General features: G+C 69.5%; 160 protein-coding genes, 4 tRNA genes, 5 pseudogenes and 1 riboswitch. Of the genes and pseudogenes, 120 read left to right on the forward strand and 49 right to left on the reverse strand.

From position 1 onward, the window contains the following. Both ABZ471_RS08965 and ABZ471_RS08970 read left to right on the forward strand, forming a co-directional pair. Positions 1-241 (forward strand): BTAD domain-containing putative transcriptional regulator (locus tag ABZ471_RS08965; RefSeq protein ID WP_359064061.1); only part of this gene is annotated, 241 nt, incomplete at its 5' end. 169 nt (positions 242-410) lie between these two features. Beyond that, positions 411-3,428, forward strand: coding sequence for a BTAD domain-containing putative transcriptional regulator (locus ABZ471_RS08970; protein ID WP_359064063.1), 3,018 nt, complete (start codon positions 411-413; stop codon positions 3,426-3,428). Positions 3,429-3,531: 103 nt separating this feature from the next. On the opposite strand, the gene ABZ471_RS08975 is transcribed toward ABZ471_RS08970, so the two are convergent. The 3 genes from ABZ471_RS08975 to ABZ471_RS08985 form a co-directional block, all read right to left on the reverse strand. Further along, positions 3,532-3,735 carry a hypothetical protein gene (locus tag ABZ471_RS08975; RefSeq protein ID WP_359064065.1) on the reverse strand — a complete coding sequence of 68 codons (204 nt, stop codon included), beginning with the start codon at positions 3,733-3,735 and terminating at the stop codon, positions 3,532-3,534. A gap of 206 nt (positions 3,736-3,941) precedes the next feature. After that, a complete protein-coding gene (locus ABZ471_RS08980) occupies positions 3,942-4,256 on the reverse strand; it encodes an AzlD domain-containing protein (protein WP_359064067.1) in 315 nt (104 codons plus the stop codon). Continuing rightward, complete coding sequence (locus tag ABZ471_RS08985) at positions 4,253-4,939, reverse strand: AzlC family ABC transporter permease (protein WP_359064069.1); 687 nt, start codon at positions 4,937-4,939, stop codon at positions 4,253-4,255. Before ABZ471_RS08985 ends, ABZ471_RS08980 begins: the two co-directional genes overlap by 4 nt. Positions 4,940-5,007: 68 nt before the next feature. Between ABZ471_RS08985 and ABZ471_RS08990 the strand changes: the two genes are divergently transcribed. Continuing rightward, positions 5,008-5,571, forward strand: a complete 564-nt coding sequence (locus ABZ471_RS08990) for an XRE family transcriptional regulator (protein ID WP_359064071.1) — start codon at positions 5,008-5,010, stop codon at positions 5,569-5,571. A gap of 92 nt (positions 5,572-5,663) precedes the next feature. Here ABZ471_RS08990 and ABZ471_RS08995 read toward each other — a convergent pair whose 3' ends face one another. Next, on the reverse strand, positions 5,664-5,867 hold the full coding sequence (locus ABZ471_RS08995) for a cold-shock protein (RefSeq protein ID WP_003992177.1): 204 nt from the start codon (positions 5,865-5,867) through the stop codon (positions 5,664-5,666). A gap of 287 nt (positions 5,868-6,154) precedes the next feature. On the opposite strand from ABZ471_RS08995, the gene ABZ471_RS09000 reads away from it, so the two are divergent. The 6 genes from ABZ471_RS09000 (at position 6,155) to ABZ471_RS09025 (ending at position 14,375) form a co-directional block, all read left to right on the forward strand. Further along, positions 6,155-7,003 (forward strand): menaquinone biosynthesis protein, encoded by an 849-nt coding sequence (locus ABZ471_RS09000; RefSeq protein WP_359064073.1) that lies wholly within the window; start codon positions 6,155-6,157, stop codon positions 7,001-7,003. A gap of 67 nt (positions 7,004-7,070) precedes the next feature. Then, on the forward strand, positions 7,071-9,005 hold the full coding sequence (locus tag ABZ471_RS09005) for a protein kinase (RefSeq protein ID WP_359064075.1): 1,935 nt from the start codon (positions 7,071-7,073) through the stop codon (positions 9,003-9,005). A gap of 217 nt (positions 9,006-9,222) precedes the next feature. Further along, on the forward strand, positions 9,223-11,613 hold the full coding sequence (locus ABZ471_RS09010; protein WP_359064077.1) for a PQQ-binding-like beta-propeller repeat protein: 2,391 nt from the start codon (positions 9,223-9,225) through the stop codon (positions 11,611-11,613). A 61-nt stretch (positions 11,614-11,674) separates the two neighbouring features. Beyond that, complete coding sequence (locus ABZ471_RS09015) at positions 11,675-12,436, forward strand: A24 family peptidase (protein ID WP_359064079.1); 762 nt, start codon at positions 11,675-11,677, stop codon at positions 12,434-12,436. Positions 12,437-12,558: 122 nt separating this feature from the next. Beyond that, on the forward strand, positions 12,559-13,758 hold the full coding sequence (mqnC, locus tag ABZ471_RS09020) for a cyclic dehypoxanthinyl futalosine synthase (RefSeq protein ID WP_359064081.1): 1,200 nt from the start codon (positions 12,559-12,561) through the stop codon (positions 13,756-13,758). Between the two features lie 17 nt (positions 13,759-13,775). Then, positions 13,776-14,375 (forward strand): hypothetical protein, encoded by a 600-nt coding sequence (locus ABZ471_RS09025; RefSeq protein ID WP_359064083.1) that lies wholly within the window; start codon positions 13,776-13,778, stop codon positions 14,373-14,375. 57 nt (positions 14,376-14,432) lie between these two features. On the opposite strand, the gene ABZ471_RS09030 is transcribed toward ABZ471_RS09025, so the two are convergent. Beyond that, on the reverse strand, positions 14,433-15,395 hold the full coding sequence (locus tag ABZ471_RS09030) for a chitinase (protein ID WP_359064085.1): 963 nt from the start codon (positions 15,393-15,395) through the stop codon (positions 14,433-14,435). A 275-nt stretch (positions 15,396-15,670) separates the two neighbouring features. Here ABZ471_RS09030 and ABZ471_RS09035 point away from each other — a divergent pair, with 275 nt between their 5' ends. The 4 genes from ABZ471_RS09035 to ABZ471_RS09050 are packed head-to-tail and all read left to right on the forward strand — an operon-like array spanning position 15,671 to position 20,082. Further along, positions 15,671-15,979: a hypothetical protein gene (locus tag ABZ471_RS09035; RefSeq protein ID WP_359064087.1), complete on the forward strand. Its 309-nt coding sequence runs from the start codon at positions 15,671-15,673 to the stop codon at positions 15,977-15,979. A gap of 20 nt (positions 15,980-15,999) precedes the next feature. Then, positions 16,000-18,246, forward strand: a complete 2,247-nt coding sequence (locus ABZ471_RS09040; protein ID WP_359064089.1) for a glycosyltransferase — start codon at positions 16,000-16,002, stop codon at positions 18,244-18,246. A 31-nt stretch (positions 18,247-18,277) separates the two neighbouring features. Continuing rightward, entirely contained in the window at positions 18,278-19,351 is a 1,074-nt protein-coding gene (locus ABZ471_RS09045) for an acyltransferase (RefSeq protein WP_359064091.1), read from the forward strand. A 35-nt stretch (positions 19,352-19,386) separates the two neighbouring features. Beyond that, positions 19,387-20,082 carry a demethylmenaquinone methyltransferase gene (locus tag ABZ471_RS09050; protein ID WP_359064093.1) on the forward strand — a complete coding sequence of 232 codons (696 nt, stop codon included), beginning with the start codon at positions 19,387-19,389 and terminating at the stop codon, positions 20,080-20,082. Positions 20,083-20,106: 24 nt separating this feature from the next. Here the strand turns inward: ABZ471_RS09050 and ABZ471_RS09055 are convergent, their stop codons facing one another. Both ABZ471_RS09055 and ABZ471_RS09060 read right to left on the reverse strand, forming a co-directional pair. After that, on the reverse strand, positions 20,107-20,442 hold the full coding sequence (locus ABZ471_RS09055; protein ID WP_359064095.1) for a PASTA domain-containing protein: 336 nt from the start codon (positions 20,440-20,442) through the stop codon (positions 20,107-20,109). Between the two features lie 92 nt (positions 20,443-20,534). After that, a complete protein-coding gene (locus tag ABZ471_RS09060; RefSeq protein ID WP_359064097.1) occupies positions 20,535-21,041 on the reverse strand; it encodes a GNAT family N-acetyltransferase in 507 nt (168 codons plus the stop codon). 98 nt (positions 21,042-21,139) lie between these two features. Here ABZ471_RS09060 and ABZ471_RS09065 point away from each other — a divergent pair, with 98 nt between their 5' ends. Next, positions 21,140-22,423 (forward strand): geranylgeranyl reductase family protein, encoded by a 1,284-nt coding sequence (locus ABZ471_RS09065; protein WP_359064099.1) that lies wholly within the window; start codon positions 21,140-21,142, stop codon positions 22,421-22,423. On the opposite strand, the gene def is transcribed toward ABZ471_RS09065, so the two are convergent. Both def and ABZ471_RS09075 read right to left on the reverse strand, forming a co-directional pair. Continuing rightward, positions 22,389-23,057: a peptide deformylase gene (def, locus tag ABZ471_RS09070; protein WP_359064101.1), complete on the reverse strand. Its 669-nt coding sequence runs from the start codon at positions 23,055-23,057 to the stop codon at positions 22,389-22,391. The genes ABZ471_RS09065 and def overlap by 35 nt on opposite strands. A gap of 129 nt (positions 23,058-23,186) precedes the next feature. Further along, positions 23,187-24,008 (reverse strand): C40 family peptidase, encoded by an 822-nt coding sequence (locus ABZ471_RS09075; protein ID WP_359064103.1) that lies wholly within the window; start codon positions 24,006-24,008, stop codon positions 23,187-23,189. A gap of 744 nt (positions 24,009-24,752) precedes the next feature. On the opposite strand from ABZ471_RS09075, the gene ABZ471_RS09080 reads away from it, so the two are divergent. The 14 genes from ABZ471_RS09080 to nuoN are packed head-to-tail and all read left to right on the forward strand — an operon-like array spanning position 24,753 to position 40,631. Then, positions 24,753-25,112 (forward strand): NADH-quinone oxidoreductase subunit A, encoded by a 360-nt coding sequence (locus ABZ471_RS09080; protein ID WP_007383963.1) that lies wholly within the window; start codon positions 24,753-24,755, stop codon positions 25,110-25,112. Positions 25,113-25,127: 15 nt separating this feature from the next. Further along, positions 25,128-25,682, forward strand: coding sequence for an NADH-quinone oxidoreductase subunit B (locus ABZ471_RS09085; RefSeq protein WP_055635348.1), 555 nt, complete (start codon positions 25,128-25,130; stop codon positions 25,680-25,682). Then, a complete protein-coding gene (locus tag ABZ471_RS09090) occupies positions 25,679-26,443 on the forward strand; it encodes an NADH-quinone oxidoreductase subunit C (RefSeq protein WP_359064105.1) in 765 nt (254 codons plus the stop codon). Before ABZ471_RS09085 ends, ABZ471_RS09090 begins: the two co-directional genes overlap by 4 nt. Next, entirely contained in the window at positions 26,440-27,780 is a 1,341-nt protein-coding gene (locus ABZ471_RS09095) for an NADH-quinone oxidoreductase subunit D (protein ID WP_359064107.1), read from the forward strand. Before ABZ471_RS09090 ends, ABZ471_RS09095 begins: the two co-directional genes overlap by 4 nt. Next, entirely contained in the window at positions 27,777-28,559 is a 783-nt protein-coding gene (gene nuoE / locus ABZ471_RS09100) for an NADH-quinone oxidoreductase subunit NuoE (protein ID WP_359064109.1), read from the forward strand. Before ABZ471_RS09095 ends, nuoE begins: the two co-directional genes overlap by 4 nt. Then, the gene (gene nuoF / locus ABZ471_RS09105) at positions 28,556-29,905 is read left to right on the forward strand and encodes an NADH-quinone oxidoreductase subunit NuoF (RefSeq protein WP_359064111.1); all 1,350 of its coding nucleotides are present in this window, start codon (positions 28,556-28,558) and stop codon (positions 29,903-29,905) included. The genes nuoE and nuoF overlap by 4 nt, the downstream gene beginning before the upstream one ends. Beyond that, complete coding sequence (locus ABZ471_RS09110; protein WP_359064113.1) at positions 29,902-32,406, forward strand: NADH-quinone oxidoreductase subunit G; 2,505 nt, start codon at positions 29,902-29,904, stop codon at positions 32,404-32,406. The genes nuoF and ABZ471_RS09110 overlap by 4 nt, the downstream gene beginning before the upstream one ends. Continuing rightward, positions 32,403-33,767, forward strand: a complete 1,365-nt coding sequence (gene nuoH / locus ABZ471_RS09115) for an NADH-quinone oxidoreductase subunit NuoH (protein WP_359064115.1) — start codon at positions 32,403-32,405, stop codon at positions 33,765-33,767. The genes ABZ471_RS09110 and nuoH overlap by 4 nt, the downstream gene beginning before the upstream one ends. Next, positions 33,760-34,362 carry an NADH-quinone oxidoreductase subunit NuoI gene (gene nuoI / locus ABZ471_RS09120; RefSeq protein ID WP_359064117.1) on the forward strand — a complete coding sequence of 201 codons (603 nt, stop codon included), beginning with the start codon at positions 33,760-33,762 and terminating at the stop codon, positions 34,360-34,362. Before nuoH ends, nuoI begins: the two co-directional genes overlap by 8 nt. Next, entirely contained in the window at positions 34,359-35,201 is an 843-nt protein-coding gene (locus tag ABZ471_RS09125; RefSeq protein WP_359064119.1) for an NADH-quinone oxidoreductase subunit J, read from the forward strand. Before nuoI ends, ABZ471_RS09125 begins: the two co-directional genes overlap by 4 nt. Next, positions 35,198-35,497: an NADH-quinone oxidoreductase subunit NuoK gene (gene nuoK, locus ABZ471_RS09130; RefSeq protein ID WP_073901863.1), complete on the forward strand. Its 300-nt coding sequence runs from the start codon at positions 35,198-35,200 to the stop codon at positions 35,495-35,497. The genes ABZ471_RS09125 and nuoK (ABZ471_RS09130) overlap by 4 nt, the downstream gene beginning before the upstream one ends. Positions 35,498-35,512: 15 nt before the next feature. Further along, positions 35,513-37,408, forward strand: a complete 1,896-nt coding sequence (gene nuoL / locus ABZ471_RS09135) for an NADH-quinone oxidoreductase subunit L (protein ID WP_359064122.1) — start codon at positions 35,513-35,515, stop codon at positions 37,406-37,408. Positions 37,409-37,413: 5 nt separating this feature from the next. Then, a complete protein-coding gene (locus tag ABZ471_RS09140; RefSeq protein WP_359064124.1) occupies positions 37,414-38,985 on the forward strand; it encodes an NADH-quinone oxidoreductase subunit M in 1,572 nt (523 codons plus the stop codon). After that, positions 38,982-40,631: an NADH-quinone oxidoreductase subunit NuoN gene (gene nuoN, locus ABZ471_RS09145; protein ID WP_359064126.1), complete on the forward strand. Its 1,650-nt coding sequence runs from the start codon at positions 38,982-38,984 to the stop codon at positions 40,629-40,631. The genes ABZ471_RS09140 and nuoN overlap by 4 nt, the downstream gene beginning before the upstream one ends. Before the next feature lie 61 nt (positions 40,632-40,692). Here nuoN and ABZ471_RS09150 read toward each other — a convergent pair whose 3' ends face one another. Beyond that, entirely contained in the window at positions 40,693-41,229 is a 537-nt protein-coding gene (locus tag ABZ471_RS09150; RefSeq protein ID WP_359064128.1) for a hypothetical protein, read from the reverse strand. Positions 41,230-41,564: 335 nt separating this feature from the next. Here ABZ471_RS09150 and recQ point away from each other — a divergent pair, with 335 nt between their 5' ends. Next, entirely contained in the window at positions 41,565-43,601 is a 2,037-nt protein-coding gene (gene recQ / locus ABZ471_RS09155; RefSeq protein ID WP_359064130.1) for a DNA helicase RecQ, read from the forward strand. A gap of 67 nt (positions 43,602-43,668) precedes the next feature. Here recQ and ABZ471_RS09160 read toward each other — a convergent pair whose 3' ends face one another. The 10 genes from ABZ471_RS09160 to fahA all read right to left on the reverse strand — a co-directional run bounded on the left by ABZ471_RS09160 (position 43,669) and on the right by fahA (position 54,729). Further along, the gene (locus tag ABZ471_RS09160; RefSeq protein ID WP_359064322.1) at positions 43,669-46,410 is read right to left on the reverse strand and encodes a fumarate reductase/succinate dehydrogenase flavoprotein subunit; all 2,742 of its coding nucleotides are present in this window, start codon (positions 46,408-46,410) and stop codon (positions 43,669-43,671) included. Between the two features lie 53 nt (positions 46,411-46,463). Then, positions 46,464-47,261 (reverse strand): ABC transporter ATP-binding protein, encoded by a 798-nt coding sequence (locus ABZ471_RS09165; RefSeq protein WP_359064132.1) that lies wholly within the window; start codon positions 47,259-47,261, stop codon positions 46,464-46,466. Continuing rightward, positions 47,245-48,171: an ABC transporter permease gene (locus ABZ471_RS09170; RefSeq protein WP_359064134.1), complete on the reverse strand. Its 927-nt coding sequence runs from the start codon at positions 48,169-48,171 to the stop codon at positions 47,245-47,247. The genes ABZ471_RS09165 and ABZ471_RS09170 overlap by 17 nt, the downstream gene beginning before the upstream one ends. After that, positions 48,168-49,511, reverse strand: a complete 1,344-nt coding sequence (locus ABZ471_RS09175) for an ABC transporter substrate-binding protein (protein WP_359064136.1) — start codon at positions 49,509-49,511, stop codon at positions 48,168-48,170. Before ABZ471_RS09175 ends, ABZ471_RS09170 begins: the two co-directional genes overlap by 4 nt. 36 nt (positions 49,512-49,547) lie before the next feature. Next, entirely contained in the window at positions 49,548-49,775 is a 228-nt protein-coding gene (locus ABZ471_RS09180; RefSeq protein WP_030347217.1) for a ferredoxin family protein, read from the reverse strand. 50 nt (positions 49,776-49,825) lie between these two features. Beyond that, a complete protein-coding gene (locus ABZ471_RS09185) occupies positions 49,826-50,617 on the reverse strand; it encodes a GntR family transcriptional regulator (RefSeq protein ID WP_359064139.1) in 792 nt (263 codons plus the stop codon). A gap of 184 nt (positions 50,618-50,801) precedes the next feature. After that, positions 50,802-51,740 (reverse strand): M56 family metallopeptidase, encoded by a 939-nt coding sequence (locus ABZ471_RS09190; RefSeq protein WP_359064141.1) that lies wholly within the window; start codon positions 51,738-51,740, stop codon positions 50,802-50,804. 382 nt (positions 51,741-52,122) lie between these two features. Next, positions 52,123-52,500: a GntR family transcriptional regulator gene (locus ABZ471_RS09195; RefSeq protein WP_359064143.1), complete on the reverse strand. Its 378-nt coding sequence runs from the start codon at positions 52,498-52,500 to the stop codon at positions 52,123-52,125. After that, positions 52,497-53,387 carry a hypothetical protein gene (locus ABZ471_RS09200; protein WP_359064146.1) on the reverse strand — a complete coding sequence of 297 codons (891 nt, stop codon included), beginning with the start codon at positions 53,385-53,387 and terminating at the stop codon, positions 52,497-52,499. The genes ABZ471_RS09195 and ABZ471_RS09200 overlap by 4 nt, the downstream gene beginning before the upstream one ends. 124 nt (positions 53,388-53,511) lie before the next feature. Then, positions 53,512-54,729, reverse strand: coding sequence for a fumarylacetoacetase (fahA, locus tag ABZ471_RS09205; protein ID WP_359064148.1), 1,218 nt, complete (start codon positions 54,727-54,729; stop codon positions 53,512-53,514). Positions 54,730-55,011: 282 nt separating this feature from the next. On the opposite strand from fahA, the gene ABZ471_RS09210 reads away from it, so the two are divergent. The 4 genes from ABZ471_RS09210 to ABZ471_RS09225 all read left to right on the forward strand — a co-directional run bounded on the left by ABZ471_RS09210 (position 55,012) and on the right by ABZ471_RS09225 (position 58,656). Beyond that, on the forward strand, positions 55,012-56,262 hold the full coding sequence (locus ABZ471_RS09210; RefSeq protein ID WP_359064150.1) for an ATP-grasp domain-containing protein: 1,251 nt from the start codon (positions 55,012-55,014) through the stop codon (positions 56,260-56,262). A gap of 44 nt (positions 56,263-56,306) precedes the next feature. Continuing rightward, entirely contained in the window at positions 56,307-57,509 is a 1,203-nt protein-coding gene (locus ABZ471_RS09215) for an FAD-dependent oxidoreductase (RefSeq protein ID WP_359064152.1), read from the forward strand. 129 nt (positions 57,510-57,638) lie between these two features. After that, a complete protein-coding gene (locus ABZ471_RS09220; RefSeq protein ID WP_359064154.1) occupies positions 57,639-57,779 on the forward strand; it encodes a hypothetical protein in 141 nt (46 codons plus the stop codon). 64 nt (positions 57,780-57,843) lie between these two features. Then, on the forward strand, positions 57,844-58,656 hold the full coding sequence (locus tag ABZ471_RS09225; protein ID WP_359064156.1) for an HAD family hydrolase: 813 nt from the start codon (positions 57,844-57,846) through the stop codon (positions 58,654-58,656). Positions 58,657-58,690: 34 nt separating this feature from the next. On the opposite strand, the gene ABZ471_RS09230 is transcribed toward ABZ471_RS09225, so the two are convergent. Beyond that, entirely contained in the window at positions 58,691-59,179 is a 489-nt protein-coding gene (locus ABZ471_RS09230; RefSeq protein ID WP_359064158.1) for a transglycosylase SLT domain-containing protein, read from the reverse strand. A 4-nt stretch (positions 59,180-59,183) separates the two neighbouring features. Continuing rightward, positions 59,184-59,399, reverse strand: a riboswitch (cyclic di-AMP (ydaO/yuaA leader). A gap of 499 nt (positions 59,400-59,898) precedes the next feature. On the opposite strand from ABZ471_RS09230, the gene ABZ471_RS09235 reads away from it, so the two are divergent. The 4 genes from ABZ471_RS09235 (at position 59,899) to ABZ471_RS09250 (ending at position 64,561) form a co-directional block, all read left to right on the forward strand. Continuing rightward, complete coding sequence (locus tag ABZ471_RS09235) at positions 59,899-60,909, forward strand: polyprenyl synthetase family protein (protein WP_359064160.1); 1,011 nt, start codon at positions 59,899-59,901, stop codon at positions 60,907-60,909. A gap of 553 nt (positions 60,910-61,462) precedes the next feature. Next, positions 61,463-62,665 (forward strand): DUF2092 domain-containing protein, encoded by a 1,203-nt coding sequence (locus ABZ471_RS09240; protein ID WP_359064162.1) that lies wholly within the window; start codon positions 61,463-61,465, stop codon positions 62,663-62,665. Positions 62,666-62,706: 41 nt separating this feature from the next. After that, on the forward strand, positions 62,707-63,681 hold the full coding sequence (locus ABZ471_RS09245; protein WP_359064164.1) for an ABC transporter ATP-binding protein: 975 nt from the start codon (positions 62,707-62,709) through the stop codon (positions 63,679-63,681). Further along, entirely contained in the window at positions 63,668-64,561 is an 894-nt protein-coding gene (locus ABZ471_RS09250; protein WP_359064166.1) for an ABC transporter permease, read from the forward strand. The genes ABZ471_RS09245 and ABZ471_RS09250 overlap by 14 nt, the downstream gene beginning before the upstream one ends. Positions 64,562-64,570: 9 nt before the next feature. On the opposite strand, the gene ABZ471_RS09255 is transcribed toward ABZ471_RS09250, so the two are convergent. After that, a complete protein-coding gene (locus tag ABZ471_RS09255; protein ID WP_359064168.1) occupies positions 64,571-65,170 on the reverse strand; it encodes an NAD(P)H-dependent oxidoreductase in 600 nt (199 codons plus the stop codon). A 195-nt stretch (positions 65,171-65,365) separates the two neighbouring features. Between ABZ471_RS09255 and ABZ471_RS09260 the strand changes: the two genes are divergently transcribed. Continuing rightward, positions 65,366-66,580, forward strand: a complete 1,215-nt coding sequence (locus tag ABZ471_RS09260) for a hypothetical protein (RefSeq protein ID WP_359064170.1) — start codon at positions 65,366-65,368, stop codon at positions 66,578-66,580. A 77-nt stretch (positions 66,581-66,657) separates the two neighbouring features. Here the strand turns inward: ABZ471_RS09260 and ABZ471_RS09265 are convergent, their stop codons facing one another. The 3 genes from ABZ471_RS09265 to ABZ471_RS09275 all read right to left on the reverse strand — a co-directional run bounded on the left by ABZ471_RS09265 (position 66,658) and on the right by ABZ471_RS09275 (position 69,150). Beyond that, positions 66,658-67,125, reverse strand: coding sequence for a VOC family protein (locus ABZ471_RS09265; RefSeq protein ID WP_359064172.1), 468 nt, complete (start codon positions 67,123-67,125; stop codon positions 66,658-66,660). A 58-nt stretch (positions 67,126-67,183) separates the two neighbouring features. Continuing rightward, positions 67,184-68,134, reverse strand: coding sequence for an EamA family transporter RarD (gene rarD, locus ABZ471_RS09270; RefSeq protein ID WP_359064174.1), 951 nt, complete (start codon positions 68,132-68,134; stop codon positions 67,184-67,186). Positions 68,135-68,295: 161 nt separating this feature from the next. Beyond that, positions 68,296-69,150, reverse strand: coding sequence for an SDR family oxidoreductase (locus ABZ471_RS09275; RefSeq protein WP_359064176.1), 855 nt, complete (start codon positions 69,148-69,150; stop codon positions 68,296-68,298). Between the two features lie 91 nt (positions 69,151-69,241). Between ABZ471_RS09275 and ABZ471_RS09280 the strand changes: the two genes are divergently transcribed. Continuing rightward, a complete protein-coding gene (locus tag ABZ471_RS09280; protein ID WP_359064178.1) occupies positions 69,242-69,652 on the forward strand; it encodes a helix-turn-helix domain-containing protein in 411 nt (136 codons plus the stop codon). A 13-nt stretch (positions 69,653-69,665) separates the two neighbouring features. Here ABZ471_RS09280 and ABZ471_RS09285 read toward each other — a convergent pair whose 3' ends face one another. From ABZ471_RS09285 to ABZ471_RS09305, 5 genes are all read right to left on the reverse strand, one after another. Beyond that, a complete protein-coding gene (locus tag ABZ471_RS09285; RefSeq protein ID WP_359064180.1) occupies positions 69,666-70,727 on the reverse strand; it encodes a 2-oxoacid:ferredoxin oxidoreductase subunit beta in 1,062 nt (353 codons plus the stop codon). Next, positions 70,720-72,648 carry a 2-oxoacid:acceptor oxidoreductase subunit alpha gene (locus tag ABZ471_RS09290; RefSeq protein WP_359064182.1) on the reverse strand — a complete coding sequence of 643 codons (1,929 nt, stop codon included), beginning with the start codon at positions 72,646-72,648 and terminating at the stop codon, positions 70,720-70,722. The genes ABZ471_RS09285 and ABZ471_RS09290 overlap by 8 nt, the downstream gene beginning before the upstream one ends. Positions 72,649-72,932: 284 nt before the next feature. Next, positions 72,933-73,592 (reverse strand): response regulator transcription factor, encoded by a 660-nt coding sequence (locus ABZ471_RS09295; protein WP_359064324.1) that lies wholly within the window; start codon positions 73,590-73,592, stop codon positions 72,933-72,935. 164 nt (positions 73,593-73,756) lie between these two features. Continuing rightward, a complete protein-coding gene (locus ABZ471_RS09300) occupies positions 73,757-75,121 on the reverse strand; it encodes a sensor domain-containing protein (protein ID WP_359064185.1) in 1,365 nt (454 codons plus the stop codon). 156 nt (positions 75,122-75,277) lie between these two features. Then, a complete protein-coding gene (locus tag ABZ471_RS09305; protein WP_359064187.1) occupies positions 75,278-76,465 on the reverse strand; it encodes a sensor domain-containing protein in 1,188 nt (395 codons plus the stop codon). A 221-nt stretch (positions 76,466-76,686) separates the two neighbouring features. On the opposite strand from ABZ471_RS09305, the gene ABZ471_RS09310 reads away from it, so the two are divergent. From ABZ471_RS09310 to ABZ471_RS09365, 12 genes are all read left to right on the forward strand, one after another. Next, on the forward strand, positions 76,687-77,103 hold the full coding sequence (locus ABZ471_RS09310) for an NADH-quinone oxidoreductase subunit A (RefSeq protein ID WP_359064189.1): 417 nt from the start codon (positions 76,687-76,689) through the stop codon (positions 77,101-77,103). Next, positions 77,094-77,717 (forward strand): NADH-quinone oxidoreductase subunit B family protein, encoded by a 624-nt coding sequence (locus ABZ471_RS09315; protein ID WP_359064191.1) that lies wholly within the window; start codon positions 77,094-77,096, stop codon positions 77,715-77,717. Before ABZ471_RS09310 ends, ABZ471_RS09315 begins: the two co-directional genes overlap by 10 nt. Then, a complete protein-coding gene (locus tag ABZ471_RS09320) occupies positions 77,714-79,018 on the forward strand; it encodes an NADH-quinone oxidoreductase subunit C (protein WP_359064194.1) in 1,305 nt (434 codons plus the stop codon). The genes ABZ471_RS09315 and ABZ471_RS09320 overlap by 4 nt, the downstream gene beginning before the upstream one ends. Further along, on the forward strand, positions 79,015-79,983 hold the full coding sequence (locus ABZ471_RS09325; protein WP_359064196.1) for a complex I subunit 1 family protein: 969 nt from the start codon (positions 79,015-79,017) through the stop codon (positions 79,981-79,983). Before ABZ471_RS09320 ends, ABZ471_RS09325 begins: the two co-directional genes overlap by 4 nt. Continuing rightward, positions 79,983-80,534, forward strand: a complete 552-nt coding sequence (locus ABZ471_RS09330) for an NADH-quinone oxidoreductase subunit I (RefSeq protein WP_359064198.1) — start codon at positions 79,983-79,985, stop codon at positions 80,532-80,534. The genes ABZ471_RS09325 and ABZ471_RS09330 overlap by 1 nt, the downstream gene beginning before the upstream one ends. Beyond that, positions 80,531-81,151, forward strand: a complete 621-nt coding sequence (locus ABZ471_RS09335) for an NADH-quinone oxidoreductase subunit J (RefSeq protein ID WP_359064200.1) — start codon at positions 80,531-80,533, stop codon at positions 81,149-81,151. The genes ABZ471_RS09330 and ABZ471_RS09335 overlap by 4 nt, the downstream gene beginning before the upstream one ends. After that, positions 81,151-81,537: an NADH-quinone oxidoreductase subunit NuoK gene (gene nuoK, locus ABZ471_RS09340; protein ID WP_359064202.1), complete on the forward strand. Its 387-nt coding sequence runs from the start codon at positions 81,151-81,153 to the stop codon at positions 81,535-81,537. Before ABZ471_RS09335 ends, nuoK (ABZ471_RS09340) begins: the two co-directional genes overlap by 1 nt. Beyond that, a complete protein-coding gene (locus ABZ471_RS09345; protein WP_359064204.1) occupies positions 81,534-83,528 on the forward strand; it encodes an NADH-quinone oxidoreductase subunit L in 1,995 nt (664 codons plus the stop codon). Before nuoK (ABZ471_RS09340) ends, ABZ471_RS09345 begins: the two co-directional genes overlap by 4 nt. A 6-nt stretch (positions 83,529-83,534) precedes the next feature. Beyond that, a complete protein-coding gene (locus tag ABZ471_RS09350; protein WP_359064206.1) occupies positions 83,535-85,109 on the forward strand; it encodes an NADH-quinone oxidoreductase subunit M in 1,575 nt (524 codons plus the stop codon). Further along, a complete protein-coding gene (locus ABZ471_RS09355; RefSeq protein ID WP_359064208.1) occupies positions 85,106-86,617 on the forward strand; it encodes an NADH-quinone oxidoreductase subunit N in 1,512 nt (503 codons plus the stop codon). Before ABZ471_RS09350 ends, ABZ471_RS09355 begins: the two co-directional genes overlap by 4 nt. A 210-nt stretch (positions 86,618-86,827) precedes the next feature. Beyond that, a complete protein-coding gene (htpX, locus tag ABZ471_RS09360) occupies positions 86,828-87,691 on the forward strand; it encodes a zinc metalloprotease HtpX (RefSeq protein WP_359064210.1) in 864 nt (287 codons plus the stop codon). Then, positions 87,688-88,080, forward strand: coding sequence for a YccF domain-containing protein (locus ABZ471_RS09365; protein WP_359064212.1), 393 nt, complete (start codon positions 87,688-87,690; stop codon positions 88,078-88,080). The genes htpX and ABZ471_RS09365 overlap by 4 nt, the downstream gene beginning before the upstream one ends. A gap of 1 nt (position 88,081) precedes the next feature. Here ABZ471_RS09365 and ABZ471_RS09370 read toward each other — a convergent pair whose 3' ends face one another. Next, complete coding sequence (locus ABZ471_RS09370; protein ID WP_359064214.1) at positions 88,082-89,368, reverse strand: amino acid permease; 1,287 nt, start codon at positions 89,366-89,368, stop codon at positions 88,082-88,084. Between the two features lie 155 nt (positions 89,369-89,523). On the opposite strand from ABZ471_RS09370, the gene ABZ471_RS09375 reads away from it, so the two are divergent. Further along, positions 89,524-89,790 carry a GlsB/YeaQ/YmgE family stress response membrane protein gene (locus ABZ471_RS09375; protein WP_359064216.1) on the forward strand — a complete coding sequence of 89 codons (267 nt, stop codon included), beginning with the start codon at positions 89,524-89,526 and terminating at the stop codon, positions 89,788-89,790. 55 nt (positions 89,791-89,845) lie between these two features. Here ABZ471_RS09375 and ABZ471_RS09380 read toward each other — a convergent pair whose 3' ends face one another. After that, positions 89,846-90,334: a YajQ family cyclic di-GMP-binding protein gene (locus tag ABZ471_RS09380; RefSeq protein WP_359064218.1), complete on the reverse strand. Its 489-nt coding sequence runs from the start codon at positions 90,332-90,334 to the stop codon at positions 89,846-89,848. Positions 90,335-90,547: 213 nt separating this feature from the next. Here ABZ471_RS09380 and ABZ471_RS09385 point away from each other — a divergent pair. Continuing rightward, positions 90,548-90,629, forward strand: a tRNA-Tyr gene (locus ABZ471_RS09385). Between the two features lie 174 nt (positions 90,630-90,803). Here ABZ471_RS09385 and ABZ471_RS09390 read toward each other — a convergent pair. Then, positions 90,804-91,469, reverse strand: a pseudogene (locus ABZ471_RS09390) (tyrosine-type recombinase/integrase); the annotation flags it as partial. A 723-nt stretch (positions 91,470-92,192) separates the two neighbouring features. Next, entirely contained in the window at positions 92,193-94,943 is a 2,751-nt protein-coding gene (locus ABZ471_RS09395; RefSeq protein WP_359064326.1) for a tetratricopeptide repeat protein, read from the reverse strand. 370 nt (positions 94,944-95,313) lie between these two features. On the opposite strand from ABZ471_RS09395, the gene ABZ471_RS09400 reads away from it, so the two are divergent. Both ABZ471_RS09400 and ABZ471_RS09405 read left to right on the forward strand, forming a co-directional pair. Next, positions 95,314-96,125, forward strand: a protein-coding gene (locus ABZ471_RS09400; RefSeq protein ID WP_359064220.1) for an IS5 family transposase whose coding sequence is annotated in 2 segments (ribosomal slippage) — positions 95,314-95,637 and positions 95,640-96,125 — 810 coding nt in all. Because the reading frame shifts where the segments join, the coding sequence is not laid out codon by codon here. Positions 96,126-96,256: 131 nt separating this feature from the next. Then, on the forward strand, positions 96,257-96,715 hold the full coding sequence (locus ABZ471_RS09405) for an SMI1/KNR4 family protein (RefSeq protein ID WP_359064222.1): 459 nt from the start codon (positions 96,257-96,259) through the stop codon (positions 96,713-96,715). A 467-nt stretch (positions 96,716-97,182) separates the two neighbouring features. On the opposite strand, the gene ABZ471_RS09410 is transcribed toward ABZ471_RS09405, so the two are convergent. Both ABZ471_RS09410 and ABZ471_RS09415 read right to left on the reverse strand, forming a co-directional pair. Then, complete coding sequence (locus ABZ471_RS09410) at positions 97,183-97,860, reverse strand: hypothetical protein (protein ID WP_359064224.1); 678 nt, start codon at positions 97,858-97,860, stop codon at positions 97,183-97,185. A 540-nt stretch (positions 97,861-98,400) separates the two neighbouring features. Next, positions 98,401-98,775 (reverse strand): hypothetical protein, encoded by a 375-nt coding sequence (locus ABZ471_RS09415; protein WP_359064226.1) that lies wholly within the window; start codon positions 98,773-98,775, stop codon positions 98,401-98,403. Positions 98,776-99,317: 542 nt separating this feature from the next. On the opposite strand from ABZ471_RS09415, the gene ABZ471_RS09420 reads away from it, so the two are divergent. The 4 genes from ABZ471_RS09420 to ABZ471_RS09435 all read left to right on the forward strand — a co-directional run bounded on the left by ABZ471_RS09420 (position 99,318) and on the right by ABZ471_RS09435 (position 101,331). Further along, the gene (locus ABZ471_RS09420; RefSeq protein WP_359064228.1) at positions 99,318-99,626 is read left to right on the forward strand and encodes a UTRA domain-containing protein; all 309 of its coding nucleotides are present in this window, start codon (positions 99,318-99,320) and stop codon (positions 99,624-99,626) included. Between the two features lie 25 nt (positions 99,627-99,651). Further along, on the forward strand, positions 99,652-100,341 hold the full coding sequence (locus tag ABZ471_RS09425) for a histone deacetylase (RefSeq protein WP_359064230.1): 690 nt from the start codon (positions 99,652-99,654) through the stop codon (positions 100,339-100,341). 312 nt (positions 100,342-100,653) lie between these two features. After that, positions 100,654-100,857, forward strand: coding sequence for a hypothetical protein (locus ABZ471_RS09430; protein ID WP_359064233.1), 204 nt, complete (start codon positions 100,654-100,656; stop codon positions 100,855-100,857). A 39-nt stretch (positions 100,858-100,896) separates the two neighbouring features. Further along, positions 100,897-101,331 carry a DUF6233 domain-containing protein gene (locus ABZ471_RS09435; RefSeq protein ID WP_359064235.1) on the forward strand — a complete coding sequence of 145 codons (435 nt, stop codon included), beginning with the start codon at positions 100,897-100,899 and terminating at the stop codon, positions 101,329-101,331. A gap of 21 nt (positions 101,332-101,352) precedes the next feature. Here ABZ471_RS09435 and ABZ471_RS09440 read toward each other — a convergent pair. Both ABZ471_RS09440 and ABZ471_RS09445 read right to left on the reverse strand, forming a co-directional pair. Beyond that, positions 101,353-101,514 (reverse strand): annotated as a pseudogene (locus ABZ471_RS09440) (Ku protein); the annotation flags it as partial. Between the two features lie 123 nt (positions 101,515-101,637). Beyond that, positions 101,638-101,790 (reverse strand): DUF4177 domain-containing protein, encoded by a 153-nt coding sequence (locus ABZ471_RS09445; RefSeq protein WP_359064237.1) that lies wholly within the window; start codon positions 101,788-101,790, stop codon positions 101,638-101,640. A 373-nt stretch (positions 101,791-102,163) separates the two neighbouring features. On the opposite strand from ABZ471_RS09445, the gene ABZ471_RS09450 reads away from it, so the two are divergent. After that, entirely contained in the window at positions 102,164-102,376 is a 213-nt protein-coding gene (locus ABZ471_RS09450; RefSeq protein WP_359064239.1) for a hypothetical protein, read from the forward strand. A 24-nt stretch (positions 102,377-102,400) separates the two neighbouring features. Here the strand turns inward: ABZ471_RS09450 and ABZ471_RS09455 are convergent, their stop codons facing one another. Next, positions 102,401-103,057: an SDR family oxidoreductase gene (locus ABZ471_RS09455; protein ID WP_359064241.1), complete on the reverse strand. Its 657-nt coding sequence runs from the start codon at positions 103,055-103,057 to the stop codon at positions 102,401-102,403. Between the two features lie 139 nt (positions 103,058-103,196). After that, positions 103,197-104,462, reverse strand: coding sequence for an amidohydrolase family protein (locus ABZ471_RS09460; RefSeq protein WP_359064243.1), 1,266 nt, complete (start codon positions 104,460-104,462; stop codon positions 103,197-103,199). 326 nt (positions 104,463-104,788) lie between these two features. On the opposite strand from ABZ471_RS09460, the gene ABZ471_RS09465 reads away from it, so the two are divergent. The 6 genes from ABZ471_RS09465 (at position 104,789) to ABZ471_RS09490 (ending at position 107,440) form a co-directional block, all read left to right on the forward strand. Continuing rightward, positions 104,789-104,861 (forward strand) — tRNA-Thr (locus ABZ471_RS09465). A gap of 44 nt (positions 104,862-104,905) precedes the next feature. Then, positions 104,906-104,978, forward strand: a tRNA-Met gene (locus ABZ471_RS09470). 88 nt (positions 104,979-105,066) lie between these two features. Then, a complete protein-coding gene (gene rpmG / locus ABZ471_RS09475; RefSeq protein ID WP_003948671.1) occupies positions 105,067-105,231 on the forward strand; it encodes a 50S ribosomal protein L33 in 165 nt (54 codons plus the stop codon). Between the two features lie 107 nt (positions 105,232-105,338). After that, positions 105,339-105,791: a MaoC family dehydratase N-terminal domain-containing protein gene (locus ABZ471_RS09480; RefSeq protein ID WP_359064245.1), complete on the forward strand. Its 453-nt coding sequence runs from the start codon at positions 105,339-105,341 to the stop codon at positions 105,789-105,791. Positions 105,792-105,798: 7 nt separating this feature from the next. Next, on the forward strand, positions 105,799-106,227 hold the full coding sequence (locus tag ABZ471_RS09485) for a MaoC family dehydratase (protein WP_359064247.1): 429 nt from the start codon (positions 105,799-105,801) through the stop codon (positions 106,225-106,227). 157 nt (positions 106,228-106,384) lie between these two features. Next, positions 106,385-107,440, forward strand: a complete 1,056-nt coding sequence (locus ABZ471_RS09490) for a UDP-N-acetylmuramate dehydrogenase (RefSeq protein ID WP_359064249.1) — start codon at positions 106,385-106,387, stop codon at positions 107,438-107,440. Positions 107,441-107,550: 110 nt separating this feature from the next. Here the strand turns inward: ABZ471_RS09490 and ABZ471_RS09495 are convergent, their stop codons facing one another. Next, positions 107,551-108,183: an SDR family oxidoreductase gene (locus ABZ471_RS09495; protein WP_359064251.1), complete on the reverse strand. Its 633-nt coding sequence runs from the start codon at positions 108,181-108,183 to the stop codon at positions 107,551-107,553. Between the two features lie 102 nt (positions 108,184-108,285). Between ABZ471_RS09495 and ABZ471_RS09500 the strand changes: the two genes are divergently transcribed. Further along, a complete protein-coding gene (locus ABZ471_RS09500) occupies positions 108,286-108,921 on the forward strand; it encodes a helix-turn-helix domain-containing protein (RefSeq protein ID WP_359064254.1) in 636 nt (211 codons plus the stop codon). Positions 108,922-108,939: 18 nt separating this feature from the next. Further along, complete coding sequence (locus ABZ471_RS09505) at positions 108,940-109,647, forward strand: hypothetical protein (protein ID WP_359064256.1); 708 nt, start codon at positions 108,940-108,942, stop codon at positions 109,645-109,647. On the opposite strand, the gene ABZ471_RS09510 is transcribed toward ABZ471_RS09505, so the two are convergent. Then, positions 109,592-110,632, reverse strand: a complete 1,041-nt coding sequence (locus tag ABZ471_RS09510; RefSeq protein WP_359064258.1) for an adenosine deaminase — start codon at positions 110,630-110,632, stop codon at positions 109,592-109,594. The genes ABZ471_RS09505 and ABZ471_RS09510 overlap by 56 nt on opposite strands. A gap of 126 nt (positions 110,633-110,758) precedes the next feature. Then, complete coding sequence (locus ABZ471_RS09515) at positions 110,759-111,985, reverse strand: pyridoxal phosphate-dependent aminotransferase (RefSeq protein WP_359064260.1); 1,227 nt, start codon at positions 111,983-111,985, stop codon at positions 110,759-110,761. A 261-nt stretch (positions 111,986-112,246) separates the two neighbouring features. On the opposite strand from ABZ471_RS09515, the gene ABZ471_RS09520 reads away from it, so the two are divergent. The 23 genes and pseudogenes from ABZ471_RS09520 to ABZ471_RS09630 all read left to right on the forward strand — a co-directional run bounded on the left by ABZ471_RS09520 (position 112,247) and on the right by ABZ471_RS09630 (position 139,709). Further along, positions 112,247-112,319: transfer RNA gene (locus ABZ471_RS09520), tRNA-Trp, on the forward strand. Between the two features lie 107 nt (positions 112,320-112,426). Further along, positions 112,427-112,714, forward strand: a complete 288-nt coding sequence (gene secE, locus ABZ471_RS09525; protein WP_066995645.1) for a preprotein translocase subunit SecE — start codon at positions 112,427-112,429, stop codon at positions 112,712-112,714. An 80-nt stretch (positions 112,715-112,794) separates the two neighbouring features. Continuing rightward, positions 112,795-113,646 (forward strand): transcription termination/antitermination protein NusG, encoded by an 852-nt coding sequence (gene nusG, locus ABZ471_RS09530; RefSeq protein ID WP_359064263.1) that lies wholly within the window; start codon positions 112,795-112,797, stop codon positions 113,644-113,646. 199 nt (positions 113,647-113,845) lie between these two features. Continuing rightward, complete coding sequence (gene rplK / locus ABZ471_RS09535) at positions 113,846-114,280, forward strand: 50S ribosomal protein L11 (protein ID WP_037858373.1); 435 nt, start codon at positions 113,846-113,848, stop codon at positions 114,278-114,280. Between the two features lie 81 nt (positions 114,281-114,361). Continuing rightward, a complete protein-coding gene (gene rplA, locus ABZ471_RS09540) occupies positions 114,362-115,087 on the forward strand; it encodes a 50S ribosomal protein L1 (RefSeq protein WP_359064265.1) in 726 nt (241 codons plus the stop codon). 160 nt (positions 115,088-115,247) lie between these two features. Beyond that, positions 115,248-116,183 (forward strand): hypothetical protein, encoded by a 936-nt coding sequence (locus ABZ471_RS09545; protein WP_359064267.1) that lies wholly within the window; start codon positions 115,248-115,250, stop codon positions 116,181-116,183. Positions 116,184-116,538: 355 nt separating this feature from the next. Beyond that, positions 116,539-117,069, forward strand: coding sequence for a 50S ribosomal protein L10 (rplJ, locus tag ABZ471_RS09550; protein WP_359064269.1), 531 nt, complete (start codon positions 116,539-116,541; stop codon positions 117,067-117,069). A gap of 116 nt (positions 117,070-117,185) precedes the next feature. Beyond that, entirely contained in the window at positions 117,186-117,572 is a 387-nt protein-coding gene (gene rplL, locus ABZ471_RS09555) for a 50S ribosomal protein L7/L12 (protein ID WP_359064271.1), read from the forward strand. Positions 117,573-118,152: 580 nt separating this feature from the next. Continuing rightward, positions 118,153-121,638: a DNA-directed RNA polymerase subunit beta gene (gene rpoB / locus ABZ471_RS09560; RefSeq protein WP_359064273.1), complete on the forward strand. Its 3,486-nt coding sequence runs from the start codon at positions 118,153-118,155 to the stop codon at positions 121,636-121,638. A gap of 97 nt (positions 121,639-121,735) precedes the next feature. Continuing rightward, on the forward strand, positions 121,736-125,635 hold the full coding sequence (locus ABZ471_RS09565; protein WP_359064275.1) for a DNA-directed RNA polymerase subunit beta': 3,900 nt from the start codon (positions 121,736-121,738) through the stop codon (positions 125,633-125,635). A 502-nt stretch (positions 125,636-126,137) separates the two neighbouring features. Then, complete coding sequence (rpsL, locus tag ABZ471_RS09570; RefSeq protein WP_003948652.1) at positions 126,138-126,509, forward strand: 30S ribosomal protein S12; 372 nt, start codon at positions 126,138-126,140, stop codon at positions 126,507-126,509. Between the two features lie 2 nt (positions 126,510-126,511). Continuing rightward, a complete protein-coding gene (gene rpsG, locus ABZ471_RS09575; RefSeq protein WP_005481264.1) occupies positions 126,512-126,982 on the forward strand; it encodes a 30S ribosomal protein S7 in 471 nt (156 codons plus the stop codon). A 39-nt stretch (positions 126,983-127,021) separates the two neighbouring features. Further along, positions 127,022-129,148: an elongation factor G gene (gene fusA / locus ABZ471_RS09580; RefSeq protein WP_359064277.1), complete on the forward strand. Its 2,127-nt coding sequence runs from the start codon at positions 127,022-127,024 to the stop codon at positions 129,146-129,148. Positions 129,149-129,304: 156 nt separating this feature from the next. Beyond that, the gene (gene tuf, locus ABZ471_RS09585) at positions 129,305-130,498 is read left to right on the forward strand and encodes an elongation factor Tu (protein ID WP_359064279.1); all 1,194 of its coding nucleotides are present in this window, start codon (positions 129,305-129,307) and stop codon (positions 130,496-130,498) included. Positions 130,499-130,877: 379 nt separating this feature from the next. Continuing rightward, a pseudogene (locus ABZ471_RS09590) lies at positions 130,878-131,579 on the forward strand (glycosyl hydrolase); the annotation flags it as partial. A gap of 26 nt (positions 131,580-131,605) precedes the next feature. Continuing rightward, a complete protein-coding gene (locus ABZ471_RS09595; RefSeq protein WP_359064281.1) occupies positions 131,606-131,965 on the forward strand; it encodes a hypothetical protein in 360 nt (119 codons plus the stop codon). Positions 131,966-132,113: 148 nt separating this feature from the next. Continuing rightward, a complete protein-coding gene (locus ABZ471_RS09600) occupies positions 132,114-134,015 on the forward strand; it encodes a hypothetical protein (protein ID WP_359064283.1) in 1,902 nt (633 codons plus the stop codon). Further along, entirely contained in the window at positions 134,012-134,551 is a 540-nt protein-coding gene (locus tag ABZ471_RS09605; protein ID WP_359064285.1) for a hypothetical protein, read from the forward strand. Before ABZ471_RS09600 ends, ABZ471_RS09605 begins: the two co-directional genes overlap by 4 nt. A 364-nt stretch (positions 134,552-134,915) precedes the next feature. Further along, complete coding sequence (locus ABZ471_RS09610; protein WP_359064328.1) at positions 134,916-135,398, forward strand: hypothetical protein; 483 nt, start codon at positions 134,916-134,918, stop codon at positions 135,396-135,398. Positions 135,399-135,733: 335 nt separating this feature from the next. Further along, positions 135,734-136,159 carry a hypothetical protein gene (locus tag ABZ471_RS09615; RefSeq protein ID WP_359064287.1) on the forward strand — a complete coding sequence of 142 codons (426 nt, stop codon included), beginning with the start codon at positions 135,734-135,736 and terminating at the stop codon, positions 136,157-136,159. Positions 136,160-136,204: 45 nt separating this feature from the next. Further along, positions 136,205-138,475: a hypothetical protein gene (locus tag ABZ471_RS09620; RefSeq protein ID WP_359064289.1), complete on the forward strand. Its 2,271-nt coding sequence runs from the start codon at positions 136,205-136,207 to the stop codon at positions 138,473-138,475. A 43-nt stretch (positions 138,476-138,518) separates the two neighbouring features. Beyond that, positions 138,519-139,514, forward strand: coding sequence for a hypothetical protein (locus tag ABZ471_RS09625; RefSeq protein ID WP_359064291.1), 996 nt, complete (start codon positions 138,519-138,521; stop codon positions 139,512-139,514). Positions 139,515-139,527: 13 nt separating this feature from the next. Beyond that, positions 139,528-139,709: pseudogene (locus ABZ471_RS09630) on the forward strand (DUF397 domain-containing protein). Between the two features lie 14 nt (positions 139,710-139,723). On the opposite strand, the gene ABZ471_RS09635 reads toward ABZ471_RS09630, so the two are convergent. From ABZ471_RS09635 to ABZ471_RS09650, 4 genes are read right to left on the reverse strand one after another with little or no spacing between them, the layout of a single operon-like run. Beyond that, positions 139,724-139,873: a hypothetical protein gene (locus ABZ471_RS09635; protein WP_359064293.1), complete on the reverse strand. Its 150-nt coding sequence runs from the start codon at positions 139,871-139,873 to the stop codon at positions 139,724-139,726. A gap of 38 nt (positions 139,874-139,911) precedes the next feature. After that, complete coding sequence (locus tag ABZ471_RS09640) at positions 139,912-142,029, reverse strand: serine/threonine-protein kinase (protein ID WP_359064295.1); 2,118 nt, start codon at positions 142,027-142,029, stop codon at positions 139,912-139,914. 42 nt (positions 142,030-142,071) lie between these two features. Then, positions 142,072-144,267, reverse strand: a complete 2,196-nt coding sequence (locus ABZ471_RS09645; RefSeq protein ID WP_359064297.1) for a protein kinase — start codon at positions 144,265-144,267, stop codon at positions 142,072-142,074. Continuing rightward, entirely contained in the window at positions 144,267-145,217 is a 951-nt protein-coding gene (locus ABZ471_RS09650) for a serine/threonine protein kinase (RefSeq protein ID WP_359064299.1), read from the reverse strand. Before ABZ471_RS09650 ends, ABZ471_RS09645 begins: the two co-directional genes overlap by 1 nt. 515 nt (positions 145,218-145,732) lie before the next feature. Here ABZ471_RS09650 and rpsJ point away from each other — a divergent pair. From rpsJ to rplO, 21 genes are all read left to right on the forward strand, one after another. Then, the gene (gene rpsJ / locus ABZ471_RS09655; RefSeq protein ID WP_003948644.1) at positions 145,733-146,041 is read left to right on the forward strand and encodes a 30S ribosomal protein S10; all 309 of its coding nucleotides are present in this window, start codon (positions 145,733-145,735) and stop codon (positions 146,039-146,041) included. Positions 146,042-146,058: 17 nt separating this feature from the next. Next, the gene (rplC, locus tag ABZ471_RS09660) at positions 146,059-146,703 is read left to right on the forward strand and encodes a 50S ribosomal protein L3 (RefSeq protein WP_020135811.1); all 645 of its coding nucleotides are present in this window, start codon (positions 146,059-146,061) and stop codon (positions 146,701-146,703) included. A 7-nt stretch (positions 146,704-146,710) separates the two neighbouring features. Next, on the forward strand, positions 146,711-147,367 hold the full coding sequence (rplD, locus tag ABZ471_RS09665; protein ID WP_359064301.1) for a 50S ribosomal protein L4: 657 nt from the start codon (positions 146,711-146,713) through the stop codon (positions 147,365-147,367). Continuing rightward, positions 147,367-147,786 (forward strand): 50S ribosomal protein L23, encoded by a 420-nt coding sequence (gene rplW, locus ABZ471_RS09670; protein ID WP_071373347.1) that lies wholly within the window; start codon positions 147,367-147,369, stop codon positions 147,784-147,786. Before rplD ends, rplW begins: the two co-directional genes overlap by 1 nt. Before the next feature lie 40 nt (positions 147,787-147,826). Further along, a complete protein-coding gene (rplB, locus tag ABZ471_RS09675) occupies positions 147,827-148,663 on the forward strand; it encodes a 50S ribosomal protein L2 (protein ID WP_353600330.1) in 837 nt (278 codons plus the stop codon). 12 nt (positions 148,664-148,675) lie between these two features. Continuing rightward, positions 148,676-148,957 (forward strand): 30S ribosomal protein S19, encoded by a 282-nt coding sequence (gene rpsS, locus ABZ471_RS09680; protein ID WP_003948639.1) that lies wholly within the window; start codon positions 148,676-148,678, stop codon positions 148,955-148,957. A 44-nt stretch (positions 148,958-149,001) separates the two neighbouring features. Continuing rightward, positions 149,002-149,349 (forward strand): 50S ribosomal protein L22, encoded by a 348-nt coding sequence (rplV, locus tag ABZ471_RS09685; protein WP_003974262.1) that lies wholly within the window; start codon positions 149,002-149,004, stop codon positions 149,347-149,349. After that, positions 149,349-150,170, forward strand: coding sequence for a 30S ribosomal protein S3 (rpsC, locus tag ABZ471_RS09690; RefSeq protein WP_003998826.1), 822 nt, complete (start codon positions 149,349-149,351; stop codon positions 150,168-150,170). Before rplV ends, rpsC begins: the two co-directional genes overlap by 1 nt. A gap of 5 nt (positions 150,171-150,175) precedes the next feature. Next, positions 150,176-150,595 (forward strand): 50S ribosomal protein L16, encoded by a 420-nt coding sequence (gene rplP / locus ABZ471_RS09695; RefSeq protein ID WP_004927269.1) that lies wholly within the window; start codon positions 150,176-150,178, stop codon positions 150,593-150,595. Continuing rightward, positions 150,595-150,819: a 50S ribosomal protein L29 gene (gene rpmC / locus ABZ471_RS09700; RefSeq protein ID WP_010036720.1), complete on the forward strand. Its 225-nt coding sequence runs from the start codon at positions 150,595-150,597 to the stop codon at positions 150,817-150,819. The genes rplP and rpmC overlap by 1 nt, the downstream gene beginning before the upstream one ends. Next, entirely contained in the window at positions 150,819-151,103 is a 285-nt protein-coding gene (gene rpsQ / locus ABZ471_RS09705; RefSeq protein ID WP_014674375.1) for a 30S ribosomal protein S17, read from the forward strand. Before rpmC ends, rpsQ begins: the two co-directional genes overlap by 1 nt. A gap of 97 nt (positions 151,104-151,200) precedes the next feature. Continuing rightward, positions 151,201-151,569, forward strand: coding sequence for a 50S ribosomal protein L14 (rplN, locus tag ABZ471_RS09710; protein WP_003998823.1), 369 nt, complete (start codon positions 151,201-151,203; stop codon positions 151,567-151,569). Positions 151,570-151,571: 2 nt separating this feature from the next. Continuing rightward, positions 151,572-151,895 carry a 50S ribosomal protein L24 gene (gene rplX, locus ABZ471_RS09715; RefSeq protein WP_018543913.1) on the forward strand — a complete coding sequence of 108 codons (324 nt, stop codon included), beginning with the start codon at positions 151,572-151,574 and terminating at the stop codon, positions 151,893-151,895. Beyond that, complete coding sequence (gene rplE, locus ABZ471_RS09720; RefSeq protein ID WP_359064305.1) at positions 151,895-152,452, forward strand: 50S ribosomal protein L5; 558 nt, start codon at positions 151,895-151,897, stop codon at positions 152,450-152,452. The genes rplX and rplE overlap by 1 nt, the downstream gene beginning before the upstream one ends. Positions 152,453-152,457: 5 nt before the next feature. Beyond that, positions 152,458-152,643: a type Z 30S ribosomal protein S14 gene (locus ABZ471_RS09725; protein WP_003948630.1), complete on the forward strand. Its 186-nt coding sequence runs from the start codon at positions 152,458-152,460 to the stop codon at positions 152,641-152,643. 212 nt (positions 152,644-152,855) lie between these two features. Continuing rightward, positions 152,856-153,254, forward strand: a complete 399-nt coding sequence (gene rpsH / locus ABZ471_RS09730) for a 30S ribosomal protein S8 (RefSeq protein WP_013001411.1) — start codon at positions 152,856-152,858, stop codon at positions 153,252-153,254. A gap of 24 nt (positions 153,255-153,278) precedes the next feature. Then, positions 153,279-153,818 (forward strand): 50S ribosomal protein L6, encoded by a 540-nt coding sequence (gene rplF, locus ABZ471_RS09735; RefSeq protein WP_359064307.1) that lies wholly within the window; start codon positions 153,279-153,281, stop codon positions 153,816-153,818. Positions 153,819-153,821: 3 nt separating this feature from the next. After that, a complete protein-coding gene (gene rplR, locus ABZ471_RS09740; protein ID WP_359064309.1) occupies positions 153,822-154,205 on the forward strand; it encodes a 50S ribosomal protein L18 in 384 nt (127 codons plus the stop codon). A 41-nt stretch (positions 154,206-154,246) separates the two neighbouring features. Continuing rightward, the gene (rpsE, locus tag ABZ471_RS09745; RefSeq protein WP_015658456.1) at positions 154,247-154,852 is read left to right on the forward strand and encodes a 30S ribosomal protein S5; all 606 of its coding nucleotides are present in this window, start codon (positions 154,247-154,249) and stop codon (positions 154,850-154,852) included. A gap of 2 nt (positions 154,853-154,854) precedes the next feature. Then, a complete protein-coding gene (rpmD, locus tag ABZ471_RS09750; RefSeq protein ID WP_052580766.1) occupies positions 154,855-155,034 on the forward strand; it encodes a 50S ribosomal protein L30 in 180 nt (59 codons plus the stop codon). 2 nt (positions 155,035-155,036) lie between these two features. After that, entirely contained in the window at positions 155,037-155,492 is a 456-nt protein-coding gene (gene rplO, locus ABZ471_RS09755) for a 50S ribosomal protein L15 (RefSeq protein ID WP_003974249.1), read from the forward strand. A 93-nt stretch (positions 155,493-155,585) separates the two neighbouring features. Here rplO and ABZ471_RS09760 read toward each other — a convergent pair whose 3' ends face one another. Together ABZ471_RS09760 and ABZ471_RS09765 are read right to left on the reverse strand one after the other, a co-directional pair. Beyond that, positions 155,586-156,524 carry a hypothetical protein gene (locus tag ABZ471_RS09760; RefSeq protein ID WP_359064312.1) on the reverse strand — a complete coding sequence of 313 codons (939 nt, stop codon included), beginning with the start codon at positions 156,522-156,524 and terminating at the stop codon, positions 155,586-155,588. A 97-nt stretch (positions 156,525-156,621) separates the two neighbouring features. Next, entirely contained in the window at positions 156,622-157,032 is a 411-nt protein-coding gene (locus tag ABZ471_RS09765) for a hypothetical protein (protein WP_359064314.1), read from the reverse strand. 982 nt (positions 157,033-158,014) lie between these two features. On the opposite strand from ABZ471_RS09765, the gene secY reads away from it, so the two are divergent. From secY to ABZ471_RS09805, 8 genes and pseudogenes are all read left to right on the forward strand, one after another. After that, positions 158,015-159,328 (forward strand): preprotein translocase subunit SecY, encoded by a 1,314-nt coding sequence (gene secY / locus ABZ471_RS09770; RefSeq protein WP_359064316.1) that lies wholly within the window; start codon positions 158,015-158,017, stop codon positions 159,326-159,328. Continuing rightward, positions 159,328-159,993, forward strand: coding sequence for an adenylate kinase (locus tag ABZ471_RS09775; RefSeq protein WP_359064318.1), 666 nt, complete (start codon positions 159,328-159,330; stop codon positions 159,991-159,993). Before secY ends, ABZ471_RS09775 begins: the two co-directional genes overlap by 1 nt. 98 nt (positions 159,994-160,091) lie before the next feature. Beyond that, positions 160,092-160,928, forward strand: coding sequence for a type I methionyl aminopeptidase (gene map, locus ABZ471_RS09780; protein WP_359064320.1), 837 nt, complete (start codon positions 160,092-160,094; stop codon positions 160,926-160,928). A 152-nt stretch (positions 160,929-161,080) separates the two neighbouring features. Beyond that, entirely contained in the window at positions 161,081-161,302 is a 222-nt protein-coding gene (gene infA / locus ABZ471_RS09785) for a translation initiation factor IF-1 (protein WP_003948620.1), read from the forward strand. Between the two features lie 59 nt (positions 161,303-161,361). Next, a complete protein-coding gene (gene rpmJ, locus ABZ471_RS09790; protein WP_003998809.1) occupies positions 161,362-161,475 on the forward strand; it encodes a 50S ribosomal protein L36 in 114 nt (37 codons plus the stop codon). Between the two features lie 188 nt (positions 161,476-161,663). After that, positions 161,664-162,044, forward strand: a complete 381-nt coding sequence (rpsM, locus tag ABZ471_RS09795) for a 30S ribosomal protein S13 (protein ID WP_020135802.1) — start codon at positions 161,664-161,666, stop codon at positions 162,042-162,044. A 70-nt stretch (positions 162,045-162,114) separates the two neighbouring features. Beyond that, complete coding sequence (rpsK, locus tag ABZ471_RS09800; RefSeq protein WP_003956432.1) at positions 162,115-162,519, forward strand: 30S ribosomal protein S11; 405 nt, start codon at positions 162,115-162,117, stop codon at positions 162,517-162,519. A gap of 151 nt (positions 162,520-162,670) precedes the next feature. Beyond that, positions 162,671-163,073, forward strand: a pseudogene (locus ABZ471_RS09805) (DNA-directed RNA polymerase subunit alpha); the annotation flags it as partial.

Here is a 163,073-nt window from a genome sequence, read left to right on the forward strand (position 1 = left end):
GACCGAGGCACACACCAACCACCCGCTGCGCGAGCACTTCTGCGAGCAGCTGATGATCGCCCTGTACGGCTCGGGACGACAGGCCGACGCCCTGGGCGTCTTCCGCCGGATGCGCCGGCACCTCGACGACGAACTCGGTATCCAGCCATCTCCTGCCCTGCGCCAGGTGGAGAGCGCCATTCTCTGTCACGACCCGGCTTTGGCCGGTGATGCGCGATCCTCTCTCCTTCAGCTTGCTTAAAGGGTTAGCTTTTGGCTGGGCCGAGATGCGCCACACGGTAACGTGAAGTCGCCTTCCAGCGTGGTCCGTTCGGGTACAACCTAGGATTGACCCGAACATCTCGGGCCGGGCCACGCGATGGGGCGGAGGGGACGGGTTCGTGGAGTCGGCGGCATCCGCTCGGCCTGTCGTGCGCTTCAACATCCTCGGCTCGTTGGAAGGCTGGCACGGCGAGCGTCGGCTCAGACTCGGCAGCCCCACCCAGGAACGTGTGCTCGTCACGCTCTTACTGGAGCCGGGGCGCATGGTGCCGGTGCCCCGGCTGGTGGCCGCCGCCTGGGACGACGAGCCGCCGCAGACCGCGGGCCACCAGATACGCAAGGCCGTGGCCGCACTGCGCACCCGTATCCCCGGCGGCGCCGGGCTGATCGTCACCGACGGTGCCGGATACCGGGCCGTCCTCGGCGAGGACCAGCTGGACCTGCACGAGTTCGGCCGACGCTCGGGCGAGGCCCGGCAGGCGGTGGCCGCCGGAGCGGCCGCCGAGGCCGTCCGGCACCTGCGGGCCTGTCTGGACCTGTGGCGGGGCCCGGTCATGGCCGGCGCCGGCGGAGCGGTGATCTCCGCGGCCTCCGCCGCGCTGGAGGAACGGCACATGGCCGTGGCCGAACAGTACTTCGAGTTACAGCTCGAACTCGGCCAGTCCGCCGAACTCGTCGGGCCCCTGCGCGAGTTGGTCACCGCGCACCCGCTGCGGGAGACCCTGCGCGGGCGGCTGATGCTCGCCCTGTACCGGGCGGGCCGGCAGGCCGACGCGCTGGAGGAGTTCGGCCGCGTGCGCGAACTGCTCGTCGAAGAGCTGGGCATCGACCCGGGCGCCGAGCTGACCCGGCTGTACGAGGCCATCCTGCGCGACAGCCCCGAGGTGGCGCCCCGCGTACCGCAGTCCGTGTCCGACCGCGCCGCCCTCCTCGTACCGGCCCCGCTCGCCCAGCCGGACGGGTCCGAGCCCGTGCCCTGCACCCTGCCGTACGACCTGCCGGACTTCACCGGCCGGGACGAGGAGCTGGCCCGGCTGCTGGAGGTGGGCCGGGCCCCGGCCCGCGGGAGTACCCGGATCGTCGGCGTGGACGGCATGGGCGGCAGCGGCAAGACCGCCCTGGCCGTGCACGCCGCCCACCTGCTCGCGGCCGACTACCCCGACGGACAGCTCTTCGTCGACCTGCGCGGGTTCAGCCCCGGCGAGAAGGCGCAGGAGCCGGGTGCGGTCCTGCACTCCCTGCTGCGTGTCGTCGGCATACCGGACGACCGGATCCCGGACGACCTGGAGCGGCGCACCACCTTGTGGCGAACCGTTTCCGCCCAGCGGAAGATCCTGCTCCTCCTCGACAACGCCGCCGACGCCGCCCAGATACGGCCGCTGCTGCCCGCCTCGGAGGGCTGCCTGGCCATCATCACCAGCCGGGTCCGCATGCTCGAACTCGACGGCGCCGAGTGGCTCTCCCTCGGCCTGCTCTCGGCCGAGGACAGCACCACCCTGCTCACCCGGACGCTCGGCGCCCACCGCACCGCCGCCGAGCCCCAGGCCGTCGACCACCTCGCCCGGCTGTGCTGCGGCCTGCCCCTCGCCCTGCGCATCACCACCGCGCGGCTGCGCAACCGGCCCCGCTGGACCGTCCAGTACCTGGTCGACCGGCTCGCCGACGAGACCCGGCGGCTGCGCGAGATGAGCGCCGGAGAACGCAGCGTCGAGGCCACGCTCAGGCTGTCGTACCAGGCCATGGAGTCGGACCTGCGCGCCGCGTTCCGGCTGCTCGGACTGCACCCCGGCAGCGCCATCGACGTCCACTCGGCCGCCGCGCTGCTCGGCACCGACGGCCACGACGCCGAGGACGTCCTGGAGCGCCTGCTCGACGCGCATCTGCTGGAGCAGCACGAGGCGGGGCTGTACGGCTTCCACGATCTGGTGCGGACGTACGCGATGAGCGTGCGGGAGGCCGAGGACGACGAGGAGGCCGCCGGCGGGCGCCTGGTGGTCTACTACGCCCTGGCCACGGACAAGGCCTGCGACATGCTCTTCCCCGGCCGCGGCAGCCACGGTGACCCACCGCCCGGCAACCCGCCCGAACTGCCCCGGCTGGACGGCGACGAGTGCGTACTGCGCTGGTTCGACCGTGAGTACGAGGCGCTGCTCGCGATCGTCGCCCAGGCGGGTGCACAGGGCCTGCACCGCCCGGTCGCCATGCTGGCCCGCAACGTCCTGTTCTATCTGAACCTGCGCGGACACTACGAGCAGTTCCGGGTCGTCAGCCGGATCGCGGTCGTCGCCTGCCAGCAGCTCGGCGACCCGGTGCTGCTCGGCATCAGCCTCGGCAACCTGGCCGTGGGCCACTGGTGGCTCGGCGACTTCCAGGACGGCATCACCACCGCTCAGGAGGCCCTGGAGCTGGCCGGCTCCGACGACCGCAGCACCGAGGCGTTCTGCCTCGACGTGCTCGGCCTGCTGCACGGGGCACTGGGCAACTTCGACGAGGCCCGCGCCCATCTGGCCCAGGGCATCGAACTGCACCGGGAGTTGGGTGCGCCCCGCGACGAGGCGCAGGCGCTGGTCAACCTCAGCACCGTACAGACCTGGGCGGGCCACTACGCCGAGGGCGCCCGGTACGCGGCCCGGGCCACCGAACTGAACCGGCGCCTCGGCGAGCGCAACAACGAGATCTCGTCGCTGACCTGGCTGGCCCTGGCCCACCTCGGCACCGGCGAGGACGAGCGGGCGCGGGCCTGCCTCGCCCAGGCCCTCGAACTGTGCGACGAGTCCCGCAGGCCCGCGAACGTGGCCGTCGTCCTCGCCCACTGGGCGCGGGTCTGCCAGCGCCTCGGCGACATGCGCTCGGCCGCCGAGCACGCCGAGCGCGCCCTGGACCTGGTCTCCGCCGAGGGCACGGCCCTGCGCCAGGCGACCGTGGCGAACGTGGTGGGCCTGGTCCACCTGCGCCGCGGCGCGCCCGGCCGGGCCATGGAACTGCACCGCCACGCCCATGAGCTGGCCTCCCGCCTCGGCTACCGCTTCGAGACCGCCCGCGCCCTGCACGGCATGGCGGAGGCGGCACAGGAGCTGGGCGACGCACGGATGGCACGCCGGCACTGGCAGGCGGCCGAGGCGCTGTACGACGCGATGGGCGTGACCGAGGCGGGACGGCGTCTGTAGGCAGCCTGCGGCCTGCACGGGAAACGGCACCGACGGGGCGTGAGCCCGGTCGATGCCGTCGATGCTGCGCTGTGTGGTCCGAGGGATGCGGGGTTCGGGGTGGTCAGGAGCCGGCCAGCTTCGGCTCGCGCTCGTCCGCCAGGATCGGGCCGGACGGGGCCTGGTGGCCCGTCCGGCCGGAGGTGAGGTGCACCAGGGCGTGCTGCACTCCGGTCGCCGGAACGGCCGCCGCGGTACCGAGCGTCAGGACGCCTGCGCCGGTGAGCGCGGTCAGAGCCGTCTTCGTACGCAGTGCGATGGCGCGCATAGGTGTAACCCCCAGGAAGAGACGGATCGTGATCCGGTCGCCGGGCCTCGCCCCGACGCCGCAACCGATGCTCCGGGGGACCGATCCCCATGCCGTCCCCGCCGGTTCCCGAAGCGGGTCGGGCCCCCGGTACTCCTGGTTTCAATGGCGGCGGGCCGGTCGTGGTCGGATGCAGGGTCGAGTACCGGGAGACGACCGGCTCAGCCCTACGCCACCCCCGCCAGCCGCAGCACCGCCGTGGTCGCCGCCGCGCCCAGGACCACCACCACGAACGGCGCCCGGCGCCAGGCCAGGACCGCGCCGGCCAGCACCCCGGCCGGGCGGGCCCAGCCCGCGAAGCCCCCGCCCTCGGTCAGGGCACCCGTCGCCAGCAGGGCGACGAGCAGGACGACCGCCCCCGCCGATGCCAGCTCCTGCACCCGGGCCGGGACCGTCACCCGGCCGTGCAGCAGGGGGCCCACCAGACGGAAGGCGTACGTGCCGACCGCCAGGGTCAGGATCACGGCGACCGTGGCGCTCATCCGGCGGCTCCGGCGGGCCGGCGGTGCAGGAGCAGCCCGGCCAGGGCGAGGAGCACCGGCACTCCGGCCGGGACCACGGGCGTCGCGGCCAGGGCCAGGGCGGCGCCGAGCAGGGCGCAGCGCCGTACCCCCGCATCGGCCCGCAGGGACGGCAGGACCAGGGCGACCAGAACGGCGGGGAAGGCCGCGTCGAGGCCGTAGCGGGCGGTGTCGCCCAGGGCGCTGCCGGCCAGCGCGCCCGCCAGGACGCCCGTGTTCCACACGGCGAACAGACCGAGCCCCGAGATCCAGAACGCCTTGCGCCGCCGCTGCGGATCGGGCTGGGCGAGGGCGAAGGCGACCGTCTCGTCGGTGACCAGATGCGCCCCCAGGTATCGGGTCGCGCGACCGGGACCGATGATCTCGGCCACCGCCAGACCGAAGGCCGCCGTGCGCGTGTTGAGCAGCAGTCCGGTGGCCGCCGCGGCCAGCGGGCCACCCCCGGCGAGCAGCACGCCGACCGCGCTGAACTGGGCCGATCCCGCGTACACCACCAGCGACATCAGCACCGGTACCCACACCGGCAGCCCGCCCGCGACGGAGACCGCACCGAAGGAGACACCGACGATGCCGCTGGCCAGCCAGACGAGGGAGCTGTCCCGGACCAGCGAGGCGGACTCGGGTGTTCGGAGAAGCGAACGCATGTTTTCTACAATGAACAGCAGACGCCCTGTTCGTCAAGACGAACGATCATACCGATGGAGCGAACGACATGTCCGAGGCCCCCGCCCGGCTCCCGATGGAGTGGATCGCCGCGTCCCTCAAGCGTGAGCGCACCCGCACCGGGCTGTCCCTGTCCGAGCTGGCCAAGCGCGCCGGGATCGCGAAGTCCACGCTGTCCCAGCTGGAGGCGGCGAGCGGGAATCCGAGCATGGAGACCATCTGGGCGCTGGCGGTGGCCCTCGGGGTGCCCTTCAGCGCGCTCGTGGAGCCGCCCGTGCCCGCCGTCCAGGTGATCCGGGCCGGAGCGGGGCCCACGGTCCACTCCGAGCAGTCCAGCTATCTGGCCACACTGCTCTCGGCGAGCCCGCCGGGCGCGCGAAGGGATATCTATTACGTCTGGCTGGAACCCGGGACCGTACGGGATTCCGAGCCGCACATTCCCGGGACCACGGAGCACATCGTGGTCACGGAGGGAGCCGTCAGGGCGGGCCCGCGCGGCGAGGTGGCCGAACTGGCGCCCGGGGACTACATGTCCTACCGCGGGGACGTGCCGCACGCCTACGAGGCACTCGCCGCCGGAACGAAGTTCGTGCTGATCATGCAGCACATGTGAACCGGAAATGAACGGGAAAAGGCAGGAGCCCCATCGCCTTGCGGCTAGGGGCTCCTTGGGTACTGCACTCAGGTTCTGCGATCAGGCAGACATCAGACCGGGGTGACGTTCTCCGCCTGCGGGCCCTTCGGACCCTGCGTCACGTCAAAGCTCACCTGCTGGTTCTCCTCGAGGGAGCGGAAGCCGGAGGCGTTGATCGCGGAGTAGTGAACGAAGACGTCGGGGCCGCCGCCCTCCTGGGCGATGAAGCCAAAGCCCTTTTCGGCGTTGAACCACTTAACGGTTCCGGTAGCCATAAGCCCTCCTTGGGCTCAAAAGGGTTGCCCTGCTCCAGAACCTGCACGTGCGAAACGGTGCTGCACAACTGCATTCGTCTGAAAACGACGAGAGCCCGCGGTCACATGCTCCGCAGGCTCTGTACTGCAAGGGAAACCAAACTGCAACTTGCGGCGAGCCTAGCACGCAGGCAGCCGAAAGCAATAGAGGTCAAGATCACGTCACCCGAATGTTTGAACCGCCAGACGGGTGGGTTGACGGTGGGGCCGGTCTCAGCACCGTACAGCACGGGGTCTAGTCTCGCGATGTGGACAATTCTCGCACCCGGCCGCGTGTCGGCCACATCCAGTTCCTGAACTGCCTGCCCCTCTACTGGGGGCTCGCGAGAACCGGCACGCTCCTCGACTTCGAGCTGACCAAGGACACCCCGGAGAAGCTCAGTGAGCAGCTGGTGCGAGGCGACCTCGACATCGGCCCCATCACCCTCGTCGAGTTCCTGCGCAACGCCGACGACCTGGTCGCCTTCCCGGACATCGCCGTCGGCTGCGACGGCCCGGTGATGTCCTGCGTGATCGTCTCGCAGGTCCCGCTCGACCGGCTGGACGGCGCCCGGGTCGCCCTCGGCTCGACCTCGCGCACCTCGGTCCGCCTCGCCCAACTGCTGCTGGCCGAGCGGTACGGCGTGCAGCCCGACTACTACACCTGCCCGCCCGACCTCAGCCTGATGATGCAGGAGGCGGACGCCGCCGTGCTCATCGGCGACGCCGCCCTGCGCGCCAACCTCCACGACGGGCCCCGCTACGGCCTCGACGTGCACGACCTGGGCTCGCTGTGGAAGGAGTGGACGGGCCTGCCGTTCGTCTTCGCGGTCTGGGCGGCCCGGCGCGACTACCTGGAGCGCGAGCCGTTCATCACCCGCAGGGTCCACGAGGCCTTCCTCGCCTCCCGCAACGTCTCCCTGGAGGAGGTCGGCAAGGTCGCCGAGCAGGCCGCCCGCTGGGAGTCCTTCGACGAGGCGACCCTGGAGCAGTACTTCACCACCCTCGACTTCAGCTTCGGCGGCCCGCAGTTGGCCGCGGTCACCGAGTTCGCCCGCCGGGTCGGCCCGACGACCGGCTTCCCGGCGGACGTGAAGGTGGATCTGCTCCAGCCGTAGTCACTACGCTTCGGGCAGTGAGGCGTGCCGGGGGAGAGGCGGACGCCCCGGGGAAGAGGGGGACGCCATGCAGCCGCTCGGAGCTGACGAACCGGCCGCCGTCGGGCCCTACCGGCTGCTCGGCCGGCTCGGCGCGGGCGGCATGGGCCGGGTCTACCTGGGCCGCAGCGCGGGCGGCCGTACGGTCGCCGTGAAGATCGTGCATCCGCACTTCGCTCTGGACGAGGAGTTCCGGGCCCGGTTCCGCCGCGAGGTGGCGGCCGCCCGCCGGGTCGGCGGCGCCTGGACAGCGCCGGTCCTGGACGCGGACCCGGAGGCCGCCGTGCCCTGGGTCGCCACCGCCTACGTGGCCGGCCCCTCCCTCGACGGGGCCGTCAAGGACGGCGGCCCGCTGCCCCCGCACACCGTACGGGCCCTGGGCGCGGGCCTCGCCGAGGCGCTCGCGGCGGTGCACGAGCTCGGCCTCGTCCACCGGGACGTGAAGCCCTCCAACGTCCTGCTGACCCTGGACGGCCCGCTGCTGATCGACTTCGGTATCGCCCGGGCCACGGACGGTACGGCGTCCCTCACCTCGACCGGCGTCTCCGTCGGCTCGCCGGGCTACATGTCCCCCGAGCAGATCCTCGGCAAGGGCGTCACCGGGGCGGCCGACGTCTTCTCCCTCGGCGCGGTCCTGGCCTACGCGGCGACCGGCGAGCCCCCGTTCCCCGGCGACTCCTCGGCCGCGCTGCTCTACAAGGTCGTCCACGAGGAGCCGGAACTCGGCGCCCTGAGCGGCGAGTTGCGGGAGGCCGCGAGCGCCTGCCTGGCGAAGGACCCGGCCGCCCGCCCGGCCCCGGCCGAACTGGCCCGCCGCCTCGCCCCCGAGGGTGCCGCCCGCCTGATCACGGGCGGCTGGCTGCCGGGCGCCCTGGTCGAACAGGTCAGCCGCAGCGCCGTACGCCTCCTGAACCTGGAGACGACGGACGCGGCACCGTCGGGCCCGGTGGAGTTCGGCAGCCCTTCGGCGGGCGGGACTTCGGGGGCGGTGCCGGGACTGCCCGGGGCTGCTGCGGCGCCGTCGGGTTCGGTGCCGGGGGAGTCGGGTGCGGCCGCGGGGCGGTTCGGCGCGGCCACGGGCGGGTCCGCGCCGGTGGCGGGGCAGTTCGGGCCGGCTCCGGTGATGACTCCGTCCGGGGCCGCGGTGGTGGCACCCGGGGTTCCGGGCGTGCCCTCCGGGACGCCGGCCGTGCCGCCCGGGATGCCGTCCGAGGCTCCCCCCGGGCCGTCGGGGACCCCGGCCGGGCAGGCCGGGGCGTCAGGTGTCGAGTCCGCCGGTGTGCCGGGACCGCGGGATGCGGTGCCCGGTCCCGGCAAGGTCAGCGTCAGTGTGGCGGCGACCTCCGGGCCGGCGGAGAGCGGGCGCGGGCGCCGGGTGAGCTGCACCGTCGCGCTGGCCGTGGCGGCGGCACTCGCCGGCGCGGCCGTAGGGCTCGGGGCGCTGCTGCGGCCGTGGGCCGGCAGTGACCACGCCACGGCGGGCAGCGCACCGGCCGCCTCCCACTCGTCCTCGCCCGGACCCTCGTCGCCGTCCGACGCCTACTCGTCGCAGCCGGGCTCCGGACAGGACCCGAAGTCCCCGAAACCCAGCGCGAGCGGCGCCACGGGGAAGGCGATCCCGGCCCGCTACCTCGGCACCTGGGAGGGCCAGGCCACCGGGCTCGGCGGCGCCCTGCCCATGGGCACCTTCCGGCTCACGGTCCACCAGGCGGGCACCGGCGAGGAGTTGGGCAGGCTCAAGCAGACCGACCAGCTCGGCGGGGTCTGCACCGACATCCTCACGCTGAAGCAGGTGGCGGAGACCCGGATCGTGGCGACCTCGGTGGGCGCCAAGGGCAACCACGCCGGCTGCGACCCCGCCCCGCACCCGGTGGAGTTGACACCCGTCGGCGACGACCTCCAGTACTCGGCGGAGAGTTCGGCCGAGGGCGACCCGGTGTCCCGGATGTCGAAGGTCGGTTAGGGCCTGTCCGGCGGACCATGCCGGAATCGCGGGGCCTGGCACGCCCGGCTCCGCCGAACGCCCCCGTCGCCCCACCTGCCCCGGCTGTCACTACTGTGTCTGCGTTGGCGAACGCCAACGGCGCGCCACCGCACCGGCCTTCGGCCGGACAACGGCTGACAGCGCACGTTAAAGCAGCGCAAAGCGTCGCAACGGGGAAGGACGGGGAACACCCGCCATGGAGACACTGCAACCGGACGACCCGCGGCAGTTGGGCAGCTACCGCATGCTGCGCAGGCTCGGAGCCGGTGGCATGGGCCGGGTCTACCTGGCCCGCTCGCCCGGCGGCCGTACCGTCGCCGTGAAGGTCGTACGCCCCGACCTCGCCGCCGACGCCGACTTCCGCCGCCGTTTCGGACACGAGGTGGAGATCGCCCAGGCGGTCTCCGGCCAGTACACCGCCGCGGTCGTGGACGCCGACCCGGACGCGCCGTTGCCGTGGCTGGCGACGTCGTACGTGCTCGGCCCGGACCTGACGGACGTGGTGGCCGAGCACGGCGCACTGCCCGAGCACACCGTGCGCGCGCTCGGCGCGGGCCTCGCGGCAGCACTCCAGGAGATCCACGCGGCGGGACTCATCCACCGTGACCTGAAGCCGTCCAACGTGCTGCTGGCCGCGGCCGGCCCCCGCGTCATCGACTTCGGCATCGCGCGGGCGGTGGACGGCAACCGCATGACCCAGACGGGAGTCGTGGTCGGCTCGCCCGGCTACATGCCCCCGGAGCAGGCCCTGGGCCAGGACGTGGGAACGGCGGGTGACGTCTTCTCCCTCGGCGCCGTCCTCGCCTTCGCGGCCACCGGCCGCAACGTCTTCGGCGACGGTGCCGCCTCGCACGCGGCGATGCTCTACCAGGTCGTCCACGGCGAACCGGACCTGACGGGCACACCGCAGTCCCTGCTCGGGCTGGTGCGTGCCTGTCTGCTGAAGGACCCGGCCGCCCGGCCCGCCCCCGCCGAGATCGTGGCCGCGCTGGCCCCGCAGGGCGTCGAGAGCGTGCTCGGCGACTGGCTGCCCTCGGCGGTCGCGTCCACCATCGCCACGCACGCCGCCGGAATCCTGGACCTGGAGGCACCCGAGCAGCCGGCCGCACCGGCCGCCGGCTCCGCCTCCTTCGGCCCGGCCCCGGCGATGCCGGCCGGCACACCGGCACCGGCGGCGGGGTACGGCCATCCGCAGGCACCGGCCGCGGGATACGGCTATCCGCCGGCAGCGCCGGCCGGCTACGGCACGCCGCCGGCGGGCACACCCGCACCCGCCTACGGGACACCACCCGCGGGCACGCCCGGAGCGGCGTACGGCACGCCGCAGCCCGGCACCGTCCAGCTCGGCGCCACGCATGCCCCCTCCCCGGGCCCCACCCGCCGCCGCGCCCTCTCCTACGCCCTCGGCGGTGCCGCCGCCGTCGCCGCGGTCGGCGGGGGCACCGCCTGGTGGTTCGGGCGGAAGGACGGCAGCGCCGGCTCCTCCGACGGCGCGGGCAGCCACGGCAGTTCCGGCGCACCGGTCGGCGAGACCTTCACCACCCCGCCCGCGGGAGTGGCACCGCAGCCGCTGTGGCACCGGAGCGCCGCCGAGGACAGCACCTCGACCTCCGTACCGCTCCTCACCTACGACGGCCTGCTGCTGGTCAGCGGCGACCCGCTGGTGGCGTACGACGTGAAGACGGGCAAGGCGCGCTGGTCCAAGAAGGACATCTGCCGCCCGGGAGCCCAACTCCTCTTCCACGGCGGCAAGGTGTTCCTGGGCGACAGCGAGTACGACGGCGTCCTGGTCGCCTACGACGTGAAGACCGGCCACGAGGCCTGGCGCAGCCGGCTCGGCAAGAAGCTGAACATCGAGCGGACGATCGCCATCGACGACAAGAACGTCTACGTCACGCTGACCGACTACGGCCAGGCCAAGAGCGCCACCGACTACCGCACGGGCATCGCGGCGGTCAGCCACACCACGGGTAAGACCGTGTGGCTCCAGCGGCGCGACTGGGGCACCAACGACTACGACGTCGAAGGCACCGTGTCCGGCAAGTACCTCGTCTACGCCGACTCCAAGTACAACCTCACCGTGCGCGACACCGCCACGGGCGAGCAACTGTGGAGCAAGAAGATCGGCGACGACTGGAGCTGGCAGCCCACGGCCGCCGACGGGGTCGTGTTCCTGCCGGGCGAGAAGCTGACGGCCGTGGAACTCGAGACGGGCAAGACGCGCTGGACGCTGTCGCCGAACGGCCGCCGCGGCTTCTACAACCCCACCGTCATCGACGGCGTGGTCTACGTCTGCGACTTCGACCGCGGCATCTGGGCCCTCGACATCAAGGACGCCAAGCGGATCTGGCTCTGCGAGGAGGGCAACCGTATGTCCAGGGAGGGGTTCCTGAAGGCCGGGACGACGCTGTACGCGGCCGCCGGCGCGCTGGGCGGCGGCATCATCGCCCTGGAGGCCAGGACCGGCAAGGTCCGCTGGTCCTGGGTCGACAACACGGACGCCACCGACCAGTGGCAGATCGCCCTGTCGGGCAACCGGCTGCTGGTGACCGGTGGCCAGGAGGTCTACGCGCTGCCGGCTGTCTGAGACCGCCCCCACCCGGGGGCCTCACTCCCTAGGATTGCGGAGTGAGCACGGGGATTGCGGAGTGAGCACGGGCGCGCTGGTTCTCGCCGCCGCGCTGTGGGGCGCGGTGGCAGGCGCACTGCTGCCCCGGGCCGCCTACCGCTTCGCGGTCCCGGCGGGTGAGCCGTGGCGGGATCGCTGCCCGGGCGGGCACCCGGTCCGCGGGTGGCTCGGCGGGGCGCGCTGCGGAGCGTGCGCGCGGGGCACTCAGGCACAGGCGGGCGCCGAGGCCGAGGCGTCGTACGCCCCCTCCGTCCTCCTCCTCACCATCGCCACCGTCCTCACCTGTGCCGCCCTCGCCGCGGCCACCGGTACCAGGCCCGAGCTTGCTGTCTGGCTGCTGCTCGCGCCGGTGTGGGTGCTGCTCGCCGCCGTGGACCTGCGCGTGCGGCGGCTGCCCGACCCGCTGACCCTGCCGCTCGCGGCCGCCGGACTCGCCCTGCTCGGCGGGGCCGCGCTGCTGCCCGAGCACGCCGGCCACTGGCTCACCGCGTTGTACGGCGCCCTCGCGCTGGGCGGCGGCTACTACGTGCTCTGGCTCGTCAACCCGGCCGGCATGGGCTTCGGTGACGTGAAGCTGGCGCTCGGCATGGGCGCCGTCCTCGGCTGGTACGGCTGGCCGACGGTCCTGCTCGGCACCTTCGCCGGCTTCCTGCTCGGGGCGCTCTACGGCGGCGCGCTCGTCGTCGCCCGGCGCGCGGGGCGCAAGACGGCGATCCCCTTCGGGCCGTTCCTCATCGCGGGAGCCTTCGCCGGGCTGCTGATCGGCGCGTACGCAGCCTGAACGCGGGCGGGCGAAACGGCTGGCGTAGGCTGGTTCGGTCCGCCCGCCCGTCTCCCACCGCCACCCTTATTCGAGCGCTTCGCGCACTGCCCTTGATTAACCCTTGACGAAAGGGACCCCTGGTGACCGAGAAGGCCGACCTCCAGTCTGTCCTCGACCGTGCCGCTGCCGGTGGGCGGATCACCCCGGAAGAGGCGCTCGTCCTCTACCGCGACGCCCCGCTGCACGCGCTGGGCACCGCCGCCGACGCCGTACGCCGCCGCAGGTACGCGGGTATCGACCACATCGCGACGTACATCATCGAGCGCAACATCAACTACACGAACGTGTGCGTCACGGCGTGCAAGTTCTGCGCCTTCTACGCGGCCCCCAAGGACACCGCCAAGGGCTGGACCCGCGACCTCGACGACATCCTGCGCCGGTGCGCGGAGACCGTGGAACTGGGCGGCACCCAGATCATGTTCCAGGGCGGCCACCACCCGGACTACGGCGTCGAGTACTACGAGAAGCACTTCAAGGCCATCAAGGACGCCTTCCCGCAGCTGGTGATCCACTCGCTGGGCGCCTCCGAGGTCGAGCACATGGCCCGTATCTCCGGAGTGTCGGTCGAGGAGGCCATCACCCGGATCCACGAGGCCGGCCTCGACTCCTTCGCCGGCGCCGGCGCCGAGCTGCTGCCCGAGCGGCCGCGCAAGGCGATCGCCCCGCTCAAGGAGAGCGGCGAGCGCTGGCTGGAGATCATGGAGACCGCGCACAAGCTGGGCGTGGAGTCGACGTCCACCATGCTCATGGGCACGGGCGAGACGAACGCCGAGCGCATCGAGCACCTGCGCATGATCCGGGACGTCCAGGACCGCACGGGCGGCTTCCGGGCCTTCATCCCGTACACCTACCAGCCCGAGAACAACCACTTGAAGGGCCGCACGCAGGCCACCCTCTTCGAGTACCTGCGGATGATCGCGATCGCCCGCCTGTTCATGGACAACATCCAGCACATCCAGGGCTCCTGGCTGACCACCGGCAAGGAGGTCGGCCAGCTGTCCCTGCACTACGGCGCGGACGACCTCGGCTCGATCATGCTGGAGGAGAACGTGGTCTCCTCGGCCGGCGCCAAGCACCGCTCCAACCGGCTGGAGATCATCGACCTCATCCGCAAGGCGGGCCGCGTCCCGGCCCAGCGCGCCACGACCTACGAGCACCTCGTCGTGCACGACGACCCGGCGAACGACCCCGTCGACGACCGTGTGGCCTCCCACATCTCCTCCACGGCGATCGAGGGCGGCACGGCGCATCCCGAGCTCAAGCTGCTCACGTCCAACTAGACCCAACCAGGGGTACCGTGCTGACACTTCACGTCGCCGAGCAGTCGCCCGAAGCGGCGGTTCTGGTCGACGGGGCGTCCGTCGCCGCCGTCGGCCGGTACCAGGAACTGGCCGTTTCCCACCTGCGGGCGAGGGTGCGGCGCTGGCCCGGCATCCTGACGCCGGGACTGCTGAACCCGTACGGCCCGGAGCTGCTGGAGGCCACGTACCATCCCGACCCGCGCGAGGCCGATGCCCTCGGTACCGAGCCCATCGGCGGGGAGCGGGCGCAGGAGATCTTCCGCAGCGACCCCGCACGCCTCGGCGCGAGCGCGCGGCGCGGGGTGCAGCGGATGCTGGCGCACGGCACCGTGGCGGTGGCCGGGGAGCTGCGGTCGCGGGCCGTGGTCGACGCGGTGCGCAGGGCCGGACTCGCGGTGGGGCAGCGGCCGGAGAGCCTCCCGGGCCCGGCGGCGCTGTCCCCGACCCCGCTGATCCTGCTGCCGAAGCTGGTGCCGGGCGGTCCCGCACGATTCGCCGTGTTCGACGTCGCGGACCGCGCCGAACTGGTCCGGCGCGGCGCCGGGACCTGCGTGGCGACCGTGATCGGCGGACGGCTGGTGTACCGCAGCCGCTGATCCCGGCTCGTGTCGCCGCCCGCTCGGGGAACGCCGGGGAACGCCGGGAGCGCCGGCTCAGCCCGCGAACGCCTTCGCGAAAGCCCCCGAACTCTGGCTCACTCCACTGCAGTCGGTCGCTGCGTCGCCGGACGCGGAGTCAAAGTCCTCGCACTGCTGGTCGCGGAACGCGGACCACATCGACACCCAGGCGATCTCCTTCTCCTCGGCGAACGTCCGCACCTGCGCGGCGTCGGAGAGCGTGAACGTCTCCCCGTCCACGTCGTTGACACCGATCATCGAAGTGAGCGCCATGCCCCGCCAGGCGCCCGCTTCGGACAACCCGAACACCTTCTTCAGCTGGGTGTGCGCGGCCTTCGCGGAAGTGAGGGCGTAGTCGCCCATGTCGCCGGTGTACGACTCGCCGTAGTTCATCGTCATCAGGTTGACGGTGGAGACCTGCACGTCGTACGTGTTCGCGGACTCCAGCAGCGCGAGGCCGTCCGCGTCCAGCCCGGAGGGCATCACCGGCAGGGTGAAGGAGACCTTCAGACCGGGCCGTTCCTTCTGGAGCCGGGCGATCGCCTTCGAACGCAGGGCGACCGAGGCGCCGTCGGTCAACTGGGCGCCCTCGATGTCGAAGTCGGCCTGTGCGGAGCCGGCCGCGTCCAGCGCCCCGGCGTAGGCGGCGGCCAGCGCGGAGGCGCTGTCGCAGGTCGCGGCCAGTTCCTTGCCGGATGCCCCGCCGAAGGAGACCCGTACGGTGGCGCCGTCCTGCTTCAGCCCGGCGATCCGGGACTTCACGGAGGAGTCGCCGATCGCCTCGGTGCCGTTCCACCTCGGTGTGCAGTCACTGCCGTCGGAGATCACGAAGGCGAGGTTGTACGTCTGCGGCGATCCGGCGGAGTCGGTGGCGGAGGCCTCGGTGGCGCTGACGTACGGCGCGTAGGAGGGCGTGCTTCCGGTCTGAGTCGAGCACCCGGTCACCGCGACTGCAAATATGCAGATAGTCCCGGTGGTCCACGTCAGGTAACTCCTCATCGCGCACGCCCATTCTCGTGATCTCTGTCTCGGGTTGGAAACAGAATTGGTTTCCAGGGGGAGAATGTCTCATATATTTGCGCAGCTCACCTTGACATTCTCAGGAGAAGGACAGCTTGGCGACCCTTTCATGGTTGGCTCACAAGGATTTCTGAGAAAGGGTCACATAAAGGCTGCCTAATATTCGGGGAATGCATTCCGAACCCGCCATCGAAAGTCGCGCCGGCGGACGTGGTCGCCGTCGCAAACGAGGCAACGGGTCCGCCGAGGGACCCGTGTTCGTCGACTCCAGCGGACGCCGGTCGAAGGTGCTGCGCCGGATCGGCCTGCTCGTCGGCGTCGTCTGTCTCGCGTACGCGGGCGTGCTCGGGGCTGCCTTCATGGGCTGGGGTACCTCCATCAACCCCTCCTCACTGCTCCCCTTCGGCAACGCCCAGGGCGACCGGACCCCCGGCGGCATCCGCCCGCAGGGCGGGACCGGCCGCCAGGCGGGCCTGCCGAGCGGCGCCCCGTCGGTGCTGTCCCCGGACGCCGCCACCCCGTCCGCACCGGTATCCGTGTCCGCGTCCGCGGGCGCCAACTGACGGGAGCACAGGCGCCAGTCATGACCACTCCCACGCCCTCCCGCGGCCGCAGGCGCGCCCCGACCCGCATCGAGCGGGCGGCAGGCCGGGCCGCGGCACTGCAGCGCCCGCGTGTCGTTCTCGCCCTGCTGCTCCTGCTCGCACTGACCTGCGTGATGCTGCTCGACGGCTATCTGCGCGCCGAGGTCGGCGGCGACCAGCGGGTGCGCACCGGCGCCGGCTCCGGCAAGGTCCCCGACGACGTCCTCGACGGCGGCCCGATCCTGACCTTCCGGGGCGGCCGGGCCACCACGGTCTCCGTCCCGTCCAGGACCATCGCGCTCACCTTCGACGACGGCCCGAACCCGACCTGGACCCCCCAAGTCCTCGCCATCCTGCGCAAGTACGACGTCCCTGGCACGTTCTTCCTGGTCGGCTCGATGGTGTCCCGCTATCCGGGCATCGTGAAGACGATGGTCCAGCAGGGCAACGAGGTCGGCATCCACACCTTCACGCACGTCGACCTGTCGTACCAGAGCAGCTCCCGCGTCAACCGCGAGATGGAGCAGACGCAGCTCGCCCTCGCCGGCGCCGCGGGCATCACCACGACCCTGTTCCGCGCGCCGTACTCCTCCGAGACGGATGCCATCGACAACTACAGCTGGCCGGTCTACAAGAAGCTCGGCCAGGACGGCTACACCAGTGTGTTCGTCGACACCGACAGCGACGACTGGAAGAAGCCGGGCGTCTCGAAGATCGTCAAGTGGGCGACGCCGAAGGGCACCGAGGGCGCCTCGGTCCTCTTCCACGACGCGGGCGGCGAGCGCTCGCAGACGATCAAGGCCCTGCCGCGGTACATCGAGAAGATGAAGGCGAAGGGCTACACCTTCACCACCATCAGTGGGGTCATGGAGAAGCAGCGGGCCGCCGCACGACAGTCGGTACCGGCCGTCGATACGACGCCGAGCCGGGTGGGCAGCCTCCAGGCCGCCCACCGCACGGCCACCGGCATGACCCTCTACGAGGGGAAGGCTCTTGTCGCGGCGGTCGCCGTCGCCGAGTGGACCGTACCCGCGCTCTCGGCCGGGCTGGTCATCGTGGGTGTGGCTGTGATGGGCCGCTTCGGGATGATGCTGATCCTGGCCCGGCGCCACCACCGGCAGCGCAACAGACGCAGATTCAGCTGGGGACCGCCGGTCACGGCGCCGGTGAGCGTGATCGTCCCTGCGTACAACGAGAAGGAGTGCATCGCCAACACGCTCGAGTCACTGGCGCGGAGCACCCATCCGATCGAGATCATCGTGGTCGACGACGGCTCCACCGACCACACGTCCGAGATCGCCCGCGCCGCGGCCACGGAACTCGGCATGACGAACGTCCGGGTGATCCGCCAGGAGAACGCGGGCAAGCCTGCGGCACTCAACAACGGCGTCCGCAACGCGACGTACGACATCGTCGTGATGATGGACGGCGACACGGTGTTCGAGCCGGAGACGGTACGGCACCTGGTGCAGCCCTTCGCCGACCCGTCCGTCGGCGCGGTCGCCGGCAACGCCAAGGTCGGCAACCGCAACACGGTCATCGGCGCCTGGCAGCACATCGAGTACGTGATGGGCTTCAACCTCGACCGGCGCATGTACGACCTGCTGCGCTGCATGCCGACGATCCCGGGCGCGATCGGCGCGTTCCGCCGCGAGGCGGTCCTGCAGGTCGGCGGCATGAGCGAGGACACCCTCGCCGAGGACACCGACATCACCATCGCCCTGCACCGCGCGGGCCGGCGAGTCGTCTACCAGGAGCACGCGCGGGCCTGGACGGAGGCGCCGGGGTCCTTGAAACAGCTCTGGTCGCAGCGCTACCGGTGGTCGTACGGCACCATGCAGGCGTTGTGGAAGCACCGCAAGTCCCTCACGGACAGGGGTCCTTCGGGCCGCTTCGGCCGGGTCGGCATGCCCCTGGTGGTGATCTTCCAGATCGTGACGCCCGTCTTCGCCCCGCTCATCGACGTCTTCACCGTCTACTCGATGGTCTTCGTGGACTTCCGGGCGGCCCTCCTGGCGTGGCTCGCGGTCCTCGGCGTCCAGCTGGCCTGCGCCGCCTACGCCTTCCGCCTCGACCGCGAGAAGTACCGCTACCTGCTGATGATGCCCCTGCAACAGCTGGCCTACCGCCAGATGATGTACCTCGTCCTCATCCACTCCTGCATCACGGCCCTCACGGGCGGCCGCCTCCGCTGGCAGAAGCTGAAGCGAACCGGCGAGGTCGGCACACCGGCAGGGGTGAGCTGAGGTGGGTTCGCACAGGCGAGGAGCGACCACTGTGGGCAGCCCTTCCGCAGAGCAGCTGCCACAGGTAAAGGCACCGGGACGCGACCGCTACTTCGACACCCTCCGTGCTGTGGCCCTGGTGCGGGTCGTCACGTACCACACCTTCGGCTGGGCCTGGTGCGGCCTTCTCTTCCCCTCCATGGGCATCATGTTCGCCCTCGCCGGCACCCTGATGGCCAAGTCCCTGGAGCGCCCCGCCCTCGACGTCCTCAGGAGCCGCCTGCGCCGCCTCCTGCCCCCCTTCTGGTTCTGGGGCTTCTTCGTGGTCCTCGCGATGCTGATCCACGACTGGATACCGGGCCGGCAGATCGTCTACTGGATCGTGCCGCTCGGCGACCCGCCGGGCAACGCGTGGGGCGCGCAGGCCTGGGAGGTCCTCTGGTACCTGCGCACCTATCTCTGGTTCGTCCTGCTCTCCCCGCTGCTGCTGCGGATCTTCCGGCTCGCCCCCGTCCCGGTACTGCTGCTGTCTCTCACCCCGATCCTGGTGCTGAACTTCCTCTGGACGGGTCCGGACAACCGCTTCGGCAGCGCCCTGTGGGACCTGTCGACGTACCTCTTCTGCTGGATGCTCGGCTTCGCCCACCGCGACGGCTTGCTCCCGCGCAGCAAACCGGCCCTCGTGATCGTCCTCGCGCTCGCCGCGCTCGGGTACGGCGGCTGGTACGCCTTCTCGCACCAGGCGGACTTCGGCACGTACGACCTGGACGAGAACCCGCTCGCGCAGGCCTTCTGGTCGGCCGGTTTCGTGCTGCTGCTGATGTGGGCCAAGGCGTACTTCCGGATCGACTTCGCCCGGCTCGGTCGCTTCCGGCTCCTGGACCGGACGGTCACCGTCTTCAACGCGCGTGCGGTCACGATCTATCTCTGGCACGAGATCGCGCTGATCCTGGCCGTCCCGCTGATCGACCGGTTCTGGAACGTGCCCGCCTTCGAGACGTACCTGCCGCTGGACAGCCAGTGGTTCATGTTCGGCATCGGCTGGGTCCTGATCGCCGGGTTCGTCCTGGCGTGCGGCTGGGTGGAGGACGTGGCCGCCAGGAAGAAGCCGCAACTGATCCCGTAAGGCCGTCCTGCAGGCCCTCCTGCAAGAATGGGCGGGTGACCCGCGCTTCCCTGAACAAGCAGCCGCACGAAGTCGCCTCGATGTTCGACGACGTGGCGGAACGGTACGACCTGACGAACGACGTGCTGTCGCTCGGCCAGGACCGGCGCTGGCGCAAGGAGGTGGCCAAGGCGGTCGACGCGCGCCCCGCGCAGAAGATCCTCGACCTCGCGGCCGGTACGGCGACCTCCTCGCTGCCCTTCGCGCAGACGGGCGCGTACGTGGTCCCGTGCGACTTCTCGATCGGGATGCTCCAGGTCGGCAAGAGAAAGCGCGGCTGGCTGCCGTTCACGGCGGGCGACGCGACGAGGCTGCCGTTCAAGGACGACACCTTCGACGCCGTCACGATCTCCTTCGGGCTGCGCAACGTGCAGGACACGGACGCGGCCCTGCGCGAGATGTACCGGGTGACCCGGCCCGGCGGCCGCGTGGTGATCTGCGAGTTCTCGCACCCGACGTGGGCGCCCTTCCGGACCGTCTACACCGAGTACCTGATGCGGGCCCTGCCGCCGGTCGCCCGGGCGGTGTCGTCGAACCCGGACGCGTACGTCTACCTCGCCGAGTCCATCCGCGCCTGGCCCGACCAGCCCGCCCTCGCCGAACGGCTGCGCAAGGCGGGCTGGTCGAAGGTGGCCTGGCGCAACCTCACCGGCGGTGTGGTCGCGCTGCACCGCGGCTTCAAGGAGAGCTGAACCCCGCCGGCGGGGGACGGCGTCTCACCGGTTGATCACCTCGAAGGCGTCCCCGGGCTCGCCCAGTTCGCGTTGCATTCCGCCCGTCGGCGGACGCGGGATGCGTGGCTCGCGCACGCCCCCGCCGCCCTCGCCCTCACCGAAGTCGAACCACACGTACACCATGGAGTCCGGCGGCACCTCGGCACCGGGCTGCGGATACTGGCGTACGACGTAGTCGACGACGGTGTGGAGGAAGTCCGGGCGGTCCGGCGCGTTGAGCAACAGCCCTCGCGCCCGGGCCGTTTCGCGCGCGTCCATGGCCATCAGACCGACCAGACGAGGAACGCGCGCTTCGGGTGTTTTGGGTGTTATACGCACAGATGTCACCCCCAGCGGTACTGGCAGGGTAACTCGGTCGCGTGCCGCCCGGAAGCATCATGTGGCTTTCTGTAACAGTTGGTTACTCGCTGTCACAGGTCCAGTCGGTAGCAGTGCCCCTCCCGGGTCGAGGACGGCGTCACGAACGTCTCCGCCAGCCGCATGCCCAGCCGCCGGGTGACCGCGATGGAGCGTTCGTTGCGCGCGTCGACCATCGCCACCACGCTCGGCACCCCCGCCGCCCGCAGCCGCGCGAGCGTCTCGTCGGCGGCCGCCGTGGCGTATCCCCGCCCCCAGTGCGCCCGGCCGAGCCGCCAGCCGATCTCGATCTCGCCCGACGGCCCCCACGCGTACGGCCACGGCTGAGCCCCGGTGAAACCGACGACGTCACCGGACCCGTCCAGCACCGACCACAGGCAGAAGCCCCGCTCGGCGTCGTGCCGACGCTGGCGCGCGGTCAGCTCCTCGTAGACGGAGACCTCGGCGGACCGGCCGCCGTGGAACTCCATGACCTCGGGGTCGTCGAAGACCCGGTGCCAGGCGAACGCGTCCTCGTCCGTGGGCACGCGCAGCCTTACTGCGGGGAGAGCTTCGTTCACGGGACAGCCCTTCAGCCGGGTGATCAATTCTGCTGAATAGACTGCCCATGTCCAGTGCCGGTCGGCACGCAGATTTCTAAGCTTGGGGAGATCCCGCCGTGACCGAGCCCCTCTCCGAAAACACCGCCGATGTGATCGTCGTGGGCGCGGGGCCAGCCGGCTCCACCACCGCCTACCACCTCGCCAAGGCCGGACTCGACGTCCTCCTCCTGGAGAAGACCGAGTTCCCGCGGGAGAAGGTCTGCGGCGACGGCCTGACCCCGCGCGCCGTCAAGCAGCTCGTGGCCATGGGTATCGACATCTCCGAAGAGGCAGGCTGGCTGCGCAACAAGGGCCTGCGCATCATCGGCGGCGGCTCCCGCCTCCAGCTGGACTGGCCGGATCTCGCCACGTACCCGAACTACGGCCTCGTCCGCAAGCGCGACGACTTCGACGAGCAGCTCGCCCGCCAGGCCCAGAAGGCGGGTGCGCGGCTCTTCGAGCTGTGCAACGTCAGCGGCCCCGTCATCGACGACCGCACCGGTCGCATCACCGGCGTGACCGCCAAACTCGGCGAGGAGAAGCGCGAGGTCACCTTCCACGCGCCGCTCGTCGTCGCCGCCGACGGCAACTCCACCCGGCTGTCCCTGGCGATGGGCCTGCACCGCCGCGAGGACCGCCCGATGGGCGTCGCGGTGCGCACCTACTTCACCTCCCCGCGCCACGAGGACGACTACCTGGAGTCCTGGCTGGAACTGTGGGACCGCCGCGGTGCCCAGGACCGCCTGCTGCCCGGCTACGGCTGGGTCTTCGGCATGGGCGACGGCACCTCCAACGTGGGCCTCGGCGTACTCAACACCTCGGCCTCCTTCAAGGAGCTGGACTGGCGCGAGGTCCTCAAGGCCTGGTGCGCGTCCATGCCTCCGGAGTGGGGCTACACCCCGGAGAACATGACCGGCCCCATCCGCGGCGCCGCCCTCCCCATGGCCTTCAACCGCCAGCCCCACTACACCAAGGGCCTGCTGCTCGTCGGCGACGCCGGCGGCCTGGTGAACCCCTTCAACGGCGAAGGCATCGCCTACGCCATGGAGTCCGGCCAGATCGCCGCCGACGTCATCGTCCAGGCCCACGCGCGGGCCACGCCCGCCCAGCGCGAGATCGCCCTGCAGCGCTACCCGCGCGTCCTCAAGGACACCTACGGCGGCTACTACAACCTCGGCCGCGCCTTCGTGAAGCTCATCGGCAACCCGAAGGTCATGCAGATCGCCGCCCAGCGCGGCCTCACCCACCCGGTGCTGATGAAGTTCACCCTGAAGCTCCTCGCGAACCTCACCGACCCGACGGGCGGCGACGCGATGGACCGCATCATCAACGGTCTGAGCAAGGTGGCGCCGAAGGCGTGAGCCCCGGCCGGGCCCGGCTCAGCTCGGCAGCCCTGGCGGTCCGGCGGGCGTACACCTCGTCCCGTCGGTCCGCCATCTGCCGCAGCGCGTCCTTTTTCTCCCGCTTGGCCAGCCGATCGAGGTAGATGTACCCGTCGGTGTGGTCGGTCTCATGGGCGAGGCAGCGCGCGAAGTACCCCGTGCCCTCGACGGCCAGGGGGGCGCCGTGCTTGTCCTGTCCGCGCACGAGGGCGCGCTCGGGACGCGGTACGGCCATCACGGCCCCCGGCGCCGACAGGCACCCTTCGCCTTCGTCGATCAGCCGCCGTCCGGCCGGACCGGACTCCAGTACCGGATTGGCGATGTGTCCGACATGACGGATTCCGTCATCATCGAGGCAGTCGTACACGAACAGGCGCAGACCGACCCCGACCTGATTCGCCGCCAGCCCGGCCCCTTCGGCGACGTACATCGTGAGGAACATGTCGTCGATCAGTGCGGCGAGGTCGGGCCCGAACTCCGTGACGTCCCGGCAGGGCTTGTGCAGGACTTCCTCGCCGACCTCGGTGATGCGGCGCACCGCACCGCGCCCGGCCTCGGGGGCGTGACGCGGGTAGTGGCCGACGGGACTGCCCTGGACGAACACGCGTGGCATCGCGCGGTCTCCTTCGCTCGTGGACGGACCGCCGGACGGCGGCCCGTGCAGAGCATGCCAGGGGACGCCGAAGGGCCGCTGCCCCCGAGCGGCTGCGGCCCTACGCGCCTGAGAGGCGTGCCGAGGCGCTCAGAGCACCCGCACGGCGCCCGTCGGCGGGTCGTACGACAGCGGCTTCTCCACGATGCCGGTGGACGAGTTCTGCGCACCGACGAACATGCCGTCGCCCGCGTAGATCGCCACGTGGTAGGCGCTGCCCGCGCTGCCCCAGTACAGGATGTCGCCCGGCTGCAGGTTGCTCAGGGAGACCTGGGTGCCGGCCGTCGACTGGTCCTGGGAGACGCGCGGCAGGCTGATGCCCACCTGCTTGAACGAGGCCTGGACGAGGCTGGAGCAGTCCCAGGCGTTGGGGCCGGAGGCGCCCAGCACGTAGCTCTTGCCGATCTGCGCCTTGGCGAAGGCGAGCACCGCCGCGGCCGAACCGGTGGCCGTGGACGTGCTCGTGGACGTGCCGGTGGAGCTGCCCGTGCCCGCCGTGGTGGACAGCGTGGTCCGCTCGGCGTTGCGCGAGGCACGCGCGGCGGCCTCCTTGCGGGCGGCCTCCTGGGCCTTCTTCTTGGCCTCCGCCGCCTTCTGCTTCGCGTCCGCGAGGTCCGACTTGGCCTGCTTCGCGGCGTTTGCGGCGGCCTGGTCGCGCTCGGCCTGCAGCTGGTAGTTCGCGGCGGCCAGCTGCGTGGCGTCCGCGGACTGGGCGACCTGAGCGGCCAGGTCGGCCGTCAGGGTGGGCAGTTCGAGGGTCTGCGTCACCGGCTCGGCAGCGTTCGCCGAACCGGACGCCCCGGCGACTGCCAGGGTGCTGAGGACGCCACCGGCAACTCCGGCCCGCACGGCGATGGTCGACGCGCTGCGGCGGGGCTTCCGGTGGCTGCGTATGTGAGCGGTGTGGGACATGGGAATAACCGGTACCAGGGGCTCCTTCATATCTTCAAGAAACGTGTGCTGCGCCACAGTTGTTCAATCGACACCTCGAAGCCCGGGTGTGTCGCTCTTTATTGACGCCGTAACGGACATTGCGGACTCCCGTGATCAAGCCCGTGATCACGGGCTTTGATCAGTACGTCCGAATTGCCCCGCGCCTACCACTGGTTCAGGTGGATGGCCAAGCCCGGTTCTCAGACCGTTCTCATGGATGTGGCGGAGGTCACGGAACGGTTACCGGAAGGGCGGCGTCCGCGTGGGCCGGAATTCGTGAACGCGTGCACGCACCCGCCCCGCGTCCACATCGCGTCCCGAACCTCCCCCTGATGTGTGAATGCCGTCCTCTACCAGGGCGCCCCGTCCAGCACCAATTTGCATGCAACGGAACCCTCTTGATATGGAGACGACCCTCGTGGCCTGCGACAACAGGCGAAATTGTCACTTCTGGTGATCACCTGAACGCTTCGGGTGTGAAGATCACTCATCATCCGACTTCATGATCCTTCGTCAGGTGGTGGAGATCACAAAGCTTGTGTAATACCCCGTGTCGCAGATCACAGAGCGGCGGGCATAAGATGCGAGGCAGTTGGGCTTGTGACCTGCTTCACATGTTCTCGATCTTCGCCCGGGACGCGCGGGGCTCGTGGGACCGGTGAGGCCGATGTGAGCCCAGTGCAACCGCCAGCAGTCAGTGCCGACTGAGAGGAGCGAGGAGCGGTGAACGCTTATGCGCCCATCCTCGTACTGGGAGCCCTCGGGGCAGGCTTTGCGATCTTCTCCGTGGTCATGGCCACGCTGATCGGTCCGAAGCGGTACAACCGCGCGAAGCTCGAGGCCTACGAGTGCGGAATCGAGCCGACCCCCACGCCGGCCGGCGGCGGGCGCTTCCCCATCAAGTACTACCTGACGGCGATGCTCTTCATCGTCTTCGACATCGAGATCGTCTTCCTCTACCCCTGGGCCGTCACCTTCGACGCCCTGGGTGTCTTCGGGCTCGTGGAGATGTTGCTCTTCGTGCTCACCGTCTTCGTCGCGTACGCGTACGTATGGCGGCGCGGCGGCCTGGAATGGGACTGAGGGGCCTTTAGAGATATGGGACTCGAAGAAAAGCTGCCGAGCGGATTCCTGCTGACCACCGTCGAGCAGGCCGCGGGCTGGGTGCGCAAGGCGTCCGTCTTCCCGGCCACCTTCGGCCTGGCCTGCTGCGCCATCGAGATGATGACCACCGGGGCCGGCCGCTACGATCTCGCGCGCTTCGGCATGGAGGTCTTCCGCGGCTCGCCGAGGCAGGCGGACCTGATGATCGTCGCCGGCCGGGTCAGCCAGAAGATGGCGCCGGTCCTCAGGCAGGTCTACGACCAGATGCCCAACCCGAAGTGGGTGATCTCCATGGGTGTCTGCGCCTCCTCGGGCGGCATGTTCAACAACTACGCGATCGTCCAGGGCGTCGACCACATCGTCCCGGTCGACATCTATCTCCCCGGCTGCCCGCCCCGGCCCGAGATGCTGATGGACGCCATCCTCAAGCTCCACCACAAGATCCAGAACTCCAAGCTCGGCGTGAACGCCGAGGAGGCGGCCCGCGAGGCGGAGGAGGCGGCGCTCAAGGCCCTGCCCACGATCGAGATGAAGGGGCTGCTGCGGTGAGCGACGCGAACGGCACCAACGGCGCGAACGGGTCCGCGAACGGAGTGAACCCCGAGAAGGACCTCGCCGCCTCCAACCTCCCCGGCCAGCGCGGCCAGGGCGGCGAGGAGATCCGCGTCCAGCGCGGCATGTTCGGCGCCGCCAACGGCGGAGACACCTCCGGCTACGGCGGCCTCGTCCGCTCGGTCCGGCTCCCGGGACCGGCGACCCGGCCCTACGGCGGCTGGTTCGACGAGGTCGCCGACGAACTGGAAGGCGCCCTGGAGGAACAGGGACTCCTCCCCGAGAACGCCATCGAGAAGACGGTTGTCGACCGCGGCGAGCTGACCTTCCACATCGAACGCGAGCACCTGGTCCGCGTCGCCCGCACCCTGCGCGACGACCCGGCCCTGCGTTTCGAGCTGTGCACCGGCGTCAGCGGCGTCCACTACCCGCACGACAAGGGCCGCGAGCTGCACGCCGTCTACCACCTGCGCTCGATCACCCACAACCGGCTGCTCCGCCTCGAGGCCAGCGCCCCCGAAGACGACCCGCGCATCCCGTCCCTGGTCTCCGTCTATCCGACCAACGACTGGCACGAGCGCGAGACCTACGACTTCTTCGGGATCGTCTTCGACGGTCACCCGGCCCTGACGCGGATCATGATGCCGGACGACTGGCAGGGCCACCCGCAGCGCAAGGACTACCCCCTCGGCGGCATCCCCGTCGAGTACAAGGGCGCCCAGATCCCGGCTCCGGACCAGCGGAGGTCGTACTCGTGAGCACGCAGCCAGCATCCGCGGCCTCCGCCGCCTCGGCGCGCGAGACCACCGAGGGCACCGTATATACGGTCACCGGTGGCGACTGGGACGAGGTCGTCCAGTCCGCGGCCCGAGCCGACGACGAGCGCATCGTCGTCAACATGGGTCCCCAGCACCCGTCCACCCATGGTGTGCTCCGCCTGATCCTGGAGATCGAGGGCGAGACGGTCACCGAGGCCCGCTGCGGCATCGGCTACCTCCACACCGGAATCGAGAAGAACCTCGAATTCCGCACGTGGACGCAGGGCACCACGTTCGTGACGCGCATGGACTACCTGACGTCCTTCTTCAACGAGACCGCCTACTGTCTCGCCGTCGAGAAGCTCCTCGGCATCGAGGACGAGATCACCGAGCGAGCCAAGATCATCCGGGTGCTCCTGATGGAGCTGAACCGGATGTCCTCGCACCTGGTGTGCATCGCCACCGGCGGCATGGAACTCGGCGCCACCACGATCATGATCTACGGATTCCGTGATCGTGAAATGATTCTCGACATCTACGAGCTCATCACGGGCCTGCGCATGAACCACGCGTACATCCGGCCCGGCGGACTCGCCCAGGACCTGCCGCCCGGCGCGGTGGACCAGATCCGCGAGTTCGTGAAGAAGATGAAGAAGAACCTCCCGGAGTACGACAAGCTCGCCACCGGGAACCCCATCTTCAAGGCCCGTATGCAGGACGTCGGCTACCTCGACCTGGCCGGCTGCATGGCCCTCGGCGCGACCGGCCCGATCCTGCGCTCCACCGGCCTGCCGCACGATCTGCGCAAGGCACAGCCGTACTGCGACTACGAGACGTACGACTTCGACGTCCCGACCGCCGACAGCTGCGACTCCTACGGCCGCTTCCTGGTCCGCCTGGAGGAGATGCGCCAGTCGCTCAGGATCGTCGAGCAGTGCCTGGACCGGCTCCAGCCCGGCCCGGTCATGGTCGCCGACAAGAAAATCGCCTGGCCCGCCCAGCTCGCCCTGGGACCGGACGGTCTCGGCAACTCCCTCGACCACATCAAGAAGATCATGGGCACCTCCATGGAGGCCCTGATCCACCACTTCAAGCTGGTCACCGAAGGCTTCCGCGTCCCGCCCGGACAGGCGTACGCGGCCGTCGAGTCGCCCAAGGGCGAACTCGGGGTGCACGCCGTCTCCGACGGCGGCACCCGCCCCTACCGGGTCCACTTCCGTGACCCGTCCTTCACCAACCTGCAGGCCATGGCGGCGATGTGCGAGGGCGGCCAGGTCGCCGACGTCATCGTCGCCGTCGCGTCCATCGACCCCGTGATGGGAGGCGTCGACCGGTGACCACCAGTTCCTCCGAGCGGGGCGTCAGCCTGGGCATGCCCGAACTGCCCGCACCCGCGTACCCGGACGATGTCCGGGCCCGACTGGAGGCGGACGCGCGCGAGGTGATCGCGCGCTACCCGGACTCCCGGTCCGCCCTGCTGCCGCTGCTCCACCTCGTGCAGTCGGAGGAGGGCCATGTCACACGCACCGGAATGCGGTTCTGCGCGGACCAGCTGAACCTCACCACGGCCGAGGTCACCGCCGTCGCCACCTTCTACACCATGTACCGGCGCAAGCCGTCCGGCGACTACCAGGTGGGCGTGTGCACCAACACGCTGTGCGCGGTGATGGGCGGTGACGCGATCTTCGAGACCCTCCAGGAACACCTGGGCGTCGGCAACGGTGAGACCACCGACGACGGCAAGGTCACCCTGGAGCACATCGAGTGCAACGCGGCCTGCGACTTCGCGCCGGTCGTGATGGTCAACTGGGAGTTCTTCGACAACCAGACCCCGGCAAGCGCCAGGCGTCTCGTCGACGATCTTCGCGCGGGACGGGACGTCGAGCCCACGCGCGGGGCCCGTCTGTGCACCTTCAAGGAGACCGCCCGGATCCTGGCCGGCTTCCCCGACGAGCGGCCCGGGGCCGTCGAGGAGAGCGGCAGTGCGGGACCCGCTTCGCTGGTGGGCCTTCGCCTGGCAAGGGGAGAGGCCGCACCCGCGCGCGTGGTCCATCCGCGCACCCAGGAACCTCAGGACGCGCCCTCCGCAGGTCAGGCTGAAGAGGAGGGGGAGTGATGACAGTGGTTCCCGAACTCAAGGACACAAGCCCCGAGAAGCTGCTCGCACCCGTGCTGTCGGCCTTCTGGGACGAGGACCGGTCCTGGACTCTGGACGTCTACCGGAGGCACGAGGGGTACGAGGGGCTCCGCAAGGCGCTCGCCATGTCGCCGGACGACCTGATCGCGTACGTCAAGGACTCCGGTCTGCGCGGGCGCGGCGGCGCGGGATTCCCGACCGGGATGAAGTGGCAGTTCATTCCGCAGGGTGATGGAAAGCCGCACTATCTAGTTGTCAACGCCGACGAGTCGGAGCCCGGGACGTGCAAGGACATCCCGCTCCTCTTCGCGAACCCGCACAGCCTCATCGAGGGCATGGTGATCGCTTGCTATGCCATCAGGTCGTCGCATGCCTTCATCTATCTGCGTGGTGAAGTAGTCCCCGTTCTGCGGCGGCTGCACGAGGCCGTGCGCGAGGCCTACGCGGCGGGCTACCTCGGCGAGAACATCCTGGGCAGCGGTCTCGACCTGGAACTCACCGTGCACGCCGGCGCCGGCGCGTACATCTGCGGTGAGGAGACCGCACTGCTCGACTCGCTCGAAGGCCGCCGTGGTCAACCGCGGCTCCGTCCCCCTTTCCCTGCGGTGGAAGGCCTCTACGCCTGTCCGACTGTGGTGAATAACGTCGAATCGATCGCGTCAGTTCCCGCCATCCTGCACAACGGCAAGGAATGGTTCAGGTCGATGGGGAGCGAGAAGTCGCCCGGCTTCACGCTCTACTCGCTCAGCGGCCACGTCGCGAGCCCCGGCCAGTACGAGGCACCGCTCGGTGTCACGCTCCGCCAGCTCCTCGACATGAGCGGCGGAATGCGGCCCGGGCACCGTCTCAAGTTCTGGACGCCGGGCGGCTCCTCGACGCCGATGTTCACCGACGAGCACCTCGACGTCCCTCTCGACTACGAAGGAGTGGGCGCCGCGGGTTCCATGCTCGGCACGAAGGCCCTGCAGTGCTTCGACGAGACGACCTGCGTGGTGCGGGCGGTGACCCGCTGGACCGAGTTCTACGCCCACGAATCCTGCGGCAAGTGCACACCGTGCCGCGAAGGGACGTACTGGCTGGTGCAGTTGCTGCGGGACATCGAGGCAGGCAAGGGCGTCATGTCCGACCTCGACAAGCTGAACGACATCGCCGACAACATCAACGGCAAGTCCTTCTGCGCCCTCGGCGACGGCGCGGCCTCACCGATCTTCTCCTCGCTGAAGTACTTCCGCGAGGAGTACGAGCAGCACATCACCGGCCGGGGCTGCCCCTTCGACCCGGCCAAGTCGACGGCCTGGGCGGACCGCCCGGAGGTGAACGCATGACCGTGACCACCAGTGCTCCCTCAGGAGGAGGAGAGGCGGCGGTCCCGCCGGAAGACCTCGTCACGCTGACGATCGACGGCGCCGAACTCAGCGTGCCCAAGGGCACCCTGGTCATCCGGGCCGCCGAGCAACTCGGCATCGAGATCCCCCGCTTCTGTGACCACCCCCTACTGGACCCGGCCGGCGCCTGCCGCCAATGCATCGTCGAGGTCGAGGGCCAGCGCAAGCCGATGGCGTCCTGCACGATCACGTGTACGGACGGAATGGTGGTGAAGACTCACCTCACCTCCCCGGCCGCCGAGAAGGCGCAGCACGGCGTGATGGAGCTGCTGCTCATCAACCACCCGCTGGACTGCCCGGTCTGCGACAAGGGCGGCGAGTGCCCGCTGCAGAACCAGGCCATGTCGCACGGCAACGCGGAGTCCCGCTTCGAAGGCCGCAAGCGGACGTACGAGAAGCCCGTCCCGATCTCCACGCAGGTGCTGCTCGACCGCGAGCGGTGCGTGCTGTGCGCCCGCTGCACCCGCTTCTCCAACCAGATCGCGGGCGACCCGATGATCGAGCTGCTCGAACGCGGCGCGCTCCAGCAGGTCGGCACCGGCGAGGGCGACCCGTTCGAGTCGTACTTCTCCGGGAACACCATCCAGATCTGCCCGGTCGGCGCGCTCACCTCGGCGGCCTATCGTTTCCGCAGCCGCCCCTTCGACCTCGTCTCCTCGCCGTCGGTGTGCGAGCACTGCTCCGGCGGCTGCGCGACCCGCACCGACCACCGGCGCGGCAAGGTCATGCGGCGGCTCGCCGCCGACGACCACGAGGTCAACGAGGAGTGGATCTGCGACAAGGGACGCTTCGCGTTCCGGTACGCGCAGCTCAAGGACCGCCTCGACACCCCGCTCGTGCGCAACGCCGAGGGCGTTCTGGAGCCCGCCTCCTGGCCGGAGGCGCTGGAGGCCGCCGCGCGCGGGCTCGCCGCCGCCCGCTCCCGGGCCGGTGTACTCACCGGCGGCCGGCTGACCGTCGAGGACGCCTACGCGTACAGCAAGTTCGCGCGCGTGGCGCTCGACACGAACGACATCGACTTCCGCGCGCGCGTGCACAGCGGCGAGGAGACCGACTTCCTGGCGGCCCGGGTGGCCGGCCGCGGCCGTGACCTCGACGGTACGGGCGTCACGTACACCTCCCTGGAGAAGGCGCCCGCCGTCCTGCTCGTCGGGTTCGAGGCGGAGGAGGAGGCGCCCGGCGTCTTCCTGCGGCTGCGCAAGGCCTGGCGGAAGCACAAGCAGCAGGTGTTCGCGCTGGCCACGTACGCCACCCGCGGTCTGGAGAAGGCGGGCGGCACGCTGCTGCCGGCCGCTCCCGGCACCGAGACCGAGTGGCTGGACGCCCTCGGGAGCGGCTTCGGCCTGGAGGAGCCCGGTACGAAGGCCGCCGAGGCCCTGCGCGCCCAGGGTGCGGTGATCGTCGTAGGAGAACGGCTCGCCGCAGTGCCCGGCGGGCTCACGGCCGCCGCACGCGCGGCGGTCGCCACCGGCGCGCAGCTGGTGTGGATCCCGCGGCGGGCGGGAGAGCGCGGTGCCATCGAGGTGGGCGCGCTGCCGTCGTTGCTGCCGGGCGGCCGCCCGGCGACCGACCCGCGCGCGCGGGAGGAGGTCGCCGCCGTCTGGGGGCTCGCCGAACTGCCGTTGCGCTACGGCCGCGACACGAACCAGATCATCGAGGCCGCCGCCACCGGTGAACTGTCCGCGCTGGTGGTCGCCGGTGTCGAGGCCGCCGACCTGCCTGACCCGGCACGCGCGCGTGAGGCGTTCGACAGCGTCGGCTTCCTGGTGTCGCTGGAACTGCGGCCCAGCGAGGTCACCAAGCACGCCGACGTCGTCCTGCCGGTCGCCGCGGTCGCCGAGAAGGCGGGCACCTTCCTCAACTGGGAGGGCAGGGTCCGCTTCTTCGAGGCCGCTCTCAAGCCCGACCAGATGACCCGCCGCCTCGCCCCGACCGACGGGCGCGTGCTGCAGATGCTGGCCGACGCCATGGACGTCCACCTGGGCCTGCCGGATCTGCGCACCGCGCGCGCGGAGATCGACCGGCTCGGCGCCTGGGACGGACCGCGCGCCTCCGAGCCCATGGAGACGGCGGGCGCACTGCCCCGCCCCGCCGTGGGCGAGGCCGTACTCGCCGGGCACCGGCTCCTGCTCGACCAGGGAGTCCTCCAGGAGGGCGACGAGGCGCTCGCCGGCACCCGGCACGCCGCACGCGCGCGCGTGTCCGCGGCGACGGCCGCCGAGGCCGGCGTCAAGGACGGCGACGTCCTCGCCGTCACCGGACCGGCCGGCACGACCGAACTCCCGCTTCAGGTCACCGCGATGCCCGATCGCGTGGTCTGGCTCCCGCTGAACTCCGCCGGCACGGGCGTCGCCTCCGACACCGGCGCGCAGCCCGGCTCCCTCGTCCGCATCGGCCCGGCGGCACTCGCCGAAGAGGCCCCCAAGGAGGTGGAGGCATGAACCCGTACCTTGCCGCTGAAGACCTCTCGCTGTTCGGCCGCGACCCCTGGTGGCTGGTCGTCGTCAAGGCGGTCTTCTGCTTCGCCTTCCTGCTGGTGTCCGTGCTGTTCGCCATCGTCTGGGAGCGCAAGGTCGTCGCCTGGATGCAGCTGCGCATCGGCCCCAACCGGCACGGCCCCTGGGGCATGCTCCAGTCGCTCGCCGACGGCATCAAGCTGATGCTCAAGGAAGACCTCGTCGTCAAGCGCGCGGACAAGGCGGTCTACATCCTCGCGCCGATCGTCGCCACCGTTCCGGCCTTCATGGCGATCGCAGTGATTCCCTTCGGCCCGGCCGACAACGAGATCTCGATCTTCGGCCACCGCACCACGATGCAGCTCACCGACCTGCCGATCGCGATGCTCTACATCCTCGCGGTCGCCTCGGTCGGCATCTACGGCATCGTCCTCGCGGGTTGGAGTTCCGGATCCACCTACCCGCTGCTCGGCGGCCTCCGCTCGTGCGCGCAGATGATCTCGTACGAGATCGCCATGGGCGCCGCGTTCGCGTCCGTGTTCCTCTACTCGGGCTCTATGTCGACGTCGACGATCGTCGAACAGCAGCATGACCGCTGGTACATCCTGCTGCTGCCGGTCTCCTTCATCCTCTACATCGTCACGATGGTCGGCGAGACCAACCGCGCCCCCTTCGACATGCCGGAGTCCGAGGGCGACCTGGTCGGCGGCTTCAACACCGAGTACTCGTCCATCAAGTTCGCACTGTTCATGCTCGCCGAGTACGCGAACATGGTGACGGTCTCGGCCGTGTCGGCCACCCTGTTCCTGGGCGGCTGGCGTGCCCCGTGGCCGATCAGCTCCTTCTGGGAGGGTGCGAACCACGGCTGGTGGCCGATGCTCTGGATCGTCCTCAAGGTCCAGTTGCTGCTGTTCTTCTTCATCTGGCTGCGCGGCTCGCTCCCGCGCGTGCGCTACGACCAGCTGATGAAGCTCGGCTGGAAGGTCCTCATCCCGGTCTCGGTGGCGTGGCTGATGCTCGTCGCGACGGTGCGGGCCCTGCGCAACGAGAACTACGACTTCGCCGACATCGCCCTCTACGTCGGCGGCGGCGTCCTCGCCCTGCTGCTGATCTCCTTCGTCGCCGATATGTTCCGCGAGAAGGCCAAGACGGCCGAGCAGCCCACCGCTCAGCCGCCCGGATTCGACCCGATGGCGGGCGGATTCCCCGTACCGCCGCTGCCCGGACAGGAGCTGTCGCCGGTGCCCAGGCGCCGCCCGCGCAGCGAGCGGGAGCTGATTGTCAGTGGCGGGTCGGACACTGTCAGTGACGGATCTTCGGATGGAAAGGAGGCGTCCGATGGCTGAGGAGCCCAAGGAGACCAAGCCCGGTTTCCAGAATCCCGTGGCCGGCTTCGGCGTGACCTTCAAGGCCATGTTCAAGAAGCGGCTGACCGAGCAGTACCCGGAGCAGCAGAAGACCACGGCTCCGCGGTTCCACGGACGGCACCAGCTCAACCGCCATCCGGACGGCCTGGAGAAGTGCGTCGGCTGCGAGCTGTGCGCCTGGGCCTGCCCCGCGGACGCCATCTATGTGGAGGGCGCCGACAACACCGACGAGGAGCGCTACTCCCCGGGCGAGCGGTACGGCCGCGTCTACCAGATCAACTACGCCCGCTGCATCCTGTGCGGGCTGTGCATCGAGGCGTGCCCCACGCGCGCGCTGACGATGACCAACGAGTTCGAACTGGCCGACTCCAGTCGCGCCAACCTCATCTACACCAAGGAGCAGCTGCTCGCCGGCCTCGAAGACGGCATGGTCGACACGCCCCACGCGATCTTCCCGGGGACGGACGAGCAGGACTACTACCGGGGCCTGGTGACGGAGGCGGCGCCGGGGACCGTACAGCAGGTGGCCGTCTCCAAGGGCGAGAAGCCCGAGGAAGAGGAGGTGGACGTATGAGCGCGCAGCTCGCCGCCTACAGCACCTCCACCGGTGAGGCCTTCCAGTTCTGGGTCCTCGGCACGGTCGCGGTGATCGGCGCCCTGTGTACCGTCTTCATGAAGAAGGCCGTGCACAGCGCGCTCTGTCTCGCCGGGACCATGATCATCCTGGCCGTGTTCTACCTGGCCAACGGCGCCTACTTCCTCGGGATCGTGCAGATCGTCGTCTACACCGGCGCGATCATGATGCTGTTCCTGTTCGTGGTGATGCTCGTCGGCGTCACGGCCGCGGACTCGCTCAAGGAGACCATCAAGGGCCAGCGCTGGCTGGCCCTTGTGTGCGGGGTCGGCTTCGGCGTCCTGCTCTTTGCGGGCATCGGGAACGCCTCCCTGAAGGAGTTCAACGGCACGGGCCAGGCGAACGCGAACGGCAATGTGGAGGGCCTCGCCGCCCTCATCTTCACCAAGTACGTGTTCGCCTTCGAAATCACCGGCGCCCTGCTGATCACGGCCGCCGTCGGCGCCATGGTGCTCACCCACCGCGAGCGCACCGAGCGCGCCAAGACCCAGCGCGAGCTGGCCGAGCAGCGCGTCCGCGAGGGCAAGCACCTGCCGCCGCTGCCCGCCCCCGGTGTCTACGCCCGGCACAACGCCGTGGACGTCGCGGGCCTGCTTCCTGACGGCACCCCGTCCGAGCTGACCGTCAACAAGACGCTGCGCGAGCGCGGCCAGATCCGTGACGTGTCCGCCGAGGCGCTCAACGACCTCCGCGCCCTGGAACAGCGCGCGGAGGAGCGCCTGGAGCGCACGGAGATCGGGCCGGCGAACTTCAAGCGGGCCGAGGAGGCGTCGAAGTGAACCCCGTCAACTACCTCTACCTCGCGGCCCTGTTGTTCACCATCGGCGCGACCGGAGTGCTGATCAGGCGCAACGCGATCGTCGTGTTCATGTGCATCGAGCTGATGCTCAACGCCTGCAACCTCGCGTTCGTCGTCTTCTCCCGGATGCACGGCAACCTCGACGGCCAGATCATCGCCTTCTTCACGATGGTCGTCGCCGCCGCGGAGGTCGTGGTGGGCCTCGCGATCATCGTGTCGCTGTTCCGTACCCGCCACTCGGCCTCGGTCGACGACGCCAGCCTGATGAAGTTGTAAGGGGTCGGAAGAATCGTGGAGAACCTGATCGCGCTGCTCATCGCGGCGCCCCTGCTCGGAGCGGCCGTCCTCCTGGTCGGCGGCCGGCGGCTGGACGCCGTCGGCCACTGGGTCGGCACACTCCTGTCGGCCACCTCCTTCGTGTTCGGCCTGATCCTCTTTACCGACCTGCTCGGCAAGGACGCCGACCAACGCACCCTGACGCAGCACCTGTGGACGTGGATCCCGGTCGAGAGCTTCCAGGCGGACGTCACCTTCCGCCTCGACCAGCTGTCGATGACCTTCGTCCTGCTGATCACCGGCGTCGGCTCGCTGATCCACCTGTACTCGGTCGGGTACATGGCGCACGACGAGCGCCGCCGCCGCTTCTTCGGCTACCTGAACCTGTTCCTCGCGGCGATGCTGCTGCTCGTTCTCGCCGACAACTACCTGCTGTTGTACGTCGGCTGGGAGGGCGTCGGTCTCGCCTCCTACCTGCTGATCGGCTTCTGGCAGCACAAGCCCAGCGCGGCCACGGCGGCGAAGAAGGCCTTCCTCGTCAACCGCGTCGGCGACATGGGCCTGTCGATCGCGATCATGCTGATGTTCACGACCTTCGGGTCCTTCGCCTTCGGGCCCGTCTTCAGCCACGTCGGCGACGCCTCCGAGGGCAAGCTCACCGCCATCGCCCTGATGCTCCTGCTCGCCGCGTGCGGCAAGTCCGCCCAGGTGCCGCTGCAGTCCTGGCTCGGGGACGCGATGGAAGGCCCGACCCCGGTCTCGGCCCTCATCCACGCGGCCACGATGGTGACCGCGGGCGTGTACCTGATCGTCCGCTCGGGAGCCATCTTCAACGCGGCCCCGGACGCCCAGCTCGCCGTCACCGTGGTCGGAGCCGTCACGCTCCTCTTCGGTGCGATCGTCGGTTGCGCGAAGGACGACATCAAGAAGGCGCTGGCCGGCTCGACCATGTCGCAGATCGGCTACATGGTGCTGGCCGCCGGGCTGGGCCCCATCGGCTACGTCTTCGCGATCATGCACCTGGTCACGCACGGCTTCTTCAAGGCCGGGCTGTTCCTCGGTGCGGGTTCCGTCATGCACGGCATGAACGACGAGGTCGACATGCGCAGGTACGGCGGCCTGCGGAAGTACATGCCCGTCACCTTCATCACTTTCGGCCTCGGCTACCTCGCCATCATCGGTTTCCCGGGCCTGTCCGGTTTCTTCTCCAAGGACAAGATCATCGAGGCGGCCTTCGCCAAGGGCGGCACCGAGGGCTGGATCCTCGGCGGCGCGGCCCTGCTGGGCGCGGCCATCACCGCCTTCTACATGACGCGCGTGATGCTGATGACGTTCTTCGGAGAGAAGCGCTGGCAGCCCGACGAGAACGGCAACGAGCCGCACCCGCACGAGTCGCCCAGGGTCATGACGATTCCGATGATCGTGCTCGCGTTCGGATCGGTCTTCGCCGGCGGTCTGTTCAGCATCGGCGACCGGTTCCTGAACTGGCTGGAGCCGATCACCGGCCACAGTGAGGGCCACTCGCCGCTCAGTGCGGCAGCGGTCACCGGCGCGACCATGGTGTGCCTGGTCATCGGCGTCGGCATCGCCTGGGCGCAGTACGGGCGCAGGCCCGTCCCGGCCGTCGCCCCGCGCGGCTCGCTGCTCACCCGGGCCGCCCGCCGCGACCTGCTCCAGGACGACTTCAACCACGTCGTCCTGGTACGCGGCGGCGAGCACCTCACGCGCTCCCTGGTGTACCTCGACCACACCCTGGTCGACGGCGTCGTCAACGGCACGGCAGCCGGCTTCGGCGGCTTGTCCGGGCGGCTGCGCCGGATCCAGAACGGCTTCGCCCGCTCCTACGCGGTCTCGATGTTCGGCGGTGCGGCCCTCCTGGTCGCCGCGACCCTGCTGATGAGGGCGGTCTGATACCGATGTCCTTTCCTCTGCTGACAGCGACGGCGGTGCTCCCGGCCATCGGGGCGGTCGCCACGGCCGCCGTACCGGCCAGGCAGCGCACCGCCGCCAAATGGCTGGCGCTGCTGGTCTCGCTCGCCACGCTCGCCCTGGCGATCACTGTCCTGGTCCGCTTCGATCCGGACGGCGCCCGCTACCAGCTCACCGAATCCCATGCCTGGATCAAGGACTTCGGGGTGCGGTACGAGGTGGGTGTCGACGGCATCGCGGTGGCGCTCGTCGCCCTGACCGCGCTGCTGATCCCGTTCGTGATCCTCGCCGGCTGGCACGACGCCGACCCGCTGGAGACCGGCAGCCGCCGCTGGCGGCCCACCCAGGGCTTCTTCGCGCTGATCCTGGCCGTCGAGGCGATGGTGATCATCTCCTTCGAGGCCACCGACGTCTTCCTCTTCTACATCTTCTTCGAAGCCATGCTCATCCCGATGTACTTCCTCATCGGCGGCTTCGGGGACCGTGCCCACGAGCACGGCGAGGAAGCGGCCTCCACGCAGCGGACGTACGCGGCGGTGAAGTTCCTGCTCTACAACCTCGCCGGTGGTCTGATCATGCTGGCCGCGGTGATCGGCCTCTATGTGGTCGCGGGGAACTTCTCGCTCACGGAGATCGCGCAGGCGCGCGCCAACGGCTCGCTGCACATGGCGACCAGTACCGAGCGCTGGCTGTTCCTCGGCTTCTTCTTCGCCTTCGCGGTGAAGGCACCGCTGTGGCCGCTGCACACCTGGCTGCCCAACGCCATGCAGGAGTCCACCGCTCCGGTCGCCGTCCTCATCACCGCGGTCGTCGACAAGGTGGGCACCTTCGCGATGCTCCGCTTCTGCCTCCAGCTGTTCCCGGAGGCCAGCAAGTGGGCCACGCCCGTCATCCTCGTACTGGCGCTCATCAGCATCGTCTACGGCGCACTGCTCGCCGTCGGCCAGCGGGACATCAAGCGCCTGGTGGCCTACGCGTCGATCTCGCACTTCGGCTTCATCATCATGGGCATCTTCGCGATGACCAGCCAGGGCCAGTCCGGCGCCACGCTCTACATGGTCAACCACGGCATCTCCACGGCCGCGCTGATGCTGGTCGCCGGCTTCCTGATCTCCCGGCGCGGCTCTCGGCTCATCGCCGACTACGGCGGTGTGCAGAAGGTCGCCCCGGTGCTGGCCGGCACCTTCCTGATCGGCGGTCTCGCCACCCTCTCGCTCCCCGGACTCGCGCCGTTCGTGAGTGAGTTCCTGGTCCTGGTCGGCACGTTCGCGCGCTACCCGGTGATCGGCATCATCGCCACCTTCGGCATCGTCCTCGCCGCGCTCTACACCCTCGTGCTGTACCAGCGCACGATGACGGGCCCGGTGAAGCCCGAGGTCTCGGCGATGCCCGACCTCCGCGCGCGCGAGCTGATGGTCGTCGCCCCGCTGATCGTGCTGCTGATCTTCCTGGGCGTCTACCCGAAGCCCGTCACGGACATCGTCAACCCGGCGGTCAAACAGACCATGTCCGACGTACACAAGACCGACCCCAAGCCCTCGGTGGAGGCGGCCAAGTGAGCGCAACAGCCGTCCACAGCCTGTGGACAACCGCAGCCGAGCCGATCGCGAAGATCCCGGCGCCGAAGATCGAATACGGGCAATTGTCGCCGACCTTGATCGTCGCGGGCGCGGCGCTGGTCGGGGTGCTCATCGAGGCCTTCGTTCCGCGCAGGTCCCGCTACTACGCGCAGGTGTTCGTTTCCGCCGTGGCGCTCTGTGCCGCGTTCGCCGCGGTCGTCGCGCTGGCGGCCGACGGGTACGGCACCACGAAGGCGCACATCGCGGCCATGGGCGCGATCGCGGTCGACGGACCGGCCCTGTTCCTTCAGGGCACGATCCTGCTGGCCGGTCTGGTCGGCCTGTTCACCTTCGCCGAGCGGCGCCTGGATCCGGTGGCACACGGCAACCGGGTCGACTCCTTCGCCGCGCAGGCCGCGTCCGTACCGGGCAGCGACAGCGAGAAAGCCGCGGTGAAGGCCGGGTTCACCACCACCGAGGTCTTCCCGCTGCTGCTCTTCGCGATCGCCGGCATGCTGGTGTTCCCCTCGGCCAACGACCTGCTGACGCTGTTCGTGGCCCTGGAGGTCCTCTCCCTGCCGCTGTACCTGCTGTGCGCGCTGGCCCGCCGCAAGCGGCTGATGTCGCAGGAGGCCGCGGTCAAGTACTTCCTGCTCGGCGCGTTCGCCTCGGCGTTCACGCTGTTCGGCATCGCCCTGCTGTACGGCTACGCGGGCTCGGTGTCGTACGCGCGCATCGCGCAGGTCGTCGACGGCACGGTCACCAACATCGACCCGGCGCTCGCCGGAACCATGGGCAACGACGCGCTGCTGCTGCTCGGTGGCGCCCTGATCGTGATGGGCCTGCTGTTCAAGGTGGGCGCGGTGCCGTTCCACATGTGGACGCCCGACGTCTACCAGGGCGCGCCCACCCCGGTGACCGGCTTCATGGCCGCGGCGACGAAGGTGGCGGCGTTCGGCGCGCTGCTGCGCCTGCTGTACGTCGTCCTGCCCGGCATGCGCTGGGACTGGCGGCCGGTCATGTGGGCGGTGGCGATCATCACCATGCTGGGCGGTGCGATCGTCGCGATCACGCAGACCGACATCAAGCGACTGCTGGCGTACTCGTCCATCGCGCACGCGGGATTCATCCTCGCGGGTGTCATCGCGACCTCGAAGGACGGCGTGTCGTCCGTCCTGTTCTACCTGGCCGGGTACTCGTTCGTGACGATCGGCGCCTTCGCGGTCGTCACGCTCGTGCGCGACGCGGGCGGCGAGGCGACCCACCTGTCCAAGTGGGCCGGGCTCGGCCGCCGTTCACCGCTGGTGGCGGCCGTGTTCGCGGTGTTCCTGCTGGCCTTCGCCGGTATCCCGCTGACCTCCGGCTTCGCAGGGAAGTTCGCCGTGTTCAAGGCGGCGGCGGACGGCGGCGCGGCTCCTCTGGTCGTGGTCGGTGTGATCTCCTCGGCGATCGCCGCGTTCTTCTACATCCGAGTGATCGTGCTGATGTTCTTCAGCGAGCCGAAGCCGGAGGGACCGACGGTGGCCGTGCCGTCGCCGCTGACCATGGCGGCGATCGCCATGGGTGTGGCGGTCACGCTGGTCCTCGGTGTGGCGCCGCAGTACTTCCTGAACCTGGCGAGCCAGGCCGGAGTGTTCGTGCGCTGAGGCCTGCGTCACAGCAGTGCGGCCCCGATTCCTCCGGGCGAGGAGCCGGGGCCGTCGCACGTCAGCGGCCCGCTGAGCCCCGCATGGCCGAGGACGGGCACTTCACGTTCGGGTTCCACTGGGCGAAGAGTCCGCTGGGGTTCTTCTTGTAGAGCCATACGTGCAGGTCGTAGTGGGTGGGCATGCCCGGGTAGTGGCCGGGCATCGGGCCCTGGAAGCCGTGCCCGAACAGGCGCGGGCGCTCCATGTTCTTCCCCGTGGCGGGGACCACCCACTCCACGCCGACGAGGCGCCGCTCGCCGTTGCCGGTGTCCTCGTAGAGCAGCCCGGCGGGCTTTGCCGGGTCCAGGGAGCCGAAGCGGGACTCGTTGAAGTAGTGGAAGCCCATGCCGCCCTGGGAGCGGGCCAGACACAGGTGCGGCTCGTAGCCGTCGGCGGTCGCGAGCGGGGCGTAGCGGTACTGCACCGTTGCGGAGTACGCCGTGATCAGCTGCGGGTCGGTGAAAGGCGCACGGCCGGTGGCGTGGGCGGGTACGGATGAGGGCACGGCGAGGGCCGAGACGAGGGCGAGGGCGGCTCCGGCGTGGCGAGCGATCATGAGGTGGGGCTCCTAGGGGCAGGCACGGGCGGGATCGGGGCGTGGGGTGCGATCCGTCGGCGTGCGGGCTCCTCCCGGCCCGCTCCAGCAGCCTGGCCCCGGACGAGGGGAGGCGGCCACCCAGAGGCGCCCAATGGGTTGAGCGGTCGCGTTTCGACAGCGCTCGACGGGGCGCGGCGGGCGCGAGGGCCGACCGTGCGGGAAACCTTCGGCGCGTTGATACGACAAGTCACCCGTGCCTGTGGACAACGTCCGGCACTGTCGGCGCGGGCGCCTATCGTGGACGCAGTGGTCGAGGGACGACGCACGGGGGACGGGACACGGGGGACAGGACGATGGGCGCGACGGGCGGGATCAGCGAGATGCCAAAGGTGACCGAGGGGCCGGGCGCGGCCGCGAGCGAGGCGCTGGCCACACTGCACCGGGTCTTCGGATACGAGGCCTTCCGCGGCGAGCAGGAAGCGATCATCGAGCATCTGGTGGCGGGCGGAGACGCCCTGGTCCTCATGCCGACCGGCGGCGGCAAGTCGCTGTGCTACCAGATCCCGTCCCTGGTCAGAGCCGGTACGGGCGTGGTGATCTCGCCGCTGATCGCGCTGATGCAGGACCAGGTGGACGCCCTGCGCGCCCTCGGTGTGCGGGCCGGGTTCATCAACTCCACGCAGGATTTCGACGAGCGACGCGTGGTCGAGGCCGAGTTCCTCGCGGGAGAACTTGACCTGCTGTACCTGGCCCCGGAGCGGCTGCGGGTGGAAGCCACGCTCGGCCTGCTCTCGCGTGGCAAGATCTCCGTCTTCGCGATCGACGAGGCGCACTGCGTGTCCCAGTGGGGCCACGACTTCCGCCCCGACTACCTGAGCCTCTCCCTACTCGGCGAGCGCTGGCCGGACGTCCCCCGGATCGCCCTCACGGCCACCGCCACACACGCCACCCACCAGGAGATCACCCAGCGGCTGAACCTGCCGACGGCCCGCCACTTCGTCGCCAGCTTCGACCGGCCCAACATCCAGTACCGGATCGTGCCCAAGGCCGACCCCAGGAAGCAACTGCTCGCCTTCCTGCGTGAGGAACACGCGGGCGATGCCGGCATCGTGTACTGCCTCTCCCGTAACTCGGTGGAACGGACGGCCGAGTTCCTGAGCGCCAACGGCATCGAGGCAGTGCCCTACCACGCGGGCCTGGACGCCGGCACGCGCGCGGCGCACCAGTCCCGGTTCCTGCGCGAGGACGGCCTGGTCGTGGTCGCGACCATCGCCTTCGGCATGGGCATCGACAAGCCGGACGTGCGGTTCGTCGCCCACCTGGACCTGCCCAAGTCGATCGAGGGCTACTACCAGGAGACGGGCCGCGCGGGCCGTGACGGCCTGCCCTCCACCGCCTGGATGGCCTACGGCCTCAACGACGTCATCCAGCAGCGCAAGCTGATCCAGTCCGGCGAGGGCGACGAGGCGTTCCGCCGGCGGGCGGCCGCCCACCTCGACGCCATGCTCGCCCTCTGCGAGACCGCCCGGTGCCGGCGCGGCCAGCTGCTGGCCTACTTCGGGCAGGATCCCACCGCCACGGGGTGCGGCAACTGCGACACCTGCCTCACCCCGCCGGAGACCTGGGACGGCACGATCGCCGCGCAGAAGGTCCTGTCGACGGTGGTACGGCTGCAGCGGGAGCGCGGGCAGAAGTTCGGGGCCCTGCAGATCGTCGACATCCTGCTCGGCAAGCGCACCGGCAAGGTGATCCAGTTCGACCACGACCAGCTGTCCGTGTTCGGCATCGGCCAGGATCTCGCCGAGGGCGAGTGGCGGGGCGTCGTCCGGCAGCTGCTTGCCCAGGGGCTGCTCGCGGTCGAGGGCGAGTACGGCACGCTGGTGCTCACCGAAGCGAGCGGCACGGTGCTGCGGCGGGAGCGGGAGGTGCCGCTGCGCAAGGAGCCGAGGAAGCCGGCCGCCTCCCGGTCGGGTTCGGGCGCCTCAGGCCGGGGCGACCGCAAGGCCAAGGCCGTCGCGGCCGAGCTGCCCGACGAGCTGCTCCCCGCCTTCGAGGCCCTGCGCGCCTGGCGCGCCGAACAGGCCCGGGAGCAGGGCGTCCCGGCGTACGTCATCTTCCACGACGCCACCCTGCGGGAGATCGTCACCCGTCGGCCCGGCTCGGTGCGGGAGCTGGGCACGGTGAACGGGGTCGGCGAGAAGAAGCTGGCGACGTACGGGGAGGGTGTGCTCGAGGTGCTCAGCTCCCTGGACGGCCCTGGCTCGGCGGATGGCCCTGGCTCGGCGGCCGGTGCCGCACCGGCGGGCGGGAGTGCGCCCGCGCCCGGCGAGTCACCGGAGGACCTGTGGCCCGAGCAGGGGGACGAGCCCGAGCCGGACGACTGGATTTAGGGCGCCGGAGCCCTTGGAGGCACCGTCACCTCCTTGGGTGCTCTGCCTGAGGCGATGCGGGGGATCGTCACAGCCCCCGTGCCGCATACGCCCTGACGTCCGCGTCGGAGTCGGTCGTGGCCGTGGCCAGGGCCGCGCGGGCCTCCTCCGTGGAGTGGTGCCGGGTCAGGGCCAGGACCGCGGCCTTGCGTACGTCGGCGTTCGGATCGGCGAGAGCCTTGGCGAGGGCGGGGACAGCCGTGGCGGCCGGCACGACCGACAGCGCGGTGGCGGCACCGGAGCGGACCTGCCACGCCGGGTCGGACAGGGCGGCCACGGCACGGGCGGCGAGCGGCGCCGGGCAGCCGGCCGTGGCCAGCGCTCCCAGCGCGGCACCGCGCACCAGAGGGTCGGCGTCCTCGGTGAGCCGGTCCAGGGTGCGGGTGAGCAGGTCCCGGGCCTGCGGGTCCAGAGGCGCCGGGCTGACGGCGGCCAGTGCCTTGGCCACGGTGACCCGGACCTCCCGGGAGGGATCGTCCGCCGCGCCCGTCAGCGGTTCGGCGGCGTCGACCGAGACGAGGGCGCGTACGGCCTCGATGCGGACGGAGACATCGGGGTCGTCCAGCGCGGCGGCGAACACGCCGGCTTCGCCCAGCCGCAGGGCGCGCAGCACGTCGAGGGCGGCGGCGCGGACCACCGGGTCTGCCTCGGAGAGCGCACTGATGAGGGCGGTGCCCAGGGCGGGTTCGGACGGCAGGGTCTCGACGAGTTCGCGCAGTGAGGCCGCGGCGGCGGCGCGGACCTCGGCGTCGGGGTCGGCGAGGGCACCGGCCAGGGCCTGCCCGGTGCCGGGCGGGACGGTCTCGGTGAGGACCGAGACGGCCGTACGGCGGACCGCAGGGTCGGGGTCGGACAAATAGGGCCTCAGGGAGGCGAGTTCGGGCTCCTCCTCGGCCAGCTCCAGCAGCTCCAGGAGCCGGGGCGACGCGGTGCCCGCGGTTCCGCTCGGGTCCAGGGCTCCGGCGGCCCGGGTGGACGTCGGTCCGGCCGCGACCGGTGCCACGTCGCGGGGGCCGGCCGTGGCGACGTCCTCGGGACGGACCTTGCCCAGTCGCCGGGAGGGGCCGCCGGCCGGGGCGAAGCCCTCGACCGGGACCAGATAGGGAGCCACGGGACGGGCCGTGAACTCCATCGCGCCAGAGGGGGACTTGTGCAGATCGAGGTGGTGGAACCAGGAGGCGTCGTCGCGCCGGGGGTGGTCGATGCGGTCGTGATAGAGCCCCCAGCGGGACTCGGTACGGGCGAGGGAGGCACGGGCGGCCATCTCCGCGCAGTCGCGGATGAAGGTGACCTCGGCGCAGCGCATCAGCTCGTGCGGGGTGCGGGCGCCCATCGCGGCGATGTCGGCGCGCATCCGCTCGAAGGACTCCAGGGCGAGGGAGAGGCGGGCGCCGGACTTGGGCGGTGCCACGTAGTCGTTCACGAAGCGACGCAGCTTGTACTCGACCTGGGCCTGCGGCGGGCCGTCCGGGTTGCGCAGCGGGCGGTAGATCAGTTCGTGCGCCTCGCGCACCTGGTCCGCGGGAAGCTCTCCGTCGTACGCCGTGTACTGGGCGGCGTCCGCACCCGCGAGGTCACCGAAGACGAACGCGCCGATCATGTAGTTGTGCGGGACGCAGGCGAGGTCGCCGGCGGCGTACAGGCGGGGGACGGTCGTGCGGGCGTGGTCGTCGACACGGACGCCGGAGGCGGAGTGGCCGCCGCACAGGCCGATCTCGGAGATGTGCATCTCGACGTCGTGGGTGCGGTAGTCGTGCCCGCGCCCGACGTGGAAGGTGCCGCGGGTGGGCCGCTCGGTGGAGTGCAGGATGGACTCCAGGGCCGAGACCGACTCCTCGGGAAGATGGCTGAGCTTCAGGTAGACCGGCCCGCGGTCGCTGGCCACCTCCGCGGCGAACTCCGCCATCATCTGCCCGGACCAGTAGTCGGAGTCGACGAAGCGTTCGCCGTGCCGGTTGACCTGGTAGCCGCCGAAGGGGTTGGCGACGTAGGCGCAGGCCGGACCGTTGTAGTCCTTGATCAGCGGGTTGATCTGAAAGCACTCGATGCCGGTCAGCTCGGCGCCGGCGTGGTAGGCCATGGCGTAGCCGTCGCCGGCGTTGGTGGGATTCTCGTAGGTGCCGTAGAGGTAGCCGGAGGCGGGCAGGCCCAGGCGGCCGCAGGCGCCGGTCGCGAGGATCACCGCGCCCGCGCGGACGGTGACGAGGGCACCGGTGCGGGTGTGGAAGCCGACGGCGCCCACGGCCCGCCCGTCGTCGGGCGAGGTCAGCACACGGACCGGCATGACCCGGTTCTCGATACGGATCCGCTCCCGCATCTCCCGCCGCCGCAACTGCCGGTACAGGACCTTCTTGACGTCCTTGCCCTCAGGCATCGGCAGCACGTACGAGCCCGAGCGGTGGACCTGCCGGACCGCGTAGTCCCCGTGCTCGTCCTTCTCGAACTTGACCCCGTACGACTCCAGCCGCTGGACCATCGCGAAGCCGCGGGTGGCGGTCTGGCGGACGGTGGACTGGTCGACGATGCCGTCGTTGGCGCGGGTGATCTCGGCGACGTAGTCGTCGGGCTCGGCGCGGCCCGGGACGACGGCGTTGTTGACGCCGTCCATGCCCATGGCGAGCGCGCCGGAGTGGCGGACGTGGGCCTTCTCCAGGAGCAGCACGTCCGCGCCGCGTTCGGCGGCGGTCAGGGCGGCCATGGTGCCGGCGGTACCGCCGCCGATGACGAGGACGTCGCAGGTCAGCTCCTCGGCGTCGGCGACGGCGGGGATCTCCAGGGGGGTCTGCGCGGGGGCGTTCGCGGGGGTGGTCACCGGGGTGCCTTTCAGGTGCCGAGCGAGGAGAGGACGGCGCGGCGCAGGGCCGCGCGGGCCGGGTCGTCGAGAGCGTCGCGGTCGCGCGGGCGCGGTACGTCGCGTACGGAGGCCACGCGGCCGGCGCCGAGGAGGGCGACACGGTCGCCGAGGAAGAGCGCCTCGTCCACGTCGTGCGTGACGAAGACGACGGTGGCACCCGTGCCGCGCAACACCTCGACCAGCAGGTCCTGCATGCCGGAGCGGGTCTGGGCATCGAGGGCGCCGAAGGGCTCGTCCATGAGGACCGCGCGCGGGCTGTCGGCCAAGGCGCGGGCCAACTGGGCGCGTTGGCGCTGCCCACCGGACACGCGGTGCGGCAACTGCCCCGCCTGTGCGCTGAGGCCGACGCGGCCGAGCCAGGACTCGGCCCGGGCACGGCGTTCCGCACGCGATACACCACTGATGGCGAGTGGGAGTTCGACGTTTCCGCGCAGGGTGCGCCAAGGCAGCAGCGCGTCCTCCTGGAAGACCAGCGCGCGGTCGGCGGAGGGTCCGGTCAGCGGGCTGCCGTCCTGCTCCACCACCCCGGCCAGCGGGGACAGCAGCCCGGCGAGCGTGCGCAACAGCGTGGACTTGCCGCAGCCGGAGGCGCCGACGACGGTGAGGATCTCGCCGGGCGCCACGTCCAGGCCGACATCGTGCAGGACCGGGGCGTCCGGCCGGCCGAGGACGGCAGCCCGCAGGGTGAGCCGGGTGCCGTGCACGCCCTCCTGCGCCGGCGTGGCCGCAACGGCGACGGTCCCGACCGTGTCAGACGAGGTGCTCATCGCGCGCCTCCTGCTCGGTGTCGTCGTGGCCCTGGTGCTGGGCCTCGGACTGCTGCTCGGTGTCGTCGCCGGCGTGCACGGCGACTGGGGCGGCGACACGGGGTGCCGGGGTGCGGGGCCGGCCGCCGGGGAGGTGCGAGGTGCGGGGCAGCCAGCGGGTCAGACGTCGGCCGAGGAGTTCCACGGCCGTGGAGGTGACCCAGCCGAGGACACCGATCGTGACCATGCCGACGAAGACGCCCGGGTAGTTCAAGACCGTGTAGTCCTGCCAGGTGCGGTAACCGACGCCGTACTGTCCGGAGATCATCTCGGCGGAGATCACGCAGATCCACGAGACGCCGATGCCGACCGACAGGCCGCCGAAGATGCCGGGCAGCGCACCCGGCAGTACGACCGAGCCGAGGACCCGCAGCCGGCCGCCGCCCAGGGTGCGCACCGCCTCCTCCCAGACGGGGGTGAGCGCCCGGACCGCGTGCCGGGTGGAGACCAGCACCGGGAAGAAGGCGGCGGTGCAGGTGATGAAGACGATGCCCTGTTCGTTCGAGGGGAAGAGGAGGATCGCGACGGGGACGAGGGCGATGGCCGGGACCGGGCGGATGACTTCCAGGATCGGGCCGAGAAGGTCCTCGGCGAGGCGCGAGCGTGCCACGAGCACGCCGGTCGCCACACCGAGGACGGCCGCCAGGGCGAAACCGGTGAGGATCCGGGTGAGGCTGTCGGTGAGGTCGGTCCAGTAGTCGGCCCCGGAGAGCCGGTCGGCGAAGGCCCGGGCCACGTCAGTGACCGTGGGGAACTGCGAGAAACGCAGCCACAGGTCGATGTCGAGGCTGGTCAGCAGCTGCCAGAGCCCGAGGGCGGCAGCCAGGGACGCGGCCCGTAGCGCATACCGGGCGAGCGGCCGCCGGGTCATGAGGACCGTCCGAGCGCGTCGGTGTACGAGACCGTACGGGCGCCGTCATGACCGGCGATGTACGCCTGTGCGGTCGACAGGGCCACGAAGGGCAGCAGTTGGTCGCCGTCGGCCACCCAGACTGCCTTGTCGGCGAACCAGAGGGTGCCGGTGGTGGCGTCGGGGACGTAGGCGGCGCGGATGTCCCCCTGGTGCCCGGCCACGTAGGCCAGCAGCTCCTTCGGGGACTTGAAGGAGACGGTCTTCTCGCCGCCCTTGGCCCACACCTCGCTCGCGGCCGGTGCGGGCGCGGCGGCGAGCCGCTCGGCGTAGCCGGCGCCGAGAGCCTTCTCCACGTACTGGTCGTCGACGAAGGAGTCCACGTCGATGTCGCCGGTGAGCTTGGCGGCCTTGAGGACGGAGACGTCCTGCTTCAGCGCGGAGACGAGCTGGGGTTTGACGGCCGGGTCGAAGGTCGCGATGCCGTGCGCACCGTTGTAGAGGTAGACGACCTCGGCGGGCAGGCCGGTGGCCTCGGCGACCTTCTCCGCGGCGGTCACCGGATGGTCGTTGAGGTAGTCCGTCGCCTGCGCCTGTGCCTTGAGGAAGGCCTCCACGACGGCCGTGTGCTGCTGTGCGAAGTCCTCGAGGGCGGTGACCCCGTGGAAGGTGGGGAGGTTCAGCTGGGCGCCGTCGTACAGGGCCTTCGCCTTGCCCTGGTAGGCGAGTAGGCCCGGCCAGGCGACGAACTGCGACAGCGCGTCCACGCTGCCGGCGGAGAGGGACGAAGCACCCACGGCGGGCTGCTGGTTGAGCTTCGAGACGCCTGTGTTCGGGTCGATGCCGGCGCGCTGCAGAGCCCGTACGAGGGTGCCGTCGGCGGCGGAGCCGACGCTCGTGGACACCTTCTTGCCCTTAAGGTCCTTCAAGGAGGACAGCTTGGAGTCCGGGGCGGTGACCACGGTGTTGAGGCCGCCGCGCAGGTTGTAGCCGGTGACCGACACCAAGTGGGTGGGGCGGCCGAGCTGCTTGCCACGAGCTGCGTTCAACAGGAGCGGGAAGTCGCCCATCGAGCCGATGTCGATCTTCCCGGCGGTCATCTGCGCGGTGATCGGGGCGCCGGTGGCGTAGTCCTGCCAGTCGACCTTGTAGGTGTGGCCGTCGTGCAGGGAGTTCAGCTGCTTCTCGAAGTAACCCAGTGAGCGGAGCAGGGTCCCCGCGGTGACCGTGTTGATGGTCTTGGACTGGTAGCCGACGGTCACGGTGACCGTGGAGCCGCTGCCCGCCTCGGCGCTGCCGCCGCAGGCGGACAGGGGAAGGAGGAGCGCAGCGGTGGACAGGGCGACTGCCGTGCGTTTCATGGTGGTTCGGCCTCTCGCCGGAGCAGGTCGGAAGGGTCAGCGGAGCAGGTAGGGCATGTTGACCGTGACGGCTCCGGTAGGGCAGCGGGCCGCGCACGGGCCGCAGTACCAGCACTCGTCGACGTGCATGTACGCCTTGCCGCTGCTCTCGTCGATGGCGAGGGAGTCCAGCGGGCACATGTCCACGCAGAGCGTGCAGCCGTCGATGCACTTCGACTCGTCGATGGTCACGGGCACGTCGGCCCGCTGGGGCGCCAAAGGCATGGCTGTCTCCAGGAAACGGGTCAGGGGGTCAGTGGCAGGAAAAGAGGCGGCTATACAGCGCGGTGCAGGAGGCCGCTCATGGTGATGCGGTCGCCGCGGAAGCGGATGAATTCCAGGTCGACGGGGCGGCCGTCGGCGAGGTGGGTGAGACGTTCCAGCATCAGCACGGCGGCGCCGCGCGGGGCTTGGAGCACGGCGGCGGAGTGGGCGTCCGCGTTCACCGCCTCCAGGGTGATCTCGGCGTGGCCGAGGCGCTGGTCGGTGATGGCTTCCAGCAAGCGGAAGACATCCGTGTTCTCCAGGTCGGCGCCGAGCAGGGCGGTGCCGATGTCGAGCGGGATGTAGGTGAGGTCGAGGGAGAGGGGAAGGCCGTTCAGGCGGCGCAGACGCTCGATGTAGAGGACGTCGGCGCCGGCCGGGACGCGGAGGCGTTCGGCCACCGGGGCTGGTGCGGGGGCGGGGCCCATCGTGCGGACCTCGTTGGTGACGCGGCCGTGTTCGCGGAGGGTTTCCGCGAGGCCCATCAGGCGGTCGAGTCCGTGCGGGTACTTCTGGGCGACGACGACGGTGCCGACTCCTGGCTGCCGCTCCACCAGGCCCTCCGCGCGGAGCAGGTCCAGGGCTTGGCGGACGGTGTTGCGGGAGGCGCGGTAGTCGGTGGCGAGGGTGGACTCGTGAGGCAGGGTGCCGTCCCCGAAGGCGCCGGTGAGGAGCTGGTGGCGCAGCAGGTCGGCGAGCTGCCGGGCCCGGTCCGCCCGCAGCCGGCGACGCGCACGGTGGGCGGCGACGGTGGTCGCGGCGCCCTGACCGGCGTGGTCGCGGGGGCGGTCGGCAGGTGGCATGGCTGGAACCATACCGACGAGGTAGGGAATGGGGTGTTTCTGGAGTGTTGCGCCAGGTGAGGGGGCGTAGGGCAGGGCTCTGAGCTGGGACTTTGTCAGTGGGTCGGGAAGATCTGCCACTCGGCCGGCTGTTCCGTGTTGACGTTCAGAGGCTCAGAAAAGCGTCGGGAATCGGCCGTCGGTCTTAGGACAAGGCCGTCAGCCCCGGAGCGAACGTGATGAGCAGCGGGAGCAGCGGCACCAGTGCGGCCACCGTCGTCGTCAGTGCCCGATGTCGGCGGAGCAGCCGCGGCGGGGGCTCCAGGAGGCGGTCCACGCGTTCGCCGAGGAGGCGGCGGCTGGAGGCGCAGGACAGGACCCCGCGGTGCTGGTTCAGCTCGATCAGGGCCAGGGCGGTGGTGAGGTGGCCGCAGCGGCGGGAGGCCGTGTCGTCGGCGGCCAGTTCGACCAGTCGGTGCGTCTGGTCGCAGAAGTGGGCGAAGAGCGGGATGCGCGGGAAGCCCGTGGCGAGCGCGGTGGACAGATGGAGCAGCCAGTCGTGGTGGGCGCGGGCGTGGCCGCGCTCGTGAGTGAGGACGGCGTCCAGCTGATGGTCGGTGAGGCGGTGCAGCGCCCCGGTGGTCACGACCAGCTGGGGCGGGTGCCCCGGCATCCACCAGGCGTCCGGGTACTCGTCCTCCAGCACCAGCATCGGCCCGCGCGCCGCCGGCAGCCCCGCGGGCAGGTCGGGCGCGCGTTCGCGCAGGTGCGCCCGGGCATGGCCACGGCGCCGGCGGGCCTCGGCGAGTTCCCTGGCCAGCATCGCCGTCGTCCAGGCCGCCCCGCTGGCCAGCAGCACGGTGAGGGCGGCGGCCCAGACCGGGGCGGTGGAGAGGTCGTACGCGGCGGTGACGGCGGGCGGCGCGGGGGCGAACACGTGGTCGCGGATGGTGTGGAAGACCGCCGCCGCACCCAGGACCAGCGCGGTCAGACAGCACAGCAGGACCGTGGCGACCAGGCACTGCCACACCCACAGGGCGACCACGGGATCCCGCTCGGGCCAGGCGGCCCGGGTCAGCGCGCGGGGCGCCGGTACGGCCGCCGTCAGGGCGACGACGCTCAGCAGGAGCAGGCAGACGGTCATGCCGGGGCCCCGGTTCCTGGTCGGAGAGGTGTGCGGGTGTCGGGTGGTGCGGGTGATGCACTGAGGGCACACCGCATGGTGCGGGTGCGTGTCCCCGTCAGTATGACGGGGACAGGGGGCACGAGTCAGGTGTCCGGCGCCGATCGCGTCAGACCCGGTGGCTCCCTCGATCCACCCTGTCTTTCCGGCTGCCCCCTCGCTTCGTCCCGACTTCTCGGCGCCTCCCCGAGTTCGCGTCTCCTCGCGTCTCCCGGAGTTCGCGCCGCGCGCAACCCCAGTTCGCACCCTGCACTCCCTCCGGCGTCACGCACGCCGGCTCAGCGCTCTCTCCTACTCCCGCAACGCCGCATGCACGTACTCCCGGAACCCCGCCCGTCCACCCCTACCCCCGCAACGCCGCCCGCACCGCCGAGACGACCTCGTCCTCCGTCGCCCCGAGCGTCCGCGCCTGCGCCACGAACACCCTGGCCAGCGCGGCGAGTTCGGCCGGATCGGGGCGGGCGGCCGGTGCCGGCAGCGGGGCCACCCGGGTGCCCGCGCCGCGCCGGGTCCGGATCAGGGACGCAGCCTCCAGCTCGCGGTAGGCGCGGGCCACCGTCCCCGCCGCCAGGCCCAGGTCGGCCGCCAGCTGCCGCACCGTGGGCAGCCGATCGTTCTCCGCCAGGCGGCCGGTGGTGATCAGAGCGGCGAGCTGGGCGCGGATCTGTTCGTACGGCGGGACAGGGCTGGTGGTGTCGACCCGCACGACCCCGCCGCTCACCGGCGGCCACCCGAGCCCGTCCGGCGCGCCCCCGACTGTTGGCCACGCGCACCCGGCTGGCGAGCCCCCCACCGGCCGCCCCCCGCGCCCGGCTGGCGGACCCGCCACCGGCGGCCACCGGAGCCGGGCGTGCGCCGTGCCCACGACGCACGCGGCGAGCACACCGTGACCAGTGTCCAGGGCACCGTCACCAGCGCGACCAAGGCCAGGGGCCACAGGACCGCGTTGGCCACGGTCCCGGCCGTCCCGTCGCAGCTCAGGTTCATCAGCGCGCCGGACGCCGTCGAGGCCGCGCCGAGCAGGGAGGTGGACACCACCAGCCCCCAGGCGGCGACGACGGCGAGGGACCGGTCGCGGCGGGACTGTTCGTCGCCGGGCCGGGTGGCGATACGCCGCAGGGACCAGCCGCAGGCGGCGGTGGCGACGGCGAAGGAGGCCAGCATCGGAAGGCCGTAGTGGACGCCGGGCCAGGGGCCGGCCGACTGGGTCACACCCGCGCACTTCACGGTGAGGGCCCGTCCCGCGTGCCCGAGGTCGTCCGGTGAGGCGATCATGCCCGCCACCACCAGCAGCACCACCAGCGCGCCCGCCAGTGCGACGAGCAGCCAGGTCAAGCGCAATGGAACGTAGGCGCGGACGCGGCGCGGCGCGAGCCCGGCCGTGCGGACGCTGCCCCGCGCGGGTGGGGTCAGCGCGTCGCCCGCCAGGACGCCGGCCACCGCGCACAGCCCGAAGGCCGGGATGGCGTACAGGACTCCGTCGCCGTGGTCGAGCGGCGCCAGCCAGCGTGCGGCGAGCGCCCCGACGAGGAGGCCGGTCCAGCGGGCGTAGCGGTCGACGGGTGCGCGGGACGTCGGAGCGGTCGTTCCAAGGTCGGCATCAGCCATGACAAACCCCCGAGAAAAGCGAACACCTTGTACTCACCGCTTGTATCAAGCGGTGAGTACAAGGTGACGTCACCGGCAGGCTTGTGTCAAATGCTTGCTACAACCGCCTGCTGCAGCTCCCGGGTCACCCCGACACCACACGCCCGCTGACCTCGCCGAGGCCGACCCGGCCCCCGTCCGCCCCCGGCGCCCACGCCGACAGCGTCACGACGTCCCCGTCCTCCAGGAACGCCCGCTTGCCGTCCGGGAGGTCGAGCGCGTCGCGGCCGTTCCAGGTCAGCTCCAGCAGGCAGCCGCGCTGGTTCTCCGCCGGGCCGCTCACCGTGCCCGAGCCGTACAGGTCGCCGGTGCGCAACGAAGCGCCGTTCACCGTCATGTGGGCGAGCTGCTGGGCGGCGGTCCAGTACATGGTGGAGAACGGCGGCTCGGACACCACGTGGCCGTTGACGGCGATGGAGATCCGCAGGTCGTAGCCGCCGGGCTCGATCTCCGGCGCCGCGTCGTCCAGGTAGGGCAGCAGTGGGTGCGTCCGCTCCGGAGGCGCCACGCGCGCGTGCTCCAGCGCCTCCAGCGGGGTGATCCACGCCGACACCGAGGTGGCGAAGGACTTGCCGAGGAACGGGCCGAGCGGGACGTACTCCCAGGCCTGGATGTCCCGCGCCGACCAGTCGTTCAGCAGGCACAGTCCGAACACGTGCTCCCGGAAGTCGCCGAGCGCGACCGGACTGCCCTGCTCGGAGGGCACACCCACCACGAAGCCGACCTCGGCCTCGATGTCCAGCCGGATCGAGGGGCCGAAGACCGGAGCCGGGTCGCCGGGGCCCTTGCGCTGCCCGGACGGCCGTACGACGTCCGTGCCCGACACGATCACGGTGCCGGAGCGGCCGTGGTAACCGATCGGCAGGTGCTTCCAGTTGGGGGTCAGCGAGTCCTCGGCGTCCGGGCGGAAGATCTGGCCGACGTTCCGGGCGTGGTTCTCGGAGGCGTAGAAGTCGACGTAGTCCGCGACCTCGAAGGGCAGGTGCAGGGTCACCGACGGCAGCGGGTGGAACAGCGGTTCGATCGCCGAGCGGTGCGAGGGCACGGTCATCCAGGCCGTCAGTGCGCGCCGCACGTCCGACCAGGCCGTGCGCCCGGCGGCCAGCAGGGGGTTGAGGGTGGGCTGCGCGAGCAGGGAGACGTACGGCGAGCCGAGGGTGGCGGCCGCGGCGCCCGCGTCGAGAACGTGGTCGCCGAGCCGGACGCCGACCCTCCGTTCCGTGCTGCCGGAGGGCGAGAACACGCCATAGGGAAGGTTGTGCGGACCGAAGGGGTCGCCCTCGGGGACGTCGAAGGGGGGCATGGGGTACTGCCTCGCTCTCATCCGGGCCATGCATGGCGGTGCGTTCCATGTGGTCGCGCCACACGTTACGGGTGAGTTGCGCGTCTTGGGCAGTGCCCCTCGGGGCGCCCCGAGGAGTACTCGAAAGGTTGCCCGAGTGATGTATAAAGAGTTCGCAATGTCCTAATAAGCCTTGTGGGAGGCGGCAATTCCGGCTTAGCGTCCTTTGGGGGACACGGACGGGGTGGGTCCGGTCCGTAAGGGGGACACGTGGGGGGACCCGTGGCCGGAAACACCTTTGGTGTGCCTTTCGAGGCGGACCGTGACGTGCCGGGGCTGATCGTCAAGTTCGGCGACTATCCGCTGCACCACGGCGGTGTGGGCGCGATCCGCAGTCTGGGCCGCCTGGGCGTCCCCATGTATGCAATCACCGAGGATCCCTACACACCCGCGGCCTCTTCCCGTTACCTCAAACGGGCGTTCGTCTGGCCGACGACGGGTGCGGAGGAACCGGGCCACCTGGTGGAGGGGCTGCTCCGTATCGGCCGCCGGATCGGCCGTCCGACCGTCCTGATTCCGACGGACGAAGAAGCCGCCGTCCTGATCGCCGAGCACCAGGACGACCTGGCCGGCTCTTTTCTCTTCCCGCGCGTCGATCCCGCGCTGCCGCGCCGGCTGGCCAGCAAGCAGGGCCTGCACGAGCTGTGCGTGGAGCACGGCGTCGCAAGCCCGTCGGCGGCGTTCCCGGACTCGTACGACGAGATCGTCGCCTTCGCGGACGAGGCCCGCTTCCCGGTGGTGGCCAAGAACCGGGAGGCGTTCGTCCGGCGCCGGCGGCCCGCCGTCAACGGCACCACGAGGATCGCTACCCGGGAGGGCCTGCTCACCCTTGCCCGCGACTGGGGCGAGCAACCCGGTGTGATCCTCCAGGAGTACCTGCCGAGGGAGGAGGCCGAGGACTGGATCGTGCACGCCTGTTTCGACGCGGACTCCAGCCCGCTCGCCCTCTTCACCGGCGTCAAGGTCCGCTCCTGGCCGCCGCATGCGGGCATGACGGCGAACGCGTACGTCGTCGACAACCCGGAACTCGCGGACCTCGCTGCGCGTTTCATCAAGCAGATCGGCTTCAGCGGCATCATCGACCTCGACCTGCGCTTCGACCGGCGCGACGGACAGTACAAACTCCTCGACTTCAACCCGCGCATGGGCGCCCAGTTCCGCCTCTTCGAGAACGAGTCGGGCGTGGACGTCGTACGCGCGATGCACCTGAATCTGACCGGCCGCCCCGTTCCGGAGGGGGAACAGCGCGCCGGCCACCGCTACATCGTGGAGAACATCGACCTGCCCGCCCTCCTCGCCTACCGCCGCAGCGGCTATACGACGCCGCACGCGCCGGCGAAGGCGAGCGGGACGGAGCTGGCCTGGCTCGCGGGTGACGACCCGCTGCCGTTCCTCACGATGCTCGCCCGCTTCGTGCGCCCGGGCGCGAAGCACCTCTATCAGCTGTGGCGGACCAACCGCCGCGGCAGCAGCACCACTCCCACCACGAAGTAGGCAAGGCCACGAAGGTGGCGCATCGCGTCCTGGGGAGGGACTTCGTGATTCGACCGGTTGCAGTCATCGGGGCCGGGCCGTTCGGCCTGTCCACCGCCGCCCATCTGCGGGCGCGCGGCATCCCCGTCCGCGTCTTCGGTGACCCCATGGTCAGCTGGCGCGACCACATGCCCGAGGGGATGCTTCTGAAGTCGACCCCTGTCGCCTCCAACCTCGACTGCCCACAGCCCGGCCACACCCTCGCCGACTACTGCGACGCGGCCGGCATCCGCCGGCTGGTGACGGACGAGGACATCATCCCGGCGGATACCTTCATCGCCTACGGCGAGTGGTTCCAGCGCAAGCTGCTGCCGGACCTGGAGCGGGTCAGGGTCGTCGCCGTCGACCGCGACAAGAGCGGCGGGTTCGAACTCAAGCTGGACTCCGGGGAGTTGTTCACGGCCCGCGCGGTCGTGGTCGCCACCGGCCTGTCCGGGCTGGCCCACCTCCCGGCGGAGCTGGCGGCAGCGGCGGCCGACGGACCGGCGCCCACGGGCCCGGTCTCCCACAGCTCCCAGCACCACGACCTCACCCGTTTCGCCGGCAAGGAGCTGATCGTCGTCGGCGCCGGCCAGTCCGCGCTGGAGACGGCGGCCCTCGCGGCCGAGGCCGGCGCCCAGGTGCGCGTGGTCTCGCGCGGCCGCGGCCGGGTCGCCTTCGGCGCCCCGCCCTGGAACCAGCCGAGGCTGCGCCCCGAGTCGCCCTTCGGGCGCGCCTGGTCCCTGTGGGCGCTCAGCTACTACCCCCATCCGTACCGCTTCCTGCCCGCCCGCACCCGCCACTACCTGGTCCGCCGGGTCCTCGGCCCGCTCGGCGCCTGGTGGTTGCGCGACCGCTTCGAGGGCAAGGTCCGGGTCCAGGAGGTCGAGCGGGTGGTGGGCGCCGAGGCACCGGACGGCAGCCCGGTCCTCGTCGTCCACGGCCACGGTGGCCGCACCGAGCGGCTTGCCGCGGACCACGTCATCGCCGCCACCGGCTACCGAGTGAACATCGCGGCCATGGACTTCCTCGGGCACGAGCTGCGCACCCGGCTCGCGGTGAGCCGGGGTGCGCCCCGGCTCGGCGCCGGGTACGTCTCCTCGGTGCCGGGCCTGTACTTCACCGGCCTTCCGGCGGCGTCCTCGTACGGCCCGGTGATGCGCTTCGTCTGCGGTACGGAGTTCGCCTCGCCGCGGCTGGCAGGGCACCTGGCGGCCGCGCACGGGTGAGTGCCGGGCGGGTCTGAGCGACGGGCGGGGCCACACCCCGCCCCACGCTTTCCGTCCCGCTCCGTCGGTGCAGTGAAAGCAACCCGGCGAGCACCGCTGACGCTCATGAGGCGCACCATGCGGGCACGGATGGCAACCCGGCGTAGATCCTTCGCCGACCACTTCGCCGAGAAGCAGCTCTCCGCGCTGACCCTCACGCTCTCCGCCACCGGCATGGTCAACCGCGTCATCCACACCATCGGGGAGTCCACAGGCACCACTTGGGGCTGAGCAGCACACAAGTCCGGGAAGATCAGGGTGAGTCGGCGGTGCGCGCTGTCCGTATTCTCTGATCATGGCCGCACCCCCCGCATATGCACTGATCGCCACCGACCTGGACGGGACGCTGCTGCGTGGCGACGACACCGTCTCCGACCGGTCGCTCGCCGCGCTCGAGCGGGTGGCGCGGGCCGGCGCCCGGCACCTGGTGGTGACGGGCCGGCCGGTCCCCCGGGTGCGGCCCCTCCTGGACGGCCTCGGCTGCACGGGGCTCGCGGTGTGCGGACAGGGCGCACAGGTCTACGACGCCGGCGCCGACCGTCTGCTGTGGTCGGTACGACTGGACCGGGACCTGGCCGAGACGGCGCTCGGCAAGATCGAGGCCGAGGTGGGGCAGGTCTACGCGGCCGTGGACCAGGACGGCGTGGACGGGCTCACGCTGATCGAACCGGGGTATCTGATGCCCCACCCGACCCTGCCCGCCGTACGGGTCGGCCGGCGCGACGACCTGTGGTGCGCGCCCATCAGCAAGGTCCTGCTGCGCCACCACACGCTGTCCGACGACGAGTTGGCGGCGACCGCGCGTTCGGCGGTGGGCTCGCTGGCGACGGTCACGATGTCCGGTCCGGGGACCGTGGAACTCCAGCCGTGCGGCGTCACCAAGGCGACGGGGCTGGCGCTGGCCGCCGAGCGCCTGGGGATCACGGCGGAACGGGCCCTCGCCTTCGGTGACATGCCCAACGACATCCCCATGTTCGACTGGGCCGGACGCGGTGTCGCGATGGCCGACGCCCACGCCGAGCTCAAGGCCGTCGCCGATGAGATCACCCTGTCGAACGAGGACGACGGCATTGCCGTCGTCCTCGAAAGACTGTTCCCGACCGACTGACCGGGATATCAGTAGGGCCTGCCGCCGCTGCCTGTCAGTAGGCGCCGAAGACGTTGTCCATCGACCCGTAGCGCGCGGCCGCGTAGTTGCAGGCGGCCGTGATGTTCGCGACCGGGTCGTAGATGTCGAAGGACGTTCCGGCCACGTGGTACGCGTTGAACGTCGGGTCGATGACCTGGAGCAGGCCCTTGGACGGGATGCCCTTGGCGGCGTTGGAGTCCCAGAGGTTGATGGCCTTCGGGTTGCCCGACGACTCGCGGATGATGTTGCGGTAGATGCCGTTGTACGACCCCGGGATCTTCTTCTCGGCCATGATCGCGAGCGACTCGCGGATCCAGCCGTCGAGGTTGTTCGGGTACCCGGCGAGCGTAGTGGACGGCGTGGTGGCCGTGGGGGTGGCCGCGGAGGCGCTGGTCGCGCCGATGAGAGGAAGGGCGAGCACGGCGGCACCGGTACCGACGACAGTGAGCTTGCGGACGAAGCGGTTGGGGCGGGCACGGCGGGACTGAGCGGCAGCAGACATGGGGAAGTCCTCTCCGTCGCCTGCGAGGTGAGCTGTCGGGTTCGGGCGGGGAGGTGCCCGGCCGTGCCCCTGGGGGAGGAGGCACGACTTCACCCCGAGCCGTTCCGGTGCGGCGAGTGCCGTCCGGTACAGCGGCTTACCTGGGTCCCCCGCTCCTGCCGTACGAATGAGTTCGTCGATGGGTTGAGTCAGGCGCGGCAGGATTCGGCGTTCGCCTGACTGGCCCGGAAGCTATGCGAGAGCACATGTCCGGAACAAGTATCTGATTCACATAAAGAGCCCGTTGACCTTGATCTGCGCCGTATGGGGTACTTGATCCTTTGCTGCTGCCAACACTCAACTGGCCGATACGGCAAGGGAGACCGGTGGTGGCGCGATCAGTTGGGTGCAGGGGCGCGCGTGACCCAACTCACGAAATGACGAAGTGTATCAAATCAGACATGCAGGATTAGAGGGATTTGCTGCGCGTGTCGTAATAAGGAGTACTCCACTCGCCACTCATTTCACGACAAAACGGGCGGATTCCTGGTAAGTCAGTGAAAGTCCACTCTTATCAGATGATCAAAAACATACCGACCCTGATCCGATACCGCCCGGGCTGGACCGGTGGGCGCTATCGGTGATCGAAACAGGACCGGATACGCTGACTTGAGTGGTGGCAACGACCTATCGACAAACCGCGTAATCGCCAGCAGACACCAGCAGACAGGAGACCCCTCGTGACCGTCGTCGGGCCGTTCGGGCTGAGCGTGCGGGACCAGGCTCTGGAAGCCGATGTCCAGGCCGGATTGACGGCTGTCGAGGAAGGCTTGCTCGAAGCCACCAAGAGCGAGGTCCCGTTCATCACGGAGGCCGCGCAGCACCTCGTACGGGCCGGCGGGAAGCGGTTCCGGCCGCTGCTCGTGATGCTCGCGGCGCAGTTCGGCGACCCGTACACGCCGGGGGTCGTGCCGTCGGCCGTCGTCGTGGAGCTGACCCACCTGGCCACGCTGTACCACGACGACGTCATGGACGAGGCGTCCGTGCGGCGCGGTGTGGACAGTGCCAACACCCGCTGGGGCAACTCGGTCGCGGTCCTCACCGGCGACTTCCTCTTCGCCCGCGCCTCCCAGATCCTCGCCGACCTCGGCCCCGAGGCGGTCCGGGTGCAGGCCCTCGCGTTCGAGCGGCTGGTCACCGGGCAGATCCTGGAGACCGCAGGTCCCTCGGACGGCCGCGATCCGGTCGAGCACTACCTGGACGTGCTCAGCGGCAAGACGGGCTCCCTGGTGGCCGTGTCCTGCCGGTTCGGCGCGATGATGTCCGGCGCCGACGAGACGGTCGTCGACGTGCTCACCCAGTACGGCGAGCGGCTCGGGGTCGCCTTCCAGCTCGCGGACGACGTCCTGGACATCGCCTCCGACTCGCACGAGTCCGGCAAGACCCCGGGGACCGACCTGCGTGAGGGCATCCCGACGCTGCCCGTGCTCCGGCTGCGTGAGCGGGCCGCCCGTCTCGGCCTGCCGGAGGACCTCGCGCTGTGCGAGCTGCTGGACTCCGACCTCAGCGACGACGCGCGGCATGCCGAGGCGCTGTCCGCGCTGCGCGCCCACCCCGCGCTGGAGCAGGCCCGCCGGGACACCGTCCGGTACGCGGAGGAGGCGCGGGCCGCGCTGGCCCCGCTGCCGGAGTGCGACGCCAAGGCGTCGCTCCTCGAACTGTGCGACGCGGTGGTGCACCGGGCGGGCTGACCGCCTGCGCCTCCCGGCTTCGTCGGCGCTCCGGACGTTCCCGGCGCGCCGCAAGCCTGGCCGTCGCCGCAGTCGGGGTGGCCGCCGCCGCGGCGATCCCGGCATCCCCGAGCCGGACCTCAAGGCCACCCGACGGGCAAGCACCACGGGCTGCTCGCCGGCACCTCCGGAGATCCTGTGGCTGAACGCCGTCGCCGGAGTCGCCCCGTCCGGCTCCTGCACCCCGGGCAGGCTCGTCGGGGTGCCCTATCGGGCTGATCAGGCGGATCACGCGGATCAGGCGTACTACGTCTTCGTGCAGCGCTGACCCGGGTCGGCGCGGACTGCGGCGGCCTCTCCCCGCCCGACCCCTACGGGTCGGGGGAGGCACCGCCCCGACGTGTCATACCGCAGGCGTACACGGAGTTGGCTCCGTGGTCTGACGCTTCCTCACGGCCGATTTGGTCAGATGGAGAACACGGAAATCACCACTCATCACCGATTCGGGTGAGAATGGCGGCTCAGGTGGACCAGTGTGGGGACAGCCGCCGCCGACGACGGAGGTAAGGCACAGATGGCACCGTACGAATCCGACGACGCGGCGAGCGCCGCTCAGGGCGAGGACCTGCACTCAGGACGACGCAAGGCCGCCCGGTACGTGGTCCCGGTCGCGGTGGTGGGAGTGGCGGCGGCCACGATCGGGCTGGTCCCGGCGCTCGCCGACTCCGGTGACCCCGACCTGCCGAAGATCACCGCACAGCAGCTCATCGAGAAGATCGCCAAGTCGGATGTGCAGCAGCTGTCCGGCACGGTGAAGGTCAGCACCGACCTCGGCCTGCCGGACCTCGGCGGCCTGGAGAGCAGCCTGGCGTCCGGGGCGGCCCAGGGCGGCGGCTCCTCCGCGGACCCGACGTCCAAGCTCACCGAGCTGGTCTCCGGCACGCACACCCTGCGCGTGGCGACCGACGGGCCGGACCGGCAGAAGCTGTCGCTGCTGGAGAGCGGCGCCGAGTACAGCCTCATCCACGACGGCAAGGACATCTGGGGCTACGACAGCAAGAGCAACGAGGTCTACCACGGCACGGCCGCCGACTCCGGCAAGGAGCACCGGGCCGAGCCGCCGGCCACGCCCAAGGACTTCGCCGACGAGGCCCTGAAGTCGGTCGACGACACCACGTCCGTGACCGTCGACGGCACCGCGCAGGTCGCCGGCCGCGACGCCTACAAGCTGCTGATCAAGCCCAAGCAGTCCGGCACCACGGTCGGCGCGATCAGCATCGCCGTGGACGCGAAGACGGGCATGCCCCTCAAGTTCACGCTGACCCCGAGGAGCGGCGGCGCGGCCGTCCTCGACGCGGGCTTCACCCAGGTCTCCTTCGCCAAGCCGGCCGCCTCCACCTTCGACTTCACCCCGCCGAAGGGCGCGAAGGTCACCGAGGAGAAGGAGGGGTCCAAGGCGTCGGAGCACGCCCCGACGTCCGGTCAGGGCTTCGCCGAGGGCCTGGACGGGGCCACCGTGCTCGGCGAGGGCTGGACGTCGATCGCCACCTTCGACACCGGCGCCAAGGGCGGCCTGCCGTCCGGCTCCCAGGACGGCGCCGACGGCGCCTTCGGCGGCTTCCTGGGTTCGCTCGGCGATCAGGTCTCCGGGAAGTTCGGCAAGGGCACGGTCTTCTCCACCCGCCTGGTCAACGCCCTGATCACCGACGACGGCAAGGTGTACGCCGGAGCGGTCACCAAGGACACGCTGGTGAAGGCGGCGAACGAAGGGAAGTAATCCCTTCCGGGGAACGGGGACACGACGAATCGAGGGAGCCGATGGACGAACCGTCCGCCACGGAGTGGGACTCGGGGGACGCGCCGGCGCACGTCATCGCCACGCGCGGCCTGACCAAGCGCTACCGCGGCGGACAGCTCGCCGTGGACGGTCTCGACCTGACCGTCCCGGCGGGCAGCGTCTTCGGCTTCCTCGGTCCGAACGGCTCCGGCAAGACCACCACCATCCGCATGCTGATGGGCCTGATCGAGCCGACCTCGGGCACGGCCCGGGTCCTGGGCCGCCCCATGCCCCGGGCCACCCGCACCGTCCTCCCGCAGGTCGGCGCGCTGATCGAGGGCCCCGCCCTCTACGGCTTCTTCTCCGGCCGGGACAACCTGCTGCGCTACGACGCCGCCGACCCGACCGCCGACCCACGCACCCGGCGCGCCCGTGTCGCGGCCGCTCTGGACCGGGTGGGCCTCGCGGCCGCCGCGGGCAAGAAGGCACGGGCGTACTCGCTCGGCATGAAGCAGCGTCTGGGCCTGGCCGCGGCCCTGCTCCAGCCGCGCAGACTGCTCGTCCTGGACGAGCCGACCAACGGCCTCGACCCGCAGGGCATGCGTGAAATCCGCGCCCTGATCCGGGAGCTGGCCTCCGACGGCACGACCGTCTTCCTCTCCTCCCACCTCCTCGACGAGATCGAGCAGGTGTGCACGCACGCGGCGGTGATGACACAGGGCCGCCTGGTCACGCAGGGCGCGGTCGCCGACCTGGCGGCCGGGGCGCGCGGCCGGCTGGTGGTGACCACACCGGACCCGGGCGAGGCGGCCCGGGTGCTGAAGGAGCAGGGCGTCGGAGACGTCACGGCGGACGGCGAGCGGGTGACCGGCGAGCCGCCCGTGCAGGACCTCGCCGAAGTGAACGCGGCCCTGGTCGCGGCCGGCGTCCGGGTCCGGGGCTTCGCGCTCGAACGGGCCTCCCTGGAGGACGCGTTCGTGGCACTGACGGGAGAGGGATTCGATGTCGCGGGCTGAGGCACTCCAGGCACCGGCCGCACCCGGCCCCGGCCGTCCGAACCCCCTGTGGACCTTCGGGCTGCTGCGCAGCGAGCTGGGCATCACGGTCCGTCGTTGGCGCACGCTCGCGCTGCTCGGCGTGCTGGCGGCGGTTCCGGTGCTGGTCGGGATCGCCGTGAAGATCGAGACACAGGGCGGCTCGACGGCGGGCCCGAGCGGCGGCGAGGGGCCGGCGTTCATCTCGCAGATCACCAACAACGGCCTGTTCCTGGTGTTCACGGCACTGGCTGCGACCCTGCCGTTCTTCCTGCCGATGGCGGTCGGCGTCGTCGCGGGCGACGCGATAGCGGGAGAGGCGGGCGGCGGCACCCTGCGCTATCTGCTGGTCGCCCCGGCCGGCCGCACCCGCCTGCTGCTCACCAAGTACACGACGGTCATGGCCTTCTGCGTGCTGGCCACCCTGGTCGTGGCCGTCTCCGCGCTGATCGTCGGCGCGCTGCTGTTCCCGCTCGGCGACCTCACCACCATCTCCGGCACCCGGATCAGCTTCGCCGAGGGTCTCGGCCGGGCGCTGCTGATCGCCCTGGCCGTCGCCGCCTCACTGGTCGGTACAGCGGCCCTCGGTCTGTTCGTGTCGACGCTGACCAACAGCGGCATCGCGGCGATGGCGACGACGGTGGGCCTGCTCATCACCGTCCAGATCCTCGACCAGATACCCCAACTGCACGCGCTGCAGCCGTACTTCTTCTCCCACTACTGGCTGTCCTTCGCCGACCTGATGCGTGACCCCGTCTACTGGGACGACCTGGTGAAGAACCTCGGTCTCCAGGCGCTGTACGCGGCCGTGTTCGGCTCGGCGGCGTGGGCGCGGTTCACGACGAAGGACATCAGCGCGTAGCCGACACCGTCAGCCGGCCTCGACCTCGACCTGGAAAGGGAAGCGCGCGAGCGGCGCCTCCTGCGCGAAGAACGTCTTGGCGTGCGCGAGCGCGTCGGTGTCCTTCCGTACGTCCCCGGGGGCGCTGCCGTTGCCCAGCAGCACGCCGCCGAACCGCATCCCCATGTAGGCGGCCGAGTTGTTGAGGGTGCCGGCGAAGGGGTCGGCGACCGACGACTCCCGGTCCGCGTGCGCCGCGACACCCCACAGCGTGCGCCCGGCCAGGGTGGCCTTGAAGTCGAGGCCGGGGGTGCGCAGCCAGCCCGCCCAGTAGTCCAGGTAGCGCTTGGTGAGGCCGGACACCGAGTACCAGTACAGCGGCGAGGCGATGACGATGTCCGTGGCCGCGAGCGTCGCGTCCAGCAGCAGGCCGGTCTCGGTGTCCGAGGGCGGCCGTACGTGGTCGCTGTCGTGCCGCAGGTCCACGAAGTCGGGCAGCGGGTGCTCGGCGAGGCGGATCCACTGCTGCTCGACGTCACCGGGCAGCTGCTCGGCGGCCTCGCGGGCCAGCAGTTCGGTGTTGCCGTCGAGGCGGGCACTGCCCAGGACGAAAAGGAAGCGGCGGCTCATGGGTCCCCCAGGTGAGCGTTGTCGTTCCGCGAATATCAGCGTGTGCATTTTATGCACATGCAAGCAGTCTTCTTCAAGGGTGCGGCTGGTGCGAGGCTGTGACGTCGCGGTGACGCGGGAGCCGGGCTGAGCCGACAGACTGGTTGGCAGGACGCGTACGACCGGAGCCCGACGGCCGGGGGAGTGAGGGAACCGATGTCTCGACTCAGCTTCGAGAAGAAGCGGGCGCAGCAGCCCGTGACACACCCTGCGGTGGTGCACGTCCGGGTGTCCGGCAAGGACAGCGCGTCGGTGGGCGGGACGGCGGTCGTCGCGGCGCCGGGCGAGGAGATCCAGCAGGCCGTACTGAACCACCTGCAGCGCCTGGCCATCAGCCTGGGCGCCCCGATACGCGCCACGATCCATGACGACCGTGCCGGCTGTGTGGTCCCCCTCGAGGTCTCGGCGGACGGCTCCAGCAGGGTGGCCGGGGACCCGGTGCGGGTCGCTTCGCGGGCCGCGTCGGGCGCGGAGCCGTCCCGGACCACCGCGCCGGCCGTCCCGGGCCTGGTGCAGGCACCCACGGGGCAGTTCGGGCCACCGCCCGTCATGGACGCGCCCCCGGCCCGGATTGCCGTACCGGACGCCATGACCTCGCGCCCCGCCGCCGTCGCCGTACCGGACGCCATGACCTCGCGCCCCGCCGCCGTCACCGTATCCGGACCCGCCGCCGGCCCCGTATCCGTCGCCGCGTCCGAACCCGCCCCGGAGCCCGCCCCCGCGTCCGCAGCCCCCGTCACCGTCACCGCTCCCGCAGCCCCAGTCCCCGCCCCCATCCCGGACGCCGCCCTCCGGCCCGACCCCGAGCCCGCGCCGGCCACGTCCTCCACGCCCACCCCCGCCCGTGGCTTCGATGCCGTGGCCGAGGAGGTGCTCGGGGACGAGCCCGTGACCGAGACCGCGGAGGGGGCCGCGTTGCTCACCGAGCCGATGGCGCGGATCAACGAGGCCGTTCGGGACGGGCGTATCGAGGCCGCGGCGGAACTCGCCGACCGCACGGTCGTAGAGGCCTCCGGAGTGCTGGGCCCCGGTCACCGTGAGGTGCTGCACCTGCGCGAACTGACCGCCTACATCGCCTACCTGGCCGGCGACCCGATCCGCTCCTTCCACCTCTCCCTGGACCTCGCCCGGCTGCGCCGGCAGGCCCGGGACGCGGAGGCGGCCTACGGCAACGTCCAGAGCGCGGCCACCGCCTGGCGGGCGGTGCGTGACCCGGAGGAGGGCCTGCGGATGGGCCGCGACCTGATCGGCCTGTGGGCGGATCTCACTGCGGAGCCGGGACCCGCGGCCGACGACCCGCAGCCGCTGGAGTCGGCCCGCGCCCGCATGGTCCGCCTGACCGACCGCGCGGCCAGGGCGGCGCAGGCGTAACCGGCGCCCGCGCCACCGCCCGCGCCGCCCCACAGGCCGCCCCCACAGCACCGCCCCCACAGCACCGCCCTCCTCGGCTACTGAACGCAGAACTCGTTGCCCTCCGGGTCGGCCATCACCACCCACTCGCCGCCGGGCTCCTGCACCCCGTGCAGGACCCGCGCGCCCAGGGCCTTCAGCCGGGCCACCTCGTCCGCGCGCCGCTCGGCGCCGGGGTGCAGATCGAGGTGAAGCCGGTTCTTGACGGTCTTCGCCTCGGGGACGCGCTGGAACAGGAGCCGCCGGCCCAGCCCGGTGCCGGTGTCCGGGTCGTAGGGGTCCTCGGGGTGCCGCACGGCGATCAGGTCACGGAAGGCGGGGCGGCCGTGGTACTCGACGGTCGCCTCGCCGGGCAGTGCGCCGAGGGACAGCAGCCGTTCGACGAGCGCGCTATTGTCCTCGGCCTCGTAGTGCAGCGCGGCGGCCCAGAAGTCGGCCTGCGCATGCGGGTCGGCGGAGTCGATGACGAGCTTCCAGTGCAGCGGTGCGGGTGTCTGCGTCGACATGGGCACCACTTATAGCGCCTGCCACTGACAGTGCGAACGGGCCGCGGCACGACCCCCGTCAGGCGTCCACCGGAGCGGAGCTGGGCGCTTCGACGCGGGGCGGCACGATGACCGCCTTCGGCCTCCGCGCGGCGCGCAGTGCGTCCCAGCTGAGCAGGACCAACGCCAGCCAGACCAGCGAGAAACCGGCCCAGCGCTCCGCAGGCATCGCCTCGTGGAAGTAGAGGATGCCGAGCAGGAACTGGAACACCGGGGCCATGTACTGCAGCAGCCCCAGCGTGGACAGGGGCACGCGGATCGCCGCCGCGCCGAAGCAGACCAGCGGCAGCGCGGTGATGAGACCGGTCGAGGCGAGCAGGACGGAGTGCCCGGCGCTGCCGGTCGTGAAGGTGGAGTCGCCGTGCGCGGTCAGCCACAGCAGATAGCCGAGCGCGGGCAGGAACTGGATCGCGGTCTCGGCGGCCAGCGACTCGATGCCGCCGAGCGCGACCTTCTTCTTGATCAGACCGTAGGTGGCGAACGAGAAGGCGAGCGTGAGGGAGATCCACGGCAGACGGCCGGAGCCCACGGCCAGGACGACCACGGCGGTGAGGCCGACCCCGACCGCCGCCCACTGCACGGGCCGCAGCCGTTCCTTCAGGAGCAGTACGCCCATCGCGATGGTCACCAGCGGGTTGATGAAGTACCCGAGGGAGGCTTCGACCACGTGGCCGGAGTTCACGGCCCAGATGTAGATGCCCCAGTTCACGGTGATGACGGCCGCGGCCAACGCGATGAGCGCCAGCCGCCGTGGCTGCCGCAGCAGTTCCCCGGCCCAGGCCCAGCGCCGTACGACCAGCAGGGCGGCGGCGACGAAGGCGAGGGACCACACCATGCGGTGGGCCAGGATCTCCGTGGCCTCGGCGGGCTTGAGCAGCGGCCAGAACAGGGGGACCAGTCCCCACATGCCGTAGGCGGCGAAGCCGTTCAGCAGGCCTGTCCTGTGCTCACCCTTCGACTTCCCGGCCACGGGGTCCCTCCTTCTCGCCTCACGCACGCACGCGAGAACGAAGGTAGCGCCGAGCACCCCCACCTGTCATGCCCGTATCGCCATACGGTCATGACAGGCGGGGGTGGTGGTGCTCACAGGCCCGGGGCGGGGGAGTCTCGGCCCGCGAGTGCCCCGGAGTCTCAGCCCTTGAGTGCGCCGGCGACCGCTTCGGCGAGCGGGGTGGTCGGACGGCCGGCCAGGCGGGACAGGTCGCCGGTGGAGACGACCAGCTCGCCCTTCTCGATCGACGCGTCCACGCCGACGAAGATCTCCGCGAAGTGCTCGGGCAGTCCGGCGCCGGCCAGGATGCCCTTGAGGACCTCGCCGGTGACGGCGTTGTAGGCGATCTCCCTGCCGGTCTGCCGGCTCAGCTCGGCCGCGTACTCGGCGAAGCTCCACGCCACGTCGCCGCCCAGCTCGTACGTCGTGTTCTCGTGACCCTCGCCGGTCAGCACAGTGACCGCGGCGGCGGCGTAGTCGGCGCGGGAGGCCGAGGAGACCCGGCCCTCACCGGCGGCCGCGACGACCGCGTCGTGCTCCAGCACCGGGGCCAGGTTCTCGGTGTAGTTCTCGTGGTACCAGCCGTTGCGCAGCAGGCTGTAGGGGAGACCGGAGGCCAGCAGCACCTCCTCGGTGGCCCGGTGGTCGTCGGCGAGCGCGGCCGTGAGGCTGCCCGGCGCGCTGGTGTACGCGAGCAGCGCCACGCCCGCAGCCTTGGCGGCGTCGATGACGACCTGGTGCTGCTGCACCCGGCCCTTGTCGAACTCGTTGCCGGAGATCAGCAGGACCTTGTCGCCGGCCGCGAACAGCCCGTCGAAGGTCTCGGGCGTGTTGTAGTCGGCGACCGCGAGCTTCACTCCGCGGGCCGCGAAGTCGGCGGCCTTCGCCTCGTTGCGCACGACGGCGGTGATCTGCTCCGCCGGAACCTTCTCCAGCAGCTGCTCCACGACGTGGCGGCCGAGGTGTCCGGTGGCTCCGGTGACGACGATGCTCATGGTTCAGAACTCCTTGTGGGGTGGCTGTGGCACTCACCCTAGGAGGTGCACTAACCAAGCGAAAGTACCCACTTTGAAGTAAGGTACTGGCATGGCAGTAAGTAACGCGCGGGCGCGCGGTGGAGCCGACGCCGAGGCCCTGTGTCCCTACCGGCTCGTCCTGGAGCACGTGACCAGCCGCTGGGGCGTACTCGTCCTCATCGAGCTGATGGAGGGCTCCCTGCGGTTCAGCGAGCTGCGGCGGGCGATCGACAAGGTGGGCCGCATCAGCGAGAAGATGCTCACCCAGACCCTCCAGACCCTGGAGCGCGACGGCCTGGTCCACCGGGACGCCAAGCCGGTCATCCCGCCGCGCGTCGACTACTCGCTCACCGGCCTCGGCCGCGAGGCGGCGGAGCAGGTGCGGGCCCTGGCCCAGTGGACGCACAACCGCATGGGCGAGGTGGAGAAGGCCCGCCGGGCATACGACGAGGCCCGGGAAATCCAGTCCCGGGCCTCGTGACCAGAAGGCGGCGTCAGCCGACGACCGTCCAGGTGTCGCCGCCGGCCAGCAGTGCGGCCAGGTCGCCCTTGCCGTGCTGCTCGATGGCCGTGTCCAGCTGGTCGGACATCTGGGTGTCGTAGACCGGCCGCTCGACGGAGCGGAACACGCCGATCGGTGTGTGGTGCAGCGTGTCGGGGTCGGCCAGCCGGGAGAGGGCGAAGGCGGTGGTGGGGGACGCGGTGTGCACGTCGTGCACCAGGATCTCCGCCTCGTTCTCCGGGGTCACCGTCACCACTTCCAGGTCGCCGGTCTGCCGGTCCCGTACGACACCACGTGCGCCGTCGGCACCGAACCGGATCGGCTGCCCGTGCTCCAGGCGGATCAACGCCTCCTCGGCCTGCTGCTTGTCCTTGAGGGCGTCGAAGGCGCCGTCGTTGAAGATGTTGCAGTTCTGGTAGATCTCGATCAGGGCCGTGCCCTGGTGGTCGGCGGCCGCGCGCAGCACCTCGGTCAGGTGCTTGCGGTCGGAGTCGATCGTGCGGGCGACGAAGGACGCCTCCGCGCCGATCGCCAGCGACACCGGGTTGAACGGCGCGTCCAGCGAGCCCATCGGCGTCGACTTGGTGATCTTGCCGACCTCGGAGGTCGGGCTGTACTGGCCCTTGGTCAGGCCATAGATCCGGTTGTTGAACAGCAGGATCTTCAGGTTGACGTTGCGGCGCAGGGCGTGGATCAGGTGGTTGCCGCCGATGGACAGGGCGTCGCCGTCACCGGTGACCACCCACACGCTCAGGTCCCGGCGGGAGGACGCCAGGCCCGTCGCGATGGCGGGGGCGCGGCCGTGGATGGAGTGCATCCCGTAGGTGTTCATGTAGTACGGGAACCGGGACGAGCAGCCGATGCCCGAGACGAAGACGATGTTCTCCTTCGCCAGGCCCAGCTCCGGCATGAACCCCTGGACGGCGGCCAGGATCGCGTAGTCACCGCAGCCCGGGCACCAGCGCACCTCCTGGTCGGACTTGAAGTCCTTCATCGACTGCTTGGCCTCCGCCTTGGGGACCAGCTGCAGCAGCCCGTTGGTGGCGTCAGTCATCGATGGCCTCCTTCAGCGCGGCGGCGAGCTGTTCCGCCTTGAACGGCATGCCGTTGACCTGGTTGTACGAGTGGGCGTCGACCAGGTACTTCGCCCGGATCAGGGTGGCGAGCTGCCCGAGGTTCATCTCGGGGACGACCACCCTGTCGTACCGCCCCAGGACCGCGCCGAGGTTGCGCGGGAAGGGGTTGAGGTGGCGCAGGTGCGCCTGCGCGATCGACTCGCCGGCCGCGCGCAGCCGCCGTACCGCGGCCGTGATCGGCCCGTACGTCGAGCCCCAGCCCAGGACCAGCGTCTTCGCGCCGTGCGGGTCGTCCACCTCGATGTCCGGGACCGCGATGCCGTCGATCTTCGCCTGCCGGGTGCGGACCATGAAGTCGTGGTTGGCCGGGTCGTAGGAGATGTTGCCCGTGCCGTCCTGCTTCTCGATGCCGCCGATACGGTGCTCCAGGCCCGGCGTGCCCGGGACCGCCCACGGGCGGGCCAGCGTCTGCGGGTCGCGCTTGTACGGCCAGAAGACCTCGGTGCCGTCCTCCAGCGTGTGGTTCGGGCCGGACGCGAACTGCACGCGCAGGTCCGGCAGCTCGTCCAGGTCCGGGATCCGCCACGGCTCGGAGCCGTTCGCCAGGTAGCCGTCGGAGAGCAGGAACACCGGCGTGCGGTACGTCAGCGCGATCCTGGCGGCCTCCAGCGCCGCGTCGAAGCAGTCGCCCGGGGTCTGCGGGGCGATGACCGGGACCGGAGCCTCGCCGTTGCGGCCGAACATCGCCTGCAGCAGGTCCGCCTGCTCGGTCTTGGTCGGCAGCCCGGTGGAGGGGCCGCCGCGCTGGATGTCGACCACCAGCAGCGGCAGCTCCAGCGACACCGCGAGCCCGATCGTCTCGCTCTTCAGGGCGACACCGGGGCCGCTCGTCGTGGTCACCGCGAGCGAGCCGCCGAAGGCCGCCCCCAGCGCCGCGCCGATGCCGGCGATCTCGTCCTCCGCCTGGAAGGTCCGCACGCCGAAGTTCTTGTGCTTGCTCAGCTCGTGCAGGATGTCCGACGCCGGCGTGATCGGGTACGAGCCCAGGAACAGCGGCAGGTCCGCCTGCCGGGACGCGGTGACCAGGCCGTAGGCCAGGGCCAGGTTCCCGGAGATGTTGCGGTAGGTGCCGACCGGGAAGGCCTTGGCGGCCGGCGCGACCTCGTAGGAGACCGCGAACTCCTCCGTCGTCTCGCCGAAGTTCCAGCCCGCGCGGAACGCGGCGATGTTGGCGGCCGCGATGTGCGGCTTCTTCGCGAATTTCGTCTGCAGGAACTTCTCGGTGCCCTCGGTGGGCCGGTGGTACATCCAGGACAGCAGGCCGAGGGCGAACATGTTCTTGCTGCGCTCGGCCTCCTTGCGGGAGAGGTCGAACTCCTTCAGCGCCTCGACGGTGAGGCTGGTCAGAGGCACGGTGTGCAGGCTGTAACCGTCCAGCGAGCCGTCCTCCAGCGGGGAGGCGGCGTAGCCGACCTTCTGCAGCGCACGCTTGGTGAACTCGTCCGTGTTGACGATGATCTCGGCGCCGCGCGGCAGGTCGCCGATGTTGGCCTTCAGGGCCGCCGGGTTCATCGCGACCAGCACGTTCGGCGCATCGCCCGGGGTGAGGATGTCGTGGTCGGCGAAGTGGAGCTGGAACGAGGAGACGCCGGGCAGCGTGCCGGCGGGAGCACGGATCTCGGCCGGGAAGTTCGGGAGGGTGGAGAGGTCGTTGCCGAAGGACGCGGTCTCCGAGGTGAAGCGGTCACCGGTGAGCTGCATGCCGTCACCCGAGTCCCCGGCGAACCGGATGATCACCCGGTCCAGGCGCCGGACGTCCTTCGCTCCGCCCGGTTTGCGCTGCTCTCCCACGACGGTTCCGTCGGCCTGCTCCGCTGGGCTGCTGACCTGGCTGGTCACTGAACTGGACCTCCTTCGAGGCGGCTGTCCGGCATGGTCTTCCCACGGACCATCCCAGGATCAACCCTACGTCCGTTAGGGTCGCCTTCCCGTGGCCATCCGTATGATGGACGACATTTCGAGACGGCCTGTCGCGCTGCTTCTCATGATGTCCCGCGCCGCTGGAGCATCGTTCAAGACGCTCCCCGCGCGTTCGTCGGTTCTCTCCTGCGGTCTCCCGTCCGGCTGTCCGGCTTCCACGGAAGCCGGACGGGCTGACGTGCTGCTGACACAGTGTCGGCCCGCTACGAGTTCAGATAGGTGAGAACGGCCAGAACACGCCGGTGGTCGCCGTCGCTCGGGGACAGCCCGAGCTTCAGGAAGATGTTGCTGACGTGCTTCTCCACGGCTCCGTCGCTGACCACCAGTTGCCGGGCGATGGCCGAGTTCGTCCGCCCCTCCGCCATCAGCCCCAGCACCTCGCGCTCCCGCGGCGTGAGCCCCGTCAGCACGTCCTGCTTGCGGCTGCGCCCGAGCAGCTGCGCGACCACCTCCGGGTCCAGCGCCGTACCGCCCTCGGCCACCCGCACCACCGCGTCGACGAACTCCCGCACCTCGGCGACCCGGTCCTTGAGCAGATAGCCCACGCCCCGGCTGGAACCGGCCAGCAGTTCGGTGGCGTAGCGCTCCTCCACGTACTGCGACAGCACCAGCACCCCGAGCCCCGGATGCGCCTTGCGCAGCCGTACGGCCGCCCGCACGCCCTCGTCGGTGTGCGTCGGCGGCATCCGTACGTCCGCCACCACCACGTCGGGCAGGGCGCCCTGGGCGTCGAGGTCGGCGATGGTCTTGATCAGTGCCTCCGCGTCGCCGACTCCGGCCACGACGTCGTGCCCGCGGTCGGTCAGCAACCGGGTCAGGCCCTCCCGAAGCAGCACCGAGTCCTCGGCGATGACCACGCGCACCCTGTCCTCCACGATCTCCCGGCCCCCCACAGCCCGACCTTCCGACGGCGTCCCATACGGAAGTCCAGCATTCCAGCATTCGGGCCGTCGTGCGCAGGAGCTGGGGAATCAGGCGTGTACCGCAGGGGTCGTGCCGCCGCGGACGCGCGCGCTCTCGCGCGCTCTCAGGCCCGCCAGGGCAGCTCGGCGATCACCCGGGTGGGGCCGCCCGGCGGGGAGTCCACCACCAGGATCCCGTCCACCGCGTCCAGACGGCCGGCCAGACCCGCCAGGCCCGAGCCGCGGGACGCGTCCGCGCCGCCCGTCCCGTCGTCCATCACCTGGACCATCAGCCGGTCCTCCGAGCGCCACACGTCCACCGAGGCGGAGCGCGCCCGGCTGTGCTTGCTGATGTTCTGCAGCAGCTCGGAGACGGTGAAGTAGGCGATGCCCTCGATGGCCGGGGCCGGCCGGAACGGCAGGTCGACCTCCACCCGCACCGGCACCGTGCACCGGGAGGCGACCGAGGACAGGGCCGCGTCCAGGCCGCGGTCGGTGAGCACGGCCGGATGGATCCCGCGCGCCAGGTCGCGCAGCTCCTGCAGGGCCGTCTTCACCTCACCGTGGGCGTCCTCCACCATCCGGGCCGCCGCCCGCGGGTCCTCCCGCAGCTTCTCCTTGGCCAGACCCAGATCCATGGCCAGGCTCACCAGCCGGGCCTGCGCACCGTCGTGCAGGTCCCGCTCGATGCGGCGCAGATCGGCGGCGGCCGTGTCGACCACGACCCCGCGGTCCGACTCCAGCTCCACGACCCGCGCCGACAGCCGCGACGGCCCGAGCAGCCCGCGCACCAGCAGCCCGTCCACCGTCGTCAGCGCCCGGACGATCCACGGCGTGGCCAGCGTGAACAGCAGTCCGACCAGCGCGGTCACGGTGATCTCGAACGGGTTGTCGAGATACACGCTGTGGTGCTCGTCGCCGTACAGCTGCAGGCCGCCCTGGCCGCCGTACATCGGGAACAGCCAGAACCACAGCGGGTACGTCAGCAGGGCCCAGCCGTACACCCAGAAGTTCACCGCCACGACGAACGAGAACACCGCCCACGGGAAGTGCAGCAGCCCGTAGAGCAGATGCCGCCACGACGTGCCGCTCTTCAGCAGCGCGCCCATCCACGGGAACACGCCCGGCTTGTGCGACCGCAGCGGCTCCGGGTCGGCCACGTCCAGGCGCAGCAGCGCGCGCGCCCGCGTGCGCTCCAGCGCGCCGAAGCCCCGGCAGCCGGCGAGCGCCATCGCCAGCACCGGGATCCCGAGGAAGGTCACCAGCAGGCCCGCGCCGAGCGCCACCATGGTGACCGTCCAGCTGAACAGCACGACGGCGATCGGCAGGCTCAGCAGCACATAGCCGAACTCGCGCCAGCTGCGCGCCTCGACGGGCGCCCGCAGTGCGGCGGGCAGCACGTGCCGCCGTTCCCCGTCGGGAGTGGGGAAGCCGGATCCGGCCGGGTGCCCGTGTCCGTGCCCGTACCCCTGTCCGTACTCCGTGGCCATCGGCGTCGTCCCGTTCTCGTCGTCCTGGCGGCGGTGCTCGCCGTATCTCCAGCCTGGTGTGCCGCGGCCTTCCGGACCATGGAGGCCGTCGGTCTCTTGGACCGGGGGTTTTCCCCACCCCGCGCGGGCGCCCGCGCACCCCTGCCAGGGCGGCAGCTATTCCTTGCGGTCCCGCCAGGGCAGCTCCGCCGTGACCAGCGTCGGGCCGCCGGGCGGCGAGTCGACCACGAACAGGCCGTCCACCGCGCCCAGCCGCTCCGCCAGGCCCCGCATCCCGCTGCCGCCCTCCAGGCCGGCACCCCCGCAGCCGTCGTCCCGGACCTGGATGAGCAGCCGGTCCTGCGTGCGCCACACGTCCACCGAGGCGGAGCGCGCCCCGCTGTGCTTGCTGATGTTCTGCAGCAGCTCGGAGACCGTGAAGTAGGCGATGCCCTCGATGGCGGCCGCCGGCCGCTCGGGCAGGTCCGCCGTCACCTTCACCGGCACCGTGCACCGGGAGGCGACCGAGGACAGGGCCGCGTCCAGGCCGCGGTCGGTCAGCACGGCCGGATGGATGCCCCGGGCGAGATCGCGCAGTTCCTGCAGCGCGAGCTTCACCTCGCCGTGCGCCTCCTCCACCATCGCCGCCACGTGCTGGTCGGCCTGGCCCTCCAGCAGCTTCTCCTTCGCCAGGCCGAGCCCCATGGCCAGGTTCACCAGCCGGGCCTGCGCACCGTCGTGCAGGTCCCGCTCGATGCGGCGCAGATCGGCGGCGGCCGTGTCGACCACGACCCCGCGGTCCGACTCCAGTTCGGCGATACGGCGTTCCAGCTCGTCGGAGGGGGACAGCAGCCCGCGCACCATCGCCCGGTCCACGTTGGCCAGCCCCCGCGCGAGAAACGGCAGCACAGGCCACAGCACGAACAGCGAGGTCAGAATGATGCAGAAGGTGAGGATGCCCCAGGGCAGCCGGATGAAGTCGTACAACAGCGTCCGCCAGCCCACCGGGTCCTTCAGCGCCAGCAACAGCCGCTGCAGCGGCCCCCCGCCCCTGGCGATCGGCAGCGGCGTCGGCTCCTCGACGCGCACCCCGAGCAGCGCCCGGGCCCGGCCCCGCTCCAGCTTGCCCAGCTGCCGGGCGCCCAGCAGACAGAGGGCCAGCAGCGGGAGCCCGATCACCGTGAGCGTCAGGATTCCGCTGACGAGCACCACGGTGAACACGTAGGTGAAGCCGAGCAGCGCCACCGGCAGGTTGAGCAGGAGATGCGTGATCTCCTTCCAGGTGTGCGCAGTGAGGGCGAACCGGGCCGGAGGGAGACGGTCGGAGCCGTCGGTCCGGTCGGCGGCGGAGGCGGGAGCGGTCATACCGGCCAGCCTGCCGTGCCCGGCCCCCGTTGCGCCATGCGGTCCGCCGCCTGCCGTGCCCTGGGGAAAACCCCACCCTCCGCACCGTCCTCACTTCTCACGGTGTGACGGACTGCTTACCCTGTCTTTATCAGGGCCTAGACTCCCGTGCGTACAGATCCTCGAATCACGGTGCATCACAGGATGCGCCAACTCACGAGGTCAGGGAGTGAGGGCGGACGGTGCGGGAGACGTTGGGAAACTCGACGGTCGCCGCGGTGGACCTCGCGGCCGGCTACTTCCGGTCCTACTCGGTCGTGGGACTGCTCGCCCTCGTCGGCGTGCTCTTCGTCGCGGTCGCCTTCGGCGCCGGACGCCTGCTGCGCCCCGTCGTGCCCACCCCCGAGAAACTCCTGACCTACGAGTGCGGCGTCGACCCCGTCGGCGAGGGCTGGGCCCACACCCAGGTCCGCTACTACGTCTACGCCTTCCTCTACGTGATCTTCGCGGTCGACTCGATCTTCCTGTTCCCCTGGGCGACGGTCTTCGCCGCCCCCGGCTACGGCGCGACGACCCTGGTGGAGATGTTCATCTTCCTCGGCTTCCTCGCCGTGGGCCTGCTGTACGCCTACAAGAAGGGGGTCCTGACATGGACGTGAACCCGTCTGGTGCGGAGCCTCTCCTGCTTCCCGAGCCGAAGCGGCTGGGCGCCCTCGCCCGGCTCGCCCCCGAGCCGATGAAGGTGGTCCTGAACTGGGGCCGCCGCTACTCGCTGTGGGTGTTCAACTTCGGTCTCGCCTGCTGCGCGATCGAGTTCATCGCCGCGTCGATGGCCCGCCACGACTTCATCCGCCTCGGCGTGATCCCCTTCGCGCCGGGCCCCCGCCAGGCCGACCTGATGGTCGTCTCCGGCACGGTCACGGACAAGATGGCCCCGGCCGTGAAGCGGCTGTACGAGCAGATGCCGGAACCCAAGTACGTCATCTCCTTCGGCGCCTGCTCCAACTGCGGCGGCCCGTACTGGGACTCCTACTCCGTCACCAAGGGCGTCGACCAGATCATCCCGGTCGACGTGTACGTCCCCGGCTGCCCGCCGCGCCCCGAGGCGCTGCTCCAGGGCATCCTCAAGCTCCAGGAGAAGATCGCCCGCGAATCGCTGGAGGAGCGGTACGGGACGTCCAGGCCGTCCGCTGCGGCCCTGCAGAGCGGCCTGGTGAAGCCCCCGCCGCCCGCGTCTTCTGCTGCTGCTTCTTCTGAGGAGGGTGCGCGATGAGCGCGGCCGGCTGGCTGCCCGCCCCCGCCGAGGAACTCTTCGGCCCAGAGGCCACGGCCGAGGAGTCGTACGAGGTCCTGACCGTGGACGTCCCGCCGTCCGCCTGGCTCACCGCACTGGAGACGGCCCGTACGACCCTGTCCTGCACCTACTTCGACTGGCTGAGCGCGGTCGACGAACCGGGCACGGGCTTCCGCGTCTCCGCGCACGTCGTCGCCCTCGCGCCGGTCCGCCGTCTGCTCGTGCGGACGACGGTCCCGCACGAGGCGCCGACGCTGCCCTCCGCCGTGGGCGTCTACGCGGGCGCCGCCTGGCACGAGCGCGAGACCCACGAGATGTTCGGGGTCGTCTTCGAGGGCCACCCGGGCCTGGAACACCTCCTCCTCCCGGAGACCTTCGAGGGCCACCCCCTGCGCAAGGACTTCGTCCTCGCCGCCCGGGTCGCCAAGGCCTGGCCCGGCGCCAAGGAGCCGGGCGAGTCCGAGCACGGCGGGCCCAAGCGGCGCCAGATGCTGCCGCCGGGCGTCCCGGACCCGAACGAGTGGGGCCCCCTGAAGGGCCAGCTGCCGCCCGCCCCCGCGCGCCCGGCCCGCGGCGCCGGGCGCGCCGTCGGCGAGCGTCCGGTACGGGCGGCCGGGGAGCGTCCGGCGGGCGCCGAGCGTCCGGTACGGCGGGCACGCACGGCGGCGGATGGCTCCGCGAGCCAGACCGCCGCAGGCGAGGCTGGGGCTGCCGGCGAGGCTGGAGCTGCCGGAGCTGCCGGAGCTGCCGGAGCTGCCGGAGCTGCCGGAGCCGCTGGGGTCACCGGGGCTGCCGGAGCCGCTGCTCGGCCGCGTCGGACGAGGAGCGCGAGCGAGGGCTCGGTGAGCCAGGCAGCCGCGGAAACGGCTGCCGAAGCCCCGGCGGTACCTGAGCCCGGCTCGGCACCGGCAGGTCCGCGCCGCGCACGCAGCGCCTCGGGCGGCACGGCCTCTCAGCGCGCCCAGGCACCGGAACCGCAGCCGCCCACCGACCGGACGGAACCGGACAGCTCCGCCCGCCGGAGCACGGCCCCGCGCAGCTCGGACGCCCCGTGGCACCACGCGCGCCCGGCGTTCGACGAGCAGCAGCAGCCGCCGGAGCGGGAGCCGACGCAGGCGCCGGAGCCGGAGGCGGAGCGGGCGCCGGAGCAGCCGCCGACGCCGGCACCGGCACCGGCACCGGCACCGGCAGAGGACCGTGTGCCCGAGCCGCAGCCCGAAGAGGGCAAGGCACCTTCCGACCACAGCACCCCCGACGACCCCACAGGAGGCCCGCAGTGAACGACGCGCTGGACGTCGCCCTGCGACTCCTGGTCGTGTTCGCCGTCTTCCTCACCTTCCCGCTGATCGTCGGCCAGACCGAGCACAAGGTGATGGCCCACATGCAGGGCCGTCTCGGCCCGATGTACGCGGGCGGATTCCACGGCTGGGCCCAGCTCATCGCCGACGGCGTGAAGTTCGCGCAGAAGGAGGACGTGGTCCCGGCGGGCGCCGACCGCCGCATCTTCCAGCTGGCTCCCGCCGTGGCCCTGCTGCCGTACCTGCTCGTGCTGCTCGCCATCCCGATCGGTCCGAGCGCGGGGGCGGTCGGCCAGGTCCTGGACGCGGGCGTCTTCTTCGTGCTCGCGGTGATGGGCGTGGGCGTCCTCGGCTCGCTCATGGCCGGCTGGGCCAGCGCGAACAAGTTCTCCCTGCTCGGCGGCCTGCGCACGGCCGCCCAACTGCTCGCCTACGAGCTTCCGATGCTGCTCGCCGCCGCCTCCGTGGCCATGGCGGCCGGAACCGTCTCCCTGCCGGGCATCCTGCACGCCTTCCACTGGTGGTGGCTGCCCTGGCAGATCGTGGGCGCGGTCGTGTTCTTCGTGGCCGGCCTCGCCGAGCTGCAGCGCCCGCCCTTCGACATGCCCGTCGCCGACTCGGAGATCATCTTCGGCGCGTACACCGAGTACACCGGCCTCAGGTTCGCCCTGTTCCTGCTCGCCGAGTACGCCGGGATCGTCGTCCTGTGCGGTCTGACCACCGTCCTGTTCCTGGGCGGCTGGCACGGACCCTGGGGCGCCGACGGCCTGGGCTGGCTGTGGACCCTGCTGAAGACCGCGATCCTCGCCTTCGTCGTCATCTGGCTTCGCGTGACCTACCCCCGGCTGCGCGAGGACCAGCTGCAGAAGCTCTCCTGGACCCTCCTCGTCCCCCTCTCCCTCGCCCAGATCGCCCTCACCGGCGTCGTCAAGGTGGTGATCTCCTAGTGGCTCCCGTTCCTGGCTCCGGCCTCGCCAAGGGCCTGGCCGTCACCCTGCGCACGATGACGAGGAAGTCCGTCACCGAGCAGTACCCGGACGCCCAGCCCGAGCTGCCGCCCCGTACACGCGGAGTGATCGGCCTGTTCGAGGAGAACTGCACGGTCTGCATGCTGTGCGCCCGCGAGTGCCCCGACTGGTGCATCTACATCGACTCCCACAAGGAGACGGTCCCCGCGGCCGCCCCCGGCGGGCGTGAGCGCAGCCGCAACGTCCTCGACCGGTTCGCCATCGACTTCTCCCTGTGCATGTACTGCGGCATCTGCATCGAGGTGTGTCCTTTCGACGCCCTGTTCTGGTCCCCGGAGTTCGAGTACGCCGAGACCGACATCCGCGAACTCACCCACGAGCGCGACAAGCTCCGCGAGTGGATGTGGACCGTCCCGGCCCCGCCCGCCCTGGACGCCGCCGCGGAGGAGCCGAAGGAGATCGCCGCCGCCCGTAAGACCGCCGAGAAGTTGGCGGCCGCGCAGGCCGCACCACAGGAGGGGGACTCGTGAGCCTCGCCGCAGCCCAGCACGGCTTCCTGTCCCCGACCGGGGTCGAGATCGCGTTCCTGCTCGTCGGCCTGGCCACCTTCGGCGCGGCCCTCGTCACCGTCACCACCCGGCAGCTGGTGCACGCCGCACTGTGGCTGGTGGTCACCCTCGGCGGCCTCGCCGTCGAGTACCTCCTGCTCACCGCCGAGTTCATCGCCTGGGTGCAGGTCCTCATCTACGTGGGTTCCGTCGTCGTCCTCCTCCTGTTCGGCTTGATGCTCACCAAGGCCCCCATCGGCCGCTCCCCGGACGCCGACTCCGGCAACCGCTGGATCGCCCTCGCCGTCGCGGTCGTCGCCGCCGGCGCCCTGGTGTGGGTGGTCGTCGACGCGTTCCGCGCGACCTGGATCGACCTGGACGGCCCCGCCGCCGGCACCACCCGCGTCACCGGCGAGAGCCTGTTCCAGAACTGGGTCCTGCCCTTCGAGGCCCTGTCCGTCCTCCTCCTCGCGGCCCTGGTCGGCGCGATCGTCCTGTCCCGCAAGGCGAAGGCGGACGCTGCCCCCGGCACCCCCGGCACACCGGCCGTCGCGGACACCCCCGTGGCCGCCCCCGGCGAGAAGGAAGGCGCCCGCTGATGCACCTCGCCTATCCCGCGGTTCTGTCGGCGCTCCTCTTCTGCACGGGCCTGTACGGCGTCCTCGCCCGCCGCAACGCGATCCTCGTCCTGATGTCGGTCGAGCTGATGCTCAACGCCGTCAACCTCAACCTGGTCGCCTTCGACGTCTGGCTCAGCCGGGCCGCCCAGGAGACCCTGCACTCCGGTCAGGCGCTGACCCTGTTCACCATCGCCATCGCCGCCGCCGAGATCGGCATCGGCCTGGCGATCGTGCTCGCCGTGTACCGCAACCGCGGCACCTCCGACATCGACAAGCTCCGCGACACCGCCGAGGGCCACGGCGACGACACCGGCGGCCCCGACACCGACGCCCCCGCGGCCGAGAAGGCTGAGGCCACCGCGTGACCACGACCACCCTCGCCGTCCTCGTCCCCCTCCTGCCGTTCCTGGGCGCAGCGGCCGGCCTGCTCCTGGGGCGCACCGCCCCCGGTTTCGTCCGCCCGCTCGCCGTGCTGCCGACCCTGGCCGCCCTGGTGCTGGCCGCGCTGGTCGCCGTGCGTCAGGGTGGCGGCCAGCCCATCGAGACCCACACCGAGCTGACCCCGACCGGTTCCGTGCCGATCGAGCTGGCCCTGTACATCGACGGCTTCGCCGCGCTCGTCGCCGTCCTGGTGGCCTTCGTCGCGACCTGCGTGCAGATCTACTCGACGGGCTACCTGCGCGACGACCCGCGCTACCCCTCCTACGCGGCCCTCGTCTCCCTGTTCACCTCCGCGATGCTCGTGGTCGTCTACTCGGGCGACCTGATGGTGCTGCTGGTCGGCTGGGAAGTCATGGGCATCTGCTCCTACTTCCTCGTCGGCCACTACTGGGAGACCCCCGAGGCCCGCGCCGCCTCCCTGAAGGCCTTCCTCGTCACCAAGCTCGGCGACGTGCCGTTCCTCATCGGCCTGTTCGCCCTGGCCACCGACGCCGGGTCGTTCCGCATCACCCGCGTCCTGGGGGCCGTGGCGAGCGGCGGCATCGACCACCCCACCCTGATCGCCCTGCTGCTGCTCGCCGGCGTGGCCGGCAAGTCGGCGCAGTTCCCGCTGCACACCTGGCTCCCCGACGCGATGGCGGGCCCGACGCCCGTCTCGGCGCTGATCCACGCCGCGACGATGGTCGCCGCCGGTGTCTACTTCGTCGCCCGTCTCCTTCCGCTGTTCGAGGCGTCCCAGGCCGCGATGGTGGTCCTCGCCGTGATGGCCGCCGTCACGATGGCCGGCTCCGGCCTCGCCGCGCTCGCCCAGGACGACATCAAGCGCGTCCTCGCCTACTCGACGATCGGCCAGCTCGGCTACATGACCGGCGCCCTAGCCGTCGGCGACCGCGGTGCCGCCGTCTTCCACCTCCTGTCGCACGGCGCCTTCAAGGCGCTGCTGTTCCTCGCCGCCGGCGTGATCATCCACGCAGCCGGCACCAACTCGCTGGCCGCCATGTCCCGCATGAGTCACCTGCGCGACCGCGTCCCGGACGCCTACTGGACGATGACCGTGGCGCTCCTCGCGCTCGCCGCGATCCCGCCCTTCAGCGGCTTCTTCTCCAAGGAGTCCGTCCTCGGCGCCGCCGAGCACGCGGCCACCGGTCACACCGACCAGGCCCCCGGGGCGGCGGGCTGGATCGTCCTCGTCGCCGGTCTGCTGACGGCCCTGCTCACCGCCGCCTACGCCGCACGCCTGTGGCTGCTGGCCTTCCGCGGCCGGGGTGCCGAGGCCCCCGACCACGGCCGCCAGCCCCTGACGATGACCGTGGTGCTGTGGGTCCTGGCCGTGCCCTCCCTGGCCTTCGGCGGGCTCGCCTACCGCTCGCTGCCCGGCTGGTTCGACGGCCGCGACCTGACCCCGACGCTCCTCACCTCCATCCTCGGCACGGGCCTCGCGCTGGTGGGCGGACTCCTGGCCTACGGCGCCTGGCAACGCACCAGCGCGCTCGCCGCCCGCATCCCGACGGGCGCGGTCGCCGCCCATCCCGAGGACGGCGCGGGCCTGGTCGAGGCCGAAGCCATCGCCAGCCACGAGCCGGTCTACGGCAACATCGCCTACGCGCCCGACGCGGCGGACCCCGGCCGGCTGCTGCTCGGCCCGCTGTACCGGCACGCGGCCGTCGGCTTCCACCTGGACGCCGTGTACGCGGCGCTGTTCGTCCGCCCGGTCCAGGCCGGGGCGAGTCTCGTCCGGTTCCTCGACAGCGAGGTCGTCGACACCTACGTACGCGGCGCGGCCGCCCTGCCCCGCCTGCTCGGCGCAGCCGTGCGGCGCGCGCAGACCGGCAACGTCCAGACCTATGTGAGCGCGCTGCTCGCCGGCACCGTCGTCCTGGCGGTCGCCGCCCTCCTCGTCGCCACGGGAGCGTGAGCAGGCGTGATCGATATCAACGAGTCCGTGATGCAGTTTCTTCTGGCGTTCGTCGTCGCCGGCCCGCTTCTCGGCGCCGTCGCCGCTCTCCTGCCGGCCCCGCCCGGACTGAAGGGGAAGTCGCCCGAGCAGGCCGTGCTGCGGCACGGTGTGACCGTGACCGGCGTGATCCTCATCGCCGCGATCGTCCTCGCGCTCGGCTTCGACCACGACCATCCGTCGAAGATGCAGGCCACGACCGACATCAGCTGGATCCCGGCGCTCGACGTGCGGATCCACCTCGGCATCGACGGCATCTCCCTCCCCCTTCTGGTCCTGACCGCGCTGCTGACCTTCCTCTGCGCGCTCTACTCGTACTTCAAGCCGCCAGCGGGCCCGTCCCCGAAGGCGTTCGTCGCGCTGATGCTCCTCCTCGAGTCCGGCACCCTCGCGACCTTCGCCGTCCTCGACCTGCTGCTGTTCTTCCTCGCGTTCGAGATGGTGCTCATCCCGATGTACTTCCTCATCGCCCGCTGGGGCGGCGAGGGCCGGACCCGGGCCGCGTGGAAGTTCATCCTGTTCACGCTGCTCGGCTCCGTCGTCATGCTGCTCGGCCTGCTCCTGATCGGAATCAAGGCGGGCACGTTCGACATGGTGGCACTCGCCACTGACAACGGCCGGTCGCTGACCACATCCGTGCAGGTCATCGCGGTTCTGGCGATCGGGATCGGGCTCGCGGTCAAGACGCCGATGTGGCCGCTGCACAGCTGGCTGCCCGACGCCCACACCGCCGCCCCGACCGTCGGCTCGGTCCTGCTGGCCGGTGTCCTGCTGAAGATGGGTACGTACGGGTTCGTCCGGATCCTGCTGCCGATCGCGCCGGACGGCTTCCACACGTTCGCGCCCTACCTCGCCGCGTTCGCCGTGGTCGGGATCATCTACGGGTCCCTGGCCTGCCTGGCCCTCGCGAAGCAGGGCGCGAAGGGCGACCTGAAGCGGCTGATCGCCTACTCCTCGGTCGGCCACATGGGCTTCGTCCTGCTGGGCATCGCCACCATGACCCCGACCGGTGTGAACGGTGCCCTCTTCGCCAACATCGCCCACGGACTCATCACCGGCCTGCTGTTCTTCCTGGTCGGCGCGCTCAAGGACCGCACGGGCAGCACCGACCTCGACACCCTTGCCGAGGAGACCGGCGCCGCCCTCTACGGCAGGGCCCCGCGCTTCGGCGGACTGCTCGCCTTCGGTGCCGTGGCCTCGCTCGGCCTGCCCGGACTCGCCGGGTTCTGGGGCGAGATGCTCGCCCTGTTCGGCGCGTTCAACCCCGCCGCCGACCTCAGTCGGCCCGCGTTCCTCACCTTCATGTCGATCGGCGCGTTCGGCACCCTGCTGACGGCCGCGTACATGCTGATCGTGGTCCGCCGGGTGTGCATGGGCGCCGCACCGCAGGACATGCCGAGGCTCGCGGACGTCCAGAGCTACGAGTTCGCGGCCTGGACCCCGCTGGTCGCCCTCACCGTCGTCGCCGGACTGTGGCCGAGGGCCCTGCTCGGCCTGACCGACCCGGCCGTGCAGCAGCTCCTTGCAGGAGGCACCCGATGAGCGCCCTGGCCCAGTCCGCGGTCCAGTCCGTCGACTGGCTCGCGATCGCGCCGCCCACCCTCGCCGCGGTGGTCGCGCTCGCCGTGCTCGTCGCCGACCTGTTCGTCCCCGAGGCGCGCAAGCCCCTACTCGGCTGGGCCTCCGTAGCCGGCCTCGCCGCCGCCACGCTGATGCTGCTGCCGCTGCTGGACGGCGACCGCAGCACCTTCTGCCTGACCGGTCACGCGGGCGTGTGCAGCTACACCGCCGACCACTTCACCCTCGTCATCCAGTTCCTCGTCCTCGGCGGCGCCCTGCTGGTGGCCCTGCTGTCGGTCACGAACCTGAGGGACGACCAGCGGCGCGTCCCGGCGGGGGAGTTCTGGTTCCTGCTGCTGTCCTCCGCGGCCGGCGCCGCCCTGCTGCCCGCCTCCCGCGACCTGGCCACGCTGATCGTCGCCCTGGAGGTCGCCTCCCTGCCCGCCTTCGCCCTCGTCGGCATCCGGCACGGCGACAAGCGGTCCTCCGAGGCGGCCCTGAAGTTCTTCCTGTCCTCGGTCACCGCCACCGCGGTGAGCCTGATGGGCATCAGCTTCGTGTACGCCTCGACGGGCACCCTCTACCTCACCCAGGTCGCCCAGCGGATCCAGCACGTCGACGGACAGCTCCACACCCTCGCCCAGACCGGCGTCGTCCTCACCCTCGTCGGCTTCGCCTTCAAGACGGCCGCCGTCCCGTTCCACTTCTGGGTTCCCGACACCTACGTGGGCGCGCCGCTGCCCATCGCCGCCTACCTGTCCGTCGTCGGCAAGGCGGTCGGCTTCTCGGGCCTGATCCTCGTCACCGTCGTCGCCTTCCCGTCGTACGCGGACGTCTGGGGGCCCGCGCTCGCCGCCCTGGCAGCCCTCACCATGACTGTCGGCAACGTCGGCGCCCTGCGCCAGCAGGCCACGCGCGCGTACAGCGCCGTACGCCTGCTCGCCTGGTCCTCCGTCGGTCAGGCCGGCTACCTCCTGGTGCCCATCGCCGCCGCCGGATACGTCAAGGACGGTCAGAAGGCGATCGGCTCCACGGTCGCATACGCCCTCATGTACGCCGCCGTGAACCTCGGCGCCTTCGCGGTGGCCGCCCTGGTGGGCCGTACGAAGTCCCTGAACCGGATCAGCGACTACCGGGGCCTGTACGCCTCCCACCCCGGCGCGGCCCTTCTCCTGGCCTTCTTCCTGCTGTGCCTCGCCGGGCTCCCGCCGGGCGTGATCGGCCTGTTCGCCAAGGTCACCGTGTTCTCGGCGGCCGTCGACGCCGGCCTGGGCTGGCTCGCCGTGGTGATGGCCGTCAACGTGGTGATCGCCCTCTTCTACTACCTCCAGTGGACGGCCGTGCTGTTCCGCGCCCCCGAGGGCGAACCCGCCCGGCACCGGGTCCCGGCCCCCCTCACCGCCGCGCTCGCCCTCACCGGCGTCCTCGGCGTGGCCCTCTCCGGCGCGCCCCAGCTGGTCCTGCGCTTCGCGGCCACCGGCCTGTTCTGAGGGCCCGCCACGCGCGCGTGGGCCACCCGTGCTCCCACGCGCGCGGAGGGCGTAAGCGCGTGCGGAAGGACGTAAGAGCACGTCACCCGTACAGCCGACGCGTGCCGACGCACGCACAAGGGAACTTGTCGCCGTCGCCTGGCGTTGACCAGAGCGGGAGGGTCCACTGGACCAAAGGGTTCCCCTGCTGCACGACTTGGAGGGCGTACCGTGCACCGCCGGCACAACGGGCTAAGGACGGCAGTACTCCTCGGGGGGCTGTCGGCACTCATCATCGTCATCGGCAGCTTCTTCGGCCGTACGGGCCTGATCGTGGCGGTCGTGATCGCGCTGGGCACGAACGCGTACGCGTACTGGAACAGCGACAAGCTGGCACTCCGCGCGATGCGCGCCCGCCCGGTGAGCGAGTTCGAGGCCCCGGCGCTGTACCGGATGGTCCGCGAGCTGTCCACGCAGGCCCGCCAGCCCATGCCCCGCCTGTACATCTCCCCGACGGAGGCCCCCAACGCCTTCGCGACGGGCCGCAACCCGCGTAACGCAGCCGTGTGCTGCACCGAGGGCATCCTGCGCCTGCTCGACGAACGCGAGCTGCGCGGTGTCATCGGCCACGAGCTGAGCCACGTCTACAACCGAGACATCCTGATCTCCTCCGTGGCCGGCGCGCTGGCCTCGGTGATCATGTTCTTGGTCAACTTCGCCTGGCTGATCCCGGTCGGCCGTTCGGACGACGACGACGGCCCCGGTCTGCTCGGTCTGCTGCTGATCATGATCCTGGGCCCGATCGCCGCCAGCCTCATCCAACTGGCCATCAGCCGCTCCAGGGAGTACGAGGCGGACGCGTCGGGCGCCCAGCTCACCGGCGATCCGCTGGCCCTGGCCAGTGCCCTGCGCAAGCTGGAGGCCGGTACCCAGCAGCTTCCGCTGCCTCCCGAGCCCCGGATCGAGACCGCGAGCCACATGATGATCGCGAACCCCTTCCGGGCAGGCCAGGGACTGACCAAGATGTTCTCCACGCACCCGCCGATGGCGGAGCGCATCGCCCGGCTCGAAAAGATGGCAGGTCGCAACCAGTGAAGACCATCCTGAACATTATTTGGCTCATCCTGAGCGGCTTCTGGCTGTTCCTCGCCTACCTGCTCGCGGGTGTGATCCTGTGCATCACGATCATCGGCATCCCGTTCGGCGTCGCGGCCTTCCGCATCGGCGTCTACGCCCTGTGGCCCTTCGGGTACACCACGGTCGAGCGCCGGGACGCGGGCGCCCCCTCCTGCGTCGGCAACGTGCTGTGGCTGGTCCTGGCCGGCTGGTGGCTGGCTCTCGCTCACATCACCACTGGCATCGCCCTGTGCCTGACGATCATCGGCATCCCGTTCGGCGTCGCCAACTTCAAGCTGATCCCCGTCTCCCTGCTGCCGCTGGGCCGCGAGATCGTCCCCACGGACCAGCCGTTCGCGACGCGCTGACCTACCGCCCGGGAGTCCCGTCGGCCCCGTCGACCGAGCCGGAGCCGCGCCCCGCCCACCAGCGCCGTACGCCGTAGGCGGCCACGCCCGCGGCCAGCACTCCCGCACCCGCAGCGACCGAGACCGCAGGGAGCGCGAACGCCAGCGTCGCGCAGCCCAGCAGCCCCACGGCCGGGACCACCCGCGCCGACGGGGCCCGGCTCAGCGTCCAGGCGGAAGCGTTGGCCACGGCGTAGTAGGCCAGCACGCCGAACGAGGAGAAGCCGATCGCGCCGCGCACGTCCACCGTCGCGGCCAGCACGGCGACCACGGCGCCCACGGCCAGCTCGGCCCGGTGCGGGACCTGGAACCGCGGGTGTACGGCGGCCAGCGCCCGGGGCAGATGCCCGTCACGGGCCATGGCCAGCGTCGTCCGGGACACGCCGAGGACCAGCGCGAGCAGCGAACCCAGCGCTGCCACCGCGGCCCCCACCCGCACCACGGGTACGAGCCCCGGCACCCCGGCTGCCCGTACCGCGTCCGCCAGCGGGGCCGCCGCATGCCCCAGACCGTCGGCGCCGAGGACACCGAGCACGGCCACGGCCACACACACGTACACGACCAGTGCGATCCCGAGGGCCAGCGGAATGGCGCGCGGAATGGTGCGCGCGGGATCCCGCACCTCCTCGCCCAGGGTCGCGATCCGCGCGTACCCGGCGAACGCGAAGAACAGCAGACCGGCCGCCTGAAGCACCCCGGCCGCACCCGACGGCACTCCGATGCCGAGCCGTCCGGCGTCGGCCTCTTCGGACGTCAGACACACGACCACCACGGCCGCGAGGACGGCCAGCACCACGGCCACGATCACCCGCGTCAGCCACGCCGACTTCTGGATGCCGCCGTAGTTCACGGCGGTCAGCGCCACCACGGCCGCCACCGCCACCGCGTGCGCCTGCCCCGGCCACACATACGCCCCCACCGTCAGCGCCATGGCCGCACAGGAGGCCGTCTTGCCGACGACGAACGCCCAGCCGGCGAGATAGCCCCAGAACGGGCCCAGACGCTCTCTGCCGTACACGTACGTCCCACCCGACGCCGGATAGCGGGCGGCCAGGCGGGCCGAGGACATGGCGTTGCAGTAGGCCACCACGGCCGCGACGGCGAGCCCGAGCAGCAGCCCCGGCCCGGCGGCGCGCGCGGCGGGGCCCAGGGCGGAGAAGACGCCGGCCCCGACCATCGAGCCGAGGCCGACGATTACGGCGTCCCGTAGTCCCAGGGTGCGGCGCAGGCCGGTGCCGGAGGGTGTCATGGGCCGCACCCTACTGATCGCCGCAACCGGCTGGTGGACCCGCGACGTCCTCTTCATCGACAGAGCACGAACACGCGCGCGACGTACAGCCGATCCTCACCGGATTCTCAGCGGCGGGACAGCACGGGTACAGCGCGGGAGGGCAGGTTCACGGCATGAGCATCATCGGTTGGATCATCCTGGGGCTCCTGGCCGGAGCCATCGCCAAGGTCCTGCTGCCGGGCCGTGACCCGGGCGGCTTCATCGGTACGACCCTCATCGGCATCGCGGGCGCGTTCATCGGCGGCTGGATCTCGGCCCGCTGGCTGGACCATCCGGTCAGCAAGCACTTCTACGACGGCGCGACCTGGGCCGCCGCGATCGGCGGCTCGCTCGTCCTGCTGGTCCTCTACCGCATCCTGTTCGGCAACTCGCGCGACTGACCGAAGGGTGGGCTCCACGGGGCGCCCACCCTTCCTGTTCTGACCTCCCGGCGTCCTACCGGTAGTTCACGAACTGCAGCGCGAAGTCGAAGTCCTTGCCCTTCAGGAGGGCGATCACAGTCTGCAGATCGTCGCGGCTCTTGGAGCTGACCCGCAGCTCGTCGCCCTGGACCTGGGCCTTCACGCCCTTCGGGCCCTCGTCGCGGATGATCTTCGCCACCTTCTTCGCGTTGTCCTGGGAGATGCCCTCCTCGATCGACGCGAAGATCTTGTACTCCTTGCCGGAGAGCTGCGGCTCACCGGCGTCCAGTGCCTTGAGCGAGATGCCGCGCTTGATCAGCTTGGACTGGAAGACGTCGAGGACAGCGTTCACCCGGTCCTCGGAGTTCGCCTCCATGAGGATCTTTTCCCCGGACCACGAGATCGAGGCGCCCACGCCCTTGAAGTCGTAGCGCTGCGAGATCTCCTTGGCGGCCTGGTTGAGGGCGTTGTCGACCTCCTGCCGCTCGACCTTCGAGACGATGTCGAAACTGGAGTCGGCCATGTCCTGTGGCTCCTTGTATCGGGGGGCGTATCGGGTGCGTGGCGGCGGCCGCCGAGCCCGGCATCACACCGGGCCGCATCCGCACCAGCCTAGCCACCCCGCGACCTGAGGGCCGCAGATCAATCGGGTGGCGAAGCACCCCTCGGCATCGGGTATCGTTTACGTCGTTGCCAGAGAGCGCCGCCGAAAAGCGGTTCGAACGGCAGCAACCCCGGCGGTGTGCCCGAGCGGCCAAAGGGAGCAGACTGTAAATCTGCCGGCTCAGCCTTCCCAGGTTCGAATCCTGGCGCCGCCACGCTGAGAGAGACCCCCTCTCACCAGGTTAAATGCCTGGTGAGAGGGGGTCTCTGCATTGCCCGCGCTGTTCGATTCGCTGTGGACGGGACGTGGACGTGTCTCACCTCGTACCGCCCATATCCCACCGTTGATCAGTGCGTGTCCCCCAGGTGTCCCCCGGAGGTGGGCATGATCACTCGGGTTCGTTCCATTCCCGAAGTGCTGCGTCGATCCGGCTGTTCGCACGCTCCCGGGTCTGGTCAAGGACCTTGGCGTACATCTTGTGCAGTACCGCGATGCTGTGTCCGGCCCGGCGGGCGCACTCCATGGCGTCCACCCCGGAACTGAGCCAGAACGACACCCCGGCGTGCCGGAGGTCGTACGGGCGGCGGGCCAGCAGCGAGGCAGTCTCCACCTCGCTCAACACGTCCTTCCGGGCCTTGGCCCACACCTCCCCGTAGCCGGTCTCTTGCAGCAGGCCACCACGATTCGTCCGGAAGAGCCGGCCGTCGGGCGCCGTGCCGTGCGTGGCGATGTGCTGCCGCAGCAGACGGACGAAGTGCGGCGGGATCGGCACCGGACGGGAGTCCTTCTTGGCACGGGCCTTGAGATGGCGAGTCTCATGCGCCGTTCCGTCGTCGGTCCAACTCCGGCCGGCCCGGACAACTCCCTGTCGAAGGGTGAGCATCCCCCACCCCATCTCCGGGAGGTGACACTGACTCACCCGCAGTCCGGAAGCCTCGGCGGAACGCATGGCCGCGTAGTACAGGCACCCGAAGAACGCTTCCAGGTGCCGCCCGCGCGGGCCCTGCTCACGCACCCCTGCCAACAATGCGCGGACCTGACGAGGGTTGGCGATCCGCGACGCACTCGCCTACTCCGCCCGCACCTGCCGCGCCCGGGAGAAGCGATTCGATCCAGAAGGCGGCCGACTTCGTCGGCGACGTCGGCGCCCCGATCGCCAACCTCGTCACTGCCGTGATCGGCTTGATCGCATAAGCCCCGTCCCGAGGGCGGTGTCCGCCGCGGCGCTGCGGGTGAGGTCCATCGTGCAGTTGAGTTCCTGCTCCCAGCGGGCCTTGTCCGGGCTGAGCCCGTACCACGTGAAAGAAGACTCCCCGTCATGACGCCTGCCGGCGGGAACACCTGACAACGACGACCACCGTCAGGAACACTCCCCACCATGGGCGCGGGCCCGGGGCAGTACTCGAGGCGCTGGCGGGCGCCGGTGGCACCACCATGGCGGGCATAGCAACAAGCTGGGCGGCACGTGAGCAGGCCGTAATCGCGGTACGAGCCGAGCAGCATCGCCAGAGACAGGAGCTGCGAGAGGCGGCGGGCGCGGCCGCGCCGTGGGCCATTTGTGGGCCAAGCCGACCGATCCCATAGGCGGCTCGGGACATCGGTGCAGGTCAGTGGGCACGATCAGTGCGCTACCGCAACGCTCTTGAAAACCGTCGTAGTGCAAGGCGGTGAGGAGCGGCATCCGTGGAGGGCAACGGGACCGTAGGCGTACGCCAATACCCCGCAACCCATGCGACGAGCCGTCTGGCTCGGGGACGGCGTCGGATCCCGCCAGCCTTCAGGCGCGGGGTGTCTCTCCCGTCTTCCCCCGCCAGTAGGCGAGGTTGTTGCGGGTGGTCAGGGTGGCGGGGTGGTCCTCACCCTGCACCCGAACTCGGTCGTCCAGTAGCTGCTTGAACGCGGCTGCGGCGCCGGCCGGGTCTCCCGTCTGCCCCTGCCAGTGGGCGAGGTTGTTGCGGGTGGTCAGGGTGGCGGGGTGGTCCTCACCCTGCACCCGAACTCGGTCGTCCAGTAGCTGCTTGAACGCGGCTGCGGCGCCGGCCGCGTCTCCCGCCTTCCCCCGCCAGTAGGCGAGCTCGTGGCGGGCGGTCAGGGTGGAGGGATGGTCCTCACCCAGCACCCGCAGCCGGTCGGCCAGCAGCTGCTCGTACGCGGCTGCGGCGCCGGCCGGGTCTCCCGTCTCCCCCTGCCATCGGGCGAGGTTGCTGCGGGCGGTCAGGGTGTCGGGGTGGTCCTCACCCTGCACCCGTACCTGGTCGGCCAGTAGCTGTTCGAACGCGGCTGCGGCGCCGGCCGGGTCTCCCGCCTTCCCCTGCCAGTGGGCGAGCTCGTGGCGGGCGGTCAGGGTGTCGGGGTGGTCCTCACCCTGCACCCGCAGCCGGTCGGCCAGTAGCTGCTCGTACGCGGCTGCGGCGCTGGCCGGGTCTCCCGCCTCCCCCCGCCACCGGGCGAGCTCGTGGCGGGCGGCCAGGGTGTCGGGGTGGTCCTCACCCTGCACCCGCAGCCGGTCGGCCAGTAGCTGCTTGAACGCGGCTGCGGCGCCGGCCGCGTCTCCCGTCTCCCCCCGCCACCGGGCGAGGTTGTGGCGGGTGGTAAGGGTGTGGGGGTGGTCCTCACCCAGCACCCGTACCTGGTCGGCCAGTAGCTGCTCGTACGCGGCTGCGGCGCCCGCCGCGTCCCCCGCCACCCCCCGCCACCGGGCGAGGTTGCTGCGGGTGGTCAGGGTGTGGGGGTGGTCCTCACCCAGCACCCGTACCTGGTCGGCCAGTAGCTGCTCGTACGCGGCTGCGGCGCCGGCCGGGTCTCCCGTCTCCCCCCGCCACCGGGCGAGGTTGCTGCGGGCGTTCAGGGTGTCGGGGTGGTCTTCACCCTGCACCCGCAGCCGGTCGGCCAGTAGCTGTTCGAACGCGGCTGCGGCGCCGGCCGCGTCTCCCGCCTTCCCCCGCCAGTAGGCGAGCTCGTGGCGGGCGGTCAGGGTGGCGGGGTGGTCCTCACCCAGCACCCGCAGCCGGTCGGCCAGCAGCTGCTCGTACGCGGCTGCGGCGCCGGCTGCGTCTCCCGTCTGCCCCTGCCAGTGGGCGAGGTTGCTGCGGGCGGCCAGGGTGTCGGGGTGGTCGGGGCCGAGGAGGTGGCCGGTGGTCTCGGTCAGGCGATGGAAGTGGGCTGCAGCGGCCGTGACCTGGCCGGCTTCGCCGAGGCTTCGTCCGGCCCGATACAGCACCGCATGCGCGTCGGGCTGGTACAGGGCATCTCCGGCGGCGCGGGTGAGGGTGGTGGCATTGGCGCGCAAAGCCTGGACGAGTTCGGTGTCGCGTTCGACGGCGGGCCAGGCGGCCAGGAGGGCGTCGGCGGCGGTGCGGGCGAGCCGGTCGTGCTGGCCGGGGGCGAGCGAGTCACGGGTGGCGCGCTGAATGAGCTGGTGGATGCGGACGGCTTGATGCGGGGTGGTGGGGGTGTGGTCGATGAGGCTGAGCCGATCCAGCGCTCGCAGGGCACCGACCGCCTCGGCCGCAGTGACAGACGCGGGAGTCTTGTCCCGCTCTTCTGGCTGCGACATGTGCTGGGGCGTTGTCTGAGAGCCGTCTTCGGTGCGGTGCTGGGTTAAGTGGGCGAGGGCAGGAGCGCTGGTCAGAGCGGTTTCGGGGATGCCGTTGGGGCTGAGGAACGCGGCGAGCTGGAGCATCGGGCGGGCCAGGCCGGCCGGGCGCAGGGTGTCGGCGCGGTCGACGGACAGTGACCAGGCTGCCGCTGCGGTCTGGGTCTGGCCGTCGGGCAGGACCTCCGGGGCGGCGTCGGCGAGCAGGGTGGCGCGGTCGGCCAGCAGGGCTCGGTAGGCGGCGGCGCTGATGCCGGCGTCGATGAGGTAGGCAGCGGCTTGCGACAACGCGAGAGGCAGGTGCCCTAAGTCCTGGGCGAGCGCGGTGAGCTGTTCGTCGGGCTCGTGACGGTTACGGGCGCCCAGTGCGGAGGTGAGGTAGGCGAGGGATTCGGCCTCGGTGAAGAGCCCGACCTTGATCAGACGGCCGGCCAGGGCGGCGTCCTGGCGGCGGGTGGTGACCAGGGTGCGGCCGTGCGGGCCGGCCGGCGGCCACAGCCCGTTCAGGTCGGCGGGGTCAGTGACGTCGTCGAGGACGACCAGCCACCGGCACGGCGCGGCGTTTGCCTTGGGTTCCAGCCAGGCCAAAAACGTGCGGGCCGCCGTTTCCCGGTCGACCGGGTCGGCGCCCAGGATCTCCACGGCGGCCTGCCTATACCCGGAGGCGGCTGCGGTGGCGTTGCTCGCGGTGATCCACACCAACACGTCCAGCTCACCGGCCTGCCAGGCTGTGCGGGCGTAGTCCGCGGCCAGCTGGGTCTTGCCGACCCCACCCATCCCGGCCAGCACCTGACCGCGCACCGTGTCCTGCCCCACCAGGACCGCGGCCTGTCCACCCGTGAGCGCCTCACGCAGCCGAACCACTTCAGCGCGGGTCTGGAAACAACCCGCCCGCGGCGGGATCACCCCCACCTGATGCGGCCACACGGCCATGGGACGCCGGGCGCCGTAGTAGTGGTGGTGTACATCCTCCTTGCCCGTGACCCGGCCGGTGAACACACCGCCACGGAAGTCAACGTGGTCCCCACCCTCAGCGCCGTACGGCGCCTCCCCGCCCGCCACCAAAACCCCCCGAACACGGTCGGACCCAGCACCCCGACCGTACCCGCGCACCCACCCCGGCCACCGGCAGTTCGCGACACAGAGCAGACCTGGAACAGACGCTGATTCCCCCAGGCATCCCTCAGCAGCACGCAGGGGCAAGCCTGCAGGTCACGGATAGCGGACTTACAACGGCTAACACAATGAGGTGGATCGGCCCTGGTCACCGTGTCCGGGCCGATAGTTGAGCGTTCGGTCCTGTGTGGGGACGTCGCCGTGGATCGTGTCGGATGACCTGTGGGATCGCCTGGAACCGCTGTTGCCGCAGCGCGAGCGACGCTTTCGGCACCCGGGCCGCAAGCCGCTGCCGGACCGGCAGGTGCTGTGCGGGATCCTGTACGTGCTGCACACCGGGATCCAGTGGGAGTACCTGCCGCAGGGCCTCGGCTTCGGCTCGGGCATGACGTGCTGGCGGCGCTTACGGGACTGGAACCAGGCCGGCGTCTGGCAGCGGCTGCACGAGGTTCTGCTGGCCGAACTGAACGCGGCCTCGCGGCTGGACTGGTCCCGCTGCGTGGTCGACTCCTCCCACGTCAGGGCGCTAAAAGGGGGAGTCAGACGGGTCCCTCGCCGGTCGACCGGGGCCGAGCCGGCTCCAAACATCACTTGATCACTGACGGGCACGGCACCCCGCTCGCGGTCCTGCTGACCGGCGGCAACCGCAACGACGTCACCCAACTGCTGCCCCTACTCGAAGCGATCCCACCGGTCCGCGGCCGGGTCGGCCGTCCCCGCCGCAAGCCGGACTCGCTGTTCGCGGACCGTGGCTACGACCACGACGTCTACCGCGACCAGGTCCGGGCCCGCGGCATCGTGCCCGCGATCGCCCGACGCGGCACTCCACACGGCACTGGGCTGGGTACCTACTGCTGGGTCGTGGAAAGGAGTTTTGCCTGGCTGCACGGCTTCCGACGCCTGCGGATCCGATGGGAACGGCGAGCCGACATCCACGAAGCGTTCCTGAAGCTCGCCTGCTGCCTCATCACCCACCGACAGCTCAGGGCATTGCGCTGACATTGGAATGCAAGGTCGTTACCCCCGGATGTCCGTGGCTCATGCCATGATCCGGCCTCATGAGTGACCGTTCGCTTTCGTCCGCCTGGCTGGCCACGTGGGCCGACAGAGTCTCGGGGACCCTGACGGAAATGACAGGCGAGTTCGAGCGTCGGCACGGCTTTCCCCCAGGCGCCAACGTGGTCCGGCCGGCCAACCGCGACGATCAAGCCGCGGCTCGCACGCTCGCCCAGGTGAGCCTCATTCCAGCTGACTTGGTCACCTTCTACGACAGCATCGGCGACGTCACTTGGGCAGACGTCGGCAACGGCTACTTCCTCGACCCGGCACGTGACGTCCTGCTGCGGATCCAGGAGTACGGCGTTGTCGCTGTCGAAGTGGACCAGACGGCCGGTGGCCTGGTCATTGGCTCGAATGGCGGCGGCCTGTCCTATGTCGCTGGCCCTGATGGGACGGTCTACCGGACGCGGACGGCGTCGCTGGACGAACCGGAACTCGACAAGGTGGCCGATGACCTGCGGCAGTTCCTGGAACTGCTGGAGCGATCCCTGGCACGGTTCGTCGCCGACGGCGGGCCGGACCACCTGTAGCCGCAGTCCTCGACATTCATTCTGTTAGCCGCTGTTAGCCCGCTGTAAACCTGTCGGCTCAGCCTTCCCAGGTTCGAATCCTGGCGCCGCCACACGGAACAAGGGCCCTGTGATCTGCGAATACAGCAGGTCACAGGGCCTTTGTCGTGCTCGCGAGTGATCAACCGACTGCCCTACGCCGTCTCGTGTTCGAGCGCCCCGTCTCGATGTGTATGGACGGAGCGCGGACGGGACTTCCGGCGCGCCCCCCCGCGTGCCGCGGGCGGGCTGAGGTCTTGGCGTTCGCCCTTGGCGCCGGCCCGGCTTGAGTGTGGTCAACGCCGCTGTGCGGGCTTCCGGCCCGGCCTAGCCGGTGTCCTGCACTGGTCCTCCGCGCGGGGTCTGGAACACGCGGCCGTACTCGCGCCTCCGTGTGCGGCAGCGTCGCCCGCTGGAATGCAGGATTCCAGACCTACTGGCGGCGCTGGTCAGTGCCAGTTGGTGTCGTGGGTGAGTCGGTTGTGGTGGGTGTCGTACTGGTCGACTGAGGTGATGGTGCGTCCGTCGGGGATGGGGGCGGCCCAGGCGCGGTAGGTGGTGCCGGGGACGGTGACGGTGGTGGCTTTGACCTGGGTGCCGTCAGAGAGGGAGATCACGCCGTAGGCGACGTCGGCTTCGGGGTTGGAGACCATGAGTCGGCTGCCGCTGAGGCCCTTGTCGTGCAGGCCCCACAGTCCCATTTCGCCTGCGGCGTGAGGGTCCTGTGTGCCGGTGACAGCCTGGCAGTCGGCCCAGGGGCCGCCCTGGTGGTCGATGCGGACGCCGCCGATGTACATGCGCTGGCACAGCAGTGATGTGCCCGGCGCCGTGGTTCCGTCGGGGAGTGTGGGCAGGGTGTAGCCCTTGGGCAGTGTCCGGTGGAACTCCAGTGCCACCGACCAACGGTGCCCGTCCACTCGGCCCCTGCCGATCACCTGCGTGACCACCTGAGGCACCTGCCGGTGAGCCGAAGCAGACCGCTTGGCAACGACGGAGGCGGGTGCGGACGCCGGGTGGACGGCCGGGTCCGACGCCGCCTCGCTCGCGGAGGCACCGAACGAGACCCCTCCGAGCGCGGCGACTGCGGCGGCCGCTATGGCTGCCTTCCTGGCAAAACTGAGAGCCACGGAGCATTTCTCCTTCAAAGCTGACGCCCGACGCCACGCCGGGCGGTCCTCGACGGCCGGCGCGCTGGGCCCGCGTGCCGACCTGCAGCGACCACCAGGAGCGGTGGCCGCGGCTTGGACGTCCGCCCGTAGGTACTCCCACACACTCACGGCGGGTTGCACGCCGCGCGACATCACTTCGCAACATCCCCGCTCGCTTGGGCCCGGGACCTACCGGGCTGCCAGGCCGGGCCAGGGAAAGCAGGCTTACTGTCGCTTGCCGGGCAGTGGGGCATCCATGGGGCGCCCGGCTGCCAGGCCGCCGTAAGGCCAGGCCATGGGCTCTCTGCCGCGCGGTCTGTAGATCTTCCGGCTCAGCCTTCCCAGGTTCGAATCCTGGCGCCGCCACACGGGAACAAGGGCCCCGTGACCTGTGAGAACAACAGGTCACGGGGTCCTTGTCGTGTGCCCTGGAGATCGGCGTGGTGTCTCACGCTGTCTCGGGTTCGAACGCCCGATCTCGGAGTGCGTGGACGGAGTGTGGACGGGATTCTTGGCCCGTCACCCGGCCTGCCGAAGCCGAGCGGAGATCTTGGCGTTGGCTGCCTCGTCTCCGTCCTTGAGGAACTTGGCGTACACCCTGAACAGGACGGCCACGCTGTGGCCGGCGCGCTCTGCCACGAGTTGAGGCTCCACCCCGGAACTGCACCAGGTGGACACCGTCGCGTGGCGAAGATCATAAGGGCGCTTGGCCAGTATCGACTCGAACTCGTCTGGGGTCAGGGCCCGTTCACGAGCCTCGGCCGAGACTTCGTCGTAGCCGGTGTCCTGAATCAGCCCGCCCCGCATCGTCTGGAACACCCGACCGTCGGGAGCCGTGCCGTACGCGGTGAGGTGCCACCGCAGCAGGGCGACCAGTTCGGGCGGGATCGGCACGTGCCGGACGGCACGTCGGGGCGGTGCTTCAGCCCGCGCTTGTCATGCGCCTCGCCGCTGTCCGTCCGGGCCGCGCCGGAGCGCGCGCGGGTTTCCCTCAGTCGGAGCAACCCCCACCCGCGCCGGGGCAGGTCGCAGTCCCGGCGCCGCAGACCGATGACTTCGGCCGGCCGCGCCGCCGCGTAGTAGATACAGCCGGAGAACGTCACGAGACGGCGGCCACGGGGGCTCTGGTCCCGCACGGCTGCGAGCAGCTTGGCTGCCTGCTCAGGTTCGGCACGCACTCGGGGTCCACTTCCTCCGCCACCTGCTCCGGTGCCTTCCGCTTGATGCGGGTGAGGGGGTTATCGGCAAGGAGTTCGGCCTCCACGGCGTACTCCAGGGAGTTGAAGAAGGCTTGCCCTCGCGGGCCGCCGTACTGAGCTGGACCGGGCGGCTCTCCGCCAGGCCCAGGGTGAGGAACGACTCCGAGTTCGTCGCCGCTTGGCTCCCGCGGTCTGGGACTGGTCCGTGCTGGAGTCGCGGACGCGGCACCAGTCCCGTTGGCCCTGAGTGACTCCTACTTTCCTGAGGAACTGGTCCGGGGCACGCCGCTCATGCTGCCGGAAGACGTGTCGGCTCCAGGTGGCGTGTTGGCCAGCGTGGGCCTCATCCAGGTCCGCTATCGGGATGCGATCTCCGTGCGGATGCCGACTCGCACGGAGATCGAGAAGCTCTCGCTGCCGTCGGCCACTCCTGTGGCGGTGCACATGCGCACGGGCTACGACAAGAACGACCGTCCCCTACGAGTAATGATCACGATCCTTCCTGGAGACCGTCATGTCATCAGCTACGACGTTTCGGCGGAGTGAGCGCGTCTCTCAGGAGCGAACAAGAGTGAAGGCCCTGCACAGCATCGATCCAACGTTGCCGACCGACCGACACCCCGAGCGGGTTTGGTACACCTCGTACGGCTCGAACGTGCACCTAGACCGGCTCGCCGCGTACATCCAAGGTGGCCGACCGCCCGGCGCGGCGAGGGAGTACCCGGGGTGCCGCAACCCGTCCATGCCAGAGCGATCCGTCCCCGTCGAGCTGAACGGGGCCATGTACTTCGCCACCGAGTCTCCTGTGTGGGGCGGTGGCAGGGCCTTCTACGACCCGCAGGCGAGCGGTTGCGTGCTAGCAAGAGCGCACCTGGTCACCACCGACCAGTTTTCCGATATCGCCGCCCAAGAGATGTACAGGGAACCCGGGGCGGGGCTGAATTTGGATGACGTGCTGACACAGGGCCGGGTCGTCTTGGGCGAGGGGCGCTACGAGACATTGGTGTGCGCTGGGCAGATCGAGGGCCTTCCCGTGCTGACCTTCACGGCACCCTGGGGCATGAGCGATGTTCCGTGGGTGGCTCCTTCGCCCGCTTACGTGCGGTTCCTGGCGACAGGGCTCCTGTCATCTGGCGCCTGGGATCTGGTAGCGATCGCTGAATACGTGGCGGCTTGCCCTGGCGCCCTGGATCAATGGTCGCAGCAGGCCGTGGCTGACCTGCTGCGCGACGATGACACCGAGCTGGGCATCCTGGAGTAGGGCGGGATGAGCACGACGAAGCCGCCCGCAGGTATCCCCCGTTGCGGGCGGCTCGTGCCGTAAGCGTTCAGAGATCGAAGTCGGCGACGGCGACGTAAGGCGTCCTAGGCCGCTGAACGACATCGGCAAAGCGCCGATGACGGGATTCGAACCCGCGTTACCCGCTTGACAGGCGAAGTAGCCGCAGCCTTCGCACCTGAACGATGCCTACCGTAGTGCGCCCCTCCCTCGCCTGGCACCCGATTTACCGGGGCCGTCGTCGTGCGTAGGTTCCGCTCGCGCCAAAAATCGAACACATGCTTGAATTTGGTCATGCGACCGATCCCCGACGACCTCGCCCAGGCACAAGAGGAGTGGCACGCCGCCTACCGGCAGCTCGCCGCATGCCCGCGCACGGCGCTGCGGCGGCGGCTGATCCGCCTGTCCTCGGAGGTGCTGTTCCACCCGTACTGGCAGGGGCGCGGGATGACTGCTCGGGCGGCGCTGTTCGCCCCCACGCAGGGAGGAAGGGGCTGACGATGAGTGGCCTCATCGCGTGCGGGGATGGTGCGCGTCATGTCCCTGCTGCCGCCTGACCCTCGTCGGCTCCGGGCGATCCTCGCGTACCTGGACGAGAGGATCGCTGAGAACGAGACCGTTGCCATCTACCTTCGGCTCCAACGCGAAGCCATTCGCAAAGCCTTCGCCGCCGCCGAACGGCAAGCCGCACCCTCGCCGCATCGGCCATCCCGGCCACAGCGCCCAGCGCCACCGCCCGCCGGCGAACCCGACTCCAGTGGCCCCCCGCCGACCGCATACGTCGTCGAGCCGAAGAATCATCCGAAGCACCACTTGCCCGCGCTCTATCACCTAGCCGACTGCACCATGCCCCGACGCAAGACGTCCTTCGTCACACCGGACCAGATCCGCATCGCGCTCCGTGACCCTCTCGGCTACCTCACCCCGTGCGAGTTCTGCGCGCCGGACAAGACGCTCGACCTGGCCGACTAGCCGACTAGGTGTTGTGCGGCCGTCCTGGCTGACCCCGCGGTCCTCCAACTCGCACACCTTGCGCACCCGCACTCGACCCATGTCCTCCAGGTAGTACTGGCGGAAGCGGAAGCGGAAGCGGATGCTGTGGTCCTCCGTCGCGTCGACCACGTTGATCGGCACCGTCACGAGACGGAAGCTGATGGCGCCGGACCAGTTGGTTCAGGGCATGGGAAATCTCCGCAGTAGCCCCAAGCGCCACCAGCCCTATGAGGGTTCATACACCCCGCATGCCTGCAATTGCCGCAGTCGTCACGCTTCAAACGTTCATTTGGGCCGCTTGAACGCAAAACTCAGGCTGTGCACGTATCCGCTGTTGTCGGCGCCGTGAATGGCATGGCTCACAAGCTGCCAGCCCTGACGGCCATGCTCCTCGAGCATCTTGGTGATCTCCGGCTCCCGCGGAGGGCTGAAGATCACGAACTTGTGCTCCCTCCCGCGATTCGCAACGAAGCACAGACTTGTGTGGACGACACGCGGCCGAGCGGACCACGCACTCAGGCTTGTGACGGCACTCGTGCAGGTCAGGACGCCAGTGGTTGGGGCGGCCAAGGGAGAGTGCAAATCTGCCGGCTCAGCCTTCCCAGGTTCGAATCCTGGCGCCGCCACACTGGGGAAGACCTCCTCCAACTGCGGAAACGCGGTCGGAGGGGTCTCTTCGTTTGCCCGGTGCACAGTGTTCGCCGAGTCCGTCGAGACGATTCCGGCACGCAGCGGGTGCTGCCGCACTCCGGCCCGCGCAACTCCGACCCTGCGCACCCTCGTTCAGGCGTGCGGCGGGCACACTGACGGCATGGCCTCCCGTCGCAGAACCTGTCCTGTGTGCCGTCGCGAGATTGCCGTCGTCGCGGGGCGCTTCGCGCGGCACGACCCGCCCGGGGCGCGGGAGGTCGGGGAACTCGTCTCGTGCTCCGGGTCGCGTCGGCAGGCCCAACTCGGGGCGGTCCAGCCGGCGTTGGACGGGTACGCCGTGCCGGACTTTCCCGGGCAGCTGCCTCTGTTCTGACGGGTGAACGGTCGGCGGACGGCCTCAGTTCCCCGCGACCGACTTCACCGCGACCGACACCGGCGTCGACCCGCCGACCAGCTCCAGCGTCAGACCGGCCGTCGCCGAGGTCTCCACCAGGTCCGCCAGTACGGCCGCCACGTCGTCCCGGGGGATCGGGCCGCGTCCGGTGTGGGCCTCCAGCCGGACCAGGCCTGTGCCTGCGTCGTTCGTCAGCGCACCGGGGCGCAGGATCGTCCAGTCGAGGGCCTCTTGCCGGGTGACGTACGCGTCGGCCTCGCCCTTGGCGCGCAGGTACACGTCGAAGATGTCGTCGCCCCGGTGTGCGGGGTCCGCGCCCATCGAGGAGACCACCACGAAACGGCGAACGCCCGCGCGGACGGCCGCGTCCGCGAACAGCACCGCAGCACCCTTGTCCACCGTGTCCTTGCGAGCCGTACCGCTGCCAGGGCCCGCGCCCGCCGCGAAGACCGCCGCGTCCGCGCCCTGCAGCCGTGCGGACACCTCGTCCACCGAAGCGGACTCCAGGTCGAGCAGGACCGGTTCGGCGCCGGCCGCCCGCAGATCGTCGCCCTGCTCGGCCTTGCGGATGATCCCTGCTACTTCGTCCCCGCGCGCGGAGAGCAGTTGCTCCAGCCGCAGCGCGATCTGACCATGACCACCAGCGATGACAATGCGCATGATTCCGACCGTACGCCCGAAGAGGCGCATCCGCCGCACGAGTTACGGCCGAGAGCGCGCCGTGGCGCAGGGGCGCATCGGTGCATGATCTGGGGCGCGCACGCGGGAACACGCGCCCCACGTGAAAACGGGCGCCCCCTCAGGACAACTCCTTGCGCCCCTGCCGCGGCAGCCCCAGTTCCGCCGCTGCCGCCGAGTTGCAGTACTCGCGGACCGCGCTCGTGCGGGCCACCACACGCCCCCGGTGCACCACGATGCGGCTGTAGGCGAGCGAGAGGGCGCCCGACAGTCGATCGCCGCGTACAGCGAGGAGTTCGGCGGGGAAACCGGCCTCCACGCGGACCTCGGGCAGGCCCAGGACCGCGCGGGCCGAGGCGCTCACCGCGTCGTAGGCGTCCTCGGGGCGCAGGCCGTGGGCGGATGCGAGGAGATAGGCGGCCTCCAGAGGGTCGCCGCGACCCACCGGGTTCGACACGTCCCGGAGCGCGCCGCTGCCGGCCGCCACCCGCACCCCGGCCGCGCGCAGCAGCCGTACCGGGGCCGTGCCCAGCCGGTCCGCGCCCCCGCAACCGCCCTGGGGCAGGCACACCACCGTCACGCCGGCCGCCGCGAGCTGCTCCGCGAGGCGGGTGGCAGCCTCGGCGGGCAGGCGCGCGAGACCGGCGCACGGACCGATCGTCACGCCGGGGCGCAGGCCACCCGCCATGGCCGCGATCCGGGACAGCCGGGCCGGGTCGGCGGCGTCCGTGTGCAGGTCCACCGGGCAGCCGTGCTCCGAGGCCACCTCCAGCACGGCCTCCACGTAGCCCGTCGGGTCCGGGTCCAGGTCCGGGCAGCCGCCCACCACGGAGGCGCCCATCTTGACCGCGTCCCGCAGCATCGAGAGCCCGTCGGCCCCGGCCGCCCCGGTCAGCAGGCGTGGCATCGCGACCGTGGTCAGCTCCGCGAGTCCGCGCAGGGAACGCCGCGCCTGCAGTACGGCGCCCAGCGCGCCCAGGCCCTGGACGTCGCCCACGCGCACGTGGGCGCGTACGGCCGTGGCCCCGTGGCCGAGTTGGAGCAGCGCCGCCTCTGTGGCCCTGCGCTGGACGTCCTCGGGGGCGTACGAGACCGGTCCGGGATGCTCGGCGGACAGCGCGGTGTCGCTGTGGGCGTGCGGTTCGGCCGGGGCCGGGAGGAGCAGGTAGCCGCCGAGGTCCACGCGCGCGGCGCCCTTCCGGGCCGGCCCCTGCGTCAGGCTGCCGGCCGTGCCGACCGCCTCGATGCGCCCGCCGCCCAGCCGTACGTCCACGGTCCGGCCGTCGGTGAGCCGCGCCCCGCACAGCAGCAGGGCGGCCGGGTCGGGCTGTCCGGAGGGCCCTGACGAGTTCGACGACGGGGGCGGCTGCGGCTGGCTGTCGGGCATCGGACTCCAGGGGTCGGGCTCGGGGCAGGACCACGTCAGGGGCTCACGGCCGCTGTGGACCCAAGATCACGCAGAGTGAGTCGAGCCTAGGGTGGCGAGCCGTGCAGGGCGCGGAGGAGCGCAATAGTCGTACCGGTGTGGCCCGCCCCCTGCGGGACGCCTTCCCGTGTGCTCGCCGAACGCTCTCCACACGCGCGTGGACGCGCGGCACGGGGCTTGCGAGGCTGCTGGGAGGGCGGGGAAACGACCGGGGAAGAGGGCTGCCCAGGGCGGCCGGATACGGATTTGGGTGAACGGCGGCGGACCGTGTAATGTCTTCATCGCTCGCCCCAATAGCTCAGTCGGCAGAGCGTCTCCATGGTAAGGAGAAGGTCAACGGTTCGATTCCGTTTTGGGGCTCTGGTGTGAGAGGTTCCGTCGCGAGGCGGGGCCGATCTCATCAAAGCGGTGTAGCTCAGTCGGTAGAGCAAGCGGCTCATAATCGCTGTGTCACCGGTTCAAGTCCGGTCACCGCTACTGACAGTAGCCGATTGCGGGGTCGGTCCTTCGATCGGCTACTCTTGTGCGTTGAATCAGTTCACCCGTTCGTCTTAGGAGCACTCACGTGGCTGCCACCGACGTCCGCCCGAAGATCACGCTGGCCTGCGTGGAGTGCAAGGAGCGGAACTACATCACCAAGAAGAACCGGCGTAACAACCCGGACCGTCTTGAGATGAAGAAGCACTGCCCGCGTTGCAATGCGCACACCGCGCACCGCGAAACGCGATAAATCAGGCTCGTACGTGAGGCCGCCCCCGCAAGCTGGGGGGCGGCCTCACGTCGTTTCACACGCGGCTGAGAACAGACACGCTGCCAAGACCAGGAGGTGCCGGGCCAATGGCGCTCGACCAGTCCTTCGTGGGGCGGACCTACCCGCCCACTGCGCCCTATGAGGTGGGCCGGGAGAAGATCCGCGAGTTCGCCGAGGCGGTCGGGGAGACCAATCCCGTGTACACGGACCCGGAGGCCGCCAAGGAGTTCGGTCACTCCGATGTGATCGCACCGCCGACCTTCGTGTTCTCCATCACCTTCCGGGCCGCCGGGCAGGTCGTCCAGGACCCTCAGCTCGGTCTCGACTACAGCCGTGTGGTGCACGGCGACCAGAAGTTCGCCTACACCCGCCCCGTGCGCGCAGGCGACCGGCTCACGGTCACCTCCACCATCGAGGGGATCAAGTCCCTCGCGGGCAACGACGTGCTGGACATCCGCGGCGAGGTGCACGACGAGGCGGGCGAGCCCGTGGTGACCGCCTGGACCAAGCTCGTGGCCCGCGCGGCCGAGGAGGCGTGAGGTACCGATGACGGCGAAGATCGCGTACGACGACGTCGAGGTCGGCACCGAACTGCCGGCGCAGACCTTCCCCGTGACCCGCGCCACGCTGGTGCAGTACGCGGGTGCCTCCGGGGACTTCAACCCGATCCACTGGAACGAGAAGTTCGCCAAGGAGGTCGGCCTGCCGGACGTCATCGCGCACGGCATGTTCACCATGGCCGAGGCGATCCGGGTGGTCACCGACTGGACCGGCGACCCGGGCGCGGTCGTGGAGTACGGCGTCCGCTTCACCAAGCCGGTCGTCGTGCCGAACGACGACAAGGGCGCGGTGATCGAGGTCAGCGGCAAGGTCGCGGCCAAGCTCGACGACAACACGGTGCGCGTGGACCTGACCGCCATGAGCGGCGGCCAGAAGGTGCTGGGCATGTCCCGGGCGGTCGTGCGACTGGCCTGACGGCCCGTACGAAGTGCTGAGGTAAGGGGCATCCGCCATGGCGGGGTGCCCCTTACGTATGCCTTCCTCCGGAAGCCCTCTTGTCAAGACGGTCGCAGAGGCGGGCTGCGGGTGCCGTCTCGCAGTGCTGTCCGTGCCGTCTCGTAGTCTTGAGCGCGTGCAGGAACTCCACGACGCCCCCCTGGCCCCGCTGACCACCTTCCGGCTGGGCGGCCCCGCGACCCGGCTGGTCACCGCGACGACCGACGCCGAGGTGATCGCCGCCGTCCGGGACGCCGACGACACGGGGACCCCGCTGCTGCTCATCGGTGGCGGATCCAACCTGGTCATCGGCGACAAGGGCTTCGACGGCACCGCCCTGCGCATCGCCACGACCGGCTTCGAACTGCGCGGCAGCACGCTGGAGCTGGCGGCCGGCGAGGTCTGGACGGACGCCGTCGCCCGCACCGTGGAGGCCGGGCTCGCCGGGATCGAGTGCCTGGCCGGGATTCCCGGCTCCGCAGGCGCGACCCCGATCCAGAACGTGGGCGCCTACGGCCAGGAGGTCTCCTCGGTCATCACCGAGGTGCTCGCCTACGACCGCCGGGCCGGCCAGACGGTCACGCTGACGAACGAGGAGTGCGCCTTCTCGTACCGGCACAGCCGCTTCAAGGCCGACCCCGGTCGCTATGTCGTGCTGCGCGTCCGTTTCGAGCTGGAGGACGCGGACGGCCTGTCGGCGCCGGTCAAGTACGCCGAGGCGGCCCGGGCGCTCGGTGTGGAGCCGGGGGAGCGGGCGCCGCTCGCCGAGGCCCGCGAGACCGTGCTGAAGCTCCGCGCCGGCAAGGGCATGGTCCTCGACCCCGAGGACCACGACACCTGGTCCGCCGGGTCCTTCTTCACCAACCCGATCCTCACCCAGGAGCAGTTCGCCGCGTTCCACGCGCGCGTGCGGGACCGGCTGGGCGAGGGCGTCGAGCCGCCCGCGTACCCGGCGGGGGAGGGCCGTACGAAGACCTCGGCGGCCTGGCTGATCGACAGGACGGGCTTCACCAAGGGGTACGGCACCGGGCCCGCCCGCATCTCCACCAAGCACACGCTCGCCCTGACCAACCGGGGCGGCGCCACCACCGAGGACCTGCTGGCCCTGGCCCGCGAGGTCGTCGCCGGAGTCCGCGAGGCCTTCGGGGTCACGCTGGTCAACGAGCCGGTGACGGTCGGCGTGAGCCTGTAGCCGCACACGGCCGTGACCCCGCCGAGCCCGGGCGCGTAAAGGCCCCGGGCGCGCAAGGGTCTCAAGGTAACCAAGTCCCCGGGCACCCAAGGTTCCGAGGCCGCCAGGGCTCAGTACGCGACACCCACCCCCTGCTTCACCGTCCCCGTGTTCTCGATCATCGAGAGCATCGCGTGGGCGACGTCCGCGCGCGCGATGAAGCGGCCCTTGCGCGGGAAGCCGCCGACGACCGTGCGGTAGCGGCCGGTGAGCGGCTTGTCCTGGAGGCGCGGCGGCCGTACCGACGTCCAGTCCGTGCCGCTGCCCGCCAGCTCGCTCTCCATCTCGCGCAGGTCGGCGTAGACGTCCTTGAGGATCGCCGACACCAGGCTCCGCATCCCGCGGTCCAGGAAGCCGTCGTCCGCAGGGGCCGGTCCGACCGGGCCGGCGCTGACCACCAGCAGCCGTCGTACGCCCTCGGCCTCCATGGCGGCGAGGACCGTACGGGTGAGCCGTGCGGCCACCCCCGCGTCCTTGGCGCTGCGTGCGCCGAGGCCCGACAGGACCGCGTCCCGGCCGGCGACGGCGGCACGAAGCCCTTCCGGGTCGGTGAGGTCCGCGCGGAACACGTCCAGCGCGTCCCCCGTGACGGTCAGCCGGGCCGGATCGCGGACGACGGCGGTCACCTGGTGACCTGCGCCGAGCGCCTGCCGGACGATCTCCTGGCCGATCCCGCCGGTGGCGCCGAAAACGGTGAGCTTCATGGCGACTCCCGTGCTCCATAAGGTGGGTGAGCGTTTACTCACCGCGATGTCTCCTAGAGTGGGTAAGCATTCACTCACTCGTCAAGCCCGATTGGACCTCCCATGGAGACGAAGCCGGCGCGTGTGCGCATCCTCGACGCCGCCCACGAGCTGATGCTCACCGTCGGACTCGCCCGTGCCACGACCAAGGAGATCGCCCGGGCGGCCGGCTGCTCCGAGGCCGCGCTCTACAAGTACTTCGACAGCAAGGAGGACCTGTTCGTCCAGGTGCTCACCGAGCGCCTGCCCCGGCTCACCCCGCTGCTGAGCAGCCTCGCGGCCGAGCCGGGCCAGGGCACCCTGGAGGAGAACCTCACCGAGATCGCCCGCCAGGCGGCCCTCTTCTACGAGCAGAGCTTCCCTATCGCCGCCTCCCTGTTCGCCGAGACACAGCTCAAGCGGCGGCACGACGACGCGCTGCGGAAGATCGGCGCCGGCCCGCACATGCCGATCGAGACCCTGGACGCCTATCTGCGCGCCGAGCGGGCCGCCGGCCGCGTCCGCGCCGACGCCGACACCTTCGCGGCCGCCTCGCTCCTCCTCGGCGCCTGCGCCCACCGCGCGTTCGCCTACGACGCCACCGAGAGCGGCACACGACCGCTCGTGGACGACTTCGCAGTCCGGCTCGCCCGCACCCTGCTGGGCGGGATCGCCCCGGGAATCTCCGTTGCGCAGGACGGCGGCAGGCCGCGACCCTGAAGCCATGAGGAAGCGCACATGCAGCTGAGGCTGCGCGAATTCAGGCCCAGGACAGGGCCGTACGAGCACCGTGTCGTCCAGCCCAGGCAGCCCCTGCGCCACACCTCACTGCGCGCCCCCGACCCCATCGGCCTGCTGTACGGCGACCACGACGGCCTGAACCGGCTGGCGGGCCTGTTCTCCTTCGCCGCCTACTCCCGGCACACCGTCGTCCACGTCCCGCTGCGCGACGGAGTCCCGCCCACCGAGGGCGTGGGCGACCGGGTCGACCTCGTCCTGGCCCACCACACCCTCGGCCTGCGCCCCAGCCAGTGGCCCGAACTGCGCCGCAAGCTGCGCCACGGCACCCCGCTGACCGTCCGCACCGACGAGGCACGCACCGGGCGGGACGCCGGGGCCTGGCGCGAGAGGCAGGAACGGCCGGGCTTCCGGGACGAGCTGCGGCACACCACGCACGCCCGCACGTTCTTCCTGTTCGGCAGCAGGGACGTGTTCGCCGAGACAGCCACCGGCTTCGCCTGGGCGGCAGGCTGGGGGCCGCGCCACAAGGGCGTCGTCAAAGGAGGCTCGGCGCTGATGGCGGGGCTGCCGTCGCTGGTTCAGCCGCCCGGCGGCGGGCATCCCCTCGAGGTTCTGATCTGTTTCAAGCCCTATCCGCCCTACGCCCACTTCAGACGGCCGGGCGAGCCAGCCAGTCGTCCACGCCGGCCAGCAGCCGCGCCCTGACGTCCTCCGGTGCCGCCGATGCCCGCACCGACTGCCGGGCCAGCTCCGCGAGTTCCGCGTCCGTGAAGCCGTGATGGTGGCGGGCGATCTCGTACTGGGCGGCCAGCCGGGAGCCGAAGAGCAGCGGGTCGTCGGCGCCGAGGGCCATCGGGACGCCCGCCTCGAAGAACGTGCGCAGCGGCACGTCCTCCGGCTTCTCGTAGACGCCGAGCGCCACGTTCGAGGCCGGGCAGACCTCGCAGGTCACGCCCCGGTCGGCCAGCCGCTTCAACAGCCGCGGGTCCTCCGCCGCCCGCACCCCGTGCCCGATTCGCGAGGCATGCAGGTCGTCCAGGCAGTCGCGCACCGAGGCCGGGCCGGTCAGCTCGCCGCCGTGCGGGGCGGACAGCAGGCCGCCGTCGCGTGCGATGGCGAAGGCGCGGTCGAAGTCCCGCGCCATGCCCCGCCGTTCGTCGTTGGACAGCCCGAAGCCGACCACACCCCGGTCGGCGTAGCGCACCGCGAGCCGGGCCAGCGTGCGCGCGTCCAGCGGGTGCTTCATACGGTTCGCCGCCACCAGGACCCGCATCCCGAGCCCGGTCTCCCGCACCGTCGTGTCCACCGCGTCCAGGATGATCTCCAGGGCCGGGATCAGACCGCCCAGCCGGGGCGCGTACGACGTCGGGTCCACCTGGATCTCCAGCCAGCCCGAGCCGTCCAGCAGGTCCTCCTCGGCGGCCTCCCGGACCAGCCGCTGGATGTCCTCCGGCTGCCTCAGGCAGGAGCGGGCCGCGTCGTACAGCCGCTGGAAGCGGAACCAGCCGCGCTCGTCCGTGGCGCGCAGCTTGGGCGGCTCACCGCTGGTCAGTGCCTCGGCCAGCGTCTCGGGCAGGCGCACGCCGTACTTGTCGGCCAGCTCCAGGACGGTCCCCGGCCGCATCGAGCCGGTGAAGTGCAGGTGCAGATGGGCTTTCGGCAGGTCAGAGAGATCACGTACACGCTCCATCCCAGGATCCTGCCGTACGCCCCGGCCGCCCGGGTAGCTCTTTCCCCGAACGTGGTCTTGCTCGCACAAAGAGACGGGGGCAGCTCCCGGTGAGGGGAGATGCCCCCGTACGAGCAGCGGTGGACCTCAGCTCTTCGCCTCCGCCAGCAGCTTCTGCATCCGGCTCACACCCTCGACGAGGTCCTCGTCACCGAGCGCGTACGACAGCCGCAGGTAGCCCGGCGTGCCGAAGGCCTCGCCCGGGACGACCGCGACCTCGGCCTCCTCCAGGATCAGCGCGGCCAGCTCCACGGTGTTCTGCGGACGCTTGCCGCGGATCTCCTTGCCGAGCAGGCCCTTGACCGACGGGTAGGCGTAGAACGCGCCTTCGGGCTCCGGGCAGAGCACGCCGTCGATCTCGTTGAGCATCCGCACGATCGTCTTGCGGCGCCGGTCGAAGGCCTCGCGCATCTTCGCGACGGCCTCCAGGTCGCCGGAGACGGCGGCCAGGGCGGCCACCTGGGCCACGTTGGACACGTTCGAGGTGGCGTGCGACTGCAGGTTCGTCGCGGCCTTGACGACGTCCTTCGGGCCGATGACCCAGCCCACGCGCCAGCCGGTCATGGCGTACGTCTTCGCCACGCCGTTGACCACGATGCACTTGTCGCGCAGCTCGGGCAGGATCGCCGGCAGCGAGGTGAACGTCGCGTCGCCGTAGACGAGGTGCTCGTAGATCTCGTCCGTGAGGACCCACAGGCCGTGCTCGACGGCCCAGCGGCCGATCGCCTCGGCCTCGGCCTCGCTGTAGACAGCGCCGGTCGGGTTGGACGGGGAGACGAAGAGCACGACCTTCGTCTTCTCCGTGCGGGCCGCCTCCAGCTGCTCCACGCTCACCCGGTAGCCGGTCGTCTCGTCGGCGACGACCTCCACCGGGACACCGCCGGCCAGCCGGATCGACTCCGGGTACGTCGTCCAGTACGGCGCCGGGACGATGACCTCGTCACCCGGGTCGAGGATGGCGGCGAACGCCTCGTAGATGGCCTGCTTGCCGCCGTTGGTCACCAGGATCTGGGACGGGTCGACCTCGTAGTTCGAGTCGCGCAGCGTCTTCGCGGCGATCGCGGCCTTCAGCTCGGGCAGGCCGCCGGCCGGGGTGTAGCGGTGGTATTTCGGGTTCTTGCAGGCCTCGATGGCCGCCTCGACGATGTAGTCCGGGGTCGGGAAGTCGGGCTCGCCTGCGCCGAAGCCGATCACCGGACGCCCGGCGGCCTTCAGGGCCTTGGCCTTGGCGTCCACGGCGAGGGTCGCGGACTCGGAGATCGCGCCGACTCGGGCGGAGACCCGGCGCTCGGTGGGAGGGGTTGCAGCGCTCATGAGGCCATCGTTCCAGAACGGAAATGCCCCCGGCACGCGGGTTTCACAGACTGAACAGCAAGGGGTCGAGACATGAACACGGGTCCGAATCCGGCCCCCGGCCAGGACGATCTTCGGCCGGGTGACCCCGGTCAGGCACTTTCTGTTCGACGCAGGGGCCCGGACCACGTACACTCTCACCTCGTTGGCCTTCAGCAGCCGCTCCCCAGCCGGTGCACACCGAGCACCCGGTCGGATGCGGTACGTTGGGGGACACACCAAAGGGTCGTAGCTCAATTGGTAGAGCACCGGTCTCCAAAACCGGCGGTTGGGGGTTCAAGTCCCTCCGGCCCTGCTACACACACCGCCAGGATGTGTGCGCATGTACGTACAGCAATGCACCGCCGTGCGGCTCAGAAACCGGGCGCGGCACGGCCACGACCCGGGATCAGGTGAGGACGAATGACGGACGCCGTGGGCTCCATCGACACGCCTGATGCTCAGGACGAGGTGCCCGAGTCCAAGAAGAAGGCCCGCAAGGGCGGCAAGCGCGCCAAGAAGGGCCCGCTGAAGCGCCTCGCCATCTTCTACCGCCAGATCGTCGCGGAACTCCGCAAGGTCGTCTGGCCGACGCGCAACCAGCTGACGTCGTACACCACTGTGGTGATCTTCTTCGTCGCCATCATGATCGCCCTGGTGACCGTGATTGACTATGGGCTCAACCACGCGGCCAAGTACGTCTTCGGCTGAGCCAAGAGCGAAGGGCGCCGTGGTACCGGCGCCCGTTTTCGCATGTTCCACCCCTATGTATCCAGGAAGAAGCAGCCATCGTGTCTGACCCGAACCTGAACGACGCCATCGAGCCGGACGAGACGGTGGACGACGAGCTCGACATCGTCGAGGGCGCGGATGAGCAGGACGAGTTCGAGGCTGCCGAGGCCGAGGCGGGCGAGCCGGCCGAAGAGGCCGCGCTGCACGTCGAGGACGAGGAGGGCGAGGACGTCGACACCGACGAGCCCGTCACCCTGGTCGACGAGGCCGCCGAAGAAGAGCCCGCTGAGCCCGTCGACCCGATCGAGGCCCTGCGCGAGGAGCTGCGCTCCCTGCCCGGCGAGTGGTACGTCATCCACACCTACGCCGGTTACGAGAACCGCGTGAAGACCAACCTGGAGCAGCGCGCCGTCTCGCTGAACGTCGAGGACTACATCTTCCAGGCCGAGGTGCCGCAGGAAGAGGTCGTCCAGATCAAGAACGGCGACCGCAAGACGATCAAGCAGAACAAGCTGCCGGGTTACGTCCTGGTCCGCATGGACCTGACCAACGAGTCGTGGGGCGTCGTCCGCAACACCCCGGGCGTCACCGGCTTCGTCGGCAACGCCTACGACCCCTACCCGCTGACTCTGGACGAGATCCTCAAGATGCTCGCCCCGGAGGCCGAGGAGAAGGCTGCCCGCGAGGCCGCCGAGGCCGAGGGCAAGCCCGCTCCGCAGCGCAAGGTCGAGGTCCAGGTTCTGGACTTCGAGGTCGGCGACTCGGTCACCGTCACCGACGGCCCGTTCGCCACGCTCCAGGCGACCATCAACGAGATCAACCCCGACTCGAAGAAGGTCAAGGGCCTGGTGGAGATCTTCGGCCGCGAGACGCCGGTCGAGCTCTCCTTCGACCAGATCCAGAAGAACTAGTTCATCGGGAAGCAGGTTCCCAAGAACCGGCCCCTTCTGGACGAACCGCTTCCGAGCAGGTCAGGCGGGCTGCCACAGCCCGTCTGACCTGCTCGGTTTTTGGCCGCGCATCCATACCCGTTATCGTTGTGCGGTATGCCTGCGTCCGGGTGCTCCCCGGAAGCGGGCAGGGACCCGAATTGAAAGGACCCGGAGAGTAATGCCTCCCAAGAAGAAGAAGGTCACGGGGCTCATCAAGCTCCAGATCAACGCCGGTGCCGCGAACCCGGCCCCGCCGGTCGGCCCCGCGCTCGGCCAGCACGGCGTCAACATCATGGAGTTCTGCAAGGCCTACAACGCCGCGACCGAGTCGCAGCGTGGCTGGGTCATCCCGGTGGAGATCACGGTCTACGAGGACCGCTCCTTCACCTTCGTCACCAAGACGCCGCCGGCCGCGAAGATGATCCTCAAGGCCGCGGGTGTCGAGAAGGGCTCCGGCGAGCCGCACAAGACCAAGGTCGCCAAGATCACCGAGGCGCAGGTCCGCGAGATCGCCCAGACCAAGCTGCCCGACCTCAACGCCAACGACCTGGACGCCGCGTCGAAGATCATCGCCGGCACCGCCCGTTCCATGGGCATCACGGTCGAGGGCTGACCCCCACCTTCGTAGAACCACCGTGGTAGGGCCTGCTCGGCCCGTACACCACGACTCCTCTCAGAACACACAGGAGCAGTTGTGAGCAAGCGCAGCAAGGCTCTCCGCGCTGCGGACGCCAAGGTCGACCGGGAGAAGCTGTACGCCCCGCTCGAGGCCGTCCGTCTCGCCAAGGAGACCTCCACGACCAAGTTCGACGGCACCGTCGAGGTCGCCTTCCGCCTGGGTGTCGACCCGCGCAAGGCCGACCAGATGGTCCGTGGCACCGTGAACCTTCCGCACGGCACCGGTAAGACCGCCCGGGTCCTGGTCTTCGCGACCGGTGACCGTGCCGAGGCCGCGCGTGCCGCGGGCGCCGACATCGTCGGCGCCGACGAACTGATCGACGAGGTGTCGAAGGGCCGTCTGGACTTCGACGCCGTCGTCGCCACCCCGGACCTCATGGGCAAGGTCGGCCGCCTCGGCCGCGTCCTCGGCCCGCGTGGTCTGATGCCGAACCCGAAGACCGGCACCGTGACCCCGGACGTGGCCAAGGCCGTGACCGAGATCAAGGGCGGCAAGATCGAGTTCCGCGTCGACAAGCACTCGAACCTGCACTTCATCATCGGCAAGACGTCGTTCGACGACACCAAGCTGGTGGAGAACTACGGCGCGGCCCTGGAGGAGATCCTCCGTCTGAAGCCGTCCGCCGCCAAGGGTCGCTACATCAAGAAGGCCGCCATCAGCACCACGATGGGCCCCGGCATTCCGGTCGACTCGAACCGCACCCGCAACCTCCTCGTCGAGGAGGACCCGGCCGCCGTCTGAGCCTCTCGCTCACCCCGGTAGCCGCGTCAGGTACGCGTCAATAGAGACGGGCCCTGCAACCTTCCAGGTGCAGGGCCCGTCCTATGTTTGTGCGACTTTTCGTACAACTGTCAGTGGCCTGAGTTAGCGTGCAGGCACAGGACACGCATAGGGGTGGGACATGAAGAGCACGACCGTACGCCGGGTGACCCTTTCCATCGCGGTGGTGACCGCGCTGGCCGGGGTGGCTGCCTGCGGCTCCCAGGATTCCGGGAAGGGCGACAAGGCGGTCGGCAAGAGCGTCACGCACGTCAGCCCCCTCGCCGCCCTGCGCTCCGCCGAGAAGTCCACGGACAAGGCCGATTCGGCCAAGGTCCGCTCCAGCACGTCCATCGGCGACACCATGTCGATGACGGCGAACGGCGCCCTCGCCTGGGGTGACGGCCTCAAGGGCAACCTCACCATCACCTACACCGGCGGCAAGATGGCCGATGCGATGCGCCAGGCCGGCACCACGTCGATGGACGCCCGCTATCTGCCGGACGCCTACTACGCGAAGATGAGCGAGAAGTTCGCCCAGCAGTTCGGCGGCAAGCACTGGATCAAGTACTCGTACGACGACCTCGCCAAGCTCGCCGGCAGCTCGGGCGCGTACCTCAAGGACCAGATGCAGAACACCACGCCGAACCAGTCGGTGAAGCTGCTGCTGGCCTCCGGCGATGTGAAGAAGGTCGGCGAGGAGAAGGTCTCCGGGGTCGACGCCACGCACTACTCGGGCACGGTCGACGTCGCCGACCTCGCCGACAAGAACAGCAACCTCACCGCCGACCAGCTGGCCGGCCTGAAGAAGCAGCTCACCCAGGCGGGCGTCACCACGGAGACCGTCGACATCTGGGTCGACGCCCAGAACCTGCTGGTCAAGAAGGTCGAGAAGGCGGACATGGCGACCGGCGCCATGACCAGCACGGCCTACTACAGCGACTACGGCGTGAAGGTTTCCGCCGAGGCGCCCCCGGCGGCCGACACCAAGGACTTCAAGGAGCTCATGAAGTCCGGCGGGAACGTGTCGAGCGGCAGCGAGACCTCCGTGCCGGGCGGCTCCGGCACCAGCTCCTGAGCCGGCACCAGCTCCTGAAGCCGGCGGCCTCCGCGCCCGGAGGCCGCCGCGGAAGGCCCTGGACCGGGCGCCGTAGAGCCCGATTTGCTCGACGGCGCCCCGGTCCCGTACTCTCCTGAAGAAGCCAAAGACCGCTGGTCGTTGCCGCACGCTCGAACGAGGGTGCGGTGGCCGAAGGATCCGCTGCAAAGTGGACGACCCGCGCAGGTGACTGTGGAAGAACTCCCGGAGCACGCGTTCACTCGTGTGGAGCCGGTCGAGTCCGCCCCGTGCGCCTGCGCCGGGGCGTTTCGTTTTCCCCAGTCCTCCTTCGGGTCCGCGCGGTCCGAATCACCCGGAAGGAGGCCGAGGCTCTATGGCGAGGCCCGACAAGGCTGCCGCGGTTGCCGAGCTGACGGACAAGTTCCGCAGCTCCAACGCCGCCGTGCTGACCGAGTACCGCGGTCTCACCGTGGCGCAGCTCAAGACGCTGCGCCGGTCGCTCGGTGAGAACGCCCAGTACGCCGTGGTGAAGAACACGCTGACCAAGATTGCGGCCAACGAGGCCGGGATCACGCTGGACGACCAGCTCTTCGCTGGTCCGACGGCCGTCGCCTTCGTCACCGGTGACCCGGTGGAGTCGGCGAAGGGTCTCCGTGACTTCGCCAAGGACAACCCGAATCTCATCATCAAGGGCGGTGTCCTTGACGGCAAGGCGCTGTCCGCCGATGAGATCAAGAAGCTTGCGGACCTCGAGTCCCGCGAGGTTCTGCTCTCCAAGCTGGCGGGTGCCTTCAAGGGCAAGCAGTCTCAGGCTGCTCAGCTCTTCCAGGCGCTTCCCTCGAAGCTCGTCCGCACCGTGGACGCTCTTCGCGCCAAGCGGGACGAGCAGGGCGGTGCCGAGTAATTCGGCTCGCTTTCTGACCTTGGCCGCCTAGGCGGCACGGGTCGCAGCGGGCCGACGTACGCCCGCCTCACCCAGTACATCCGGCACCAGCCGAATTAGTGGAAGGATCGCCCATCATGGCGAAGCTCAGCCAGGAAGACCTGCTCGCCCAGTTCGAGGAGATGACCCTCATCGAGCTCTCCGAGTTCGTGAAGGCCTTCGAGGAGAAGTTCGACGTCACCGCCGCCGCGGCCGTCGCTGTTGCCGCCCCCGCCGGTGGTGCCGGTGGCGCCGTTGCCGAGGTCGAGGAGAAGGACGAGTTCGACGTCATCCTCACCGGCGCCGGCGACAAGAAGATCCAGGTCATCAAGGTCGTGCGTGAGCTGACCTCCCTGGGTCTGAAGGAGGCCAAGGACCTCGTGGACGGCGCTCCGAAGCCGGTCCTCGAGAAGGTCGCCAAGGACGCCGCCGAGAAGGCCGCCGAGTCCCTCAAGGGCGCCGGCGCCTCCGTCGAGGTCAAGTAAGACCTTCCGGAGTCTCCACGACTCTCTCCGCGCGCTGAGTACGGCCTCCTGAGGCTGTAACGCGAACGCACCGAAGAGCGATCATCCATCCGGGTGGTCGCTCTTCGGCGTGTCCGGGGGTGCGACCTCGGTTGCCTTGCACTCGTGGTGGCGACGGGTATGGTGATCTTCGTTGTGTCTCCCGACACCGCCGTTTGGGCTGGGGGGCCTTGACGAACCGCACGCAGCGCGCAATTCTCAGGACGCGTCGTCACAAGGATCCGAATCCGAGGCATGGATCGACGACGAAGAGGGCAGTATCAACGTGCGTTGAGGGCAGACATGCCGAAGGCGTTGACAAGGGCGTTGACAAGGGCGTTGAGAACAACGAGGGTCTCGAAAAACCCGCACTGGACATCAGTGTGCCAAGTGGCTACACTGACCCTTTGCGCTGCCTGTTAGCTGTCCCCTGCCCGTCACCAGGGGTCTGCCCTCACTCGAGCACCGATGACCGAAGCTCCTTGACCTGGGGTTTCTGTCTCTGTGTACGGGAGGGACCGGTACGCGCGTAGTGAGTCCGAGCCCTCGGAAGGACCCCCTCTTGGCCGCCTCGCGCAACGCCTCGACCGCGAATACGAACAACGGCGCCAGCACCGCCCCGCTGCGCATCTCCTTTGCAAAGATCAAGGAGCCTCTCGAGGTTCCGAACCTGCTCGCGCTGCAGACCGAGAGCTTTGACTGGCTGCTCGGCAACACCGCCTGGCAGAGTCGGGTCGAGGAGGCTCTTGAGAACGGTCAGGACGTCCCCACCAAGTCCGGTCTGGAGGAGATCTTCGAGGAGATCTCCCCGATCGAGGACTTCTCCGGGTCGATGTCCCTGACGTTCCGGGACCACCGCTTCGAGCCGCCGAAGAACTCCATCGACGAGTGCAAGGAGCGCGACTTCACGTACGCTGCCCCGCTCTTCGTCACCGCCGAGTTCACCAACAACGAGACCGGTGAGATCAAGTCCCAGACGGTCTTCATGGGCGACTTCCCGCTCATGACGAACAAGGGCACCTTCGTCATCAACGGCACCGAGCGTGTCGTGGTGTCTCAGCTGGTCCGTTCCCCCGGTGTCTACTTCGACTCCTCCATCGACAAGACGTCCGACAAGGACATCTTCTCCGCCAAGATCATCCCGTCCCGGGGTGCCTGGCTGGAGATGGAGATCGACAAGCGTGACATGGTCGGTGTCCGTATCGACCGCAAGCGCAAGCAGTCGGTCACCGTCCTGCTGAAGGCGCTCGGTTGGACGACCGAGCAGATCCTTGAGGAGTTCGGCGACTACGAGTCGATGCGCGCCACCCTGGAGAAGGACCACACCCAGGGCCAGGACGACGCGCTCCTCGACATCTACCGCAAGCTGCGTCCGGGCGAGCCCCCCACGCGTGAGGCGGCGCAGACGCTCCTCGAGAACCTCTACTTCAACCCGAAGCGCTACGACCTCGCCAAGGTCGGTCGCTACAAGGTCAACAAGAAGCTGGGCGCGGACGCTCCGCTCGACGCGGGCATCCTGACCGTCGAGGACATCATCTCGACGATCAAGTACCTGGTGCAGCTGCACGCCGGCGAGACCGAGACCACCGGTGACAACGGCGACACGATGGTCGTCGAGACCGACGACATCGACCACTTCGGCAACCGTCGTCTGCGCAGCGTCGGCGAGCTGATCCAGAACCAGGTCCGTACGGGTCTCGCCCGTATGGAGCGTGTCGTGCGCGAGCGCATGACCACCCAGGACGTCGAGGCGATCACGCCGCAGACCCTGATCAACATCCGGCCGGTCGTCGCCTCCATCAAGGAGTTCTTCGGTACCAGCCAGCTGTCCCAGTTCATGGACCAGAACAACCCGCTGTCGGGTCTCACCCACAAGCGCCGCCTGTCGGCCCTTGGTCCGGGTGGTCTCTCCCGTGAGCGGGCCGGCTTCGAGGTCCGTGACGTGCACCCGTCGCACTACGGCCGCATGTGCCCGATCGAGACGCCTGAAGGACCGAACATCGGTCTGATCGGCTCGCTCGCCTCCTACGGCCGGGTCAACGCGTTCGGTTTCGTCGAGACCCCGTACCGCAAGGTGAACGACGGCCAGGTCACCGACGAGGTCGACTACCTGACCGCCGACGAGGAAGACCGCTTCGTCATCGCGCAGGCCAACGCCACGCTGAACGACGAACTCCGGTTCGCCGAGGCGCGCGTCCTGGTCCGCCGCCGTGGCGGCGAGGTCGACTACGTCAGCCCCGAGGACGTCGACTACATGGACGTCTCGCCGCGCCAGATGGTGTCGGTCGCGACGGCCATGATCCCCTTCCTCGAGCACGACGACGCCAACCGTGCCCTCATGGGCGCGAACATGATGCGTCAGGCCGTTCCGCTGATTAAGTCGGAGGCCCCGCTCGTCGGCACCGGCATGGAGTACCGCTCCGCCGTCGACGCCGGCGACGTGGTCAAGGCCGAGAAGGCGGGTGTGGTCCAGGAGGTCTCCGCGGACTACATCACCACCGCCAACGACGACGGCACGTACATCACGTACCGCCTGGCCAAGTTCGCCCGCTCCAACCAGGGCACCTCGGTCAACCAGAAGGTCATCGTCAACGAGGGCGACCGGATCATCGAGGGCCAGGTCCTCTCCGACGGCCCGGCCACCCAGAACGGTGAGATGGCCCTCGGCAAGAACCTGCTCGTGGCGTTCATGCCGTGGGAGGGTCACAACTACGAGGACGCGATCATCCTGTCGCAGCGCCTCGTGCAGGACGACGTCCTCTCCTCGATCCACATCGAGGAGCACGAGGTCGACGCTCGTGACACCAAGCTCGGCCCCGAGGAGATCACCCGGGACATCCCGAACGTCTCCGAGGAGGTCCTCGCGGACCTCGACGAGCGCGGCATCATCCGTATCGGTGCCGAGGTCATCGCCGGCGACATCCTCGTCGGCAAGGTGACCCCGAAGGGTGAGACCGAGCTGACCCCCGAGGAGCGCCTGCTGCGCGCGATCTTCGGTGAGAAGGCCCGTGAGGTCCGTGACACCTCGCTGAAGGTGCCGCACGGCGAGACCGGCAAGGTCATCGGCGTCCGCGTCTTCGACCGCGAGGAGGGCGACGAGCTTCCCCCCGGTGTGAACCAGCTGGTGCGCGTGTACGTGGCGCAGAAGCGCAAGATCACCGACGGTGACAAGCTCGCCGGCCGTCACGGCAACAAGGGTGTCATCTCGAAGATCCTGCCCATCGAGGACATGCCGTTCCTCGAGGACGGAACTCCGGTCGACATCATCCTCAACCCGCTCGGTGTCCCGTCCCGAATGAACCCGGGACAGGTCCTGGAGATCCACCTCGGCTGGCTCGCCAGCCGCGGCTGGGACGTCTCCGGTCTCGCGGACGAGTGGGCGCAGCGCCTGCAGGCCATCGGTGCCGACCAGGTCGCCCCGCGCACCAACGTCGCCACCCCGGTCTTCGACGGTGCGCGCGAGGACGAGCTGGCGGGTCTGCTGCAGCACACCATCCCGAACCGCGACGGCGAGCGCATGGTGCTCCCGTCCGGCAAGGCGCGGCTGTTCGACGGCCGTAGCGGTGAGCCGTTCCCGGACCCGATCTCGGTCGGCTACATGTACATCCTGAAGCTGCACCACCTGGTCGACGACAAGCTGCACGCCCGCTCGACCGGCCCGTACTCGATGATCACCCAGCAGCCGCTGGGTGGTAAGGCGCAGTTCGGCGGTCAGCGCTTCGGTGAGATGGAGGTGTGGGCCCTCGAGGCCTACGGCGCCGCGTACGCCCTCCAGGAGCTGCTGACCATCAAGTCCGACGACGTCACCGGCCGCGTGAAGGTCTACGAGGCCATCGTCAAGGGCGAGAACATCCCCGAGCCCGGCATCCCCGAGTCCTTCAAGGTGCTCATCAAGGAGATGCAGTCGCTCTGCCTGAACGTGGAGGTGCTGTCCAGCGACGGTATGTCCATCGAGATGCGCGACACCGACGAGGACGTCTTCCGCGCTGCGGAGGAGCTCGGCATCGACCTGTCCCGGCGCGAGCCGAGCAGCGTCGAAGAGGTCTGACGGGAGTCCGGCGGGGCCCTCACCCACAGGGCCCCGCCGACCCCCAGGCCCCCGTATCAGACCAAAGACTCACGACCCTGAGAGGGATTGACGCATAGTGCTCGACGTCAACTTCTTCGACGAGCTCCGGATCGGCCTGGCCACCGCGGACGACATCCGTCAGTGGAGCCACGGCGAGGTCAAGAAGCCCGAGACCATCAACTACCGCACCCTCAAGCCCGAAAAGGACGGACTCTTCTGCGAGAAGATCTTCGGTCCGACCCGGGACTGGGAGTGCTACTGCGGCAAGTACAAGCGCGTCCGCTTCAAGGGCATCATCTGTGAGCGCTGTGGCGTCGAGGTCACGCGCGCCAAGGTGCGCCGTGAGCGGATGGGCCACATCGAGCTGGCCGCGCCCGTCACGCACATCTGGTACTTCAAGGGTGTCCCGAGCCGTCTGGGCTACCTGCTCGACCTGGCTCCCAAGGACCTCGAGAAGGTCATCTACTTCGCTGCGTACATGATCACGTACGTCGACGAGGAGCGCCGTACGCGTGACCTGCCCTCCCTGGAGGCGCATGTCTCCGTCGAGCGGCAGCAGATCGAGAACCGTCGCGACGCCGACCTCGAAGGCCGCGCCAAGAAGCTCGAGACGGACCTGGCCGAGCTCGAGGCCGAGGGTGCCAAGGCCGACGTGCGCCGCAAGGTGCGCGAGGGTGCCGAGCGCGAGATGAAGCAGCTGCGCGACCGTGCGCAGCGCGAGATCGACCGCCTCGACGAGGTGTGGGCCCGCTTCAAGAACCTCAAGGTCCAGGACCTCGAGGGTGACGAGCTGCTCTACCGCGAGCTGCGTGACCGCTTCGGCACGTACTTCGACGGCTCGATGGGTGCCGCGGCGCTGCAGAAGCGCCTGGAGTCCTTCGACCTCGACGAGGAGGCCGAGCGCCTCCGCGAGATCATCCGTACCGGCAAGGGCCAGAAGAAGACCCGTGCGCTCAAGCGCCTGAAGGTCGTCTCCGCGTTCCTGCAGACCAGCAACAGCCCCAAGGGCATGGTGCTCGACTGCGTGCCGGTCATCCCGCCGGACCTTCGCCCGATGGTGCAGCTGGACGGTGGCCGCTTCGCGACCTCCGACCTGAACGACCTGTACCGCCGTGTGATCAACCGCAACAACCGTCTGAAGAGGCTCCTCGACCTCGGCGCGCCCGAGATCATCGTCAACAACGAGAAGCGCATGCTTCAGGAGGCTGTTGACGCCCTCTTCGACAACGGTCGTCGCGGTCGCCCGGTGACGGGCCCCGGCAACCGCCCGCTGAAGTCCCTCAGCGACATGCTGAAGGGTAAGCAGGGCCGATTCCGTCAGAACCTGCTCGGCAAGCGAGTCGACTACTCGGCGCGTTCCGTCATCGTCGTCGGCCCGCAGCTGAAGCTGCACCAGTGCGGTCTGCCCAAGGCCATGGCGCTGGAGCTCTTCAAGCCGTTCGTGATGAAGCGCCTGGTGGACCTGAACCACGCGCAGAACATCAAGAGCGCCAAGCGCATGGTGGAGCGCGGCCGCACGGTCGTGTACGACGTCCTCGAAGAGGTCATCGCCGAGCACCCGGTTCTGCTGAACCGTGCTCCCACCCTGCACCGCCTCGGCATCCAGGCCTTCGAGCCGCAGCTGGTCGAGGGCAAGGCCATCCAGATCCACCCGCTCGTCTGCACCGCGTTCAACGCGGACTTCGACGGTGACCAGATGGCCGTGCACCTGCCGCTGTCCGCGGAGGCGCAGGCCGAGGCCCGCATCCTGATGCTGTCCTCGAACAACATCCTCAAGCCGGCCGACGGCCGTCCGGTGACGATGCCGACCCAGGACATGGTCCTCGGTCTGTTCTTCCTCACCACCGACGGCGAGCTGCGTGACACCAAGGGCGAGGGCCGGGCGTTCGGCTCCACGGCCGAGGCGATCATGGCGTTCGACGCCGGCGAGCTCGCGCTCCAGTCGGCGATCGACATCCGCTTCCCGGTGGGCACCATCCCGCCGCGCGGCTGGACCCCGCCGGTGCGCGAGGAGGGCGAGCCGGAGTGGCAGCAGGGTGACACCTTCCGCCTGCGGACGACCCTGGGCCGCGCGCTCTTCAACGAGCTGCTGCCCGAGGACTACCCGTTCGTCGACTACTCGGTGGGCAAGAAGCAGCTCGGCGAGATCGTCAACGACCTGGCCGAGCGCTACCCCAAGGTCATCGTGGCGGCGACGCTCGACAACCTGAAGGCGGCGGGCTTCTACTGGGGTACCCGTTCCGGCGTCACCGTGGCCATCTCCGACGTCGTCGTTCCCGAGGCGAAGAAGGCGATCGTCGCGGGCTACGAGGCGCAGGACGAGAAGGTCCAGAAGCAGTACGAGCGCGGTCTGATCACCAAGGAAGAGCGCACTCAGGAGCTCATCGCGATCTGGACCAAGGCGACCAACGAGGTCGCCGAGGCGATGAACGAGAACTTCCCCAAGACGAACCCCATCTTCATGATGGTTGACTCGGGTGCCCGAGGAAACATGATGCAGATGCGGCAGATCGCCGGTATGCGTGGTCTGGTGTCGAACGCGAAGAACGAGACCATCCCGCGTCCGATCAAGGCGTCCTTCCGTGAGGGCCTGTCCGTGCTGGAGTACTTCATCTCCACGCACGGTGCCCGTAAGGGTCTTGCGGACACCGCCCTGCGTACCGCCGACTCGGGTTACCTGACCCGTCGTCTGGTCGACGTCTCGCAGGACGTCATCATCCGCGAGGAGGACTGCGGCACCGAGCGTGGCCTCAAGCTCCGTATCGCGGACCGCGGCGCGGACGGTGTCCTGCGCAAGGCGGACAACGTCGAGACCAGCGTGTACGCACGTGCGCTGGCCGAGGACATCGTCGTCGACGGTGTGGTGCTGGCCCCGGCCAACACGGACCTGGGCGATGTACTCATCGACGAGCTGGTCAAGTACGGCGTCGAGGAGGTCAAGACCCGCTCGGTCCTGACCTGCGAGTCCGCCGTCGGTACCTGCGCGATGTGCTACGGCCGTTCGCTGGCCACGGGCAAGCTGGTCGACATCGGTGAGGCGGTCGGCATCATCGCCGCCCAGTCCATCGGTGAGCCCGGTACCCAGCTGACGATGCGTACCTTCCACACCGGTGGTGTGGCCGGTGACGACATCACCCAGGGTCTGCCCCGTGTCGTCGAGCTCTTCGAGGCCCGTACCCCGAAGGGTGTCGCCCCGATCTCCGAGGCCAACGGCCGCATCCGGATCGAGGAGACCGAGAAGACCAAGAAGATCGTCGTCACCCCGGACGACGGCAGCGACGAGACGGCGTTCCCGATCTCGAAGCGTGCCAAGGTCCTGGTCCGTGAGGGCGACCACGTCGAGGTGGGCCAGCAGCTCACCGTGGGTGCCACGAACCCGCACGACGTGCTGCGCATCCTGGGTCAGCGTGCCGTCCAGGTCCACCTGGTCGGCGAGGTCCAGAAGGTCTACAACTCGCAGGGTGTGTCGATCCACGACAAGCACATCGAGATCATCATCCGGCAGATGCTCCGCCGTGTGACGATCATCGAGTCGGGCGACGCGGAGCTGCTGCCCGGCGAGCTGGTCGAGCGCTCGAAGTTCGAGACCGAGAACCGTCGTGTGGTCCAGGAGGGCGGTCACCCGGCCTCCGGTCGTCCGCAGCTGATGGGTATCACCAAGGCCTCGCTGGCGACGGAGTCCTGGCTGTCGGCCGCCTCCTTCCAGGAGACGACCCGAGTGCTGACGGACGCGGCGATCAACGCCAAGTCCGACAGCCTCATCGGCCTCAAGGAGAACGTCATCATCGGTAAGCTCATCCCGGCCGGTACGGGTCTGTCCCGCTACCGCAACATCCGGGTCGAGCCGACCGAGGAGGCCAAGGCCGCGATGTACTCGGCCGTCGGCTACGACGACATCGACTACTCGCCGTTCGGCACGGGCTCCGGCCAGGCCGTTCCGCTGGAGGACTACGACTACGGTCCGTACAACCAGTAAGCGAGAAGTATGAAGGGCGGCCACTCCGTTTCGGGGTGGCCGCCCTTCGGCATACCTGGGGGCGTGCGGAGCCGTCAGGGGCCTGTGGGAGTGCCGCAGGGTGGCGCGGGGGAGGGGGAGGCCCTGCAAGCGGCGATGTCGCCCGAGACGGGCGTACAGGGCCATGGGGCGGATGCGAAACGCGATGGCCGGCGGCCCGGGAACTGTCGATTCGAAGATCACGTAGGGTACAGCGGCTTGACATGGAGCGCAGTCCGGGGCCGCCGGGTTCCATTTGTTTTGACCACAGCGAATGAGGTAGGTACGCTCAGACCTTGTGCCTGGGGTGTGCCCTGGCTCTCGTGCGTGCCTTCAAACCGCATAGTGAGCCGTGACCGGCCACCGTAATCTGTGCTCTTTTCGCCTCGCGGCGAGAGTCTGCCGGATTCGACACACCCGACCGCGTGGGTCGGCGACGTTCCAGGTTAGCTGTACCTATCGGCACACAGAAACCGGAGAAGTAGTGCCTACGATCCAGCAGCTGGTCCGCAAGGGCCGGCAGGACAAGGTCGAGAAGAACAAGACGCCCGCACTCGAGGGGTCCCCTCAGCGTCGTGGCGTCTGCACGCGTGTGTTCACGACCACCCCGAAGAAGCCGAACTCGGCCCTGCGTAAGGTCGCGCGTGTGCGTCTGACCAGCGGGATCGAGGTCACGGCCTACATTCCGGGTGAGGGACACAACCTGCAGGAGCACTCCATCGTGCTCGTGCGTGGTGGCCGTGTGAAGGACCTGCCCGGTGTTCGCTACAAGATCATCCGCGGCTCCCTTGACACCCAGGGTGTCAAGAACCGCAAGCAGGCCCGCAGCCGCTACGGCGCCAAGAAGGAGAAGTAGAAATGCCTCGTAAGGGCCCCGCCCCGAAGCGCCCGGTCATCATCGACCCGGTCTACGGTTCTCCTCTGGTCACGTCGCTGATCAACAAGGTGCTGCTGAACGGCAAGCGCTCCACCGCCGAGCGCATCGTGTACGGCGCCATGGAGGGCCTGCGCGAGAAGACCAGCAACGACCCGGTCATCACGCTGAAGCGCGCGCTGGAGAACATCAAGCCGACCCTCGAGGTCAAGTCCCGCCGTGTCGGTGGTGCGACGTACCAGGTTCCGATCGAGGTCAAGCCCGGTCGTGCCAACACGCTCGCGCTGCGCTGGCTGGTCGGTTACTCCCGCGCCCGTCGCGAGAAGACCATGACCGAGCGTCTGCTCAACGAGCTTCTCGACGCCTCCAACGGCCTTGGTGCCGCTGTGAAGAAGCGCGAGGACACGCACAAGATGGCCGAGTCCAACAAGGCCTTCGCGCACTACCGCTGGTAGTCGCTACCCACATCGAGACCGAGAGAAGACTGAAGCCTTATGGCTACCACTTCACTTGACCTGGCCAAGGTCCGCAACATCGGGATCATGGCCCACATCGACGCGGGCAAGACGACCACCACCGAGCGGATCCTGTTCTACACCGGTGTGTCTTACAAGATCGGTGAGGTCCACGACGGCGCTGCCACGATGGACTGGATGGAGCAGGAGCAGGAGCGTGGCATCACGATCACCTCTGCTGCCACCACCTGTCACTGGCCGCTGGAAGACGTCGACCACACCATCAACATCATCGACACGCCGGGCCACGTCGACTTCACCGTCGAGGTGGAGCGTTCGCTGCGCGTGCTCGACGGTGCCGTGACGGTGTTCGACGGCGTTGCCGGCGTTGAGCCCCAGTCCGAGACGGTGTGGCGTCAGGCGGACCGCTACGGTGTTCCGCGTATCTGCTTCGTCAACAAGCTCGACCGAACCGGTGCCGAGTTCCACCGCTGCGTCGACATGATCTCTGACCGCCTGGGCGCTCAGCCGATCGTCATGCAGCTCCCGATCGGTGCCGAGGCCGACTTCAAGGGCGTCGTCGACCTGGTCACGATGAAGGCGTTCGTGTGGTCCGCCGAGGCCACCAAGGGCGAGATGTACGACATCGTCGACATCCCGGCCACGCACACCGAGGCTGCCGAGGAGTACCGCGGCAAGCTGATCGAGGCCGTCGCCGAGAACGACGAAGAGATCATGGAGCTGTACCTGGAGGGCGAGGAGCCTTCCGTGGAGCAGCTGTACGCCGCGATCCGTCGTATCACCATCGCGTCCGGCAAGTCCAAGGACACCACGGTCACCCCGGTGTTCTGCGGCACCGCGTTCAAGAACAAGGGCGTCCAGCCCCTGCTCGACGCGGTCGTGCGCTACCTGCCTTCTCCCGTTGACATCGAGGCCATCGAGGGCCACGACGTCAAGGACCCGGAGACGGTCGTCAAGCGCAAGCCGTCCGACGAGGAGCCGCTGTCGGCTCTGGCCTTCAAGATCATGAGCGACCCGCACCTCGGCAAGCTCACCTTCGTCCGGGTGTACTCGGGCCGCCTGGAGTCCGGCACGGCCGTGCTGAACTCCGTCAAGGGCCGCAAGGAGCGCATCGGCAAGATCTACCGTATGCACGCGAACAAGCGTGAGGAGATCGAGTCGGTGGGCGCCGGCGACATCGTCGCCGTGATGGGTCTGAAGCAGACCACGACCGGTGAGACGCTGTGCGACGACAAGAACCCGGTGATCCTGGAGTCCATGGACTTCCCGGCGCCGGTCATCCAGGTCGCCATCGAGCCCAAGTCCAAGGGCGACCAGGAGAAGCTGGGCATCGCGATCCAGCGCCTGGCCGAGGAGGACCCGTCCTTCCAGGTCCACTCGGACGAGGAGACCGGCCAGACCATCATCGGTGGTATGGGCGAGCTGCACCTCGAGGTGCTGGTCGACCGTATGCGCCGTGAGTTCAAGGTCGAGGCCAACGTCGGCAAGCCGCAGGTCGCCTACCGCGAGACGATCCGCAAGGCCGTCGAGCGCGTGGACTACACCCACAAGAAGCAGACCGGTGGTACCGGTCAGTTCGCCAAGGTGCAGATCGCGATCGAGCCCATCGAGGGCGGCGACGCCTCGTACGAGTTCGTGAACAAGGTGACCGGTGGCCGTATCCCGAAGGAGTACATCCCTTCGGTGGACGCCGGTGCTCAGGAGGCCATGCAGTTCGGCATCCTCGCGGGCTACGAGATGACGGGCGTCCGCGTCACGCTCATCGACGGTGGCTACCACGAGGTCGACTCCTCCGAGCTCGCCTTCAAGATCGCCGGTTCGCAGGCCTTCAAGGAGGCCGCGCGCAAGGCCAGCCCTGTGCTCCTTGAGCCGATGATGGCCGTCGAGGTCACCACGCCCGAGGACTACATGGGTGAGGTCATCGGCGACATCAACTCCCGCCGTGGCCAGATCCAGGCCATGGAGGAGCGGGCCGGTGCCCGCGTCGTCAAGGGCCTCGTGCCCCTGTCGGAGATGTTCGGCTACGTCGGCGACCTCCGCAGCAAGACGTCGGGTCGCGCAAGCTACTCGATGCAGTTCGACTCCTACGCCGAGGTTCCGCGGAACGTCGCCGAGGAGATCATCGCGAAGGCCAAGGGCGAGTAACGCACCGCGCTACGACGCTTTAGGCTTGACCCTGGAGCCTCACGGGTCGTTCCTCCGCATTCGTGGCGGAATGACCCGGGGCCCGGGACTTAACAGCAAAGATCACCTGGCGCCGACGATCCAAGGCGTACAGAACCACTCCACAGGAGGACCCCAGTGGCGAAGGCGAAGTTCGAGCGGACTAAGCCGCACGTCAACATCGGCACCATCGGTCACATCGACCACGGTAAGACGACCCTCACGGCCGCCATTACCAAGGTGCTGCACGACGCGTACCCGGACCTGAACGAGGCCACCGCGTTCGACAACATCGACAAGGCGCCCGAGGAGCGTCAGCGCGGTATCACCATCTCCATCGCGCACGTCGAGTACCAGACGGAGACCCGTCACTACGCCCACGTCGACTGCCCGGGTCACGCGGACTACATCAAGAACATGATCACCGGTGCCGCGCAGATGGACGGCGCGATCCTGGTGGTCGCCGCCACCGACGGCCCGATGCCGCAGACCAAGGAGCACGTGCTCCTGGCCCGCCAGGTCGGTGTTCCGTACATCGTCGTCGCCCTGAACAAGGCCGACATGGTGGACGACGAGGAGATCATGGAGCTCGTCGAGCTCGAGGTCCGTGAGCTCCTCTCCGAGTACGAGTTCCCGGGCGACGACCTGCCGGTCGTCCGCGTCTCCGCGCTGAAGGCGCTGGAGGGCGACGCCACGTGGACGCAGTCCGTCCTCGACCTGATGAAGGCCGTCGACGAGAGCATCCCGCAGCCCGAGCGTGACGTCGACAAGCCGTTCCTGATGCCGATCGAGGACGTCTTCACGATCACCGGTCGTGGCACCGTCGTCACCGGTCGTATCGAGCGTGGTGTCCTCAAGGTCAACGAGACCGTCGACATCATCGGCATCAAGACCGAGAAGACCACCACCACGGTCACCGGCATCGAGATGTTCCGCAAGCTGCTCGACGAGGGCCAGGCCGGTGAGAACGTCGGTCTGCTGCTCCGCGGCATCAAGCGCGAGGACGTCGAGCGCGGCCAGGTCATCATCAAGCCGGGCTCGGTCACCCCGCACACCGAGTTCGAGGCGCAGGCCTACATCCTGTCCAAGGACGAGGGTGGCCGTCACACGCCGTTCTTCAACAACTACCGTCCGCAGTTCTACTTCCGTACGACGGACGTGACCGGCGTGGTGACCCTCCCCGAGGGCACCGAGATGGTCATGCCGGGTGACAACACCGAGATGAAGGTGGAGCTCATCCAGCCCGTCGCCATGGAAGAGGGCCTGAAGTTCGCCATCCGTGAGGGTGGCCGGACCGTGGGCGCCGGCCAGGTCACCAAGATCAACAAGTGATCTTGAACTGACCAGGCCCGGGTCTTCGACCTGGTAGCTGTCGAAGGGGCCCGTACGACTTCGGTCGTACGGGCCCCTTTGTGCTGCCGGGAGGCGGCGGCGCGATCGGCTACGAAAGTAATCGGCGCCCACGACCGGTTCCCCGGTATCGCCGCCCCAGTGGTCGTCAGCGGGGAGGATCACCCGGGAGTCGTACGGGTGGCAGGAGACCTCCGGCACGACATCGAGCGGGTGGCGGGCGTACGGACCGGCTCGACGGTCGCCCTTTCCCGGTCCTCGTGGCACGCTCGGCCGCAGCACGCTGATCGACGGTCTGATCGAGCGCGGCAATCTGGACGTGCGCGGCGTGCGGGGCCGCTGGGAGACCTCGCTGCAGACGGTGGTGGACCGCCCGCGGGGCCGTGTGGAGCAGCAGCTCAGGCTGGAGGTCCGGGTGGAATGGTCGCGGGTATTGGCCGGGCGCTCGGAGAGGGCACTGGCGGTGAGCGGGGCGGGAGCGCCGCTGCGGGTGGGATGCACGGCGCACCATCAACCCCGCCGGAGCCTGCGCGGCTTCGTGGAGGCGGGCGGGTAGGTGGCGATCGACGCGGAGCACTACGACCGGCCGGTGGGGAAGTGGCGCCGGATCGACGGCATCGGGCGTACGGGGGCCGGGATGACGCCGTGGCCGGTGACCGGGCCACGCCGGACGCCGGAGGGCGTTGCGTCCTCACGCCTGGAGTACGAGGTCGGCCTGCTGTCGGAGCCGGCGGGCGAGGTGACCGTGTGGGCGTACGTCTCCCCGTGGAACCCGGCGCTGCCGACGGGAGGCCTGCGCCATGGGGTGCTGACCGACGACGCCGCTCCCCAGTCGGTCGATATCAACGCGGGCGCCGACGACGGGCTCATGAACCTGACGTGGGCGCGGAACGCCTCGGACAACGTCAACGTGACCGCAACGCACCACACCGTGACGAAGATCGGCGTCCACCGGTTGAAGTTCTGGATGGTGGATCCCACGGTGGTGCTGCAACGGCTCGTGATCGACACGGGAGGGCTGCCGGCGCTGTACCTGGGTCCGCTGGAGAGTCGACGGCTGTAGTACGGCGTTACGGCGAGGGGTGGACGGTGGGCGGTCTGATCGGTGGCCACGGGCAGAAGAGGCTGGCGTCCTCGCCCGCCGGGAAGCGGACGGCGGCCAAGGCCATCCAGGACCACATCGAGTCGCAGACCCGCAGGGCCGGGGACTGGGCGGACGAGGAGACCGGGGCCGCGGTGAAGGCCCTCGGCGCGCGGGACGGGGACGGCTGGCTGACCTCGGCGGCGCTGCGGAAGGCCCACGAGACCTGGGGCGGCCAGGTGAAGAACCTGATGGACCGGTTGGGCGCGGAGAAGGACTCCCTGGGCAGCGCGAACACGGTACTGACCAGCAGCGACCTGGCCGTCGGATCGCGGCTCCGGAAGCTGTCCACGCTGGACCGGTACTGACGGGGGACGACCGGGGATGCCGACGTACCACGAGATCATGAGCGCCGACCTCTGCGCGCTCACCACCGCGGCCGAGCGCTGGGAGGGCATGGCGGGCGAGTTCGCCACACAGGAGAGCGCGTACCGCCGGGATGTCTACGGCATCACGATGGGGCTCGCCTGGACGGGCATGAGCGCGGAGGCGGCGCACGGGCGCTTCGACGTCACGCTCAAGGAGTTCCGGTACGCGCAGACGGAGGCGAAGGCGATCGCCTCCTTGCTGCGGGACGCGCACGCCCAGTTCGTGGAGCTGAAGGGCCGGCTCACGGCGGCGCGGAAGGAGGCGGTGGCGGCGGGGATGCGGGTCTCGGAACGGGGCCTGGTCAGTGCGGACCCTGAGCGTGCGAAGGAAGCGGACGAGCCGGCCGTACGGTCCTGGCAGGACCGGATCGACAAGGCCGTCCGGGACGTGACGGACGCGGACACGGGTGTCCAGATCGCCCTGACGGCGGCGGTCGTCGACTCGGACCCGCTGGTCGGGGGCCGGGGCTTCAACGGCAGGGCGTTGGGGGACGTCGAGAAGTACGAGGCGCTGGAGGCGGAGGGGGCGCTGGAGAAGCTGAGCGCCGGTCAGCATCTGTCGCGGCGCGAACTGGCGGAACTGGAGCGGACGTTCCGCGACAACGCCGACGACGAATCCTTCTCCCGCACCTTGCTGGACGACTTGGGCGCGGCGGGCACGATCAGACTGACGAACGAACTGAACGACCTGATCCACGTGCGGGGCGGGGCGGCTGCGCACGCCTACTCGACGATCGAGACGGGCCTGGCGGACACGCTCGCGACGGCGACGAGGGACACGGGCTCGGCCTGGTACAAGCAGTGGCGCGCGGACATGCGGCGTGCCGGCATCGAGCACTACGCCACGGATGCGCAGGCGGAGCGGCTGGACAAGGCGGTGGGGTATCAGTCGTTGGTGACACTGATGGGGAAGGGGCACGGGTTCGCGCCGGAGATGCTCGAGGATCTGACTGACGACATGATCGCGGCGGAGAAGAGGGACCCGGGGGTCTGGCAGCTCAAGGGGGAGTACAGCGGTAAGCAGGGGGGCTGGTTCGCCAATGACCCGGTGGACGGCGCGCTGGGCATCATGAGCCGGGACCCGAAGACGGCGGCGCATTACCTGGGTTCGGACGCGCACATGAAATACCTGATGCAGGAGCGCGACTGGAAGGTCACGCTGCATGATCAGAGGAATTCCAACGCGGGTATCTACGAGGCCGGGCTCGACGGAGACGACCGAGTGGGCTTCGGGTCGGCCCTCCAGGCGGCGGCCACGGGAATCGACCCGGCCGACAGACACGCGCACTACGTGGCCCACATGCATCAGAACGACGCGGTCTTCAAGTCGGCGCTGGGCTACCTGGCGGAGCGGGGGGACGACTTTCCGCCGTCGCTGCGTCGGCCGATGGCCAACATCCTGGTGAACCATGGCGCCACAGTCCACGCGTCCATGGGTGAGATCGATATCGAGCATTCTCCGCTGAAGCAGGACCAGCTCTTCGAGGTGGTGAAGCAGGTGTCGAAGGACAAGGGTGCCTACGGCACCTTGAACGGGGGCCTGAACCAGGCGATGGTCGCGAACATCCATGCCGACCACTCCAGGTCGGCGGAGTCCCTGACCCGAGCGGGCCGGACAGTCGGCTTCCTGGAAGAGGCCCGTATCCAGGCGGCGGGATCCCCGAAGACCGCGGAGTTCGAGACCAAGCCGTTCTTCGACAAGGCGATCAGTTACATCCCGGTGGTCAACGAAGATGTACAGGCCGGGTTCGACTATGTCACTGACAAATGGCTTGCGGATGAGCAGAAGAGGCTCGACAACCAGCAGGCGGACGACAACATCAAGGCTTACTCCGCGAGGAATGGGCAGTTGATGGCGCTTGCAGAGGAATGGAAGAAGAAACATTACGGAGGCCAAGATCCCTACTTCAATCCGAAGCAGGAGATCAATAGGTCGGCGCAGGATGGAATCGCACACGCGGCCGGAATGTCAGGGGAAGTGCCCAAGTGACCACCTTCCGGCCAACCGGCTTGCTGGGATTGGCTGTCATCTCTCTCGCCGTGTGTGTGGTTTCTTGCAGCAGCCCTGGAGATCGGGGTGTTCCGGAAACTGTCTGTGGTACTCGTATCGATCCACGTCTCACGCGTCTGCTCCTGAAATCCACCGATGACCTGCACGAGTTCAGCCGGGTTGAGCGGGCTGAGGAGATCACGGCCCCGTGTGTTCTTCTGTCGGGGCATGATCCCGTGCTTGAATTTCAGTTCTCGTGGGATGAGGGCGCCACGGACCTCATGTATTTGGCGACGAGTAGCGGATCGGTATCGCATGTCAGCCAACCGCGTAGTATCGATTTCGCCCAACATGCGATCGTGGGAACCGATGGGGCTATCTCGATCACTCCATGTAAAACAAAAGGCGGCAACTACTTCACCCTCACCCTCCAGCTCCCCCAGGTCGAACTCACGGACCAAACCCACCGCAAGGACATCGAGAAGTTCATGCGCGCCTACTTCCCGGCCACCCTCAAAACCCTCGACTGTGCCTGAGTCGTTGTTCTTTATGGGGTGGTCAACGGTGGCCCACTGGCAGGTCGGCAACCGTCAAAGAAGCGCCAAGGGTGGTGGCTCAACTGCGTGGGTGGGCCATCTGCTGAACGCGTGGAAGCGCGAGCTGAAGGACGCCGTTCCGAAGAACGCGCTCACGCGGCTGGAAGCGCAGAGTATGGACATGAACCGTCTGTGGGCCAGGGGCTGGGGCTTGACCGTGGGTTGCGGGACACCCTGTCGTACGACTCCCGCGACAACGCGGCCGCCGCCCGCACCGACGCCCAGACCCAGCTGCGCTGACCCGTGGAAAGGAACGATCGTGTGTGGTTACCGGTATGTGGGGCCTGCCGAGCTGCGAGCCGCGTTGCCACCGGAGAGCGGCGCGTGCCCGATCGCGTCGGCCGCCGACTTCGACGCCTGGGTCGTACGGCAACCAGCGGCCGAGCTGGCGGACCCCTTCACCTTCGTGATCGGCATGGATGGTTCGCTCCGACTCGCGCCGCGGCGGAGCGAGCACGTGGCCTGTGCCGGAGGCGAGCCGGTGCTGAGTGCCGGTGAGATCGGGTTTGGCAGGGAGGCGGGGCGCTGGGTCGTCCGGGAGGTGAGCAACCAGTCGACCGGCTACTGCCCGGACGGCAGCTCCTGGCCGGCCGTCGCCGGGGCCCTTGACCGCATCGGACTCGGGCACCAGGCCCGCTTCACCCATGAAGTGGTGTTCCGGCGGTGCCCTCGCTGCCAGGAGCACAACATCGTGCGGGAGGGCGACTTCGTCTGCGTCTACTGCGACGGCGATCTGCCCATGGACTGGAATGTCGACCCCGAGGGCCCTGGGCGTCCCACCGCGTGAACGCCTCGTCTCGTCGTCCGGTGGCACTCCCTTCTTCTCTCGGTCCGTTGCCCCGACGGACGACGCCACCCGCACGGATCTCGCATGCCGGCCGTCTCCGGACCACGGCCTGATCCGGGCGCGGCGGGTATCGGTGCAGTCCGAAACCGTCCGGTAGCTGCCCTGATTCCGGGTTGGGGATGGACATGGTCCTCGGTTCGTCGGTCAAAGGAACTCCACCGGCAACCCAGGAGCCGTTAAAGAAAGAGCGGGGGCGGCGGCTCAAGTGCCCCTTGCGGCAGCGGCGTTGTTAGCGTGACGCGGGCACGCCAGAGACGCAGACGGGGGTTGGCATCATGGCAGGAAGTGGCGGCGAACAGGCCGTAGGAATGCAGCTCAACCAGTACCCGGCCGATCCCGGCGGTGGCGGATCGACGGGCGGCGGTGGCCGGAAGGATCTCGCGTCGTCGCCCGCCGAGAAACAGGCCGCGGCGAACGCCATCGAGAAGCACATCGAGCACGACACCCGCACGGCAGGGGCGTGGGCGGACGGCGAGACGGACTCCGTCGTCAAGGCGTTCGGAGCCAAGGACGGCCACGGGTGGCTCACCTCCGGAGCCGTGAGCACGACCCACAAGACGTGGGGCGAGTCGGTCCAGACCCTCATGATCCGGCTGGCGGGTGACAAGGGCGCACTGCGGGGCTCCAACACCGTACTGACGGGGACGGACACCGGAATCGGGAGCGGGCTGCTGAAGCCGTCGCCCTTCACCGCGTACTGACCGCTTGGCCGCCGCATCCGCCATCGCTTCACTCAACGGGGAACCATGCCGACCTATCACGAGATCCTGACGACCGATCTGTCCACGCTGACCACCGCCGCCGAGCGGTGGGACGGCATGGCGACGAAGTTCCACGAGCAGGAGATCGCCTACCAGCGCGATGTGCACGGGATCTCCCTGGGGCCGAGCATGCAGGGGCTGCACGCGGACGCAGCCAACGCACGTTTCGACATCACGCTGAAGGAGTTCCAGAAGGCCCAGACGGAGGCGAAGGCGATCGCCTCGCTCCTGCGTGACGCTCACACCCAGTTCGTGGATCTGCGCAAGAAGCTGGAGTCGGCCCGGGACGACGCCATTGCCCAGGGGATGAAGGTGTCGGACCAGGGCCTGGTCTCGTACGACACCGGGAAGCTCAGCCAGGGCGACCGGCAGGCGCTGGCCCACGACCCCGACTACCAGGAGAGCATCCGCACGTCTGTCGCCTCCTGGCAGGCGCACGTCGACCAGTGCGTGAAGAACGCGGACGACGCCGACAAGGGTGTCGAGATCGCCTTCAAGGCCGTGGGCGTCGACTCCGACATCAACGACGGCACATTCAACGGCTTCAACGGCAACGCCAAGGGCGACATCGAGAAGTACGAGGCGGACGAGGCCGACGACATTGCGAAGCGCGTCAACGCCGGCAAGGCCTCCGCGGCGGACTACAAGGAGTTGCAGCGCCTCTTCCACGACAACTCCGGCGACACGGCGTTCAGCCAGACCCTGCTGGACGACCTGGGGGCCAAGGGCACGCTGCAGCTCTCCAACAGCCTCGACGGCCTTGCCTATGACGGCGACAAGAAGCACGGCGGCCAGTACCTGGACATCCAGAAGGGCCTGGCCACCACACTGGCGACCGCGACGAAGGACCCGGACTCGGCCTTCTACAAGAACTTCCGCGCGGACATGCGGAAGGCCGGAACCGAGCAGTTCAAGGTCGACGGCCTCAGCCCCATCCCGGACGAGAAGGTTCGCGGCTACCAGAGCCTCGTCACGCTGATGCAGCAGGGGCACGGCTACTCCGGGCAGTTCCTGGAGGACACCGCGGACGACATCCGGCACGCGGAGGAGTCGTACATGGCCAAGGGCAACACCGGGTCCATCTGGGCCCTGCGGGACAAGTTCAGCGGCAAGGACCGGGGGTGGTTCGCCAACGATCCGCTCGACGGCGTGCTCGGCATCATGTCCCAGGACCCCAAGACCAGCACCGAGTATCTGGACCCGGCCCACACTGACAATCTGAAGTACCTGATGCACGATCGGGACTGGGACACCGTTGTGGACCACTTCGCGACTCCGCCCGGCGGCACCACGACGGGCATGCCCGTCATGGCGGAGGACGGCGATGCCCACAAGGGGCTCGGCGCGGCACTGGAGGCCGCAGCAACGGGTCATCCTCCTCTTGCCTCGGGCCAGGACCCCTGGCCCGAGGCCGGTCACGATGCGGCGCAGACCCGCGTCATGGCCGGCGTCCTCGACCAGCTCAAGCCGGGATCCGGCACGGACGCGCCCGTGCCCGCGAATCTCCGGCAGCCGATCGCCGACGCGCTGGGCGAATACGCGGCGGACACCCATCAGACCCTGGCCGGGGTGGACGCCGACTACGTCAAGGCCGCCAACGGTGACGGTTACTTCACCGACGCACACGGCCGCGTCCATCTCGCGGCCGACCCGAAGAATCTTGTGCAGATCATGCGCGGGCTCTCCGACGATCCCTCCGCGTACGCGACGCTGCAGAAGGCCGAGGACCGGCACATCAACTACGAGATGGACCAACTGCCGAAGGGCGCCCTCCACCAGGACATCGACTCGAAGTTCGAGAACTTCGGAGCCGTGCGCGGAACGTACAGCGCCATCGAAGAGGACGTCATCAACGACGCCCGCATGGACAAGTACGCGGCCGCCGACTGGAAGTCGAAAGTCGCCTACCACGTGATCGGTGGCGCGCTGACGCCGCTGTACGCCTCCACCGGAGGGGTGACCATCGCCTACGGTGATGCTCTGCAGCGTGGCGTGGACACGGTGACCTGGGACATGGACAACCAGTGGAAGGCGCAGGCGGACACCGAGGCCAACGCCAAGGTCGCCGACACCTTCCTCTCGGCGAACAAGCACCTGCCGCTGCTGATCAACGGCTGGGCCGAGGGCCGACCCGACATCGACATGACCAATGCGGATGCGAAGACTCGGATCGGGGATCTCACCACAGCGGCGCTCGAAGGTCAGACCCGAGGGGCCACGACCGCGGAGAAGTACTTGGTCGACACCACGAATTGAACAGACCGCGACCATCCCTCTCGCAGAAAGCAGTCAGCAAGCCATGTCCTCGTCCTCGGCGCCGCGCTCCAGCCGGTTCCCCCTGAAGGTGACGATCACCGCCGTATGTCTGGTCCTGGCCGGAGGGACGTGGCTCTGGCTCGACTCGGCCGGTGCCTCCGGGGCGTGTCAGGAGCTTGTGGGGGACAAGCGGGTGCGGGCGGCGCTGGGGTCGGGGTACCGAAGCGATCTCGGTTGCTCGGAGCTGGGAGCGGCCGCCAAGCGCGCCACCACAGGTGCTTCGGCGGGCAAGCACTCCCTTCAGCAGGCGCGGGCCATGCAGAACATCCTGCTGGCCATGGACGACCGGATGGGTACGGGTGCGGGACAAGTGGATCCCGCCCTCGCTGTTCCCTTCGCCGAAGCGCTGGCCGACTACGCGGACGACACGGACCAGATCCTGACCTCCGTGAACGTGGACTACATCCGCGCGGAGACCCAGTCGACCTCCCCGTGGGAGGACCAGACCGGCGTGCACATGTCCATCTCGGTGGATTCCCTGATCCATGTCGTGCGGGGACTGTCGGACAGCCCTGCCGCATACGCCACGGTGCGCGACGCCGCCACCCGGCACATCGCGGCCGACTTCGCGGCGACCCCCCGCACCTCCGACAAGGTCATGCTGGGCCTGCGCGCCAAACTGGCCGCTCGGATCCTTGGCTCCCTGGACGGCGTGGCCCAGAAGGTCACGCAGGACAAGCGGCAGGCCGGGGCGGAGAAATGGGGTGCGGACGTCGTCGCGCGTCTCACGGCGCACTCGAAAGCACCGCCCGCCTACCGTGAGGACCCCGCCGGCCACCTGCTGTACTCGTGGAAGCGGGAGCTGAAAGACGCCGGCCCGAAGAACCCACTCACACAGCTGGAAGCGCAGAGCGAGGACATGACGCGGTTGTGGGCCCGGGCACTGGGGCTCGAGCAGGGGATGCGGGACTCGCTGCCGGGCGAGTCCCGCGACAACGCGATCGCAGCCCGCAAGGACACCTTCGACAAGCTGCGGTGACTGCCGGCGCTCGCTGTCCTCCGGGCTGAAGCGGTTCAAGAGCAGCTACAGCAGCAGTGAAGTCGACGACTGCGTAGAGATAGCCACCACCCCCTCACCACCCACATCCGCGACTCCAAGAACGTCGCAGGTCCCCGCCTCGCGCTCACGCCGGAGGCCGGGGCGGACTTCGTGGCGTACGCCTCCGTGGGCTGACCGCCGCCGGCACGTCAGCGCCGGTCGAAGTCCTTGTCGGCCGGGAACTTCACGTCCGCGCACCCGCGTCGCTCGGTGATGCCGTCGGCGTAGACCCGGAAGAGGGCCTTCAGCCGGTCGATGACGACGCCGTCGTAGGTGCGGCTGATGGTCAGGATGCGCACGACGGGTACCGGTCTCCGCCGGGTCCCTCAGTACCGGATCAGAAGACGGGCAGGGCCGTGAGCGAGTCGCCGTCCACCAGGAACACGCGGTTGCCGTCGGCTGCCAGCCAGTAGCGGGTGGGGTTCTTGATGATGCGGAAGGTCCAGGTGGTGCTGCGGACAGGGGACCCGGCGTCGGTGTTGTAGTCGTCGGCCAGGTAGAGGACGTTCACGCCGCCTTCTGTCTTGTTTACGGCGACGGACCAGAAGCCGTTGCCCTGGATGACCAGCGGGCTGGGCGGGTCGCAGGTGAACAAGCCGTGGTAGACCCAGTCGGTTGCCCGGCCGGTGGTGATGTCGAGGCGCAGCGGTGTGTCGAGGGCGGCCGCGTAGATCCACTTGCCGTGGAGCACGGACGGGCCCCAGCTGACCTCTTGGTTTGGCTTGGGAAGCCGGTAGTGCCACTGCTCCTTGCCTGTGTCGGCGTTGCGGGCGGTGAGGTTGTGGCCGGAGAGGTAGACGTACCGGCCCGTTGCGCTGACCTTGACTCTGCCGTCCGCCTGCCCGGACAGGGACCACGCCGTGCTGCCGTCGTTCGTGCGTACGGCGAGGACGGCGCCGTTCTCCGTGGTTACGACCAGGACGCCTCGGGTCACCAGGCCGCGCGCCCCGGTCGGGGCACCGAAGCCGGGGCCCTTCTTCGTGGTCCAGCGGATCCTGCCGTCGGAGCGGCTGACAGCGCGCACACGACCGTCGTCGGTGGTGACGTACACCGCCTCGTCGTCCGCGGCCAGGACGGAGGCGGCGTCGGCGCGGGCCGTCCACTTCGGTTCACCGGTGGAGGGCACGAACGTCAGCAGGGTGCCGTCGTCGTCCGCGGCCGCGATCAGGCGGTCGGACAGGGAGACGTAGCGGCGGGTGGCCACGGCTCTGGTCGACGACCAGCGGTGCCTGCCGTCGACCACACTCAGCGCCGAGACACCGCCCTTCGGGTTGCCCACGAGCAGGACGTCCCGTACCGGGAGTGGTGCCGGTGCATCGGTGCTGAGGGCGGAAGAACGTCGCCAGAGCGGGTCCGGGGTCTGGCCCACCACATAGTCGCCCTTTTCCGCAGAGAAGAGTCGGGCCGTCGGTCTGTGCACCGCAGGCGGGACGTCGAAGGGCGAGGTGCGGTTCTTCTGCCAGAACCACCACGTGGTGCCGCCCGCCCCGGCCAGGGCGACGGGGCCGCCGATCGCGAGGGCCGTGAGGAGGCGGCGCCGGGGGAGGCCGTCCGGTGTGATGGTTCCGGCCAGGGTGGTCAGCTCGTGCAGGTGGCGTTCGCGATGCCGGATGTCCTCGGCCACGGGTCCCCGGCGCCAGACGCGGTCGCTGCCGCGCGGCGGGGCGAACGCCTGCGCGATCGCGGCCGGGGCGGGCCGGTGCGCGGGATCCTTGGCCAGGCAGGGGGCGATCAGGGTCTGGAGGGTGGGCGGGACGCGGTCCATGCGGGGCGTGCCGTGGACGACCTCGTACTGTACGGCGGCGATGTGCGAACCCTCGTACGCGCGCTGCCCGCTCGCCGCGTGGACGAGGAGGGCACCGAGGGAGAACACGTCTGCGGGCGGGCCGACTCGGTGGCCGAGTGCCTGCTCCGGCGCGCCGTATCCGGGGGTGACCGGCACCTGCCCGGTGGTGGTGAGTGTGAGGCCGTGCTCGGGACGGGCTATGCCGAAGTCGATGACGCGCGGACCCGTCGAAGTGAGCACCACGTTGGCCGGCTTCAGGTCGCGGTGGACCAGGCCCGCGGCGTGGATGTCCTGAAGCGCGCCCGCCAGGGCCGCCGCGAGGACCCGCACCGTGCTCTCGTCCAGGGGGCCGTGCGTGGTCACGGCCTCTTCGAGGGACGGGCCGGTGAGGAACTCGGTCGCGATCCAGGGGCGGCCTTCTTCGGTCCGGGCGTCCAGGACGCGGGCCACGCCCGGGCTGTCGACCGCCTGTGCCATCTGTGCCTCGCGGACGAAGCGCTGGACGAGATGGGGGTCGTCCGCGAGGTGGCGGTGCAGCACCTTCACGGCGGCCGCGCGCCCGGTGCGGTCCTGGCCGACGTAGACCCTGCCCATCCCGCCCTCGCCGAGTACGCCGACGATGCGATAGGGCCCGAGACGGATCGGGTCCCCGGTGTCCAGAGGCTTCATGTCCGGTGCTGCTCTCCGTGGTCTCAGAGGATTTCCGTGGGCTCAGAGGAGCGAGTAGCCCGCCGCGTACTGAGCGCTCAGGGCGATGAGCCGGCGGGACGATTCGTGGGCGAAGTAGTTCGCCGAGGCGGACGCCCTGACGGGGTGGGTCGCGGTGCCTCCGGCCAGGTCTACGGCGGCCAGCCGCGCCGACGCCTTGCGGTACACGTACGCGATGCCGACCACCGGAGGTGCGTCGAGGTCCGCGGATGTCGCACCGCCTGCCTTCTCGGCCCAGCACAGCTCGCCGCTGCCGGCGTCGACCGCGACGATCCCGCGGCCCGCCTCCACCGCGTACACGACCCCGTCCTTGACGGCCGGCGGGCTGTGTCCGGCTCCGGCACCGCCCTTGTCGTGCTGCCAGACCTCCTTGCCGTCGTCCAGGCCGAGGGCGACCAGCCGGTCCGCCGAGGGATACACGTGCCGGTCGTCGACGGCCAGGCGGGCCCGGCTGAAGGCGGGCTGCCCGCTGTCGAGCGGGCGGCTCCACACCAGCTGCCCGGTGCGGGTGCTGCGCACGACCAGCTCCGTCGCGCCGGCGGCCGACTGCTGCACGAGGACGAGATGGTCGCCCGACACCTGGGCCGAGAGGAAGTGCGCACGCTGGGATCCGTCGGGTCGTGCGGGGAGCGGGACGTCCCAGAGCGCGCGCCGTGCGCGGATGTCGAGAGCGAGCAGGTGCCAGGTCTGGTCCTTGCGGAACGAGGTGTTCGCCTCACGCGACGGGGACCCCTTGCCGCCGACCGCGTAGACGACGGTGTCCGTGGCGCACAGCAACTGCGTGCCGTAGAGGTCGCCGTTGAGATCCTTCAGCTCGAGCAGCGGATCGCCGGCCTTCCCGTCGGCCAGGTCGACCGGGCAGACGGTCAGGGGCGCGGCCAGGTCCGCGGCATAGCCGAGCGTGTGGATCCGCTTGCCGTCGGTGGCCGTACGCTGCCCGAACCAGATGCCGGAGTCGGGCCACAGCGTCTTTCCCGTCCTCGGGTCCAGGCCCTTGACGTCGTACGCGCCGACGACCAGCAGCCCGTCGAGCAGCAGGGGGGTCGGTGGCACGGGCGGGTCGGCGTACTCCGCGGTCACCTGCCAGCGCAGGTCCCAGGCGGGCTTCGCGGAGCTCGTCGGCCCGGGCCGCACCGGAGTGCTGCCGGGGTGGCCGAGCCAGGCCCAGGCACCCGCTCCGGCCGCTGCGACGCCGAGGGCCGAACCCGCGCCGACGGACAGCAGCCTGCGGCGGGACATCCCCGCCGGGGTGCCGTCGGGCACGGTTTCGGCAGGGCTGTGGCCGGCCGGGGGCGGGAGCCGGCGCGGTTCGACCCGCCAGACCTCCGTGGCGCGCCGGGCGATGTCCGTGAGCACCGGCTGCGGCAGGCCGTGAGCGAAGTCGCCCGTGCCGTCGTCGGGTCGGGCGAGTCGGGAGCGCAGCCAAGCCGTCGTCGGGCGCTGCCGCGGGTCCTTTTCGAAGCACGGTCGCAGGACCTGGACGAGGCCGGCCGGGACGCCGGTCAGGTCCGGCTCGGCGTACCGCACCCGGAACAGCAGATCCGCGGCCTGCCCCGCGCCGAAGGGGCCCCGCCCCGTCGCGGCGAAGACCAGCACCCCCGCCAGCGCGAACACGTCTCCGGCCGGCGCGTGTTCCCCGCCCGTCGCCTGTTCGGGCGACATGAACGCGGGTGTGCCCGCCGCGACTCCGGCCCGGGTCAGGCGGTCGTCCCCGATCGCCCGGGCGATACCGAAGTCGATGACCTTGGGGCCGTCGGCCGTCAGCATGATGTTGGACGGCTTGAGGTCGCGGTGGACGACGTCCGAGCCGTGCAGCTGGTCCAGGGCCTCGCACAGGAGCGAGCCGAGGGCGCGTACCGCACGTTCTGGCAGCGGTCCGGCCAGCCGGACGGCGTCGTCGAGGGGCGGGCCGATGACGTATTCGGTGGCCAGCCAGGGCGTTGCGTGGAGTGTGTCGGCGTCGAAGACGCGCGCGCCGTGACGAGCGCCGATGACCCGGGCGGCGTCGGTCTCCAGGCGGAAGCGGGTACGGAAGACCGGATCGGTGGCCGTACGGGCGTGCATGGTCTTGACGGCGGCGATGCGTCCGGTGTCCGAGCGGCCCAGGTAGACCGTGCCCATACCGCCACTGCCGAGGCGGGCGACGAGGTGGTAGGCGCCGAGCTGCTCGGGGTCGTCATGTGCGAGGGGGGAGAACATCAGGGGAGCCGCACCTCCGCGCGGCGCACGGGCAGTTGTGCTGCAAGGACGCCCGCCGACTGGCGGGCGAGGGCGGCGACGAGGGGCGCCGGCAGCGGGAAGGGCGGCGACCCGGTGGTGCCGGCCGGCCGGTGCGCGCCGTCGAGGACCGTGGGCACGGGTACGGCACCGGCATGCCCCGGGGCCGTGGGGTCCGTGGGCGGCAGCAGCGCGGCCGCCAGGTCCGCCGCCGAGGGCCGTCGCGCCGCGTCCCGGGACAGGCAGGCGGTGACCGGCGCACGCAGGGACGCGGGAAGCTCGTCCCGCTCGGGGACGGTGTGCCCGGTGCTCGCGTACGACAGCACCGCACCGAGGCCGTAGACGTCGCCCAGCGGGCGCGGCAGGCCGCCCTGTGCCTGCTCCGGGGGCAGGCACCCCGGGTCGAGACCCGGCGCCCCGTCACGCTGCGCACCGTCCGGGCCCGCAGCCCGCACCGCCCCGAAGCAGGCCAGCCGCGGCCCGTCGGTGCCGAGCAGTACGGCGGCCGGTGACAGACCGGCGTGGGTCACGCCCTGCGCGTGGGCCACGGCCAGCACCGAGGCCAGGGCCGCCCCCAGCGCTCGTACGAAGGCCTCGGGCAGGGGACCGCCGTGCGCGGCGAGAGCGGCGGGCAGCGGGAGCACAGGAACGTACGGGATCGCACACCAGGGGGGCGTCGCGGACCCGTCCGCCTCCGTCACGGGTGCGAAGCCGGGCAGCGACAGGCGTCGGGCGCTCTCCGTCTCTGCGGACCAGAGGGCGGGATCCGCGCCGGGCCGCGGAACGCAGACGATGACCGTGCGCCGGCCGTCCGCGCTGCGGGCGAGGTAGCGGCGGTCGGGTGTCCGGCGCCTCTCGTGCAGGCCGTCAACCGCGGCCAGAACCGTGTAGGGCCCGATCTGCGTCGGGTCGTCATGACGCAGATGCTCCATGCGCGTCCGCTCCCCCTGATTGTCGGCACAGGGGATCGATCTTAGTGGGGGCATGCCCAGCCCGGCCGGTGCACCGGGGTTCTGCACCGGACCCGCACGCCGGTTTGACCTGCGTCACTCCCGGGGTATTCTCTCCGGCTCGATTGGCGGAGCCCCCGCTCCATATGGCAGACTGTCCGAGTTGCTCGGTCGAGTGTTGATGCTGCGCGCCTCCCGCCGGGAGGACCGGAAGCGAGTCCCACAGTACTCGTCGTCCTAACTGCCTGTTGGCAGCACTGGGGCGGACGTACGGGAATCTTTCGGGAAGTGGAGTGCGGCACCGACCAGGCGCCCGGTGGGCCTTCCGCCCTCGGCTTGCGGTTCCGGAAGGGCCGTGTGCATTCCCCGCAGGGATGTTCGAACAAGGGGCATCTGTGTCAGCGGGAGCGCGACACGCCCGACCGCGTGGGTCGGAGGACGGAATGACGGAACACCGGGTTCCAGAGCGTAAGAAGAGACAGGACTACTGAGTAGCCATGGCGGGACAGAAGATCCGCATCCGGCTCAAGGCCTACGACCACGAGGTCATCGACTCCTCGGCGAAGAAGATCGTCGAGACGGTGACCCGCACTGGTGCGTCGGTCGCGGGCCCGGTGCCGCTGCCCACTGAGAAGAACGTGTACTGCGTCATCAAGTCGCCGCACAAGTACAAGGACTCGCGCGAGCACTTCGAGATGCGCACGCACAAGCGCCTGATCGACATCCTCGACCCGACGCCCAAGACCGTTGACTCTCTGATGCGACTCGACCTCCCGGCCGGTGTCGACATCGAGATCAAGCTCTAGGGGCCGGTGATCTGAGAATGGCTAAGCAGATCAAGGGCATCCTGGGCGAGAAGCTCGGCATGACGCAGGTGTGGGACGAGAACAACCGTGTTGTTCCGGTCACCGTCGTCAAGGCCGGCCCCAACGTCGTCACCCAGGTCCGCACGAACGATGTCGACGGCTACGAGTCCGTCCAGATCGCCTTCGGCGAGATCGACCCGCGCAAGGTGAACAAGCCCCTCAAGGGCCACTTCGCCAAGGCCGATGTCACGCCGCGTCGCCACCTCGTTGAGATCCGCACCGCGGACGCCTCCGAGTACACCCTCGGCCAGGAGATCACCGCTGAGGTGTTCGAGGCCGGGATCAAGGTCGACGTGACCGGCAAGAGCAAGGGCAAGGGCTTCGCCGGTGTCATGAAGCGTCACAACTTCAAGGGCCTCGGCGCCGGACACGGCACCCAGCGCAAGCACCGCTCGCCCGGTTCCATCGGTGGCTGCGCCACCCCGGGCCGCGTGTTCAAGGGCCTCCGCATGGCGGGTCGTATGGGCAACGAGCGGGTCACCACCCAGAACCTGACCGTCCACGCCGTTGACGCGGAGAAGGGTCTGCTGCTCATCAAGGGCGCGGTTCCCGGTCCGAACGGCGGCCTCGTCCTGGTCCGCACCGCGGCCAAGGGGGCCTGAGGTACCGATGAGCACTGTTGACATCCTTTCGCCTGCGGGCGAGAAGACCGGTAGCGTCGAGCTCCCCGCGGAGATCTTCGGCGTGGAGAAGATCAGCATCCCGCTGCTTCACCAGGTCGTCGTCGCGCAGAACGCCGCTGCCCGCCAGGGCACGCACAAGACCAAGCGTCGCGGTGAAGTCCGTGGTGGCGGCAAGAAGCCGTACCGCCAGAAGGGCACCGGCCGCGCCCGTCAGGGCTCGACCCGTGCGCCGCAGTTCGCCGGCGGTGGCGTCGTCCACGGCCCGCAGCCGCGTGACTACTCGCAGCGGACCCCGAAGAAGATGAAGGCCGCGGCCCTGCGCCACGCCCTCACCGACCGGGCCCGCCACAACCGCATCCACGTCGTCTCCGGCGTGATCGAGGGCGGCAACCCGTCCACGAAGGCCGCGAAGAGCCTGTTCGGCAAGATCTCGGAGCGCAAGAACCTGCTCCTGGTCGTCGAGCGCGCCGACGAGGCCGCGTGGCTGTCCGCCCGCAACCTGCCCCAGGTCCACATCCTGGAGCCGGGCCAGCTGAACACGTACGACGTTCTCGTCTCGGACGACGTGGTCTTCACCCAGGCCGCTTTCGAGTCCTTCGTGTCTGGCCCCAAGGCCGCTGACACCGAAGGGAGCGAAGCCTGATGGCTACGCGTCACCCGAGCATTGCCTCGAAGGCCGCCAAGGCCGCCAAGGCCGCGCGCGTCGCCAAGGCGAAGCGCCACGCCACCGAGGGCAAGAACACCGTCGAGACCCCGCTGAGCAAGTCGTACACGGACCCCCGTGACGTGCTGCTCAAGCCGGTCGTCTCCGAGAAGAGCTACGCGCTCCTCGACGAGAACAAGTACACGTTCATCGTCGACCCGAACGCCAACAAGACCCAGATCAAGCAGGCCGTCCAGGCGGTCTTCTCGGTCAAGGTCACCGGGGTCAACACGATCAACCGCCAGGGCAAGCGCAAGCGCACGAAGACCGGTTTCGGTCAGCGTGCCGGCAGCAAGCGCGCGATCGTGACCCTCGCCGAGGGCGACCGTATCGACATCTTCGGCGGTCCGACCGCCTAAGGGCGGTCCGGATCGTCCGATATCGGACGAGGACTGAGAAATGGGAATCCGCAAGTACAAGCCGACTACGCCGGGCCGTCGTGGCGCCAGCGTCGCCGACTTCGTCGAGGTCACGCGGTCCACGCCGGAGAAGTCGCTGGTCCGCCCCCTGCACAGCAAGGGCGGCCGTAACAACGCCGGTCGTGTGACCGTTCGCCACCAGGGTGGCGGACACAAGCGCGCCTACCGTGTGATCGACTTCCGTCGTCACGACAAGGACGGCGTGCCGGCGAAGGTCGCGCACATCGAGTACGACCCCAACCGCACCGCGCGCATCGCGCTGCTGCACTACGCCGACGGCGAGAAGCGCTACATCCTCGCCCCGCGCAACCTGCAGCAGGGTGACCGCGTCGAGAACGGTCCCGGGGCCGACATCAAGCCGGGCAACAACCTGGCCATCCGCAACATCCCGGTCGGTACCACGATCCACGCGATCGAGCTCCGTCCCGGTGGCGGTGCCAAGTTCGCCCGCTCCGCCGGTGCCTCCGTGCAGCTGCTCGCGAAGGAGGGCTCGATGGCCCACCTGCGCATGCCGTCCGGTGAGATCCGCCTGGTCGACGTCCGCTGCCGCGCCACCATCGGCGAGGTCGGCAACGCCGAGCAGAGCAACATCAACTGGGGTAAGGCCGGCCGTAAGCGGTGGCTGGGCGTTCGCCCGACCGTCCGTGGTGTCGTCATGAACCCGGTTGACCACCCGCACGGTGGTGGTGAGGGCCGGACCTCCGGTGGTCGCCACCCTGTGTCCCCGTGGGGCAAGAAGGAAGGCCGTACTCGTTCGCCCAAGAAGGCGTCGAACAAGTACATCGTCCGCCGCCGCAAGACGAACAAGAAGCGCTAAGGACGGGTTGAGATGCCTCGTAGCTTGAAGAAGGGACCCTTCGTCGACGACCACCTGATCAAGAAGGTGGATGTCCAGAACGAAGCCGGTACCAAGAACGTCATCAAGACCTGGTCCCGTCGCTCGATGATCGTCCCGGCCATGCTCGGTCACACGATCGCGGTGCACAACGGCAAGACCCACATCCCGGTGTTCGTCACCGAGTCGATGGTCGGCCACAAGCTCGGCGAGTTCTCGCCGACCCGCACCTTCCGGGGCCACGTCAAGGACGACCGGAAGTCGAAGCGCCGCTAGTAGCGGATCGCATTCAGACACGTAAGTAACTGAGAGGGACAACCATGGAAGCCAGGGCCCAGGCGCGGTACATCCGCGTTACGCCCATGAAGGCCCGCCGCGTGGTGGACCTTATCCGTGGCATGGATGCCACGGAGGCTCAGGCTGTTCTGCGATTCGCTCCGCAGGCAGCCTCCGTGCCGGTCGGCAAGGTGCTCGACAGCGCCATTGCCAACGCCGCGCACAACTACGACCACACCGACGCCGACAGCCTCTTCATTTCCGAGGCGTACGTCGACGAGGGCCCGACCCTGAAGCGGTTCCGTCCGCGTGCCCAGGGCCGTGCCTACCGGATCCGCAAGCGGACCAGCCACATCACTGTGGTCGTCAGCAGCAAGGAAGGAACCCGGTAATGGGCCAGAAGGTAAACCCGCACGGGTTCCGGCTCGGTGTCACGACCGACTTCAAGTCGCGTTGGTACGCCGACAAGCTGTACAAGGACTACGTCAAGGAAGACGTCGCCATCCGTCGGATGATGACGTCCGGCATGGAGCGCGCCGGTATCTCGAAGGTTGAGATCGAGCGCACCCGTGACCGCGTGCGGGTGGACATCCACACCGCTCGTCCGGGCATCGTCATCGGCCGCCGTGGCGCCGAGGCCGACCGCATCCGCGGTGACCTCGAGAAGCTCACGGGCAAGCAGGTCCAGCTGAACATCCTCGAGGTCAAGAACCCCGAGACCGACGCTCAGCTGGTTGCCCAGGCCGTTGCCGAGCAGCTCTCCTCCCGCGTCTCCTTCCGTCGCGCCATGCGTAAGAGCATGCAGTCGGCGATGAAGGCCGGCGCCAAGGGCATCAAGATCCAGTGCGGTGGCCGCCTCGGCGGCGCCGAGATGTCCCGCTCGGAGTTCTACCGCGAGGGCCGTGTGCCCCTGCACACGCTCCGCGCGAACGTGGACTACGGCTTCTTCGAGGCCAAGACGACCTTCGGCCGTATCGGTGTGAAGGTCTGGATCTACAAGGGCGACGTCAAGAACATCGCCGAGGTCCGCGCCGAGAACGCTGCGGCCCGTGCGGGTAACCGCCCGGCCCGTGGTGGTGCCGACCGCCCGGCCCGTGGTGGCCGTGGTGGCGAGCGGCGCGGTCGCAAGCCGCAGCAGGCTGCCGGCGCCGAGGCCCCCAAGGCCGAGGCTCCTGCGTCCGCTCCGGCTGAGAGCACCGGAACGGAGGCCTGACCGACATGCTGATCCCCCGTAGGGTCAAGCACCGCAAGCAGCACCACCCGAAGCGCCGTGGTCAGGCCAAGGGCGGTACGACGGTCGCGTTCGGCGAGTACGGCATTCAGGCCCTCACGCCGGCGTACGTGACCAACCGCCAGATCGAGGCGGCTCGTATCGCGATGACCCGCCACATCAAGCGTGGCGGCAAGGTCTGGATCAACATCTACCCGGACCGCCCGCTGACGAAGAAGCCTGCCGAGACCCGCATGGGTTCCGGTAAGGGTTCTCCGGAGTGGTGGATCGCGAACGTGCACCCGGGCCGGGTCATGTTCGAGCTGTCCTACCCCAACGAGAAGATCGCCCGTGAGGCCCTTACTCGCGCAGCCCACAAGCTGCCGATGAAGTGCCGGATCGTCAAGCGCGAGGCAGGTGAAGCGTGATGTCGGCCGGTACCAAGGCGTCCGAGCTGCGCGAGCTGGGCAACGAGGAGCTTCTGAACAAGCTCCGCGAGGCCAAGGAAGAGCTGTTCAACCTCCGCTTCCAGGCGGCGACGGGTCAGCTCGAGAACCACGGTCGGCTCAAGGCCGTCCGTAAGGACATCGCGCGGATCTACACCCTGATGCGTGAGCGCGAGCTGGGCATCGAGACGGTGGAGAGCGCCTGATGAGCGAGAGCAACGTGACTGAGAACACCGAGGCGCGCGGTTTCCGCAAGACCCGTGAGGGTCTCGTCGTCAGCGACAAGATGGACAAGACCGTCGTCGTCGCCGTCGAGGACCGTGTCAAGCACGCGCTGTACGGCAAGGTCATCCGCCGTACGAACAAGCTCAAGGCGCACGACGAGCAGAACGCCGCGGGTGTCGGCGACCGTGTCCTCCTCATGGAGACCCGGCCGCTGTCCGCGACGAAGCGCTGGCGCGTCGTCGAGATCCTCGAGAAGGCCAAGTAATTTCCTGCGGGGCTAACCCCGCAGGTCAGTTCCGCCAGGCTCCGGGGGCCGCTGCGTAGCGGCCCCCGGGGAACCGGCAGACGATCAGGAGATAGACGTGATCCAGCAGGAGTCGCGACTGCGCGTCGCCGACAACACTGGTGCGAAGGAAATCCTTTGCATCCGTGTGCTCGGTGGCTCCGGTCGCCGCTACGCGGGCATCGGTGACGTCATCGTCGCCACCGTCAAGGACGCGATCCCCGGTGGCAACGTGAAGAAGGGTGACGTCGTCAAGGCGGTCATCGTTCGCACCGTCAAGGAGCGCCGCCGTCCGGACGGCTCGTACATCCGCTTCGACGAGAACGCCGCCGTCATTCTGAAGAACGACGGCGACCCTCGCGGCACCCGCATCTTCGGCCCGGTCGGCCGTGAGCTGCGCGAGAAGAAGTTCATGAAGATCATCTCGCTCGCGCCGGAGGTGCTGTAAGCATGAAGATCAAGAAGGGCGACCTGGTCCAGGTCATCACCGGTAAGGACAAGGGCAAGCAGGGCAAGGTCATTGCCGCTTACCCGCGCGACGAGCGTGTCCTGGTCGAGGGTGTCAACCGGGTCAAGAAGCACACCAAGGCCGGCCCGACCGCCAGCGGTTCGCAGGCCGGCGGCATCGTCACGACCGAGGCGCCGATCCACGTCTCCAACGTCCAGCTGGTCGTTGAGAAGGACGGTAACAAGGTCGTCACGCGTGTCGGTTACCGCTTCGACGACGAAGGCAACAAGATCCGCGTTGCCAAGCGGACGGGTGAGGACATCTGATGGCTACCACCACCACTCCGCGTCTGAAGCAGAAGTACCGCGAGGAGATCGCGGGCAAGCTGCGTGACGAGTTCAAGTACGAGAACGTCATGCAGATCCCCGGCCTCGTCAAGATCGTGGTCAACATGGGTGTGGGCGACGCCGCCCGCGACTCCAAGCTGATCGATGGCGCCATCCGCGACCTCACCACGATCACCGGCCAGAAGCCGCAGGTCACCAAGGCCCGTAAGTCCATCGCGCAGTTCAAGCTGCGTGAGGGCCAGCCGATCGGTGCCCACGTCACGCTCCGTGGCGACCGCATGTGGGAGTTCCTGGACCGCACCCTGTCGCTCGCGCTGCCGCGCATCCGCGACTTCCGCGGCCTGTCCCCCAAGCAGTTCGACGGCCGTGGCAACTACACCTTCGGTCTCACGGAGCAGGTCATGTTCCACGAGATCGACCAGGACAAGATCGACCGCACCCGGGGTATGGACATCACCGTGGTGACCACGGCGACCAACGACGCTGAGGGCCGCGCGCTCCTTCGTCACCTCGGCTTCCCCTTCAAGGAGGCGTGAGCGAGATGGCGAAGAAGGCTCTGATCGCTAAGGCTGCTCGCAAGCCCAAGTTCGGTGTGCGTGGCTACACCCGCTGCCAGCGCTGCGGCCGTCCGCACTCCGTGTACCGCAAGTTCGGCCTCTGCCGCGTGTGCCTTCGTGAGATGGCTCACCGTGGCGAGCTGCCGGGCGTGACCAAGAGCTCCTGGTAATCCCCGCTTTTAGGGATTCCTGAAGCTCTCGGTAAGCATCTGGGTCGGCAGGGGCCCTTCTCCGCATGCCGTAGGCTTGCGGGGTTGGGCGTCTGCCGCGCCCGTACGACTTACTACGCCGTAGGTCCACCGCGCCGCACCCGTCCCGTCTCGGATCGGGGAGAGGGATGGCGCACCAGGAAACCCCGGCGAGAGAGGCCGAAGGCCAATTCATGACCATGACTGATCCGATCGCAGACATGCTTACGCGTCTGCGGAACGCGAACTCGGCATACCACGACTCCGTGACGATGCCGGCATCGAAGATCAAGTCTCACATCGCGGAGATCCTCCAGCAGGAGGGCTTCATCACGGGCTGGAAGGTCGAGGACGCCGAGGTCGGTAAGAACCTCGTTCTCGAGCTGAAGTTCGGCCCGAACCGTGAGCGCTCCATCGCGGGCATCAAGCGGATCTCCAAGCCCGGTCTCCGGGTGTACGCGAAGTCCACCTCCCTGCCCAAGGTGCTGGGCGGCCTCGGCGTGGCGATCATCTCCACGTCGCACGGGCTCCTCACCGACAAGCAGGCCGGCAAGAAGGGCGTAGGCGGAGAAGTCCTCGCCTACGTCTGGTAACGGAAGGGAACGGAGGAAACAGCTATGTCGCGTATTGGCAAGCTCCCCATCACGGTTCCCGCCGGCGTGGACGTCACCATCGACGGCCGTACGGTCTCGGTCAAGGGCCCCAAGGGCTCGCTGACCCACACCGTTGTCGCGCCGATCGACATCGCTAAGGGCGAGGACGGCACCCTGCAGGTGACGCGCCCGAACGACGAGCGTCAGAACAAGGCCCTGCACGGCCTGTCCCGCACGCTGGTGGCGAACATGATCACCGGCGTGACCCAGGGTTACGTGAAGAAGCTCGAGATCAGCGGTGTCGGTTACCGCGTGACGGCCAAGGGCTCGAACCTCGAGTTCGCGCTCGGCTACAGCCACCCGATCGTCGTCGAGGCGCCCGAGGGCATCACCTTCAAGGTGGAGACCCCGACCCGCTTCCAGGTCGAGGGCATCGACAAGCAGAAGGTCGGCGAGGTTGCGGCCAACATCCGCAAGCTGCGCAAGCCCGACCCGTACAAGGCCAAGGGTGTCAAGTACGAGGGCGAAGTCATCCGCCGCAAGGTCGGAAAGGCGGGTAAGTAAGCCATGGCATACGGGCAGAAGATCCTCAAGGGCGACGCCTACAAGCGCGCCGCGATCAAGCGCCGTCACATCCGGATCCGGAAGCACATTTCCGGTACGGCGGAGCGTCCCCGTCTGGTCGTTACCCGTTCGAACCGCCACATCGTCGCCCAGGTGATCGACGACATCAAGGGTCACACCCTTGCGTCGGCGTCCACCCTGGACTCGTCGATCCGCGGTGTCGAGGGCGACAAGTCCACGCACGCCAAGCAGGTCGGCGCCCTGGTCGCCGAGCGCGCCAAGGCCGCCGGTGTCGAGGCTGTCGTGTTCGACCGTGGTGGCAACCAGTACGCCGGGCGCATCGCCGCCCTGGCGGACGCCGCCCGCGAAGCCGGACTCAAGTTCTGAGTCGGTTCCGTAGCTAGCGGAAAAAGAGAGAGGTAATTCCAATGGCTGGACCCCAGCGCCGCGGTGGCGGTGCCGGTGGCGGCGAGCGGCGGGACCGGAAGGGCCGTGACGGCGGCGCTGCTGCCGCCGAGAAGACCGCGTACGTTGAGCGCGTTGTCGCGATCAACCGCGTCGCCAAGGTTGTGAAGGGTGGTCGTCGCTTCAGCTTCACCGCGCTGGTCGTGGTGGGCGACGGTGACGGCACCGTGGGTGTCGGTTACGGCAAGGCCAAGGAGGTGCCGGCCGCCATCGCCAAGGGTGTTGAGGAGGCCAAGAAGCACTTCTTCAAGGTCCCCCGTATCCAGGGCACCATCCCGCACCCCATCCAGGGTGAGAAGGCTGCCGGCGTCGTCCTGCTCAAGCCCGCGTCCCCCGGTACCGGCGTTATCGCCGGTGGCCCGGTGCGTGCCGTGCTCGAGTGCGCCGGTATCCACGACATCCTGTCGAAGTCGCTCGGCTCCGACAATGCGATCAACATCGTGCACGCGACCGTGGAGGCCCTGAAGGGCCTGCAGCGTCCCGAGGAGGTCGCGGCCCGCCGTGGTCTGCCGCTCGAGGACGTCGCCCCCGCGGCTCTTCTCCGTGCGCGTGCCGGGGCGGGTGCGTAATCATGGCGCAGCTCAAGATTACGCAGGTCAAGTCCTACATCGGCAGCAAGCAGAACCACCGTGACACCCTGCGCTCCCTTGGTCTCAAGGGCATCAACACGCAGGTCGTCAAGGAGGACCGCCCCGAGTTCCGCGGCATGGTGCACACCGTCCGCCACCTCGTGACGGTTGAGGAGGTCTGATCATGGCGGAGAACAACCCGCTCAAGATCCACAACCTCCGTCCCGCCCCGGGCGCCAAGACCGCCAAGACCCGTGTGGGTCGTGGTGAGGCGTCGAAGGGTAAGACGGCCGGTCGTGGTACCAAGGGTACGAAGGCCCGTTACCAGGTTCCGGAGCGCTTCGAGGGTGGGCAGATGCCCCTCCACATGCGTCTTCCGAAGCTGAAGGGCTTCAAGAACCCGTTCAAGACCGAGTTCCAGGTCGTGAACCTCGACAAGCTGGCCGCGCTCTACCCCGAGGGTGGCGAGGTCACGGTCGAGGGTCTGGTGGCCAAGGGTGCCGTTCGCAAGAACAGCCTCGTCAAGGTCCTCGGCCAGGGCGAGATCTCCGTGGCGCTGCAGGTGACGGTGGACGCCGTCTCCGGCTCCGCCAAGGAGAAGATCACCGCTGCCGGCGGTACGGTCACCGAGCTGGTCTGAGCCAGTTCTTAGTTGCTGGTAGAGCCGCCCCCGCGCTAACGCGGGGGCGGCTCTATTTGTTCATGTAGACAGTATTTACTGACTGACCTGCGCCTATTTATTGAATTCTTCTTCGGCGTTGGACAGCCATACCTTCGAATCTTTCCGAAGCGAACTTATGGTTGCTGAATGTTTTGCAATCATTTCTCGCTCGTGCTCTGATTGAACTTCCACCACAGTGTCCAGGTAGCGGACCTCCTTCTTGCATCCCATATCCGCTACCGCAACAGTTGTCTCCAGCTTTGTCGGCTCGTTGCCCTTGGACCACCGGCTGTCATTCGCCGCCGCCTGTGGAGAAGCGTATTGAAACCCTGCTTCCTGCATGCAGGAAGACCATTCTTCGTTGACGCTCTTGACTCTTTCATCACTGTCGGATTGCACGGCCGTGGAGTATCGCATGGCGCTCATCACGGAGTCGAAAAGTCCATCCGGTGTTGCGCTCGCGTCATATGTAATCGACATGCCGTCGATTCGAATTCGGTGGGGCTTCGTTCCCTTCATCAGAGCCTGGGCGGCGAATGTCGAGCATCCGCCCTTGGGAACGACCTTACCGTTGTGGTGTCTCAGGGTTCCATCCAGTAGTCCGCGCTGAGTGCGCGTAGCCCGACGACTCCACTCGGCTTTTGAATCGGACGCCTTGTGGGTGACTTCGTAGCCGTTTTTTCTGACCTGCGACACGGGGAATACCAGGAACTCGGAAAGATTCGACTCTTCGCGCTCCATCTTAGGCATCGGCAGGGGGTGACTCTCATAATGAAGATCGCGCATGCAACGATTGGTCAGAGATACTTCCGCTTTCCTGATCTGCAGAACGTCTTGCGGTGAGAGGAAGTATCTGTCCAGCGGCCGACTGACATGTCCAGTCTTCGCGTCGATGTTCGCGCGTTCGGGCCGATCGCGTTTCTCCTCCGAGCCCTTTCCTCCTGTCGAGCAGGCGACGAGCACTGCAGCGAGCGCAAGAGTGCCCATGCTGTACCGAGTGAGATTCTTCATTCCGCTTCCAGCTGCCCCATAAGACGGCTGAGTGCCGGCCCCTTGAAGGGCCGGCACTCAGTTCAACGGTATCTATTTAGTAGCGCCACCTGGAGGATTAACAGCGCCACTTTTCGAGGGAGGAGGCTTCGTTGTACATCCAGGCATAGCCACCCGTGAAGTCGAACTTCACTCCCTTGGCGATGTGGAAGCTGTAGCCCTTGTAGTTCACGTGCTGCCAGATGGTCCAGCCCTGGCAGTCAGGGTTCGACCCTGCCTTGACAGAGCTGATGTCATCACCGATGTTGCCGTGATCGCCACGGAACCAGTTCATTCCGTGGAAATTCTTGTGACCGCCCCTGAGGTCGTAGTAGCCCTCATTCGTCTTCTGACCGTAGGAGTCGTACACGCAGAGTTCGGTCTTCTCGCAATTGCCGTCCCCTGTACGGGCAACGGCAGGTGACGTGGAAGCCGCGGTCATCCCGATCCCGGCTACGATGGCTGCCGCAGCGCTGGCGACCAGACGCACCTTTACCATTGATCCCCCTTTTTTCAATTGACTGTCTGTGCGCTATACGCTTGCGCACGAGCGCGATCAGTTCAAAGTTCCTGATCGATTTGGTCGAGAATGATCGTAGGAGTTTCGACTTGAACCTGTCAAGCATTTATATCGCCCGTGGGTGACAGAGAGTGGCCGAAAATCGGTGGCGGTCCGGATTGGAAATGCGGTTGTCCGAAGCCCTGTGATATGGCCCCGGGCTACGGCTCCAAGCAGGCCTTAACAACAATCAGCTGAGTTGTCCTGCGGGGGCGGGCAGCGGGCGTGTTTGAGCAATGCTTCGCGGACGTCGGAAGCCGTGCAGTCAGGCGAAGGTTCGCTCGATCTCAGTGGTAGGTGCGTGCCCAGCCCTGTGCGGCAGGCGGACAGGAATGGCGAAGTGCCCGGACGAAACGCCGAGGCCTTCTTCCTGAACGAAGTGGGGCCTGGCTTGTCGAGCGGGCCGGGTTCCCTTGGTGTCCTCGGCGAGCTTGATGGAGGCACCCTTGAAGTCGACGTCGATCAGGTCCGGTGACCGAGCAGGAGGCTCCGGGGTCGGCGATCCAGCTCGCGATGGAGTAGTCGTGGTGCACTTTCCGTCACCGGTCGTTGCCGAGGCTGCGGGAACGAGCAGCAGGCCCGTCGCCGCAGCTGCTGCCGCAGCGGCGATGACGTTCACAGCGGTGTGCTTGGCACCCCGTGATCCGGCGCTTCGATCAAGAACCGTATGAGGCATCCGCCGTGGGGCGCGAGCACTTTTGAGACATGTGTTCGAAATTGCCCTGAGGTGCGAGGGATCGATGGCTCACCTCTGACGGGCCGTCGGTCGGCGTTCCGGCGGAGCCCTGATATAGGTAGGCTGTGGCGACTGGCATCCAGCGCTGTCTTGGCATGCCGTAACCTCGTTCCACAGGTCATCAACCCGAATTTAGTCGTCACCTCACGCGCATACGCGGGGGTCGCAGGAGGCACCGTGCTCACCGCGTTCGCCCGGGCGTTCAAGACGCCCGACCTGCGCAAGAAGCTGCTGTTCACGCTGGCCATCATCGTGGTCTACCGAGTCGGTACCCACGTCCCGATCCCGGGCGTCAACTACAAGAACGTCCAGCAGTGTGTCCGCGAGGCCTCCGGTAACCAGGGTCTCTTCGGGCTGGTCAACATGTTCAGCGGTGGTGCGCTGCTGCAGATCACGATCTTCGCGCTCGGGATCATGCCGTACATCACGGCCAGCATCATCCTGCAGCTGCTGACAGTCGTGATTCCGCGCCTGGAAGCCCTCAAGAAGGAGGGGCAGGCCGGCACTGCCAAGATCACGCAGTACACCCGCTACCTGACCGTTGCGCTCGCCATCCTGCAGGGCACGGGTCTGGTTGCCACCGCCCGCAGCGGGGCCCTGTTCGGTACCTGCTCGGTCGCCAACTCGATCGTCCCGGACCAGGCGATCTTCACCACGATCACCATGGTCATCTGCATGACCGCCGGTACGGCCGTCGTGATGTGGCTCGGTGAGCTGATCACCGACCGCGGCATCGGCAACGGCATGTCGATCCTGATGTTCATCTCGATCGCCGCGACCTTCCCGTCCGCGCTGTGGGCCATCAAGAAGCAGGGCACCCTGGCCGGCGGCTGGATCGAGTTCGGCACGGTCATCCTGGTCGGCCTGGTCATGGTCGCGCTCGTCGTCTTCGTCGAGCAGGCGCAGCGCCGCATCCCGGTGCAGTACGCGAAGCGCATGATCGGCCGGCGTTCCTACGGTGGTACGTCCACGTACATCCCGCTCAAGGTGAACCAGGCGGGTGTGATTCCCGTCATCTTCGCCTCGTCGCTGCTCTACATTCCGGCCTTGGTGGCGCAGTTCTCGGGAACCAAGTCGGGCTGGAAGACCTGGGTCGAGCAGAATCTGACCAAGGGCGATCACCCGATTTACATCACTTCGTACTTCTTGCTCATCGTTTTCTTCGCGTTCTTCTACGTGGCGATCTCCTTCAACCCCGAGGAAGTCGCCGACAACATGAAGAAGTATGGTGGCTTCATCCCGGGCATCCGGGCTGGCCGACCGACCGCTGAGTACCTGAGCTACGTGCTCAACCGGATCACCTGGCCGGGTTCGCTGTATCTGGGTCTGATCGCTCTCGTGCCAACAATGGCGTTGGTCGGGTTCAATGCCTCGAACAACTTCCCCTTCGGCGGAACCAGCATCCTGATCATCGTGGGTGTCGGTCTCGAGACGGTGAAGCAGATCGAGAGCCAGCTCCAGCAGCGCAATTACGAAGGGTTCCTCCGCTGATGCGTATCGTCCTCGTCGGGCCGCCGGGTGCCGGTAAGGGAACGCAAGCCGTCCGGCTCGCAGAGAAGCTGGCCATCCCGCACATCTCCACCGGCGACCTGTTCCGGGCCAACATCAGCCAGCAGACCGAGCTGGGCAAGCTCGCGAAGTCCTACATGGACGCCGGCAACCTCGTACCCGACGAGGTCACCATCGCGATGGCCAAGGACCGCATGGAGCAGCCGGACGCGGAGAACGGCTTCCTGCTGGACGGGTTCCCGCGCAACGTGTCGCAGGCCGAGGCGCTGGACCAGCTGCTGGACAGTGAGGACATCAAGCTCGACGCCGTCCTGGACCTGGAGGTCCCGGAGGAGGAGGTCGTCAAGCGGATCGCCGGCCGGCGCATCTGCCGCAACGACTCGTCCCACGTCTTCCACGTGACGTACAGCCGCCCGAAGCAGGAGGGCGTGTGCGACGTCTGCGGCGGTGAGCTGTACCAGCGCGACGACGACTCCGAGGAGACCGTCCGCAAGCGGCTGGAGGTCTACCACACGCAGACCGAGCCGATCATCGACTACTACAAGGCGCAGGGGCTGGTCGTGACGATCTCCTCCCTGGGTCCGGTGGACGAGATCACGCAGCGGGCGCTGGAGGCCCTCAAGCGCGAGAAGGCCGAGAACAAGTAGATCGCGGTCCTTCCGGCCGCGGTGCCCTCCCGGGCGCCGCGGCCGTAGTGTTGTGTACGTAACCCAGCCCACGTGAGTGACGGAGAGCGCAGGCCCCCATGGTGCAGATCAAGACCCCCGAGCAGATCGCCAAGATGCGTGCGGCGGGCCTGGTCGTCGCCGCGATCCACGCGGCCACCCGGGAGGCGGCCGTACCCGGCGCCAGCACCAAGGACCTGGACGAGGTCGCCCGCAAGGTGCTCGCCGAGCACGGAGCCAAGTCGAACTTCCTCGGGTACGGCGGCTTCCCCGCGACGATCTGCACCTCGGTCAACGACGTCGTGGTCCACGGCATCCCGTCCGACGAGGTCGTGCTGAAGGACGGCGATGTCATCTCCATCGACTGCGGCGCGATCATCGACGGCTGGCACGGCGACGCCGCGTACACCGCATTCGTGGGCTCCGGTCACGCTCCGGAGCTGCTGGAGCTCTCCCGGGTGACCGAGGAGTCGATGTGGGCCGGCATCGCGGCCATGAAGCAGGGCAACCGCCTGGTCGACATCTCCCGGGCGGTCGAGACGTACATCCGCCGCCAGCCCAAGCCCGGCGGCGGCCGCTACGGCATCATCGAGGACTACGGCGGCCACGGCATCGGCACCGAGATGCACATGGACCCGCACCTGCTGAACTACGTCGACCGCCGCCGCGGCAAGGGCCCCAAGCTGGTCCCCGGCTTCTGCCTCGCGATCGAGCCGATGGTCTCCCTCGGCACCCCGAAGACCGAGGTCCTCGAGGACGACTGGACGGTCATCACCACCGACGGCACGTGGTCGTCCCACTGGGAGCACTCGATCGCGCTGACCGAGGAGGGGCCGCTGGTGCTGACGGCGCCGGACGGCGGCAAGGCGAAGCTGGCGGAGTACGGGATCACGGCGGCTCCGGACCCCCTTGCATGAGGATCTTCCGTATGGGGCAGACTCCCTCGATTCGTGTTTCCGGGTGCCCTGACGTAGACTGACTCGTCGGCTCTCGTGCACCCGCATGTCCGCATGCGCCCGTAAGGGAAAGCAAGAGAGTCGATCAAGGTAGTCGATTCGAAGGGCGAAGCGTGGCCAAGAAGCAAGGTGCCATCGAGATCGAGGGCACTGTCGTCGAGTCTCTGCCGAACGCCATGTTCAAGGTCGAGCTCCAGAACGGCCACCAGGTCCTGGCACACATCAGCGGCAAGATGCGTATGCACTACATCCGCATCCTCCCTGACGACCGGGTCGTGGTGGAGCTGTCTCCGTACGACCTGACGCGTGGCCGGATCGTCTACCGCTACAAGTAGATCTTGCCCGCATCCCGGTTTCCCCCGGGGTGGTGGCACTGACCCGGAGAACCTCACCAATGAAGGTCAAGCCGAGCGTCAAGAAGATCTGCGACAAGTGCAGGGTGATCCGCCGTCACGGTCGGGTCATGGTCATCTGCGAGAACCCGCGCCACAAGCAGCGCCAGGGCTGACGCACGACCGATCCCTCTGCATCCATCGCAGAGATTCGCGCGACGCAAGCTGAATTTGTTCATACGCAGGACCCGAGCCAACCAGCTCGACACCCCCGGTTCGGAGGCCGGGGACTCGGTTCGTACCTAGTACGGCGGCCGGGAGCCGGTTCTGCGGAAGACCTCCGAAGATCACCAGGAGCCATTGAATGGCACGCGTTTCCGGTGTTGACATCCCGCGCGAAAAGCGCGTGGAGGTCGCCCTGACCTACGTGTTCGGCATCGGCCGGACGCTCTCCCAGCAGACGCTGGCCGAGACCGGTATCGACCCGAACACCCGCGTTCGCGACCTCTCCGAGGAGCAGCTCGTCGCGATTCGTGAGTACGTCGACAACAACATCAAGACCGAGGGTGACCTCCGTCGCGAGATCCAGGCCGACATCCGCCGCAAGGTCGAGATCGGCTGCTACCAGGGTCTGCGTCACCGTCGTGGTCTGCCCGTCCGCGGTCAGCGCACCAGCACGAACGCTCGTACCCGCAAGGGCCCGCGTCGCGCCATCGCCGGCAAGAAGAAGCCGGGCAAGAAGTAGTCCTCAGCGGACAACGCTTCATCAGCGGTCTTCGCTGTAGGACCGACCACCTCCCCGTAGGAGTTTGTAGATGCCCCCCAAGGGACGTCAGGGCGCTGCCAAGAAGGTGCGCCGCAAGGAAAAGAAGAACGTCGCTCACGGCCACGCGCACATCAAGAGCACGTTCAACAACACGATCGTTTCGATCACGGACCCGTCCGGCAACGTGATCTCCTGGGCCTCCGCCGGCCACGTCGGCTTCAAGGGCTCCCGGAAGTCCACGCCGTTCGCCGCGCAGATGGCCGCCGAGTCGGCTGCCCGCCGCGCCCAGGAGCACGGCATGCGCAAGGTCGACGTGTTCGTCAAGGGCCCGGGCTCCGGTCGTGAGACCGCGATCCGTTCCCTGCAGGCCACGGGCCTCGAGGTCGGCTCCATCCAGGACGTCACCCCGACCCCGCACAACGGCTGCCGCCCGCCGAAGCGTCGTCGCGTCTGACGTTCGCCGCTTCACGCGCTGTGGTTTCGGGCGGTACGGGCCGTAAATGGCCGTACCGCCCGTACCCTTGCAGTACCCGCACCTTTCACGGGTGCGGTCTCCGTCGGACGTCAAATAGCGGGCGTCCACGAATGAAGGATCTGATCCACACATGCTGATCGCTCAGCGTCCCTCGTTGACCGAAGAGGTCGTCGACGAGTTCCGCTCCCGGTTCGTGATCGAGCCGCTGGAGCCGGGCTTCGGCTACACCCTCGGCAACTCCCTCCGCCGTACCCTCCTGTCCTCGATCCCGGGTGCCGCTGTCACCAGCATCCGCATCGACGGCGTCCTGCACGAGTTCACCACCGTGCCGGGCGTCAAGGAGGACGTCACCGACCTGATCCTCAACATCAAGCAGCTGGTCGTCTCCTCGGAGCACGACGAGCCGGTCGTGATGTACCTGCGCAAGCAGGGCCCGGGTCTGGTCACCGCCGCCGACATCGCGCCCCCGGCCGGTGTCGAGGTGCACAACCCCGACCTGGTCCTCGCCACGCTCAACGGCAAGGGCAAGCTGG

It is taken from the genome of Streptomyces sp. NPDC005728, from assembly GCF_040630895.1.
Classification (GTDB): Bacteria; Actinomycetota; Actinomycetes; order Streptomycetales; family Streptomycetaceae; genus Streptomyces.

Excerpts from the sequence above, each read along its gene's own strand:
- ABZ471_RS09615 (WP_359064287.1), top strand. The coding sequence starts at position 135,734 with ATGGCAGGAAGTGGCGGCGAACAGGCCGTAGGAATGCAGCTCAACCAG.
- rpmJ (WP_003998809.1), top strand. The coding sequence starts at position 161,362 with ATGAAGGTCAAGCCGAGCGTCAAGAAGATCTGCGACAAGTGCAGGGTG.
- ABZ471_RS09180 (WP_030347217.1), bottom strand. The coding sequence starts at position 49,775 with ATGCCTTTGGCGCCCCAGCGGGCCGACGTGCCCGTGACCATCGACGAG.
- ABZ471_RS08995 (WP_003992177.1), bottom strand. The coding sequence starts at position 5,867 with ATGGCTACCGGAACCGTTAAGTGGTTCAACGCCGAAAAGGGCTTTGGC.
- ABZ471_RS09260 (WP_359064170.1), top strand. The coding sequence starts at position 65,366 with ATGTCTCGACTCAGCTTCGAGAAGAAGCGGGCGCAGCAGCCCGTGACA.
- ABZ471_RS09255 (WP_359064168.1), bottom strand. The coding sequence starts at position 65,170 with ATGAGCCGCCGCTTCCTTTTCGTCCTGGGCAGTGCCCGCCTCGACGGC.
- ABZ471_RS09300 (WP_359064185.1), bottom strand. The coding sequence starts at position 75,121 with ATGGCCACGGAGTACGGACAGGGGTACGGGCACGGACACGGGCACCCG.
- ABZ471_RS09640 (WP_359064295.1), bottom strand. The coding sequence starts at position 142,029 with ATGAAGCCTCTGGACACCGGGGACCCGATCCGTCTCGGGCCCTATCGC.
- ABZ471_RS09110 (WP_359064113.1), top strand. The coding sequence starts at position 29,902 with ATGACCGTGACCACCAGTGCTCCCTCAGGAGGAGGAGAGGCGGCGGTC.
- rplO (WP_003974249.1), top strand. The coding sequence starts at position 155,037 with ATGGCGGAGAACAACCCGCTCAAGATCCACAACCTCCGTCCCGCCCCG.
- ABZ471_RS09010 (WP_359064077.1), top strand. The coding sequence starts at position 9,223 with ATGGAGACACTGCAACCGGACGACCCGCGGCAGTTGGGCAGCTACCGC.
- ABZ471_RS09620 (WP_359064289.1), top strand. The coding sequence starts at position 136,205 with ATGCCGACCTATCACGAGATCCTGACGACCGATCTGTCCACGCTGACC.
- rpsC (WP_003998826.1), top strand. The coding sequence starts at position 149,349 with ATGGGCCAGAAGGTAAACCCGCACGGGTTCCGGCTCGGTGTCACGACC.
- rplR (WP_359064309.1), top strand. The coding sequence starts at position 153,822 with ATGGCATACGGGCAGAAGATCCTCAAGGGCGACGCCTACAAGCGCGCC.
- ABZ471_RS09085 (WP_055635348.1), top strand. The coding sequence starts at position 25,128 with ATGGGACTCGAAGAAAAGCTGCCGAGCGGATTCCTGCTGACCACCGTC.
- ABZ471_RS09305 (WP_359064187.1), bottom strand. The coding sequence starts at position 76,465 with ATGACCGCTCCCGCCTCCGCCGCCGACCGGACCGACGGCTCCGACCGT.
- ABZ471_RS09455 (WP_359064241.1), bottom strand. The coding sequence starts at position 103,057 with ATGCGCATTGTCATCGCTGGTGGTCATGGTCAGATCGCGCTGCGGCTG.
- ABZ471_RS09450 (WP_359064239.1), top strand. The coding sequence starts at position 102,164 with ATGGCCTCCCGTCGCAGAACCTGTCCTGTGTGCCGTCGCGAGATTGCC.
- ABZ471_RS09140 (WP_359064124.1), top strand. The coding sequence starts at position 37,414 with ATGTCCTTTCCTCTGCTGACAGCGACGGCGGTGCTCCCGGCCATCGGG.
- ABZ471_RS09265 (WP_359064172.1), bottom strand. The coding sequence starts at position 67,125 with ATGTCGACGCAGACACCCGCACCGCTGCACTGGAAGCTCGTCATCGAC.
- ABZ471_RS09040 (WP_359064089.1), top strand. The coding sequence starts at position 16,000 with ATGACCACTCCCACGCCCTCCCGCGGCCGCAGGCGCGCCCCGACCCGC.
- rpsJ (WP_003948644.1), top strand. The coding sequence starts at position 145,733 with ATGGCGGGACAGAAGATCCGCATCCGGCTCAAGGCCTACGACCACGAG.
- ABZ471_RS09405 (WP_359064222.1), top strand. The coding sequence starts at position 96,257 with ATGACAGGCGAGTTCGAGCGTCGGCACGGCTTTCCCCCAGGCGCCAAC.
- ABZ471_RS08985 (WP_359064069.1), bottom strand. The coding sequence starts at position 4,939 with ATGCGTTCGCTTCTCCGAACACCCGAGTCCGCCTCGCTGGTCCGGGAC.
- rplF (WP_359064307.1), top strand. The coding sequence starts at position 153,279 with ATGTCGCGTATTGGCAAGCTCCCCATCACGGTTCCCGCCGGCGTGGAC.
- ABZ471_RS09005 (WP_359064075.1), top strand. The coding sequence starts at position 7,071 with ATGCAGCCGCTCGGAGCTGACGAACCGGCCGCCGTCGGGCCCTACCGG.
- ABZ471_RS09170 (WP_359064134.1), bottom strand. The coding sequence starts at position 48,171 with ATGACCCGGCGGCCGCTCGCCCGGTATGCGCTACGGGCCGCGTCCCTG.
- ABZ471_RS09230 (WP_359064158.1), bottom strand. The coding sequence starts at position 59,179 with ATGTCTGCTGCCGCTCAGTCCCGCCGTGCCCGCCCCAACCGCTTCGTC.
- ABZ471_RS09370 (WP_359064214.1), bottom strand. The coding sequence starts at position 89,368 with ATGACACCCTCCGGCACCGGCCTGCGCCGCACCCTGGGACTACGGGAC.
- rpsK (WP_003956432.1), top strand. The coding sequence starts at position 162,115 with ATGCCCCCCAAGGGACGTCAGGGCGCTGCCAAGAAGGTGCGCCGCAAG.
- ABZ471_RS09280 (WP_359064178.1), top strand. The coding sequence starts at position 69,242 with ATGGCAGTAAGTAACGCGCGGGCGCGCGGTGGAGCCGACGCCGAGGCC.
- rplE (WP_359064305.1), top strand. The coding sequence starts at position 151,895 with ATGGCTACCACCACCACTCCGCGTCTGAAGCAGAAGTACCGCGAGGAG.
- rpmD (WP_052580766.1), top strand. The coding sequence starts at position 154,855 with ATGGCGCAGCTCAAGATTACGCAGGTCAAGTCCTACATCGGCAGCAAG.
- rpsM (WP_020135802.1), top strand. The coding sequence starts at position 161,664 with ATGGCACGCGTTTCCGGTGTTGACATCCCGCGCGAAAAGCGCGTGGAG.
- ABZ471_RS09150 (WP_359064128.1), bottom strand. The coding sequence starts at position 41,229 with ATGATCGCTCGCCACGCCGGAGCCGCCCTCGCCCTCGTCTCGGCCCTC.
- def (WP_359064101.1), bottom strand. The coding sequence starts at position 23,057 with ATGCCACGCGTGTTCGTCCAGGGCAGTCCCGTCGGCCACTACCCGCGT.
- rplV (WP_003974262.1), top strand. The coding sequence starts at position 149,002 with ATGGAAGCCAGGGCCCAGGCGCGGTACATCCGCGTTACGCCCATGAAG.
- ABZ471_RS09480 (WP_359064245.1), top strand. The coding sequence starts at position 105,339 with ATGGCGCTCGACCAGTCCTTCGTGGGGCGGACCTACCCGCCCACTGCG.
- ABZ471_RS08990 (WP_359064071.1), top strand. The coding sequence starts at position 5,008 with ATGTCCGAGGCCCCCGCCCGGCTCCCGATGGAGTGGATCGCCGCGTCC.
- ABZ471_RS09760 (WP_359064312.1), bottom strand. The coding sequence starts at position 156,524 with ATGAAGAATCTCACTCGGTACAGCATGGGCACTCTTGCGCTCGCTGCA.
- ABZ471_RS09515 (WP_359064260.1), bottom strand. The coding sequence starts at position 111,985 with ATGAGCGCTGCAACCCCTCCCACCGAGCGCCGGGTCTCCGCCCGAGTC.
- rpsE (WP_015658456.1), top strand. The coding sequence starts at position 154,247 with ATGGCTGGACCCCAGCGCCGCGGTGGCGGTGCCGGTGGCGGCGAGCGG.
- ABZ471_RS09435 (WP_359064235.1), top strand. The coding sequence starts at position 100,897 with ATGTCCCTGCTGCCGCCTGACCCTCGTCGGCTCCGGGCGATCCTCGCG.
- ABZ471_RS09355 (WP_359064208.1), top strand. The coding sequence starts at position 85,106 with ATGAGCGCCCTGGCCCAGTCCGCGGTCCAGTCCGTCGACTGGCTCGCG.
- ABZ471_RS09495 (WP_359064251.1), bottom strand. The coding sequence starts at position 108,183 with ATGAAGCTCACCGTTTTCGGCGCCACCGGCGGGATCGGCCAGGAGATC.
- ABZ471_RS09650 (WP_359064299.1), bottom strand. The coding sequence starts at position 145,217 with ATGGAGCATCTGCGTCATGACGACCCGACGCAGATCGGGCCCTACACG.
- ABZ471_RS09725 (WP_003948630.1), top strand. The coding sequence starts at position 152,458 with ATGGCGAAGAAGGCTCTGATCGCTAAGGCTGCTCGCAAGCCCAAGTTC.
- ABZ471_RS09030 (WP_359064085.1), bottom strand. The coding sequence starts at position 15,395 with ATGAGGAGTTACCTGACGTGGACCACCGGGACTATCTGCATATTTGCA.
- ABZ471_RS09485 (WP_359064247.1), top strand. The coding sequence starts at position 105,799 with ATGACGGCGAAGATCGCGTACGACGACGTCGAGGTCGGCACCGAACTG.
- ABZ471_RS09625 (WP_359064291.1), top strand. The coding sequence starts at position 138,519 with ATGTCCTCGTCCTCGGCGCCGCGCTCCAGCCGGTTCCCCCTGAAGGTG.
- ABZ471_RS09545 (WP_359064267.1), top strand. The coding sequence starts at position 115,248 with ATGAAGAGCACGACCGTACGCCGGGTGACCCTTTCCATCGCGGTGGTG.
- ABZ471_RS09250 (WP_359064166.1), top strand. The coding sequence starts at position 63,668 with ATGTCGCGGGCTGAGGCACTCCAGGCACCGGCCGCACCCGGCCCCGGC.
- rpsS (WP_003948639.1), top strand. The coding sequence starts at position 148,676 with ATGCCTCGTAGCTTGAAGAAGGGACCCTTCGTCGACGACCACCTGATC.
- ABZ471_RS09185 (WP_359064139.1), bottom strand. The coding sequence starts at position 50,617 with ATGCCACCTGCCGACCGCCCCCGCGACCACGCCGGTCAGGGCGCCGCG.
- recQ (WP_359064130.1), top strand. The coding sequence starts at position 41,565 with ATGGGCGCGACGGGCGGGATCAGCGAGATGCCAAAGGTGACCGAGGGG.
- rplJ (WP_359064269.1), top strand. The coding sequence starts at position 116,539 with ATGGCGAGGCCCGACAAGGCTGCCGCGGTTGCCGAGCTGACGGACAAG.
- ABZ471_RS09225 (WP_359064156.1), top strand. The coding sequence starts at position 57,844 with ATGGCCGCACCCCCCGCATATGCACTGATCGCCACCGACCTGGACGGG.
- ABZ471_RS09500 (WP_359064254.1), top strand. The coding sequence starts at position 108,286 with ATGGAGACGAAGCCGGCGCGTGTGCGCATCCTCGACGCCGCCCACGAG.
- ABZ471_RS08975 (WP_359064065.1), bottom strand. The coding sequence starts at position 3,735 with ATGCGCGCCATCGCACTGCGTACGAAGACGGCTCTGACCGCGCTCACC.
- ABZ471_RS09600 (WP_359064283.1), top strand. The coding sequence starts at position 132,114 with ATGGGGCTCGCCTGGACGGGCATGAGCGCGGAGGCGGCGCACGGGCGC.
- ABZ471_RS09245 (WP_359064164.1), top strand. The coding sequence starts at position 62,707 with ATGGACGAACCGTCCGCCACGGAGTGGGACTCGGGGGACGCGCCGGCG.
- ABZ471_RS09240 (WP_359064162.1), top strand. The coding sequence starts at position 61,463 with ATGGCACCGTACGAATCCGACGACGCGGCGAGCGCCGCTCAGGGCGAG.
- rplK (WP_037858373.1), top strand. The coding sequence starts at position 113,846 with ATGCCTCCCAAGAAGAAGAAGGTCACGGGGCTCATCAAGCTCCAGATC.
- fahA (WP_359064148.1), bottom strand. The coding sequence starts at position 54,729 with ATGCCCCCCTTCGACGTCCCCGAGGGCGACCCCTTCGGTCCGCACAAC.
- rpsH (WP_013001411.1), top strand. The coding sequence starts at position 152,856 with ATGACCATGACTGATCCGATCGCAGACATGCTTACGCGTCTGCGGAAC.
- ABZ471_RS09395 (WP_359064326.1), bottom strand. The coding sequence starts at position 94,943 with ATGGCCGTGTGGCCGCATCAGGTGGGGGTGATCCCGCCGCGGGCGGGT.
- ABZ471_RS09460 (WP_359064243.1), bottom strand. The coding sequence starts at position 104,462 with ATGCCCGACAGCCAGCCGCAGCCGCCCCCGTCGTCGAACTCGTCAGGG.
- nuoK (WP_359064202.1), top strand. The coding sequence starts at position 81,151 with ATGCACCTCGCCTATCCCGCGGTTCTGTCGGCGCTCCTCTTCTGCACG.
- rpsQ (WP_014674375.1), top strand. The coding sequence starts at position 150,819 with ATGAGCGAGAGCAACGTGACTGAGAACACCGAGGCGCGCGGTTTCCGC.
- nuoH (WP_359064115.1), top strand. The coding sequence starts at position 32,403 with ATGAACCCGTACCTTGCCGCTGAAGACCTCTCGCTGTTCGGCCGCGAC.
- rpmC (WP_010036720.1), top strand. The coding sequence starts at position 150,595 with ATGTCGGCCGGTACCAAGGCGTCCGAGCTGCGCGAGCTGGGCAACGAG.
- ABZ471_RS09220 (WP_359064154.1), top strand. The coding sequence starts at position 57,639 with ATGGCAACCCGGCGTAGATCCTTCGCCGACCACTTCGCCGAGAAGCAG.
- rplX (WP_018543913.1), top strand. The coding sequence starts at position 151,572 with ATGAAGATCAAGAAGGGCGACCTGGTCCAGGTCATCACCGGTAAGGAC.
- ABZ471_RS09315 (WP_359064191.1), top strand. The coding sequence starts at position 77,094 with ATGGACGTGAACCCGTCTGGTGCGGAGCCTCTCCTGCTTCCCGAGCCG.
- ABZ471_RS09275 (WP_359064176.1), bottom strand. The coding sequence starts at position 69,150 with ATGAGCATCGTCGTCACCGGAGCCACCGGACACCTCGGCCGCCACGTC.
- ABZ471_RS09775 (WP_359064318.1), top strand. The coding sequence starts at position 159,328 with ATGCGTATCGTCCTCGTCGGGCCGCCGGGTGCCGGTAAGGGAACGCAA.
- ABZ471_RS09510 (WP_359064258.1), bottom strand. The coding sequence starts at position 110,632 with ATGGAGCGTGTACGTGATCTCTCTGACCTGCCGAAAGCCCATCTGCAC.
- ABZ471_RS09285 (WP_359064180.1), bottom strand. The coding sequence starts at position 70,727 with ATGACTGACGCCACCAACGGGCTGCTGCAGCTGGTCCCCAAGGCGGAG.
- rplP (WP_004927269.1), top strand. The coding sequence starts at position 150,176 with ATGCTGATCCCCCGTAGGGTCAAGCACCGCAAGCAGCACCACCCGAAG.
- rplD (WP_359064301.1), top strand. The coding sequence starts at position 146,711 with ATGAGCACTGTTGACATCCTTTCGCCTGCGGGCGAGAAGACCGGTAGC.
- ABZ471_RS09320 (WP_359064194.1), top strand. The coding sequence starts at position 77,714 with ATGAGCGCGGCCGGCTGGCTGCCCGCCCCCGCCGAGGAACTCTTCGGC.
- ABZ471_RS09505 (WP_359064256.1), top strand. The coding sequence starts at position 108,940 with ATGCAGCTGAGGCTGCGCGAATTCAGGCCCAGGACAGGGCCGTACGAG.
- ABZ471_RS09125 (WP_359064119.1), top strand. The coding sequence starts at position 34,359 with ATGAGCGCGCAGCTCGCCGCCTACAGCACCTCCACCGGTGAGGCCTTC.
- ABZ471_RS09430 (WP_359064233.1), top strand. The coding sequence starts at position 100,654 with ATGCGACCGATCCCCGACGACCTCGCCCAGGCACAAGAGGAGTGGCAC.
- rplC (WP_020135811.1), top strand. The coding sequence starts at position 146,059 with ATGGCTAAGCAGATCAAGGGCATCCTGGGCGAGAAGCTCGGCATGACG.
- rplB (WP_353600330.1), top strand. The coding sequence starts at position 147,827 with ATGGGAATCCGCAAGTACAAGCCGACTACGCCGGGCCGTCGTGGCGCC.
- map (WP_359064320.1), top strand. The coding sequence starts at position 160,092 with ATGGTGCAGATCAAGACCCCCGAGCAGATCGCCAAGATGCGTGCGGCG.
- ABZ471_RS08980 (WP_359064067.1), bottom strand. The coding sequence starts at position 4,256 with ATGAGCGCCACGGTCGCCGTGATCCTGACCCTGGCGGTCGGCACGTAC.
- fusA (WP_359064277.1), top strand. The coding sequence starts at position 127,022 with ATGGCTACCACTTCACTTGACCTGGCCAAGGTCCGCAACATCGGGATC.
- ABZ471_RS09075 (WP_359064103.1), bottom strand. The coding sequence starts at position 24,008 with ATGTCCCACACCGCTCACATACGCAGCCACCGGAAGCCCCGCCGCAGC.
- ABZ471_RS09380 (WP_359064218.1), bottom strand. The coding sequence starts at position 90,334 with ATGGCCGACTCCAGTTTCGACATCGTCTCGAAGGTCGAGCGGCAGGAG.
- ABZ471_RS09165 (WP_359064132.1), bottom strand. The coding sequence starts at position 47,261 with ATGAGCACCTCGTCTGACACGGTCGGGACCGTCGCCGTTGCGGCCACG.
- rplW (WP_071373347.1), top strand. The coding sequence starts at position 147,367 with ATGGCTACGCGTCACCCGAGCATTGCCTCGAAGGCCGCCAAGGCCGCC.
- ABZ471_RS09190 (WP_359064141.1), bottom strand. The coding sequence starts at position 51,740 with ATGACCGTCTGCCTGCTCCTGCTGAGCGTCGTCGCCCTGACGGCGGCC.
- ABZ471_RS09375 (WP_359064216.1), top strand. The coding sequence starts at position 89,524 with ATGAGCATCATCGGTTGGATCATCCTGGGGCTCCTGGCCGGAGCCATC.
- ABZ471_RS09645 (WP_359064297.1), bottom strand. The coding sequence starts at position 144,267 with ATGTTCTCCCCCCTCGCACATGACGACCCCGAGCAGCTCGGCGCCTAC.
- nuoI (WP_359064117.1), top strand. The coding sequence starts at position 33,760 with ATGGCTGAGGAGCCCAAGGAGACCAAGCCCGGTTTCCAGAATCCCGTG.
- rpsG (WP_005481264.1), top strand. The coding sequence starts at position 126,512 with ATGCCTCGTAAGGGCCCCGCCCCGAAGCGCCCGGTCATCATCGACCCG.
- ABZ471_RS09175 (WP_359064136.1), bottom strand. The coding sequence starts at position 49,511 with ATGAAACGCACGGCAGTCGCCCTGTCCACCGCTGCGCTCCTCCTTCCC.
- secE (WP_066995645.1), top strand. The coding sequence starts at position 112,427 with ATGACGGACGCCGTGGGCTCCATCGACACGCCTGATGCTCAGGACGAG.
- rplL (WP_359064271.1), top strand. The coding sequence starts at position 117,186 with ATGGCGAAGCTCAGCCAGGAAGACCTGCTCGCCCAGTTCGAGGAGATG.
- ABZ471_RS09200 (WP_359064146.1), bottom strand. The coding sequence starts at position 53,387 with ATGGCTGATGCCGACCTTGGAACGACCGCTCCGACGTCCCGCGCACCC.